Consider the following 217,028-nt stretch of genomic DNA (forward strand, 5'->3'; position numbering starts at 1 on the left):
AAACCTCACCGAATTGTTGGCAGAGGAACTGAAAGAAAACGGTCCGAGAATCAATGCGGTGGCGTTGGGTGCGGTACAAACCGAGATGTTAGAAGAGGCTTTTCCAGGATACAAAGCCCCATTAAATCCGGCTGAAATGGCAAGTTATCTAGTCGATTTCGGGTTGAATGGGCATCGGTATTTCAACGGAAAAATTTTACAAGCTTCAGTTTCGACACCTTAATTTTTTATCATCCAAGAAACTTTAAATCTTTCTGAAATAGTTTGGAATATAGTTTGATTCAAGATGAACAGCACAATTAATAGAATTACAACATCGAGAAAGATTATGAACTATACTTTTATTCTTTTGCCTTTATTGCTTATTGCTCCGTTTAGCCTTGCACAAGTCAATGTGCAAAATCAAACCGTACAAATTGTGCCCAAATGGAGTGTTGGAAATACGTACGAATATCATTTCAAGAATGATGATTTCATCATCTCGATCAACGATACAGTTTCTAAAGTTTATACCAATAGCAAAAAGAAAATGAGTGTAGTAGATGAAAATCAATTCGTTTACAAAATGCAATGGGAAATCACTGATTACCAGACGAATGATCCAGATGAATTTTACAAAGATTTTCTTACCAATTCTAAGAATGTAAGCTATGAATTTGCAACGAACAAAGATGGCGAATACTTAGAATTGTTGAACGAAACAAAAGTGCAAACACAATTGATAGACATTGTTTCGAAGATGAAAAAGAAAAACAAGAAAAACGCGGTTTACCAAAGCAATGTCGACGGGCTGATGGAGATGATAAGTGCCAATGAATATGTACAATATGCCCTGTCGCAAGAACTTCACAACCTCTTGCAATACAACGGATTGTTTTTGCAAATGGGCGAAAAATATGTAGGCAAACAAGTACAAGACAATTTTTTTGGTTATCCAATTGCTTCTACAACAACGACTTGGCTAGATTCGATCAACGAAGAAAACTTGTCGTACACCATCGCTTCTACCCAGGAGTTGGACAAAGATGATTTTGAAAATCTGTGGAAATTTATGGCTCAAAACATGTTGGATCAATCCAACGTAAAACTCACAAAAGAGCAAGTAGAACGAGAAATCAGCAAATATTCAGACACCATAGAACTCAAGGTAGACAACCGCAGTACCTACAACAAAGATTCGATTTTGGTGAATTCACAATACCGATTCAGCCTGAACATTGGTACACGCAAAACCATCAATATGCTCGAAATCCAACTTATGCAGAACGAAGTCTGATATTTTTTTTAAATTTGATGAAAAATATTGAATGAGAAATATTTTTATAATTTTCCTGTTGTTGAATAGTTTTTTAGGTTTCGCACAAGAAATTGATTCTGAAACTACTGTAGACATCAAGCCCTATTTCAATATCCAAGATCACAACAACTATCAGTTTACCACACACGATATTCGGATAGAAGGAAATGATACGGTTCAGAATGATTATGTTAAATACAAAGCCTATGTAGAAGTGTTGGATTTATACAAAGATCAATATACCCTACATTGGCACATCTACGATATCGAAAATTCGAACAAAAACATTACGCGTAATCCGTTGAGTTTTTTACAAGAGCTCGACATCTATTACACCATGGATGCCACCGGAAAGTTTAGCGATTTTCAGCACAACAATTTTACATTAGTACAATTTAGAACGGCTTTAGAACAAGTTCAAGACCAATATGCAGACCAACCTAGCGTACAGAAAATCTTAGACCAGGTTGATGAACATTATGAGAAATTAGAACAAGTCAATTCGATATTCGCAAAAGACATTGCGCAATTTCATCATTTTTTCGGTCGCGGACGCTATGATGTAAACAAAACGCCAATCGTTGCCAACACCTATATAGACAATCTGTTCAACGACAATCCGACACCTGCCAAAACCGATTTTAGATTAGAAGACCATTCGCCCTATTCCAATACCTATATCTTAACTTCTACCTCGGTTGCAGACGAAGAATGGCTGAAAGAATCTTGGTTCAAATACCTTGAAAGGACAGCCAGACAAATGGATGTAGAAGCCCCAAAACGCGACGAGATCGACAGCAATATCGTATACACCATCGACACCACCAATCGTCTACAAGAAACAGGATGGCTCTCGTATAGCATGCAAGTAAAGAGAGTAAATTTCCTAGACACAGCTTTCACACAGAGAAGAAAGATCGAATATATTCCGTAAAAAACCGAGTTTTTATCATCATAATCTACAATATTGTTCACCAAAACAATGAAATAATTGCTAATTTTGCATTCTATTTTTAACTTTTAAAATATATCGTAATGCAATTGTCTGAGCAAGAGATCATCCGTAGGGATAAATTACAACAACTAAGAGCATTGGGGATAGAACCCTATCCGGCAGAAGAATTCATGGTGACTGCTAATTCTAAAGAAATTTTAGAAAATTATGAAGAAGGTAAGGTTGTAAAACTTGCAGGACGCTTGATGAGTGTACGCATAATGGGAAAAGCATCCTTTGCAGAATTGCAAGATGGCGAAGGAAGAATACAACTTTACGTATCTCGGGACGACATTTCGAATGACGAAGAAGGAACGGCATACAATACGGTTTTCAAGAAATTGCTAGACATTGGCGATTTCATAGGAATCGAAGGTTATGAATTCAAAACCAAGGTAGGCGAAATCTCGATTCACGTTACCAAACTCACGGTTTTGGCAAAATCATTGCGCCCCTTACCTATCGTAAAAACAGATGAGGAAGGCAAAATCTATGATGCATTTGTAGACCCAGAATTGCGTTATCGTATGCGTTATGTAGATTTGGTTGTGAATCCGCAGGTAAAAGATATTTTCATCAAACGCACCAAATTGTTCAACGCCATGCGCAATTTCTTCAACGAAAGAGGCTATATGGAAGTCGAAACGCCAATCTTACAATCGATACCAGGAGGCGCTGCCGCTCGACCATTTATTACGCATCACAACTCATTAGATATCCCATTGTATTTGCGCATTGCCAACGAATTGTACCTCAAAAGATTAATTGTAGGAGGATTTGAGGGCGTTTACGAATTTTCTAAAAACTTCCGAAATGAAGGAATGGATCGCACTCATAACCCCGAGTTTACAGCAATGGAAATCTATGTGGCATACAAAGATTACAATTGGATGATGGAGTTTACCGAGCAGTTGCTAGAACATTGTGCTATTGCGGTGAACGGTACCACCAAAGCCACCTTTGGCGAACACGAGATCGATTTCAAAGCACCGTACAAACGAGTAACCATGCGACAATCCATCATCGAATTTACAGGTTTTGATATCGATGGGAAATCGGAAGAAGAACTGAGAGAAGCTGCCATTTCGATGGGTATAGAAGTAGACCAAACCATGGGCAAAGGCAAGCTCATCGATGAAATATTTGGAGAAAAATGTGAAGGAAACTATATCCAACCAACCTTTATCACCGACTATCCAAAAGAAATGTCACCATTGACCAAGGCTCATCGCGACAATGCTGAGCTCACCGAGCGTTTCGAATTGATGGTTTGTGGTAAAGAAATTGCCAATTCGTATTCAGAATTGAATGACCCTATCGATCAACGCGAACGCTTCGAAGAGCAATTAAAACTCTCGGAAAAAGGTGACGATGAAGCCATGTTTATCGACCAAGATTTCTTACGCGCTTTGGAATTCGGAATGCCGCCAACAGCAGGTTTGGGAATTGGGATGGATCGACTCATCATGTTCTTGACCAACAATTCTTCTATACAAGAGGTTTTATTCTTTCCGCAAATGCGACCAGAAAAAACCGCTCCGTCTTATGAGCTTACAGAAGAAGAGAACAGCATCATTGCTATTTTACAAGCCAATCCTACCATCGAGTTGAACGAACTGAAATCTAAAGTAGCTTTGAGTGGAAAGAAATGGGATAAATCGATGAAAAATTTAGCCAAATACAATCTTACCAAAGTAAAAGTTGATGGAGACGTGAAATTGGTTGAATTTCTTGGAGAATAAAAAACAATCCAAATTATAGCAGATAAAATCCATACCTTTTGGTGTGGATTTTTTTATTTCAAAACCTCATCTATAAGGGCTTGATTTATTTTTACAAATCATTCATTATACCATTAGAGAAAAAACAATTTTAGCGTAAAAAAATCCACTCGTTTGAGTGGATTTTTAGGTAAATAATATAGGATAAAATTATTTGTTCATCTGACCTTTCTTCGTAAAATCGTAAAGCAAAGGTGAAGCTACGAATAGTGAAGAGAAAGTACCGATTGCGATCCCAATCATCATAGCAAACATGAATCCTTTGATAGAATCTCCACCAAAGATGAAGATACACAATACGATTAAGAACGTAGACATCGAGGTGTTGATCGTACGCGACAAGGTGGTGCTGGTTGATGAATTGATGATGTCGTAAAAATTCATCGATTTCTTCAGACCTAAATTTTCACGAATACGGTCTAATATAATGATCGTATCGTTTAACGAATATCCGATTACTGTAAGAATAGCGGCAATGAACGATTGGTCGATTTCCATGTTGAATGGTAACCACGTTCTAAAGAATGCAAACACTCCTAAAACGATGATAACGTCGTGTGCCAAAGCAAAAATGGTTGAAACCGAGAATTGCCAATTTCTGAATCGAATAAAAATATAGGCTGCAATAATGATTAAAGCCAAACCAACTGCAATGAAAGATGCTCGTGTGGTATCATCGGCAATCGTTGGTCCTACTTTTGCAGAAGACATCAACCCTATTGTGGCATTATCCTCAGAGAAATCTCTGATTGTCAAGCCTTGTGGTAAGTCTTTCGCCAATCCTTTGTACAACAGTCCTTTAATTTCATCGTCTACCTCTGTACCATCTTGATCTGATTTGTATGAGGTAGTAATTTTCACTTGATTCGAAGAACCGTACATTTTTACTTGCGGTGTCATTTCTTCGCCATTTAGTACGAATACTTTAGACAAATCGTTTGCAATTGCGTGTGCTTCTACTGGTTTATCGAAACGCACGGTATAGGTTCTACCGCCTTTGAATTCGATACCCAAATCGAATCCTTTGGTGAAAATTGCCACAAGTGACAAGATGACCAATGCCAACGAAATGATATAATTAATTTTACGATTTTTCAAAATATCAACACTGATGTTTTGTAACCAATGTGCTGTAAACGGTGTGAAGAATTCAACTTTTTTACCTTTTTCCATTCTACTTTCTACAAAATAACGCGTAATGAAAATTGCGGTAAATGTAGAAGTGAACACCCCAATCATAAAGGTTGTTGCGAAACCTACTACTGGTCCTTTTCCGAAGAAGAATAAAACCAAAGCCGTCAAGAAAGAAGTGACGTTGGCATCTATAATTGCCGATAAAGCACCTTTCCAAGAATAAGCAAAATCTACGGCTTGTCTCAACGATCTACCTTTACGAATTTCTTCTTTTACACGCTCATAAATGATGATATTTGCATCCATCCCCGTTACGAGCGTCAAGATGATACCTGCGATACCAGGTAACGATAAGGTCGCACGCAGCGAAACCAAGATACCGAGTAAGAATAATAAATTGATGACCAAAGCAACATTGGCATAAATACCTGCTCTAGAGTAATAGAAAATCATCCAAATCAATACGATGGTAAACGCTACTGCAAATGCTACCAAAGAAGAATTGATCGCTTCTTGCCCCAACGATGGTCCTACAACTTCAGACGAAACTACTTTAGACGATGCTGGTAAAGAACCTGCTTGCAAAATGTTGGCTAAGTCTTGTGCTTCTTCTAATGTAAAATTACCCGAAATGGTCGATGTACCACCCGCGATCTGACTTTTGATATTGGGTGCAGAGTACACCAAATTATCCAACACAATCGCAACAGCTTGTCCGTTCGGATATTGTTGATTCGGTTTTAATTCGTCTGTAATTCGTGCCCACTCTTGCGCCCCTTGTTGATTCATGTTCATGACTACAATAGGCTCATTGGCAATAGAACTTGCATTACGTTCGCCCGAAGCGCTCACCACTTTATCACCGCTTATCAAAGGTTCGTTTTGTCCGTTTGCTCCTTTTAGGGCGTATAATTCCAAGATTTTCTCTCCGTTGAAATCGAGCGGTTTACTTCCCCAAGCAAATTTGTAATTGCGAATATTTGCTGGTAATAATGATTTGAATTCACGATCTGCCAACACGCGGTTGACGATTGCAGTATCTTTTACATTGACACTGGTGATTGCATTTGAAGGTTGAGGTCCTAAAACTTCACCCAAAGATCCAATGATTTTATTGTTTTTTGAAATATTGTATTTCGATGTTCCGATACCAGCCAAAACTCCAGCGATTTGTGGTTCGTTTGCCACTTGCCAAAATTCAAGTTTTGCGGTAGATTGTAACAATTTTTTCACGCGGTCGGTATCCGAAACTCCTGGCAATTCTACCAAAATACGTCCGTCACCTTCGTCACCCAAGCGTTGTATCACTGGCTCTACTACCCCAAATTGGTCGATACGTGACGAGATTACTTGATAGGCTGTCGAAACTTTTGCTTCGATATCGGTGCGTATGAATTTTTTTACATCTTCGTCTGTTGCATTGAACGAGACTTTATCTGCATTTGCTTTTGTCCCAAACAAGTCTGGAGAAGCATATTTTGTACCACCTCTTAGTTTATCGAACTCTTCAAAAAACAGTTCAACATACGGGATGTTACCTCTTGATTTTTGAGCCTGATCGGTGTTGTCTAATGCTGTAAGTAGAATTGGATTATCTTTGTTTCCGGCTAAATTGGTAATCAAATCGCGTTCAGAAACTTGTAGGATTACGTTGATTCCACCTTTTAGGTCCAATCCTAAATTAATCTCTTTGTTTTTAGCATCATTGTAATTGTAGCTTACCAAGCCCAAATTCAGGGTGTCTTTTGCTAAACTATCTAAAATGATTTGTTCTTGTTCTGGGTTTTTCGCATATGCTTTAGCCTCTTTTTCTACCTTATTGGTGTACCAAGTATAGCTTAATTGGCGTACGCAAAGAAATCCAAAAATGATTGCAAATACTGCAATGAGCCATCTTCCTCGCATAAGTTATTCCTTTATAATATATTATTTAACGGGCAAATATAACGGTATTAAGAAAATTCTCACAATTATTTTCTTATTATTAATCAACAAGTTTTAAGGTATCGGAAAGTCATTCCGCTCTCGGAGCAAAAGTATTTCCAATTCGACAGAAAATGATGATGATCGATTTATTTTTAATCTTGAACAATCGTCAGATCGAAAACCTCCTCAAACTTCTGAAGGGTTACTTTTTTCACTTCCTCCATCGCGACTTTTCTACCCAATTCTCTCTCGAGCGAAGTTACCGCTTTGTCGGTAATTCCACACGGAATGATGTATTCGAAATAGCGCAAATCGGTATTCACATTCAGGGCAAAACCGTGCATGGTGATCCAACGAGAAGCTTTTACGCCCATGGCGCATATTTTGCGGGCAAATGGTTTTCCGACATCCAACCACACGCCTGTTTCGCCTTTGGAACGCTCACCGATGAGTCCGAATTCGCCAATGGTTTGGATAATCACCTCTTCCAAGTTTCGCATATACAAATGGATATCGGGTTTGAAAACCTCCAAATCGAAAATAGGATACCCCACAAGTTGTTCTGGTCCATGATAGGTAATATCCCCTCCACGATTAGTTTTTACGAAGGTGGCTTCTATTTTTTCTAACTGTTCGCTATTTGCCAACATATTTTCGATATGTCCACTTTTACCTAGCGTATAGACGTGCGGATGTTCTACAAAAAGCAAATGATTTTGTGTGAGTAAAAATTCGGGATTATCGAGTTTCTCTTGTGCTCTGTTGTGTTGTTTTATTTTGACATTGGCTGCCAAAAGTTCTTCTTGATAATCCCAAATTTCTTGATAATGTCGTTGCCTTCCTAAATCTTGGAAGTGAACCAAATTTTTCATTTATTATTTTTTGATGAATTTCAAGGTTTCGACGCTTCCGTTGATGTTGGCTTTTAAGATGTACACGCCAGCTTCGAGCGATTTTACATCTATGATTGATTTTTGAGCCGAAACTTTTTCTGATTTTAGCTTCATTTTTTGCCCTACGATATTGTAAACCTCAATATTTTCTACATTTTTACCTTCTACAGCCAATTGATCGTTTACCGGATTTGGATAGATTGAAGTTTTGTACTGTTGGAAATCTTCTATTCCTAAATTTTCACAATTTGCCGTAATTTTCAAAACCAAATCGAACGGAGTTCCTGCATTGTTTTGAATTTTTTTCCATTTGTTCGTTACCAAATCCAACGTCAGATCTGAATGCTCAGAATTGATTATATTAGTCGTCCCCATATAGGTTGATATCTGTGGTGTAGCAGAAAGTTTTGCATCGGTGAAGGCAATCCAATAGGTTTTCTCTACGTCGGAAGAAATAACCAATGGTGTCGAAAGGTTGAAGACGTAATTTCGCACATTTGCACGACCAGAATCTGCGTTAATATATCCTCTGATGGTATGACTACTTACAGGGACATCGTTGATACGTTGAATGAGATTCCCTGGTACTAAAAGATTGGACTCTTGGTCAAAAACAGATTCATAAACTTCTATACTTACAGAGTTGATAAAGGTATTGTCGCTATCGAATGAAATGAAGTTGAACGCAATAGATGAAATACTCAATTCTGTCGCTTCTGCAACTTTGAGATCTGCTGCTAATTTTTGTTCTCCTATAATTCCGTTATAACCAGAGGCTAACACGCTTTGCGGATTTTCTACATTACAATTCACCAAGGTTTCTTTGTTGAAAATCACAGCCTCCTGGTTGAGAATTGTTGCTTCATCCTGCAAATTCTGACCAAATACCAAAGTACCTAATGCTAAAAATGAAAGCGAAGTAAATATTTTTTTCATGTATTTCTGTTTTTATAATCCTATGCAAATTTACGTCAAAAAAAATCCAAAATAAAAACCCTTCGTTTCGAAGGGTTAAAATTTATTTATTGACGATTTTCATCTCTTTAATCAAATGGTTCGCTTTTCCATATTTTTCGATTACCCACAAAATATAGCGTACATCAACCATGATATTTCGACAAATTTCGGGATCATAATTCAAATCAGACATGGTTCCTTCCCACACACGATCGAAGTTCAATCCGATCAAATTTCCTTGCGCATCCAAGGCTGGACTTCCCGAATTTCCTCCAGTGGTATGATTGGTTGCTATAAAATTCACAGGTAATTTCCCGTTTTTGTCTGCATAGCGCCCAAAATCTTTTTTACGATACAAATCGATCAATTGCTGTGGCAAATCGAATTCGTAATCACCTGGAACATATTTTTCGATTACGCCATCCATATACGTTAAGGGTTCATAATTCACGGCATCTTTAGGTCGATAACCGTTTACTTTACCGTAAGTTACCCGCAGAGTTGAATTGGCATCAGGGAAAATTTTCTTATCAGGGAAAGTTTGCAACTGCCCTTTCATATAGGTACGCATCAAACGATTCATTTCGGTTTGATTTGCCAAATAAACTGGTGAAATATTGTTCTGATAATGAGTGAGATAATTGCGAACCATCAATACCAAAGGATCTTTGTTGATGGCGTCTATCAACTGTTGGTCGTTTTTTGCGATTTCATCTAAATGTCCGATTAGCGAAACATTTTGGATGCTTGCCGTACCATTTACTATGGTATTATTCAGCGCATTGGCAACTTCTTCTTTGGTGTAAACTTTTGGAGACTGTAAAGCTTTTGGCGTTTTGATGTTGAAATATTCAACCAATTCTTCGGTAATTATTTTATCTAATGAAGCATCGTAATCTTTGTGTAAAGAGGTGAGCGAATTGATGGTTCGTTTTTTTACATCTTCGTAATTCTCTTTACCATAAGCGTTTGCCAAAGCATTCAACGACAATGCCATACGAAGCGTTTCAGAATTGGCGCTAAAAACTTCGCTGAACAAGGTGTTTGCAACAGCATAATCAGCATTTTTTTTGTTCAACTCATCCAATTGTGTGATGATGCTTTTGTAGGTTGAATTGTTTTTATTTTTTTGAATTCGATTTAGAAATTCTTGCTCATACTCTTTTCTTTTCTGTACCGCATTACTTTTCTCTAATCCCAATTTCTCTCCAATCCATTTTTTGTGAGAATTAGAAATACGCGCTTGTTTCGAAGCATATTTGATGCGTGTAGCATCGTCTTCTCGCATTTTCTTGTCGATATGCGACAAAGCAATGGTACGAGCTCCAATACGAGCCGGATTGATCTCATCTTGAATTTGCGCTAACGATGACGCTGGTAAATATTCATCAGTCACGCCAGGGAATCCATAGACAAACGTAAAATCACCAGGTTTCACACCTGCTATGTTGATTGATAAATAATGTTTGGGTTTGTACGGAATATTTGTTGGCGAATAATCTGCTGGTTTATTGTCTTTATCGGCATAAATTCTAAATAACGCAAAATCTCCTGTATGTCTTGGCCAAACCCAGTTATCGGTATCGCTCCCGTATTTACCAATTGCAGATGGTGGTGCACCAACCAAACGCACATCGCGGTAAGTCTCGGTAAAGAATTGGTAATACTTGTTACCTTTATAGAATGGTTTTACGTACGTCTCTTGATGAGCGGGAATTTTGGTCGCTTTCACCAATTGGTCGATATTTCGTTTTACGATTACAGCTCGTTGTTCTTCGGTAGAGTTTTCGGTTACTCCTTTCAGGATTTGAGCTGTAACGTCTTTAATATCGATGATAAATGTCGCCGTCAAACCTTTGTTTGGCAACTCTTCGTTTAAGTTTTTTGCCCAAAAACCGTCTTTCAGATAATCGTGTTCCAATGAAGAGTGTTGCTGTATTTGCCCATAACCACAGTGATGATTGGTCAACAATAATCCTTGTGGAGAAATGACCTCAGAGGTGCATCCTCCACCAAAATGTGCTACAGCATTATTTATACTTTTATCGCCATTACTGAAGATATCTTTTGCAGAGATTTTCAATCCCATTTCCTTCATTTCTTTCTCGTTCAATTCTGTTGGAATCCACATTCCTCCGCCTTGTCCGAATGTATTGCTGAAGGCAAACAAACTCATCAAAAGTGATGTTTTGATAAATAATTTACGCATAATTTCTTTTTATTTTTTCAACTTTTCCAAAGATAAAGGTTTAGTAGGTAAGTTACAAAAGCTATCTAAAAACAAAAGTTATCAATTTGCTTCATCAAAGTTTGAACCTTGATAAAATACACTAGACGAGATGGAGTTTTAGAGCGTGTATTTTTTCTATTTAGCAATATTGCTTATTGCTTTCAGCTCGTCTGCATAAGGTGTTTGGTCTACCAACGTCCAATTGTGCATATGTGCAATTGTATACAACTCACTCAGATTCAACAACAGCTGATCATGAGCTTGTTTTTTGAGTTCTGTTTCGTTCACCATTTTTTTGATGTGCTCTACACCTTTTTGTTTTACCGTATTCAATTCGCCTTTTTCAAATTTATTGAAAATGCTTTGATCTAAATCGAAAAAATGAACATCGGGATACAACTCGATATGCACTGTAGGAATCGACCGTAAAATAATCCTACGATTCACCGAATCCAATTCCAAATCCATTTTAGACAAATCGTACGTAGCCTGTGCTTTGGCATTGATGAGCATGGTGATTTTTTTATCGGCACTATAAAATTTTTCTAAACCTGGTAACGATTTTTTAGAACGATAGGTATAGACATCCGAATATTGCTGCTCTGCAACAATCATTTTATTCATCCGCTCGATTTGATACGCAATCACATGCGAGTGCGAATCAGATTTATCGGCCCTGCATTGTTTGAACAACAGCAGAACAATAATGATACTCAACAAAACGATGATGACAAGCCCAAGGGTTGTGTTTAACTTTTTCAATCTTCTGCGTAATTTGGTGTATAATCTTCTTTCGAGAATATTTTAAGCAAATCTTCTTCCAAACTATTTCCTGACGGAGATTCTACAATTCTCCCGATTTCTTGACGTTTTTCGTAAATGATAAAAGTTGGAACCCATCGAATATCTTTGTTCATTTCTTCGCCATAGAAACTTTTCTTATCACGGTTCACGCCATACAATTTCATTCGACCGTCTGGGAAGTTGATCGCCTCTAATATTTTCAGCATGGCTGGAACTTCGCGCTGACTGTCTGGACACCAGGTTCCTAGAAAAATTTCCATCGAATAATCTTTACTGTATTTTTTCAGCCGAGCTATTTTTTCTGAATCTAGCGGATAGGAATTGTATTCCTCTTCGTACCATGATTTGAAGTTTTTGGTAAGCAATTGACTTTTTTCAAATTCGCCCAACAAAATCATTTCAGTGGTACCGTTGTGTTCATATTTCACTACTCGATTCATCACTTTATTGCCTTCGCAACTATTCAAAATCAATAAAGCTAAAGCCACTACAGAGATTGCCAATATTTTTTTCATAATTTATATATTTCGAGTTTAAAGGTATAAAATTATCATATTTTCAAGCCATTTTCGAAATATAGATTTCCAACTCGGAAGGTTTCTGCCTTCATAAATCTCGGAAACGGATGAGATTCTCCAACATAAAGCTCACCCTTGCAGTCGTACTCTCGCAAACCAATATACCGACTAAGATCGCCAATTTCTTGAAAAACACCTTTGGTTTTCAGTTCATTCTGATCGATATACTCTTCATAATACAATCCTAAATCCATACAGACCGATTTTTCTCCGTTTTTTACTTGCACATTGCGCAAAATCACATCTAATAATCGCTGACTGTTTTCGGGTATTTTATCGTAAAGGTCAAAATTATTATAATCTTGAATAGCAATACTTTCCAAACCCAAAAGCAGTGCGATTGCATTGTATTTTCGTGTCGAATTTCTCGTATAATCATCTAGAAAATGTCCGGCCTCGAACAAAACACAAGAATATCCGGCTTTGGTAAAATTATCTCCCGTTGAGCTTGGATAAAACTCAGCAGAATAACGCCCTATTTTACCCGGAATCAGCTGTTCTAAACCTTGATTCATATACTGGATAACACCCATTGTTTTTTGCCTGACCGCATTCACCGATTGTTCTGCATCGTAAGACGGCGCAAGAAAAGAAATTGTCGCTGTTTCGCTGGTATGCCCCACATTGAAAATGGTGCGTTGATCATGCAGATTGAAGAGAAATTCATAATCGCCCTGTTCTACAACGTCCAACAAAACCTGCAACTCTACCGATTGTTTTGCTAAAAAATCACGATTCAGATCGATACCTACCGCATTTCTACGGGTATAAAACTCGGCACCATCTGGATTGAGCATAGGTATAAAATCGAAGCTCAGCAAATCCAGTATTTCACTTTTGTTTCGCCCAAAATAGTTCAGAACATCGAGCATCGCTCTAGTTCCTGTAGATTCGTTTCCGTGCATTTGCGACCAAATCAGCACTTTTTTTGGGCCATTTCCACCACTTATTTTGTAAATCGGTTTTCTAAGAAAAGAATGCCCCACGATATATTTAGGAATATTCAATCGCTCGAGCGCTTTTTCCAAATCCTCGATTCGAAACCATTTTTGGTCAATATCATCCAATCTGAATTGCTCATATTTTCGATCTAATTCTACTGCGTTTAATCTCATCGTTCAAATTTCTGTATTCAAATTTAATGATTAAAACTCCATCACTCCGAAATATTTTTTTTCGATTTAAAGGCTTCAAATTTTATAGATGAACGAGGAGTTCAATTTCAAATTTTGCTGGCTTAAATCAAAGAAAATTCAAATTTTACTTTTGTAAATTACATTTGTAATTAACAAATTTTGGTATTTATCTGCTTTTTTGACATTTTAACAATTCAAAAATAAAATAAATATAATTACAATATTTAATGATTTAAAAATGAGGTTTTTGTAAGATTTTAATTAAACTTTTAGATCCCTGTCAGTTTATTAATTTAATACTATTTTGATCATTCGTTTTTATTGTTTACATTTGTAAAAGTTAATAACAAAAGTAAATACTGCCATGATTGACAGATTGCAGAAAATCCTCGACTTTTTGGGTCTCAGCCCCTCAGAATTTGCAGATGAAATTGACGTGCAACGTTCGAGCATGTCTCACCTATTTTCTGGTCGAAACAAACCGAGTCTAGATTTTATAAAAAAAATAAAAACAACGTATCCAGAAATCGATACCGATTGGCTTATTTTTGGCGAAGGTGAAATGATAAAAAATGCCGAAGAAGAGCATAAAAATTTTGCTGCAACAGATGATGCACATGACCACGCTCCTGCTCTATTTTCTACTGAAACCGAAAACAAAGTCTTGGAGCTTGATTTTGAAGAAGACGATAAATCATTAGAAACTCCGCCTGAATCCAATGCAATCGTAAATACTGATAAGACTTCCGAAAAAACATCGGAATCCGAAGATTTAGACCACGCCGATGAAAAAATTCGTGTGAAGAAAAATGTCGAAAAAATAATATTTTTCTACCAAGACGGAACATTTGACATCTATCATCCGTCATAAAACACCAGAAAGCTCATCTTCTGGCAGTTTGTCGTTCAAAAAAGATTAACATTTTAGTTGGAATACTTTTTGTATTTTTAGCCACGAAAAATATTTAATCATCAAAAAAAATGGGAACTTATTATGTAATTATTGGACTGATTATGCTTGCGAGCTGGGTAGTGAGTTCGAGGCTAAAAAGTAAATTTGCAAAATACTCTAAGGTATTTTTATCGAATGGCATGAGCGGAAAAGAAATTGCCGAACGAATGCTAATGGATAACGGTATTACAGACGTAAAAGTGATTTCGACTCCTGGACAATTAACAGATCATTACAACCCTGCAAATAAAACAGTAAATTTATCAGAAGTTGTCTACCACGAACGCAATGCGGCTGCGGCAGCTGTGGCAGCACACGAGGTAGGACATGCTGTACAACACGCAACAGCTTACCAATGGTTGCAAATGCGATCGAAAATGGTGCCAATTGTTAATATTGCCAGTCGATTGAATCAGTGGATTTTGATCCTCGGTATTGCCACTTTTGCATCGTCGCAAAACGCAACTTTACTTTGGATTGGTATTGCCTTATTTGCTGTGACTACCTTATTTGCTTTTGTGACTTTACCTGTAGAATTTGATGCCTCTAAAAGAGCATTGGCGTGGATGCAATCTCGAAACATTGTTCAACCAAATGAATACGCAGGAGCAAAAGACTCGTTGAATGCTGCGGCGATGACTTATGTGGTAGCTGCTGTTGGTTCGCTTGCACAACTGTTGTATTTCGTGATGATGGCAATGGGCGGACGAAGAGATTAATAATTAATAGAATTAAATAAAATTAAAGCCGCCTGAGTTTTGAGGCGGCTTTAATTTTATAATTTCGATTTCGTTCCCGTTGGAGATTTATCGCTGAAATCAAGATTTTTATCCTTTCGGTTGTTCTTCAATTTTTTAGCGATTAGGCTTAACCCAATTCCTGCAAGTGCGCCATAAATCGATCGTTTACCAAGCGAACGAGCTACCGTAATGCCAGTAGTTGCTGCCAAGGCAAGACTTCCCATTTTAGATTCTGGTTTTCGATTTCCTATTTTTTTCAATATGCTATTCAACATTTTATTATTTTTTTTGATGAATATTATACAGCAAATCCCAAACCAAACATTATTTCTATCGTTAGCTTATTTGTGACCACGCCAGTTTATCTCGATGATTTTCAAAGAAAAACTTCTTCGTTGCAGCATTTTCCAAGCGCGATAAAGTATGATCTGCCTTCAATACGAATTCTGCAGCTTGCCTTGCCATTTCTACCAATTGTTTGTCTTTGGTAAGACTTGCTATTTTGAAATCTAAAATTCCGCTCTGCTGTGTTCCCATCAAATCACCTGGTCCTCTGAGTTGCAAATCGACCTCGGCAATTTGGAAACCATCATTGGTCTTGCACATTGTTGAAATGCGCTGATAGGAAACGTCGTTGAGTTGAGTTTTGGTCATCAATACACAATAACTCTGCTTTGCTCCACGCCCCACTCTGCCTCTAAGTTGATGCAGTTGTGAGAGTCCGAAACGCTCGGCATTTTCGATGATCATCACCGAAGCATTCGGGACATTTACACCAACTTCTATCACCGTAGTCGCGACTAAAATTTGCGTTTCACCTTTGCTAAAACGTTGCATTTCGAAATCTTTTTCAGCGGGTTTTTGTTTTCCGTGAACAATTCCTACTGCATATTCAGGTAACGGAAACTCTCTTGTAATGCTTTCGTATCCGTCCATCAAATCTTTTAAATCTAATTTTTGCGATTCTTCGATCAACGGATAAACAATGTAGATCTGTCGTCCTTTTGCAATTTCGTCTCGTACAAATTTGAAGAGTTGTAAACGATGAGCATCGGTTCGATGAATAGTTTTGATCGGTTTTCTGCCTTGTGGCAACTCATCGATCACCGAAATATCGAGATCGCCATACAAGCTCATCGCCAAAGTTCTTGGGATGGGGGTAGCGGTCATCACCAAAATATGGGGTGGCAACTTCGCTTTTCGCCAAAATTTGGCTCGTTGCGCTACACCAAATCGATGTTGTTCGTCGATGATCGTAAGTCCCAAATTTTTAAACTGCACCACATCTTCTAATAAGGCATGCGTCCCGATCAAAATATACAATCGTCCGTCTAAAAGATGTTGATGGATACGTTCTCGATCTTTCTTTTTGGTCGAGCCAGTGAGCAATTCAACCTCAACATCCATCTTGGCCAAAAAATTCTTGATTCCTTGATAGTGTTGCTGTGCCAATATTTCGGTCGGTGCAATCAACGCAGCCTGAAATCCGTTGTCCACAGCCAACAGCATAGTGAGCAATGCAACCATCGTTTTACCACTTCCTACATCTCCTTGCAACAAACGATTCATTTGCTTGGATTGTCTCAAGTCTTGACGAATTTCTTTGATTACGCGTTTTTGTGCATTGGTAAGCTCGAACGGTAAATGATTTTCGTAAAATTCGGTAAAATATTTTCCTACGATCGGAAAAGGATTGCTTCTAAATTGTTGTTGATGGTTCATTTTTTTCAGCAACAAACTCAGATGCATAAAGAAAAACTCTTCGAATTTCAGTCGCGTTTCTGCCTGTTGCAATTCGTTAGGTGTTTTTGGAAAATGAATTTGCGAAAAGGCTTTTACCCGACTGATGAGATTGAATTTCTGAATCACCGAATCGGGTAGATTCTCTTCGATCATCAAGTGTTCTTGAAAAAGTTGTAACATCATTTTCTGTATGATGCGATTGCTCACGCCTTTTTTACCCAACAATTCGGTGCTCGGATAGACTGGAAACAAACCCAACGGAATCGATTTTGCTTGCTCGATTTCTTCAATTTCTGGATGCACCATACTGAAGGTACTGTTGAAAATATTGGGTTTGCCATAAATCACCACGGGCTTATTGAGGTCTTTTTGCAATTTTTCGATCTGCCATTTGGTGTATTTGAACCATACCAATTCCATCTGCCCAGTGTCATCGACAAATTTTGCCACCAATCGTTTCTTTTTACCTGTAGTCACAGCCTCCAAACTTGTCATTTTTCCAACAATTTGCACTTCGGCCATACTCGGCACCAAATCTTTTATCTTGTAATAGGTCGAACGGTCAACATACCGAAAAGGAAAATGATGGAGTAAATCTTCGAAGCGAAATATCTTCAGTTCTTTTTGTAGCAATTTGGCTCGTTCTGGTCCCACACCTTTGAGGTATTCGATCGGAGTTTTCAAAAGATTCTGATACATGGCAGGCAATTCTTTTACGAATTTATGAATTTATCATCAGTCAAAAAAAAACTTAATTTTTCTGTATCTTTACAAAAATATATTTCTTGAATACCATGTTGAATTTGAACGATTTTTACCAGCGCGCTCTTTCTTACGAGCAATACATCGAAAAAACAGAAAATCAATTAGAAGATTTGGTCGAACAAGGCGACCCGAATGACTTTGTACAATATTATTCACTTGGTCTGAAACGCATGAATCGTGTTTACAAAACCTTCAAATTTGATGCGAATTTAGAAAAAGAATTAAACACAGCGAATGGCGCAGGCGTTCGATTTCTTACCATTACAGAGGGTTGGTGTGGCGATGCTTCGCATATCGTGCCAGTCATTCACCATCTCGCTCAGAAGTTGAATATAGAAGACCGCTATATCTCGCGTGACGAAAATCTAAATCTGATGGAAAATTACAAAACCAACGGTTCTATCTCGATTCCGATTTTGGTAGCATTGGACGAAGAAGGAAAAGAAATCTTTCGCTTTGGTCCGCGTACTGCTCATGGTATGGAATTGTTGAAACGCTACAAAGAAAATCCGGATCGCTATTCGAAAGACGATTTCCATGAAGATTTGCAAATCTATTATAACGAAAACAAAGGCATAGATATCGTAACCGAAATTCTAAGTTTGATGAAATAATGAAGAAGACGCACTTATTTTTGATCGCATTGTTTGTAATCTTTATCGCTGCAATATTTTACACTCCGCTTGGTAGCATATTCAAAGACAAAATAGAAGATAAATCGCATGTTGCTGGCTTACGCACCTTATCTGACGAAGATTTTGATGTCGAACTCACCGGGTATAACGGAGCCGAAAACACCAACCTTAAAGAGTTGAAATCAAAGAACAAAGTGGTATTCATCAACTATTGGGGAAGTTGGTGTCCGCCTTGTGTAGAAGAAATGCCAACCATTCAGAATTTGTACAACAATCGCAAAAATGATGTAGAATTTGTGCTGATAGCCATACAAGACAAACCGAAAAACATCCTCAATTTTGCAACAAAACACCAATTGACAATGCCCTTGTATGAACCAGCGAGTCCGCTCTCTGAGGCGATGTTGCCAAAGGTTTTTCCGACGACTTATATTTTGAATAAAAAAGGAGAAATCGTTTTGCACGAAACCAAAACAAGAGATTGGAACGATGATGAAATTAATGATTTGATCGATCAATTGTTGAAGGAATAAAATCCTTTATAAAATATTAAAAGAAGCCGTCTCACAACTGAGGCGGTTTTTTTATATAAATAATGAATTGATTATTAGGTGATTAATATAGAATTCACTATATTTAACTACTTAATTTTCAGCGAAATGAACTATAGAATTAAAGAATATAACCAATCCCAAAACTGGTTATTTCCACCTTCGATAGAAGAATTAATTCCGACTAATCATCCAGTAAGAATCGTAAACAACGTAGTTGAGAAGATAGACTTAAAACCTCTTTTAGAAACTTACAGTCGGGAAGGTCATCCTAGTTATCATCCTAAAATGATGCTCAAAGTGATGGTTTACGCTTATATGGACAATATTTATTCCAGTAGAAAGATCGAAAAAGCCCTCAATGAGAACATAAACTTTATGTGGCTTTCTGGTAGAGAAAGCATCGACCATAATACGATAGCCCGATTTCGAAGCAATAAGTTAAAAGCCGTATTCAAAGACATCTTCAAACAAGTGGTATTGCTTTTGGCAGAAGAAAAATTAGTGAGTCTCAAACGAGTTTATACAGACGGCACCAAAATAGAATCGGTAGCTGGAAGATACACCTTTGTCTGGGGAAATTCCATCAAGACCAATCGGGAGAAAATGATCAAACAATTAGAGGATATGTGGCAATACGCGCAGTGCGTTGCTGATGAAGAAGACCAAGATCCCGAGCCACCGGAGTTCAAAAAACTTGATCCTGAAAAAGTCCAACAAGCCGCAGATAAAATCAACCGAATCCTAAAAGAAAAGTCTGACGATCCAAAGAAAAAAGCCAAATCCCGTTACATCCAAAAGAATTTTGCGCCAAACTTAAAGAAATACCAAGAACAAGAAAAGTTACTACAAGAACGCAACTCCTACAGCAAAACCGATCCCGATGCGACCTTTATGCGCATGAAGGACGACCACATGCAGAACGGACAATTAAAACCCGGCTACAATGCACAAATCAGCACCGAAAACCAAATCATCGTCAACTATACCTTACATCAAGACACCAACGACATTCATACTTTAAAACCTCATTTAGAAAACCATAAAAAACTCTACAATGAGCTTCCCGAAGAACTCACCGCAGATGCAGGATACGGAAGTGAAGAAAATTACGAACTTTTGGAGGACAAAGCAATCAAAGCCTTTGTAAAGTTCAACACCTTTGACCAAGAACAAGGCAAATCAAAGAAAAGAAAAAATCCCAAACCCTTTGAACGAGACTCACTCTATTATAATGAAGCGCAAGATTTTTATGTATGCCCGATGGGACAACGTATGGAAAAGCGCGGTGAGCGAAAAGTCCAAACAAAGTCAGGATATAAGCAAACCTATAGTTGTTATAGCGCTAAAAACTGCAATGGATGTCCGCTCAGAAGCCAGTGCTTCAAGGGGAAAAACAACAGGACAGTAGAAAGGAACCATAAATTAGAATACCACAAACAAAAAGCAAGAGAACTTCTCACATCCGATATCGGAGAAATAAGAAGAAAACAAAGAACTGCTGATGTCGAACCTACATTTGCCCAACTCAAACACAACCGAAACTTCAAAAGATTTACCCTAAAAGGAATTGAAAAAGTGGAATTAGAGTTCGGATTGCATGCTTTAGCTCATAATCTGAAAAAGATGAGTGCGTAAACAAGAATAATAACTCATCTTTTTCTAAATTATTAAATTGAGTTGGTTTTTGACCTCAATTTTTTAATCATAAAAAAACCGTCCCGATTTTATAAACGAGACGGCTTCTTTTTTTTAGGATTGATAAAAATGGCTCGGAAAAGCTTTCTCTGCCTTTTGTCTTAAAATATTCAAGCGAAACTGTGCCAACAAAAAACCATAGCCATAATTAAAAAACTGAACAAAGGTCGTGATCACCGAGAGCCATCCTACCTTTACACTTGCAAAACGCACACTGGCACTAACAAAAATGAGTACCACATAAAAAAGAATCAACACCATGGGAAGCCTAAACCAAATGACCAAGTCGGCACTTACCAAAAACGATAAAACAAAGCACACAAAAGCCAAAATACTCCCGAGAAAAAACACACTCGGAAACCAAAAGGTAAGCTTGGTAAACTGCGGATGGCGATGATTGAGAATTGGTCGTGCTACCCCAAACTGAAAAACTTGTTTGGCGAAACTTTTGAGCGTCGATCTTCTTTTGTGCCAAACTTTCGCATGCCGAAAAAGTCGGGTTTCCAATCCGTTTTCCCAAATTCGCATACTCAGGTCTGGATCTTCGCCTACACGCATTTGGGCAAAACCTTTGGTGAGTTGGTATGCCTTTCGGCTGATTCCCATATTGAAACTTCGAGGTTGAAACTTCGACAATTGTTTCTTTCCTCCTCTTATTCCACCTGTGGTCAGCATCGAAGTCATCGAAAAAGTAATGGCTTTTTGCAAATTGTTGAAACTTTCGTCGGCATCATCTGGACCACCAAAAGCATCTACATAATTTACAGCCATCTCTCGCTTCACCTCTTCGAGATAATGCGGCGGAACAATCGTATCTGAATCGAGAAAAATAAAATAATCACCTCGGGCTTTTTCCATGCCAAAATTTCGAGATAAACCAGGACCAGAATTTGTTTTATAGTAATAATGAATATCCAATTGCGATTGGAATTGCCTTACAACTTTGTCGAGTCTGTTTGGCGAGCCGTCATCAACAACAATGACTTCGAAGTTTTTTTGCGTTTGCAACGCTAGACTCGCCAACAATTCGGCAAGTTCGTCTTGTCGCTCATAAACTGCAATTATTATAGAAAATCGAATATCCAAAACGCAATTTCGTTAATTTTCGCTCTCTTTCAGTTCGATAATTTGTTGTCGCAATTCGTCGAAAGATTTGAAGTGATTCAACCTTTTTGCCGATTGATTTCGAATGCCGTAATTGGCAATTTCTAACATCAAATCTAAGGGTAAAACCTCCTCGCCTTCTCCGTTTGCATTGAAATTTATCCCAGCCAAAGAAACCTCTTCATACATCCCAATCAGCCATTGCTCTACAAATTCGCCAAAGGCAAGCTCAACAAGTTGGTGATTTTCCCATTGTCCTTTTCTCGCTTCTTTTGCTCGCTCTGCTGATGACCAAAAACAAATCACCTCGAGCTGACTTTCGTCTTCATATTCAAAATCTTCCGAAAAAGAAATCGCAAAACCATCGACCGACTGTAAAATCAGGACTTTATCATTCTGAAAAAACTCTTCTACAAATGTCTGAATATTACTCATGCGGATTTTTTTTACTCAATTTTTTAGATCCTTCGTAGACTTCATATTGCAAAAAATCGCACTCCAATTTTCCGTTGAAAATCTTCAATTTCTTCGACGGTCGCAACCCTACATATTTCTTTGCGTCTAAATCTGCTGTGATGAACCAAGCCAAAGTGTTGGGATAATGATTTTTGAGTGTATCGCCGATTTGTTTGTAAAACGCAGGATTGTCGTTTGCCAAACGCTCATCGTAAGGTGGATTGAAGACCATCAAGACGGGAAACAAATCTTTTTTGGACTCGAAAAAATCTTGATATTTTACTTCTATAAAATCTTTCAAATCTGCCGAGATGATGTTTTGTTCTGCAATTTTTATCATCATCGGACTTATTTCGTATCCAACAATTTTGTAATTGAATTCTTTGATGCGGTTCAACCTCGAATTACGAATTGCGGTAAACAAGGCTTCATCATAATCCTTCCAATTCTGAAAAGCAAAATGTTTGCGGTGCAACTGTGCCGGAATTTCATTTGCCATCATGGCAGCTTCGATCAACAAAGTTCCAGAACCGCACATCGGGTCTAAGAAATTTCCTTTTCCGTCCCAATCTGCAATCTTCAACAAACCTGCTGCAAGCACTTCGTTTATCGGCGCTGGACCAGTTTCTACACGATAACCTCGCTTATGCAAAGATTCACCTGAGCTATCCAACGACAAGGTCACTTTATCGTGGCTTATATGCAGATTGAACCTGATGTCTGCATTGTATTTCTCGACACTTGGTCGCTTACCAAATTTATCGTTGAAACGGTCTACCAAAGCATCTTTCACCTTCAGCGCTGCGTAATGCGAATGGGTAAAATAGTCTGAATTCACCGTAGAATCGATGATAAAAGTCTGATCGACATCTAAAAAATTCTCCCAATGAAATTTGGACAAACGATCGTAGAGTTGATGTTCATTTTTTACCGAAAAAGTCATCACAGGTTTGAGGATGCGCAAGGCCGTTCGCAAGCTATAATTTGCTTTGTACAAAAATCCTTTGTCACCGTAAAATTCAACCATGCGGTTTCGAATTTGAACATCGCGTCCGCCCAAAGCCTGAATTTCTTTTGCTAATATTTCTTCAAAACCAAAAAAGGTTTTGGCAATCATCTTAAACTCTTCCAAAAAACTATAATTTTTACAAAAATAGTACAATTCGGCTAAACTATCAGGCTCAAAGCTCGAATAATGATTCGCCGTTTTCGTTGGTCGTCAAAACCTCGGTCATGTATCGGAAAAAGGGTTGTAAATGCTGATAATCGTTTACGATGCGCTGTAAAAAATCAGCCTCGAAAACAACTTGATCGGGATAGGACTTCGTCAACAAAAATTGTTTGAATTTGAGGAGTTCTGCTCGAGGATGCGCTTTGTCGAATCCTTTTGGGATTAATTTTAATTGTTCTCCCGTTAGCTCACCAAAATTTGACTTTAAATCTTTATCGTTTAAAATATTCAAAAATTCATCATCAAATTCAATCGCTTTTCTTATCCGAAGCAAATCTTCCTTTTCTGGTCCCCAAAAACCACCTCCTACAAAGCTTTCGCCAGGTTGCAGATGAACATAGAAACTGCCTCTATTTTGAGGTTGTTTTCGACTGTACAAAGCACTGAAATGCAGTTTGTAAGGCGATTTGTCTTTAGAAAAACGAACATCTCGATAGATGCGATAAATCTTGAGTGGCTGAAAATCATCGTATTGTGACAATTCGGTGTACAACTCATCGAAAAAATGATTGGCGTGTGACTTTGCCGTTTCGAACTCGCATTTGTGTTCGGTAAACCATTCGCGATTGTTATGTTTCTTCAAATCGGTCAAAAAATCGAAAAGCTGTTTGTCCATATCGTCACAATTTTCATGTATTGAAATAATCAATTTCAACCGTTTATATTTCAAATATAATTACTTCACTTCCAACAAATTTAACGCATAGGTTTGCGTTTGAATTTTCTTTCCTTTTTTGAAATAGAAATCGATTCTACCCAAAAACAAACCAGCCCATCCAACTTGATTGATTAAAACATCTTCTCCTACCCTATTTTTGAAAACCTGTGGCTCGGGTAAAAAAGTATGCGTATGCCCTCCGATGATAATGTCGATGCCAGAAGTTGACCTTGCCAACACCTTGTCGCTCACCTGATTGGTTGAATATTCATAGCCCAAATGTGAAAGACAAATGACCAAATCGCAATGCTCCTCTTCTCGTAATTTTTTCACCATATCATGGGCAATTTCGATGGGATCTAGGTAAACCGTTTCTTGATAGGCTCTTGGGTCTACAATTCCTTTCAGCTCAACACCCACTGCAAAAACACCGATTTTCACACCGTCTTTTATCAAGATTTTATAGGGTTTGATCTGCCCTTCTAAAATGGTATTGGTGAAATCATAATTCGAATTGATGATGTCGAATTTGGCATGTGGCAATTGTTTTTTGAGTCCTTCTAATCTATTATCGAATTCGTGATTGCCCAAAGTTCCGACATCGTATCCCATTTTCGACATGAGTTTGAACTCTAATTCGCCACCAAACATATTGAAATAAGGCGTCCCTTGAAAAACATCTCCTGCATCGAGCAACACAACATTTTTTTCTTGTTGCCTGATCTGATGAATCATGGTTGCCCTTCTTGCAAAACCGCCTCTGCCCGAAGTTTCGGCATTTTTAGAAAGCTCGAAAGGTTCTATTCTCGAATGTTGATCGTTGGTGTGCAAAAGCGTGATTTTCTTTACCGAAGCGTCGCCTGCAAACAAATCGATCGATGGCAACATCAGCAATGTAGAAGCTGCTGCAGATTTTAATATAAATTCTCTTCTTTTCATTACTTTACAATTCGAGGTTTTTCATCAACATTCAAGGTTTTATACTTTTGGAATTGCTCCAACAACAAATCACGCAATCTGAGATTGAGCATGACCGCATCGGTAGCTTTGGCAAAAAAATACATTTTATCGCCACCGTTGTAGAGATAATCGTTGGTTACGAATTTATACGTTTTGTTCGGATCGAATTTTTCACCGTTGATGACCACATCTTGCAGAGAATTGATCTGCATATTGGCGATAGGATGACCTACGTTTTGGGTATACAGAAACTCGATCATTTCTTGCACGGCAGCACCTGGCAAAGTCAGAATCATCATTTCGTTTTCAAATGGCGATAGTTCATAGACGTTACCGATCGTAAGATCACCTTTTGAGAATGATCTTCTCAAACCACCATAATTGAGAACAATCGCATCTGCCCGAAATTTTTCTCCCTGTCCCTCGAAATGCTTTGTGATATAATCGAGCGTCAAATCTGCTGTGAGATTACAAAGTGAACATTCGAAGCCGTTTTTGGTAAGATTTACGGGCGTATAGCTGATAACTTTGTTCATTTGCCGATCCATTTCTTGTTTGTATGGTACAATCATATCGGTAATAAGCTGATCGTCTGCTACTCGCTCGTCTACCACCTGATTTTGAGTATAATGATACCGATCGACTTGATAAGATTGGGTTGAACACGACAAAGCCATCAAAATGGACGATGCCAGAAGAATTTTATAAAATTTCACACGTATCGTATTAGACCTCAAAATTCTGAAATTTATAAGAGAAATTGAAATAAATCTGCGTTTTTTTTCAAGCCTCGAAATAAAAAAGATTTGGGAATACAAAAGAAAATTATGAAATTTACCTACAATTATTTTGATACAAATCGATGAAAAATTTAGTTGGAACTGGCGTTGCCTTAATTACTCCATTTAACGAAGATAAAAGTGTAGATTTCAAATCATTAGAAAAATTAGTTGAATACAACATAGAAGGCGGAGTCAATTTTTTCGTCATTCATGGGACAACAGCCGAAGCCGCAACGCTCACCAAATCTGAAAAAGATGAGGTAATACGCGTGGTAAAAGAAGTGAATAACGGGCGCTTGCCTTTGGTTTTGGGTATCGGTGGGAACAATACAGCCGCTGTCATGGAGGAGTACAACAACACCGATCTTAGCGATTACGAGGCGGTCTTGACCGTTTCGCCCTATTACAACAGACCTAGCCAAGAAGGGATTTATCAACACTACAAAACCATTGCCCAAAATACAGATGCCAACATTATCATCTACAACGTACCCAGCAGAACTGGCTCGAATATTGATGCAGATACAACCATAAGATTGGCAAATGAATTCGAAAATTTTGTAGCAGTGAAAGAAGCATCACCCAATTTTTTACAATCGACCGATATCATCAGAAAAAACACTCGCGAAGATTTCTTAATTCTATCGGGCGATGATGAATTTGCTTTACCGATGACTTTGGCTGGTGGTAGCGGTGTGATCTCTGTAATTGCACAAGGTTTGCCCAAAATTTTCACGCAAATGATTCAAGACGGACTCAATCGCAATGTTGACGAAGCCTATCGAGCACATTATCAACTTGTAGAAATTACCCGAGCTATTTTCGAAGAGGGAAATCCAGCAGGTATAAAAGCCGTGCTTGCCAACAAGGGAATTTGTAAGCCTTATACCCGTTTGCCGTTGGTTCCCGCATCGGAAAAACTAACGCAAAAAATCAACACTATATTAACAATATTTTAAAAATAAAATTATGATTTCGGATAAAATATTAGAAGCATTAAACAGACAAATCAAGCTAGAAGGTGACTCATCTCAACTTTATTTAGCAATGGCTTCTTGGGCAGAAGTAAAAGGTCTTGAAGGAACCTCGAACTTTTTGTATTCGCATGCAGATGAAGAACGTACGCATATGCTGAAACTCATCAAATTCATCAACGAGCGCGGCGGAAAAGCCCATGTACCGCAAATCGACGAGCCAGAACAGTCATTTTCGAATCTGAAAGATATCTTCAAAGCTATTTTGAAACACGAAATATTCGTATCAGAAAGCATCAACGATATTGTAGGACTTACATTGGAAGAACGAGATTATTCGACTCACAATTTCTTGCAATGGTATGTTTCTGAGCAAATTGAAGAAGAACGATTGGCTAGAAATATATTAGACAAACTGGAGATGATTGGTGAGGATAAAGGTGGATTGTACCTATTCGATCGCGATATTGTGAATATGGACGCTTCGGAAGGATAAAGCGTAAAGAAGATATTTTAGGAAGATATTTTAGGAAGATATTTTTGTCATTCGAATAAAATATCCTTTACATCAATATTTTTTAATAAATTTGCAAAATGTTTAAAAAAATTAGTTTTGCTCTAGCCTTAGCCATGACGCTTTCTGCTTGTAATCAGCGTTACAATCAGGCGATGAAAAGTTCTGATAAAGACGAAATTTTCGAGATAGCGACAGAACTTTACGAACAAGGAAAATACGATCTAGCGTTGGAGCTGTATGGTCGAATATCGACTTCATTTGTTGGAACAGAAAAAGCAGCAGATATTGCTTACAATACAGCTTATGCAAATTTCAACGAAAAGGATTACCCGATGGCGGGGCATTTGTTCAAAAACTTTTCGGTGACCTATCCGTTGGATAATCGTGCCGAAGAGGCGCTTTTCTTGTCTGCCTATTCGTATTACAAAGGTTCGCCAAAATACAATCTGGACCAGACCAGTACATACAGTGCCATTGATGCTTTACAGAATTTCATCAATGCATATCCAAATTCTGAGCATGTGGCAGAAGCTAATGGTTACATTGATGAATTGCGAATGAAATTGGAGAAAAAAGCATTTGAAATTGCAAAAGTCTATTTCAACACCATGAAGTACAAAGCAGCTGGAGTTGCGTTTGACAACATGGCAGACGACTTTCCAGATTCTAAATATCGCGAAGAAGCGATGATCTATTCGTTGCGCTCAAAATATGAATTAGCTGCCAATTATAGCCGAATAGATGTAAAAGAATTGCGTTTGCAAGAAGCACAAACACAATACCGTTTGTTCACCAAATTGTATCCACAATCTATTTACAAAGCCGAAGCAGATAAAATTCAGGCCAATTTGACCAAAGAGATTGAGCAATACAACAATAGAAAAAAAGAAGTCGATTTGGAAAAAGAAGCACAAAAAGCAAAAGATAAACAAATCCAAAATAGTCTCGATAATCAACAAGTAAATTAAAAAAATCGTCATATGAACTTTAAAGATATTGATGCAGCAACCACTACCCTTACGTACAACCGTAATGAAATCGAAGCCAAAACAGGTAACATCTACGAGGCAATTGTGATCATGGGTAAAAGATCTGAGCAAATCAACCAAGAGATGAAAGCAGAGTTGATTCAGAAATTAGATGAATTCGCATCGCACACAGATTCTTTGGAAGAAGTTTTCGAAAATAGAGAACAGATTGAAGTCTCTAAATTTTATGAAAGATTACCAAAACCAACCTCTATTGCCATTAAAGAATGGTTGGACAACGATGTGTATTATAGAAATCCAAACGAGGATTAATGTCGATACTCCATAACAAAAAAATATTAGTGGCAGTTACTGCCGGAATAGCGGCCTACAAAGCCGCTATTTTGGTGAGAGGACTCATCAAAAAAGGAGCAGACGTAAAGGTAATCCTCACGCCCGAAGCACTCCATTTTGTAACACCACTCACCCTTTCTACTCTATCTAAACACGAAGTAGAATGGGAATTCTTTGGCGAAAGAGGTGATTGGAACAACCATGTCGAATATGCACTTTGGGCCGATTATATGATCATTGCACCCTGCACCGCCAACACCTTATCGGCGATGGCAGATGGCATATGTAATAATCTCGTGCTCGCAACCTATTTGTCTTCAAAATGTCCAGTATTCTTTGCTCCAGCAATGGATTTGGATATGTATCAACACCCAACGACCAAGCGAAATATCGAAACCTTGCAAACCAACGGTAACATTTTGATTCCGGCAGAAAGCGGAGAATTAGCCAGTGGTTTGGTTGGCGAAGGTCGTATGGCAGAACCAGAGCACATCATCGAATTTGTCGAAAAAAGCATACAAGAAAACTTGCCGTTGTATGGTAAACGCTTCTTGATTTCTGCTGGTCCAACATACGAAAATATTGATCCTGTACGTTTTATAGGTAACTATTCTTCTGGTAAAATGGGATATGAATTAGCCAAAGCAGCCAAACAATTAGGTGCAGAAGTTACCTTGGTATCTGGACCAAGTAACGAATCGGTAAATGGCTACTCGATAAATTTAGAAAAAGTAATTTCGGCACAAAACATGTACGATGCCATGCATCAACATTATCCTACAGCAGATGTTGTCATCATGTCGGCAGCCGTGGCAGACTATCGACCAAAAGAACAAGCAACCCAAAAAATAAAGAAAGATAACGAAAATCTAACGATTGAATTGGTGAAAAACCCCGATATTCTGAAATCTTTGGGCGATAAAAAAACACATCAAGTTTTGGTCGGATTTGCATTAGAAACCAACAACGAAATGGAATACGCAAAAGCTAAATTAGAAAAGAAAAATTTAGACGTTATAGTGCTCAATTCGATGCAAGATAAAGACGCTGGCTTCCAAAAAAACACCAATAAAATTACCATTATCGATCGTACTGGAGCTCATCAAAATTTCGATGCTAAACCAAAAAATGAGGTAGCTTTCGATATTTTGAATTATCTTATCACCAAAAAATTAAACTAAATGTACAAGTTATTCTCCATACTTAGTTTTGTCTTGTTGGCGACCATTACCTCTGCTCAAAACTTCATTGCAGACGTCAATATCGACTTTTCGCAAGTGCAAGGTTCTAATACACAAGTATTTCAGACGTTGCAAAAATCACTGAAAGATTTTGTAAACAATACACGTTGGACACCTGCTCGACTCAAACCACACGAACGCATCGAAGCCAATTTCAACATCATGATTACTCAACGCGCTGGTAATGAATACAAAGCAACCTTGCTGGTTCAATCGCGTCGACCGGTTTTCAATTCTACCTATTATAGTCCAATGATGAATTTTTCTGACAATAATTTTAGTTTTGAATACATCGAATACGAAGAATTAATCTTCAACGACAGAAAATTTAGTGGTAAAAATCTCACCGACGTCATTACCTTTTATATCTATATGATTTTGGGATACGACGCCGATTCATTCAACCGTTATGGCGGAACAGACTTTTACAAAGCCGCTCAGAAAATAGCTCAAATGGCACAAGGCAGCAAATATTCTGGTTGGAGCGAATTAGACGGTTTACAATCACGTGTAAATTTGGCAAACAATTTCCTGAAAAGTGACGCCAACAATCTGCGAACAGCCATCTATCAATACCACCGAAATGGTCTCGATATCATGGCAGACAGCGATATGAGAGGTAAAAATGGGGTCGGAAATGCCTTGATACAACTCGATTATTACGCAAAAGGAAATTTTTTTCAGTTTTATCCTTTAGAAATTTTCATCACAGCCAAAAAAAGTGAAATTGCAAAAATCTTCAACGGAGGTCCGACTTCGACAGTGAATATTCAACAAATAAAAGAAATTCTAAACACCTTATCGCCAAAAAATTCTGATACCTGGAATAATCTGAAAAAATAAAATGTTACAACATCTTCGCGTAGAGAATTTTGCAATTATAGATCATCTGGAAGTCGATTTCGAACAAGGTTTAACCACCATCACGGGGGAAACTGGCGCTGGAAAATCGATTCTGCTTGGTGCACTGAAATTGGTTTTGGGTGAACGAGCCGATTTGAAATCATTGAGAAATCAAGAATCGAAAGGAATTATCGAAGCGACTTTCGACCTGTCGAAACTCAACCTTCGCGCTTTCTTCGATGAGCATGAATTAGACTATGACGATGAAACCATCATTCGCAGAGAGTTATTGGTTTCTGGTAAATCGAGAGCTTTTATCAACGATACACCGGTAACTATTGCGAGCTTGCAAGAATTGGCAGATCAATTGATCGACATACATTCACAATTCAATACCGCGAAAATTCTCGACAATGAATTTCAACTCCAAATCGTAGACGCTTATGCACAGCAGCAAACAACTTTAGCAACATACCAACTTCAATTCGAAAAATATCAACAAACCAAAAACGATATTTTAAGATTAACTCAAACCCTGCAGCAACTAGCGAATGATCGAGATTACAAACAATTTTTATTACAAGAATTAGACGAAGCAAAATTACAACTCAACGAGCTCGAAGACTTGGAAACCGAAAGCAAAAGTCTCACCCACGCAGAAGAAATTATACTTCAACTAAACGATGCCTATCAATTGCTAGAAAATGAGCAAGGCATTCTAAGCAATTTACGCGAAGTACAATCGAAAATTTCTAGAGTTGAAAATTTTGCCGACCAGCTTTCCAATTTGCAACAGCGCATGCAAGCTGTACGAATCGAATTGGACGATATTTCTGGCGAAATCGAAAAGCAAGTTCAGCATTTCGAAGCCAATCCAGAACGATTGAGTTTTCTGAACGAACGAATCGATTTGATACAAAATCTTCTGCGAAAACATCAAGTTTCTACCGTTGCCGAGCTGTTGGCAATTCAACAACAATTGAATGAAGAAACTGCAAGTTTAGACGATATTCAACAAGCGATAAAAGCAAAAGAAACCATTTTGCTCGAGCTAGAAAATCAACTCGAAGGATTGGCAACCAGCCTGCACAACAACCGTCAGATTTCATTAGAAGCAGTCGAAACCTACATTCATCAGACGTTAGAAAAATTAGGCATGCCAAATGCTCGTCTGCAAATCGAGCTGACCAAAGTCGATTCGTTTACCAAAACAGGAAAAGATAAGATCGCCTTTTTGTTCAGTGCCAACAAAGGCATCGAACCTCGAGATTTAGAGAAAGCAGTTTCGGGCGGTGAACGTTCACGCTTGATGCTTGCGATAAAAAAATTGCTTGCCGAACACTTGAATTTACCTACCTTGATTTTGGACGAAATCGATACCGGAATTTCGGGAAAAGTTGCCAACGACACCGGTTTGGTCATGAAAGAAATGGCCGAAAACATGCAATTACTCGTCATTACGCATTTGCCCCAAGTGGCTTCGAAAGGTAATCATCAATACAAAGTTTATAAATCAAATGACGATGAAACGACTAAAACGCAAATAAAACCGCTGAACAAGACTGAAAGATTGAACGAAATTGCGCAAATGATTTCAGGGTCGACCATTACCGAATCTGCATTGGAACAAGCCAAAATGTTGATGCAATAATATCTATGTCCAAATTTCATCATTTGCCCAATGAAGCTCGGCATGCTTTGCCAGAGCAATTCACCTTCCCCTTCTATTATACCCCGCATCCTTTGACGGTGGAAGCGGCTGATATTTTGCAAAAATATTTGAGCAATCAGGTAGAATTTGACCACAATTTTGGGTTAGATTCTAAGCAAAAAGGTATGGAAATTGGTAAAATGTTTGGTGTTTTGGTTTGTGAAAATCAACAAGGTGAACTCGGTTTTTTGGCGGCATTTTCAGGAAAATTAGCCAATCAAAATCATTGGAATTATTTCGTGCCGCCAGTTTTCGATATGCTTATAGATGATGGCTATTTTCTAAAAAAAGAAATTGAGCTTAATTCGATCAATCATCATATAGATCAGTTACAAAACGCAACTTCATTGAAAAAGCTTCGCGAAGAATTAGAACTGTATGAAAAAAATTATCAAACCGAATTACAGATATTAAAGATTAATCAAAAAAGACAAAAATACCTTCGAGACGCGAAACGTGAACATTACAAACAAACCTTGAACGAAGTCGAATTTGAGGAAGAAAATCAGAAATTAATCGATGAAAGTCTCGCCGAAAAACGTAAAATCCGCGATTTGAAGCTAGAATATGATTCCAAAATAAAAGTCGTACAAGACCAACTGAATCATTTGGAAAACGAAATTGAGCAACTGAAAAACAAACGAAAAAACAAATCGAATCATCTACAAGAATACCTTTTCGGCCAATACCGCTTTCTAAATATTCTGGGGCAACAAAAAAGTTTGTTAGAAATCTTTGGTAAAAATCCGCCCTCTGCCGCTGGCGAATGCGCCGCTCCAAAATTGTTGAATTATGCATTTTTACACAACCTAAAACCGATTTGCATGGCCGAGTTTTGGTGGGGAAAATCGCCAAAATCAGCCATTAGAAAACATCAACATTTTTACCCTGCCTGCACGGCAAAATGCCAACCCATACTCTCGCACATGCTTTTGGGAATGGAGGTAGAAGAAAATCCGATGCGAACACAAAATACCAAGGATAAAAAAATAGAAATACTTTTTGAAGATCGCGATATTTTGGTCATCAACAAACCCGAAAATTTTCTCAGCGTACCTGGAATAGCTGTAAAAGATTCGGTACAAGAACGTCTGAAATTGATGTATCCAGAGATAACTTCGCCAATGATGGTGCACCGATTGGACATGCAAACTTCAGGCTTGTTGGTAATCGCAAAAAATAAATTGAGTCATGAACGATTACAAAAACAATTTTTGAAAAAAAAGGTAAACAAACGTTACATTGCGCTACTAGACGGAATCATTGAAAATCAAACAGGCGAAATAAATTTACCATTGCGAGTAGATTTGGACGACAGACCTCGACAATTGGTTTGCTACGAACACGGAAAACCCGCCGTAACGAAGTACGAAGTAATTGGTTTTGAAGCGAATAAAACCAGAATCTATTTTTACCCGATCACTGGGCGAACGCATCAATTGAGGGTTCACGCCTCGCATCCATCGGGTTTGAATATGCCAATTGTTGGTGATGATTTGTATGGCAAGAAGGGCAAAAGATTGTGTTTGCATGCAGAAAAAATAGAATTTTTTCACCCGATTTCAAATAAAAAACTTATTTTTAGTTCAGAACCAAATTTTTAAGATTAGAGCTTATGCAAAACAAAAGTGTACACGATATCATTTACGACCAAATGGATCATTTTTTATCGAAATCGATCAACGAAAACAATCAACTTACTCTTTCGAAAGTTATGGAAATTGCTTCTTGGGTAAGTGCATACAACATTCGTCAACGCCATCTGGAACAAGGAAATATTTCGGAAGACGAAATGCAAATGGTATTGGGAGCAATTGGCAACTTTTGCTATGAGCATTTTAAAGAAAATTTTGCACAAGAAGAATTCAACTTGGTGACAACTAAAACATTAGACCTACTCAAAACACCAACTTTTGATCAAGATTCAAAAGACTATTTTGAGCAATTTTACCATCTAAAATAAGCTGAAAATTCTTGGATAATTAATTCATTCGATTGATATAATTGATTACTTTTTCGTTGAAAATTTGCGGTTGATCTACGTTGACCACATGACCTGAATTTTGGACAACGTGCAATTCTGCGGTTTTGAAATGGCGCTTGACCAATTTTTTGACGCTCGGGAGAAACATATGATCTTCTTCGCCCATGATGTAAAACGTTGGAATATTGAGCTCGACTTCTCTAAAAATTCGCAACAACGGAAGAACATCAGCCGTCAATTTAAACCATTTTAAAAACTCTTTTTGATAGATTTTTTTTGCCTCACGAATGAATAACAATCGAGATTCTCGATGCGAATTTTTGGGCATAATTACAAAAGCCAAAATTTTGTAGAGCAGCAAATACGGCATGATGTTTTTGAACAAATTTCCGATCAACATCAATACCTTTCCTCTGAAATTTAGCTTCATTACAGCTCCACCCATTACCATAGACTTCATACGTTCGGGTTGCATTTCGGCAATTTGCCTGATGATAATGGTACCCAAAGACATGCCTACAAAGTGTGATTTTTGAATTTTGAGATGGTCCATCACCTCTAGCACATCGTTGGCTATTGATTCGAAAGAATAACGCTTTTCGAATAAGGATTTCAGATTGGTTTTCGAGCGTCCGTGACCGCGCAAATCCAACAACAAAATATTGAAGTGTTTTTTGAACTCTCGAATTTGCTTGAACCAAATAGTTGAGCTACCCCCTGCTCCATGAACAAAAGTTACCCACTGATCTGATGAAGGATGCTGATAAACGCTATGTGCTAACAAGTCAACAAATTAGGATAAAAAAGCTTGCAAAAGTCAATCCAAAAATAAGAATAAGCTATTTACAAAGTCTTTTTTTAATGGTTATTTAACAAGATTGAAGCTTCTTTTGCAAAATAAGTCGAAATCAAGTCGGCGCCTGCTCGTTTGAAGCAAGTGAGACTTTCGATCATAATTTTATCATGATCCAACCAGCCTTTCTCGGCAGCAGCTTTTATCATGGCATATTCGCCCGAAACTTGAAACACAGAAACCGGAACTTGCAATTGATCTTTTACCATTTTTACAATATCCAAATATGCCATCCCTGGTTTTACCATGACGATGTCTGCCCCTTCCATCACGTCGGCTTCTGCTTCTCGCAATGCTTCCAAAGAATTGTGATAATCCATCTGATAAGTCTTTTTATCTTTCGGAATATCTTGATTATCAATAGGTGCGCTGTCTAATGCTTCTCGAAATGGGCCATAAAAAGAAGACGCGTATTTGGCAGCATAAGACATGATACCCACATTTTCAAAACCGTTTTCGTCCAAACCATCTCGAATGGCTGCAACTCGCCCGTCCATCATATCAGAAGGAGCGACAAAATCGGCTCCAGCTTCGGCATGTGATACCGACATTTTGACCAATGCTTCTACCGTTTCATCATTCAAAACATATCCATTTTTCACAATTCCATCGTGTCCATAAATCGAATACGGATCCAACGCTACATCGGGCATTACCACCATTTCGGGTGCCGTCTGTTTTACCACTTTTATCGCGCGTTGCATCAATCCGTCGCCATTCCAAGCTTCTTTGCCCGTGTTATCTTTGAGGCTTGCATCAACTTTTACATAAATATTGACTGCCCGTATGCCTAAGTTCCAAATCTCGTCGATTTCTTGAGGAAGCAAATCCAACGAATACCTAAAAACACCTGGCATCGAAGCAATTGGATCTTTCACGTTCTGACCTTCTGCAATGAAAATTGGTAAAATAAAATCTTGCGGACTCAGGTTATTTTCTCTTACCATCGATCGTATTGATTCGTTGAGTCTTAGCCTTCTATGTCGATTGATAATGTACATGATTATTTTTTTGATAAGCAAATATACGACGACTAGCTGGATAAAAGTTTAAATAAATGATCATATTCAAAAACTAATTTTAATTCTTTTTCCTGTCTAAAAACCTTATTTTTGCGCCATGCGAATTGATATCATTACCGTTTTACCCGAATTACTCGAAAGTCCGTTCAGCGCATCGATAATGAAACGTGCTCAAGATAAAGGCTTGGTCGAAATCTATGTTCACGACCTAAAACCCTATGGCAAAGGTAATTATCGACACGTTGACGATTACCCTTATGGCGGCAGTTCTGGAATGGTGATCATGTGCGAACCCTTGGACAATTTGATTTCTGAATTGGTAGCCCAACGTTCGTATGACGAAATCATTTACCTTACACCAGATGGCGAGACCTTGCATCAACAAATGGCTAACGAGTTGTCTTTGACCAAAAATTTGATGATGATTTGCGGTCACTACAAAGGTATTGATCAACGCATTCGCGATATGTGGGTCACCAAAGAAATTTCGATTGGTGATTATGTACTGAGCGGCGGTGAGTTTGGCGCTATTATTTTGGCAGATGCAATCATTCGGTTGATTCCTGGAGTTTTGGGAGACGAAACTTCTGCGCTGAGCGATTCTTTTCAAGACAACTTATTGGCACCGCCAGTCTATACCCGACCTTCGGATTACAAGGGACACAAAGTTCCAGAAATATTGTTATCGGGTAATTTTCCGAAGATCGAAGAATGGTTGCACGAACAAGCTGTACAACGCACCAAAGAACGTCGACCAGATTTGTTGAAATGAAAATGTGTTAATCATCCATTAAGAATATCGAACTCAAAAAAAGAGAACCTTTCGATTCCCTTTTTGATTTTTTTAGCCTGATTTTTTTTAATGTTTTAAAAACGATGTAATTTCTTTTCTTCCGATATGCCCAATAAAATACCTGTGGCAAAACCGTAAGTGAAAGTACCATACAAATCAGCAATCCTCCCACAATCATAATAGGCAATGGTTTCTGGATTTCAGAACCCATTCCGGATGAAAGTGCAGCTGGAAGCAATCCTAAAGACCCCATCAAAGCAATCATTACAATCGGATGGATTCGGTCGTAAACTCCCATTGAAATGGCATCTTTGAGCTTCATTTTTCGTAAGTTATCTTTCATGACGGCGATGAGAATGATACAGTTGATGGTGTTGACTCCAAACAGAATGATGAATCCGATTCCTGCCGAAATCCCGAAAACCGTTCTTGTAAGCCAAAGCGAAATAAATCCTCCGATAAAAGCAAACGGAATCGTACTGGCTGCAATAAGGGTGTTTTTAATTTTTCCGAAATTGAAATATAACAAGAACAAATTATCATTCCCAACGGATGAGGCTGTTTTAAAATCAGTATATTTGGCATTAAGAGAGGCTACTAAAAAGTGGTCGATGCCAATTCATAATTGGGGAATAATACTCAATCAGTTCTTAACTATATTTGAAAAAAGGGTTCAACTTTAATTAAAAAGTCAAACCCCATTATTTTATACTTACACACTTTTTAGGATAGTGTCTATTGATGCATTTCGGTTCGAACCAGAACGTAACTTATTGGATCGTGCAAAAGCAGTTATTAACCTAGAAAAAGGTTCTATAAAGGTTTTAGAAGCTTGTATGAGTGCCGTAAGAAGAGGTGGTGTTGTAAATGTACTCGATGTATATCCCACATATTATGATAATTTTCCGGTTGGCCAGTTTTTTGATAAAGGAATCACACTCAGAGGCGGACAAGCTCTTGTACACAAACATATTGATAAGTTATTACAGTATGTTTTGGAAGGAAAAATAGTATTAGATGATATTATTACACATCGTCTACCTCTTACTGAAGTAGCCCATGCTTACGACATTTTTAAAAATAAGAAAGAAGATTGTGTAAAAATTGTTCTAGATCCATGGGCATAATAAAAAGAAGCCGTCTCACAACTGAGGCGGTTTTTTTATATAAATAATGGATTGATTATTAGGTGATTAATATAGAATTCACTATATTTAACTACTTAATTTTCAGCGAAATGAACTATAGAATTAAAGAATATAACCAATCCCAAAACTGGTTATTTCCACCTTCGATAGAAGAATTAATTCCGACTAATCATCCAGTAAGAATCGTAAACAACGTAGTTGAGAAGATAGACTTAAAACCTCTTTTAGAAACTTACAGTCGGGAAGGTCATCCTAGTTATCATCCTAAAATGATGCTCAAAGTGATGGTTTACGCTTATATGGACAATATTTATTCCAGTAGAAAGATCGAAAAAGCCCTCAATGAGAACATAAACTTTATGTGGCTTTCTGGTAGAGAAAGCATCGACCATAATACGATAGCCCGATTTCGAAGCAATAAGTTAAAAGCCGTATTCAAAGACATCTTCAAACAAGTGGTATTGCTTTTGGCAGAAGAAAAATTAGTGAGTCTCAAACGAGTTTATACAGACGGCACCAAAATAGAATCGGTAGCTGGAAGATACACCTTTGTCTGGGGAAATTCCATCAAGACCAATCGGGAGAAAATGATCAAACAATTAGAGGATATGTGGCAATACGCGCAGTGCGTTGCTGATGAAGAAGACCAAGATCCCGAGCNGTTTATTTGGAGAATTTCTTGCAAATAATGAAGCTTCATAAGCCGTTTTTCTAAGCATTTGAATTTTTCCAACAGGTTGTAATTTTTCTATATTTTCAAAAGGGTTGAATGATAAATTCTCATATTCTTCACATGTTTTATCTAAAACTTCATTAAGAGTGAGCTTGCCTATAGATATAAAAGGACTGTCTATCCATTCTTGATTCAATTTATTTATCGGGTGCTTGGTATCGTCATAACAAAATTGTACACTCATTTCTGCATGATATGAACCATGTTTTTTAATATATTCTTCGATGGGTAATCCTGATGAACTATTGTGAGAGGTATGAATATTTAGAGGTGTTAATCTTAATTTTATCATGTATTCATTCCATCGATAAACGCCAATTGAATGATAATTACAGTCCATAATATATTTTTTTCGATTCTTAACAAATTGAATAGATTGTTTAATAAATGATGGATGTAAAAAAGACGGTAAGGATAGTAAAGTATAAAATCCTATTAAAAATAATCTGATTCTCCGCAAACACACCTAATATTTTTAGTATATTAGCGCTCAAAAAGCAGGGATTATGAACATATTCAGTTTTACGGCTCATTTCGGTTCGGAGGAAGATTGTCGTTTGCATTTCAAGGAGCAGCGTGATAAGGAAGGGGTTGTCTGCAAGCGATGCGGGGGCACTTCCCATTATTGGTTACAGGGTAAATGGAGTTATGAATGCAAAGGTTGCCGTTTCCGCACCTCGTTGCGCAGCGGTACGATCATGGAGAGCTCCAAGCTGCCGTTTCTGGTGTGGTACAAAACGATGTTCCTGATGAGTTGCACAAAAAAGGGATTCTCCACCAACGAACTCCAGAAGCAATTAGGATTGAAGCGTTACGAACCGGTATGGGCGATGGTACACAAACTCCGCAGGGCGATGGGCAACCGGGATGCAAGGTATACACTGGAAGGGATGATAGAACTGGATGAGGGTTACTTTTCGGTGGCCAGTAAGGAAATCGAGCGAGGCAAGGGTACACGTGGCCGGGGAGCCGAGGGAAAGCAGAACGTTGCGGTGATGGCCGAAAGCACCCCGTTGGAAGATATCGAAACGGGCAAAAAGGAGAAGCATGTGCGTTATTTCAAGGCCAGGGTACTGGATAGCCATCAAAGTGAAGGAATCAACGGCGTGGTCAGGGACTGCATGGAGGATGATGCCATCGTATTTTCGGACAAAAGCACTTCTTACGTTGACATCTCCGATCTGGTGGAATTGCACGTCACCGAGAAATCAGACGCCAAAACCACCAAGGAAACACTCAAATGGGTGCATATCGCAATCAGTAATGCAAAACGGACATTGCTGGGCAACTACCATAAAATCAAAAGGAAATACTTACAGTTGTATCTCAACGAGTTTATTTACAAATTAAACAGACGGTATTTTGGAGACAAACTCTTTGACAGACTAGTAATTGCGAATATAACAGGTGCATAAACGGATAATCAGAAAAAATAAATACTTTATCTTAATTATACCTTTTGCAAGTTGAAAATGATTAAGATGCATGAAAATTTTGATAAAATAACTCACATTTGTAAAAGGAAAAAGCGGAAAATTTACTAGGGGAAAATTTGCCCATGTATACTCATTATGTAATAATTTTATTGCCAAGCCATACATCGGTATTTTATAATTATCCACTAACTTCATGTGCGCATTTGATAATCTAACAATTACATCAAATTCTTTTTCTGCAAACCAATTGTTGACTTCATTATTTTTATTCACTTGAAATGTTCCCTTTAGTATACCATATGTAGTAGCGTGAACATTACGAGTTTTTATTTTATATTTATTAAATATTGATGAATAATTTACATATTTTTTTATGACAATATTTAATTTTTCTAACAAACTGATTTCATTAGGTTGTAAATAATCATATATTTTGTTGTATTGTAGTTTATTTTTCATACTGCTTTTACTGCAAATTACACACCAAATGATTATTTTATTCTAATGTTACTTCATTCATTATGAAAAAGATACAACATTAGGTTGATTTATATTATAGATAATAACCATTCTTCCATATTTTCCGATAAATATTCATTGAGCGAATGAGTGCCTTTTTCAATCATTTGGATATTAGCATGGGAATAATGCTTAATTGTATAAGCAGGAGTTAATATTTCATCGTACATTCCTAATAAAATATAAACCTTCTCTAAATCAATTACAGTTTCTGATAATTGTTCTGCTAAAGATATAGGGAATCTACTGTCTTCTATTTTACGTTGCTCAATATTTATTAATGGGTTGATTAAACCTATTTTTATTGAAAAATTTTGTAAAGTAGCAGCCAATTGAAGTGCAAAATTTCCTCCTGTTGATGAGCCTATAAATAGAATATCTTGATGAGGTTTCAAATGATTTGTTAATTGAGAAATTAATGCATTCAGTAAAATGTAATAGATTAGGTTGCCACTCTAAGGCTACACTATTTATCCAAGAATGCTTTTCTGTGAATTTTTGTATTAGACCATACTTGTAGCTTGATAATCCTGTTGTTCCAAATCCATGTATGTAAACAATCAAAAGGGATGGATTAGTATCTGACATAAAGTTTATTCGTGAAATATTTAAAACTTAAATGTACCATTTATTTATGGGAAAGAATTGTTGAGTAAATTTATTTTTCTATTTTTTCATATTTACGACCCAAAGAGGCTAATACAAATTGCAAAAGAATAATAGTTGATAAAGCTACAGTACCATCAACTATATTATTTTTTTTTAAAATCATAGAAGATAAAGTAGAACCTAGAGTTACTGCAACCACGGTGTCAAACGCATTTAATTTTGCTAAAGTACGTTTACCCGATATACGTATAAAAATAAATAATGTAAAGTAAGATACAATTGCGCATATAAAAACATGTAACAAACTTTCAAGATTATTATAAAATAAATGTTTCATAATGCTTAGATGTTTTAGAATTGATGCTTTCACACACTTTTAAATTGATAAGAATTCAACTCACTTATAGTATGCAAAAGCATTCGATTCTATGCTTAAGTTTATGTTTTTTGTGAATATATTTATATGTTTAAATCTCCTTCTTTACCTACATCTGTTTTAATACCTGTAATTGCACTTGTTGCCATTTTTAAAAAGGTAACTAACACGTCGTGCATTATAAAAAAAGTTGCTCAAAGAACTAAAAAAATAGTATATTGTACTGACTGACAATCAAATACAATTATGAGCAACTTAGAGACAAGTTACAAATTAATTTTAGAAGAATTAAGTAAAATTTCAGAATGTGATAATTTTTATTTCAAACCAATTAAGCCGAAATTATCTGATTTAGAAATAATTAGCTTGATTATTTTAGCTGAATTTAAATCTATTGATTCAGAATATCAACTTTTTAGAGAGATAAAAGGGTTTGATATCGAAACAAAAATTGAACGTAGTGTTTATAATAGGAGAAAAAGAAAATTATTCCCATTTGTGGAAGAAATCAGAATAAAAATGGTAGAAAAACTTAATGATTTAGAAAACTATTTTGTGGTAGACAGTATGCCTTTGGAATTATGCAAAATATCTCGCTCTGCAAGAAGTAAAATCTGTAAAGATGTAGATTACGCATTGCCTAATAGAGGTTTTTGTGCATCTCAAAATTTACATTTTTATGGCTATAAATTACATGCAGTTTGTTCGATAAGTGGTGTTTTTCAGAGTTTTGATTTATCCCCAGCTTCAGTTCATGAAATTCATTATTTACAAGATATTAAAATGCAATTATCAGATTGTGTGTTACTTGGAGATAAAGGATATTTATCTCAGACTGTTCAGTTAGACCTCTTTAACGAGGTAAATATTCAATTAGAAACTCCGAAAAGAAAAAATCAAAAAGACTATCATCCGCAATTTTATTCATTTAAAAAATATAGAAAAAGGATTGAGACTTTATTTTCGCAACTTTGTGATCAGTTTATGATAAGAAGAAATTATGCCAAAACTTTTCAGGAATTTAAAACAAGAATTTTGACTAAAATAACAGCTCTTACAACTATTCAATATCTTAATAAATTTGTCTTTAATAAAAATATAAACAACCTAAAATTAATCTCGTTGGTTAATGCACTACGGGTATAACGTATATATAGTCATTACATTAATATTTTTTCAGAAGAGAATATTTAAATCTAAAGAAAATAATTCAATTTTATAAAAATGTTAAATAAAAGATTTTGTTGCTATAGTGTTATTATAAAATTGTATATTCAGCAATATTAACAAAAAAATTGCTAAAATTATGGACAGATTAGAATTAGAAGGAAAATGGAAAAGAATTAAAGGTGCTGTAAAGCAAAAATACGGTGAGTGGTTTGATGATGATCAAGCATTTGCTGAAGGTAAGTTTGATGAAATTGTAGGAAAAATACAAGAAAAATCTGGTAGAACTCGTGAAGATATCGAAAGAGAAATTTCTGAGTGGAAAGAGGATAACGATTCTCCAAGATTATAAACCTACTTTTAATGACTAAGGCTGTCTTTTTATAAGACGGCCTTTTTTAGTTATAACTTATATGCAAATGAAAAAGAAAATAAATACATCTAAAAAGCATCAAGAGCAAAAACGGCCTGGAACCGAAAAACAAATGAAACCACCTCCAGAAACTAAACCTATATACGAAAAGGAAGAAAAAAAATTAGCAAATAAAGTAGCTATTATAACAGGAGGTGATAGTGGAATTGGTAAAGCTATAGCTCTGCTTTTTGCGCAGGAAGGTGCAAATATTATCATCACTTATCTTAATGAACAAGAAGATGCTAAGCAAACAAAGAAAGAAGTTCTAAATTTTGGAGTAGAATGTCAATTGATTAAAGCTGATTTATCAAAAGAAATCAATTGTAAAAAAGTAATAAACAAAACTATTGAAAAGTTTAATCATATAGATATATTAATAAATAACGCAGCATTACATTGGGAGCAAAACTCTTTAGAAGAAATTACTACTAAACAGTTGGTTCGTACGTTTGAGACAAATTTCTACTCATATTTTTGGATGTCAAAATACGCATTGCCTCATATGAACGAAGGTAGCGCTATCATCAACTCTAGTTCGGTAACTGCTTATAGAGGTAGCGACCATCTTATCGACTATGCGGCTACCAAAGGTGCAATTATTTCGTTTACAAGAAGTCTTGCGGCAAATTTAGTAGAGAAAAAAATAAGAGTAAATGCAGTAGCTCCAGGACCAGTATGGACGCCTTTAATAGTTTCAACTTTTGATGAAGAAGCCATTGAAACTTTTGGTTCAGATACTCCGATGAAACGTCCAGCTATGCCCAATGAAATAGCACCTAGTTACTTGTTTTTGGCAACTAATGACTCCAGCTTTATCACTGGTCAAGTACTACATCCTAATGGTGGAGAAATAAATAATACATAAAGAAAATTTAGTGTTTGTTAAATATTAACTTTTAATGGAAGAAATATGAGAAAAAAATGAAAATAAAAATGTCAGATGAATAAACATTTGATTGATAATAAAGGACATTTATTGACTACTAATGACGGGGTTCCTATTCATGATAATAATAATACATTAAAGGCAGGCGATCGAGGTCCTTCATTGCAACAAGATCATATTTACTTCGATAAATTAATGCATTTTGATAGAGAAAGAATTCCAGAAAGAGTAGTTCACGCTAGAGGAAGTGGAGCTCATGGGATTTTTGAAACCAAAAAAGATTTGTCAGAATATACTACAGCTCATTTTTTACAAAAAGGCGTAAAAACCGATGTCTTTGTAAGTTTTTCAAAAGTAGCAGGATTTAAAGGCTCTACAGATCTTGCTAGAGATGTTCGCGGATTTTCTGTGAAGTTTTATTCTGAAGAAGGAAACTATGATTTAGTAGGAAACAACATCCCTGTGTTTTTTATTCAAGATGCTATGAACTTTCCCGATTTAGTACATACTGTTAAGCCTGAACCTCATAACGAAATTCCTCAAGCAGCTTCTGCTCATGATACTTTTTGGGATTTTATATCATTGATGCCAGAATCTGCGCATATGATTATGTGGGCGATGTCTGACAGGGCTATACCGCGAAGTTTAAGAATGATGGAAGGTTTTGGTGTACACACATTTAAACTCATCAATAAAAAAGGTAAAGCTACTTTTGTAAAATTTCATTGGAAACCAAAGTTAGGAGTGCATGGAGTAGCTTAGAATGAAGCCCAAAAGATTTCGGGTTTCAACTCTGATTTTCATCGTCAAGATTTATGGGAAGCTATCGATAAAGGAGTTTATCCACAATGGGATTTGGGTGTGCAATTAATTCCGGAAGAAGATGAGTTTAAATATTCTTTTGATTTATTAGATCCTACGAAAATAGTTCCCGAAGAGTTGGTGCCTGTAAAAATTATAGGTACGATGACATTAAATCGTAATCCAGAAAACTTTTTTGCAGAAACAGAACAAGTAGCGTTTGATCCAGGAAGAGTTGTACCAGGTATTGATTTATCAAATGATCCATTACTTCAAGGTCGAGTGTTTTCTTACATGGATACTCAAAATTACCGTTTAGGAGGACCTAATTTTCACGAATTACCTATCAATCGATCGATTAATCAAAAACATAATAACCAAAAAGATGGTTTTGGAAGAACCGATATTTTAAAAGGAGAGGTTAGTTATTTTCCAAATAGCAAGGCTAGTGGATGTCCATATCATGCCATGCTAAAAGGTGAAACTGCTTACGAATCTCATCAAGAACCTATAAACGCTACTAAAGTTAGAAAACGAAACGATTCTTTCGCCGATCATTTTTCACAGGCAAAATTGTTTTTTGATTCTCAATCTCCAGAAGAAAAACAACATATTATCAATGCCTTTTCTTTTGAATTAAGTAAAGTTAATGATCCTAAAATAAGAGAACGTCAATTAGCAATTTTAAATCAAGTGGATGAATTTTTAGCATCTGAAGTGGGTAAGAATTTGAACGTTGAACCACCGAAAGAATTAGATGAATTGACAATAAAATTTGCTCGACAAAACATATCATATCTTTAAAAGACATGGTGAATACCGCCTTAAAATTACCTATTGGTATGAAATGACTACCAAATATACTGGTCCGTTGGAAAGGCAATTAAATGAAGGTATTGAAAAAGTAGAATGGGTAAAACCTGATGATGTCCTAAATAAGCTCGAAAATTCATATGAAAACATTAAGCTACTGTTTTAAAACTCAAGTTCATCACTTGTTTTTTTTATTTTAACTTTATATATTCAATATTTTAAAAGAACTTTGTTTAAAATTCATTCGATGCATACAGCAAAACGTATTTTTGATTTATTAGCTCACCAACAGCTTAATTATCCAACATTTCCAATGTTTTTTAAACAATATGACGAGATTTTTGGGTTATAAACATTTATGAAATGAATTATGGGATGGGACACAATAGATTGGAATTGGGATACAATTGATATTTTTAAAGCTTTACTGTCTTTAATTTTAGGTCTGCTTTTAGGATTAGAAAGAGAGTTGAAAGATAAGGCAGCAGGACTGAGAACTATAACTATTATTTCCTTAGGATCAACGCTCTTCACCATAATGTCTTACAAATTGGGAATTGTTACCACAGGAGAAACTACAAGAATTGCTTCATATGTAGTAAGTGGAATCGGGTTTTTAGGAGCTGGAGTAATTTTTAAAGATGGAATTTCAATCAACGGACTAACTACTGCAAGTATTATTTGGATTGCAGCAGCAATAGGAATGAGTGTCGGGTTTGGACATTTTGCCACAGCAATTGTATTTTTTTTCGCAACGTTTGTAACTATTCATATAGGAAAATGGTTTAATAAAACCTTACATTCTCAGTCTATTCAAAGAACACTAGAGTTAAAGTTTGAGAATAAAAGAAAGTTGCAAGAAGAATTGATAGAAGAGATTGCTAATTTTTCTGAAAGCTCATATATCAAGCAACGAATTAAGAATGACGATATGATAGTTTTATTTATAGATGTGAAGATTAAAACTATTCATCAAAAAAAGTTTATGGATTATCTCTTACGAAATGATCGTATAGAGTATTTTAAATTTTAATACAGGCACTATAACATAAACTGTTTAAGTAAAAAAAGAAGCTGTCTAGGTTTGAGACTGCTTCTTATTGTTATGATTATGAAATTGCTTCTACAGAAACGATTTCATATTCTTTAACTCCTTGATTTGTTGGCCATTTAATAATTTCACCAACTTTATGTCCAACTGTAGCTAAACCTACATCTCCCAAAACTGAATGTTTATTGTTTTTTAATTTTGCTTGTTTCGGACCAACTAATAAAATTTCAATCTCTTCATTAGAAGTAATTTCTTTAACCTTTACTTTTCGATCTACAGATACAACATCAGCAGGAAGATCTTTACGTAATACTTGCTCAGCAGTTCTCAACTCTTCTGTTAAAATTTGCTCTTGCTCAAGTGTTACTTTTCTTCTAAGAATGTGGTCTTTAATTAAATCATAAATACCTGTTGTTAAAATTACATTTGATGACATAATAATATATTTTTATAAAGTTAAGATGCAAACAATTTATAAATGATCCAATCATACGACACCAATGCGCACCGTATGAAACATATGTTTACACAATGAAATAAAGTTTTAATTTGAAAATAAAAGCGAAGTTTCCCTGTTCTTGGATCGAAACAGGGATTAATTGATAAACTCTTTTGAGCTTTTGAGAAGAGTATCGTCATGCAAATAAGCCAATGATAACGTAAGCAAAGCAGCACTGTACTTTTCTATTTTATTAAATGTCATCATTAATTATGTGATAGATTAAACACAAATTTCGCAATCAAATATCAGTAAAGCAAAAGTTAACTTGAAATTAACCAAAATACTATTCATTAAAAAAAACTTCTCATAAATAAGTATGTTTCATTAATTTTAGAATATGAATGTAAACATTGCTAAACAAATTATTGATTTTAATAAGAATTTAAAGTATGAGGGAAATCTTCCTTCTACATTTGATGTACTCAATCCATACCATGAAAATCCAGAAACTTTGGATGTGATGCGCACTTTCTACACTAAATTTTACAACGATTCAAATCCGAGAAAATTTATTGTTGGGATTAACCCAAGTCGGCATGGCGCAGGTGTTACCGGAGTACCGTTTACGGATACCAAAAGATTGAAAAGTGCTTGCGGTATCGAAATGCTTTCTGCACATACCCACGAAATTTCGTCTGTATTTGTCTATGACATGATTGATGCCTACGGTGGTCCTAATGTCTTTTACAATGATTTTTTTATCAACTCTCCTTTTCCGTTGGCCATTGTACAACGCTCAAAAACAGGGCAATGGATAAACGCTAATTATTATGATGATAAAGCATTATTTGAAAGTTTAAAACCTTTTATGATAGACTGCCTAAAACAATTTATTACTATGGGTTTGTGTACCGATGAAGTGTATGTATTAGGTAAGAAAAATGCCACGTACATTAATAAATTAAACCAAGAAGCTCAACTTTTTGAGACGATAAAGATTTTAGATCACCCAAGGTATATACAACAATACAAATCCAAAGAAAAACAGATTTATATTGATAAATACATCTTCACATTAAAAGGATTACCAATCTAGCAATTATAAAAAAGAAGCCGTCTCGTTTATAAAATCGGGATGGTTTTTTTATGATAAAAAAATTGAGGTCAAAAACCAACGCTATTCAATAATTTAGAAAAAAATGAGTGATTATTCTTGTTTACGCACTCATCTTTTTCAGATTATGAGCTAAAGCATGCAATCCGAACGCTATTTCCACTTTTTCAATTCCTTTTAGGGTAAATCTTTTGAATTTCGGATGTGTTTGAGTTGGGCAAATATCCGGTTGATTTTATCTGCAGCCTGTTGGACTTTTTCAGGATCAAGTTTTTTGAACTCCGGTGGCTTGGGATCTTGGTCTTCTTCATCAGCAACGCACTGCGCATATTGCCACATATCCTCTAATTGTTTGATCATTTTCTCCCGGATGGGTTATATTCTTTAATTCTATAGTTCATTTCGCTGACAATTAAGTAGTTAAATATAGTGAATTCTTTATTAATCACCTAATAATCAATCCATTATTTATATAAAAACACCTCAATTGTGAGATTGCTTCTTTTTTGTTTACACGATCTAGGTTATTTCGGTAAATAAGCTAGATAATGTAAATATTAATTCTTTAAAATTCTCCAAACAAAAACCTCTCTCCTATTTTTAGGTATGATTTTGGTATTAAACCCAAAACAAGTACTTTAGAGAAAACGGAGAAAATTAGCGATTAACCGAAAATCAAAGCATGAATAGAAAAAGCTTCATCCAAAAAGCGTCATTAGGTTTGGGCGGTTTATTTTTATACCAACCTATGTCGTTATTCGGAAAAACAAAACACCAAAAGGAAACTATCAAAAAACCGATCATCATTATTGGATCCGGCTATGGTGGCGCCGTTGCAGCATTGCGACTTTGCGAAGCGGGGAATAAAGTCTGCTTGCTAGAAATGGGGCTTAATTGGGAAAAATCGGGTGAAAAGTTTTCTCCCATGATTCATCCTGGTAAAAGTGCTGCATGGCTTCGAAAAAAAAGCATTGCGCCTTTTTTTAATGTTTTTCCACTAAAACCTTTTACAGGCGCGCTCGATCGGCTAGATTATAAAGACATCAAAATTTGGGTAGGACGTGGCGTAGGCGGTGGCTCTATCGTGAATGGTGGAATGGCTGTACTCCCGAAAAAAAATTATTTTGAAGAAATATTTCCTACGTTGGATGCTGATCTTTTTTATGAAAAATATTTTCCGTTGGCTCAACAGGAACTGAACGTAAATGTGGCCAATGAAGATTTCTTACACTCCTGCTCGTATTATAAATTCAATACCGTAGGCGAAGAAGAAGCCCACAAAGCCGGTTACAAAACCATGCGGGTGCCCAATGTGTACGATTTCAAATACATGGAAGCGGAGTATGAAAACAAAGTGCCACGCTCTGCCTTGGCAGGAGAAGTAATTTACGGAAACAATCACGGGAAAAATTCATTAGACAAAACCTATCTGAAAAAAGCGCTGGCTACCGGAAATTTAGAGATTTTAGATTTGCATCAAGTGAAGAGTTTTTCCTTAAATCCAGACGATTCATACACTCTGCAAGTGCATCAAATCAATACGTCGGGTGAACTTGTGCAACTCAAAGAAATGCATTGTCAGAAATTGATTTTAGCCGCCGGAACCATGGGAAGTTTAGAGTTGTTATTTCGATCTCAGGCCAAACATCAACTTCCTTTAGATGCGCATATTGGGAAGATGTGGGGCAACAATGGCAATTTTATGACCGGTAGAAATTGGGTAAAAGCTTTTTCTGGTGGTAACGGCTTTCTGCATTCTACAATTCCTGTTGGAGGTATAGACAATTGGGACGATCCGAAACATCCGTTTTTTACTGAAATTGCTCCTTTGCCTATGGGGATGAATGTGGCTACAAGTTTGTATTTGATGATCAATAAACTAGACAAATTTGGCGAAGTAACGTATCATCCTACCGAAGATAAAATAGAGTTGAAATGGGATCTTTCGCACACGCAAAAAATGAAAGAAAACGCTCGTCATTTTATCAAAAAAATGAATCGAACCAACGGTGGTACCCGTGCACATTTTTTATTTCATAATGGTTTTGGTCACGATATTTGCTACCATCCTTTGGGAGGAGCCGTTATTGATAAGGCAACAAACGCATACGGGAAACTCAATTTACATCAAAATCTCTTTGTTTTAGACGGATCTTTGATTCCTGGAAGCATCGGCGTAAATCCTTTTCTAACGATTACAGCCCTAACTGAATATTGCATGGAGCATTTGTTAGCCTCTAAAGCGTTTGAGACAGTCTAAAATTAATCAAGAAAATTTTCGCTTTTACTACTTTTCTAAATTCTGATCAATCCAACCTAAAATATCAGCAAAAACATCTTTTTTGATGAACGCCTCATTATCACTCTAATATAATAAATTTCAATTGAAAAAAAAGATTTTTAATGGATAAGTCAAGCTATTTTTCGGGTTAATTTCTGATTGATTTTTTGCTTTTAATAGTCCATTTTGTCGGCTCGGTTTTTCGGGATTTTTAGCGGTTGTTTTCGGCTCTTTTTGGTCGGTTCTGTCGGCTGTTCCGATTTTTTGTTTTTCGGGGCTTTTTCTCTTCTTTTTTTGCTTTTTTTTGCTTTGCTTTTTCGGGGTTTTCTGCCCTTTCAAAAACAGCCCAAATGCAAGCGGATAGGGCGAAAGGAAAAAGAGAGCGGAAAAACAGCGGAAAACCCGACAGCAAAGGGATTGAAGCGGTTTTGCCTGATTGGTGATAACTTTTTGATTTTGGGCTTAAAAGGAAGGAAATAAACGCCCTTTTGAGGCGGTTTTTAATGCTCTATGCTTTTATTTCTTTTCGGAAAAATATTTTCTCACCCAATAACACAAGACCACAGGCTATAATTACAGGTATGAAAAAGTTAATGATAACAGGTAAATCATTGTCGTAGAAAACAACTAATAAAGAAGAACCTAAACAGGCAAATAAATGGATAAAACCGTTTGAAAGACTTTTTACTGTAAAACTAAATATCACAAATAATAACAGGTATAACCAAATTAAAATCATTTTGGAAATACTTATTACCCAAGTATGGTGTAATAAGTTTTCTATGAATAAGGTATTATATGAAAAATCTTCACTTCTTTTTATTCCTGTATATTCCAAAAATAAGTTAACCACTATTTCAAGTAATATCTGGATAACGTAATAAAGAATACCTGTTGCCAATATTTTAATAAAATGCTTCATCACACAATCAATCAAATTTAACTTCCTCAACAGGTTGTAAGTTTCCACTATTTCCACTTACATTGATTTTATTTTCCATTGGAGGAAACAATGATCTTGGTGTATCTCCCGTAGTAGCAGGATTACTTCCGTATATAAAATATGAGTTTCCTGTTGCTTCATTTGTGATAAAAAATTCGTATGCAGGAAAACCGTCACTTTGCCCTGATATATTAAAGTCGAATGTTCCGTTACCTGTTTCAGTTATGGTAACATTCACATCATAGTTAATAGCAGGTACTCCTGTAACTAATTTATTTGAGGCATCTACCTGCATATTTACAGTAGTGCTTCCATTTTCCATTGTATTGGGAGTATAGATTGGTGTTGGCCCTGCTTTTGCAGGGTCTGATACTGCTGTTACATTTCCGCTTTTGTCATAACCTGTTGTAGAGCTTGCTCTATTGCTAAGAGTGGTTGCTGTCCTGTTCTCAAAATCAACTCTTACTTGTTGCTCTGTTCTATAAGCGGTTGTATTTACTTGATAAGAGCTTCTGTTATCTCCTGCAAAAGTTTTGGTTGTTGAAAATGGATTTGGATTAGAAAGACTCCCATTAGGAATAAAAGTTCTACCTGTTACAATGTAAGGTTCTAACCCCTCAAGTTCCCTTGCATCAATAACACGATTACCACTAAATACATAAGGCGACCAAGTATGATATTCTTCTGTTAAAGGGTCAATATTACAAAACCTCCCAATCGCATAATCGTAATTTCGCCACTTAAAGCTATCCCAGTTGAGTCTGAGTTCATCTTGTCTCTCTTGACCTTGGTATTTGTACTTATAACTATCACTACCCGAGGTTTGCATATTTATTACACCTATACTCACATGAACATCACTACTATTTACAATTTCTACACCCAAGGTCAAATCATTGTAACCTGTATGTTTCAGCCCAAAAGGACGAGTGAGATTTTGGAAATTGAGAATTTCCAAATCGAAACTTGCCAGCGTAGCTGTGTGGTTTTGCCTCATATCACTTTATTTTTTATTGGCATTCGCGAACCTCGTTCCTCGGTTTCTTCTAAGATTTTGAGATTTTGGGCAGTTTCGTCCCAAGCGTAGCTTACCCGCACGTTCCCTAAATGATCGGTGTAATTGTATACATAATTATAAGTTCTGTCACCACTAACTTTATTGGTCACCACATTTACATAGCCTTACAATGTTTGGAAAAATTGTAAATCATTGTTTTTGTATTGAAATCCACCTAAATAATCTGTGGTGGTCACTTTGATACCATCGGTTACAATTTTTCTCAACTTTACACCGCTTGCATCGTAGGCATAGTTAATTTTCTTGGTTGCATTCCCAAGAACTTCTGTAGGTAAATTTAGGTGATTGTATTTGATTTCGGAAATTCCTTTGTTCAAATCTTGTGTTAAAGAACTTCGTTCGGTTTCTTCTAAAAACTTTTATTAAAACTTTTTCTCGAACATCGTTTTCATCGTACACATAGTCATCACTGGCGTTCGTGCCATTGGCAAATCCCTCGCTGTGGTTGCTGTGATCGGTAACTTTTAGTAGTTTGTTCGATTGGTTTTGGTAGTGGTAAGAGAGCTGATCTATGAGCACGGGCGGTTTTCTTTGGCACTTTCGAAAATTTGGCCGATTAAAATTGTTTCATAAGGTTGGGTGTCTTTTACAAATCCTTCATCCATGATTTCGATAGAAACATTCGGATTTATACGAAGTAAAAGTTTAAGTTCTTTCTGAATTTCGTTTGATTGAAGGGTAAGCTCAAAATTTCTTTGTTGATTTGAAGTTCCTGCGCTTTCAGTCGGGTATTTTCTGCTTTTGAGATATATCCTTTCTCCAATTGATTTTGGTAGGCATGGGTCAAGATCGAAATGTTGTCAATCTGGTTTTGATGCACTTTAACTGATTGTTGAATGTATTGTAAATCAGTAAGCTGGTTGCGGAGTTCGAGTTTGAGTTCTCTCAATAAATCTTCAAAATATTGTTCGGCTTTAACACATCAACCTGCTCCAAAGCGATGAGTTTATTTGCGTTTTCCTGCCGTTTGTACAAGTTGTTTGAGCTCAAAAGCGATTTGCTGATTTCTTCCGAAGTTTCCAAAAAATGGTGGGGAGGATTCTACGGTTGAGTTTTTCCAAAGATTAATTTCACTTATCGACAATTCAGGATTGGGCCATAATTTGGCTTGTATGACTTCTGCTTTCTCGCTTTCGATATATAATTTTTCGGAGAGTAATTGCAGGTTGTTTTGCAAAAACATTTTTTCTGCCTCTGCACGCGATATTTGGAGTATTTCTTGTGCTTACAATTGCCATCCGAAAGCGAAAATTATACAAATAAAAGGGATGAATTTCATCTTTTGCAACGTTATATTGATATTGCAAAAATGATTTTACTGACCTTAAAAAAACTTAAAACGTATAAATTTTGGCTTAAAAATCATTAAAAAACAAAGAAAAAACATTCTCTATACCTTGTTTTGCATGATAGTGAAGGCTGATATGATGAATCGAAAAAATACGCTGAGACAAGACCAATCCAAAACCAAAACCTTGTTTGTTTTGGGCGTTTTTCCCTCTGAAAAAATGCGAGAATAAAAATTTATGTTCTTCTTCGGTAAGAGTTTTCCCTGAATTAGAAATTTTAATGACGAGTTTTACTGATGAAGAGTCGAACGTAATTTTGGCTTTTTGATCATCAGCATATTGTACAGCATTGATGAGCAAATTGAGAAAAGCTTGTTTCAGAAGTGGCTCGTTTGCCCTTATGTTCAGTAGATTTTCATCAAAATTGCTCGGAATGAAATTCACTTCGAAATGGAAGTTGGGATAAAGCGAATTGACCTCCGAAATGGCATTGAAAATAAGTTCGTCTATACAAATATTTTGTTTGACAATCGCTTGTCCAGCCTCTATTTTGGAGATTTGAAGCAAGATATTGATGATGTTTCCCAAGGATATTGCCTTTTGAGTTTGCAGAGAAATCGCCAATTTTAGTTGGACGATATCTTCAGTTTTTTGCAACTTTTCTAACTCAGAAACCAGAACGCAATTGGCGTTTTCAATTCGTGCGAAATATGCTGAATGCTGTATTTCTGAAACGAAAAAGCATCATGCGTGCGTTTGGTAAGTACATTAAATCTTTCTGACAAATTGCGCAATTCCAAAGTGGAAATGCTGATTATCAAAGGTTTGATTTCATCATTACTCAAATCGTAATCTTCAATTTTTTGAGTTAATTCTGAAATTGATTTTGAAATAATGTTGGATAAATACAACGAAATCAGCAACACGGTAATCACAATGGCAACGAAAATTACAATCAAAACTTTTTGAAGAAAAACCTTTTTAGAATAACCGAAATAATCGTAGGCTTTGCTGATGGCATAATAACTTTTGGAATCGTTTTCGAGGTAAACTCCGATCAAATCATAACCATCTTATTTGGTTTCGATCCAATTGTTGGACACCGATAAGTTGTTGAGAATTGAATTGGCATTTTGGATGTTCAGACTATCAATGCTCGAAAAAAATCAGGTTTTTATTTTTATCGTAAATGTACATTTTTTCGTCATAAAAATCGTGAATATCTTGCTTGTCGAGAAGCAAAGAAACTTCGGCAACATATTTTCGAATTCGTCAATGAGTCCGACCGTATATTTGATTTTTGAAAATTGCTGTTGCTGAAATTCTTCTTCTCTATGCGCAGAAAACAACACAAACACAATCACCAAAGACACGGCCGATACCATGATTACGGTACTCGAAAAGTAGATTAAAATTTTGTTTCTGATTTTCACGTTAAATAGCCATAAGTTATAAGAGCTGAGTTAGGAGTTATTTTTCTTTGATGTGATTATGGAGCTACGAATCATTTTTTTAATAATTCAGTACAATCGAAATTTAAACTTTCAAATTCCGAGTTTTTTATAAATTCTGTTTCTTTCAAGAGTTCAATCCAATACAATGTTTCGTCACATTCTTTTTGTGCAATACCCAATTTATGAATAAAATCTGCTTTACTTTCTGCATTTTGAGCTTCCCTTATCAACGCACCTACAGCAGTACCGCTTCGTAATAATTGTTTGCTTAAAACATATTCTTTTTTAGTACCCGACTGATACGTGTATAATTTTACTGTTCTTACGGCAAATAAAAAACTTTTCTCTTTTAAAACACTTTTACTCATAGCTTTAATCTTATCACTCATAATTCATAACTCATCACTCAAATAATATCCATAACCAATTTTAGTTTTAATTGAATTTTTCCCGAAAGGTTTATCGATTTTGTTTCGTAAAAAATTTAGATACACCTCTATTGTATTGGTATTGACGTCCATAGATGTTCCCCAAATATCTCGGATGAGTTCGTTTTTCGAGACGATTTCTCCTGGATTTTTACAAAGTTTCACCAAAATTTGATATTCTCTTGGCGTGAGTGAAATTTCTTGATTTTGCCGCGTTACTTTTTTTGAGCGACATTGATGCTGATATCCAACGCATTGATGATTTCGGGCGAATGCGCTTCGGTATTTTGACTTCGTTTGATAAGCGAATTGATTCGTAAAATCAACTCTTTCATAAAGAACGGTTTGGTAAGATAATCATCGGCACTGCTGTCGAAGCCTTTTATTTTGTCTTCGAGTTCATCGAAAGCTGTAAGCATCAAAACTGGCGTATACGTATTATAAGTTCTGAATTCTTTGCACAAATCATAACCGTTTTTCTGGGGTAAATTAATATCCATCACTACACAATCAAACGATTCTTCATTTAGGAAACGTTCTGCTAAAAAACCATCAAACACACTTTCTACTACACAATTTTCTGAAGAAAGGGCTTCCGAAATATTTTAGTTAAGTGTTGATTCGTCTTCTATTACCAAAATTCTCATAAATACAAAAGTAAAAAATTGTGACCGATTATTATGTTCACCTTCAGTTTTGCTGTCTGCAAACATATTCATAATGTTTGACCATGCTTATTTTGATTCTGAACGAAACGCTGTAAAGATGGTGGAGGTGTTCGCAAACTATACCTTATTATATAACTATATATAGCTCAGTTTTCTTATCGTGAAATTATCTATTTTCTAAAGTACAAACCGAATCAAGTCGTTAAAAAAAGAACACAAATAATAAAAAAGCTTTTTTTTATCCGTTTAAACCTTATTAGATAAATAAATATTCTGTTAAAGTTTTGGCGATATGAAAATTTTGTATAATTTTAGTATAAATTAACAAAAATTAATATTATGAAGAAAAACTTACTTACGTTGATACTTGTCGGGATCGGCTCGATAGGTATGGCAAACACAAATCCATTTAAGGTCGATTTGAAAAGCTACGGCTTTGTGTCGCCTTTTGCTAGTACTAAAACTTTGGCTGAAGATTATTGTGCTGCAACGGCTCCTTCTGTAGAGGCGATAACTTCGGTTATCATTGGTGAGATTAACAATCCATCTCCTGCTTCTGGTGTACCAGGCTACGAAGATTTCACGGCATTGGCTCCGGCAAACTTGGCGGCTGGTGATGAATACGAAATCAAACTGAAAGGGAACACTGCGGGTAATTTCACCAATACATTTACTGTTTTTATCGACTTCAATCAAAACAAAGAATTTGAAGAGTCTGAGCGTTTCAACATCGGTTTTATCAAAAACTCTTCGGGTGTTGATGATATCGAATTGGTGGGAAGTATTGCGATTCCTCAAGATGCATTACCAGGTGAAACACGCATGAGAATCTTAAAAAGATATACTGGAACCACAAATATTACCTATGCAACTAGCGGTTGTGTTTTGGGGTCTAGCTACGGACAAGTAGAAGACTATACCGTGAAAATTGGAGAACCAATAGGCTGTCTTTCGGCTCCAAACGGACTATACCCTTCGGCAGTTTTTAGATTGCCATCCAACAACGGAATTCAGTATTCTATTACCAATACTGGTTGGACAGGTGAATACTCAAATGTACGTGTAAAAGAAGGGTATACCTATAACTTTGCTACAGGTGAAGACACGCATTTCATTACAATTGCTGATGAAGCTGGTCTAAACATTATTACTGCTGGAACTGGTTCTGTAACTTGGACAGCCAACGCAACACAAATCGTGCGTTTCTACCTACACCTGGATGATGAATGTAATTATCAAAATTCTGGAAGCCACAAGCGATTGGTTTCTTCTATGGCACCAAAACAAACCGATGCTGCATTGTGCAATCCTGCAGTAGAGTCTAACAATTTCGAGAACGGATCGATAATTGGTGGTGCAAACGGTCAGCGTGTAGCGATCAACTTCGATGCTAATCCTAGTCAGATCATCAAAGCGAATAAGATAACCCTAAGCTTATTGGGTGACACTTCAGAGATTAGTTTTGATGTTTACTCGAGTAATGCTGACGGATTGCCTGATCAATTATTAAAATCTGTTAACGGGACAATTACCAACAAAGAAAGTACCGGAACACACTTCAACTTCCCTACTTTCACGTATTCAGTAGACTTCAGTGAGCCAATCGAAATCAATGGTGACGAAGCAAGTCGTTACTGGATCGAAATAAAAGCAAATGTTAATGGTATCGAAACTTCTTCTGTAACACCAAACCCTGTAAACTTGGCATGGAATTCTACCACGGCGAATACTTGGAGATTCTCTAATGCTTCAGGAGTTTATTCATTAGAAACAGAATGTTCTTACGTTGAGCCAGACGGTGATGCTTGTGATCAAGAAGCTCCATCAAACAACTTCGAAAATGGTATGTTCTTAGGAGGAACAGGAAACCAAAGATTGGCAATTGATATTCCTGTAGGTCCAGATCAAAAGCTAACAGCTACACACGTAGAGTTGAACCTATTCAACCAACCAACTCATGTAAACTTCTCACTTTATGCAGATGCTTCAAATTTACCAGGTACATTGATGAAAGATGTTGCGGGTACAATAGTAAGTTCTACTCAAATAGGAACAGCTTTCAATTATCCAATTTACAAGGTTGTGGTTAAATTTGATGCTCCAATCGTTTTAGATGGATCAGAAGGAACCAAATATTGGTTAGAAACCAAATCAGATGCTTTAGCTTTAGAATCTACCTCTGCAACAACAGTAGGATCTCGTATGGCGTTTATGAACTCTAGCACAAGCGGAGCTTGGGTATTAGGAAGCGACGAAGGAGTGTATAAATTAATCGCATTCTGCGACGGTGAAGGACCAGGTGGCGGTGATGATGAAAATGGTGATTACTGTATCCCACAAAACATTATCTGCGACGACGGTGACGTGCTTACCAATGTAACTTTCGGAGCGATCAACAACCCAACAGCATGTGGTGGCGGATACAGCGATTTCACTGCGATGTCTACAGACGTAGAGCGTGGAGGTACTTATCCGTTCACAGCAAATACAGGTACTGGTTGGACACAAGAATCGGTACACGTATGGATCGACTACAACCAAGACGGAGTTTTCACAGCAGACGAGTATACCTATATCGGCAACACGCCAGGTGTTCCTGTAACCAACAATATCACTATTCCAGCAACTGCACAAGAAGGTGCAACAAGAATGCGTGTTCGCGTGTTCGCAATGCCTGGACCAGACCATCCACAAGCTTCTGTAGATTATGCAAACAATGGTGCATGTTACGATGATTCTATGTACCCTTACGGTGAGATAGAAGACTACACTGTTAACATCGGAGGATTAGGTGTGGACAACATCAGCAAAGTAAGTGCAAATGTATATCCAAACCCAGTTCACGATGTGTTGACTATCGAATCGAAGTCGAACCTAGAATCGGTAGAAATCTTCAACATCGCAGGACAAAAAGTACATTCATTGATGAAAGTTAACAAAGCTAAAACCGAAATCAATGTAAGCAGATTGACTCCAGGTGTGTACATTGTACGTACAGTAGACGTAAACGGAAACGTAAATTCTTACAAAGTGGTGAAAAAATAATCATTGATTAACCACATAATCTCAAAGAGCAACCCCTAAATAGGTTGCTCTTTTTTTGTTATTGTAGACTGAGATAAACTTTATTTATACAAAATAATATTTAACAAGATTTAAAAAAGAGATTTTGATTAATAAATCATGAATTTATTATGTGTAAATCATTATGTGTAAATCTTTAATTATTAATTAAATACAAGGATTTATCGCCTGTAAAATCTATTAAATTTCAAACCAAAACCTTAGAAAATCTGAAAAGAATGTAAAAAAAATGAAAAAAAATTTTGACACTTCAAAAATTTAAGATAATTTTAGAAAAACTTTAAAATTAATACTAATGAAGAAAAATTTACTAACAGTATTACTTATCGGAGTAGGAACGGTAGGTTTTGCAAAAACAAATCCTTTTCAGGTAGATTTTAATGGCTTTGGGGTAGTTTCACCATTTGCTAAGACTAACTCATCATTAAACGGTAACGCTACGCCTACTGTTTTAACCGGAAATTATTCATCAGAAGCTGTAGATGCTTTAGCAGAAGCTTGTGATCAAGTTGTACCATCGAACAACTTTGAGAATGGTTATTTCTTGGGAGGGAATGATAACCAAAGATTAGCAATCGATATTCCTGTAGGAGCAGCTCAGGTTCTTACAGCTACTGAAATCGAACTTAACCTATTCAACCAACCAACTTATGTAAACTTCTCGCTTTATGCAGATGCTGCTAATTTACCAGGTACATTGATGAAAAATGTAGCGGGTACAATAGTAAGTTCTACCCAAATAGGAACAGCTTTCAATTATCCAATTTACAAGGTTGTGGTTAAATTCGATGCTCCAATCGTTTTAGATGGATCAGAAGGAACCAGATATTGGTTAGAAACCAAAGCAGATGCATTGGCATGGGAAACAACAAGCGCAAGAACAGTAGGTTCTCGTGTGGCGTATATGACTAACAACTCTGGTGGAAGTTGGACGGTAGGAACCCAAGAAACCGTGTACAAATTAGTAGCAGTTTGTGAAGGAGAAGGATCTGGAGGTGGCGACAGTGAATATTGTATGCCAGAAAACTTAATTTGCGACGACGGTGACTTGCTTACCAATGTTACTTTCGGAGCGATCAACAACACAACAGCATGTGATGGCGGATACAGCGATTTCACTGCGATGTCTACAGACGTAGAGCGTGGAGGTACTTATCCGTTCACAGCAAATACAGGTACTGGTTGGATTAATGAATCGGTACACGTATGGATCGACTACAACCAAGACGGAGTTTTCACAGCAGACGAGTATACCTATATCGGCAACACGCCAGGTGTTCCTGTAACCAACAATATCACTATTCCAGCAACTGCAAAAGATGGTGCAACAAGAATGCGTGTTCGCGTGTTCGCAATGCCTGGACCAGACCATCCACAAGCTTCTGTAGATTATGCAAACGATGGTGCATGTTACGATGATTCTTTGTACCCTTACGGTGAGATAGAAGACTACACTGTTAACATCGGAGGATTAGGTGTGAACAACATCAGCAAAGTAAGTGCAAATGTATATCCAAACCCAGTACACGATGTGTTGACTATCGAATCGAAGTCGAACCTAGAATCGGTAGAAATCTTCAACATCGCAGGACAAAAAGTACATTCATTGATGAAAGTTAACAAAGCTAAAACCGAAATCAATGTAAGCAGATTGACTCCAGGTGTGTACATTGTACGTACAGTAGACGTAAACGGAAACGTAAATTCTTACAAAGTGGTGAAAAAATAATCATTGATTAACCACATAATCTCAAAGAGCAACCCCTCAATAGGTTGCTCTTTTTATATTTTATTTTTGTGATACGACAATCATCAAACTGATGAAATCAAGGTATTAAAAGCTAAAAAATCTATTTTATAAACGTTTCAAGAACATCTCGAAACAAGTCCGTTCCGGCTTTTTCCAGCCATTCAAAAACCAACATTTCTCGGGTGATAATTTCTGCACCGTTCTGTTTCATTCGCTCCAACGCTCGCATTTTGTCATGCTCAAAACGCGAACCTACGCCGGTATCAACCACAAAAACTTCGAATTCAAATGCCAACAAATCCAAAACCGTTTGCAGCACACACACATGCGCTTCCGTCCCGAGCACAACGATTTGCTTCCTATCTTCGGCAAAATGTTGCAACAAGTTTCCCTCTGCAACAGCCGAAAAATGTGTTTTGGTCACGACCTCCTTCTCCTCTATCCTAGTCCTTAAAACTTCGAGAGTTGCGCCTATTTTTTCGGGGAAATGTTCTGTAAAAACAATAGGAATTCCAATTTTATTGGCAACGTCTACCGTCCAAATCGCAGTGTCTAAAACGGCTTCATTTTGATAAATTTTGGGGTATAATCGTTCTTGAATATCAATCACCAATAAGGTCGATTTTTTGGGTAATATTTTCATTTTAATCGATTTTTAGACTATACAATCTACAAATAAATTTTCAAATCGTTTTATCCCTTACTTTTTCATCGTAATCACCTGAAGCTTTGTAAATTTGTGAACCTTTGTTTTGATATGAAGTTTTGAAAAACAAACGACAACTTCGTAGGTGCCGATTTTTTTATAATACAGTATTATGTTGAATTTTGTTTCGAATGAAATTATACGCAAAGCCGATCTTTACACTATTGAAAATCAAGGCATTTCATCAACCCAATTGATGGAAAGGGCTGCTCATGCCTTTGTAAAAAGGTTTATAAATTTGGTAGGAAAAACCAGCAAAATCACCATTTTTTGTGGCAAAGGGAATAACGGCGGCGACGGCTTGGCTATCGCTCGACTTTTGCACGAAAAGGCTTACGAAACGATTTCGGTTTATATCGTCAATGCGTTCGAAAAAGAATCTAAAGACTTCACAATCAACAAAGAACGATTACAAAATTTAAAAATTCCAATTTCAAAAATCAATCATCCAAACGATTTTCCAACCGATTTGGATGTCGTGATCGATGCAGTTTTGGGTTCAGGTTTCAAAGGTGTTTTAAATCCATTTTTCTCAGAAATTTTCAGAAAAATCAATCAAAATTCAAGCTATATCGTTTCGGTAGATGTACCTTCTGGACTGAATATAGACCAACCCGAACTTGAGTTTTACGAGGGTATACAGGCGCATTTTACAATTTCTTTTCAGCGACCAAAGCTCTTTTTTATGTTTCCTGAATCGATTTTGTTTACAAAAAAGTTTGATTTTGTGGATATTGGTTTAGATGAAAATTATTTACAATCGTTTGCATCTCAGCACTTTTATATAGAAGAGAAAGCAATCGTTGACAGATTGAAACTCAAAAAATCTTTTTCGCACAAAGGAACTTTTGGGCATCTTTTGCTGTTGGCCGGATCGCCCAAAACCATGGGTGCGGCATTATTATGCGCAAAATCTGCTCTGTTTTCGGGAGCAGGTTTGGTGAGTGCTTGTTTAGAAAAAGAATATTTTTCTGTGATGAATGTGTTCTTACCAGAAATTATGTGCATTGAGATAGAGGATTTAGAAAAAACAACCGACCACAACTATCAAGCAATTGCCACAGGACCTGGTTTGGGAAAGGATGTTGAGGCACAAAAAAAATTAGAATGGGTGTTGAACAATCCTTATCCGACGGTTTTCGATGCCGATGCATTGAACCTCATCGCTGAAAAAAATCTATTACAAAAAATACCTCAAAAAAGCATCATCACACCGCATCTGAAAGAATTCGATAGACTTTTCGGAAAACACCATAATTGGCAAAGCAGACTGAAGACGGCTCAACAAAAAGCAGCTGAGTTGCAATGCGTAATCGTACTGAAGAATCAGTACACTTTTATTTGCGACACAGACCAAAATGTTTATGTAAATTCTACGGGAAATCCGTCGATGGCACAAGGCGGCATGGGCGATGTACTCACCGGCTGCGTTGCTGCATTTTTGGCTCAGGGTTATCCACCACTCGATGCTGCGCTGCTCGCTTGCTACGTACACGGGAAAGCTGGCGATCTCCTTCATCTACGATACGAAACCACGCCGGCATCATTGATTGCCGAACAAATTTCTAAAACGATAAAAGATTTGTACGCTCAAAAAAGGTAGGATTTACTCAACTTTTTCCCACCAATTTTCGAAGGGTTGCGAAGGTCGATTCAGGTAGACGATCTCGCCAATTTTGGGAGTTACGAGCCGAAGATTTGCTTCGTCTTTACTGTAGTTTGCGACCTTTTCCAACGGCTCTTTCCAAGGGTGATTCGCCAGTTTGAACTTTGAATTATGAACTGGAAAAAAACTTTTGGCTTGCAGGTCTTTTGCTGCCTTCACCACCTCATCTGGTAGCATATGAATGTATTTCCATTTATAATCATATTGTCCGTTTTCTAAAATAGCCAAATCAAACGGTCCAAACTTTTCACCAATTTCCTTGAGATGATTATCGTAGCCACTATCACCACCCAAAAAAAGTTTCAACTTTTCCGACTGCAACACATACGACGCCCACAAGCTGATATTTCTTTTGAACCCTCTACCAGAAAAATGCTTTGCTGGTGTAGCTGTGATGTGCAGCGTTTCACTCAACGAAACACTTTCGTACCAATCCAATTCGATGATGTCTTTCGCAGAAAAACCCCAAAATTCGAGATGTTCACCTACTCCTAAAGGACAAACAATGGTCTTGATTTTGTTTTTCAATTTCTTGAAAGTGGTATAATCCAAATGATCGTAATGATCGTGCGTGAGGATGAGAAAATCGAGGTCTGGCATCGCATCGTCATGGTAAGTATCGGCTCCGTCGAACGCATTGTTGGTCGCGAAAATCGGGGAAGCATTTTTGGTGAGAACAGGATCTACCAAGATTTTTTTCTGATCGATTTGAAGCAAATACGACGAATGTCCAAACCAAATTAAAAAATCTTCTGCAAGAGCTAAATTGATTAGATCGGTAGAAACATGCGGAATGCTATCGTGAGGTTTGGTATGTTTTACCTGCGAAAAAAAAATCTGTTTCAGAACCTCTACATATGAAACATTTTCGGCAAGAGCTGGAGTTGGCGTTAGATTATGAAATTGATTATTTTGATAATTTGCCGATTTTTCAATACGCTCCAATCGCTTTCCAGAAGGCTTTTTGCCAAATAGTGGATGTTGAAGAAAAAGGATAATTCCTAAGAAAATCAAGCCGATAAGTAGCAAAAAAGCAATCATTATTTTTTTCATTTACAATTTCATGGGTACGAATTTCGTTATTTATTTTTTAAAATGAGCTAAAAAATAAAATGACTTATTCAATTATCGTAAAGATTTTTTACAAGATTTAAAAAAAATTATACTTTTCTTTTATAATATTAATAATAAATTTAAAACGTTAAGCCTTCATAAAATCGCATTCCAATCAAACCATTGAATTTTCTGATTTCATTTTGCACATTGTGGTAACGCATGCCGCAAAAACAAACGGAAACGTAAGTATAATCACCCCAAACTGAAGCACGATAACAGAAACGACCAATGAAACGACGACAGAAACGATTACCCAAAAAGCATCTTTCTTAGATTTTCCTGCAAAAGTTATGGCACACAAGACAGCGTTGTAACTGAAAAGTCCCAAAGCAATATCGTGAGCAGAAAAAGAAAAATAGCTTGCGATCATACCCGATAAAACCGCTCCAAACAAGCCGTATACTGCAGAAATTGGCGAACTGACGAATACTGCAACGAAAAAAAGTATACCAGCAACCAAATTATCTTGAAAAATAACTTGTCCGAAACCTTTCACGGCAAAAGCAAAATAATCGATCGCCTCGGCATTTGCCAACGAAGGAGCAGACAAAATATTTGGAAAAAAGTTTTTCGAAAAATAATAGATAAACCAAATAACCAAAACAAACGGCAGTGTAAACACCGGAATTTTACACTTCATGAAAAAGTGCTGCAAAAAGGTTGTTGCTATCGATCCCAAAACAAGAAACGCCCACGCAATGAAAATGGGTTTTAGGAAAACGAACGTCCCTACGCCAACCAAAGCAGCATTGAAACCATACAAACCTTTGTTGACATCAGCTTGATTGAACCTCAGCAAAATAGCCGTGAACGTTGCGCAAACCAAAGCCAAAATTGTGGCAAATCCCATGGCAACCGAACTATAAAAAACACCCAAAAGCAAGAGCAATCCAGTGGTTGCATTTTCTTGCAACATGATTTGCCCATTCCCGACAAGCAGCTTTTTTACAAAAGAAAAACCTTTGTTTTGGATATTATTTTGAGCATAAATATTTTTAATTATCGCCATTTTGTTCTTTTAAAAAATAAGCTTTTACATAAGCCAATTATAGAAAATCTCAACGAAAAATACTACTAACGTATCCACCCTTGATTCAGTTTTATAGTCGAAGTCAAACCATTGCAACAGAAAGCAAAACCTGAGCTAAACTTTTTCGGTTTGGCTAAAATAATCAAAAATATCGAGTTCTAAAATTATCAGGAGCTGGTAATTTTCTTGTTAAATCGTTTTCAAAAAATTAATAAACTCAAAAAAAACAAAGCTTATATTATTTTGTATCACTACATGACTTTTCAATCAAATAAAATTCTTAGCTTTACCACAGAAAAGCATTTATAATTTTTTGATTATATTTGTAGTCATGGCAGTGAAAGAAAGAAATATCTTTTTTATGAGGCACATCTTGTGGCTATGCTTGGTGTTCTTTTCTTTGAGTCCGTGCAGCGTGAAAGAAAATTTGTTGAGCTCGGTCAACATCGATTATGTAAAATCTGCCAACAAAACGAAAACTACCACCATAAGTAGCAATTGTTTTTTCTCGTTTACACACAACCAGATTTACACGGCCTCTAAGAGCAATGCACAGCAATCTTTTCACGATTTTGATTGTTCTAAAACTCCGCTTTTTGCCAAAGAATCTGCAAATTATAGCCAAAATTATCTCAAAACTATTTCGGCAAATAGTCCGCCAATGTATATTCTGTATAAACGCCTGAAAATCAGTATCGCTTGAGTGTTTCTTTCGTGATAAAATATTTTTTGGTTTAATAGTTTATACTTTTTTATAATGACAAATACTGTTCAAGTAAACGGCTTTTCTGTTTTACTTCTACGTATCGCATTGAGTGGAATTTTCATCAATGCTGGTTTTTCGCATCTTATAAATGCAGAACAAACGACCAATCGCTTACAGCATGCAACCTATGGCAATTTAGCCCACAACTTTGCAGACCCTTATATTCTAGTAATAGCATCGGGTTACGCATTGCTTATTTTTGGCATGACGTTTTTGCTGGGCATCTTCACGCGTTGGTCTGCCCTGGTGTTGCTTTTGCTTCTAGTACCCATTACCATCACGATACAGATGGGGAATGGACTGATGCACGGGCCACTATGGAAAAATGTGGCACTTTTGGGCGGACTACTTTTTTTTATTCTCAATAATCCAAAATCTTATTGCATTTACAACAAATAAAACAATCATACGATGAATTTTTTTTCAATAAAAAATATCTTATTGACGATCTGCCTGTTTTTATTTCTAATAAAAATACAGGCTCAGACCTATTTCTTTCAGCGTGTATTTGATGAAACGCTTTCGCAAGCGAGCTATATTATTGGCGATTTTCAAAGTCGAGAAGCGATCGTCATAGACCCAAAAAGGGATATCGACACCTATTTAGAAATTGCTAAAGAAAACAAGCTGAAAATTACAAAAATTACCGAAACGCATATCCATGCCGATTTTTTGAGCGGTTCACGTGAATTACAGGCGGCAACCAATGCAAATTTATACCTGTCTGATGAAGGTGGTCCCAATTGGCAATATCAATTTCCATATATCGGACTGAAAAATGGTAATAAAATTACGTTCGGACAGGTCGAAATTGAAGTAATGCACACACCTGGGCATACGCCAGAGAGCCTTACTTTTATTGTAAAAGACACCAAATTTGTCAACGTACCGCACAAAGCCATTACGGGCGATTTTGTTTTCGTAGGCGATGTCGGCAGACCAGACTTGTTGGAGAAAACTGCGGGCGAATTGGGTTCACAAATGAAAGGTGCAAAACAATTATTCGCTTCCTTAGTGAAGTTTTCTAAACTCCCAGACAATCTAGAAATTTGGCCCGGACACGGTGAAGGTTCTTTTTGCGGAAAAAGCCTGAGTAATATTCCTTTTTCGATTTTGAAAGAAGAAAAACAATCCAACAAGGCATTCCAATTTCTACACAACGAAGAAGATTTTATCCGCTATATTTTGGAGGATCAACCGACGCCACCGCAATATTTTGCTCAAATGAAACAGCTCAACAAAGCTCCTCGCCCGTTGCTGATTCAGATTCCAAAACACACCCTATTACAAGCAGAAGATTTACAACAAGTTGTAGATCATAATCTTTTGGTAATAGACACTCGGAAAAAAAACGAAATAGCAAAAGGGTTTATCAAAAATAGTTTGCATATCGAAAACAGTAAAATGTTATCTACTTGGGTAGGCTCTTTGGTCGATTATCAACAGCAATTGGTGCTGATAAGCGACGAAAACCAAATGCAAGACATTACTCGAAAACTCACTCGCATTGGGATGGATAATATTTACGGATTTGTGACCGATATCGAGAAATTTCCGAGCCCTAAACAAACCTACCAACTTGTTGAGATAGAAGATTTGAAAAAACTTCTCGGCAAAAAAAATGTTCAACTCATCGATGTGAGAACCGAAAAAGAATACAAGTCCGGACATATAAAGGGAATAGAAAATATAGTGCTGACGTCATTAGAAAATAATCTTGACAAAATTTCTAAAGACAAAGAAGTTGTAATCCATTGCCAAAGCGGTGTGCGTGCTGCCATGGCGTATTCTATTCTACGAAAAAACGGCTTAGATAATGTAAAAGTTTTTTTGGGAGGAATCAATGAATGGGTCGAAAAACAAAATCAGTTGGTAAAAGAATAATAATTTTTATAAAAAAAACACTTAAAAAACTAAAAACAATGCAACAATATATCGATAATAATCGTGCTGGTCTGTTCACGCTTGCCCTTCGTTGGGTTATCGGCTGGACCTATTTCTCGGCTTTTTGGCGAAGACTTATTTTAGACAACAAACTTATCCCAGAAGAGGCTGGCTACATCGGCGAAAAATTTAATCATTTTCTTCCCAACGCTTTGGGTATAAAACCGCTTATCGAGTATTTGGTCACCCATCCAGACGCTTTGCATTTTTCTATGGTTGTGTTTACGCTTGTAGAAGCGGTAGTGGGACTATTTATTATTTTAGGACTGTTTACAAGACTCATGAGCATCGGAATTTTCTTTCTTGCAATGGGGATTCTCTTGGGTTCGGGTTGGATTGGCACCACTTGTTTAGACGAATGGCAAATTGGGGTTTTGGGCGTAGCAAGTGGCTTCGTCTTGTTTCTTTCTGGTAGCGATGCCTATTCTTTGGATAAGTATTTTATGAATAAATCTTATCGTTTTACAAAGAAAAAATGGTTTGCTTTCTTAGGTTCAGGGCAACTTCCTGTCAACAACTTAGCTCCCAAAGTTCTGCTGATGTCTTCATTTATTTTCATGCTCACCTTATTCACCAATCAATATTTTCACGGTGGCGTTTTGGGTACGCTTCACAACAAATCTGTAAAACCTAAAATTGAGATTTCTAATGTAAGACTAGACAAATCGCGATTGACGTTCGAAATCTTCCGTGTCGAAGGCGCAGATGTCTATGGTTCTTTTTTGATTGGGATAGAAATTTTGGATCAAAACAACCAAGTGGTAAAACGAATTGACCAAAATGAACTGGCAAATTTTTCGGTAGAAAACATTAAAAATCATTATGTTGCCAAAATAAAACCTGGCAAACACAGCCTTATCATTCCGTTGGGAGCCAAAGCCGATCTCTCGATTGACTTTGCAGATAATGAAATTGAAGAACAGTATACCATCAAACTTATCGACATCAGCGGCATCGAATGGACTGCGAAAATATAGATTTTCATACAACAGCTGTCGTTTTGAGCGACAGCTTTTGTTGTTGTTGCAAGAAAATATTGACCTAAATTTCTTTCTCTAATAATAATTCCAGTTTTTCTAGACCCGAATTAGTCCATTCCAATTCCCTTATTAATACAAAATATGTTTGAAGTTCAAAGGCAGAACCCAAAGCAATTTGCAAAAAGCGGGCATAATCTTTGTCACTGTGGCGACTACTTCCCTCTGCAATATTCGCAGGAATGGAGAGAGCAGCGCGTGTCATTTGTGAAATCATCCCATATTTTTCGGCTTTTGGCAAACTTTCCGATTATTTGAACGTTTCTTTCACGATTGCAATTCCCTGTTGCCAGATCTTTAATTCTTTATAATTTTTCATTGTTTTATATTTTTAATTATTATCATCTAACGGCTATCAGCTAATAGCTAACGGCGAATATTCCCTCTCAATCCCCTCTTTCCGCTCCACGTGCCATTTGATAAAAGACATCATCCATGGTATCGGTGTTGAATTTATTTTTAAGATTTTCGAGAGTATCCAGTGCTTCAATGCGGCGTTGGTTAAATCTTGTTTTATAACGTTTGGTTTTTCATTCTTTTATAAAAATATTGCCCAAATCCAAGAAAGCTAAAAACAATATTGACAAGTGAAATATTTTCCGAAAAATTGTTAATTTTTATACCGTTTAGAATATTGAACAACAAAATTACAAGATAAGGAATAATTAGAAAATCGGATTTTCATTAAATTTTTTATCGAACGGAAAAAGAATAAAGCCTAAAAACCAGTAAAATTAATGAAGCATAATAAAATTGTAAACTTGACAAATCATCGCAGATTATTGACACAATTAATATCATAAATCCAACTAAATAAAGCGAAAATATTATTCTATTTAACCTATGAATTCTAATTAAAATGTGTTAACGAATGGGGTTGGCATTCGTATTATTTTTTCTTGTAAACAGTTGTTTTCTAATCTCCACTTTTTTCAATTAAGTTGTTTTCTACTGCACTTTTCAAATCACGGCTTGCAGTTGCAGACGAAATATCTTTAAAAAAGCTCAAATAATCTTTTCTAACAAACTCATTTTCAATTTGTTCCAAAAATAGTTGTAACCTAATTTCTTCAGTAGGCTTTTTACCCGTATTTTCTAAAAGTTCTGTGAGAGAATGATCGATAATACGCAACATATATTCAATAAATTTAGTCGATTTCCCTTGATTGTCAGAATTAGACAACGCCTTGTAATATTCGTCTTGATTTTTTGAAATTAATGTTTCAAACGGAAGAAACTCAAAAATAGGATAATCTTGCATCAAAATTAAAGTTTGCCACAATCTTCCCATTCTTCCATTTCCATCCAAAAAAGGATGAATAAACTCCATTTCATAATGAAAAACACAACTTTTTATCAGCGTCAATTCAAATTTGTCATTCAAATATTCAAACAAATCTTTCATCAAATAGGGAACGTTTTGGTAGGGCGGCGCAACATGTTCGACTCTCGCCCCTTTTACAATTCCAACTCCCTGAGTTCGATATTTTCCGGGATTTTCAATCAGTTTTTGCAAGAGGAGTTTATGCGCTTTTAAAAAGTCGCTTTCTTTGTTAGGTTTTAGCTTGTTGATGTTTTTATAAACGTCAAGCGCATTTAGAACTTCAATAATGTCTTTTTGGGGACCTACGACCCGTTTATTTTCTAAAATCGCCTTAATTTGCGCCTCGGTAAGCGTGTTTCCTTCGATACTTAACGAAGAATGAATCGTTTTTATTTGATTTTGTTTTCTTAACGTCGGATTGGTTTTTATCAAATATTTGGCTGTATTATCCTGAAATAGTTGACACATTTTTCAGTTGTTTTTGACTTACTCTTATTTCTTTTGCTTTTTTCAGATATTCAAGTTTTACATTTTGATAATATTCAAATTCATTCATTCCACTTTGGTTATAACCCAAATTTTTAAGCAGAATATTATTTGACAGTTCCAATGACCAATATGCAAAGATAAAAGTCAATATTCCAGAAACTATTAGACAAATTATAGCCGTAAATAAAATTTTAGCAAATTTATTATTGATGACGAGCTTTGTTTTATTATTTATGAAAAACGGAAGAAATTGAATAAGAATAATAAGTAGAAGAGTTGGCAAGTATAAAATATTTCGAGAATTTTTGAATTCATTTTCTATTAATTATTTCTTCTTGTTAGACACAACTTTTAAAAGGATTACAGATAACGAACAGGGCTTGGCGGTCGGTCGGGAATTTGGAAAACGTCAGCCGAGCCTTAGCACAAAAATTGATAGAATTACTACTGTTGAATTTTGCACTTTATCCACACTATTCCCAAACCGCTGGTTAGTGGCTGCCTTTCTTATCGTCCACATTAATTTTTCAGTTTTAGTTTCATCATTATGTCGGTCTGCTCGTCATTACCCAATTTGAAAATATGTTCGTCAAATTCAACGAAACCGTTTTTCTTGTAAAAATTAATTGCTCTCGGATTCTCTTCCCAAACGCCTAACCATACATAGTCAGATTTTTTCTCCTTAGCGACTTCAATTGCTTTGTCATAGAGTATTTGCCCAACTTTTTTCCCGTGAAAGTCTTTCAAAACATAAATTCGTTCAATTTCAAGTGCTTTTTCGTCTTGAAGTTCATTTTGTGATTGTCCAAAGTTTAGTTTGATATAACCAATTACATTGTCGTTAAGTGTTGCAAAATAAAACTTTGCGTTATGGTCATTGAGTTCAGTCGTTAATTTCTCAGCAGAAAATCCTTCGTCCAAGTATTTGATCATATTTTCTTCGGTGTTTCTTGTCGCAAAAGTTTCATAGAAAGTTTGTCTGCCAATTTTTTGTAATTGGTCAATGTCACTAAGCGTTACTTTTTTTATTTCAATCTCAGTCATTTTCTTTTTGCAATGTCGTTTTTAAGGTTGCCACTAACGGTTTACAGCTTGGCGACAGTGGCGGAAATAGAAGCACAAAAGTTCAGTTTAGCACAACAGTAGCATAAGCCATTTTCTATTTGTTAAATTACAAAAAAAGGAAATAAAAATGGCTTATGTGGTGATAGAATTACTGACGTTGAATTTTGCACTTAACCCGCCATATTGCCAAATCCCTGTTACACTTAACCTTCGTTAGCTTTCCTAATCGCCTAAATCTGTTACTTTGGAAAGTTCATAAAAAAGACACTGGAACAGCAACAAAAGAAAGAGTTTAGACCATCTCAGAGAAAACAAAATTACCAATCATGCGTATCCCTGGTATTCCAGAACTTTCAGATGTTTTTGTTCGCCATATTGCGTCAAAATTTTTACAGAATCAAATGGGTAAACAGCTCTTTCTGCTCATTGAGATGCTGATAATTGATTTTTTTTGCTTTCATTTTTTGTTCCATAATATCTAAATCAGATCTGTATTTTAGTTCTACGCCCACCACTGCCGGACCTTCCTCCCGGTTGTTCTTTTTGGTAAACTGGAAATAAGTGATGTCATCATTTTCGCCTAAAACATCGTTTACAAATTCTTTTAATGCGCCTGGACGTTGTGGAAAGTTGACGATGAAATAATGCTTCAAACCTTCATCAATCAAGGAACGCTCTTTGATTTCCTCCATTCTTGTAATGTCGTTGTTGCTTCCGCTCACTATACACACGACATTTTTACCTTTAATTTGGTCCTGGTACAGATCCAAGGCTGCGATGCTCAGAGCTCCTGCCGGTTCTACCACAATGGCCTCCTGGTTATAGAGTTGGAGGATGGTGGTGCAAACTTTTCCTTCGGGCACCAGAACGATATCATCTAAGGTATTTTTGCAGATATCAAAAGTTTTGTCGCCCACCCTTTTTACGGCCGCTCCATCCACAAATTTATCAATGTCGGTGAGGGCAGTATTTTTACCGTTCTCCAACGATGTTTTCATAGACGCAGCACCTTGTGGTTCCACGCCGATAAGTTTGGTTTCGGGACTTAACTGCTTAAAAACAGATACTACTCCTGCTGCCAAACCGCCGCCACCAATCGGGAAGAATAAAAAATCGATTTTGTTTTTTGTATCCTCCATAATTTCCAATCCCACCGTTCCCTGTCCGGCCATCACCCATTCATCATCAAACGGATGCACAAAAACTGCATTATTTTCTTTACTAAAAAGCACTGCTTCGTTGTAGGCATCATCAAAGGTATCGCCTTTCAAGACTACTTCCACATTTTCTTTTCCGAAGAGTTTGACCTGTTTTATTTTTTGTGCAGGTGTAGTGATGGGCATAAAAATGACGGCTTTTATGTTGAGTTTCCTACAGGCAAAAGCCACTCCCTGAGCGTGATTACCCGCACTGGCGCATACCACGCCTGATTTTCTTTCGTTTTCGGCAAGCGAACTGATTTTATGATATGCCCCACGTAATTTATAAGAACGCACGGGCTGCAAATCTTCGCGTTTCAGATAAACCTGAGCAGCAAACTGCTCACTCAGGTTTTCGTTTTTTACCAAAGGCGTATGTACCGACACACCCTTGAGATTCTCCGCTGCCTGCTGTATTTTTGTCAAATCTATCATTTGGCTTGAGGTCTTAATTTTCGAACTTGCATTCCCGTTTGCCACAACTCACTTTGCTGTAATTCTTCGAGTTCTGCATTGAGTTTTTCACGGTAATCCGGCTGGCTGTTGGCTTCGATCACGATGGCCGCTTCTTTGCCAGAAAGCACGTCATCATACAATTCATTAAAAACAGGCGTGGTAGCATCTCTAAATTTATCTTTCCAGTCCAATGCGCCCCGTTGTGCGGTGGTGCTGCAATTGGCAAACATCCAATCCATTCCGTTTTCGGCTACCAAGGGCATTAAACTTTGAGTCAGTTCCTCTACGGTTTCGTTGAATGCTTCGCTTGGTGAATGGCCCCGCTGACGAAGCACATGGTATTGCGCTTCAAAAATTCCGGCGATGGCTCCCATTAAAACGCCCCGTTCTCCGGTCAAATCGCTATATACTTCTTTTTGAAATGTGGTTTCAAACAAATAGCCAGATCCAATAGCAATGCCTAATGCCAAAGCTTTCTCTTCTGCTTTTCCTGTAGCATCCTGATAAACTGCATAACTTGAATTTAAACCCTGTCCTTTTAAAAATAATGTCCGTAACGAGGTTCCCGAACCTTTTGGGGCGACTAAAAATACATCGACGTCTTTAGGCGGAACAATGCCGGTTTTCTCGTGAAATGTTACACCAAAACCGTGTGAAAAATACAATGACTTTCCTGCGGTTAAATGTTTTTTCATCGTTTCCCACGCTTGAATTTGCCCGGCGTCTGATAATAAATTCATCAGCAAAGTACCTTTTTCACAAGCAGCTTCTACTTCAAAAAGGGTTTCGTTTTCTACCCAACCGTCTGCCAATGCTTTGTCCCAGCTTTTTGTTCCTTTTCGTTGTCCTACAATTACATTTACACCGTTATCTTTCAAATTTAATGCTTGTCCGGGCCCCTGTACGCCGTAACCGATTACGGCTACGGTTTCGTATTTTAATATTTCTTTTGCTTTTTCCAATGAGAATTCTTCTCGTGTTACGACGTTTTCCAGTACGCCACCAAAATTTAACTGTGCCATTTTTTTATTCTATTTATTGTTTTATTAATTGTTTTGTAATTCTTTTAAGTATGCGCTTAATTCTTTCATCGGTTTGGTAACTGCGACTCTACCAGAGCGGGCAAACTCGAGAATACCGAAGGGCTTCAGTTTTTCAAACAAAACCTGTGTTTCTTGTTTGTGTCCTGTTTTTTCGATGACGATAAAATCGGGATCTACGGTGAGGATTTTAGCGCTGTTTTCTCTCACGACCTGCTCCACATTGCTGGATTTAAGTTCAGTTGTTTTGATTTTATATAAAGCAATTTCCTGATGCACCACTTCATCATCTTCGTGTACAAAGGCTTTCAGCACATCCACTAATTTTTCGATCTGTCCAATAACTTTATCGATTTGTTCACGGGTTGTTCGCAGAACAATGGTGTACCGATGTACATTTTTTATCTCTGTTTCCGACGCGGTGATGCTGTCGATGTTCAAGTGTCTCCTCGTGAAAATGATGGTGATGCGGTTGAGCATTCCGATTGTATTTTCGGTAAAGATGGATACGGTAAACGGGCGGTCTAAGGATTCCATTTTGTTCATTTTTTTTTAATTTACTGTAATCGAATTTCAGCAACCGAAGCTCCTGTGGGGACCATCGGGAAAACATTGTCTTCTTTGGCTACTTTCACTTCGAGCAGAAAGGCATTTTCTGTGTTTAAAAGCTGATCTAAAGCATGGCTTAAATCTTCCTGTTTTTCCACTTTTATTCCTTTGATGTTGTAAGAAGCCGCCAAGGCCACAAAATCCGGACTTTGAATGTTCGTAAAGGAATATCTTTTCTCGAAGAACATTTGTTGCCACTGCCGCACCATTCCCAGATATTCATTATTTAAAATGATGATTTTTACGCCGATATTGTTCTGCATTATGGTTCCTAATTCCTGCAAAGTCATCTGGAAACCGCCATCGCCGATGATGGCTATTACCTGTTTTTCCGGGTTGGCCAACTTTGCTCCGATAGCGGCCGGAAGTGCAAATCCCATTGTTCCCAAGCCGCCAGACGTAACATTGCTTTTGGTTTGATTGTACCCATAAAACTGCGCTGCCATCATTTGATGTTGGCCCACATCTGTTACGATGACGGAATTCCCGTTGGTTTTTTCTGATAATAAACCGATGACCAAATCCATTCTTAATTCATCAGAAAAATTTTTATTTCTGTTTTTAGACAACACCTGCAATTCATTTTCTTTTGCCTGATGAAATTCATCTAACCAACGTTGATGGTTTTGCTTTTCTACCAGATCCGTTAATAATGCTAAGGCTTCTTTAGCATCGGCTAAAACGGGCGCATCTGCTTTGATGATTTTATTAATTTCGGCACGGTCAATATCAATATGAATTACTTTTGCTTGTTTTGCATAACGAGAAACATCGCCCGTCACACGATCGTCGAAACGCATTCCGACTGCCAAAAGGACATCGCACTCATTGGATTTTACATTGGGCGCGTAATTCCCGTGCATCCCAACCATACCCACAAATTGGGGGTGATTTGCAGGGAAAGCACCCAATCCCAAAAGTGTGGAAGCCACCGGAACGCCGGTTTTTTCGGCAAAAGCCAGTAATTCTTCTTCCGAATTGGAAAGCATAATCCCTTGACCAACAATCATCAACGGTTTTTTAGCGTGATTGAGCAGCTTGCTTGCTGCTTGAAGTTGATCTACATTCAGTTTGGGTTTCGGGTGGAAACTTCTAACCGCTGTACATTTTTCGTAAGAGAAATCCAGGTTTTCAAACTGAGCATCTTTGGTAATGTCCACCAAAACAGGTCCCGGACGGCCAGACGACGCAATATAAAATGCTTTAGCTAAAGCAGGAGCGATATCTTCTGCTTTGGTGACCTGACAATTCCATTTGGTTACAGGCATTGAAATCCCCATCACATCGGTTTCCTGAAAAGCATCTGTTCCCAAAAGGTGAGAAGCCACCTGTCCGGTGATGCAAACCAAGGGCGTAGAATCGATCAGAGCATCGGCTAAACCCGTGATTAAATTGGTAGCACCCGGCCCTGAAGTTGCGAATACAACGCCTGTTTTTCTGGAAGTTCGGGTATAGCCCTGAGCAGCGTGAATAGCACCTTGCTCGTGTCTTGTCAGTACGTGGTTTATTTCGTCAAGATGATCAAACAAGGCATCGTAGATTGGCATAATCGCACCACCCGGATAACCAAATATTGTTTTAACACCTTCGGCTTTTAGGCTTTGTATCACTGCTTCTGCACCTGTGATCTGCAACCGCACCGAAGTTTGGTCTGGAGTTTCTAATTCAATTGTTTTCATTTTTTAATTTTTTTTATCGGTTACACAGCCTAAAGAGGCGCTTGAAACACATTGTGCGTATTTAAACAACACTCCTTTGTTCGCTTTTAAGGAAGGTTGTTTCCAGGCTGCTTTTCTTTTTTCCAATTCCTGTTCAGATACTTTTAAGTTGATCGTATTGTTTTTAGCGTCAATGGCAATCAAATCGCCATCTTTTACCAAAGCAATCGTTCCGCCTACAAAAGCTTCGGGTGTGATGTGTCCTACGACAAAACCGTGGGTGCCGCCTGAAAATCTGCCATCGGTAATTAATGCTACCGAATTGCCTAATCCAGCGCCCATGATCGCTGAAGTTGGTTTGAGCATTTCGGGCATTCCCGGTCCTCCTTTTGGTCCGCAGAAACGGATGACTACCACATTCCCAGGTTTCACTTCTCCGTTTTTCACGCCATCAATCACGGCATATTCATCGTCAAACACTTTGGCAGTTCCCTCAAAATAGTCACCTTCTTTACCGCTTATTTTAGCTACACTTCCTTCGGTAGCCAGATTTCCGTAGAGCATTTGCAGATGTCCGTTTGCTTTTACCGGATTTTCTAAGGGAAGAAATACTTGCTGACCTTCGGTTAAATCCTGCACCGATTCTAAATTTTCGGCAATGGTTTTTCCGGTGACTGTTAAGCAATCAGCGTGTAGTAAATGATGTTTCAATAAATACTTCATCACGGCAGGAACTCCTCCAACCTCGTGCAAGTCTTCCATCAAGTATTTTCCGCTCGGTTTCAAATCTGCCAATACTGGAACTCGGTTGCTAACCTTTTGGAAATCATCCAGCGTCAGTTCTATATCTACTGAATTGGCCATAGCGATCAGGTGCATCACGGCATTGGTAGAACCGCCCAAAACGGTGACCATCGTCATGGCATTCTCAAAAGCTTTTCGGGTCATGATGTCTTTGGGTTTGATGTCTTTTTCCAACAATACTTTAATAGCCTTTCCTGCATCAAAACATTCGGTTTTTTTATTGCTGCTCAATGCTGGATTGGATGAACTGTAAGGCAAACTCATTCCCAAAGCTTCAATAGCCGAAGCCATCGTGTTGGCAGTGTACATCCCTCCGCAAGCTCCTGCACCCGGACAAGCGTTTTTAATTACTCCTTTGTAGTCTTCATCCGAAATCGCATTGCTAAATTTTTTACCCAAAGCCTCGAAAGCCGAAACGATATTGAGCGGTTCGCCTTTCCATTTTCCTGAATGGATGGTTCCGCCATACACCATGATGGCAGGACGGTTTAATCTTCCCATAGCGATGATAGAACCTGGCATATTTTTATCGCATCCCACAACTGCTAAAACTGCATCGTACCACTGTGCACTCACCACTGTTTCTATAGAATCTGCAATGATATCTCTGGAAACCAATGAGAACCGCATTCCATCGGTTCCATTAGATATGCCGTCACTTACGCCAATGGTATTGAATATCAGACCGACTAAATTTTCCTGCTGTACACCGGCTTTTACTTCTTTAGCCAAATCGTTGAGATGCATATTGCAGGGATTTCCTTCGTAACCCATACTCACAATTCCCACCTGTGGTTTTTGCAAATCTTCTTCCGTTAATCCTATGGCATAAAGCATGGCCTGTGCTGCCGGTTGGGTTTCATCCTGCGTGATGGTTCTGCTGTATTTGTTGAGTGATTTCATTGATTTTGGAGAATTTAATTTGTTGGCTTTCTTACCAAAAGTGAATAGGCATTTTGAAGTTTTTTACCAAGCGTGGTATTCCAATTTTTAGGAAAAGTGTAATCATCTACCGATGCTATTCCCACCACTTCGGCAGCTGTTCCACAGTAAAATGCGCTGTCGGCCTGGAACAAATCTTCTTTGGTGAATTTTCCCTGTTCTACCTCCATCCCTAGTTCTTCGGCTAATTCCAAAACCGTAGATCTGGTGATGCCCGGAAGGATATTTCCCAATTGCGGCGTGAATAATTTTCCGTCTTTCTCGAAAAACAAATTCGCTCCCGGACCTTCGGCCAGGAAACCATCGCTGTCCAACAACAAGGCTTCATCAAATCCTTTATCTTTTGCTTCGTTGGTTGCCAGGATAGAATTGACATAATGACCACAGACTTTTGCTTCGATGTGGATGGATTTTGGATGCGGACGGCAATAAGAGGAAACGGTTAACCGCAGTAATTTTTCGCCTAAATAAGCTCCCCAATCCCAGGCAGCAATCATCACCGAAACGCTAGTAGGTTTTGATAAGCTCATATTTTGTCCGCAATACACCAATGGTCGGATATAGGCATTCTTTAAGTTGTTTTTTTCCAGCAATTCATAGGTGGCTTCTACCAATTCCTGCACGGTGTAGTTGAAAGGAATTTTGACCAGTTCGCATGACTTTTTTAGCCGTTCGTAATGTTCTTCGGCTTTGAAAACTTTGGTTCCCTGTTCTGTTACATAAGAGCGGATACCTTCAAATGCACCGTAACCATAATGAAGGGTCTGACTGTACAAATCGGTTGTGGACTCGTTGGCTTTTACAAATTTTCCGTCTAAATAAAGCACTGTTTCGCTGTTGAAATACATTTTTGTTTTTGTTTTTTTATTGAATTGTTATTTGATTTCCTGGGCATAAAAAAAGCCTTTCCCGAAAGTGAGAAAGGCTTACAATTTGGCATACAGCAGCATTCCTCACGGTGGCGAGTTGATAATAATAATGCTGATAATAATAGTATTGTTATATAGGTTCATTTTGTTCTTTTTTAATTGTCTGTCCATAAAAAAAAGCCTCCTGATTTCTCGGGAGGCTTCTTAGAATATTCTTTTAAATTCGTTCAAAATTATTCCTTCCCGGACTGTGAAATCACACCAGTAATAATAATAGAAGAAATAATAATTGAATTGTACATTTTCTTTGCTTTGCATTGCAAACATAAAAAGGATTTTTTTGATGACCAAAATTTTTTACGCTTTATTGAGAAATGATAAAAAAAAAGTTAGACCAGATCAGAGAAAACAAAATTATCAATCAGGCAAAGCGCGATGTTACTGGGTTTACAGATCTTTTAGCCCGTTTTGAATCCAGGGTTTACAGTCTGTGGTTGTCCACACCCTCGGCTTCGCCTAATTCTAAGGCAAAGTTTTGTAGGTCAGGAATGAAACTCTCTGTACTAAAGATTTTTTCTATATTCGGCTTTAATATTACAAAAATAATGAACCGAATAAGCGTTGTACTCGGTCCGCGGCTTAAGGTTATCTACGAAAAATGAAGTCTGATCATGCTGTTCTTAGATTATTTACTCAACTCTTTCGCCAACATTTCTGCCTGTTTTAATACAGTTTCAGTCGCTAGTAATTGCATATCTGGGGGATAACCGTATTTACGCAATAATCGTTTTACAGCCACTTTTAATTTTGCACGAACACTCTCTTTGATGTTCCAATCAATGCTTGCATTTTGCTGGATAGTATTGGTTAATTCGACCGCAAGTTCACGTAACTTTTCTTGCTGAAGCAATTCTTTTGCACTATCGTTGTTTGAAACTGCGGTATAAAATGCATATTCATACTCCGTTAATCCCAATTTTTGGGGCTCACTATCCATTTCTACAATATCCTTACTTAAATGAATTAATTCATCAATCACCTCTGCAGCTGTTAGAATTTTATTATGGTAGCGATTAATGGATTGCTCCAACATTTCTAGCAACTTTTTACTTTGAACCAAATTTGTTTTCGAGCGAGATTTTATTTCATCATTCAATAATTTTTTCAAGACTTCCAATGCGACATTTTTGTGCTGCATACCCTTCAATTCCATTAAAAACTCATCGGATAATATGGAAATATCAGGTTTCTTAATACCTGCTGCATCAAAGACATCAATCACTTGATCAGAAACCAAAGCTTGATCAATCACTTGTCGAATGGTTGTTTCAATTTCTTCATCTGTTTTGCCCGATCCTGTAGTATCAAACTTTGCTAACCTTGCTTTAACGGCTTGGAAGAATGAAATTTCATCTTTAGCATCCATCGCTTGATCGTGTGGTATTGCAATAGCAAATGCTTTTGATAAAGCAGTTACTTCGTCAATATATCTTTTCTTGCCATCCTCTAGGCCTAAAATATGATCTTCGGCTGCTAAAATCATGGACAGTTTTTTAGATGTATCAGCATCAAAATAATCTTCGTAAGGGAAACCATGATACATGGCAGAAATCACTTCAATTTTTTCTAACATGATTGCGACGGCCTGTTCCTGTGCCACCGCCGGATCTCCTTTTCCTCCTGCATCCGAATAGAAAGCCAAGGCTTTTTTCAAATCGGAAGCAATGCCTAAATAATCAACAATTAAACCTCCTGGCTTATCTTTATATACACGGTTTACACGAGCAATTGCCTGCATCAAGTTGTGCCCTTTCATAGGTTTGTCGATATACAAGGTATGCATAATCGGAGCATCAAAACCTGTTAGCCACATATCACGAACAATTACTAATTCTAATTCATCATTCGGATCTTTCATACGTTCGGCTAACATTCTGCGCTGCTCTTTTGTCGTGTGGAATTTTGCCAATTCAGGACCATCTGAAGATGCGGAAGTCATAATTACCTTTATCTTTCCTTTTTTCAAATCATCCGAATGCCATTCAGGTTTTAAAGCAATAATCGCATTGTACAAATCTGCCGCAATTCTTCTGCTCATAGATACAATCATTCCTTTCCCTTGAAACACTTCCTGACGTTGGGTAAAATGACCGACAATATCAGCAGCTATATTTTGAACACGTTGTTTCCCTCCTATTAAAGCTTCTAATTGTGTCCATTTACTTTTTGCCTTTTGAGTAGTTGTTAAATCCTCTTGGTCTAATTCATCATCTAACTCATCTACTAATTCCTTTCCTTCTTCTGTTAGTTTTACTTTGGCTAACCTGCTTTCATAGAAAATTCGAACCGTTGCACCATCTTCTACAGCCTGCGCAATGTCATAGATATCGACATAATTTCCGAAAACCGCTGGTGTATTGACATCCGTACTTTCAATTGGTGTTCCTGTAAAACCTAAGTAGGTAGCATTTGGTAAAGCATCGCGCATGTATTTGGCAAATCCATACACAATTTTTTTACCAATTACATTTCCCTTCTCATCCTTATCATCTACCGTTTTAGCACTAAAACCATACTGTGTACGGTGTGCCTCGTCTGCTATCACAATGATGTTTTCTCTAGCTGATAGCGTTTCAAAAACGTTACCTTCTTCCGGTTGAAATTTTTGTATCGTTGTAAAAATTACGCCTCCTGAATTTACCTTCAATAGGTCTTTCAATTGTTTGCGGTCCGTCGCCTGAACAGGATCTTGACGCAACAGTTGTTTGGATGCTGAAAATGTGTCGAATAACTGATCATCCAAATCATTACGGTCAGTGATCACTAAAACTGTTGGATTATCTAAGGCTAATACTATTTTACCTGTATAAAACACCATAGATAAGGATTTACCCGAACCTTGTGTATGCCAAACCACACCACCTTTACGGTCGCCTTCGGGTTGGTTTTTAACACCGGGTAAACCGTAGCTTTTGGGAGATTCCATTACTAAATTCCCCTCCGCTGGAGGGGTGCCTCCAGTATGGAGGTGGGGTGGTATATTCCCCTCCGCTGGAGGGGTGCCCGTAGGGCGGGGTGGTTTATTACCCCAATTGCCCGTCGGGCGGGGTGGTTCAAATGCAGGATGCTGTTCCAACATTTCCATTACCTCACCCAATTTGAACATGATGTCATTGACAGGTATATGAATAACGGTTAGACCCAATCTCTCTAGAAATGCATCTCTATTTGCATCATACTCCACCTTATCATCATGAGTAGCGCCGTCTATCTCGATAACCACCTGACAATTGCTGCAATAAAAATCTAGGATGTAGTTTCCAATGATTTTTTGTCTGTCAAAATCTAAGCCTTTGAACTGCTTATTTTTTACCTGGTTCCAAAATAATACTTCGGATAAATTTCCCGCTTGTCGTAATTCTTTAGCTCTTTCTTTTAGTGCCGGATTGTAGGGTAAAGAGAAATAATTGTTGCTGTTTCTACCACCCCGGCTTTCAGCCACCCCTCCAAAGGAGGGGAATTGACCACCCCGGTCTTCGACCACCCCTCCAAAGGAGGGGAATTTTGTAGCATAACCCGCTGCTCTTACCGTAGATTCCACTGCACGGTTTACGGCATAATATTGATGGTAAGCTGCTAATTTTTTCACTGTTTGAACAGTAACAATTCCATCGGCGTCTTCTTTTTTGAATTTCTCGAAAACCACAAAATGTCTGACCAAATCCAACAATACATTTGGTTGCAACATTCCTTTAATCAATGTTTCTAACTGGCTGATTTGTTTCGATGCTTCGGAAATACCATCTGTGGTTTTCCAGGCCATAAAGCGACTCAAACCTGCTGAAATCGTTCCTGCTTTTGCCTCCAATCCATCAGAAATAACCGAAAAAGCATTGAAAGTAAACAAGGATGAAATCATTGCTTTATAGGTTTCTATCTGGCGGAAGGCAGACTGAATGGTGGTTTTATCATCCGTAGCGTTCTTTAATTCAATAACAACTAATGGTAAACCATTGACAAACAGAATAATGTCCGGTCTTTTATTGACGCCATTTTCTACGATTGTGAATTGATTGACTACTAAAAATTCATTGTGTAATGGATTTTCAAAATCAATTAAAAACACACGATCTCCACGTTCCTGTCCATTTACCCGTTTGGTGACCGGAATACCTTCCGTTAGTAAACGATGAAAGGTTTCGTTATTGGATAAAACATCGGGAGAAGCAATACGCAAGATTTGCTTTACAGCATCCTGTTGCGCGTCCGGAGGAATGGTTGGGTTGATACGGCGAACCACATTTTCCAAGCGCTCTTTTAAGACTACTTCTTCAAAAGTGTGACGCTCTGCGGATGCACTATCCGGCGCAATATCTACTCCGTTTATATATTCATATCCTTGGTTTTTTAAGAGGTCAAGCGCTAGCAATTCAATTTCGTTTTCGGTCATTAAACTAAATTATCTTTATTACGGTTAATAAAACCCCATTCAGATGATTAAAATCACCATCCGTTGTTAAAAGAGGAGCGTTAATAACTTTTGCTGTAGCAGCAATCCACAAATCATTTTTACCCATTTTGCGTGCTGAACCAACCAGCTTATTTCCTTTTGGATCGGTTAATTTTCTTTTTGAATACCCATCAATCAGACTATAAGCATCTAAAAGCTGTTTATCTCCTTGGTTAATATCAATGATTGTTAATTCATTTAGAAATTTATTTAAGGCTTGAATCTTTTTTTGTCCCCATTGATTCTGAAGACTAAAAGAGTCTAACTCTGCTTTTGTAGCTACAGAGATAATAATATGAGGATTCTCTCCTAATTTTTCGATCTCTTCTAAACACTTTTTTCCTTGTGGGGAATCTTTGAGAATATGAAGAACAGTACAAGTATCAATTATAATGTTTTTCATAGATGGGTATCTTTAAGCATTTCTTCAAATTGCCCATCACTTATTTCATCTTTTAATAACCCAGATAGCCCTTTCAATGCATTAAAAGAATTGTTTTTAGCCTTTGTTTTAGCAACATTAAATAGTTGTTGCTGAACATTTTTTGCTACTGGTATAGACGTGAAATATTTATCAGCTTCTTGTGGAGTATTATAATCCTGAATCTCTACAAAACTTAATTCACCATTGGGTTTGTAATGAGCTTTACCTCTCACTGTTATTTCATTTCCCATAAAACCAAGTAAGTCGTTTATATCTGAGTCTATCTTTGACATCAGATTAATCAACTTTTTCTCCTCCGTCAAAAGGCCTACTCTTCCTTTAGAGATTTTCATTTCATCCAACTTGCCTTTTATAACTACATTTTGAGGTTCAGGGATACTTTCTTCTAGTACCTCAATTTTTTTAAATATATCTTTCGTAAGCTTTACTTCGGCTATGGAACCACGATTCGCTAAGTAGAAAATTTCATTGTCACTGATAAAGTTTTTTTTGAAATTCACTAAAGAACGCAACAAGGGTTTGTCTATATCAATATTCGAATTTTCTTCATCCAAAGCAGCATGAAATGAACGAATCACCAAAGCCATGGGAGTTAACTCTAAAACTTCTTCTTTAGGTCGAAAAGCATCTAATTGCACACCCTTTATTGTTTCCGAAAAATGTTTACAATCAATAGTCAAAGAAGTACCTTCATTCTCATCGCCCACTATATTCTCTAAAAACATGTGTAGTGCTTTTTTCAAATGTTTGTCAGGTGCAATATCACTATAACCTCTCAGCTGTAGCATCAATGCTTTTGTGGCAATGTCTTTTGTTGACTTCGTAAGTAGAGCCAAACGGTCAAATTCAATTTTACCGTTGTCTTCATCTTCTCCTACTATTTTTATATCATAATTCATTTCCGGTTCATTTTAAAATTCAACTATTACACAAATATACTTAATTACAGCAATTTGCCGTATTCTTTGCCTTGTATAAGTCAAGCTTAAGAATTCTATTTCGTTTTCGGTCATGGTTGGTTATTTTTTAATCAATGGCAACATTGCTTTAATTATTTTTTCTAGTCCATTAATAGAAACATCCTCTTCACTTTCTTTTACATTTTCTTCTGATAAACCATTTCCGAAATATCTGTACACCAAATCTTCTTTGATTTTCTCTTTCTTATCTTCTGACAACAATTCAATAAATGGACCTAACGAAGCTAATTCCAATTCTAAATTTCTATTTTTTGTTTCAAGAACTCTGTGTCTAGAAGATTCTTTTGAAGCATAAATGGCAGGATAAGTTAGAATCGTCGCTGCCACAATCCTAACTATTGATTTATATAAATCAAAACCATCTTTTGATAAATCAATTATAGTCCAAATTAGCAAACCTGACATCACTATCATTATTCCAATACTAATCCAACGAAATGTATTTGCTGTGGTTTTATGCTCGCTGGCGATTTTCTGATAGTTACCAGTAACTCCCACATTTCCTACAATATTTACAATTTTTTTAGCTTCTTCTAATTTTTGTTTCAGATTTTCAATTGTAGATTTCGTTTCATTCTGTAAATCAGAAATTTGTTTTTCAAATGCTTCTTTGAAGGTGTTTTTTTCTTTTTCGATTTCTTCTTGATATCTTTTACGATCAGCTTCTATTTCAGAATTAAATCGTGTTTTTTCATTTTCAAAAACTGTATTATTACTAGATTTAATCTTTTCAAATTCAGTATTATATTGAGATAATACATTTTGAATTTCAACTTCTTTAGTAGATAATTGAGATTGCAATTGAATTACTAAATCATTCTTAGCTTGTAAATCTTTTTCAATTAATTTTAATGATTCTTTTAATTCTTCATTTTGTTTATTAATTGATTCATATGCCTCTTTTATCGTCTTTTGAAAATTCGAAATATCACCAGAATAATCAAATCCTTTTTTTGTAATTGGTATGGGTAAACGTGTAACTCTACTTAATGCTGAGTTAAAATTATTCAAAGCATTAGTTAAGTGTCCTTGGTTTTTACTTCCTACAAAAGCATTTAAATGGGAAACTCCTGCATTTATTTCTGAAGAAATTGCATTAAGTTCTTTTTCTGTTACTAGCGTAAATAACACTAACTTAAGCTGCATAGATGTATAAGAATGAAAACTTTCCATAAAGTTATAATCTTCAACACCTATTATATCAATGGCATTTTCAGCATTTAACGTTTCTCGTAATTGTTCTAATCTTTCAAAAATTAAATGTTCAGAAAATTTTTTTGCATCCATAATAATAATTTTAATTTTTCACCCTCACCTCGCCACTCATTAATTTAGGCAATAAAGTATCGCGAAGTTGAGTGAGGGTTTGGATTTGTTTTGAATTTTCTAATATTTTTAAATCTATTGGCTTAACTTTAATTTCAAATTTTTCAATCAAAGACTTAGGCGGTTTAACAATATCAATATTTTCAAAATCTGATTTTGATATTGAGCCAAAAACAGTTCCTGCCTCATTGAATTGTTTAATTTCATTCATCAATGAAGCTAATTTGTAATATGTGTAGCTAAAAAATGATTGATGTTCTTTATATTTAAATGCTGCAACACCACGCCCGATACAACATTTCTCATTTGCCATATTCTGTGCACCAACTGGAGCCCTTACACTAATTAATGTATCAAATTTTTCTGCAAATCTTTTGGGTTCAGTTGTAAAAATTCGATTAGTTGGAAATCTAAATCCAAAATCAGCATTTCCTTGATACAATGGAATACCTTCTCTATTTTCATTATATGTATTGCCTGGAGGAGATTGTCCCATAGTAAAATCAAATTCATCTCCCAACTTTCCTTCCTCCCAATCCTCCTTAGCTTCTTCAATAAACCACTGACGGAATAAAGTTTCAGCTAAAGCCTCTAAGGTTTGGTTTTGTTGGTGTAATAAGTCGATTTTATCATCCAAACTCGACAATACCGAAGCAATGGCTTTTTGCTCGGGAAGTGGGGGAAGTTGGATTTCAATTTCTTTTATAACGTTTCCACTTATTTCAGCAAAAGTTGTTCCTGTGCCTATAGATTGTAAATAGTCAATATTATTTTTAATCCAATAATAAATAAATTTATTATAAACTAAATCTTCATTAAGAACTAAATTCTTAAACCCTTGATTTGTGCAAATTTCATTATCTGCAATTGCTACATAGCCAATAGGTGCACGAGAAGTTAAAAGAACAGTACCTTTAGGAAGCAACCTTGTAGATGAACCTTTTAAACCCTCACTTGATATAAATCGTTCCCCTTTTGAAATATACCTCTTAGAATATCCCGTTAAATCACGAGGGGTTATCCATGGTATATCTCCATTCCAGAAATCAGGATTATCTGTTCTCGGAGTACCACCTCCTATAACTTCAGCAATATCTTTTATTTTATATTCCTTCCAATTCCTATTCTCCATCATTCTCCTTTTTTAATTTTACTCAATACATCCTTACACAAGCTATCCATCCTCGAAGAAGCAAACCATTTCTTCCCCAAATCTTTTAGCGAAGCGCCAATGTGGTACAACTCCTTTTCATCAATGATTAAAAAGCGGTCGTGGCTTTGTTTGAATAAATGGATACCTATTGCTGGATACTGCTGATTATGTTTCTGCAGATCCAAGCGCAGCTGTTGGCTAATAGTTGCCGTATAGATATTGGCTTTCACATTCTTTTTCCTTTTACTTAATAAAGTCAACACCGTGTCGTCCACATAATTATCGATAAGGAGAACAGAGGATTTGGCATTTCGTACCAGATCAGACACAAAGTTGTAAGCATCGAACACCTGTCCATTGAAGAAAACGCCTTGATTAGGAAGTTTATTAGATTCGATCTGTAAAGATATGATATCCATTTTCTTACTGAGCTCGTCCACATGGTTTTCAACTCGATCCATACGTTGATTCAGTGCATACCCTTTTAATAAATACTCTCTCAATACGTTCGTAGCCCAAATTCTAAACTGAGTACCCTGCTTTGATTTAACGCGATAACCCACAGAGATAATTACATCGAGGTTATAGAACTCTATCATTCTTCGCACGGTTCTATTTCCTTCTTTTCGAACTGTCAAGGATTCCTTGACAGTTGCCTTTCTATCTAATTCTCCTTCCTTATAGCAATTGTTGATATGTAAGCTTATATTTTGCTTCGTTTGATTAAAGAGTTGAGCCATTTGCTCTTGAGACAGCCATACAGTTTCTCCTTCTATGATTACTTCAATCCGTTCTGGTAAATCATCCGATTGGTAGAGTATAATTTCGTTGGTCATAGGACTCTTAATTGAATTTAAAAATAACAGACAGCATCGCTACACCTTGCTCTGTAAAAGCATACGGATTTACAGCGGAATGTTTTAACGATTCGAACTGGTCGCAATTTGCGACCAGTTCATCTTTTTCTTGGCTATTCAGCTGAAAACGAAATGTCTCGGGAAACCGGTCAATGTTCCGTTTTACTTGCTCATTTAACCTTTTTACTTCCACCTGGTACATTTCTGCCAGATCTCTGTCGAACATGACTTGTTTCCCCCGAATCGTAAAAATTCGGTTTTCTATATGTTGTTGGGAAAGGGTTAAATCTTTACTCATTCTTTTGGCAGTTCAATTTTCGACAAGTTCTCCGCAATAATCGTATTCAGTTCCGCTTCTTTGGCTAATTGTTCGGCTAAAGTTGTTTTCAACGAAGTAAAACGCTCTACAAAGTTGAAATCGTCTTCTTCATCCGGTAAACCTACATAGCGTCCCGGTGTGAGTACATAATCCAATTCTCGCACTTTGTCTAATGTTACGGAAGCGCAGAAGCCTGGGATGTCTTTGTAACCACCCCGGTCTTCGACCACCCCTCCTGAGGAGGGGAATGCATTACGCCAATTGTGGTAGGTAGAAGCAATTAAATCAATATCTTCTTTGCTCAACTCACGGTTTCTGCGGTTGATGAGATGCCCTAAATTACGTGCATCGATAAATAAGATTTCGTTTTCGGTGTTACGATATTTCGCATTCGGAACTTTCTTACGGCGCATAAACCACAAAGCCGCAGGTATTTGCGTATTCAAGAAAAGTTTAGCAGGTAAGTTGACAATACAGTCAATTAATCCTTCCTCAATTAAGTTTTTACGGATTTCGCCTTCTCCCGAAGTTTTAGAGGTTAAGGCGCCTTTTGCCAATACCACACCTGCTTGCCCTGTTGGTGCTAAGTGATGGATGAAATGTTGCAACCACGCAAAGTTGGCATTCCCTACAGGAGGTGTACCAAACTGCCAACGCGCATCGTTACGCAATAAATCACCCGACCAATCGCTCACGTTAAACGGTGGATTAGCGATAATATAATCGGCTTTTAAATCTTTATGTGCGTCATTCAAAAAGGAACCTTCCGAATTCCATTTCACTTGCGAAGAATCAATCCCACGAATGGCTAAGTTCATCTTGGCCAAACGCCAAGTGGTTTGGTTGGACTCTTGTCCGTAAATCGAGATATCATCAATTCTTCCCTGATGTTCTTCGACAAACTTTTCGGACTGTACAAACATACCACCCGATCCACAACAAGGATCAAATACACGACCTTTGTGCGGTTCTAACATTTCCACCAATAATTCTACAACCGAACGTGGCGTATAGAATTGTCCGCCTTTTTGTCCTTCTGCCAAAGCAAACTGACCTAAGAAATATTCGAACACGTGTCCTAATACATCAGCAGAACGTTCTTGCGTATCGCCAAAGTCGATATTTCCAATTAAGTCAATTAAATCGCCTAAGCTCGTTGGATCCAAATTTTGTTTGGCATATACCTTTGGTAAAATTCCTTTCAATTGTGGGTTTTCTGCTTCGATAGCATCCATGCCGTCATCTACGATTTTACCAATGGTGGTTTGTTTTGCATTCGATTGTAAAAACGACCAACGTGCCGAAGGTGGCACAAAGAATACGTTTTCTGCGGTATATTCTTCTCTATCTTCGGGATCTGCTCCTTGATCGATTTGTTCGGTTAATTCGGCATGCAATTTTTCAAATGCAATGGATATATATTTTAAGAAAATTAAGCCAAGAACCACATCTTTATATTCCGCCGCATTGATGTTTTTACGCAATTTATCTGCTGCTTTCCACAACGTTTTTTCTATCGTTTCTTGAACTTCTTCTTTTTTCTTTTTAGCCATTATAATAGGTTCTTAGTATGTTTTATTTTTTTAATTTTATCTAACTTATTATCAATATACCCTCCACGAAACTTTCACATTGAAAACAAACAACTATTAATACGAAATGATTTTTTTCTAATTATAGAAAAGTATGAATAACATTAATTCGAAAATAATAGTATAAAGATGAACAACATCGTTCGTTACTCTTGGATCGATTACGTAATACGAATTTTAAAAAAAATACGCTTAGCTAGTTGCTTAATATCAACTAAAATATCATCATTTAATTCTTTATTAGTTGTTCCTTCAATTAAAGAATCATAAGTTTTCATTTGATATATTTTAGTTATTTCAACTTCAATATTATCCGATAATAGTATATTGTACATTAAGTTATTTTTTGTTAAAAATAACAATTTAACACGACATTAAACGACATTCCATAATTTATTGCTTATGATGACACTTCATTTAAATTCTTAGGTTGTATATACATATATTTTTATATAAATTTATTTCTATATATCACTCCCCTTCTCCACTCTATAAAACGTAGTTTTACTTATTCCAGCTTGTTTACAAGCCTTATCAATACTTAGTTTTTTATTATCGTAAAGATGCTTTGCGTACTGGTACTTTTCTAATGTTTCTTTGGAGATACCTTTAGGTCTACCTAAGGTTTCATTACGTCTTCGTGCTCCTTCTAAACCGTGTTTGGTTCGTTCGCTGATTAGGTTGCGTTCAAACTCGGCAACTGCACTAAATATCTGAAGTAAAAACTTCCCATTGGCTGAATGAGTATCAAACTCAGGTTCTGTTATCGATTTGAAATGAATCTTTTTTTGATTGAAGGTTTCAATCAGATCGACCATATTTTTTAAGGAACGAAAAATACGATCATTCTTATATACCAATATCGTATCACCTGGTCGAGCAAATTCTAAAAGTTCTAATAAACCTTTTCTATCTTCTTTCACTCCACTCGCAACATCTGAAAATATTTTTTCGCATCCATGCTGTTTCAACAACTCGATTTGATTTTCTAAATTTTGATCCTTCGTAGAAACTCGTGCATATCCAATAATCATAAAAATAGCACTATAAAAGGTTATTTTATAAAACTAATAAAAATAACGATAAAAAGCACTGTTCAAAATAAAAAAAGGAGTACTCAAAAGTAGTCCCTTAAAACGGTCGATTTTTGGTATCATTAATTACAATAAAGCATGTAAATAATCTGCTGTTTGATTTAATCCATTTTTTCTAAAACTTTCTAATACTTGAAATTCATCCATTGGCGGGTTTTTGCGATTTAATACCAAATCTTTAAAAGCTTGGAGGGCTATTTTTGGATTTAAATCAATGATATCTGTAAGAAAATCATCTGGAAAATCCTTCAAATTATTAGTTACAATAATATTGGCATTGACTTTAATAGCAGCAGCTAATACATGTCTATCATCTTTATCAGGTAAATTTAAATTATCAATTAAACCTTCATAATTAATACTAAAGCATCGGGAAATGCCAAATTTGCTATGTTTATCCGCTTCTCTGTTTGGGAAGATTCAACTCCCTTTCGAATCATTACAGATTTCCATTCATCAAAAATGATTTTACTCTATTTTGGGGTATATAAATCATAATGAGCAAACCAAAATAATAAATCTCTAATCACGATAGGAAATATTACATTGGTGTCAAGAACAGCTTTGTATCGAACACTATGAATCATATAAACCTATTTCGTCATCAAAGTTCATAATATCAATGATATGCTTTTTCTGTTTTTGCTTCATTTCGTTTTTATATTTGATTACATCTTCAAATAGAATACGACGATGTCTTCCAACCATTGTAAAATCAATTTCACCTTGCTCTAAAAGTTTAACTAAATGAGGTCGTGAACAACCCAATATTTCAGCTGCTTTTTGAGTAGTAACTTCCGTTGCAATAGGGACAATAGATATTGGATTTCCTTCACTCATTGACTTCAAAATTTCACTTAAAAGTTTTAAAGCTTTAAAAGGTATTTTAATTCTGTCGTTTGTTTCTTCGATTTCTATTTCAGTATCATCTTGCTTCAATTGTGATAAAATTGAAGAAAGTGCTACATAAGATTCAATAGCCACTCGTTGTTCTTTCTTAGTGGGTCTTTTTATATAGTCTAATGCTTCCATAGTTAAATTGTTTTATACAAAATTAAACGAAATAAACGAAATAAACGAAATAAACGAAACAAACAAAATAAACGAAAATAAATAATTTTATACTTCGCCTATTAGAATTAAAAAACTTGCAGAATTGGTCTTATCCATTAAAATTGCGGGAATAGTCTAATATCAAATTAGTAAGATTTTCTTTTATAAAAAAATACGACTCCTCTTCTAAAAATCCTAAGGGGGCATAATCAATATAACGTTGACGATAATTGTTATACATTTCAAAACTATGTAAAAAATCTAACTCTGTTTTGCGAACATTTAAATAAGCATTTAAATCAAAATAACTGTCTCGAGTTGGAGAATATGAAAAAGCTAATAATTCTCCAATACCTTCAACAAACCAATTTAATAAATCATTAATTATAAATTGTTCAGGGATTTCAAAAGTATATCCATCCGTATCATAAAAAAGATAAAATTCTGTTTGAAAACGATTATTAAAATCTTCTAAATTTTTCGCAACAATCTCAATGTTAGATATGTGCTCAGGTTCTAATGAATTTCCTAAATCTAACGATAAACAAACGACGTTTTTTGGCATCATAATAATTTAACTTTAGCACGTTTACTAATTTAATAATTTTGCAAAATGTATGCTTTAGTAGATTGTAATAATTTTTATGCGAGTTGTGAAAGGGTTTTTAATCCCACTTTGCGCCATAAACCAATTGTTGTTTTAAGTAATAACGATGGGTGTGTTGTTGCACGTTCTAACGAAGCCAAAGCATTAGGTATTCCAATGGGAGCACCCGCTTTTGAATACAAAAAGATATTTCAGGATAATAATGTAAATGTATTTTCCTCCAACTATGCTTTGTATGGCGATATGAGTAACCGTGTAACTCGAATACTAAGAAAATACACTCCTGATTTAGAAGTTTACTCGATAGATGAAAGCTTTTTACAATTCAAGGGATATGAAAATTATAATTTAGTATCATATGCAAAAGAGATACGAAAAGAAGTGCTTAAAAACACTTTAATTCCAACGTGTATTGGAATTGCTCCCACAAAAGCATTGACTAAAGTGGCCAATAGAATAGCTAAAAAATATCCGCAATTAGAAGGAGTTTATGCTATAGATTCCGAAGAAAAACGAATAAAAGCACTACGCTGGTTAGCTATTGAAGATGTATGGGGTATTGGTAGACAATTTGCTAAAAAATTAAAGGCAAAAGGAGTAAATAAAGCATTAGATTTTACTTTACTTTCTGATGAATATGTTCGAAAGGAATTTACTGTAGTCGGTTTACGATTAAAAAAGGAGTTAGAAGGTATATCTGTTATGGAACTAGAAGATGTAAAAACTAAAAAGAATATTGCTACGACAAGATCTTTTGATAAAACGTATGAAGATAAAACCTATTTACAGGAACGCATTGCAACTTTTGCTGCAACTTGTGCCGAAAAATTACGCAACCAACACAGCAATTGTCAACTTGTAACGGTTTTTATTTTTACGAATCGATTTCAAGAAGATAAACCACAATATTACCAATCAATCAATGTAACTATCCCCTTCCCTACTAATTCATCTATTGAGATTATTAAATATGCAAAAATTGGATTAGATGCTATTTATAAAAAAGGGTATGCCTATAAAAAAGCGGGGGTTATAGTTGGTGGAATTACACCTGAAAGTGAGAAACAATTTAATATGTTTGAAGACGAGCACCCAAAGCATCGAAAACTGATGAATGTTATGGATCAAATGAATTTTAAATATGGAGTTAAAAAATTAAAAATTGGTTCTCAAGCATTAGATAAAACATGGAAAATGAGACAAGATTTATTGAGTCCTAACTATACAACAAAGTGGAATGATATACTTACCATACAATGATAACATTTAAAAAAGCACCCTATTTTGGAACTGAATTAGAAAATCTAACCATCCATGCAGAAGGAGAAAAAAAATATGTTCAAGTATGTGGAGGAATTCGTGCTGGATTTCCTTCTCCTGCAGAAGATTTTTTAAGTGATCGGATCAGTTTAGACGAACGATATTTATCGAAAGTAGAAAGTACATTTGTAAATCGTGTGAAAGGATTATCAATGTATCCGGAGTATTTAGAAAACGATATTATCATCATACGTTCCGACTATTACCCTACGGATGGAGATGATATAGTTGTGTCTATTAATAGTTCAGAATATACATTAAAACGATACGATAAACCAAATAATCGTTTGGTTGCTTTAAATAGTGATTACGCTAAAAGTGTGACTATTGATGAAAACGACGAAGTTGTGATACTGGGAGTTGTAGATGCTTTGATCAGAGATAAAAGAATGAAAAAATAATTTTATTCATTTTTTCCAAAGAAAAAATCCAAAGCCCCCTGTTTTTCTTCTGGACTAAATATCTCATCATTCACATCTACATTGCTGTGGTGCAGGTAGGTTAACACCACCAACAAAATACTTTCGAAAATCATAGGTGATCTGCGAAGCGAAACTCAGGCTTTTAACAAAAAAGAGTTTGAAAAGCTGTTTATGGAAACCGATAGTGATTTTTATAAAAGGTTATTGGAAAAATATCCGAACCTGACCAAAAATGAATTACGTCTTTGTGCTTTCCTGCGCTTGAATTTTTCGTCTAAAGAAATTTCGGCAATTACCCAACAAAGCCCTCATAGCATAGTCGTTGCACGGTCCCGATTAAGAAAGAAAATAGGTTTAGACGAAAGTCAGAGTTTGACCAATTTTTTGGTTCAGTTTTAAAAATAGAAATTTTTATCGGTTCTTTTTGTGCAACGGCTTATTGGGAGAAAAGCGTAATCCCAAAAAATAAAAGCAGTATGGAATGGTTGCTTTCATAGAAACGCGGAAAAGGTAGGGGAAATTTAAAAGTGTATAAAATAAGTTCTATAGAGAAATTATAAATAAAAATGTTCCTAATTTTTTTATTAACCTAAAATAAAGTTATGATCATTGATTCAAGGGAAATCAGCTCTTTTGCAAAATCAGCGGTTGGTTTAGTATTGGGATTTTGCAAATATGCTGATGAGGGGTGGGAAATTCTTTTTTGAGTGATCGCTACTCTTTGATTTTTTTTAACAGCATTGCATATAACGAGCCGCGTATTGGCGATGGCGGGATTTTTAGCACTGAAGTTGATGCGAAGAACGAAAGTTGAATTTTGCACTTTCGTTGATATAAAGCCGTTCAGCCCGCCAATTGCCAAATCGATGTTGTGAGTTCGATTTTTCTTTCAATTATTAATTTCTTTTTCGTATTTGTAGAATTCTGGTTTTTCGGTTTGTTCAATTAACACAAAATTCATTTTTTCTACTAATTTAATTGATGGAATATTTGCTTTCTTAATAAACCCAGTTAATTTTTCGTAATTTCTACTTCGTAAATATTCTGTCATAAGCATCATAACTTCAAAACCATAACCTTTCCTCCAATATTTCTTTCCAATTGAGCAACCAATTGTACATTCGGTATTACTAATAGGCGTTATCAGGTAAGTTCCAATTAAGTTGTTTGTTACTTTTTCAAGAATTGCGTACCTAAACTCAGTTCCGTTTTTAATGTTTTCGGCAACTTTTTTCAGCATTTCTTTTGCTTCATCAATATTTTCAAAAGGACTACTTCCTCTATATTTCATAGCTTCTTTGTCAGAATAAAGTTCGAAAATTACATGGACATCATTTTCAGCTAATTCTCGAATAAGCAATTTTTCATTTTCAATAATAATCATTATTTAGTTAGTTTCTTTCGGTTTTCTGTTTTTCTAAACTGACGCACAACGGTTCTGTGCTTTACGAAGGATCGGAAAATCGAAGAACGAAAGTTCATCCTTGCACAAAATGTTTCATAGAAGCACTTCAGCCTCCATATTGCCAAACCGATGTTACCTGCTGCCCTTATTGTTGTCGCACTATTTTTATGTCGGTTGTTTTGAGTTTTTGGCTTAACCATTGTTGTAATTTCTCGGTGTCAAACTTTTTTATTTTATCATCTGTTTGGTAAAGTAAAACTATTTCTGTTTTGCAACTGTCTGTATTTACATTTGAAATGTGTCTGCCAATAGATATGTTCTTTAACTCTGGAAACAAAATTGTAATTTCTTTGATTGTTTCGGGATTGTTAAATTTATATTTATTCAATTCGTTGTGCAGGTTATTGATTAAAATGTCTTTGTCTGATAAGATTTTATCCTGTTTTCCTAATTCGTCTAAAATTTCACCTTTTATGTCTTTTGTGTCTTGCCTGATATTTAGTTTGGTGTTTGTAATGTCGTACTGTAAAAGTTTTTGATTTAAAATGTCTAATTCCTGTGTTGTGAATTTTTTTGTCAGAAAGGCTAATTCAATCTTCTTAGGATTTGTCGTGTACGAAATGTCTTTATATATAAGTGCATAACCATTACTTGAAAATTCTTTTGAAATAAACTGCTCTACATTTTGACTAAATTTTTTCTCTTGAAATAAATTGAAAGCCAAATAAAAACTTGGGATAATCATTACAAATATTAAACTTGTAATTCCATATCTTATTTGCTTTTCAAATTTTGTGTTTAAATTATTTACAGGCTCGTATTTCAGATATTTAACGATTAAGAAAGTTGAAATACAAATAAAAACACAATTAATGCTGTACAAATAAAATGCTCCAAAGAAGTAAGAAAAATTTCCGATTGCTAAGCCATAACCTGCTGTACAAAGTGGTGGCATCAAAGCTGTTGCAATAGCAACTCCGGGAATTGGATTGCCTTTTTCTACTCGTGTTAAAGCAATAACGCCAACTAAACCACCAAAAAAGGCAATTAATACATCGTAAATATTGGGAGAGGTTCTTGCTAATAATTCAGATTGCGTTTCTTTGAATGGGCTGACAAAAAAATAAATTGTCGCAACAAGTAAACTCACAATTGTCGCAATTAGTAAGTTTATGCCTGATTTTTTTAGTAATTCAAAGTCGTAAATTGCCAATGCAAAACCCGTTCCTACAATTGGTCCCATTAATGGTGAAATTAGCATTGCACCAATTATTACGGCTGTTGAATTTACATTTAGTCCTACGGAAGCAATGACAATTGCACAAGCTAAAATCCAAAGATTAGAACCACGAAATGAGATATTTGATTTTATTGTTTCTAAAACCTTTTCTCTCTTCTCTTCGCCATTATGAAGATTAATAAAGTCAAAAAAATTGTTGCTCATCTTGTCTAAAAATTATGGCTATTGTCATGTTGCTCAAAGTTTGCACTGTCGTTCGTTTAGGGTTGCAGGTAACGGAAAAAGTATTTGCGAAGGGCGAGCTAAATTGGACGAAAAGTTCAATTTCGACCGAACGAAGCAAATTGCTTTTTCTGATTGTTAAATTACAAAAAAATGCATAATTGAAAAGCATGAGCGGATTATTTTTTCTGCTTTTCAATTTTGTACTTCTCCCCGCATTTTGCCAATACTATGTTATCTGTCGTTTTTTTAATAGAATTTTGTGTATAAATTTTTATTGAGTTTATAATATATGTACCCATTTTTAAAGTCAATAATGGTGTTGAATTTTTTTAAAAAAGCATTTCCAAAAATACCTACCATCTTATCTGTTGCATCTATTCCTTCTTTTGCAGTAGAAAGTATCATTGGTACATTATATAAAATTTTGTTTGCAAATATTAATTCAGGACATAAAACTACGGGACTTTCTAAAATTTTACCGTCAGAACCTTGTGCGGAAGCCGAACCAATTTTTGTCATTTTATTTTCAAGATTATTCTTTATAACATAGGGAGATAAAATAGTCAAAGCATCATCTGCACCACTGTCAAGACCAAAGAATCCTGAATATCGCTTACCATTAATTTGCATTGAAGTTTTAATTGTTGGATAATTGTCAATTAGATGAAGTTTGATTTTAGTGTAATTTTTATAATCTAAATCATTTTTATCTTCATCATGAAATTTTAATTGTTGTTTGTCATAATCAATTTCTATAATATGTCCTTTCATTAAATCTGCTCCAAAAACGCCATCAAAAGATGTTATGTCATAAGGAATAATTGTGAAAGAAACATTTTGCTTTTCAATTTGTCCAAAAGTTAATTTATTGTCTTTACTTAAATCTACCTCATTTGTTCCATTTGCTCCTCTGTTTAAAGATTTACCATTAATAGACAACGTTAATTTGTTTAGTGACTGCTTGTTAATTACTGAACCGTCCGCACCTGTATCAAAAAGAAATTTAATGCTGTCATTTTCATTGACCTTTGCGTAAAAATGAATGCCGTTATTTTCAGTAGTGAAAGGAATAATAGTTAAATTTTTATTTTGCGCAAATAAGTTTAGTTTTACAAAAATGACAAAATATATAATTAATAATTGTTTCATTGGGAAGGTGTTGTTTTTAAAATGACAGATAACGGTTTTGGTATTGCCGAAGGCGGGGATTTTTAGCACCGAACTTCAATAGAAATACCACAGTTCAAATATAGCAAAAAAGTTCAATAGATTTCCTTCAACCCCGCATCTTGCAAAACCCATGTTACAGGCAGGCGTTATATTTTTTATTTTAGTTAAGTGGTCTTCCTCTCGTGTGGTGCCTTGACTTGGTGGCTCTTTTGCAAAACTTAGCTTTAGCGTGGGATTTGTGCGGTTTTGCAAATGTGCCACCAAACGCGAGGGAAAACGATTGATTTCATTTATTAGTGTTATTGGAAAAGATTAATAATTCTTAAAAAGTATAATCTTCATAAAACATACTGAATAGTATAATTATATACTAAATTGTAAATAAAAAGTATAAAATAATTCTTACTTAAAAATAAATAGTATATTTTTATACTAATTTTAAGGAAAATGAATTACAATTTATTGCATGACGTGAGGGATTTGATCCAAGAATTTGAAATCAGTAATGAGGGTCGATATGAACATTCTGTTGATGGGTTTAAAAATTGGATTTCTGCCAGTAATCAGCACACAGATAGTGAGCTTGATTGGGAAGGAAAAGAAAACGGACGAAGTGCCGAAAGTGTTATCAATACGTTGATTGTGCACATGAATAGATATGCCAAAAGTTATTCTAAATCAGCGATTTTAGGGTCTGATTTTTCTACGCAGGAAGATTTTATTTACCTCATCAACCTCAAAGCATTTGGTGAAATGTCAAAAATGGAGTTGATAAAAAAGAATGTCCACGAAAAACCTGTTGGGATGCAGATTATCAATCGCTTGATTTCCCAAGGTTGGATTGAGCAAAGTAATTCTCTCATAGACAAACGAAGTAAAGTGATTTCCATTACCTCAAAAGGATTATTGGCTTTGGAAAATCAAATGAGTAAAATCAGAAAGGCTACCGAAATCGTCACTGGAGATTTGACCCATTCTGAAAAAATGGAACTCATTCGATTACTCAACAAACTCAACGATTTTCATCAACCGATTTATGATAAAAATATTGAAACGGAACATTTGTTAAATGAGGCTTTAAAATTCAAAAACTAATGCGTAAAAAAATAGCCATAATCGGTTCTGGATTTTCAGGTTTGTCAGCTGCAGCTTATTTGGCTCAGGCTGGTAATGAAGTTCACGTATTTGAAAAGCATGGGCAAGCTGGAGGAAGAGCAAGGCAATTTTCTACTACCGAAGGCTATGTTTTTGACATGGGACCGAGTTGGTATTGGATGCCTGATATTATGGAGAATTTTTTTGCAGATTTTGGTTACAAAACTTCCGATTTTCTACAACTGATTTCCTTAAATCCGCAGTTTGAAATGATTTTTTCGGACGAAAAAATGAACGTACCCGAAAGCATTGAAGAGCTAAAAACGTTGTTTGAAAAAACGGAAAAAGGTGCAGGAAGACAATTGGAAAAATTTATGCAATCCGCCAAGTTTAAGTACGAAGTAGGCATGCAGGATTTTGTAAACAAACCTTGCCATAATTGGTTAGAATTTGTTTCGCCAAAAATAGCCAAAAGTGCCTTGAAACTGGATTTGCTTAGCAATTTCAGAAGCTATGTTGCCAAGTATTTCAAAAATGAAAAGCTCAGAACACTCATGGAATTTCCGGTGATTTTTCTGGGTGCTTCACCCAAAAATATTCCGGCATTGTACAGCATGATGAACTATGGTGGCTATGCTTTGGGAACGCATTATCCCATGGGTGGTTTTTACCAATTGGTGTTGGCAATGAAGTCCGTTGCTGAAAAACAAGGGGCTACTTTTCATTTCAACGCTACCGTTGAAAAAATACTTTCAGCAAACAAAAAAGCAACTTATTTACTGATTAATGGCGAAGAAATTCACTTTGATTATATTGTCGCTTCTTCGGATTAAAAACCTCCAAAATACCAATGTCTCCCGATGCAGCAAGCGGAATTCCCAGTGCTGCCATTTCATCTACTTTTTCAATGGGGATTCCCCAAATCAGCAATTCTTTTTCACTGTCCGTTGATTTCAATAGTTGTTTTTTTGCTGCTTCTTGCATACGCTATCCTTTCTTAAAAATAAAAATCTTCATCCTCAAAATCATCATCGAGAAGTTCGGTGATGGTTTCGGCGGTCTTTTCAACTTCACCGGTCTCGTGATGCCAGATAAAAATTTCTTCGCCAAGTTTCTTGCCTCCGTCTGTAGTGAGCAGTACCAAGTGGTCTCCACAACCGTTTCCTGCAATGGCAACGGCATCGTCCGGGAAGTTTATCCATTCTCTTGCTTGTTTGGTTTCGAGCCCGATATGGTTGCAGGTGCGACTGATTCTCTTCTTATCCGATTGATCGAAAAACGGATAAAGTTGCCAATTGTCGTCTTCGGTAAATACTTCTCCACCGTTTTCTTGTATCATTTTGGTTTTGAAGTTGTTGGGAAACAAAACATTGAGTTCGTTTTCTGTGTCGGTAATGAATTTTTCGTCTAATGGAAATACCATATTTTCCTGTCTTTAAGGGGTAAAATTTTATTTACTCGTCATTCCTTAAGATTCAAATAATAATCATCATAAAATTCTTCATAAAGGTCTTTTACGCTTTCATCGTATATTAAAACTTCTGCAAATAACTTCTCTTTAAAATCCGGTATCAATGTTAATCTGTATTTAGTGAATACAAGAATATAATCATCCACCAGCGGATTTTCTTCCTTTAAGAACTCCTCTAAATTATTGAAGTTGATTTCGTTTCCGTTAAGTTTGAAGTTTGGTATATCACGAACCGACACGGTTATTAAAACCTCACGACCTTTTTGCTTTTCAAATTCCAAACGGTATTGAGATTTATCAAACTCTTGTTTTTCTATTTCCTCTTTACTTTGTCCTAAAGTAATACCATCAAGACGGTTTTTTTCAATGCTGATCATATTTTTGTTTTTTTGTGTTCAAATTTTATTTTGCTGTTAATGGTTTGTCTTTTTCGCCTCCAAAGTCATCGTCTATTACAAAACGAGCTTCTGTTTCGCCATCAAAAGGATCCCGATGTCTCGGATTTGCAAATCCGAGACATCGGGCCATCGGGCTTTTTATAAATTTAGTTTTCCAGTTTCATAGTCAAGAATCCCTTGTTCACTCATAAGCTCTAAATACTCTAGAACAGATGCTAAGACATCCAAGTTATCAACTGATAACGCCATGAACTTTTCAGAGAATTTCTCTATTTCACACCCCAACTGAGTTAAATATTGAGATACTGTCACCACGAACTCATCGCTCCTCAGAAATATTACTCGAAGTGTGTTATTGGCAGAATTTTTTTCAACTTTTTTAAAATACAAAACATCATCTTTACGAACTGTAGATACTAAGTCGCCCAATGAAACTTCTTTTGTATAAAAAGGAATATTATCAATTTCAAATAAGCCATTCTGCAATTCCTTTGCCCATAAACTTTCTTCGTCAACGGGCGGATAATCATTCACTACTTCTAGTTTAAAAAAAATCTTCTTATCCATAATTAATACCTACTTGTTACTTTTTTCTAAGTTACATACTCTACACAATATTTGTCCGTTTTCTATCGTTCCTGAACCCGATGTCGCGGATTTCTAATCCGTGATATCGGGGTGATTCTTATTGCATTAAATCTTTAGGCGATACTCCAGAATTATTTTTTTGATTGATATTCGCACCATGCTTAAGCAACAACTCAATAATTTTAGTGCTGTTATTCATTGCTGCTCTCCACAGTGGTGTATTACCCCAGTTATCTTTAATTTCTAATTCAGCACCATTGTCTACTAATATTATTGCCAATTCGTAAAACCCATGAATAGAAACAAAATGCAGAGGTGTCATCCCCTGGTTATCTTGTGCATTGATTTCATATCCTTTTTTAATTAAAAATTTCGATAATTCAATATTATTTTTTAAAATGGCTGACATTAAAAAGGTTCTGCCATCTCGATCTATGGCGGTACTATCATTTTCAGATACAAATTTTTCCCAATCGGAAACATTTGATTCTTTGGCAATGAGTAATTTAATCATCTCTTTTTCATTTAATTTTTTCATATTCTTGTTGCAAATAACGGTTTTCATTAAGTGAGGTTTCATAATCAAACAGCACAATGTCTGCGGTGAACTCTACCGGGGGAAGAAATTTCTAAATCAATTTTTTTGGTGTTTTCATAATTTTTCCTTTTTAATGTTTTGTATCCTTTAATAAGTTGTAATTCATTATTTTATTGTCTGTGTTTTATTTTATTCCGCTATATTAATCACAGGATAAATTTTCATCGAATAAGGCAGATACTTAATCATAACGCGGTCTCCTACTGATAACCTTTGTTTCATATCGCTATCAAGCAGCGAGGCTTTTGCGTAAGTGCCATCGGGCAGCGGGAACACAAAATAGCTTCTGTCTATGTCCTCATAATTACTCGTTATACCCGAATATGATTTTTCATACACTACTGCTTCGACTTTTGTACCGAATTGGTTGCTAAGATATTGCTCAACTCTTCCGCCTGTGATGAAGACTAACGGAATGCAAAATGGGAGTAACACTAAAGTCATTCCTGATATACCAAAAAATTTGTCAAAAAATTGCTTTCGCTCTTTTTTGTTTCTGGCACCTGCCTTAGCGGCGATTTTCTTTTTGAAAGATGTAGAAATTATAAAATGAGGAGCAACAAAGATTAAAAACAATAATAAAGGAACACCAACTACGCTTTTAAACATCATTGCTATGATTGTGGCTAAAATTTCAAGTATAATCATAATTTTGATTGCTTATTATTTCACTTTTAAATGAATTTTGTGATACGAAATTTCTAAATCAATTTTTTGCGAGTTGGTTTTAAAATGAAGATTAATAACTTTGTAATACTTGCCAAGCCCGCTCGAAATGTCTGTTTTTCAAATCCTCCTCGGTTATCCAGAAATAGAGGCAGGCTTCGTCGCCAAGAGCGATTCCGTGGTCGTTGCTCGTATTAATTTGGCAGAGCAGCTTCCAGCGAGATGCCTGCTCGCGGTATTGATTAATTTTGGGGTCGCGATATGCCGCAGAAGTTCCGCAGTAGATGCCATGATGAACCAATTCGCACATCAGTTCCATACCGTTTTGGATGTTATTGGAGTGCCCCAACAATTTGTGTATCGCTTCGCCGTTGGATATCTCATCCAGCAAATCTAAATAATCATCTTCCTGATCTTCCGTAATATCTGCATTTGCTAAATGACTTGAAATTTCGGGAACTTCCTCAACGGTTTTGAACGATAGCGATGAAGCTCTATATTCTGTGGCTCCTTCCGGGGTTGGCACCCGCTCCAGAGCCTCCTGCGGACCTTCATAAAAAAATACGCGGCTGCCGACCTTGTTCTTCGGATCAAATCCCCATGAAAAATATTTGACATCGTAAAAGAAATAAAGCATTCCGCTGGATGGAAGTTCATGCCCGGCATCAAAAGGATGAATTTCAGCCAAATTAATTTGTGCAAAAAAACTCATCAGGTCTCCCGTTTCCTCATTGGTTAACCAAGGCTGCCCTTTGGGCAAATCCGGACAACCGCCTAATTTGGAAGCTCCGGTTTTTATGGTTTGTTCATCGCTTTGCACTTCTCCCGGAAGCATGTGAATGGCGGCCCGGGCTTGGGGTGCCAGCACCTCGAATACTTCGGTGAAACCGTATTTTTGAAACTGCTCTTTTAGTTTATTCATTGAATTATTTTTTTTTAGGATTTTATAAAGTTTTTAATGATTTCTAACGGATTCATAGTATTGCTTTTGATGGCTGAGTTTATTTGTAAAATTTTTCATATCAACGGCAACCAGTGGAACACTCGCACCGGCGGGGTTATTGCGTCCTCTCCCAATTAAACACTTTTAAAAAAATTCAAATTCATTTCCAATAATTTATTTTTTTCCTCTATAGTCATAACAGGTTTGCAATTCAAAAATTCCAAATATTTTAAGGTTTTTATCTGAGATATATTTTCATATCCCTTAACTTTCTTACAGTTTTGAATAATCAACTCTTCTAACTCACAAGAGTCGTCTATATCCTTCAAATCTAAAGTTGATAAACAATTGTTTAAGAGCAAATGTTTTAACTTATGCTTATTAATCAATAACAATAGATTTTGTTTCTTATTTAATGAATTGATTATTACCAACCCCTTTAAGTTAATATCAGAAAGGTTGGATAAAGTCACTTTTGCAGGAATATTTTGAAGTTTTAAGAAATCAAGGTGGCCTAAAAATTCAATAGCACTCAAATCAAAAATGTTGTTATCTTCTAAATCCATAGAAAATGACTTGATTTTTTTCATTGCAGAGGTATTTATTATTTCACATGTAGGAAAATTGATAAATAAATTTATAATATTTCCCAAACGGCCACCATCTAATAATATTTTGGGATTCTCAAGCCCTAACAACCTGTTTATAACCAAGGTTTTTAATTGATGAAACACCCCAGAGTTTATGAACTTTTCATCTTTTAGCATACTGCATGGAATTGATAGGGCTTCAAGATTTTCTAACTGGTATACCCACTCAGGAAGTTTTTCAATAGCGTCATACTCCGCGCACTCTACTGATAACGCAGTAATCTTAGGAAAAACACATTCATTTGGGATATTTTCCAAATGTGCATAACCTTGAATCCTATTTTTAGGAATATAATAATCGTCTGTTGTGCCGGATGAAAAAATATAAAATATTATTTCATACCAATTATGAAAGAGAAAATGACTATAAAGTATAGGCTGATAATTCATCACTCACATCCTTTTTGAATAGCATGACTAGTTTTTTATACTGAAACACTTGCTCCTCCGCCGGCACGAGCATCTTGTTCGTGTCTTTTAAATGCCAACAGCAACCAGCGGGACGCTCGCACCGGCGTCTCCGAACAAGACATAAACTTCGTTGTCTTTGACCACTTTTTTATAAAGCGTTGGTATTTTTCCGCTAATTCTATTTCATTTTTTAGCATAACTTTCCTTGATATGGTTTTTATTCCTTATTCTTCCTTTTACTGATAATTTCATTCAACAATTCCGCCAGTTCTTCTTTCGAAAAATCGTCGAGATTGATGGTGTTTTCTTTATTGGAAATAGGGTTTAGAAGTTCGATAACCTTGGGTTCATCCCGGAGATACAACAATTCCCATTTTCCTGTTTGGGTTTTATGGAGGTCATTCAGCATTACAATTTGTTTGAAAGAAGCTTGGTGCGTTTGTCCACGTTCGTCTGTATAGATTACATTAAATTTCATTTGTGGTTGCTCGTTGATGTACACACCCGTTTGCGATACTTCTGTAACATCTCCGATGGCCTTTTTGCCGTAGAGCAACAGTTTGTTTTGGGTTTTACTGTTTAATCGTTCGAAAATTCTACCCGAAAATACAGAATCGAACGTTTTATAAACAAAAATCCCTACATACGGTGATACTACCCAAGGAAAGAATATGTGCAAAAATCGTAATCCTCTTCCATTGCTGTATAGATGATATTCTATAACAAAACTAACCACACAGTACAACAAGCAAAACGCAATGAATAAATAAGTAGAAATAGGAGTTTTCATTACGATTTCTCCATCGGCAAAGTAGTAGGGAACATCGGCATTACTATCGACGGGCAAGACCAATGACAAATAGTTTCCTTTCTCAAATCTCTTTTGGCTGGGTTTGCTGTCGACTAACTCGAGCGAACCAGTCATTTTTGTTCCAACATGGTTTTCAAACTCAAAGACAAGATGTAGAACTTGATCTCCGTTAGATACTTTTGTAGAAAATTTGTCATTAAACTCTTCGAGAAATTCCAGCTCTTCGTCTGTCGAATCTCCTTGTATGCTAATAACTTTCTTTTCAAGAATTTTCGCCTCAACTTTTTTCCCGTCCCGTCTCATGTTTTCTACTTTCCCTGCCATTTTCCGCGGCACAATGATGCTTTTCCAAAAACGGATGCCAATAAACACCAACCAACCCACTACTCCTATAACAAAATAAACCATTGCCATGATCGGAGAAGTTTCTATAAATGGAGGGATATCTATAAAGAACAGCGGGAATACAAACACCCAAAAGTCTCCAAAAAGTCTAAAGAAAGTTTTCATGATATTAAGTTGATTTTATTTGATACGCGCGATGATACTTTATGTTTAGAAATTGATCTATTTTAAAATAGACAATTTGTTTTTTCTGTTTTATGAAAATCGATCTGCGAATAGCTTCTTTTCGTACATGAAGTTCTCGAAATTTCATATAAAAGGATTGTTTTTCTGTCACAATTTAAAAATAAAATCACCTCCTCATGTTAATTGGATATTAATTCTTGCATCTGACAGTATTTTTCTCTCGAATGCGCATTTGAAAAACAAAAAGCGATAGGAGTCGAAATTCTAGAAAATATAAAAAAACAAGTAGAATTTTAATGTTAGATATTTTTTTTCATAAACAGACTGTAATGTCAGACTGTGTAAATAAGTCTTCGCTAGATTTCTATTTAAAACAAATAATTGATAAGAGACCTATTGTATAAAAATAACGATCTTTAATAATATTTATTTTAAAGTTTTCAGGAAAAAGCCTTTTCGGTTGAATACAAGGCTCTTATGTGGGTTATCAAAGATAGTCAAGTAACGATTTGGTAACGGTGCTTATTGCTTTGCTTTTCAACACGTTTCCGTTAGCTCACAGCAAATATACAAAATTTATTATTCTCAAAACCATACAAAGGATTTTAATATCCGATTATTACACTTGGTAAAACAGGACAAGAAAAAAGGGCTTTTATTAAACCCTTTTTACGCTGTACAGATATAGCAAACCCTACCTACCGTCCTTTTCGTCCATTTTTTTTATTAGGGCTTCACACAGGCTGTCAAGGAATTTGGTTCGGTTTATCTTACGGGCTTTCAGTTCCATAAACGTGTGGTAAAAATCGCCTAACTCAATATTAAAGGCTTCTTCAAAAGTTTTAGCTATCAATTTTATGTCTGTATTCCCATTGTTAAATACACCGTGGGAGTACAGTGCATATATGAGTTCCGTCAGTGCCGTTTTACTTGCCGTCCATTTCAATGAATTGTCCGACCCCCTTTTCACATTGATGTTATTGAGCCTGTCTTCCAAATAAACTTGTATCAGGTCATTGGCAATAATCTTGGCAACCTTATAATCGTGTGAAGTAGAAAAACGATGGTCTGCTTCAAAATAAAATGTGTCTAACCACAGCCTTATATCGTGCTTGCCACGCACAAAGAATTTTTCGTCAACGAAAGAATTATTGCTGCGGTAATACTTGTAAAAATCAAGGTTGTTTTCAAAGAACCTTTTTAGCTTTTTCAGTTCTTTGGTAAAATATTTCTTGGTACGCTTGTTCCCGTAGGGTCTTCTTGTTTCGATTTTATAGATGGCATTGTAGTAGATGAGCTTTGAAACAATAACAGGTTTCTGATACTTGAAAAAATGGATTTCTTCTTCCATATTCTTAAAGTCATTTTTCAGTACAAAGTCCTTTAAGTCGGCAAGGCTTTGTATGATATGGTGTATAACGGCTTCAATTCTTTTTATGGGGCAGTCGGTTTCAATCTCCAGTTCCTGGATTGCAGTTTCCAATTTAAGATATGTTTCATTGTAAAATTTATCCATTCGCTTCATTTTGATGTAATATATTATTGGTTAATACAGAAAAGCTAACACTGTTCGTATTAGCTTATGATGCAATTACTGCTTAAAAAAATTCAACCTCTACCGTATTGATGATGGAACGATAGATAGATTTTTGTTGCATACTTTAAAGGGTTGTAGTATGATGCAGGTTAGTCTTTGCGAATTACACCTGCATCACCTCCTTTTTTTTACCGATATTTTTTTACGGTTATGCAGTTTACAACCCTTAGTTATTTAATTTTAATAAGTCAATGCCAGCCCCACACCAAAGCCCATATCGCTATCATAGTGGGTACGTATACCTATATTCTTATTAATGATATACCTAAGTTCTCCCATATACTCTAAGTCGGTATTCACCATAAAACCACCTCTTAGTCTTTTTGAAATTGGTATATCTTCACGCATTAACTGCAATCTCACAATACCGTCGTGATATACTTCTGCCTGAAAATTGACCAGCATAGGCAATGTATACATAAACCCTAAACTGAACGCCCTGCGGGTGTCTTTCTTGTTGGTTTGTCCAAATATGTTCTTTTCGTGTTCATCTTCTCCCATTTTACGGTAGCGGTAATCAAAACCTACAAAGGGCATGAACCATTGCATTTTTCCAATGTATCTACCTAAATGCGTTTCTACTTCATAACCTTTTTGTGCAGAATATCCCAAACGCCACTCCGAGGTAAGATTCCAACGTGCATTTTGCACTCTGAACATACCGTCGTTTCCATTGGTGGCGAAGTCATTTTCTAAAAATACATACGGCATATTACTTTCTCTTTTAAGCATTCTGTATGCTTTTTCTTTGTTAGGAAGTAGTGGGTTGTGTAATTCTCCTACACTAAAAACCCGATTCATACCTGCCATCATATGATAAAGAATGTGACAATGAAAAAACCAATCACCTTCGGTATTGGCTGCAAACTCTATCACGTTGGTTTCCATCGGCATTATGTCTAAGACATTTTTCAGAGGGGCGTAGTCGCCGTGCTCATTCAACACGCGGAAATCAAATCCGTGTAAGTGCATCGGATGTCGCATCATCGAGTTGTTGTACAAGGTGATACGGAGGATTTCACCCTTTTTTACCAATATCTTATCCGTTTCAGAAAACACTTTATTGTCCATACTCCACACATATCTGTTCATATTTCCAGTGAGTTCGAAGCGCATTTCACGAACTGGTAAATCTTTTGCAAGTGTAGTTTTTTCTGTCGCTTTCAGCATACCATAATTGAGTGTTACCAGTTCAGTAGTGTTGGCCGTATGGTTTTCGTGTTGCTGATGATTTTCTGCGTTTGAGTGTCCGTGATGATGATCGTTTTGCCCAGAAACTTCAGGGTACATCACGGTATTCATATCCATTTGTTGCAGGCTCATTTCCATTCCCATATCGTGCATATCGCCATTCATCTTCATCATATCATTCATCATTTTCATTCCTTCAAAGTACTTGAGCTTTGGCAACGGGGTAATGAGTTGTTTTACTCCTGAACCTACATAGAGCGAAGCAGAACCCGAACGGTCTTCGGCAGTTGCCAAGAGTTCATAAGAAACACCTTCTTCAGGAATGGTGACGACAATGTCGTAGGTTTCTGAGACAGCTACAATGAGCCGATCTACTTCTACAGGCTCTACATCGTTTCCGTCATTTGCTACAACTGTAATTTTACCACCCGCATAGGTGAGCCAAAAGTAAGTCGAGGCACCTGCATTAGATATTTTTAACCTCACTTTGTCTCCTGCTTTGAACTGTGATAGTTGGCTTTCGGGCACTCCGTTTATGAGGAATTTATCATAATAAACATCGCTCACATCCATTGCCAGCATCCGTTTCCACTCATTGGTGAGTTTGGTCTTGAAATGTCCTTCACGAATGGCTTCGGCATAACTTTGTGTAGCACCCTTTTTTATGGCAAACCAATCGGTGGCATTGCTTAACATTCTTTGGATGTTTTCAGGTTTGTAATCCGTCCATTCGCTGATAATTACTGGAATGGTAGGCAGATCATCTATGCCTTTTCTGAAAGAGACATCATTTTCTTTTTTATTGAAAATGAGTGATCCATACATCCCAATTTGTTCTTGGTATCCGCTGTGGCTGTGGTACCAGTGGGTTCCGTTTTGTATCACCGGGAATCGGTACACGTGTGTGGTGTTTGGTTCTATCGGCATTTGTGTTAGAAGCGGAACGCCATCTTCCTGGTTGGGCAAATAAACCCCGTGCCAATGTAGTGATGTACTTTCTTTTAGCTGATTGTGCACCACAATTTCAGCAGTATCGCCCTCTGTAAAAGTGAGCGTTGGCATCGGAATTTGACCGTTTACTGCAATGGCTCTTTTTTCTTTCCCGGCATAGTTTACCAATGTGTCTTTTACATATAAATCGTATCGCACTACTTTTTGTGCGAATAATGTTTGTGTGCAAAGCAGTATCAGCACTGTTTGCAAAATTCTTATAGGTATTTTATTATATCTGTTCATGATTTGAAAAATTTTATTTAATGCTGTCTTCCATTGTGCTAAACCACGCTATCAAAACCTGCTTATCCTCCGGTGACAATACTGCATTGCGATGAATTAGTGTGTATGATGACAACGGCATTTCCCCGTCCTTAACCTGCCCGGCCATAGCCCTGAACTTGTTTCGCTGCCTGCGGATAGAATAGTCGCCAAATTCGCTAAAGTTGAGTTCCTCTTTCCCCTTTTTTATATGCTCTGCCATGTACCATGCGCCGGGCTGGATACGGCTGTACCACGGATAATGGGTATTGTTGCTATGGCAGTCATAACAGGACTGAACAAGGATAGCCTTTACATTTTGGGGTACGGCGTACACCCTTTCGATATGGGTGGCTGGCACTTCAACCGCCTGGTTCCGTAAGGGCTGAAAGAACTGTATGGCAATCAGGACGACAGCCAGCCCCAATATGATTTTCTTCTTTATGGTCATAATTATTTTATTGTGGCTTCATCTTTTTGTGTCTACTGTTTTTTCACATACTTGGCATAATTCTCCTTGTTTTCAAAATAAGAAACTTCACCGTTATTCCCTGTCACAGCAATCACCGCATTAGCTTTGTCTACCTGCTTATGGGAATAGGGGTCTATCGCTATCCGCACGGTCGCATCTTTTGGAATACGTTCCTTACACATTTCGCAACATCCGTAATAGGTTTTACCATCAAATTTTACTTCAAACTGCCTTTTGCCCATATAGGCATCGTTTACCATGCAGACTTCATCCGATGGAACCAATTCACCTATTTGGTTACTATGCCCGTGGCTTTCCGGAGTTGCCTGCGAATGCTGTGTCGCTTCATCCTTATTTGACCCTACCTGTCCGCAAGCGGTGAATAGCAGGGCTGATAAGGAAATAAAGCCGATTATTATTTTGCTCATGTCGAAACTGTTTTTTTAATTTTATTATTTACTTTCTTCAAACTCTTTTAGCTTGCGCTTCATCAGTTCAATTTCTTCCGCTTGGGTTTTAAGTATGTTTTTTTGCAGCTCTATCAGTTCCGGGTCGGTCAGGTGTGCCTTTTCGGACATCAATATGGCTGCTGCGTGATGGGGTACCATACCCTTTGCAAACTGCTTGTCCCCGACATTGATTTGTTCCCTGATACCAAACCATGAAAAGATGCCAACGGCAACCGAGATGATGGCTATCGCCCAATTCATCTTCCTGTTGGGGTACATCACTTTCATTATCGCTAATTCGATAAGCAGCATTGCCGAGGTCATCAGCAGGGTCATGTACAGGTTATTGATATTGGGTATCAGGTTCTGCCACTCGTCAATCATGGCGTACATGATAAAATACATCACTGCGAACATGGCGACAGCCATCACCGCAAAGCGTTTGTACATGCCCGAAGCATGTTTTGGATTGTGCGTGCCATGCTCCGAGGCATGACCCGCATTGTGATTGTTTTGCATATTTTCCATAACCCGAAATTTATTTGCTGTTAATTGTTTTTTCCACCTTACCGCAGGTCAGCATTTTAGAACCGTAGTAAGGGTTTTTGATTTCCTTGTTTTCGCTGAACCAAACAGCACCCTTACCGTCATTGAACATCGGGCAATGGTCCTGATACAATGTTTGCGATGTACCGAACAAATCAATCAGGTCTTTCAAATCTTCGCCAAGCGAGGCCAAATGTTCCCGCTGGTGGTGGATGTTGCCGACATTTTCCCCGATATGTTCTGCGTGTTCTTTAGCATCGTCCGCTATGTCCATGTACTTTTTGTGCTTATCGGCAGGAACGGCTTTCATGTCCACTTTATTCAGGGTAGCTAACAGCTTTTTCCCTGAACTGGCGGCAGCTTTGTCATCGTCCGAAACAAGGGCGTTCTTTAAGGACAGATAATCGGTAACTATGGGCGCAATAGAAAAGTTTTTTGCTTCTTCTTTTCCTGTTGCTTTTGCTTCCTGACCGCTCGGAGTTTCACTCACAACGGGCGCAGCTACCGTATCATCCTCTTTTGGTTGGGAAGCTGACTGTTCTTGTGATACAACAGCAGTATCACTTGAAGACTGCTCGTTTTTGTTGGATGCCTGATTGCATGATACTGTTACAAATGCCATGATAACAGCAATGATTGATAATGTTAGATTTTTCATTTTTATTTATTATTTGATTTTTAAAAAACTTGCGTTAATAGCCACTACAATGGTGCTTACACTCATCAGCACAGCACCCATAGCGGGACTTAAAACGAAACTCGGATAAAGCACGCCTGCTGCAAGTGGTATGGCTATCACATTGTAACCAACTGCCCAAAGCAGGTTTTGAACCATTTTTTTATATGTCCGTTTTCCGAAGTCAATCATCTTTACCACATCTCTCGGGTCGCTGTTTACTAGAATAATGTCGGCTGTTTCGGCTGCTACATCCGTACCCGAACCAACTGCAATACCTACATCTGCTTGTGCCAGTGCGGGTGCATCATTTACACCATCGCCAGTCATCGCAACCACTTCACCTTTGGCTTGATATTGCTTGACTTTTTCCTGCTTTTCGTGAGGCAGTACGTTGGCGATATAACCGTCCATTCCCAATTGTTCAGAAACCGCTTTTGCAATTTTTTCATTGTCGCCTGTAAGCAAAATGGATTTGATGTTCATTTTTCTTAACTCATCAATGGCTTCTTGCGAACCCTCACGAATGCTGTCTGCCAACGTGATAATACCGATAACTTCATTATCAATAAAAACATAGTTGACTGTTTCAATGTTTTGATTGATTTCTTTGGGCGTTTCAGGCTCTGTAAGATTATTTTGTTTGAAATAATTAGGTCCTGCCGCTACTATTTCCTTTCCGTTTACTACTGCTTTGACACCTATGCCAGCCATATAGCTGAAATTCTCCGACTTCCATAGTTCAAGGTTTCTATCTGCCAGCGTTTTCAAAATACCTTTTGCAATGTGGTGTTCGGAATATTGCTGAACGGCTGCTGCATATTGTATCATTTCATCAGCAGAATATTTATCAGTAAGTGGGATCACTTTTTCTACTGCGTGAGAGCCTTTGGTAAGCGTTCTTGTCTTGTCAAAAATAATGGTAGATAGTTTTCGGGTAGTTTCAAATGCGGTACGATTGCGAATGAGCAAACCATTGGTAGCCGAAAGCGTTGTAGAAATGGCAACCACCAACGGAATAGCCACACCCAAAGCGTGGGGACAAGCCGTAACCATTACCGTAACCATTCTTTCCAATGCAAACGCAATATCTCCACTACTGCTGAACCAATAAATAAAAATGATTATGCCTACTACAATAGCAAGAAAGGTGAGCCATTTAGCTACTTTATCGGCAAGGTTTTACGTATTCGATTTTGCTGCCTGTGCATCCTGAACTAGATTGATAACCTTATTGAGGTAACTGTCTTTGCCTACTCCTGTTGCCGTAACTCTTAACGCACCTTCACCATTGATAGAACCTGCAATTACTTTTCCATCTTTTTCTTTTTTTACAGGAACACTTTCGCCCGTAAGCATACTTTCGTTTACATAAGAAACGCCATCTACAATCGTTCCATCGGCAGGAATTTTTTCACCGGGTTTGATGATAATGGTTTCACCGTTTTTTAGGTCTTCGAGTTTTATTTTTATGGTTTCACCATTTCGTTCCACCGTAACATCGTTTGGCAAAAGTGCCACCAATGACTGCAAAGCTCTTGAAGCTGCCATTGTAGAACGCATTTCTAACCAATGTCCCAAAAGCATAATCACGATAAGGGTTGCCAACTCCCAAAAGAAGTCCATTCCCGGCAGACCAAAAACGACGGCAACCGAATAGATGTAAGCGACTGAAATAGCGATTGCCACCAATGTCATCATCCCAATAGCTTTGGCTTTGATTTCGCCTACCATTCCTTTCAGGAAAGGCATTCCGCCATAGATGTAAATAATAGTTCCCAATGTCAGCAATACATATTTATCTCCCGGAAAAGCGATAGTAAAACCGAACCATTCCTGTATCATTTCAGATAACAGCAAAATGGGAACGGTAATGATTAAACTTACCCAAAAACGTTTGAGGAAATCGTGGGTATGATGTCCTTCGTGTTTATCGTAACCACTATCGGAATGATGATGGTTATGTTCGTCGCTATGTGTGGAATGTTCTTTGTGGTCGTGATGATGGTGGTGTCCGTGATGGCTGTGAGCTTCATTTTTTGCTCCACTCATTGGAACTAAATCCATTCCGCAAAGTGGACATTTCCCTGGTTTGTCCTTTATCACTTGTAAGTGCATCGGACAGGTATATTTTTTCATATTCTTTTAACTTTTGAAAAGCAATGAAATGGACTTTACCACTTCATTGCTTTGTTGGTTACTTTATAGTTTCAACTGTACTACCACACGTTAGCATTTGTGAACCGTAATAAGGGTTTTTAATCGCATTTTCTTTGCTCAACCAATTTGCTCCTTTGCCTTTGTTCGCCATTGGGCAATGTTGATAATAAACAGGCGTTTCCTGATTTGAAACTTTTATCAGTTCGTACATATTTTTTGAAAGGCTCATAAAATGGTCTCGCTGATGTGCCACATCTTTGGTTTCAGCAATGTGTCCGGCATCAAAGGCAAGGTCTTTCATTACTTTCATCCAAACCGTATGTTCCTCGTTTGATAGTTTATTCATTTGCACAGCGTCAAGAGCGGTTAGCAAGTCTTTCGCTTTAGTGGAAGTGGTGTTTCCGTCAGATTTTACCAAGGCATCTTTTACCGAAAAATAGTTGTTAAAAACAGATTTCAGTTGGTTTGCTTCCTGCATTTCTGTAGATGCGGTATGACTGGAATGGTCGTGTGTTTCCGTTTTCGATTCTGTTTTAGCAACTGGTTTGTTCACCCGTTCGTACAGGCAACATTCAGGCAGCTTTGCATACAGATCATCGGGTGCAAGGAATTTATTGCTGTCATAGCCAGCTAAAGCGATACGTTTCAGGATTTCGTCCTGGTTCGTCTTTTTGACATCGTAGGTAATGGTAGCCATTTTTGTGTCTTTGTTCCAATCCACTTGGGCTACTTTCTTTACATTTCCTGCATTTTCTATGGTGGTTTCACACATTCCGCAGTTTCCGTAAATTTTTACGGTTTCGGTTTTGGCGTTTTTAATTTGAGCGTTGCTCATTCCGAATGACAACATTACCAATGCAGTCATTATATATTTTAATGATTTCATTTTTAAAATTTTAGATTACTAAATTACTTAAACTTTGAAAGCCTTTAAATCGCTTTCAATAGGACACAGCTATGGCTGTCAAGGTAAGAAATTAGCTTATTTTAGGCGGTTGCCAAATGGAGTGATAACCCGAAGAAATGTATGGGTCTGAATAAAGAAAGAATTGTTTTTGAGCAACAATTAATAAGTTGTATTTGAGTTCAGGTGTAGAAGGAATAAGGCTAAAACTAACTGTAGGGTAATGGCAAGATGAATGTCCGCATTTGCCCCCACAATCGTCATTGTCTTTTTGGTTATGCGAACTTTTATTTTTGCAACAGTCATTTTTGTCTGTCTGTGAAATTTTTTTGTCGTAACAAGATTTTTCAGTTTGTGTGTGAGATTTGCCACAAGCGTAGGTCAGCGTTGGTGTCAAAAAGAAAACCAAACAGAACAATGTCAAAATGCCTATATGTACTCTATAATTTTTCAACGCAACAAAGTTACAAATTAGATTGGTTTTTTATGTGATTTTTAAGATTTTTTTGCTTATCTGAGCAAAACCACCTATCCACTTTTCCAGGATTTACAAAATACCCTTTTTCGCCAACCACAATAAAAAATTGGCCGGAAAAAGGGCATTTCAAAAAGGTGCTGGCTTAGGCATCCAAAGGTTCTATTTTGAAGCCTGCCTTTTGCACGGTCGATATTACTTCCTGCTCGGTAATGCCCTCGGACTTCACGGTAAGTACCTTGTCCTTGTTGGCCGTGTCCACTTCCCAATGGCAGATGCCCTCTGCCTTGTCCAAGTGCGGCTTTACAGATGCGATACAACCGCCGCAATTGATGTTCGTCTTGAATTGAAATTGTTTATTTTCCATTGTTTACAAATTTTAGAGTTATCTGATAATGCAAATTTCCGTACTATTCAGTTAGTTATTGTTGTGTAATTTCTTGTTTGATTTACTGTTTTATTTCTTCCACTTCAACCGCAGGCTGTTACTGACCACGCTCACGCTGCTCAATGCCATTGCCGCACCCGCAATCATCGGGTTGAGCAGGAAGCCGTTAACAGGGTAAAGGATGCCTGCCGCTACCGGAATGCCGATTACGTTGTAGATAAACGCCCAGAACAGGTTTTGCTTGATGGTGGCTACGGTCTGTTTGGACAAGCGTATTGCCTGCGGTATCTTGGTCAGGTCGGACGAAATGATGGTCATTTTGGCGACGTCCATTGCAATGTCCGAACCTTTGCCCATTGCTATACTCACATCGGCTGTTGCCAAAGCGGTACTGTCATTGATACCGTCCCCAACCATTGCCACTACTTTACCTTTACTTTGTAACTCTTTTACAAAATCGGCTTTGTGCTGTGGCAATACTTCTGCTTTGTAATGCTTAATGCCTGTTTGCTCTGCAATGGCTTTGGCAGTAGCTTCATTATCTCCGGTTAGCATATACAGGTCGATGCCCATATCCTGCATTTCTTTGATAGCCTGTACAGATGTTTCTTTAATCTTGTCTGATATGGCTAATACGGAAAGTGCCTGTTTGCTGTCGGCAAACCAAATAACAGTTTTCGATTGTTTGCCCCATTCATCAGTTTGATTTTGTAATTGTTCCGCAATACTGATGTTGTTTTCTCTCAATAGTTTTTTATTGCCTACAAAATAGGTTTCGTTATTATGATTGGCTTTTGCTCCTTTACCTGTGATACTGTCAAATTGTGTTAAAGTTGTGGTTGTTGCTCCATCCAAGTGTTTTACCACCGCTTCTGCCAATGGGTGTTCGGATTGCTTTTCAATGCTTAATAAAATGTCTTTGGTCGCATCATCATTATTCAGCCATTGAACGCCTGTTACCTCTGGTCTTCCCTCGGTAATTGTTCCTGTTTTATCTAAAATAATGGCATCAACTTTTTTCGCTAATTCCAAACTTTCGGCATCTTTTATCAAAATACCGTTTTCAGCACCTTTACCAACTCCAACCATTATAGCCGTAGGTGTCGCCAATCCCAAAGCACAAGGACAGGCAATAACCAATACCGTAACTGCTGCCAATAGACCCTGAACAACCCCATTATCGCCACCCAAGATGAACCATAATATAAATGTAAGGATAGCGATACCTATCACAACCGGAACAAAAATACCAGCAATCTTATCTACCAACTTTTGTACGGGAGCCTTGCTTCCCTGTGCGTCCTGCACCATTTTGATGATATGAGCAAGCATTGTTTCTTTGCCTACCTTAACGGCTTTAAATTGGAAACTTCCTTTTTGGTTAATCGTTCCTGCAAATACTTTTTCGTTTTCTTTTTTCAATACAGGTACAGGTTCTCCGCTCAACATACTTTCATCCACGTAAGAATTGCCTGAAGTTACCATACCGTCCACCGCAATTTTTTCGCCCGGCTTTACAAGAATAACATCGCCTGCGTTTACATCCTCAATAGCGGTCTGTTTTTCCGTTCCGTCCGTTTGTATCACGATGACGGTTTTCGGCTGCAACCCCATTAACTTTTTAATAGCTGAAGATGTATTGCCTTTGGCTTTTTCTTCCAACAGCTTCCCTAACAGAATGAATGCAATAATAACAGCCGCTGCTTCAAAATATACGTGGGCGTGTAATCCTCTTTGATGCCAAAAGTCGGCAAACAACATATTGAATACACTGAACAGATAGGCGATACCTGTACTCAATGCTACCAATGTATCCATATTGGCTGAACGATGTTTTGTCTGCTTCCAGGCATTGATAAAAAAATCCCTGCCCAACCACAATACAACAGGTGTAGAAAATACCCACATAATTAGATTGGCATAAGGTATATCCATAAATAACATACCTATCACTACTACCGGAAGAGAAAGTATAACCGCCCAAATGGTTTTAGTTTTTAGTTTTTGAAACTTTTGAGTGTGGATGGCTTCAAGCGTTTCCTGCTGATTAGTTTCATCTTCAATCAACAAATCGTAACCGATGGACTGTATCGCCTTTTGCAATTTTGAAGCATCAGTTATATTGGGCAGGTACTCAACGGTAAGATTTCCCGTGGCAAAGTTTACAGAAGCGTTTACTACACCTGGTTCGTATTTAACGATGCTTTCAGCACTGCCCGCACAAGAAGCACAGGTCATACCCAAAACAGGAAAGGTGTTTTTTACAGTAGAAACGCCATAACCCAAATCTTTAATTACTTTTACCGCTTCGCCTACAACTTCTGTATTATTTACTGTAATGGCTGCCCTGCGGTTATTCAGTTCTACTTTGTGGGTTTCTATGCCTTTTACCTGTGCCAATCCTTTTTCAACGATTAATGCACAATGCTCGCTTTCTACATCTTCCAACGGAAGATAGATGATTTCTTTATTTTTATTTGTTGCCATTTTCGCTTGCTTTAATTAACAATACAAAATTGGCGATAATATGGATGGGAATTATTGTGGAATTATGGAATGGATTTGTAAGATTTACTTAGACCTTATCCAAAGGTTTTCTTTTATCATCCCGTATTTGCTTGAAATAGCTCGGTGTCAGTCCTGTTACTTTTTTGAATTGGTTGCTTAAATAAGCTACACTCGAATAGTTCAGACGAAAAGCAATTTCACTCAAAGACAGTTCATCATATACCAATAGCTCTTTTACCTTTTCTATTTTTTGGGCTATAAAGTATTTTTCAATGGTAGTACCCTCTATCTCCGAAAACAGGTTGGATAAATAATTATAATCGTGGTGTAATTGACTACTTAACACATCTGAAAGATTGGTTTTGGCATCGTTGTTTTGATGATGAACCAACTCAATAATTATATTCTTTATTTTTTCGATAATTCTACTTTTCTTATCATCAATGAGTTCAAACCCTAATAAAACTAAGGCTTTATCCAATTTATTTTTTTCTTCGGCTGTAGGTTCTTTGCTAAGTACTACTTCTCCAAGTTTTATGTTCTTTACGTTTAAACCCAACTTGTCCAATTCATTTTGTACCACCATAATACAGCGGTTGCAAACCATATTTTTTATAAAGAGTATATTCATTCCTTACTCACATTTATATTCATATCAAACTAATGCACAAATTTACGATTTAAGTTGAACTGAACGTTGTTTAAAACTTCATTCGCTGTATTCTTACCGCATTTAAAATTGCCAATAACGCTACGCCAACATCCGCAAAAACAGCTTCCCACATTGTCGCCAATCCACCTGCTCCAAGTACGAGTACAATAGCTTTGACACCGAAAGCCAAACCGATATTTTGCCAAACGATTTTCTTTGTCTGTTTACCGATGTTGATTGCCATAGGTATTTTACTTGGCTTATCGTCCTGTATGACCACATCTGCGGTTTCGATAGTGGCATCACTCCCTAATCCACCCATTGCGATACCTACGTCGCTCAATGCCACAACAGGAGCATCGTTTACACCATCGCCCACAAAAGCAACGCTTTCGCCTTTGGCTTTGATGTCTTTAACTCTGTTTACTTTGTCTTCGGGCAATAAATCTCCAAAGGCATTGTCTATCCCCAACTGCTCCGCTACATATTTCACAACGGTACTTTTATCTCCGCTAAGCATCGTTGCATTAACATTGAGCTTATGCAGTAGGGTTATGGTTTCCTGTGCATCTTCTTTGATACTGTCGGCAATCGTGATGTAACCGACAAATTTGCTGTCGTAAGCAACGGCGATAGTTGTATAAACGATGCTGTTCGGGTCTAAGTCGTATGGTATGCCGAACTTATCCATCAGTTTGAAATTCCCGACCAATAAATCCTTACCGTTTACAGTTGATTTCAAACCGTGTCCGGCGATTTCCTCCGTATTTTCCAATTGGATTTCATTATTCGGTTTCCCCACGTATTCGTGAATAGCGGTCGCTACGGGATGTGTGCTATTGCTTTCCAAAATGTTAACTAATTCCAGAATTTCGGCTTTATCAAATTCAGGATTGAAATTGACTTCCTGAACCTTAAAAACGCCCTCTGTCATTGTGCCTGTCTTATCCATCACTACGTTTTGGATATCGGAAAGAGCATCTAAAAAGTTACTCCCTTTAAACAGTATTCCGTTTTTGCTTGCAGCACCAATACCACCGAAATAACCTAACGGAATGGAAATAACCAACGCACAAGGACAAGAAATAACCAGAAATACCAAAGCCCTGTACAGCCAATCTCTAAACTCATAATTTTCTACAAAGAAATAAGGCAGTAGGCAAATAGCTATGGCTAACAGCACTACAATAGGCGTATAGATTTTTGCAAATTTCCGGATAAATAATTCCGTTGGTGCTTTTTGTGTAGTGGCATTTTGTACCAATTCCAAAATCTTGCTCAACTTACTGTCGGTGTATGCGGTCGTAACTTTTACCTGCGATACGGTGTTGAGATTAATCATCCCTGCCAAAACGGTTTCGCCTTTGTTTTTTGTATCTGGTTTGCTTTCGCCTGTTAAAGCCGATGTATTGAAAGATGCCGTTTCGGACAACAGTTCTCCGTCTAAGCCTAATTTTTCTCCCGGTTTAAGCTGTATAATTTCGCCAACGGCAACAGTTTCTGCCTTTACGGTTTGCGGTTCATTGTTTTTTAAAACGGTTACTTCATCGGGTCTTTGGTCAAGCAAAGATTTGATGTTTGATTTTGCCCTCGAAACAGCCATTGTCTGAAAAACTTCGCCAACGGCATAGAACAACATTACCGCAACGCCCTCGGGATATTCGCCAATGGCAAATGCCCCGATAGTTGCAATGCCCATCAAAAAGAACTCCGAGAAAATCTCGCCTTTGCGAATACTCTCAACGGCTTCTTTGAGTACGGGCAGTCCAACAGGAGCATAAGCCACCACGTACCAAATAATCCGTACCCAATCGGTAAACCACGTCTGCGGAAACCAATTATCCATTGCAATACCTGCAAGCAACAGCGCAAGGGAAATAATGACGGGAAGAAACATCTTGAAAACATTGTCAGTATCTCCTGAATGCGAATGGTCGTGTCCGTCATCATCACTGTGGTCGTGATTATGCCCGTCATTTTTGTGATGCCCTTTTACCAATTCCTTAGCACCTGCTTTGGTGTAGATTTTTTCTTCCTGTGTGCAACAAGTCATTTTGCCTTGTGCATCGTAAGTATGCTTGTGATTTTTGTCTGTATTTATCATAGCCTTTAATTTTTTAGGTTCGTTACACTTTTTTATTTCTTATTCTTTCTACATTATTATTCATTATATGCCTCACGATATGCTGAAAAATAAAACTTCTTGAAAGCGTTCAGTTCTTGTTGATGTTTTGCATAAAACGCATCGGGTGTATCAAAAACGCCAAAGTCCCGATTGATGCCTTTATCCTGAATAAATGTATTATTGAGGTTCCATTCAATCGGCGGGTTCTCAAAATTATCGGTATAAACCCCGAAACCGCAAAAAGTGGTCTTGCAATCACTGTTCTGTTCCTGTAATTTAGTGAGGTACGGTTTATCCAAAATCACGCCCTCCAAAAAATACCATTGCTCGTTTACCCAAACTTCAACCCAGCTATGCAAGATATTCTTAGGCGATAGTCTGTACCAAATACCTGTAATAGCTCCTTTCTGCAATGCCTTGTCAATGGTAAAGCCGTGAATACGGTTAGGTACATCTGTTGCTCTTAACAAAGCCATTAATAAAGTGGCTTTTGTGTTGCATTGTCCGTACCCGTCATTCAGCACCTGCGATGCGGAAATATAATCAGAAACATTATAGCCAAACTTTATTTCGTCCCGTACAAAATTGTAAATGGCTTGAACTTTGGCAACGGTGTCCAAGTTTTCCCACCCTCTCTGCTCCAATAGCTTTTGTATGGAAGCATTGGAGTAGTCAAGGATTTTTGTTTCTTTAAGATAGGTGTCCATAACACATTTATATTTATAACAAAGTTACACAGGGAGAGCCTGCAATGCTATTGCAAACTCTCCTTTAAACAGTTTTCACAAATTCCCTTACCAAATAATTTTAGTTCGTCGATACGGTAATTCTGACTTCCATTCTGCGGTATTATAAAATCCTCCTTACAGGTTGTCTGCTTACAAATCTTACAATAGAAATGTAAGTGCCAATCCTTGTGTGTATTTTCATCACACCCATCGTGGCACAGAATATACTTGACCGTAGTGTTCTCCTGAATACTGTGTACAATGCCTTTTTCTTCAAAAGTTTTCAAAGTCCTGTAAATCGTAACCCTGTCTGCTTTATAAAAATGGCTCTCAATTTCAGATAAGGACATTGCTGTCTGCTGTTGCTCCAAGAAGTCGTACACCAATATCCGCATACTTGTCGGATTGGTGTTCTTTGACAACAGCTTCTGTTCAATGTTTTTTTTCATTATCCAATGTTTTTTAGTGAGCGTGGGCGTGTTCTCCCGAATCATCCATTTTTGCATTCACAAAAAACGCGCCTTTTACCACGATATGCGCACCGTGCGGAATTTCACTTACAGGTGTAATTGCCGTATAACTCAATTGCGTAGCACCTTTAACGACTTCCATTCTTACAAATTGAGTTCCTTTTTCAGAACCGTGGTTATGGTCGTGAGCTTCGCCCTCTTTATGGTCGTGAGCTTCTTCTTCCCGCTCCTTGACCAAAAAGATGTAATACTTTCCGTCTGCATTGACAATAGCATCGTTGGGTACAGCCGTACTTAATACATCATCTAAACTTACCATTCCGGTTATACTCATTCCGTCAATCAATCCTGCTTTATCTCCTGTAATCTTGCTGTGAACAGCAATAGTTTTACTCTCTCCGCTAAAGGATGAGCCGATACTATAAACTTCGGCAGAATAAGTCTTATTGGGATTGTTGGTTACTACAAAATCTATTTTCTGACCTATTTTGATTAAAGGAATATCCTTTTCATACACCTGTAAGTCCAAGTGCAGGGCTGTGTTTTCTATGATTTCAGCAATAGGCGATGACACATCTACATAGCTTCCGATTTTGGCAAAAACATTGCTCACAGTACCGCTTATCGGACTTGTAACGACCAACGAGGATTTAAGATTGGAATTTGACAGGGAAGCCGGATTAATGCCCATCATTTGGATTTGTTGTTGTAACGATGCTTTTCGTGTTCTCAACGTGTTCAATTCGGTAGTGGCACTTTGCAGGTTTTTCTTTGCACCTGCATTTCCCTCGTTCAGCTCTCTTTGTCTTGCCACTTCCTGCTCTGCAAATTCTATCCGGCTATTGATGCTTAGGTATTCTTCCTGCAATTGTATGAATTGCGGATTGGAAATAGTAGCGATAACCTGACCTTTCCTTACGAAATCGCCTATCTCCACATTAAGGGATTTGATAACACCACCAAACAACGAGGTTGCATTCGCCTTGCTGCTGTTGGGAACTCTTAATGCTCCATTGGCTTTCAATGTTGCGGATAATTGCTTCTGTTCAATTGAACCGATTTCAATACCCACCGCTTTCATCTGCTCATCGGTCAGCACTGCAACATTTTCTTCTTCTTCTTCGTGTTCGTCCGTTGTTGTTTCTGCTTCCGTTCCGTGATTATGCCCATCGCCCTCTTTATGATTATTTGTACAGGCGTTGAAAGCAAAGAATGCAACGAGGACAAGAACGCTAAAAACTATATTATTTATGATACGTTTCATATATTGTATTATTTACTGATTAATGAATGGATAAGCGTTACAGCCTCATTGATTTGCTGAATGCTATTTAAATAATTAAGCTGAATGTCTGCTGTTGTCTGCAAGGCAAATAGGTACTCCACATAAGAAATATCTCCGGTACTGTACCCCAGCTTTGCAGCATTGATAATCTCATCAGCATTGGGAAGTGCCTGCTCCTTGAAATAGGTAAACTGCGCTACATATTGTTCGTATTGTTTCAAGGCGTTTGCCAATTCCGTTTTAAGCTGTTGTTCCTGCCATTGCGCATTTAATTCCAATGATTGTTTCTTGTAATCAAGCGAGCGAATTTTTGCTTTGGTGGTGGTAAAAATTGGGATTGTAATACCTACATCAACAAAACTAAACCGTTGTCCTCTGCCATAAAATTGCTCTACACCATTTTTACTGTGCATTCCTATCAGCGATATGTTATTATAACCGAACGTAAAATCAGGCAGGCTGTTTGCCCGTTCCAATTTTTTGTTCTGTTCGGCGATTTTCGCCTCTTGGTACAATAGCTGAATGCTCGGATGATTTGCAACAGCCGAACTGTCAATGAAAGAGCTTAACAGCAATGGTGTATAATCCGGTTGAGGTTCTATTAAGAAGTCTTCCTGTGTCTGCATCAAGTTTTTAAGGTTCTGATAGGCGTTCTGTCTTAAAACCTCGTTTTGCTGGAGCAATAAATTGATTTCCCCCTGTTTGATAACAGCAGTACTGACTTCAATCCGCCCTATATCTCCGGTTTTATAACGCAGTTCCGCCACACGGATAAAGTCTGCATAAATACTATCCAAATACTTCAATACCGAAGCATTATGCTCCAAATATTCCAACTGATAATAATAGGTTCTTACCTGCTTTTTCAGTTCATTTTCTGTAAGTGCCTTTGACCATTCCTGACCTTTGACCTGCTCTTTGACAAGGTTTTTCTTCGCCCCAAAGAGTGTCGGGAAGGGAATGGTCTGTGAAATTTGGAAACCGTCATTATATTCAAATCCGTCTGTGTTTCCATATTGGAAATTTACATCGGTCTTCGGCAATTCAAATGCCGTCTTGCTGAGACTTTGGGCAGCTTGAATATCCAAATTTTTGGAACGGAGCTGCGGGTTGTTCTCCACTGCTATCTCGATAGCTTTATCGACATTTATCGGAGTTTGTGCCTTACCGTTTTGAGAGAAACCCAAGAACACAAACAGCAACAACACGGGTGCTATGGCTTTCGTTTTATTGTTTTTCGGAGGTTTTTGGTTTCTCATAAATACGAGGTACAGCAAGGGCAGCACGAACAACGTCAATGCAGTTGCTGAAATCAATCCTCCGATAACGACCGTTGCCAACGGTTTTTGTACTTCTGCACCTGCACTTGTACTCAATGCCATTGGTAAAAAACCTAAACTTGCCACAGATGCTGTCATCAATACAGGCCTAAGCCTTGTTTTAGCTCCCTCGATAATTCTCGGAACAATCTCGTTCCAACCCTCTTTCTCCAGTCTATTGAACGTGGCAATCAGTACAATCCCGTTCAGAACAGCAACACCGAACAGAGCAATAAATCCGACACCTGCCGATATGCTGAATGGCATATCCCGCAATAAAAGGGCAAATACGCCTCCAATGGCACTCATCGGGATAGCCGTATAGACCAAAACGGCTTCCTTGAACGAATGGAACGTGAAGTATAACAGGATAAAAATCAAAAGCAGGGCGATAGGTACTGCTATGAGTAATCTGTCGGTAGCTTTTTGGAGGTTCTCAAACTGACCACCATAAGTAAAATAATAACCTGTCGGTAGCTTAATCTGTTCAGCCAATTTATCCTGAATTTCATTGACAACGCTGGCTACATCCCGCCCCTGTACGTTGAAGCCGACATATATCCTGCGTTTACCGCCTTCACGGCTGATTTGTGCGGGACCTAATTTGTAATCAATGTTTGCAACCTGTGAAAGCGGTATTTGGTCGCCGTTTGGTAGTGGGATAAACAGATTGCTCACATCCTCAATGGAACTGCGGTGGGCTTCATCAAGCCGTACCACCAAATCAAATCTTCGTTCGTTTTCATAAATCACACCTGCTGATTTACCTGCGAACGCAGTGCTGACAATATCGTTTATTTCCTGTACATTCAAGCCGTAATTGGCTATTCGGGTACGGTCATATTCGATATTGATTTGGGGAAGACCTGCTACCCGTTCTACCTGCGGAGCAGTCGCACCTTCTACTGTTTGAATAATAGCATTCACTTTATTGGCATAAACCAACAAACTGTCGAGGTCTTCTCCGAATATCTTAACGGCTACATCCTGCCTGATACCTGTCATCAGTTCATTAAACCGCATCTGTATCGGCTGATTGGCTTCAAAGAATACACCGGGAATAACTTTAAGTTTCTCCATCATTTCATTGGAAAGCTCGTCATAGGATTTTTTTGTTTTCCATTCGTCCTGCGGTTTTAGGATAATCATCAGGTCAGTGGCTTCGGGAGGCATCGGGTCTGTCGGTACTTCGGCAGCACCAGTCTTGCCTACGACCATTCTCACTTCGTCAAATTCCTTGATTATCCTTGATGCCTGCATAGAGGTTTCCAGACTTTGGCTTAACGATGTTCCTTGTGGCAGGATACAGTGGAAAGCAAAATCGCCCTCGCCCAATTTTGGCAGGAACTCTCCGCCCATCCGTGAAAAAAAGAATATACTTATGGTAAACAGCCCAACGGCAACCGCAATAACCACATATTTCATCCGAATGGCTTTTTCTAACAATGGTTTATAAACCCCTTGAAGATAGTCCATTATTTTGTCTGAAAAATTCTTTTTGGTAATCGGCTTTTTAGACAAACACAAAGCACTCATCATCGGGATATAGGTAAAGGACAAAATCAATGCTCCCAAAATGGCAAAACTTACAGTCTGTGCCATTGGCGTAAACATTTTACCCTCTATACCCACCAAAGTAAGGATAGGGATATAGACAATGAGGATGATAACTTCGCCAAATGCGGCACTCGTACGAATTTTCCGTGCAGATTCATATACCTCTTCATCCATTTCTGCCTGCGTAAGTCTTTGTGTGGATTTCCGCAAGCCCAAATGATGCATTGTCGCTTCAACAACAATCAGGGAACCATCTATTACCAATCCGAAATCAATAGCCCCCATACTCATCAGGTTGGCACTTACACCAAACAGCCGCATCATTCCCAACGCAAAAAGCATAGATAGCGGTATGGCTGAGGCTACAATCAGTCCTGCTCTGAAATTCCCCAGGAATAGAATTAATACAAAAATAACAATCAGTGCGCCCTCAATGAGGTTCTTTTGAACCGTACTTATCGCTCTATCAACCAAATCCATTCTGTCTAAAAATGGTTCTATGACCACGTCTTCGGGTAGAGATTGTTGGATAACCGGTATTTTTTCTTTGATACTTTTTACAACTTCAGAGGTGTTTTCTCCCTTCAACATCATTACAATCCCACCCACAGCATCTACTTCGCCATTATAGGTCAATGCTCCGTACCGGGTTGCGTGACCAAATTGTACTTCTGCCACATCTTTGATAAATACCGGAACGCTACCAGTATTTTTAACGACGATATTTCCTACATCTTCCAATGAAGTAACCAGACCAATCCCGCGAATAAAGTAAGCATTGGGCTTCTTATCGATATATGCACCTCCGGTATTTTGGTTGTTGTTTTCGAGGGCGGTAAAAATATCGGAGATACTAACGCCCATTGCCTTGATACGGTTAGGGTCAACAGATACCTCGTATTGTTTGAGCAAACCGCCAAAACTATTGACCTCCGCAACCCCCGGTGTACCATAAAGCTGTCGGGCAACAATCCAGTCCTGCATTGTACGCAAATCCATTGCGGAATATTTATCCTCGCTTCCTTTTTTGGGGCGGAGAATATATTGGTACACTTCGCCAAGACCTGTACTGACAGGAGCAAGTTCAGGCGTTCCGATACCCTCCGGTATCTGTTCCTCCGCTTCTTTCAGTTTTTCATTGACCAATTGCCGGGCAAAATAAATATCTACATCATCTTGAAATACAACGGTCACAACGGAAAGTCCAAACCTCGAAATACTTCTTATTTCTTCCACTTTGGGAAGATTGACGATGCTTTGCTCAACGGGAAAAGTAACCAATTGCTCTACTTCCTGTCCTGCCAATGTAGGGCAGAGTGTAATAATCTGAACCTGATTATTGGTAATATCAGGCTGGGCATCAATAGGGATTTTGGTGGCACTCCATACCCCCCAAATGATAAGTAACAAGGTCATCAATCCTATGATGAACTTATTCTTTATGGAGAATTTTATAATATTATCTAACACTTTTTGTTGCGATTAATGATGAATTAATAATGATAAAATCATAATGATTGTGTTTTTAGGCAATATAAATAGCCTAAAAACCGAGCTAACGCTGTTTGCGTTAAGCTGTAATCACTAAAACATTAAAAATTAAGCATTAACCTTTGGCGGTTGCCAAATTTTCCCGAAGTAGCAGGGGATAAAGATAGATTTGTAATATATTTCAGGCTTAGACAGTTCAAAAGTCTTCGCCTTAACTAAGTTATATACATTCCATTGAAGCACTATGCCCGACACCATTCCACAACAACCGCATAAACAAAACGGGCTGCAAATATCAGGTTTTTCCTGATGGTCGTGGCTTCCTTGATGGGTTAATTCTTCCGAATGGTTATGGTTTTGAAAGTTGTCCTTTTCATACATATCGGTACACGGCATTAAAAATACCGTCATCATATAAATTGCCAATATGGAGTAAAAGACTTTCATATTCTTTTGCAAAGTTAGTAAAAAAGTAATGCAATGGCATTGCATTGTTTTGAAAAATTACTATTTTATAATCATCATTTTTCATTCCGAATATTTGTTTTATAAACTGTTCAAAAAAATGTTGGCGACACTCCATCTAAATTCAAGAAGAAGCACCACCAACATTCTTAGTCCTTTATTTAATGCGTTTATTGTTCTTGCTGTATCAAATGCTGTAAGTTCGGGTCGTTCTTGATACGCTCTATTTCACTTTCAACAATGTGTACAATGTCGGATTTTATCTGGCGGTAGTTGCTTTCAATTTCCTGTATCTCTGCCTCTGCTTTATGCCCTCGTTTTCGGCTATCTTGTTGCAGTAGTCGATTACTTTTTTGCAGAGCTTCGCATCGGCGGGAAAAGTGGTGTTGTTCTCCTGAACGGTAGTGTCGGACAACACGAAGTTCGATGTACTGGTCTTTGCATCGTGCATCCTTACGCTGTAGGAGAAGATTTTCTCAATCCCCTTTTCTCCAATTCTTTTCCTGAAGTGGACGAAGTTACTTGGGTCGCAAGGAAACTGGTGCTCAAAGAAAACCCGCCCGCAAAAATGCTGCATGTAGGGGTTCATGATCCAAGCGGAAGCAAGGGTTTCATCACCTAAATTATAAAGGTTTTTCAACAGCAGACAGCCCACCATAAATCGGATCGGATGGCTCGGATTGCCCCTCTTGGAATATAGCGGGGAAAATTCTTCCTCAAAATAATTCCAGTCTATTTTCTCGGAAAGTAGAACAAGTTCGTGTTGGTTATCAATAAAGTCCACCAACATCGGGCGGAATAATTCTGGCTGCTTTTTTGGATTTTTCCCCAACATATTTGCAAGGTTTTAATGCTCCAAGATACAAAATCCTGCAAACATAAACAAGAAAAACTGAATTTACTTTGTTGATTTTCAAGACATTGATAGTGTTTTAAGGAGCAACTAATTAATGCCACTTTACGATCCTTATCTGTAAGATACGTATCCATCAATTCATCAAATTTAGACAAATAATTTGCCAATGTATTAATGATTGATTGTTAGCGGCAGTACAATTATATTTCGATTGATATTTTTACTTTTCCGCCTAAACCTTTTTCTACTATATCGTACAAGGTTTTAAGAGTTAAGTTACTTCCGTTATTTTCAACTCTTGAAATGTATTCGCGTTTTTTGTCTATCAATTCTGCAAGTTCAGACTGAGTTAGTTGTTTTTCTTCTCGTGCTTTTTTTAGGAGTAAACCAATTTTAAAAGATTCAAAATCTCTTTCAAGTTCGTCACGTCTTTCGGTTCCAACTTTTCCGTAAACGTCGTCTTTTATATTTTTCCAACTTTTAGTTTCCATTACTTTTGATTTTTTTTGTTCATAATATTCAGCCATTATTTTCAAGGCTTTTTCTATTTGATTTTTAGGTGTCTTTTGTGTTTTCTTTTGAAACCCATTCATTAAAACGACAAACTTTTCACCGTCAAAAAAGCAAAAAACTCTCCAGATATTAGAACCTAATTGAATTTTTGCTTCATACAAACCTTCAGTTCCTGTCAAATGTTTTAAATAATTTGAGGGAACACGTTTAAGAGTTTCGATAGCTTCAATGATTTTAAAGATTTTGTCTTGAACTTTAATTGGTTGTTCAGAAAGAAAATCTTCAAAATAATTTTTAAATGCTATAACTTCTCTTACTTTTATGAAAACAAAGGTGATTTAAAAGTTACATTTAGGCAAGTTTTTTAAACGGAAGTTTTCTTTATGGATTGCCACTAACGTTTCGGGCTTTGCGAAGTGGCGGATTTTGGAACACTTCACTGTCAATCAAGCACAAATGTTGATAGAAGCACTGCACTTAATTTAACCACGTCAGCCCACCTGACGCCAAAACCCTTATTAGCGGCTGCCTTTCTTGTCGTCCGAATTAATTGTTCAGTTTTAGTTTCATCATTATGTCGATCTGCTCGTCATTACCCAATTTGAAAATATGTTTGTCAAATTCAACGAAACCGTTTTTCTTGTAAAAATTTATTGCTCTCGGATTCTCTTCCCAAACGCCTAACCATACATAGTCAGATTTTTTCTCCTTAGCGACTTCAATTGCTTTGTCATAGAGTAGTTGCCCAACTTTTTTTCCGTGAAAGTCCTTTAAAACATAAATGCGTTCAATTTCAAGTCCCTTGTCTCCCTTAAACCGCCATTTTGCAAAACCCTTGTTATCGGCAGGCATTTTATTTAAGTTCATAAAAATCCCTTTTTCCTATTTTAATTTTGGTCTCGGGTTTTAGGTCAATAACAGTGTAAGGTTCAGTAAATTTCTCGTTGTTTACCTGAACTGCACCGCTTTCAATAAGTCTTCTGATAGCTGATTTGGTTTGTCCTTGTTTCAGTTGAACGCATAAATCTACCAAATTGATAATTTCATTTTCAGATTGAATATCAGTAAGTAAAATGGGTTCAAATACTTTTTCTTCAAAGTTTTTGTTTTGAAACTGATTGATGAAAAAATCTTCTGCTTTTTGAGCTTCTTCCTGATTATGGTATTGGGTAATGATATTTTTAGCAATTATTTTTTTGATGTTCATCGGGTTTTCTCCGCTTGCCAATTTTTCTCTGATAGCTTGTTTTTCTTCGATTGGAAAATCGGTTGTCAAATCTAAAAACTCTTCAATCAAACTATCGGGAACAGACATTGTTTTCCCGAACATTTCGTTGGGTTCGTCTGTCAGTCCGATAATGTTGTTCAGCGATTTGCTCATTTTTTCTTTTCCGTCCAAACCTCTCAACAAAGGCATACACATCACGATTTGAGGATTCATTTCAAAGGTTTCTTGCAATTGCCGTCCCATTGTACAATTAAAAAGTTGGTCTGTTCCACCCATTTCAATATCTGCTTGAATTTTTATGGAATCAAAACCTTGTAAAATCGGGTAAACCAATTCGTGCATTGCGATAGGTGTATTTTCGGTAAAACGCTTGTTGAAATCGTTTCGGTGCATCAGTTGGGCAACGGTAACTTTTGATAAAATTTGAATGACATCAGAAAATGAAAGTTGGTCTAACCAATCTGAATTGAACACGATTTTTGCTTTATCCACATCAATTATCTGTGATAACTGATTGAGGTACGTTTGGGCATTGTGTTGTACATCTTCTATCGACAAAGGTTTCCTGCTTTTGTTTTTTCCTGTAGGGTCTCCGATTCTGGCGGTAAAGCTACCCACCAATATCACAATCTGATGACCCAAATCCTGAAATTGCTTTAGCTTTTTAAGCACAACTGCGTGTCCTAAATGCAAATCGGGTGCAGTCGGGTCAAAACCTAATTTGATAATCAGTTTTCGGTTTTCTTTTTTTGCTTGTTCCAATTTTTCTTCCAATCCGTTTTCGGGAAGGATGATTTCTACGTTTTCTTTTAATTTGTTAATCGTTTCCATTTTTTGAAAATAAAAAAGCCCGAGCATTCGCTCGGGCTTCAGGTCATGTTATTAAAATATATGTCGTTATTTATTCATTTTGAAATAGACACAGCCTTTCCGAGCAGATATTATTCCATAATAATAATTGCTGAAAAAAGGAAGGCGTAATACGTTGTTCAAATGTTTCATTCTGATGCAAAGGTAATTTTTATTGTTTTGATGTGCAAACTATTTTCGTTGCAGGTTTTCGATATGCTTGCCGCTAACGGTCTGCCGCTTTGCGAAGGCGGGGAATTTTTGCACAAAAGTTCAATCGAAGAACTACCGTTGAACTTTGCAGTTTCGCCCCACTATTGCAAAACCCATCCTATGTTTGTAATTCCTTAAATTTATTGTATCAAAATCATAAAAAGAAAGAACCAAAATGAGCAGAATAAGATAGACAAACCCTATAAGTTTTTAAACTTCACTAACATGAGTATCCCTGCTCATTTCTTGCTGAAAACCATACAGTTTAGTTGAACAAAAAGTTCGTGTTAGGATCGTTGGTTGTATAGCAAGAAAAGTTCTCTCTTTTCAACAATAAAAGTATAAAAAATGGAAGAAAAAACCAAGTATTGTGGCATCGATGTTTCCAATGAAACCTTAGATTTGTATTTTCTTAATCAAGAAGGAATTCATCAACATTTACAAATCTCAAATACCGTTACCGGTTTCAGAAAAATGCTGAAAGAAGCAGGAACTGCAACACATTGTGTGATGGAAGCAACGGGGGTGTATCATTTGAATTTGATTTTCTTTTTACAAGAAAAAGGTTGTCAATTTAGCGTGGTGAATGCTTTACAAATCAAACGTTACATTCAGATGCATTTAGAACGTAATAAATCGGATAAAAAAGATGCTAAACGCATTTATGAATACGGTGTTGATCGAAATCCAGAAACCTACTCTATGCCTGATATGGCGTACTTTGAATGCCGTTCGCTGAACAATGCGATTCACGATTTAACCAAAGAGATTACCAAGTTTAGTAACCAAATACACAGCTTGAAAAAATGTCCGTTTGATGCGAAAAGAATAGAAAAAAGCTTTGAAAAAATCATTAAAAAACTTCAAGAAGAAAAGCAAAATTTAGAGTTAGAATTACAAGAAAAACTGATAGCATGGGATCGTGAAACCCTTGAATTAGTATCCAGTGTAAAAGGAATTGGTAAGCGTGCTGCCGCCGAATTATTGATCTACACGCAAGGTTTTAAAGACATGAATTCGTATAAACAATTGATCTCTTACGCAGGGCTGAGTCCCACCGAATATCGGAGTGGAAGTAGCATCCGAGGGCGTGTCCGAATATGCAAACAAGGAGGCAAACAACTGCGACATATCTTGTATATGTGTGCGTTAAATGCGAAGAAAACCAACGCCCATTGTCGCGCATTATTTGATCGATTAGTAGAGAAAGGAAAAAACAAAAAAGCAGCGGTCATTGCGGTGTGCAACAAGCTGCTTAAAATTGTATTTGGGGTGGTAAAAAATAGAGAATTTTACCAGGATAATTATTTACAAAAAACTACTTAAAAAACTTGTTTTTTTACACAGTTCATGTTGTGCGATCGTACTATTTTATGTATTTATTGAATAAAAAAAGTGACAAATCAGCCAAATCTATGGCTTTCTTGGTTATTTTTTGATTAGAATTTCAACACTTTTTCGGAATGTAAAAACTTTCCAAACTCATTAAATATTTTGATAAAATAGACTCCTTTTTCAAGGTTAGAAACAGAAATTTCAATCTTATTTTGGTTAACATTTAGTTTGTTTTGATATACAATTTTTCCTGTTATATCGAATAGTAGTAATGATACATTATCCTGATTAATGCCATTTACTGTTAAATTACCATTTACGGGATTAGGATAAATTTTAATTTCTAAATTTTCATTTTCTATAACAGACAAACTCTCAGTAAAGTAAAAAGCTTGATTCCCTATGTGGTCTGTAAGTGTAAGATACAAATTCTCATTATCAGACGTTATTCCATATTGAAAAACAGGGTTGTCCAGCCAACCGGTTAAAAAACTTCCTATATAAATAATGTCGAAATTGTCGAAATCAGGGTTTTCGCAGTTATCAAATGTTACACCACCACCGCTGTTTATTAATACAGATTCAGAGATATTGATTATAGCATTAAACTCGTTGCAGACTGTAGAAGTAACACTTGAAGAATTATTATCAGGAAAAAGGAATTCTATTTCATTCTCCAGCTCTTCGGGAGGATAAATTTCTTGTTGATTGTAAATTAATTTTTCTAATATCCATACGTTATTAGTTAAATCTTGATTTAGGTAAACCGAATATTTAACAGTGTCAAAATCTGCATTGGTTATGGTTAAAAACAACCAATTATTTTCTTGGTAAAAGGAATACTCGAATGGACTATTTATATGATTAACATAGAATTCGTGGAAATATAAATCATCAAACATACTATTTTCTTCTAATTCACACTCTAAATTAGAATTTGAATGACTTGTGAAAGTAAATTCATTTTCATCAATCAAAATATTTCCAAATAAATAATTGCAGAATGTAGTTCCGAAATAACCGCCATCTTCCGTTGTTGAATCTCCAATGTTTAAAAAAATATAGTCTATTTCGTTGTTTTCCGGTATTGTATATACTACATTATTAATAGTAAGCTCTTCCAGTTTCCAACAATGTTCCTTTAACGTATTTGTTTGAGAAAATGTTTGTTTAAAAAAAAGCAATAAAATCCAGACAAAAATTATACGTGTCATAATCTTAGTTTTTAATTAAATTTTTAGAATCTACAATTTGTCCGTCACAAACAAGTGTAACGATATAATGACCAGATTGGTAATTATTTAAACTAATTGTTGTTTGTGTGCTATTAGTGTTCAAGACGTAATTATTTGAAACACCATTGGTAACTCCTGTAATCATGATGTATGCTGAAGTGCTGTTTTCTATATCATAATTTACTTGGATTTGTGAATTTGCAGGGTTCGGCGATAGACCTATTAATTTGTAAGGATTAACTTTGACTTCAACTTCACCGTAATCTTTGAAACCATCTTCGGTAATTACTTCCAATTTGTATTTTTTGGTAATTTCAGGTGAAACAGTAAGATTCTGTCCTGTATAGATTAGGTTGCCATTTTCATCGTACCAATTGTACTCAGCAGCCTCAAATATGTCTTCTGCGGTTAGTATAACTTCCTCATTCTTAAAAATCTCTCTATCACTTCCAGCATTTGCATTAAACAGATTTCTCGGTTTTTTCTTAATCTCGAAAGTTTCTCCACCCATGATTTCACCAGTAGATGCATCTCTTTGGATTACATGGTATCTGTATTTATTTTTCTCTGTTGCTTTTTTTGTCAAAAAGTTAAAAGATAAATAAATAGTACCAAGCTCATTAGCATTTAGCTGGAGGTTGTCTATTATAACATTATTACCCTTTACTATTTTTTTCTTTTCATCATTTGTGTCTTCTAATTGGGATGCTGTTTTACCACCTCTTTCCCAAGCCGCATATAAAACATTGTCCATTTTAACCGCAACTTCTGCTTCTTCGTAAATTGCTTTTCCTGTTTCGGTGTCTTCTTTAACAAGCTCTAAAAAATATGTTTTTGTATAATTGTAAGGGTTGGATACGGCAAAAGCAGCACCAATGTCTTTCTTATTAGATATGTCTATAACGGTAATATTTCTCCAGGCTAAATTATTGTTGTTTCTGACCATATGATTTGGATTGGAAGTGTATGGAGAAGTTAAGGGATCATCATCTGAAATAATTTCGGCTAACAAACAGAAGTGCCAAGGATTTTCATTTATATTTTGATAGTCTTCAGGATCTGGCACATTCCAAGGAATTTCAATCAGAGCTTCTTGTCCGGGCTCAAGTGGAGGAATTACTCCTGTGCCAACTTCTCCTCCAAAATGTACTCCATTAATTACAATATCTCCATTCCAATATTCAGGATAGCTAAGAGAAGTATTGGCTTTCGCCCAATTTACTTTTACTAAATCGTTTCCTGAACTTGTTTGACAACCAAGATTTGTAACCCTTACATAAATGTAGTTGGGATTTATTCCGTCATAAGTAGGATTTTGATGTACAGGAATTAGTTTTCCATCGTTTTGATTGCGCACTAAAATATCAGAGCTTGTCCACATATACGCTGTATTGTTATTGGGTTCGTGTCCAACATCTTGCTTAGAATCTTTTATCATAAAATCCACAATCGGATTTTGTTCATCTAAACAGTCAGCAGTTTTAACCGCTCTAAACACGTTTAGGCGACCCGTTCCCAATAACCCAATATATGGTTCGTTGTATGGAATCCAATAAATATCATCTGCTGTATTCTTAAGAATATCTCTAACCTGGTCAGGAGTTAGTTCTGGTTTTACTGAGAGAATTAGGGCAGCTGCTGCTGAAACTTGTGGAGAAGAAAAAGAAGTTCCCCAACCATCATTAGAATAGGTATTGTCAGGGGCAACTACATTTGGAAGATTATAGCCTGGTGCAACGATATCAACTTTTTCATTATGTTGATGAGTATCTGCTTCCGGATCATCTAAATTTATAATTATTTGATGACAATCATTCCAAACTCCCTCATATTCTTGCCCCTGATGAGTCCAAACTGTTCCAATGGGATATGTGCTACCTACAGAAGAAACCGATATTGTATAATCATATGCAGCTGGATAAAGCAGTACTGTGGAGTTTGGTTCACACATTGCTCTATTGATTCCATTACCGGCAGAGCTAACTACCACCACACCAAAATCCTCCCATACCTCTCTGTAAGCCTCGTTATCAACAACACTAAATTCACAAGAAGATAGCCAAGCTGTATTTATAACTCTTACATCCTGTATTTGTGCAACATGATGCACCATTTGGGTTCCTGTCATCCCTGAATTTGAATAAGACGCTGTAACCATTTTTGTATTGTAACCAATAGATGCAACTCCTTTGTTATTATTAGTTACGGCTGAAGCAAAACCTGAAACAGATGTTCCATGATGAGATGTTTGGCTGTAATAAGTGGATCCTATATGTTGAACAATATTATCATTTAAATCTTCATGCTCAATATTAAAACCAGTATCGACAATTCCGATTAAAACATTTGGGTTATTTCCTTTTGTTATTTCCCAAGCCAAAGGAGCTCTTACTAAATCAAATGTTCTATCATTTTTTTCTCCTAAAATGTAAGTATCGTTTGGATATTCCATAGGGATAGTCTCGGGAATTGATTCTATAAAATCAATCTCATTAAACTGGTTTAAATCTTGTTTAAAATTTGTACTATTTAAAACAGATACTAAATAAGTTCTATTAAGTAGTTGTGAATTAGTACCCGGGAAAGCCTTTTCATATTTGTAAATAATTTTGCTATCAAAGAAATTTTCTAATGACTGTTCTGAAAAAGTTAAATCCAAATAACCATTAGAATTTGATGTCTTGGATAGAGGTTCAATAGAGTGGTTGTTTTTTACAACTACATAGTAGTTTTTTATATCTTGGGAATATACATTCATAGAAATAAAAGCCAATACAAATAAAAAGTAATTTTGTTTCATGAATTAAATTTTAAGGGCTATTATACCAAAGGTAATTAAAAATTTTTTAAAATATATACATAACCTGTTAAATATCAGAATCGTGTATGTTTTTTTGTAACCTGTTTTCTAATTAGTATGTCGCACAACGTTTTAGGGCTTTGCGTTCGGGCGGGAAATCGAAGCACAAAAGCTGATATTATTACTAAAGTTTAATTGAAAAACTGCTGTTGAATTTTGCACTTTGCCCGCCATTGCACATACACGGTGTTGGCTGTTCGTTATTTTTTGTCTGCTATGTTTATGAGTTTAATGCAAAGGCCGTCAATATTTTCGTTGATGTCTGAAACATTGGACAAGACAATAACTGCTGTTTTTTCTTGAACGTTGACGGTCATTGATGAAGAATATCCACCTGTTCCTCCATTGTGCCAAATTAAATCTTTACCGTTTTCAGATTTTAAGATGTGCCAACCTAAACCGATTTTCATATTATCGTTAATACCGAAAGTGGATTTTTGTGTCAAGGCGAGTTCTTTGTTTTTCGAGTCGAATTGTGCATTGGCAAATTTTGCCAAATCTTCTGTTGTCGATAAAATTCCTCCCCCTCCAAACAAAACGTCGAAATCCCAATTTGAAGCAGTTTTGCCGTTTTCATCTAACCCCTTTACAAGTCTATTTCCTAAATTTTGTGAGCTTACAAACGTGATTTTCATTTTGTATTTTGCAAAGACTTTCTTTTGTAACAATTCTTGAAAAGTTGTTTTTTGTGATAAACCAAGTGTGTAGCCCAACAATCCTGCACCTAAATTTGAATAGGCATAGGTTTTTGAATTAAGTTTCATCAAATTCCGCAGATACTCCTCAATGTCATTTTTGTCATAATCTTTATATGGATTATCTTCATCTGTTGGCTTTAAATTTTCAGGCAATCTAGGCAAACCCGAAGTGTGATTGGCTAAACTTTCAAAACTTATTTTGATATTGTCTTTGAAAGCAAAAGGATAAAAGGCATTGATTTCGTCTGTTAATTTGATTTTTTTATCCTCAACAAGTGAAGCCAAAACAGTCGAAGTAAAAACTTTTGTAATAGAACCGATTTCAAAAATTTTGTTTTGATTTTCGATGGATTTTATGGTGTCATTTGTTTTTATAATTCCGTAATAATTTATTTTTCCACCTTGTGTTAAGGCGATTGAAACTTGTGCGTTATTCGGAATGTTTTTTATTTTCTCAAAGATGATTTCAGCAATTTCTTTTGGGTAGTTGTTTAGTGCATTTACTACATTGTTTGTTTGTTTTGGTTCTTCATAAGGCTTGATGAAAAGTCCGTTTATTTGATTTTCGTTGTCAAGCGAAATATTTACGGCTAAAACCATTTTCTCGAACTTTGTTTTATAAGTTGCGTAAGATACTTGTTGATAAGTAATAAACTCTTTGTTTTCAATATTACCGACTTGGGTTTTCAAACCTGTTAAAAATTCTTTGGTTTTTTCAAGAGGTAATGCCTGTTTCATCTCAGGCGAAAAATCGTAGAAAATTTTTTCATACTTTTCAGTGTTGTAGTTCACTTGAAAATTATCGATCGCAGTTTTATAATTGTCGGTTTGAGCAAACAATAAATTTGTCATCAAGGTCATGATTAGAGCAAAAATTGATTTTTTCATACGGTTGGTTTTATAATGACAGCCAACGGTAACGTATAAGCGTAGTGCGGGATTAGATGCACTTCACTTTCGGTTTACCATTATGTTTATTAATGTTCAATTCGTTTAATATTAGCACTTTAGCCCGCATTACGCTTATGCCATGTTGTACAACGTTTATAGACTTCTTAATTTCTTTTCAACCATTAAAAAGGTCATTACAAAACTAATAAGCAGTAAAACTAAAAAAATACCTCGTGGATTTTTATCTAAAGCATATTTCATTATCACAGAAATAATGAAAATAAAAATCGAAGAAAATAAAAGTATTTTGGATGCCAATTTATTAGCAATTACCCAATGTTTATCTGATTTCTTTGATAATGGTGTCCTATAACCATAAATTCCGTTTCTTGATTTCGGTTGAAACACAAAATAAAGAATAGTTATTGCTAAAAAAATTAGTGACTCAATTATTCCTGTTTGTAACATAATTATAATTTTTTGATATTAAATAGATTATTAAAAGCGAAGTCATAGAAAAAAAGAAACTAACTAAACCATGAGCAACTATAATTAGGAAATGAAAAGCAATGCCAAGAAATAATGATAAAAACTTAACCTTCTTGTTAGTTAAAAATATATTGACAGCCAAAAATAATTCCAATAATAACACCCCCCACGTTATTAGAAGCATTATTAATGGAGATTTAAAAAGTGGGTTTACTAAAAATAATAAATTATCGTTTATTCCAAAAACTGAATTTGTAACCCAATAATATACCGCTGTTCCATTTACCCATTCATCAACTACAAATTTTCCAACACAAGCATGGAAGTATATTATTGATGCTTGAACTGCAATTATCAAATAAGAAAAGAAAGCTATATTTTTTTCAATGAAAGTTGGCTTAAAGTTTATTCTATTCCAATGAAATTTTCGTTTATCCAACAAACAAATGGGGATCAAGAAAAATGTTAGGATACTTCCAATTTGGTCTCCACCATCAACAATGTATGATGAAGTAGCAAAACTATATGCAACCCACCAATGTAATATACAAGTAAATCTAGGATAAACACCTATAATTACTAGTAATAAAACAGCTATAGAAATAGATTTAGTCAACACAACGTTATCCAGTAAACAATATAAACTTATTCTATTTATACCGTTGCACTTTAAGAAATCTTGATTGTTTATTCCGTATGAAAATAAAACATCGTTACTATTAAAAACTAAAGTTAGTAAAAGCCCTAACGCTAATAGACTTCTTCCAAGTCCTAAGTAATTAGTCCAATATACTCCAGAATCAATCTTTTTTTCAAAATACTTAAAAATTGAATTCATAGTTTAATTATTTTTACATTCAAAACCAACTCTAACAAGTTTTCTGTCTTGATCAATGTTTTTTGATAGTTCAGATTTGTAATAAGCCCATGGCATTGTTCTACGGACTTCAATTATGTATTCACCACATAAAGATGGCTTTTCTACCGAGACCGTTATGTAATTTAATGAGTCTAATATATGTTCTATATCTTTACTAGTATTATATTTAAACCAGTATTTAGACTCAATACCAGACACTATCTTACCAAGTTTATCTTGAATAAAACGATTTTTTCTTTTTATTCCCAAAAATTGACTGATATCAGTATTTTTGAGTGATACTTTATTTAAATCCTTGTAGGTATAAATATAAACTTGCTCCTCTCTCGGACTTCTTGTAAAGAACGCCCAACCCTCAGGGAGTAGGGCGTTCATTTTTGAATTATTAAAAACCGAATTGTTTAAAGAAAGTGCATTATTTGGCACAGAAATTACTATCATGTAAAAAAATAAAGCCATAGTTAATAAAAGTGATGCCAAAATTACTGTACGTTTCATCAACTCTATATGTTTTCAGCTATTGAAATAGAAAGTTCTTCATTATATAATGACCCTTGTTTCTGAATTTCCTCATCTGGATAAGTTACAACCTCCCATCTAGCTACAGCTGCCCATATATAAACAGCCAGCGCTACTGCACCAACCGCAACAATAACAATTGCTTCATATAAACATTTGCCCTGAGCAGAATTGTTAATAGACATTTCATCATCATTATATTTGTCTTTATATTCTTTTACTATATCCTCTGCCTTGATACCATGAACTTTCAATTTTTCATTAGCAAAAGGAATTAAATAATTCCCTACTTGGTTCAAAGTACTTGAAATTTTTTGTGGATCTTTGGAAGTAATATTCGATTTAAATTCATCAAAGTAATTAGGTGATTGTTTTTTGATGAATTCAATTGTCTCATTTTGAAGCTTCTTATATTCATCAATTTTTTCCTGACTTCCTAATGTTTCATAGATATTAATATTATCAAGAATTGGAATTGATGAAGTTGCTTCTCCATCTACAAAAATTATTGATTTAAACAACTCTTCACCACTAAGTTCATTTAAAGCACTATTTGTAGCAATATCATCTTGGTTACAACTTACAAAAAGTATTAAAGAACACATAAATAGAGCCATAATAGGATTTTCTGCAATTTTTCTTATTTTTTTCATTATCATAAAATTTTAATTAATGAGAATTGCTACTCTTAACGATTTTCAGCTTAACTCGTTTACTCTTTTCTTTGGTGTCGATTTTCAAACACTCGACTTTGGATGGATAGCCCTTTTTTTAACCGTTGTCATTTTAAATGTTGTACAACGGAAAAAGTATTTGCGAAGGGCGGGGAATTTATGGCTGAAAGCTTAAATTCTGCACGAAGGCGAGCCAAAACGAATTTTTATGAGTTAAATTTAAGAATAAAAAACGAATAAAATTCGTTTTTGGCGTAGATAGAATTACAAACTTTGAAATTAGCACTTTAGCCCCGCTTTTGGCAATACAATGTTATGTGTCGTTTTATTTATTCTGTATCAACACCTAAACCATACAGATCATTTTCTTTTTTGATATGATTCTCTAAAATTCTATTATAATATTCTCTTGATACTACTAAACCTTTTTTTATTTTAGGTTTAATTGAGTAATCTGTATCTTCATAATTTATACTCTCCATTAAAATTTGAGTTTTTTCACCACTTTTCTGATGTGTAATTTCAACAATTAATATTAAACCGGGTAAGCCCCAAAAATTTTTTGGACCTGTTCTGATTTCTATACTATTTGTATACCACGCATCTATTTTATAACCATTAATAATTGAAGTTGCTAAATTAATTTCGAAATCTTTATATTTTTTAGTTTTTTCGGTTAGATTCCAATCATAATTTGGCAATTTCTCTTTAATAAAAAACTTTTTAGGATATGTTTCTTCAGTTATAGATATTGAATCAAGAAAATTTATATATATATAATTTTCTGAATTTGAAAAAGTAATATCAAGGTCACTTGAAGGTAAAGAATTATTTATTTTAGGTTCATTTTTATAAATAGATTCGTGAAAATTAGTTTTTAGAATAAAATATGTTTTTTTATCCATTGCATTTTTCAAAGCAAAATACTGCTCTTTATCATATTTGGTTGAATCTTCAATATTCCAAAATACACTTTGTGAATATACAATATTGACTGTACCCTTTTGTTGAGAATATATAATATTTACAATCAATAGTGAAAATGTTATTAAAAAAGCTCTTACCATAAATAGATGTTTATTAAAATATAATACCTACTTCGTGAAGTTCAGGATGTATTTTTTCAATTTTTGATATTTTTAGCACATTTTTACCATCATCTTCACAATTGCATTTTTGCTCATTAATATAATTCTTAATATCAATTAAATAGATCTCTTCAAATTTTGTCCAATCGTGAAAATTATTTTGATTTACAAAAACATTCAACTTTTTTACATTAAACTTTTTTTCATCTAATTTAATATTTGTAGCTTCAAAAATATACAATCCATCTTCACTTTCAATTTTTAAAATTATGCCATCTAATCCATTAAATTTCCAAGGGCCAAATTTATAGGTATCATTTTTTGTGTAATATGCTCTATAGTTTCTTCCTCTAAAATGTGTTGTTGCAGTAAGACATTCATAACCCAAAATTGTTATTTTTTTTGTATTATCATTTTTCCATAACATTTTAGGATTATCTAAAAGTTCTAATTGTTGGGAAATTGTTTTTTCTGTTAGATAATACAAGTTATTATATTTAAAAATAGATTTTGAAAAATCTTCAGCATCAATTGTATCTCCTTTTGCATTCATAATCATTCTCCATTCACTATCACCATTATCATTTAATATTAATTCATATTTAAGTATTGAATTTACATTTTTAAAATTATATTCAATTACTTGAGAATAACTGTTTTCAAATGAGAGAGTAAGTATTATAAATAATATCGTAATTTTTTTCATAATAGAAATTAAATAATTAAAAGATTGGCCATTTTGGGCAATCTTAATTAGAATATTAACAGGCAGCAAATGCAGCCGCTTTCAACTTTGCAGCGGCACAATTAAATGCTTCTTCCCAAGTTGTTCTGCAACAAGTAACAGAAATTGTATCTCCGTCACAATCAGTTCCAGTTTGAGTTGAGCACTCAGTTAATACTTCGATAGTTTTTGATAAGTTGTTTTCACTTATCTTTTCATTGGCATTGATAACTTCATTTGAAGCAAAAGCAAATGTTCCAATTAAGAATAATGAAAATGAAAATACTAAATTTTTCATAAAAATTGATTTAAGTGATTACCTACTCTCTTATTTTATAGCGTTTTTTCGGTTTACTCCGTATATTAGCCCCTAAATAAGCTGGAGTTAAATTAATAAATTAATTACATAACTTTGGACTTATGAAATACAAGAAATGGAGCTTATCAGATAAGCTATCAATTTTACAAGAAGCAGAAGAAAATGGGGCAATAGAGACTTGTCGTAAACACAGTTTAAGTACAGGTACTTTCTACGCATGGAAGAAGAAATTCGATTCCCAAGGAGAATCAGGATTAATGCCTGCTGTTTATGACAAATCAAAAGAACTTAAAAAAGCAGAAGAAGAGAATAAGATTCTTCGTAAACTACTAAGTGATAAAGAAATAGAATTAGAAGTTCAACGCGAACTACTAAAAAAAAAGTTTGGGACATCCGATCCAAAAAAGATCTGGTAGACTACTTTTATACTAAATATCACATAAGTAAAGCTAAACTAATTCATTGGGTTGGCTTAAGTGATAGTACGTACTATTTCAAGGGTTCTGGCAAACCAAAAGGTAATAAAGCTACTTTATTAACCTATCATAAAAACCAAGGCTGGGTTAATGAGCAAACTGTTGTAGAGTCAATTAAAAAGCTTTTAGAGGATGATTTTATGGATTGTGGTTACCGCATAATGAGCGAGTATCTTAAACGCGATGGGTATACTATTAATCACAAAAAAGTATACCGTATCATGAAAGCTGCTAAGCTTTTACAAACTCGTATAGCTAGAGATCACTCAGACAAGAAGTATGTTAAGCATCGTAAAGTAAAGACTACAAGACCCTTAGAGTGTATTGAAATGGATATTAAGATGGTATGGATACCACAAAAAGGGAAAAGTGCTTATTTACTTTCTGTAATTGATGTACATACTCGAAGAATATTAAAAGACTACTTCAGCTTTAATATTAAACAAAAGCAGGTAATAGAACTACTATCAGAACTTTTTGATGAGTTAGATTATCCTAAAAATGTAGTGATTAGATCGGATAATGGTAGTCAATTTATCGCCAAAAATGTAAGAGAATATCTTTCTTTAATCGGTGTATCACAAGAGTTTACACACATAGCAACACCGGAAGAAAATGCTCACATAGAAGCTTATCATGGGACTCTAAGAAGAGAGATTTTTACTAAATATGAATACTTTACTTTTGGACAAATAGAGCAAATTTTAAAGAACTACGTAGTGTTTTATAATAACAAAAGACTACATGGATTGCTTGGAAAAATCACTCCAATGGAGAAATGGGAAAAGGACAAACACTTGATTTTAAACAGAAAAAAAGCAGCCTAAAACATTACACTTTAAAAAATTAAAAATACTCTAGGTTTATAGGGGTCAAAACACTCCGCTAATATATTTACGAATTTTTTAAAAAAAATGACACATAACGGAAAGGGGCTTTGCGAGGTGCGGGCTAAATTGTACTGGAAGTTCAATTTCGACCGAACGAAGCAAATTGCTTTTTCAGATTGTTAAATTACAAAAAAATACAATATGAAAAGCAAGTTGCGACTAAATGCATCGGGTTTTTCTACTATATATTCAACCCCGCCATTTTGCCAATACGATGTTATCCAAAAACCAAAATCTGTTGAACGATTTTTCTCTAAATTGCCTATTTATAAGGGATTAACGATTGTTAAAGTTTCAATTTGAAGTACTTCAACGCATTGAAATCCTTGATTTGTTGTACCAATTGTTGTACCTTAGAATCACGTTACATTCGTTTGCATCAGCAAGATACAAAAATATTTCACTTGTTTGCATTCGTTTAGAAAAGTAGATTTTTAACCCATAATACAATTTCCAATGGCTTCAATCAAATTAGTACTTCGCACCAACCAAGAAGATAAAACAGGACTCAGTCCATTGTATATCCGATTAATCAAGGATCGTAAAACAAAGTTTATAGCAACTGGAGTAAAGTTGAAAGAAAACGAATGGGATGATGTCAAACAAAAAGTAAAACGCAATTATCCCAATTCAACGAGAATGAATGCTTTCTTATCTCAAAAGATAGCAGATGCAGAAGCAATGGTTGCCGATAACGAGCGTAAGCGTGGAAATATCTCCGCTAAGCGATTAAAAGAAGCCATCAAAGGAAAAGATATTAAAAACTTTTTTGAGTACTCTTACGAGCGTTGTGAGCGTATAAAGGGAAGTGTATCTCCAAGAACATACAAGAATTACAAAAACTATGTAAAGAAATTCGAGGAGTTTATCGGACATAACGAAATCTATTTTGATGATATTACCGTAACAACTTTAAATGATTACGTGAATTATCTAAGCAACAAACTAAAAAACGGAAACACTACAATTCGTTATTCACTGAACATTTTAGCGATTATGTTTAAAGATGCCATTCGTGAAGAAATCATCAGTTTAAATACTTACCCATTTGCAAGTGTAAGAATCAAAAAAGACAAGAGCACAAGATTGTTTTTAAACAAAGAACAAATCGAGCAGCTAAAAAATCACAAGAGTTCATTTGGTCAAACAGATACCTATTTCAGAGATATGTTTATTTTTAGTTGTTATGCAGGAGGTTTACGTTTCAGTGATGTCGTTACCTTACAATGGAAAAACTACGATGAAAACGAACAACGTATCAGATTAAACATTCGTAAAACGAAACGTTCACATCAATTCAAGGTAGGTCAATCTGCTTTAGAAATTTTAAACAAATACAAAAAAGAAACTTCCGGACCAGATGATTTTATATTTCCAATCATTTCAGAAGCAAATTTCTTTGAACAATCCAACGAATACCAACTAAAAGTAATTGGTAGCAAAAATGTTTTATGTGGTCAGAAATTGCGTAGAATCGGTAAAGAATTAGAATTTCCGTTCTCGTTATCATTCCATTTAAGCCGACACACATTTGCAACCCAAGCTTTAGCTAACGGTATGCGTATTGAGTATGTTTCAAAACTATTAGATCACTCAGATATTGGTACAACTCAAATCTATGCTAAAATCGTAAACTTAAAATTAGACAAAGCGGCGGAACAATATATTGAATAACAGATGTTTATTTTAAAATAATGTAAGAATATAGATTTTGAAAATCAAAATATTGTACTTAATTTTGTACACAATAAAATACAAGATTATGATAATAGCAAGTGTTTCAGATTTCAGAAAAGATATTAAATCTTACTTAGATAGAGTTTCAAAGAACTTTGAAACCTTAATTATCAACAGAGGGAAAGATTCAGGTATTGTGGTAATGTCATTAGAAGAGTACAATTCTTTAATGGCTACAAATCACGAATTATCTTCTCGTATCAATGAATCAAGATTAGATGCTGCCATTGAAAAATTAAAAAGCAACCAATCTTTTGAAAGAGAATTAATCGAGGAATAAATGAAATATATTTTCGTAGATGAATCTTGGGAAGATTATTTATTTTGGCAAAAAACCGATAAGAAAAAAGTAAAGCGAATCAATGATTTATTGAAAGATATTTCACGTACTCCTTTTACTGGTATTGGGAAACCAGAGCCATTAAAACATAAATATTCAGGGTTTTGGTCACGTAGAATAGATGAAGAACATCGTTTAATTTACAAATACGAAGATGATCAGGTATTAATTGCAAAGTGCCGTTTCCATTACGATTAAATAATCCATTTTTAAGAAATAAATAAGATAGAATTCTGTTGGGTTGGAAAACTTAACAGAATTTTTTTTATGCTAAAATCGTAAACGAAGAATTAGATAAAGCTGTAGAACAGTATATTGAATAATTAATATTAAATAATTTTAGTATTTATAAAACATATCGTAATATTGCAATGATAATAAATCAATAATGGGAATAACTAAATCAGAAATATTTACAGACGAGCAAAATAAACTAGCTACTTTATTCAAAGTATTAGGACATCCTGCTCGTGTGGCTATTATTCAGCATATCATCAAACAAAATGCGTGTATATGTACGGATTTGGTAGATGAATTAGGTTTAGCACAAGCCACAATTTCGCAGCATTTAAAAGAATTAAAAAGTATCGGAATTATTCAAGGTTCCATCGAAGGAAAATCGGTTTGTTATTGTATTGATGAAAAAGTTTGGGAATCGATTCAAAAAGAATTTTCAATGTTTTTTGATCAATATATACCTATAAATAAATGTTGTTAAAGCATTTATTTACAATCAATCATCGCAATATTACGATTAATAAATAATAATTAAAGTATATGAAACTTTCAGAAATCAAAGAAATCTTACCAACATTAGAGAATGTTGAATTTCAATTAGAGGATGGTACTTTCGTACCAGAACATTTCCACGTTACAGAAGTGGGAGAAATCACAAAGAAGTTTATTGATTGTGGTGGAGTTATTAGAAACGAAAAGGTAGTCAACTTCCAATTATGGAATGCAGACGATTACGAACATCGTTTAAAACCAGGTAAATTACTAAACATTATTCGCTTATCCGAAAACAAATTAGGTATTGAAGATGCCGAAATTGAAGTAGAATATCAGTCGACTACCATTGGTAAATACGATCTTGAATTTAATGGTAAACATTTCATTTTAAAGAATAAAAAAACTGCTTGTTTAGCGGAAGATGCTTGTGGTATTCCTTCAGAAAAACCAAAAGTGAAATTGTCAGAAATCCAATCATCTTCTTGTACACCAAATTCGGGGTGTTGCTAAATATTGTAACCATAAATATTATAACAATTACCAATGATAATTTTTTAGGAGTTGTAGAAATCGATAAACAAGGATTATCAAACAGTAAACGGTATTAATATAGATAAGAATTTATAGAAACGTAAAAGTATTAATTTGTGAATGCATAAATCAGATAAAAACAATTCAATGGATGAAATATTTGATGTTATAGTTATTGGAGGCGGGCAAAGTGCATTAGCTTGTGGATATTATCTAAGACGTGCAAAACTGAAGTATATTATTTTGGATAAGCAAAATACTTCAGGCGGGGCTTGGCTCCATACTTGGGATAGTTTAACCCTATTTTCTCCAGCAGATTATAGCTCGTTACCTGGATTGATAATGCCAAATTCTGAAAATAAATTCCCTACAAAACAAGAGGTTATACATTATTTAGGACAATACGAGCAATATTATCAACTTAATGTGAAAAGAAATAGTGAAGTTGTTGAAATTAAAAAAAATGGAGATTTTTTTCAAGTTCACACGCAAGAAAGTTTTTTTTAAAACCAAAACAGTTATTTCTGCTACAGGAACGTGGGGAAATCCTTTCATTCCGAATTTAAAGGGAATAGAAAATTACAAAGGTGTTCAAATACATTCAAGTAAATATAAAAACCCCGAAGATTTTAATGGTTTAAAAACATTGGTTGTTGGAGAAGGTAATTCTGGTGCTCAAATTGTTGCTGAAGTATCAAAAAATACGACAGTAAAATGGTCAACAAAAAAAACACCTGAATTTCTACCCGATGAAGTGGACGGCTATTATCTGTTTAAAATTGCCAACGCAAGATATAAAGCAGAATTAGAAGGAAAAACATTTGATGCATCAAATTACAATTTAACCAGTATTGTTATGGTTCCACCTGTAAAAGAAGCTCGTGAAAGAGGAGTGTTAATTTCTAGTGGTACATTCCGTGAGTTTTACGACAAAGGAGTAATTTGGGATAACGGCGAACAAGAAGATTTTGATGCAATTATTTGGTGTACAGGCTTCGGTTACGATACTACATTCCTAAAATCACTAATACAACTAGATGAAAAAGGTATTGCAAAAACCAATGAAACTAAGTCTTTAGATATTGAAGGTTTATGGTTTGTAGGCTATGGTAATTGGACAGGTTATGCATCTGCAACTTTAATTGGGGTAAACAGAACCGCAAAACAAACAGTTTTAGAAATTCAAGATTTTTTATCTAAACACTTAAAAATTAATTAAAAATATGTACTCAACAATATTAAAAACTGTAGAGCAATTTCATTTTGAAAATATCAGTAATGATCGCAAAAACATTTTACAACCTTTAATAGATTACATTCAAGGAAAGGTAAATAGTAAAAAACCGGTAAACCTTAATTTTATTTGTACACACAATTCTCGAAGAAGTCATTTAGCACAGATCTGGTCACAATTTGCTTCTGCATATTATAATATTCCAAATATCAATTGTTATTCAGGAGGTACAGAAAAAACAGCTTTGTTTCCAAAAGTAATCGAAACGCTAAGCAATCAAGGCTTACAAATTCTAAAAATTGCAGATAATATCAATCCTATTTACGCCATAAAATTTGATGAAAATAGTTTACCAATTATCGGATTTTCTAAGAAGTATGATGATCCCTTCAATCCTGTATCAAATTTTGCAGCAATAATGACTTGCTCACAAGCAGATGAAGGTTGTCCTTTTATTTCCGGTGCTGAAAAGCGAATTCCCATTACTTACGAAGATCCTAAAATTTCGGATGATACAACCGAACAAACCGAAGTTTACCAACAGCGAAGTATTGAAATAGCAACCGAAATGATGTATGTATTTGCTCAAATACAATTTAATTCATGCAACCCAAATTAAAATTCCTGGATAGATACCTAACCTTATGGATTTTTATCGCAATGGTTTTAGGTGTGACCATTGGTTATATCTTTCCAAATATGTCTGTTTTTGTAGAGCGGATGAGCATTGGCACAACCAATATTCCTTTAGCTATAGGATTGGTAATCATGATGTTTCCGCCATTAGCTAAAGTTGATTATGCTTTATTACCAAAAGCACTCAAAAATAAAAAAGTGATAGGTATTTCCTTGCTATTAAACTGGATAATCGGAACGGTTTTAATGTTTGGATTAGCCGTACTATTTCTTCACGACGAACCTGATTATATGTCGGGATTAATCTTAATTGGATTAGCACGATGTATTGCAATGGTGATCGTTTGGAGCGATTTAGCGAAGGCTAATAGAGAATACACAGCAATGTTAGTCGCATTGAATAGTATTTTCCAAGTATTGAGTTACAGTTTTTTAGTTTGGTTATTCATCAACATATTACCAAGCAAATTAGGCTTAGCTAATTTTAATGTTTCGGTTTCAATGATAGAAGTTACACAAAGTGTAATGATCTATTTAGGTATTCCATTTTTAATAGGTTTTATCACGAGATACGCGCTAATTAAAAAGAATGGTATAGAATGGTACAATCGTGTATTCGTATCCAAAATTTCTCCCATAACACTTTATGCATTATTATTTACTATTGTGGTAATGTTTAGTTTAAAAGGAGATAAAATACTTGAATTACCTTTAGACGTTATCAAAGTAGCAATCCCATTAGTGATCTATTTTGCACTGATGTTCTTCATCAGTTTTTTTATCAATAAAGCAATGAAAGTTCCTTATGATAAAAATGCATCTATTTCATTTACAGCGACAGGAAATAATTTCGAATTAGCTATTGCAGTTTCCATTGCAATATTCGGTATTCACTCACCACAAGCTTTTGTAGGAGTAATTGGTCCGTTGGTCGAAGTTCCTGTATTAATACTTTTAGTAAAAGCAAGTTTGTGGTTGAAAAGCATATATTATAAAGAATAGAGCAATACATCAAATAAGAAAGTAAATCATCCTTAAAGCGACACGTTTTTCCATTGTAAGGTTTTAATTTACATTAAATTACCTTAAAAAATGTTTAATGACTAAAACTTAATGTACTATGGCGTATTTGATAAAAGAAGCTGTACAATTTAAGGAATGTACACAAGTTGCTTTACACAACGTAAACCTCGATAACTATTACAAACAAGCATTGCATCTAATTGATGAAGGATTCAGGTATTGGTTCAATAATGAAGAAATTAAAGCCATCAACCAAAACAACGAGCAATACCAAATCAAATCCCCAGAAGAAGAATTGCTTTTAACGTGGTTTGAGAAAGCAGATAAAGAAACAGCAACAGTTTTTCTAAATGCAACTCAAATAGCCACAAGGTTAGCTTTTTTCAGTAACATTAATATCAATAGCGGAACAGTAAACCAATTAGGAAAAGCATTAAAGAAACACGGTTTTATGAGGATTTCAAAAAATGGTTCGTATGTCTATGCAGTCAAAGAATTGGAATACGACCAAGTACAGAAAGAGAATAAAACATTGGAAGAAAAATAAATTCGGCATCTAAAACGATACCGTTAAGAAAATGAATATTGAGAAGGATAAGAATAAATTACCGACTGAAAGGAGCGATTTAATTTATTCCCGAATCAATATTCATTTTTAGGTTAATCGTTTTATAGCCTTGACTTTTTTGTTTCGTTTTTGTGTCAGGACAAATCCATAGGATTCATGAATACAATTTATACAAAATAATAAAGCCATGAATAAAAATGAAAGTAATCAATTTTGTTTCGTTTTGGATCAAGCCAAAATGAACATATGATATTTTGATTCGTTTTTGTGTCAAGACAAATCCATAGGATTCTTGAATATATTATTCATAAAATAATAAACCCATGAATAAAATAAATCAATTCTTAAATCTAACATCTAAAATCTCAATACTAAGTGCAAAAATCCCCTTACTTTTCCTTACTTTTTTAGAACTCAAAAAACGTTAAAATTTCATTGTAATACTCAGTTAAACACCGAATTACACCGAGTAAGAAAAGTAACCAAATTTGACCAAAAGAAAAAATTGTAAAATCACTCAAAACAAAAACTGGAAACATAAGCTAAAATCAAAGCAAAGGAGAACCATTGGTTCTCCTTTTTACATTATTATCTTCGTTTGAAACAGTTTTTTCAAAACTTCAAAAAACAAAAAAATGTTTTTGCCGAAATTTGGTTACTTAGGTTACTTTTTCAATTGCTTTTGCCATTTAATTTGTTAATTTTAACAACAATTAACCAATTGTAATAACAACACTTTGTTTAGATGACAATAAACCAAAACCCTGAACAAATTGCTCGTGATCGTATTGATGAAATGCTGCGTCAAGCAGGATGGGCGGTTCAGTCTAAAGATAAAATAAACTTCAATGCTTCAAAGGGCGTTGCAGTTCGTGAATACACTACTTCTGTAGGTCCTGCTGATTATGTGCTTTTTGTCAATCAAAAACCTGTAGGTATAATAGAAGCAAAGAAGGAAGACGAAGGACATCGTCTAACAGTCGTTGAAGATCAATCAAAAGGCTATGCGGAAGCACAGTTGAAATACTTCAAATCTTCTGAAGCGATTCCTTTTGTGTACGAAAGTACAGGAACCATTACACGTTTTACGGATTATCGTGATCCTAATCCACGTTCTCGTGAGGTCTTTCATTTTCATCAGCCTGAAACTTTATTGGAATGGGTGAAAAAAGATAAATCTTTGCGTGGTCGTTTGCACGATATTCCTGTTTTAGATGAATCGGGTTTACGTCCGGCGCAAATTACGGCTATCAATAATTTAGAAAAATCATTCAAAAAAGCCAAACCAAAAGCTTTAATTCAAATGGCTACGGGGGCAGGTAAAACGTTTACGGCGGCTACATTTATCTATTGTTTGCTAAAGTTTGCTAAAGCAAAGCGTATTCTCTTTTTGGTAGATACCAAAAATTTAGGAGAACAAGCTGAACAAGAGTTTATGGCTTTTCAACCCAATGATGACAACCGTAAGTTTACCGAACTATATAACGTGCAGCGATTGAGTTCGAGCTTTATCGCATCCGATAGTCAAGTGTGTATTTCTACCATTCAACGGATGTATTCTATTCTGCGTGGCGAAGAAATGGATGAGAACGCAGACATCGAAAACCCCAACGAGCAATCGTCTTGGCTACAACAAAAATTGGCTGAGAAAAAAGCGATTCCTGTAGAATATAACCAACAAGTGCCGATAGAGCAATTTGATTTTATCATCATTGACGAATGTCACCGTTCCATTTACAACCTTTGGAAGCAAGTCTTGGATTATTTTGATGCGTTCTTAATCGGACTTACCGCTACTCCTGACATACGCACCATTGGTTTCTTCAACGAAAATGTGGTAAGTCAATATACTTATGAAGAATCGGTTTTGGATGGCGTGAATGTACCGTATGAAGTCTATACCATCGAAACGGAAATTTCGCAAAAAGGTGGATTGATTGAATCTGGGTGGTTTGTAGACCGTCGGGATAAACTCTCTCGTGCCAAACGCTGGCAACAAGAGGATGAGGATACCGAGTACAAAAGCAACGACTTGGATAAAGCGGTGGTAAATGTTTCACAGATTCGTACCATCATCAAAGAATTCAAACGGGCATTGGAACAGGTTATTTATCCCGATCGATGGAATGCTGACCGTACCGAATACGAAGTACCAAAGACTTTAATCTTTGCCAAAACAGACTCGCATGCCGATGATATCATCAACATTGTGCGGGAAGAATTTGGCGAAGGCAATGACTTCTGTAAAAAGGTAACCTATAAAATAGACGAAGACCCCAAATCGGTGTTGAATCGTTTCCGCAACGATTACTATCCACGTATTGCCGTTACCGTAGATATGATTGCTACGGGTACGGATGTAAAACCTCTAGAAGTTTTACTCTTTATGCGTGATGTGAAAAGCATCAATTACTTCGAGCAGATGAAAGGGCGTGGTACCCGTACCATTAATGCCGATAAATTGCAATTGGTGAGTAAACAAGCGCGTGTCAAAAATCACTTTGTGATTGTGGATGCCGTAGGCGCGACCAAATCCAAGAAAACAGACAGCCGACCACTAGAGCGTAAACCAACAGTAGCGTTAAAAGAATTATTGGGAGCTGTTACCATGGGCGTGGCGGAAGAAGATGTATTTCTTTCCTTAGCCAATAGGCTGATTCGTTTGGATAGGCAAATTACGGAAAAGGAAGCCGCTAAAATCGAAGAACTTTCAGGTGGTAAAAGCTTAAAGCAAATCACCAAAGAATTGATTACCGCTTTTGATCCCGATACTATTGAAGCGGCAGCGCAAGTCATCATTCAGCAAACGCCTATTGAAGATAGAACACCTTTGTTGGAAGAAAAAGCACGACAAGAAGCCCAAGAACATTTAATTCGCACTGCGTCTTTAAGTTTCAATGGCGAACTGAACGAGTACATCGACAATGTGCGCAAGCAACACGAACAAATCATCGATCATATCAACATCGATACGGTGCTGAAATCTGAATGGGACACCACAACCGTAGATAAAGCACAAACCTTGATTCAAGAATTTGCAGAATACTTATTTGCCAACAAAAACGAAATCATGGCTTTATCTATTTTCTTCGATCAGCCGTATCGCAGAAGGGAGATTACCTTCAAAATGATCCAAGAGTTGATGGAGAAAATACGCCTAGAAAAACCGATATTTGCACCCTTGCATGTGTGGGAAGCCTACAAAACACTTGGCAAAACCCAAACCGATGCGCCAAAAGATGAATTGACCGCTTTAGTATCCTTAATCCGTGCCGTATGTGGTATCGATAGCGAACTAAAAGCCTACGACAAAACGGTGGACGACAATTTTAAGCAATGGATATTTGCGCAAAATGCCGGACAACACAACCGTTTTACGCCCGAGCAAATGGATTGGCTCCGTATGATCAAGGAGCATATTGTGAATTCCTATCATTTAGAAATAGATGACTTGGATTACAATCCTTTTGATGTACACGGCGGACGTGGTAAAATGTACCAACTCTTTGGCGACCAGATGCAAACGATTATTAACGAACTAAATGAAGCATTAGCAGCATAATGGCATTAGGATTAACACCAAAACAAATAATAGATAAAGGGACACATCCTTTATTAGTGAAGAAAGATACATGGCTTAGGGTAGAACTTGGTGATATTTGTAATATTCAAAATGGTTATGCTTTTTCATCAAAGTATTTTAATCATGAAAAAGGTTTGCCACTTATTAGAATACGTGATATTTTTCAAAAAGCAACAGAGAACTTATATAGTGGCGAGTATTCTGAAGATTTTCTTGTTAGAAGAAATGATTTTTTGATTGGCATGGATGGAGATTTTAAAATTTCCAAATGGCCCGGAGAATTAGGGTTATTAAATCAGCGTGTTTGTAGAATTATCTTACAAAGTAACCTGATGAGTAAAGAATATGTGTTTTTATGTATACAGCCTTATTTAGATGCAATTCATTCTGAAACATCAGCAGTTACGGTTAAACACCTTTCTTCTAAAACAATTTCAGAAATTCCAATACCACTCCCACCCCTACCCGAACAACGTGCCATCGTCAAAAAGATTGAAGCCTTGTTTTCGAGTTTGGATGCAGGGATAGCCGACCTAAAAAAAGCACAAGACCAACTCAAAATCTACCGCCAAGCCGTTTTGAAAAAAGCGTTTGAGGGGGAATTAACGAAGGAATGGAGAGAAAAACAAACGGATTTGCCTACTGCTGAGGAGTTGAAACAGGCATTGAAACTAATTATAGATGAGGCTTTAAAAAATAAAAATATTACAAAGGGAAATTATTTTCCGGATTATGCAAATGGTTCTTCAGGTTTTAATATTCCTAATAAATGGAATTTTTTCGCATTAAAAGCCATTGTACAACCAAATAAAACTTCTCTTAAGAGAGGCCCTTTTGGAAGTGCTTTGAAGAAAGAATTTTTTATTGAGAAGGGTGTTCCTGTTTATGAGCAAGGACATGCTATTAATGATGAACCATTTAGACATAGATATTTTATTTCAGATGAAAAATATGAAGAATTAAAAGGTTTTACAGCAGGTCCAAACGACTTGATAATTAGTTGTTCAGGGGCTACACTTGGAAGGATTTGTCACTTGCCTCAAAATGCAGATATTGGTATAATAAATCAAGCACTCTTAAAGATATCTTTGAACGAAAGAATTATATTACATAAGTATTTTATTATTATGTTTCGTAGTGAAATCTTTCAAAGATTAATATTTGAAAAATCATTAGGTACTGCAATGCCAAATATGGTAGGTATGAATGAATTAAAAGATATAGCAATACCGATCCCAAGTATCCAAGAACAAGCCCAAATCGTCAAAGAAATCGAATCTCGTTTATCGGTTTGTGATGCGGTAGAGCAGCAAATAAAAGACAGCCTTAGCCAAGCAGAAGCCTTACGCCAATCTATTTTAAAGAAAGCCTTTGAAGGAAAGTTGCTGAGCGAAGAAGAATTAACTCTTTGCAAACAAGCACCAGACTATGAACCTGCTTCAGTACTCTTAGAGAAAATAAAAGCAGAGAAAGAAGCCAACAAACCGGTGAAGAAAAAAACAATGAAAATGAAATAATAGTCAGTTTTTATGTTTACTTTATTTTGTTTTAGTCAACTTAAATGCTTACTAATTTTAAATTGTGTAAATATATATGTTGATTTATTTAACAAAAAGTAAACTTATGTGTTTACTTTTTGTTACTTTTGTCAAAGTAAATATTGACCTATTATGAAGAATAATTTACAAAGAAAACAATTAGATGAAAAGCTTAGGGCAATTTCAGCGCTTCAAAACGTTCAAACTCCTGTTGGCGGATGGTTGAAAGCCATACGTACAACACTTGGTATGAGCTTAGAACAATTAGGCAATAAATTAGGTGTTACCAAACAAAGCATACAGAGTTTAGAAAAAAGAGAAAAAGAAGGAAGCATCACAATCAATTCGTTAAAAGAAACGGCTCAGGCATTGGATATGAAATTCGTATATGCGTTATTACCAATAGATGGAAGTCTAGAACAATTAGTTGAGCGTAAAGCCGAAATCTTAGCTAAAGATATTGTCATGCGTACTACACAAACTATGGCTTTAGAAGATCAAGAGAATGCACAAGCTCGATTAAAAGAGGCTATAGAAGAACGTAAAAAAGAGATTATTGAAAGTAATCCAAAAATATTATGGGATTAAATCTGCAATACGAATATGGTCAAACACCTTTAGATCCAGAAGAATTAGAGGGGTTAAAAATTTATTCCATTTCAACAAAAGCAGAACTTGATGAATTTGAACAACAAAATATTGAAGAAGCAATGTTTTGGGCAATGAAATTGAAATATTCTTACGAGAAAATAATCTCAGAAAAGTTTATTCTAGATTTACATAAAAGAATGTATAAGAATGTTTGGAAATGGGCAGGTACTTTCAGAAATACAGAAAAAAACATAGGTGTAAAACAGTATATGATAACTCATGACTTAAGAAACTTATTAGATGATACCTTGTATTGGATAGAGAATCAAACGTATTCACCTCATGAAATTGCCATCCGATTCAAACATCGACTAGTAGCAATTCATTGTTTCCCTAATGGAAATGGTAGACACAGTCGTTTGATGGCAGATAGCATTATGGAAAAAATTTTTAATTTTCCACCATTTACTTGGGGACGAAATCAAGTCACTCTTTCGAAAGAACAGATTAGAAAAGAATATATAAATGCGATTAGAGCAGCTGATCAAAATGATTATCAACCTTTACTGCATTTTTCACAATCTTAAATAAAGCTAACAAATGACAGAGTCAGCAATTATATCAAAAATATGGAACCTTGCCAACGTGATGCGTGATGATGGCGTAGGTTATGGCGATTATTTGGAGCAAATCACCTATTTATTGTTCCTTAAAATGGTGGATGAATTAAACAAACCACCGTATAGTAAGAATATACAATTGCCGCGTATCAAAGACATTGAAGGTAAAGAAATTCCTAATGGTGATTTATGCGATTGGGAAAGTTTACGTTCCAAAAACGGAGCAGAATTAGAAAGTTTCTATTCGCAGTTGTTGCGTACGCTTTCTTCAGAGAAAGGAATGTTGGGGCAAATCTATGCCAAGAGCCAAAATAAGATTCAAGATCCTGCGAAGTTATTGCGCATTCTTAACTTAATTGACCAAGAAGATTGGTCATCTATGGGTTCGGATATCAAAGGTAAAATCTATGAAGGTTTATTGGAGAAAAACGCCGAAGACACCAAATCAGGCGCAGGTCAATATTTTACACCGCGTCCACTAATTAATATTATGGTGCAATGTGTTCAACCTAAGCCAATGAAAACCATCATCGACCCGGCTTGTGGTTCGGGTGGTTTCTTCTTAGCAGCTTATGATTATCTAAGTAAACAATCTTTGGATCGTGATGAAAAGAAATTTTTGAAAGAAAAAACTTTTCATGGCAACGAGATTGTAGCCAGTACACGCCGTATGTGTTTGATGAACTTGTACTTACACGGTATCGGAGAGATTGACGGAGAACCATTAATTAAATCATCAGACGCCTTGATATCTTCTGAATCGAATACCTATGATTATGTCTTGGCCAATCCACCTTTCGGGAAGAAAAGTTCGTACACGGTAACCAACGAAGATGGAGAGGTAGAGCGTGATGACATGAGTTATAACCGTCAAGACTTTTGGGAAACGACTTCCAACAAACAGTTGAATTTTTTGCAGCACATCAAAACCTTACTAAAAATCAATGGGGAAGCAGCAGTGGTTTTACCAGATAATGTATTGTTTGAAGGTGGTGCAGGAGAAGAAATTCGCAAGCGTTTATTAGAAACAACAGAATTGCATACCATTTTACGTTTACCTACGGGTATTTTCTATGCCAATGGAGTAAAAGCGAATGTATTATTCTTTACCAATAAGGTTGCTTCTAAAGAAGCACAAACCAAAGAAGTATGGATTTACGATTACCGTACGAATGTACATCATACCTTAAAGAAAAAGCCATTAACAGAAGCCGATCTACAAGACTTCGTGAAATGCTATAATTCAGCGAATATTTACAACCGTACGGAAACTTGGTCGGAGGATAATCCTGATGGTCGTTGGAGAAAATATACCTACGATGAAATCATCGCAAGAGATAAAACATCATTGGATATATTTTGGATCAAAGATCAATCTCTAACGGATTTAGATAATCTACCTGAACCCGATATTTTAGCACAAGAAATTGTAGATAATATTGAGTCTGCTTTAGGTAGTTTTAGGGAAATCATAAAGGATTTGGAGTAAATTATAAGGTTACCAATCCCAAAATACTACATCAAGTAGTAAATGATAATCAGTAAAATATAAACGCCTATTTGCAAAGTTGGTATGTGTAAAGGTCAACAACAAAAAAGCAACTGCGGTTAATTCCAGTTTTGCGCAATACCCTAACGGGATACTTCGCAAAGCTGCCCGGGACATTAACCGCAATAACTTTCGCTGTTGCCCTATATTCAAAGGATTTTGCAAATAGGCTTCTTTCGTTCTAAAAACGAACATCCGTTTTCAAAAACCGTATTTTGGTTTTGATGAAGTAGCAGTATTGCCACAATCATTTTTGCATTTGAGATTAAGAGGAGAAGCTTGAGAAGCTTCGGGAATAATTTACTCCGTTAGGTTCATTCCACTTGTCATTCTGAACTCGTTTCAGAATCCCATCATAATTCTAACTTCTCAATACTAATTTCTAAAATCTAAGCGAAGCGTTCCATTCACCCAACTCCGCAAAACCAAGCCTAAAAAAAAGCTTTCCTTTCAGTCAAGCCCATTTTTGAACGGCTTTTCGTTATACACAAAAATGCTCGTTAGGCATTTGAGATTAAGAGGAGAAGCTTGAGAAGCTTCGCGTTTAAATGCCACGCACCCCCGCCACCCAAGAAAGTGGTTGCAGGTTCAGAAAAAGCAAAAGTTTTTTAGTAAGGTACATTGGTGTATTGCGCTAAACCGCTAGTCGCATCACATCGTTCGGTACTACACACTAACGTGTTTCGTAACCCCTCACTTTTGTGCTGCTTGTTAGCTCATTAGCCCACACCAATTGGCTCGGTGTAGCAAAACACCCTAAAGGGATGTTCAGCTACAATCCCTCGCCACCTTATTTCGATTATGGTTTGCTTTTCTTCACCTGCGCGTGTTGCCCCAGTGCGTTCTTTCCGGAATAGACACAACAAAATTCACAAAAAAGGTCGCAAAGTTAGTTCGTGGTCGTTTTACGTCAAGGTCAAGCCCTTCGGGTTTCTCACAAAATCTTCACCCATTCGGGTCGAATTTTGCTCGAAAACCTTGCCTTTAAAACGCCCAATCCTGATGGAATGGCTTTCTTTTTTTCTTTTCAATAAATTATTTTACTAATCCATCACTTTTTGAGTTTGAAGAATTCAATTATTTGAATTAATTGATATATTTTCGTACAATAATTATAATATTAGCCACTTATGAAATGGATTTTATTTTTTCCATATACAATATATGCGTACTTAAAAGACAAGAGGAAAAAAGAGCCTAAAGATGCTTATACAAGTTCTATTTTAATATTCAGTTTATATCTTTTTATCTATTTAATTTTTATCTATCCAAATATTATAAATGTAATTGGTGCTTTTTTTTCAAAAATATCTTTGATTATAAATTTACCAGTTGATTCAAAACCTATAAAGTACATTGGCTTTTTCATTTTAATGTGTTTTCCATTTTTAATAGTTAGAAAAAAACAGTTAGATAACTTAATGTATAGTATTAATGAGCGTAGAATTTTTAATTTCTTAACCCTTTTAATTATTTCTTTGCCAATACTTATGGTTTTATTCTTCTTTTTAAGAATTATAATTTTCAATTAATAAAATCAATTCCCTTAATTTCCCTAATCTAATTCCACTTTTTTAGACAACGTTCCAACTTTGATTGGGACATAAAGCGTACATATTCCACCTCTATAAATAATTGGGTGCAGTGATAACGCATAAAAAAATCTCACCATTACGATGAGATTTCAAAAAGTCCTGATAGACCTGTTAAGGTCTTTTTAGACTATTTTTTATTTGGATCATTATCAGCTTCATCAATCTTTACAGCAGTTTGAGCAACAGCACTGGCGATTGCACCGCCTAAAGCTAAATATCCAGCTACTGAAACAATGGTTGCAGGTAAAGCAATTGGAGCAGCTAAAAGAGTACCACTAATCGCAGTTAAAGCTAATCCCACATTACGAACGATTTTAAACCATTTTGGCGTTTCATTGGTTACTCGTTCTACTAAATTTAAACTATCCTTTTTCATCACGTTTATTTTTAAGATTCAACATTTCAAGAGTTGTAATTCTTGATTCTAAATATTCCACACGTTGGCTCAGTAGATCATAACTGTTTTTAAATTCAGTTTTGATTAATAAAGCCATCGTTTTTACTTCTGTAATATCCTTTTCCATTTTCTTAAAATCGGAGTGTAATTGCTTAATAAAGTAGGCAACCACAGCCAATAATAAACTTGAAACTGAACCAAAAAGGACATTTAAAACCAATTCATTTTCCATAGCTTATGATTTTAGAATTGAAAATTATTCTCAATCCGAATTTGATTTTCTTTGCTTTTGGCAATCTTCAAAAGTTTCGGATAAACCACATCATAAGCTTTACGACTATGGGTAACTTGATAATCACCATTGATCAATTCAAAACCAAACCCAGTCAACGGACATCCTGCAGTTTGTAAATAGGTATTTCCGATATGGATATACACATAGTCAAAATTCGGAAGCTGATCGATTTCAATCATACCTTCGTGAACTTTACCCATCAGATTTTTATACTTAGTATTCATACAGCCCCAAGAATTTACAATCAATAGATAATCACCCGTAGGTATTGCAGTTTGCTTCGGTATCTTATCGGCTCGTATTTTATCTTCCAAAAGGTAACATTGAAAGATTCCATCAATGTATAAATGACTCAACGTACTTTGCTTTCCTTGAGCCACACGCACAATTTTTACTCTCATCATTCATTCAATTAAAGTGAAACAAAAAAGAGCCTTTTCAAATCGAAAAGACTCTTTAACTAACCAATAGCTTAAAAAGCATCTTCGATTTTCAAGCAGTTTCCAGAGGCGAAAGGATAATAGTTTCCGTTGACTTCTTGGAAAAACTCAATACCAATACACTGTACAACCGTTACGTTATTTGCTAAAGTTGGCGCACCTGGTAAAGCTGCCGAAATCGTATCTCCGGCATACGGAGTGTTTAACGGAATATAATCCGAGTACGTAACAACATTCAATTCGTTATTAATAAGATCATCAGCTTCGTAATTTCCAGTAGTAGGATTGAACGAGAAATCAGCTAATACAGCCAAAGCATTAATCAATCGGAAATGTGTAGATCCTGCAGGAGCAGAAACTAATTCAGCAGGATTAAATGCAGCAACTAAAAAATCAGCTTCGTTTCTGTCTACATTATGTTCCACATCATAAGGCGCATTAAAAACACCATTAATCGAAAGTCGTTTGTCAAACTCAAAGCCTATTAAATATTGACGTTGAGTAGAAATTTCAACTTTTCTGTAACCTCTGGCTTCAGTACCATCCTCCAAATTGATTTTCTTCATCACCGAAGTCAATCGACCTGTTACTTGGCTATCCGCCATTTTACTCATGACTTGCGAAAGAGCAGTACGCAATGATTTTCCTGCTTTAGCACAACCACCAAACTCATTCATATTTTCACGAGTACGTTCAAACTCAGGCGCAGTTTTTACTTGCTGAGCAGTAGGACCACCAACTAAACCGGCATAAAACCCTGGTTGTCCTTTAATTTTAAAATGACGAACATCTCCAATTGTACCGATGTATTTCATCAAACCTTTTTGTCTTGCCATAACAATAAATTTTTTAGTTAAACAATTGATATTAATCGTATTACAAAGTTGGTTGATTAAATTTGTATAGACAATATGTAACTAATTGCAATAGAATGAAATACAGTGCTAAAGAACCTTATTACGTGGAAACATTTTATAATGTATTAGAAATCAAAGACGCAGATACTTTGGTAGTGAAACACGCTTTTTCGAAAGAAGAAAAAGAAATCAGATTGTATGGAATAGATGCACCAGAAATCCGAATGAATAGAAAATTAAAAACAGATGAAGAAAAATCGCATCTTCCTGCAAGTTTGTTGATCGAGTTAGGATGGGAAGCAAGAAATTACCTAACTAACGTCTTAGGTGTTAGAGATAGAATTACCATACTCACAGAAATAAAAAATGCCTACGATTTTTATCATAGGCAATTAGGTTATGTCATCCTGGAATCAGGCGAATGTTTGAATGAATTGTTGCTTCAAAATGGATATGCAAAAGCATCAAGGGACTATTATTGTTCCAAATTGGCAGAATATCAGTTGATGAATCGTACTGCTCAGCTAAATAAAGTCGGTTTATATGCTCGAATTTCCCATTTTAAGCCCAGATCAAATGTTAAAGTTTCGTTCTTTATGACTAAAAATCTTTGCTCAACAAAGACTTAAAACATACTTTTTAAATTGTTGTACTTATGTTGTACCAAATGCTATGAAATGAGTAACCAACCCACTAAAATAAAGACTTTGCAAAGAAACTTTGGATAATACTATGTTATGTGTAGTGCTGTTTCTAATCTAAAATTTCATCTAAAATTCCTTCTAAAACTTCTTCAAGTTGTTCTTCATTTATTTCTGATGAAAAGTCTATAAATGGAATATTAAATTTTTCCAGAACTTCTTTAAATCTTCTGAAACCATTTTCATTTCTCAATTCTACCCAGCCAACATTTAAACTTGTTAATTGAGCAATGTTTGTTTCAGAAAGTTTATCTGCTACAAATACTTTACTTTCTCTAGCAATTACAGCATCAGCCACCTCCGGATTTCCTTTCCCCATTAGTTTAACTTCACATTTAAAGTTTTCACTATTATTAGAAATTAAAAAGAAGTCTATTTCTCTTTCAAAATCACCGTAACTAGCTGCACCACCCCCTTCAAGCCTAAGGCTGTAATTCTCTGCTGGCACCTGATATAACTTACATAATGTTAGCATCAATGGTCCTTCTACATTTTTACCAATCGCACTATATGCACCACCTGTAATTGCAGCTCTTTTAACTGCTAAACTAGTTATAACAATTAAACTTTCATTTAAATCTAGTTCTACACTTACTTTATTAAATGTAATCTTTAAAGTTAAATCTAGACTAGGATCTTCTTCGATTAAACTACTGATTGCATTTACTAAAGAATCGTAGTTTTCTTCCGATGCAGAAATTACTACTTCTTTTTTACCAGAATTAAACATATTCGAAATTGTCTTTTTGTTTATCCCTGCATTTATAGCTCTTTGAGTTGGATTGATATCATCATTCATTACTAAATAATCTTTATACCAATCTTCTGAAATTTTTTCACCTTTCAATTTTGCTTCTACAACTTTTTTAAAGAAATCTAAGCAATAATTTAAAAATTTACTGTTAATTTCAGTTTGAGCAACTATTCTATAATCTTTTGAAGTAATCAAACGTTTGATAACATCCTTTATTACAATTTTTCTTGTGATATCCATTCTTTAAATTCATTTAGATTTAGAAAATGAGTTTTTTCATTTTCTGAATTATTTTTTGCTGCTTTTGATTTCATATATTCAAAGTATTTATCTTCTTTTTCTGTTAATAAAAAATTACGACCTAAATTTTTGGCAGTTCTTCCCATTGTACCGCTTCCACCGAATGGATCAAATACTAGATCATCTTTGAAAGAGTAATATTTAATCACTCGTTTACATAGTTCAACTGGAAATATTGCAGAATGCACTTTGTCAAAAGATGGATCAATTCTCCATACGTTAGTAGATTCATAACCATCTTCTACCTTGCTACTTTCAACCTTATCTAAACTATATTGTTTTATGTTCCAATCAATTAATTTATCTGTACTTTTTCGATAAACCATTAAATACTCTGTAACACAATTTGGTTTATAAGCAAGAGGTTTTCTATGCTGCATAAACCCCCCAATTCTATTTTTAACACTCGCCTCTGGTTTCATCCAGACAATGTCATCTATAAATTCCCAGCCCATTTCCATTAGATATTTATGAATATCAAAGGGTATTGGATATCTTTTACTAGAATGTGCGCGACTTATTCTTGGTATAATTATTGGGGAAGTATTTACAATTAAAAATCTTCCTTCTTTAGTAATTCTATGTACTTCTTTAAATACTTCAGCTAAGAATTCCAAATAAGCATTATAACTAGGATAAATTGAATAATCTCTAGCATTATAATACGGAGGCGAAGTAAATGTAAGATGTATACTATCATCTTCAATCAATTTCATAACATCTAAAGTGTCAGCATTTACTACAACATTTTTTAAATAATCGTATGATTCTGAGTGAGCTTGTTTAATATTTGCTTTCTTTTCAGAAAAGTATTCTTTATAAATGATTGTTCTAACCATTTCATTTTGGTGGTTTATCAAACTCTTTAAGTCTTCATCGACTCCACTTCCTTTGAAAACTAGTAACCCTCGAATAGCTTGACATACAATTTTAGGATCATTATCCATCAAAGCTTCTCTTAGAATTGGTTTAATTGATTTTGTTCTAAATCTTCCAATTGATGATATAGCTTCACGTCTCACAGTCGTATCAACATCACTTTTAGATATTTGGTATAGTATTTCTAAATATTTTTCATTAGTTAATTTTCCAAGATTTTTTATAGCTAACGCTCTAATTCCTGCATTTTTATGATTAAGTAATTCAATAAAAATTTCACCGCTGAAATTTTTACTCAATTGCCCTAAATTACTCAATATGAAATTTATGGATGAAATATTTCCTTCATTATCTCTAATGAGTTGAGTTAATGAATCTTCACCATTCTTTTTTATTTCTTTAATATATTCCTTTGTCAGCATTGTTTCAATTATCACATTATCTATCTGCTAAGATAAGAAATATATCATTTAAATAAACGAATTAGATTTATGCAGAAATTTTAGGAAGCATTACACATAACGTTTTCGGGCTTTGCGTTCGGGCGGGTATCGGAGCACAAAACTGTCAACCTGCACTGAACTTGAATAGAAGCACAAAGCTCCAAGTTTGCACGTCACCCCGCCTGACGCAAAACCCGTGTTATAGCCAGTGCTTCTTCTTTCTCTCATTTTGTTATACTATTAATTGTCTGTCTCAACACGTCTAATTGTTCTTTATAGTTATTCTTGTCAAAAGTCAATTGTCCGAATTTTGAATAGTCCCAAAAGTTATGACTATCAACAGTTCTGTGTGGTTGTTCAAAGTCAGCCCAAATGATTTTGTCACCCAATTCGTATGCCTTTACTTTCATTGGCCAGCAACCATCACATCCACATTCACATTCAAGCACTGAAACTTTGTCGTTATCGTCAATGTCATATTCGTCTGGGTTGGTCAGGTGTTTAAGCAAAGTCTCAGGAGTAAGTCCATCATAGCCGCCAGCGATATTTTCTGAACCTTCTTTTTTTGCGAAAGGCAGTTCATAAACTTTCAATAAGTCAATGAGGTCTTTTCCGTTAACTAAAATTGTCACAGACTTAAATTGATAATTGTCGTTTTGTTTGTCTTGTATTTTAAATTCTAATATATCCATTTGTTTGTTGTCTGTCGTTTGTTAGCATTGGCTATAACGTTTCGGGTATTTATGAAGGACGGGAGTTCTCACAAATACTTTTGTAAACATACTTTTATTTTTAATTTTAGCCAAATGAAAAAAGACGAGCCATTTGCCCGTCTTTCATAAATACCATGTTAGCTGACGTTTTTTATCATTACTAGTTATAATTAGGATGAGTTTCCATATTGATTTTAAAATTTCCGCTGATTGGTTTAATGATTTCAGGATGTTGTGGGTCATACATATCACAAGAAAAACTACCTTCCAAAATTCCTCTTTCACTATCATAGCGTGTTATCTCAAAACTTCCTGTATTCCCTAAGCTTAAAAATGAGTATTGGGCTGTAACTTCATCCTGAAGATATATAGACGTAAAGCTTGAAAAATTATTCAAATTTTCCATTGTCGCAGATTCTATAGGGTAATTACCTATTTCTATAACATCTAAAAGTCGAATATCTAAATATAAGTTATTGGGACTAGAAATAGTAATAAACCAGTCATTAATATCATCAGGATCTCTATTGACATTTAGTGTATATGATCCATAGCCAAAGCCGTGAATCCATTCGGGTTCAATAGCTTGTCCATTGAAGTTGGCGGAAAAGGTATTTCCGCCATTGTCTTTTCCACTGTCATCGTCATTGTTGCAAGCCAAAAACGAAAAGAATGTTAAAATTAGAATTATTGGTTTCATTTTTTGAGATTTCTGAAAATGATTTTGAAAAATTAAGGGTTGTGCAACGGTTACCCTAGTTAGCTGACGTTTTTTATCATTACTAGTTATAATTAGGATGAGTTTCCATATTGATTTTAAAATTTCCGCTGATTGGTTTAATGATTTCAGGATGTTGTGGGTCATACATATCACATGAAAAACTACCTTCCAAAATCCCTCTTTCACTATCATATCGTGTTACCTCAAAACTTCCGGTATCTCCAAGACTAAGCGCTCTAAAGTGTGCTGTAACACCATCTTCCAAAAAAATACAGGTTTTGGAATAAACATTAGTCCAATCTTCTAAATTAGCAGTTTCAATGGGATAAGTTCCTATGCCATTTATATTTAAAATAAATAAGCTTAAATATAAATCACTTTCAGTATTGACTTTTAGTTTCCAACTATTATTATTTTCCCAGTATCTGTTTACATAAAAAGTATAAGCACCGGTTACACCGCTTGAAATAAATCTGGGTTCAATGGTTTGCCCATCGAAAGTGGCGGAAAAAGTATTCCCGTCATTGTCTTTGCCGCTGTCATCGTCATTGTTGCAAGCCAAGAATGAAAGAAATGTTAAAATTATAATTATTGGTTTCATTTTTTGATAATTTTTTTGGTTATAATTTCATTGTTGATAGTTGCTTTGATAAAGTAAACTCCCGGTTTTAGATTTGAAACATTTATATTATTTCCTTTAGTAGTAAACACTAGATTCCCATTATAATCAAATACATTGATAGACTCGGAGTATATAGTTTCTTGATTATTTTTGTTAAATAGTTCATCACAAGGTATAGGCCTTAATGTGTAAGTATCATCATCGGAAGGTTCTATGAAATAACCTGAAGGTGGGCATGGTGGAGGAGTTAGTACAAAATCATGTTGAGTAATACCGCAAGGATTGGTTACGTGTACGCGTGCATTAACAGTCCAATAGTTATTAGGACCTTGCCCGTTTACTTCTGTATCATTATCAGATGCGTACATATTTCCACCACTAGTTGAGGAAAGTTTTTCCCAATGGATATAAGATATTTCCTGTTCTTCCAACGTTGAATTAACTCCTTTCAGATAGCCTTTAGCCCAGTTGCTTATACCCCCCATATCACTTTCTAATTCTACGAAAACCCGTGCTTTACCAATCCATACTTCTTTGCTTATACTATACTGTCCGGGTATATGAGCAGTAATGATGACTGAACCAAATGCATTTGGAGTTGCACTGAAAACAAATTGTGAGGCATCTTGTTGCATAATAACAATTTTACTTGGGTCAGAAACAGACCAAGTAGTTCCTTCTTTCACGTTGCAAGACTCAAAATAAAGTCGGATATTGTTGCTTTCACATAGATTTGTGCCTTGTTGTTTTAAATCTTCATCGGTAAGTATAAAAGAAGGAGTTTGAGGATTGCCTAAAATCTCTTGTCTTATAAAATTGGAAGCTCCCGTTGATAAAAAAGTATGATTTTCATTTTGATTGGGAGCAAAATATGAATCGAAGGGCGTATTGCTACAAGTTAGGTTTCGTCCACTTATGTCCTCAAATAAATACTGATTTCCTTGGTAGTCCAATGCACTTTTGGTAGGTAAGAAGCTGAAAGCATCAGAAGCCAAATTTTGCTTAACTCCGGTAACGAACCAGTCAAATCCCCATTCAGTAAATTTCAGGATTCGGTCATCCAGGTCATCTATACTTGAAATTCCTCCCGATGTGTTTTCGTAGCTTCCTAAATAAGCATAGGAATTAGCATGACGCTCTCTTTTCCAAACGTTAAATATTAAGAATTTCAACCTCCAGTAAAAAACTCTGGCTCTTGCATCGTGATGGGTTAAATTTAAACGAAGCTTGCCGTTAAGCAAAACCCAAAATAAGTGCATTTTCCCTTCATAGTATTTTTGGTTGATATTATTTGTTCCGATGCCGTCCAATCTACCATTCGTTACCGCTATATTTCGGGATTGTTGCGGATAACCCATCGCATTTAAATCATTGTAAAAACGATTATGAAACCCCTGAATACCTATTGGGTATTCTGAACCACTACCATAATGGTTAACCAACATTTGTTTTGGAGCAGGAAGAAAAAGGTCATCAGTTAAATCATCAAGTTCTTCGTCCATCCAACCCGGAACCAAATCATCTATGAAATCCATCGTATATTGAGCTCCGGAAGGAACAACCGCACCTTGGTGTGGTGAATCTACAGAAACATATAAATCCGTATCGTGATTCATATTGTGAAGTTCCATATAACGAAGTGCATAACGAGCTACTAATCCACCCATACTGAAACCAATAATTTTTATAGGCTCTGCATTATCCGCTTTACTGGCATTGATGCGGTTAATTAGCTCTATCAAAACCATGGCATTGCGTTCTATGTAATCACTTCCTCCACGGATTTCTTTACCGTTTGACGTTGTATAATTTCGAAAATCTAACGTAAAGACATCGTAACCTGAACTTATGAGTTGATCTCCTAAATAATTGATATTTAATAAATCGTCAAAAATATCTTCATTATCAAAGCTATCGCTTGGGTCATATCCCTCTACCACAATGATCGGTTTATCCACACAGTTTGTACCACTATGATTTTGGTATCTTCCTAATCCTGCATAGGCTTGGCTTTCGTCATAGCCCTGAAATGTAAGTGTAGAATAAAAATAACCTGATGTGGGCATATTACAGGAATTCGTACCTTCTGTAGAATTTGTTTGTACTTCAATTTTTATTTTTGAAGCATTTATTATCTCAAATTTTGCGTTTGTTGTTTGTGTTTTGTTATTCGAAAAAGTGGCTTTAAATTTTATTAATTTTTCACCGTAAGTCGGATAAGATATTGTAACAGATTGTCCTTTATTAACGGTTCTATATCCTTGTCCGTCATTAAAGTCTATTTGCAGATTGGTAATCTGATATTGTGCAGTTTCTTTCCAAAAACTACTATGTAGTTTGAAAGTTACTGTTTTACTCTTAAAGTCTTTTTTTAGTGGTGAAGCCACAAAAGAATTTTCTATTTTTTTGTACAAGGGAACAGATGAATTGCTGTTTTCATAAAGTAAGCTGTCTGTTCCAGCTACATACAATGCTCCCGTTGCAAGTGGGTCTCCATTAAATACTGCAAAATCTACATTTAGTATTCCAATGTTAACAGTATTGCCACTATTTTTATTTGTTTGATAAAGAGATTCAACATTGTTAAATCTATTTAGATAGTCGGAACGTTTTAAATCGTCCAATGCCATGAAGAAATGAAAATTGTTACTGGTTGGCGTAGGTAGCGCACTTTGCGATTCAGAAGATTGTTGACCAATAATCAATGTTGGCGGAGAAAATGCAGTGAGGTTTGCTTTCTGAAAAGTACGTTCATACAATATGTTGCTTGGAACATTTGTTTGATTTAAGTGTTGGATTTTTTCTTCGATTTTGCCTTGAATTGAATCTAATAAAGATTGGCTAATTCCAAAAATAGGAATTAATAAGAGGATTAAGAGGATTTGTTTCTTCATAGAAATTTGGTTTTTAAGGTTAATTTTTTCGTTTAAAATGTCAGCTAACGTTTCGGGGCTTGGCGTCAGTGGCGGAAATTGAAGCGAAAAGTTTCAATTTAGCGACACAGTAAGCAAAAGCCAATTTATTGAATAAATTTAAGGAAAAAGTCAATATAATTGGCTTTTGCGGAATATAATGCCGAAACTTCAAATTTTAGTCTTAACCCGCCATTGAGCCAAACGCCTGTTACCTGCTGGCATTCTTTTAAATTATATTCAAGTCTTTAAATACTTTTTTGGTAATTTCTTTTCTGCAACTTCCGAAATCAGACCTTTTCATTTTTCTGTCTTGTAAAAGTCTTGTTGCAAAAATATAAGTCCCATTTTTGGTCTCAATGTACCCTGTCCACCAACCTGTATTGATGTTATTTTCCCTTGTCCAACCTGTCTTAGCCCTTATAGTATATTCTTCATTTTGTTCCGTAATCATTACGTTTTTAACAATGTCAATATTTCGCTTAGAAAAGGGTAATTTTTCTTCATAAAAAGATTTTACAAATTCGACCTGATTTTTAGGCGAAATTGCAAAGTCTCCAAAATTCCAAAAATCGGCTTCAGTTTGGGATAAATTATTGTTTCCATACTTGCTCTCTGCGAGGTGTTTTCTATAGGTATCTTTTCCGATTTTCTTTGCAAGTTCTACAAAAACCCAACCTGCTGATAATTCAAAGGCTTCTTTGACTGGCATATCGTGATAAATTTCGGGTCTATAACCATACTTAACTGTATCTGTACTACCAACCCATTTTATTATTTCGTTTTCATCTTTGATAGTATTAGTTTCAAGAGCAATCAATAAATTTATAATCTTGAATGTAGATGCTGGAAGCGTTTCAATTTCTAATCCAACTGTGTCCGATACAATCCATTTATCATTTCTAATGTCATAAATAGCAATTGTGCCTTCAACTCCGCAACTGTCAAAATAATTTTGGAAGTCGCCCCGTATATTTATGTCGTTCTTAGCCAAAATATTTGATTTTCCATCTGCTTGTCTGTTAGACGAACATCCATAAATAAGGAAAAGTGTTACAATAAAAGAAAATAAACTTTTTGATTTCATTAGTTTCTTGAATTTACGGTTTGGTTTTTTATGCTTGCAGGTAACGGTCCGGCAGCTTGGCGAAGGAGCGGACTAACGAAGCCGAAATTTTCAATATAGCACTACCGTAAGCAAAACCGCTTGGTGTTGCGAACTTACAATTTTTATCGCAAAAACCAAGCGGTTTTTGCGACAATCGAAGACGAAACGTTCAACTTAGACGGAACTCCGCTCTTTTGCCAAACTGCTTGTTATAGGCTGTGGTTCTGGTCATTGCATTGTTTTTTAACATTTGCTAATTAATCATCAACACGTTTAATATCGTTGTAATATTCTTCTTTCAAATCTTCAATCTTGTCTTTCAATTCTTTTCTCAATTTTCCAGGAAGTGTTTTCAGCTTTTTTAATTGGAAAGCCAGTACAATAGCTGAAATACCCACACAGATAAACGATAAAGCCGTCATCACGACTAATGATATTCCTGTGAAAATCGGATTTGCGATAAGTAAGAATGAAAATATAATCCCCAAAATACTCAAGATTGCTAGATTACCCCATTTTATCACACCGTAATTTTTCAGTTCAAAGGAAAATCCCAATCCTTGAAAAGAACGGAACAGTAAACTAAATCCTATGAAAAATGGCAATGTAGTTGCTGCAACGTCAGGTTTTGATACTAAAACGATACCGATAAGTAAACTAAAAATTCCACTTGTAAGATACCAACCCCAACCCTCGAGTTCATCTTTATTCTGAACGGAAAACACTATTTCCAAAATTCCTGAAAATAGGAAAGTCAGACTAAAAAAAATGGTCAGCGTTAAATAAGTCGCAACAGGAACGCTAAATAAATAGCCCCCAAGTAGGATAAATAATACACCAATGATTGCTGGAATATACCAGTTTTTTACGGTGTTTCGAACTGTTTTAAGAAATGTTGCCATACGATTTGATTAATTTAATTGTTACAAAATTATATTTATTTACTATTCACGGCTTTTTTTATACCATAGCCTATAACGGGAAAGGGCTTGGCGAAGGCGGGGATAAGAAAGCCGGAAATTCCAACTAAACCCGAACCGAGCAAAAACCATTTTCGTTTTTTCAAAATTACAAAAAATAAAAAAACTAAATGGTTTTTTGCGGCGAAAAGTGCTGAAATCTTCAAAATGATAACTTCAACCCCGCTTTTGCCAAACCCATGTTATCTGCCGTTTTTCTTATATTCACATTGTTGAACATTGCAATTTTCAATTTTTTCTTTTAGTTCATCATAGTTTACGCAATTTGTTAATCTGGAAAGAGAATTTAAAGTAATTGAACTTTGGCTTCTTTGATAATTATCAATAACACAAGTTGGAAGAACATAAAATTCCCATTGTTCCATTTTCATTGGGTCAATTGTTTCTTGGTCTTTGTTATGTAATAGGCAGAAAACGTAAACATCTGCGTGTCTTTTTGGTTCTCCTCGTGACATTCCATTGTCGGCATCCCAAAATTGAGCAGTTCTAATTGAAAATGAAATTTTTGAATATTGTTTTTGAGCCCAACTTTGAATGTATGCAGCAGATTTAACTTCAATTTTTATTCCTGTTTCTGAAGTTACATCATAAGCATCCCATTCATCACGTAAATTTTTAGGGTTCATTCCAACAGCAGTTCCAACAATAAATTCTGCAAATCTTCCACGAGTTGCATTACTCAAAATGTCAGAAACACTCCATTGCCAAAATTCAAGTAAAGAATATCCTACACTTTTTTCATTAAAAGTCAAATGTTCGTTTCCAATTTTTGGTGTCGCTTTTATCGTTTTAAGTTCAATTTCATTCATTTATGCGGGATTTTTTATAAAATGGCAGATAACGTTTTGGGGCTTTGCGAGGGAGCGGATTTTTAGCACTACCTTTGATACGAAGCACGAATGTTCAAATTTACGAAAAAGTTTCAAACGAAGCCATTCAGGCCCCGCTTTTGGCAATACCTTGTTATGTGCTGTGTTATTTATTTTTTATTAATTCAACTCTTCTATTTTGTGATTTTCCTTCTTCTGTATTATTGTCGGCAATAGGGTTATTTTGTCCAAAACCTTCTGATGAGAGTCTGTTTACATCAATACCACTTTTGATCAATTCTTTTTTTACTGTTTCTGCCCTTTGTTTAGAAAGGTCTAGATTGTGTTTTTCATCACCTGTATTATCCGTATATCCATTAATGGAAATTTTTAGCATTTTGTCTGTGTTAAGGGCTTTTGTGATTTCAGCAACTGCTTCTTTACCATCAGCTTTTAGAGTAGCTTTATCGGTATCGAAATTGATGTGCAGAACCGCTTTGCCTTTGTCATTTAAATCTTTTTGTATTTGATCTGCCTTCAGCATTGAAATGGTTTGTTTAAATCCTTCCTTCTGCAAAATATTGATTTTTCCGACACCCGATGTAGCCGACAATTGAATGTAAACATCGCCTCCATCTGCTCTGCGAATAACATATGTTTTGATGTTCTCTCCGGCATAGCCAATTGAACCATCTTCTCCTAAATAAGTAGCTTGGGGGTGGTATTTTTCATATTCCTCGTTAGTGATAGTACCATCAAATATTTTCACGCCACCAATAGCTTTTATAGCTTCGTCGTAACTCTTCTCAAAAAAAGCAACCGACCAATCGTTGCTCTGATTCGATTTTGTCCAAACCCCTGTCTTCCAAACTTTTCCTTCAAGAGGTGTCATCACACCATCAATAGCAAAATATAGCTTATCAAATTTTCTTTCTATGGGTTTATTAAGTGCAACTAACCCTTCAGGAAAACTAAAAAAAGGAAAGTCGCCTAAATCTTTATCAGAAACAGGAATTGAATTTATATCGAATTTACCTGTACTATTGGGTTGTTCGTTTGTTGGTGTTTCAGATCTTACGGTGTCCTGATTGTCGGCTTTCTGAGTTTTGCCTCCGTTATTACACGAAAAGGTAATGATAGCTATCCCAATAATTGCAAATTTTTTCGCTGAATTTTTCATATTGTAAATATAGTTTTTTGGTGGTTGGTGTAAAACATAGCACATAACGGTTCAGGTATTGCCGAAGGCGGGGAAATAGAAGCACTAAGTTTCAATTTTGCACCGCAGTTAGCAAAACCAATTTTTTTATTTGCTAATATACACTTTTTGAGCAAATAAAAAATGGTTTTTGCGGAATAGAAATCCCAAAGTTGAGTTATGGATTTTAGTCCCGCTTTTGGCAATACCTTGTTGTGCGATCGTACTTTTAAGTTTGTATATATAAGAAAGCGATAAATCAGTTAAGTTTATCGCTTTAATATTCTTTAGTATTTGAATATTTTCTCTGTATGTAAAAACTTACCAAACTTATTAAATAATTTAATAAAATAAATTCCTTTTTCAAGGTGTAAAACAGGAATTTCAATCTTATTTTGATTAACATTGAGTTTGTTGTGATAAACAAGTTTTCCTGATACATCAAAAATTTGAATAGAAACATTATTTTGGTTTAAACCTCTTATCGTTAAAATTTCGTTTACGGGATTAGGGTAAACCGTATAAAACTTGGTGTCATCTGATTCTGTAACAGATAGATTTTGAGAATAATAAATAGCCTGCTGTCCTGAATTATTGGTTAATGTCAATCTCAATAAATTGTCTTCGCTTTCAATAAAATAACCTGTAGGCATACCATATATGAAAAAGAAAAAATAATATTCTTCAAATTCACAATTTTCTGTATATTCACAATCTGTTGTTTCTGAATAGAATTCATCATAATTTATTTGTGTATCATTTATAGGGTTTCCCTCAAAAACACCGTAGCATGTCAAAGTTCCAACGGCATCAGTTATCATATAATCTTCTTGATAAAAATTCATTGTGATGCTTTCTAATTCATCATTATTTGGAGGAAGAATATTTTCACCAACAGAAGATATCATTTTATCAAGTGTCCATGTTCTATCAAATAGCAAGGGGTTTTGTGCTACTATTTTAGTACTAATCAAAACCAATATGAATATAATGAAATTCTTCATATTATCAATATTTAATTAAATTCTTAGAATTTACAATTTGTCCGTCACACACAAGCGTTACAATATAATGCCCTGCTTGGTAATCGTTTAGATTTATTGTGGTTTGTGTACTGCTGATATTTAAAACATAGTTATTTGAAAATCCATTAGTAACACCTGTTACGATGACATATGCTGATGTGCTGTTTTCTATATCATAATTAATCTGAACCTGTGAAATTGCAGGATTTGGCGAAAGACTTATTAATTTATAAGGATTTACTTTTACTTCAACTTCCGAATAATCCTTGAAACCGTCTTCTGTAATTACTTCTAATTTGTATATTTTGGTGATTTCGGGTGAAACTTCAAACTCTTTTCCTGTGTATATTAAATTACCGTCTTCGTCATACCAGTTGTAAACGGCTGCTTCAAAAATATCTTCGGCAGTCAAGGTTACGGTTTCGTCTTTGTCTATTTCCAAATCGTTTCCTGCGTTTGCCGTAAATAGGTTTCTTTCTTTCTTCTTGATTTCAAATGTTTCGCCACCCATAATTTCGCCTGTGGAAGCATCTTTTTGAATGACGTGATACCTGTAATTATTCTTTTCAGTAGCTTCTTTTGTTAAGAAGCTAAAAGACAAATGAACAGTACCTAATTCATTAGCATTAAGCTGTAAATTATCTAAAATTACGTTATTTCCTTTTACGATTTTCTTTTTTTCATCGTTCGTATCATCAAGTTGGGAAGCTGCTTTACCTCCTCGTTCCCAAGCGGCATATAAAATGTCGTCCATTTTTACACCTACTTCTGCTTCTTCATAGATTGGTTTGCCTGTTTCAGTATCCTCTTTTATGAATTCCAAGAAAAATGTTCTCGGGGTGTCAGACGGATTTGTTACGGCAACTGCAGCTCCAATATCTATTTTATTGGAAACATCTATGACCGTAATGTTTTTCCAAGCAAGGTTATTATTGTTTCTAACCATATGATTTGGATTGGGAGTATGTGGAGAAGTTAAAGAATCATCATCTGAAATGATTTCGGCTAATAAACAGAAGTGCCATGGATTGTCATTTATATTTTGATAATCTTCAGGGTTAGGAACATTCCAAGGAATTTCTACCAATGCTTCTTGTCCGGGTTCAAGTGAAGGTATTACTCCTGTGCCAACTTCTCCACCAAAATCAACTCCATTAATTACAATGTCTCCATTCCAATATTCAGGATAAGCAAGCGAAGTGTTTGCCTTTGCCCAATTTACTTTCACTAAGTCATTTCCTGAGCTTGTTTGGCAACCAAGATTGGTGACTCTTACATAAATGTAGTTGGGATTTATTCCGTCATAAGTAGGATTTTGATGCACAGGAATTAATTTCCCGTCATTTTGATTGCGTACAAAAATATCAGAGCTTGTCCACATATATTCTGTATTGTTATTGGGTTCGTGTCCAACATCTTGCTTAGAATCTTTAATCATAAAGTCCACAATCGGATTTTGTTCATCTAAACAATCAGCAGTTTTAACCGCTCTAAACACATTTAGGCGACCTGTTCCTAATAACCCAATATAGGGTTCGTTGTATGGAATCCAATAAATATCATCTGCCGTACTTTTAAGAATATCCCGAACTTGATTAGGGGTTAGTTCAGGTTCGACCGACATAACCAATGCCGCCGCTGCACTTACCTGAGGTGATGCACAAGAAGTCCCCCAACATTTTGTATATTCGTTGTTGCCTTGGATTCCACCAGGGATTGCATATCCCGGAGCAACAATATCAACTTTGTCGTTATGTTGGTGGGTATTTGTATCGGGATTGGATAAATCTATTCCATTTTGGTGACAATCATTCCATTCTATTAAATGTTCTCCATCCTCATTAATATTCACATAACCTATGGGGAAAGATGTTCCTACAGAAGAAACAGCAATGGTATATTCGTGAGCAGCAGGATAAACATAATTATTCGGCCCACCACAAGTACTTCCATTACCGGCAGCAGATACCACAACAACTCCAAAATCTTCCCAAATTTCTCTATAAACCTCTTGTTCTATTTCCAAATAATCAGGGTCTGTACCACAAGTAGATACCCATGCAGTATTTACAACTCTGACACCAGGTACTTGTGCCAAAAAATGAACCATTTCAGTTCCACTATGAATATATATGTCATCGTAAATATCATAGTCATAGGAATATCTATCTCCGGTAATAAGTTTTGTATTATATCCTATTGATGAGACACCTATATTATTGTTTGTTGTGGCAGATGCGTAACCTGAAACAATCGTTCCATGTCCACCGGAACTTGATACATTACCAAAATGTTGAAATATATTATCAGATAAGTCTTCATGATTTGTATTAAATCCACCATCCGCTATACCAATCATAACATTTGGGTTTCCTCCTGTAGTAATCTCCCAAGCCAAAGGGGCACGAACTAATTCTAATGCTCTTTCATTACCTTCGCTTAATAGGGTAATGTCGTTTGGGTATTGAAGATATTGTAATTCAGGTATTTCTGTTACAAAATCTATTTCTTGTAAATTTTTTGCCTCATTTAAAAAATTCGTAACATTTTGTGTGGAAATCCTGTATATTCTTTGTAGAAGTGAAGAGTTTGTACCAGGAAATGATTTTTGATACTCAAAAATAACTTTACTATCAAAAAAGTTTTGTAATGACTGTTGAGAAAACGTCAAATTCAAAGACCCATCAGAATTTGATGTTTTGGAAAGGGGTTCAATAGAGTAGTTGTTTTTTACAACCACATAGTAGTTTTTTAAATCTTGAGAAAATAAATTTACAGAAATAAAAAACAATACAAATAAAAAATAATTTTGTTTCATAAGTTAAATTTTCAGGGTTATTGGAACGAATGTAGTTAATTTTTTCTAAATATAACTTATTAAATATCAGAATTTAGTATATTTTTTTTAACTATTTTCTTATTTTAGTATGTCGCACAACGTTTTGGGGCTTTGCGAGGGAGCGGATTTTTAGCACTACCTTTGATACGAAGCACGAATGTTCAAATTTACGAAAAAGTTTCAAACGAAGCACTTAACCCGCTCTCTTGCAAAACCCTTGTTATAGCCAGTAGCAATATTATTCAATCAATTTTACAATTCTTGTTTGTTCCTTTTTTTCTTCTGTTGCTGGAATTATCTTGAAAATTACTTTTGCTCCGACTACAATTTTAGAAATAAAAGGATAGTTTGGATTTACTGAAAAATAATGCTCTTTTCCGTTGCATTTTATGAAGCCAACTTTTCCACGCTCGTTGTCGTGTAATATTCGTACTATTTCGCCTTCAAGATTTTGACTTGTTTGCGAGTTGTTAATATTAGAATTGTTTTGTGTTGGGAAATTCAATACTTCTATACTTTCTGCAATGTCTTTGTTTTCAAAGTTTTTCATTGAATAAAACTCAACATTTGCTCCTTTTAGATTGTCAATAGATTTTAGCTTTCTTACTAAATCTTTTTTCAAGAAACCTAAAACAACACCGTTTGAATCTTTGATTTTTCCGCCTTTACCATTATGATGGATAGAAATTATTACGCCTTTTGTTTTTGTTTTATTTCCATATCTTTCATTTTGCCAAAAGGCATTTAATGTTCTGATTATTTCTTTTACAGGCTTAACATTCAGTCTATCTGTTTTGAAATATGAAAAAAGTTTGTTGTATTCTAATTTATCATTCCATTGTTGCTCTTTCAGTATTGAAGCGATAAGTTCAGCAAGGACACTTGCTTCGGAAGCTCGGTTTAATTTGAATAAAATTCGGGCTTGAAGTAAATACAACCCAATTAAAAAATGTGGTTCGTTGCCATAAAAAGTTGCATCAACAGCATATTTCCACGCCTTTTCAAAATTATTCTGCTCAAAATATATTTGTGAAATATCACGATACAAAAACCATTTGCCACTACCTGCCTTGCTGCTCAATAATTCTTTAAACAGTTCTTCGCTCTTTTCCGAATTGCCAAGACCATCTTCTGATAAAGCAATTCTCATTTTAAACCATAAATCATTATCGTAATGAAACTTTTGAATTGATTGAAGTGCAATTGAAGATAGTTCTTTACAAGATTCATATTCTTTTAGTTTCAATAATGCTTTTGTTTTGAGAGCAAAATATTTTTCAAGGTCAGATGATAATTCAACTTCGCCTCTTGTCTGTGTTTCTCTGGATTGTGCTTTGTCAGACAATAAGTTGTAATCTAACCCTGACAAAAAATCGTTTATTTTTCGAGCATTAAATAAATTTTCAGCGTGTGCATCACACAGTTTTAAAATTGAAATTGTTGTTGGACAAGGAAACTTGTCATCTTCTTTTAAATTCTTTTGTGGTGATAAATTTATGAGCGATGAAATGTGTTGTTCATTGTTTATTATTTCTGTTCGCTCTTTTCCTTTTACACACTTGTCAAAAACAAGCCAACCATACAATCCACATACTTTTTCATCTTTATATTTTTCTGCCAATTCACTTGCCCAAGAAACATCAAATGAAGTGGCAAGTCTCATTGCCTTAATTGTGTAAAAAGCGTCCCAACTATTAAATTGGTCGGGATATTGCTCATACATTGACTTGTAAATCTTGACAGCTTCATTTGGATTAGATTCCAAATTGTTTTTAGCTTTAGAATCAAGTTCTTGCTTTGTTTCAATTTGGTTATCCATCTAAGTTTTCTTTTAGTTCGTTAAAAACATTTTGAATTTCAGCCCAAAAATCAATGTTGGTGCAAGATGTTGCAATTATTGATGTAAAAAATCCGTCTCCGTCATAATACAAATCTGCAATAAGAGTTTCCGTACCGTTATTGAATTGTATTGTGTCTTTGTACGGAACTTGAATGATGTAACCAAAACCAATTTCTTTTGCTTTCAATTTTTGATGTAATTGTTCATAAGCCGATTTTCTCCAATTACTTTGAATAAATGAAAAGTCCGAAATTTGATTTTCTGATTTCAAAAGATTGATGAGTTCTTCGCCAAATTCCTTTGGTGTTGATTTCATCAATGTAGGCATTTTAAATTGTCCCTTTTTATTGTAGATAATTGAAACATTAGCTATTTCCCCCATACTTCCTTTGATTTCATATTGTTCTTGAAATGCAGGGTGGTTAATTAGGTTTATTGATAAGTTGTTTTGAGCAATTTTGTTTTCAACAAATTGAAACAACTGCAACAATGAAGATTTGTTTTCAATGTCGGAAAATTTGAATTTTTCCGAAGTCGTTTTGTTGAAATTTGATAAGTCAGCCGTTGTGTCTGCAATGTAAAACAACTCTTTTCCTTTGTCAATTTTCGGAACGGCTGGATTTATCGTCAATTTGAAAAACGGACTTATCGGCTCGTAATTGATTAAGCTAACTTTTTGGGTGGCTCTGATTAAACCCGTGTAAATCCATTTGAAATACGTTTCGTTCGTTTTTCCACCGCCCGTTTCTACATTAAAATATATTTCGTTCCATTTGTAAGACATTGATTTGTGAACCGTCAAAGCCCAACCGAAACGGATTTGTGCCGAGTTTTTAAACTTGTAATATTCTGATGATGGAACGTTCCGCAATTGCTTTTTAAGTGCTTTTTGCAGTTTCGTAATTCCCTTTCTTGTTTTCGGGTCGTATTTTTCCAACAAACTTTTTAGTTCATCATCTGCGTGATATTTACCGTTTTTAAAATTGGAAATTTCCTTTTCCGCAAGTTGATTGAGTAGAATGTTGAACGAAATTATTTCTTCTTTTGAAAGTTCGCCTTTGTCGCTCAAACGGAAATTTTCAAAACTTAAAATTGTTGCTTCGTGATTTGTTCCGTCTAAATGTAACTTGATTTCTCTGAAATTTAGAGTTACATTACTATCTTTTCCTTTCAGTTTTATGCTTTCGGAAACAATGTTATGAGAAACTTCTAAAACGGTCGCAAATTGTCCGTTGTAAATTTTTGTTGGCTCTGCAAATGGGTCGCTTTCATCTTCCACACGGATATTGTTTACAAAAATGATGTAATCGCCTTTTGTTAAATCATTTCCGTTTTTCAGAATGGAATTTTTAATCCAATAATTTACTTTTTGAGCATCAGAATTTGAGTAACAAAGAATGTGAGAGTTTGCATTTAGCGAATTTTCTATTTCAGTTTTTAAATCCTCTTTTGCTACAGTTCTAATGTTGTCCGATAAGTTGAAAGAAAGATTATTGAATGATTGCTGACGAATACAATTAACGGCTTTGAGAGCTTCTGAAACTACAACCGATTTGTTTTCTTTATCAATTAGTTGAAATGCTTTATTTTTAAAGCCGTACTCTTCACTTAAATATTCGGGATTTAATGAGGCTTCTTCTTTTTTGCCTAATGATAATTGAAAACTATCTCCGATAAAAATCACTTTTCTTTTGGTGTTTTTTAAATCTGAAAATTCCAAAAAATCTTTCAGCAACTTACCTGAACCAAATCTTAAATCGACTGATTGATGATAATTATCCGAAATTAAATGACTCTCATCAACGATAAAAATGGCTTCTTCTGTGTCGTCAGATTTTTTTAGTGGAACGATTTCCAAATTCAAAGAATTTTCATTTTCCTCTTCACTTTCTTGTTCGTTTACGATTGTTGAATTTCCTCCGTAAATGTATGAGTAAATGCTTTCAAATTCTAAATTTGAACTTTTCAAAAGATTGTTGGAAATTCTGCTTGATGAAGCAAATAATTTCACTTCCGTAATTTGATTATTAAACGCAACTTCTTGAATGAACGGAATTATATGCGTTTTTCCACTTAACGAAGTTCCTTGTAAAACAAAAATCTTTTCTTCTTCGGACTTAATGAAGTTTTCAATTTCATTTAGAGCCGATTTTTGGTCAGGATAAAGATTTTCAAAATCTAATTCGGTATGATAAGAGGTGAAATCGTTTGTTTGGTCGTATTTTTCAGAAGTGTCAAACTTATCGGCTCTGAAAACTTCTTTAAAAAGGTCAAATGATTCTTTTGATAGAGAAACTTCTTTGTCAGAAATATCTATAATATCTCTTATTGTTTCAAGATAATTATTCTTATCAAAAATGAAAAAGTTCAGTTCTTCATTTGACGGAATTTTTCCATTCAATTCAATTGGTTTCTGAAAACAAACGGCTCTAACAGTATGAAACGCATTAAACGAACTGCCACGAAGTGGCAGTTTCGGTTGTATGTGTTTTTCTACCACTTTGATAAAGCGTTCTTTTTGTGTTTTCAGTTGTATAAACGGGTTTATAGAACTTCCGCCTTTTATCTGTTCGCCATTTTCGTTTGTCCAAGTACCAAAGTCAAATTCTGATTTTGCATTTTTAGGAAGTGTGATTTTACCACCAAAATTTTTGAAGTCAATTATACAAACTGCTTTTGGCGTAATCAGTAAAGCATCAATTTGAAGTCTGCTTTCTGCTTCACATTCAGAATTGGCAATAAGTAACCCGTCAAGCGAATACTTGTCAAACATCTTTTTTAGATTATCTGCAAACTCTCTGAAAAAAGTGTTTTCGTAATTTTTTGTCGCTGTTCCTTTTCTGATTTCAAGCATTTCTGTTTTGTCAAAGTTTTGTTTCGGGGCAGTGTCGTCCTGCTATTGGCTATAACGGTTTGGGTATTGCCGAAGGCGGGGAATTTATGGCTGAAAGCTTAAATTCTGCACGAAGGCAAGCCAAAACGAATTTTTATGAGATAAATTTAAGAATAAAAAACGAATAAAATTCGTTTTTGGCGGAGATAGAAGCACTAACCTTGAATTTAGCACTTCACCCCCGCTTTTGGCAATACCTTGTTAGCNTTCGGCTTGGCGATGTGGCGGATTTTTTGCACAAAAGTTCAATAGAATTACTGCCGTTGAACCTTGCACAAATGTTTCATAGAAGCACTTCAGCCGCCATATTGCCAAACCGATGTTACCAGCAGTTATTTTATTCGGGTTTAATTTCAACAGTTGCTTCATTTCTCTCAATTCCTTTTTTAGGGTCTTTTAATAAAACTAATTTTTTGTCAACATATTCTGTCCAGTCGGCTGAATAATATTGTTTCTGTCCTAAAACGCTGTCAGGAACAATCTCGAAACTTAAGCTCTTTATTGCATTTCCTCCACCAATTGATGTTCCAAAAAATGTCGAAGGATTAAATCCAACAAGATTTTTGTCAAGATTTTTTCCGTCTAATTGTTCAACTATTGGTCTTGAATATGTTTTGTTAAATGTCCATTCGTTTAAATAGCCAATTCCGTTACTGTCAACAGTCAAAATGTTGTCTTTTACGTTTGATAAAATGAGATTTATTTCACCTTTATATCCATTAGGAACTATGATTTTCAAAGTCGGTGAATACAATTGGTAGTGAAAAGCTAAAAATGAAATTGTTGTCGTTATCGAAAGAATTGTCAGAAATGAAATCTTTTTGAAAATTAGCTTTAACAGTCCAGATAATATTAAGCAACCTATAATAATTCCGACAATAATCATTCCGCCAAGAAAAAGTCCTGACAAAATCATTCCTCCTGGAACGTTTGTCAACTTGATAAGCAAAGTTGTCAAAAGTCCAACGGATAAAATTCCGAATATGATTTTTAGTTTACGGTCTGTCTTCATAATTGCTGGTAACGGTTCTCATATTTGCGAAGGCGGGGATTTTCAGCACTAAACTTCATTAGAAGCACAAAGCTTGAATTTAGCACGTCACTGTCATAGAAGCACCAAACCCCCGCTTTTGCAAATATGATGTTGTGCGTTCGTCTTTTTATTGAATTATTTTTAGTTTTCTGAATGCTTCTTTTGTTGAATTCAATCGAATAATTGGAAATTCGTCCATATTTGTTTCTTGCTTTTCAACGTTTGTAGCAAAAAAGTACACTGAGTTATTCGTTTCTAAATATCCAACTAACCAACCATTATTCATTTCATTCCTCATTCCCCAACCTGTTTTTCCACTTATAACATAATTTTCAGTTTTTTCAATTTGCATTATGTCTTTCATTATATTTTCTGTTTTTTTTGAAATCGGTAATTTTGAGAAATATAATCTTTCTAAAAAGTCGATTTGTTGCATTTGAGAAAATTTGGATTTTCCTTCAAGCCAAAAATTATCAATGGTTAAAGTGTCGAAAACCATTCCTTTGTAATCTAATTTTCTCAAATATTTTTTCATTCTTTTTACACCAACTTTTCTAGCAATTTCTTGATAACAAGGAACACAAGAAACTTGAAACGCTTTTTTAAAAGTCAAATCTTCTTCCCATATTTTAAATCTCCGTTTTTCACCATTCCATTTGAAAATTGCAGAATCATTTTTAATTATTCCAGTTTCTAAAGCAATTATTGAGTTCGGAATTTTGAAAGTTGATGCTGGAATTACTCCAGTTTTTGCCCAAGAAAAATCGTTAGAATAATATATTTTGTTTTTTACGTCATAAATTAAAATTGATCCGTTTACTTCTAAACTATCCAAAATATTTCCAAATTCTGTTTTTACAACTTCTTTTGTATTTAGTTTTTTAGTTTGGCAATTTGCGGTAAAGTTTACTAATATAATTATATTTAAAAGTATTATTATTTTTCTCATTTTAATTTTTGTTTCATTAAGGTTTATGTCGCTTCAAGATGACGCACAACGTTTTGCAGCTTGGCGAAGTGGCGGATTTTGAAGCACTTACTTCCTTTTTAGCACAAAAGCTCTTTTGAAAACTGAACTTTCTTTTTAGCACCATTTCCGCCATTTTGCCAAACTGCTGTTGTGCGTAGCTCTTGTTATTCGTTAAGTTGGTTTTCAATATCCATTTTTTCATGTAAAACTCTTATAACTTCTATTTCATTAGATTTCGTTTTCTTGAAAAATATTAAATGGGATTTTATTTTTGAACATCGATAGTTTTTTTTAATTCTTTTTTGTCTATCATTTTGTATTTTTTAGTATTATAATTCTTTTTTAAGTTCTTGTATTTTATGAAAGATTAAAGGAGGAAAATTCCCATGATAAATTTCGCAAATGGTACACTTTTTTAATGCTAATGGGTCTTCATTTTCAATTTCTTTCGCAGGGAAAATGCTAAAAACCAATTCGTGATAAATTAATGTATTATAAAACTCCTTATCTTCTTTAACTAGCTTTGAAATTTTGTTTTTCTGTAAAATTAATTTAGCACTGTTTATGATGCCCAATATTTCTCTAACTCCGTCAATTTTTAGAATATCATCATCATTATGAATATTAACATTCATATCTTCAATATCTTGAAAAAAATGTTTTATTGCTCTCTTTCCAAAAATTAAACTGCTTCTACCACTAAAATCTTTATCATAGCTAAAGCTTTTGATGTTATTTTGAAAAAAAGAATACAACTCATGTATTTGTTCCAAATCATGTCTTATTAATGACTGCTTAGTGTTTTCTTGATTTTGTTTACTTCACTAACATTTGCTCAAGAACAACACCAACATCAGCCAAATAAAGAAGAAACACTTAAATTGCTGAAGAAAAGTATAGTTTCTGAAGAACATGCTGCCGAATTTGGAAAAATTGTAATTCAAGATGGCGGAAGAATGAAGCCTATCAATACGTTTTCATCTGAATTGCTTCGAAAAGTATCTAAAAGTGATACCTATGAAGGCATGAATTCCGATCAGGCGTTTATTTCCATGACACAATATCCTCAATATTGGTATGGTTTACCAATTATTTACTTGAAAAGAGGAAATGATAGCATTCGTAAAATTATTGGTATTGAAAAAGAGGCTAAATATGCACCATTAGTTTCGTTTTTTGATGAAACAGGTGCTTATAAATTGGCTAGTTATTTAGAAGATGCTTCGAAAGAACCGGTTCCAAATCAATTCCAAAAGGATTTTATTGATGCAGACAAAAAGGTAAACTTATTATATTCGGCTTTAAGCGGACAAATCTTGAAAGTATTTCCTATTCCAGGTGATAAATCTAACAAATGGGTTTCTTATTTAGAAATTGGCGAACCAACAGGAACTGCTTTAGATTCAATTAAAAACATCATGCCGTTTTATTTGGATGCGATTCAAAAATCCTCACAAAACAATGATTATAAAATGCCGAACAGCTTGTTAACAGGCTTAAAGAAATACCAACATAAATTTGGTGGCTCGGTAATGTTGGAAGACAGTAAAATCAATTCGGAAATTCAATACAACAAATATGATATTTTCAAACGATTATATTATATGTACATGTTTGCTGGAATTTTAATGCTAGCCTTCTGTATTGTTCAAATCTTCAAAAACACCAAAAACATTCGAAGAATAATAAATGTGTTCCACGGATTAATCGCCTTGTTTTTTGCTTTCCATTTAGCAGGATTAATTGTCAGATGGTACATTTCAGGTCACGCACCTTGGAGTGATGCTTATGAAAGTATGATTTACGTGGCTTGGGCAACAATGTTTTTTGGTTTGGCTTTCGGTAAAGATTCTAAATTAACAGTTGCTTCAACTGCTTTTGTAACGTCGATGATTTTAATGATTGCACACTGGAACTGGATGGATCCTTCAATTGGAAACTTACAACCGGTTTTAAACTCCTATTGGTTAATGATTCACGTAGCAGTTATTGTAGGGAGTTACGGTCCGTTTACTTTGGCCATGGTTCTAGGTTTAATTGCATTATTCTTGATGATTTTTACAAACGAAAAGAACAAAGCAAAAATGAAAATGAGTATTGATGAAATTACATACATCAATGAATTAGCTTTAACTGTCGGACTAGTAATGCTTACCATTGGAAACTTCTTAGGTGGACAATGGGCAAATGAAAGTTGGGGGCGTTACTGGGGTTGGGATCCAAAAGAAACTTGGGCTCTAATTAGTATTATGATTTATGCCTTTGTAATTCATGCTCGTTTTGTACCTGCTTTACGCGGACGATGGATTTATAATGTAATGAGTGTTTTAGCTTTTGCATCTATTATTATGACCTATTTTGGCGTAAACTTCCACTTAAGTGGTTTACATAGTTATGCTTCCGGAGAACAGCAGAACGTAACATATTACTTTATTATCTTAGTAATTGTATTGATAATCGCAGCAATTGCATATTTCCCATACCGGAAACATTTTAAGAAATAGATTGAATATAAAAAAGGGAAAATATTAATTTTCCCTTTTTTTATGATTTGAATTTTCAGCTTTGCGCGAAGTTAAAAAATGTTTTTTCTCGTTGTATTTCATTTTAGCATAATGTTGTTGAATAGTGTTAATAAAACTTAAAATCACGCCAATTCCAACAATAATATAAAGTATAGTGAAAATTTTTCCTTCGTCAGTTTGCGGTGTAAAATCCCCATAACCAATCGTTGTTAAGGTAACCATTGAGAAATAAAGTGAATCCACATAGCCCCAGCCTTCTAAATAATGATAACTTACCGTTCCAATTAGCAAAATTATTGCAGTCGTGATTAGCAAATCGCGGTATTGTTCGTCTTGTAGAAATAATAAAATAGTTTTTAGAAAAAACATAGGTCAACTGGTTTCTTTAAATTATAAATATTAGGCAACATTTATAGTTTGTTTATGATAGTAAAGGTAATTAAATTTGGTTCTATATTGTTTATAATGGGTAAATATAAAAATATTATTTTTGTTTATGCAAAATTCAGTAGAAATATTTTCCATAGCATTAGGTTTAGTAGAGCCTTGGTATGTTAAAGAAGTTGTTTTTGACAAAGAACGCCTTCAATTAGATGTTTATTTAGGCTTTAAGAAAGGTCATTTGTTTTTAGCAGATGATACACAATATTATACTGCTTATGATACAGTTGAAAGACGATGGGAACATCTTAACTTTTTTCAGCATAAATGTTATCTACATGCTAAAGTTCCAAGAGTAATGCAGTCTGATGGGAAAATTAAAACCCAAGAAGTTCCATGGGCAAGAAAAGGAAGCGGTTTTACTCTATTGTTTGAAGCTTTTTCAATGTTGTTAATAGAAAACGAAATGCCTGTGAATAAAGTTGCTAAACTCCTACAAGTTTATCCTGCTAGAATTTGGAATGTCTTTGATTATTGGATTTCTATTGCTCATAAAGAAGATGTTATTGATTCTTTAACCAAAATAGGTTTTGATGAAACTTCGGTTAAAAAAGGACATAACTATATTACTCACATGGTTGATTTAGAGCAAAAACGAGTACTGTTTGCTTGTGAGGGAAAAGGAGCAGATTGTATTGAAAAGAGTGTTGATTATCTAAAAGAAAAAGAAGTAGAAATTGCAGAGATTAAGCAGGTTTGTATAGATATGTCACCAGCATTTATATCAGGTTGCAATACAAATTTACCAGAAGCGGAAATTACTTTTGATAAATTCCATGTAGTCAAAGAAGTAAACAAAGCAATGGACGAATTACGAAGATTAGAACGCAAAGGAAACGATTTATTAAAAGGGCATAAATACACCTTTCTTAAATCAAAATTAACCCCTGAAATCAAATCAGAAAAAGACTTTTTAATGGAATTATATCCTAAATTAGGTCAAGGCTACCAGTTACTCGAAATGTTTAAAGATTTTTGGGATATAAAACAAAAAGCAGAAGCAGAAACCTATTTAGCTTTTTGGTGTGATTATGCAGATGATTCTGGAATTTATCCATTCCAAAAAGCATCAAAAACAATAAAAGCACATTGGTCAGGAATTATAAACTACATCGAAAGTAGAATAAATAATGGTGTAATTGAGGGTATAAACTCAAAAATTCAGCTCGCTAAAAAAAGAGCTAGGGGTTACAGAAACACAATCAACTTTATCAACATGATTTACTTTACTTGCAGTAAACTAAAATTTAATTACCCACTGTATTCAACATAGAGTCGTTTTTTCTAATGTTTCCAAAGTCACGAGCAATTTCAAAATTGACAACTATATATTCAATTTCGTCAAAAATTAAATTATAGTATCGGTCAGCTTGTTCAATCGACCAATTTTCTGCTGTGTAAATCCAGATTTTATTAATGTCATCTAATGCTTTTTCGCTAATTATATATTTCGACATTATTTTCCGAAGTTTGCTTTAAGTTGTTCAAAATTTTTGTTACGATCAAAATTTTTAATCTTTGCACTTTTTTCTCCTATTTTAAGTTCGTTGATTAAAGATTTTGTTTTGTTTTCTTCATGTTCAAAAATTCTCAAAGCAGTTCTAACAACTTCACTTACAGAGTTGTATTTACCAGAAGCTATTTGCTCGTTAATGAAGTTTTCAAAATTGTCGCCTAATAAAATTGAAGTATTTCGTGCCATAATCTTTTTTTATCAAAGAAGCCAATTATTGGTATTTTATACAACATTTTTTTGCTTTTTTTTGGATAGAGTTTCGCACAACGTTTGGCAAATTGGCGATGGAGCCGACTTTTAGCACAAATGTTGAATAGAATTACTAATCTTTAACATTGCACAAAAGTTCAATAGAAGTACTTCACCGGCTCTATTGCCAATTTGTTTGTTATGTGCCGTTTTATTCCATTTTATACATTTAACAATTGCTGAAACGTAAAGTCGGGTTTAAACATTTCAATTTCGTTTTGAGTTGATTCTTCTTATGCTTCTTTGCCATAGATAAACATTTGCTGTTCATAATTTTCAATAGCCTCTTCAATGCTGTTAAATTTCCCATTGGTCAGATTATCCGACAATATCAAGGCATCCATCAACCCACTGTTTACGCCTTGTCCTGCAAAAGGAGGCATCAAATGAGCAGCATCTCCAATCATCGTTATGGGTAATGGACGCTTACTTTTCCAAGACTTATCTAAGGGAAATATTCGTGTCGCTAACCCTACAAAAGATGATGTCAAACGAATCAGTTCTTTGTAGCGTTCGTCCCAATCGGAAAATTTTTTCAGGAGAAAATCAACGACACTATTTCTGTCTTGAAAATCTACCCGCGTTTTGCTTTTCCATTCATCAGGTGTTTTAAAACTTATTCCAAAATGCAATGCACCATTATTATTAGGATTCGCAAATAATAAATTACCTTGATGAGCAGCCATTAGCCGGTTTCCATTGCAAAGCTGAAAAAATCCAGGACAGTTCACCTCCGGTTGATGAATATCGGCTTGTATATTGAAAGTACCTGTTTCTTCAACTTCCGTGTCGGTAACAAATTTTCTTACTTTAGACATTCCACCATTGGCAATAATAACCAAATCTGCTGTTTCACTCGGTTTATTCTCAAAAGTTAGTGTCCACTTCTTCTTACCAGGTTCAAGCATAACAAGTTTTCTATCCCAAATAACCGTGTCGTTTTCTAAACTATTCAACAAGATAGCCCTTAAGTCATTTCTGTTTATTTCAGGATTGTCAAATCGATTTTCGGGCTTTACATTTTTTGTGGATAAAATATTGCCTTTTTCATCAGCAATATTTACACCCATTGGTAAGGCTAAGTCATAATAAGTTTGTAACAATCCCGCTTTTTTCATTGCTTCCTGACCTGAACCTTTGTGTAGGTCAAGGGTTCCACCAAAAATTCTTGCCTCTCGGTCGTTGTCTCTTTCGTAAACTGAAACGTCTATGCCGTTTTGCTGTAATAATTTTGCCATAGTCAGTCCAACGGGTCCACCACCAATTATTGCAACGTTCTTATCACTAAGTAAATTCATTTGTTTGTCTGTATCTATTCGCATTGTCATTCAAAAATGGCACATAACGGGTCGGGTGTTTGCGAAGTGCGGGTGTAAATATTCCCAAAATTATGGTATAGTCCCGAACCAAGTAAAACACTTTCCTTTTTGCTAAAATAATGAAATTGTAAAAAGAAGGTGTTTTGCGTATAATGTTTCGTGGTGTTTGGTTCTGGCACATTAGCCCGCATTTTGCAAACACCATGTTATGTGTCGTTTTATTTAATCTTTATCTACCCCTAAACCGTACAATTCATTTTCTTTTTTAATATGTTCGTCTAAAATTCGATTATAATATTCTCTTGATACTACTATATTATTTTTTATTCTAGGTCTAATAGAGTAATCTATATCTTCATAATTTATACTTTCCATTATAATTTGAGTCTTTTCACCACTTTTTTGATGTGTAATTTCTACAATTAATATTAAACCGGGTAAGCCCCAGAAATTTTTTGGACCCGTTTTGATTTCTATACTATTTGTGTACCATGCATTTATTTCGTAACCATTAATGATTGAAGTTGCTAACTTAATTTCGAAATCTTTATATTTTTTACTTTTTTCCGTTAGATTCCAATCATAATTTGGTAATTGCTCTTTAATAAAAAATCTTTTTGGATATGTTTCTTCAGTTATAGAAATCGAATCAACAAAATTTTTGTAAATAAAGTTTTCTGAATTAGAAAAAGTAATATCAAGGTTGCTGGAAGGTAAAGAATTATTTAATTTAGGTTCATTTTTATAAATAGATTCTTGAGAATTAGTTTTTAAAAGAAAATAGGTTTTTTTATCCATTGCATTTTTCAAAGCAGTATACTGCTCTTTAGTATATTTAGCTGAATCTTTAATATTCCAAAATACACTTTGTGAATATATAATATTAATCACATTCTTTTGTTGTGAATATATAATATTGGTTAGTAATATTAAAAAGGTTATTAAAAATGCTCTTATCATTATGGTCTTTTATTAAAATACAATTCCTTCATCGTGAAGTTCAGGATCTATTTTTTCAATTTTTGAAAGTTTCAAGACATTTTTGCCATCATCTTCACAATTGCATTTTTCCTCACTTATATAATTTTTAATATCAATTAAATATATCTTCTCAAATTCTGTCCAATTGTGAAAATTATTTTGTTTTACAAAATTATTCAACTTATCTAAATTAAATTTTTTCTCATCTAATTTAATATTTGTAGCTTCAAAAAGATACATTCCATCATCACTTTGAATTTTTAAAATTATGCCATCTAGCCCATTAAATTTCCAAGGGCCAATTTTATAGACATTATTTTTAGTGTAATATGCTATATAGTTTCTTCCTCTAAAATTCGTTGTTGCTGTAAGGCATTCTTGTCCCAAAATGATCATTTTTTTAGAGTTATCTTTTTTCCATATCATTTTAGGATTATCTACAACTTCTAATTGTTTAGAAATTGTCTTTTCTGTTAAATAATATAAGTTATTGTATTTAAAAATAGATTTTGAAAAATCCTCATCATCAATTGTATCTCCTTTTGCATTAACAATCATTCTCCATTCACTATCGCCATTTTCATTTAATATTAATTCATATTTAAGTATTGAATTTACATTTTTAAAATTATATTCAATAACTTGAGAATAAGTATTTTTAATTGAGAAAATAAAGATTATAAATAATATTGTAAATTTTTTCATAATAGAAATTAAATTATTAAAAGATTGCCCAAAATGGGCAAACTTAAATTAAAATATTAACAAGCAGCAAATGATGCTGCTCTTAACTTGGCAGCAGCACAATCATAAGCTTCTTCCCAAGTTGTTCTGCAACAAGTAACTGAAATTGTGTCTCCGTCACAATCAGTTGCAGTTTGAGTTGAACACTCAGTTAACATTCCAATCGTTTTTGATAAGTTGATTTCAACTAACTTATCATTTCCATTGACAACCTCACTTGAAGCAAAAGCAAAAGTTCCAAAAAGGAATAAGGAAATTGAAAATACTAAATTTTTCATAAAAAATTGATTAAAGTTATTACCTACTCTCTTATTTTATAGCGTTTTTTCGGTTTACTCCGATAAGCCTTTAACAAATTTAATAAAAAAAATGACACATAACGGGAAAGGGCTTGGCGAAGGCGGGGATAAGAAAGCCGGAAATTCCAACTAAACCCGAACCGAGCAAAAACCATTTTCGTTTTTTCAAAATTACAAAAAATAAAAAAACTAAATGGTTTTTTGCGGCGAAAAGTGCTGAAATCTTCAAAATGATAACTTCAACCCCGCTTTTGCCAAACCCATGTTATCTGCCGTTTTTCTTATATTCACATTGTTGAACATTGCAATTTTCAATTTTTTCTTTTAGTTCATCATAGTTTACGCAATTTGTTAATCTGGAAAGAGAATTTAAAGTAATTGAACTTTGGCTTCTTTGATAATTATCAATAACACAAGTTGGAAGAACATAAAATTCCCATTGTTCCATTTTCATTGGGTCAATTGTTTCTTGGTCTTTGTTATGTAATAGGCAGAAAACGTAAACATCTGCGTGTCTTTTTGGTTCTCCTCGTGACATTCCATTGTCGGCATCCCAAAATTGAGCAGTTCTAATTGAAAATGAAATTTTTGAATATTGTTTTTGAGCCCAACTTTGAATGTATGCAGCAGATTTAACTTCAATTTTTATTCCTGTTTCTGAAGTTACATCATAAGCATCCCATTCATCACGTAAATTTTTAGGGTTCATTCCAACAGCAGTTCCAACAATAAATTCTGCAAATCTTCCACGAGTTGCATTACTCAAAATGTCAGAAACACTCCATTGCCAAAATTCAAGTAAAGAATATCCTACACTTTTTTCATTAAAAGTCAAATGTTCGTTTCCAATTTTTGGTGTCGCTTTTATCGTTTTAAGTTCAATTTCATTCATTTATGCGGGATTTTTTATAAAATGGCAGATAACGGGAAACGCATTGGCGAAGTGGCGGATAAATTGGACGAAAAGTTCAATTTAGCAGTAACGTAGCCGATGTGTTTTCACAGAAGCTAAATTATTAAAAAAAATCTGAATGTGGAACACATTCGGCGGAATAAAATGTAGAAAGTTTTAAGTTAGCACTTAACCCGCCATTTTGCCAATGCGATGTTATGTGAAGGAATTTTTAGTATCTTTGTATTCAAATAATTCACATTTTATGTATTTCAGCAAGCCTTGGTAATTAAAAATTAAAGTAAATGATTAAATCGTCTTTTTTGAGATGATTACTTTTTAGTACGTTAATTTTTAATTTAAAATAAGGTAATAATGAAAAATATAAAACCTTTAACTTTTCCGTTTAATTCGGAAAATAATACATCTATAAAGCAAAGTCTTTTTCAATTTCGAGAATATTTTGATTCTTCTACAATTGTTGGTTTAGGCGAAAACTCACATTTTATAAAAGAGTTTTTTAAATTCAGACATCAAGTTATTGAGTTTTTAGTAACTGAATGTGATTTTGACACCTTGGCATTTGAGTTTGGTTTTTCTGAAGGATTAGAAGTTGATAAGTGGATAAAATCACAAATTCCATTCGACGATTTGGATAAGTTACTGTCACACTTTTATTATCCAAATGAGTTTAAAGATACTTTGCTATGGCTTCGTCGGTATAATCAAGACAATAATAATCAAATTACCTTTTTGGGTGTTGATATTCCTAAAAATGGAGGTTCTTATTTTCCAAACTTTCACATTGTGTCTGATTATTTACAAAGACTTTCAATCGTTTCTTCTGATGTCTTACAGAAGATTTTAAATCTTGCTGAAAAATTTGATTTCTATTCGACTTCTCAGCTTGCGTTAAATTTATCGCTTTTTGACGAAGCAGAACATAATGAATTAAAAGCATTGCTATTAAAAGTTTACATTCGTTTGGTCACTCTTCAACCAAAACTGGAAAGTTTAGAGTTTCAATCGATACTTCATCAAGTTAAAGGCTTGATTTATATGAATTATAATGCTGATGCTATGGAAAGCTTCATTACTGAAAAGGGAATTGAGGGAGATATGGGAGCAAAAGACCAGTATATGGCAGAAAGTATTGATTGGTTTTTGAAAAATTCACTTGGTAAAAAGATTATTTTAGTTGCCCACAATGCTCACATTCAAAAAACTCCGGTCGATTTTGACGGATTTATTAGTTGTTATCCAATGGGGCAAAGACTTTCGATGACTTTTGGAGAAAAATACAAAGCATTTGCAATAACTAATCTACGTGGAGAAACTGCCGCATTGTATCCTGATAATGATTATCAATTTGGTTTTAGGGTTGATAAATTTCCACTTGATTCTCCAGAGTCGGATTCTGTTGAATTTTTTATGCAGGAATTATCAGGAAAAGAATGCTGTTTAATAATCAATAAAAGTAAGGAATTAAAAAATTGTAGTAAGATTCGTTTTGATTCTATACATCTAAAAACTGAAATAGTAGATTCTTTTGATGGGATTTTCCTAATAGAAAAATCAACTGTTTCAGAAATAGTGGATTGAGAATAATGTAAATTTGATTTCGAAACGGTACTTTCTTTTTTGGAGGTGCCGTTTTATTCTTTCACATAACGGTTTGGGTATTGCCGAAGGCGGGGAATTTATGGCTGAAAGCTTAAATTCTGCACGAAGGCAAGCCAAAACGAATTTTTATGAGATAAATTTAAGAATAAAAAACGAATAAAATTCGTTTTTGGCGGAGATAGAAGCACTAACCTTGAATTTAGCACTTCACCCCCGCTTTTGGCAATACCTTGTTAGCTGTAGTTCTTTTTTCAATTTTTATTTAAAGAGTTTTGAAAAGGTTATTTGTATAGTCAAGAAGTTCACGGTTTCCAAATTTTCCGTGTCCTGGAATTATCAGTTGTACAGAAGAATATTCTTTTTTTACTTTTTCTATAGTTTTTGACCATTCTGCAACATTAGCATCTTCCAAATTTCCTTTTCCTGCACCAAGTTCTTTTATCAAACATCCTCCAAACATTATATTTTCTGAAGGAAAATAGCCAACAACATTATCTCTTGTATGACCTTCACCAAAGAATTTTGCTTCTACCTTTTTGTTACCAACATTTAATATCAGTGAATCTTTGAATCCATTTTGCGGAACATTAAATCCTTTTTCTTTTGTAAACTCGATGGTTTTAAAATTAGCATAGGAAGGGATTTTCATTTTATGAAATTCTTTCAGTCCTCCAACACAATCGAGGTGAAAATGAGTGGCAACTATAGCTACTATCTTATTGTTCAATTTATTATTTACCCAAGATAGTAATTCGACTGAACTGGTGGAATCTGCAGGTGTGTCAAAAATAATCACTTCATTTTTATCCTGAACTAACATTCCGTTGCAATCGACTTTTCCGAAATCTTCGATAAGAAAGTAGGAAGTGTGTTGATAAGTATGTTCAGAAAGTTGAGTGATTATTAAATCATCTGTTTGATAAACTATTTTAGGTTCAAAGTTTTGGGCTTTCTTAGTTTGTGAGCAAGAAAAGAAGGTTACAAGAATAAAAATTGAAAAAATTACGTTTAGGATTGATTTCATTTTGAAGAGTTTTTTTAGAATTACAGCTAACGGAAAAAGTATTGGCGAAGTGCGGGCTAAATGGAACGAAAAGTTCAATTTAGCGAGAACGTAGCCGATGTGTTTCCACGGAAGCTAAATTATTAAAAAAAGCTGAATGTGGAACACATTCGGCGGCTAAATATGTAACAACTTTCAACTTAGCCGTTACCCCGCCATTTTGCCAATGCGATGTTACCTGCTGTGCGTTTTTAAAATTCTGTTGTTTCTTTTTTCAATTAAGTCAATTGTATTGGTTTTATACTGCTTGTATTCTTCGATAGATTCTGGTAATGGTGAGCGAACAAAATTGTCAAAAGGCAATGAAAATTTCACTTGATAAGTTTCATCAACAAAATCTTGTAACATAAAGAAGTTTACATAATTTTCAAAGTCTTTAAATAAATGGAAAAAGTCATCATATCTTGAAATTGCATCATAAAGTGGACTTTTTTCCTCAATATAAAATCGTCGAATGCATTCCAAAGTTAAATCAAATCTATCGCAAATTTTTCTATTTACACCTCTCGCTTGATTTATTGTAAATCCGCCTTTTTTGTGAGCAGGAAAAACAATATGTCCTCCTATTGTTCTTGCTTTATGTTTAAATTCTTCTTTTTCCGTTTCACTTAGCCAACTATCAAATTTTCCGTTATATTTTCCAACATAATGAGGACACATTCTGTCACTTGATAAATTGTCACAAAGATTATTTTTTAAAACAATTCTTCCATATTTACCTCCAATTGTCAATGTTTCTAAGTTAAGAACTCTTGTACAAGGTAAATTTTTACTCCATAACATTTTGTGATTTTCATACAATTTTGGACTGTCTGTATCAGGGTCTCCACAAATACTATCATTTCGAAAATCAAAATTTATATCTATTTCAGTCATAAGGTTAAAAAGATTTCTGCTTTTCCCGATTTTTGGGGGCGCATTGCAGGTAACGGGCCGCGTATTGGCGATAGTGGCGGATTTTTTGCACAAAAGTTCAATAGAATTACTGCCGTTGAACCTTGCACAAATGTTTCATAGAAGCACTTCAGCCGCCATATTGCCAAACCGATGTTACCAGCAGTTATTTTATTCGGGTTTAATTTCAACAGTTGCTTCATTTCTCTCAATTCCTTTTTTAGGGTCTTTTAATAAAACTAATTTTTTNCAGGAAAGTTAGGAATTCCTAATTTCCGCCATTCACCATAAGATACATATCCTCCAGTATTTTCTCCAAATGTTTTTACCTTGGCACTTTGTTTTGCCGTCAATATAAAACCTTCTGTTGAACTTGCATCTTTTCTATTCTGAAGGATATAAACTTTTTTCGGATAAGAATAAATCAAATCTATTTTTGAAGTAGTTTTTACAAAAGGTTCAAATCCTCCGATATGTTTTCTTAATTCCTCAATTTCTCTATCTGCATTTAAACTATCTTGTTTCGTATTTATACCATACATATATCTTTCATTATAATAGTCCTGAAAATTATCATTACTAACCCATATCGAAGATGCTGCAATTGGGTTCTGATAAGACTTTTTATCCATTATAAAAGGAAGTAAAGGATAATAACTTAAATCACTTCCACCTCCGTTGTTTCTAACGTCAATAATCAAATTTTCTTTAGAAACTAGTTTTTGTCTATTCATTTTGATGATAGAATCTATCAAAGATTTGTTTTCGTAATCAAAAGTGTTTATTCTGATATAGTTTGTTGCTCTGCTTAATTCTTTAAAATAAGTAGAGTCAGAAGGTGTAAAGTCATCTACTTTTTTAATGTCCTTATCATTTCGATAAAAGGTTAGACTTCTACCTAATTTTAATGTATCACCATTAAGTTCAACTTTATAGGAAGACGGTTTTTGCCCGAAACTCCAAAAAATCGCAAACAACTCTCCTTTATAATTTTTATAAAATTCAATTTTTAAATCTCCTTTATATCCTAAAAATTGATTATTGTTATTAAAATTTTCGGTTAAAACTCCAATATACTCTCTTCCTTTATGTTTGTTTTTTTGTATCTGAACAGAGAATAAACCATTTTTATAATGCCAATTTCCTAGTATTTTTTTTGAATTATTTTTTTTCAGTTTATGATTTTCAACATTTTCTTGTAGGAATTTTTTTACAGATGTTGTATCATTAAAAGATTTAAAAGGGTAATATTCGTTTGTAACATATAGTTCTTGATGAGAATCTCTTAAAAATGATAGATAATATTGTACAATTCCTAAACATTCTTTTTCTGTCGTTATTTCTGTAGCTATTTTTAGTGTCTGAGTTTTATGTTTATTATACTCGTTTTGTCTCTTATATTCAATTACTTGATGAGCATAAGAAGCTGAATTTTTTTCAATTTGATTTGTTATATAATCAAGTACTTTTAGACAATCACATTTTTTTTGTGCAATTAAATAAGTAGAAAAAAAAGTAATTGCTATAGTTAAAATTATTCTCATAGTTTTTTGTAAAATATCGCCTAACGTTTCGAGGCTTTGCGAAGGAGCGGATTAGAAAGATTAAACTTTCAATTTAGCACAAACGCAAGCAAAACCATTTTTTCTATTTGCTAAATTACAAAAAAGAGCAAATAAAAAATGGTTTTTGCGGATAGAAAGCACAGATGTTGAATTTTGCACTTAACCCGCTCTTTTGCAAAACCGATGTTACCTGCTGGCGTTCTTTCGGTTTCATTTCGCCAATTTCAATATTCTATACGCTCCTCTTGCCACAACTACAAATACAATAGCTCCGATAATCAAATCGGGATAACTCGAGTTTAACCAATTGACCAAAATTCCCGCAACGATAACTCCCGAATTGATTATAACATCGTTTGACGTGAAAATCATCGAAGCCTGCATATGTGCTTCTTTGCTTTTGTTCTTTTGCAACAGGTAAAGACAAAGTACGTTTGCTATCAATGCCAAAACAGAAACAATAATCATTGTTTTGAAATCGGGCATCGCTTCTATTCCGATAAAACGTCTGATAACTTCAACAAAACCGATAACGGCTAACAGGATTTGAAAGTAACCTGCAAATTTGGCGATATTGTTTTTTCTTGCAATCGTACCCCCAACAGCAAACAAAGCCAATGCGTAAACGATGCTATCGGCAAGCATATCCAAGCTATCCGCTACCAATCCCATTGAGTTGGAAAAAATACCGAACAACATTTCCAATCCAAAGAAAACGAAATTGATAATCAATACCGTCCATAGTAGTTTCCGTTGGCTATTGCTTGTATCTGTTTCAACAACTGCGTTAGTTTCTTCGGTTGAAATCAGCGTTGTATTTAGGTTCAAGGTTTCCAAAGCCGAAAAAATCGGCTCTGGGTTTCCACTATGGTAAACATTTAGTTTTCTATTGGGAATATCAAATTCCAATGACTTTACCGTATCAAAGTTTTGCAGTTTCATACGGATTAATTGCTCCTCACTTGGGCAATCCATTTTTGTTATATTAAATATGGTTTTATTCATCTTCTTAAAGTCTAAATTTTATTCCCCCGTTAATTACAAATCCGTCCAATGGTGCATAGATGTCTTTAAAAACAGGGTTGGTTATTGTGCCTGTATAAATGTTGTCAAAACGGGTCTGCCTTGTATCAAGGAAATTTTCAAAGTTGATGTACAAAGAAAATCTTTCCCAAATTTTTTCAGCCATAAAGCCACACATCACATAGTCTTTACCTGTTGTTCCGTCATTGAGCTTTTGCGGACTAAAATAATAGGCTTCCAAACCGATTTTCCATTTATCCTCTATTTCATACATCAGTACAGAGTTAATGCGGTGTTTTGGTGTTAATGGATTTTCGGTATTTATTCCGTTTTCAATCAATCGGGTATCGGTAAAAGTGTAGCCCAAAAACAATTTAAAATCATCATAACCGATTTTGATATTTGTTTCTGTTCCTTTGGTATGAATGTAGCCCGATGAATTGATGAACTGATAAGTATTTGCAGTTATATTTTGAAGCAACAAAGGGTTATCCAAATAGGTGTAAAAGAATAAATGATTTATGCTGAATGTCCAATCATCGCCTATATTAGTACGGTAGTTGATGTCTGCATTTGCTCCGTAGCTCCTTTCTAATTTATTGGTTTTATCGTTAATAGGCATTACGTTTTGATATTGTATGCGTTCGCTTTCTTCGGTAAAAATGGTTGGTGTTTTGTAGCCAAATCCGCCCCCGACACGTGAAGTCAATCCATTTGCAATCTTAAACAATGCCGATACTCTTGGCAAAAAAACAGCTCCATAATCAATCACATAATCCGTCCTTAAACCTGCTTCCAATTGAAGCCAATCGGTAGCCTTAAAAGAATTTTGAACGAAAGCCCCGAATGTGGTATGAGTATAATCCCTCAACGGAAATGCAGTAATCTGTTTTTCTTTAAAATTATCAGTCCAAATATTAACGCCTGTTACCCATTCCGATTTTTCTTTGCTGTGCGTATAGCTTGCTTCCGTAAAAGTAGCGGTCTGCGTTCCCTCAAATTCGTAATTCGGAATAGCCGTATTGCGGTTAAAATAACTTACGCTGTTTTTGAATTGTACAAAACTGTTTTCGTTTACAGTATGGTCAAAAACAAATTGAGTGGAATAACGCTGTGTTTTGTTTTCTTCAAAATATTGATGGGTGTTATCTCCTTTGCCTTTGATGTAGAGCATATCGCCACCCAAACGGTTTTCAATGGTGGTATTGATACCAAAGTTCATTTTTGTTTTATCATTGAAGTAAACAAATAATTTAGGGTTCAGTACATACCTTTCAAATTGGGGAATGGCAGAAAGCCCGATTTGTGCAGGGTCGTAAGCTCCGTTGCGATTGTGCGAAGCAAATATTGTCGTTCCGATTTTCTTAAACTTCTGTCCGTAAAAACCGTTGATGTCTAAACCTCTGCCCGATGTTCCGTTTAAATGAAAGCGTAAATCCCTTTCTTCCGTTGGTGTCTTGGAAATCAGATTGACCAGACCTGCTATTGCTCCACCACCATACAGCGTAGATGTTGAACCCTTAATAACCTCAACCTGCTTTAAGTCAAGCGGTGGAATTTGCAACAAACCCAATCCGCTCGAAGCACCCGAATAAATAGGAAAACCGTCTTTTAAAATTTGCGTATATCGTCCGTCAAGCCCCTGAATACGAATACTTGCATTGGCACTTGTGGGCGATGTGGTTTGTACGTGGATGCCTGTGCTTTCTGCCAAAAGCATACGAATATCCCCTGCTTTCATATTGCCTTTTTCGTCTAACTCCTCACTTCCTATAAACTCAATACGTGTGGGGATATTTTGGATAGTTCTTGTACTTCTTGTTGATGAAATAACGATTTCTTCCAAATCTTCCGATTGTTCATAAAGTAGGATTTCAATCGGAGCTGTATCTTCTAACGGAAAATTAAAGCTGTCGGTACGTTGGGCAAAACCGATATAACTAAATTGAATTTCTTGCAAACCGTTTGCAATACCTGTTAATATAATCTGTCCGTTTTCATCGGAAATTGTGGCGATTGTAGTGCCTGTTACCTGTGCGGTTACGCCCATTAAAGGCTCTTTTTTTTCGCTGTCTTTAATTACAGCTTTGAACGTATTTTGTGCATATACACAAAGGTTGAGTGTCATAAAAAATGACACAAAGAGTATTTTTTTCATTGAAAAATAATGCTTAATATTTAATAAATAAGTAATAACGGTGGAAAGCACCGTAACAAATCAGTTTGGGCGGAAAGCACCATATATTAAGCCAATTGTGGAGGATGCCAAATAGAATAAGGAAAGTCTGAAATAGGCGGTGTTGGCATTGTGCCTAATTTTCTTTGGGGTTCTTTTACTGAATGTTTAATCGAAAAATGAAAGTTGGTTAAAACAAATCCCGTACAGGTGTTGCAGTTAAAAAAAGGCGAACAGCAACTGCAATCTTCGTCTTGTTCGTTTTGTCCTTGCTCGGTGGTATGTTCCTGCATACATTTATCCTCAATAAAAGACGGTACGGCTGATAACAGCAATACATAAACGGCTAATATTAAAGATATAAATTTCATTTTACAAAGTTAGGTAAAAATTGTTTCGTTATTTTTTGATTTTCCCGAAATGTCGTTTTTTAGCACGAACGTTGTTTTACGCTTGCAGGTAACGGGAAAGGGCTTGGCGAAGGCGGGGATAAGAAAGCCGGAAATTCCAACTAAACCCGAACCGAGCAAAAACCATTTTCGTTTTTTCAAAATTACAAAAAATAAAAAAACTAAATGGTTTTTTGCGGCGAAAAGTGCTGAAATCTTCAAAATGATAACTTCAACCCCGCTTTTGCCAAACCCATGTTATCTGCCGTTTTTCTTATATTCACATTGTTGAACATTGCAATTTTCAATTTTTTCTTTTAGTTCATCATAGTTTACGCAATTTGTTAATCTGGAAAGAGAATTTAAAGTAATTGAACTTTGGCTTCTTTGATAATTATCAATAACACAAGTTGGAAGAACATAAAATTCCCATTGTTCCATTTTCATTGGGTCAATTGTTTCTTGGTCTTTGTTATGTAATAGGCAGAAAACGTAAACATCTGCGTGTCTTTTTGGTTCTCCTCGTGACATTCCATTGTCGGCATCCCAAAATTGAGCAGTTCTAATTGAAAATGAAATTTTTGAATATTGTTTTTGAGCCCAACTTTGAATGTATGCAGCAGATTTAACTTCAATTTTTATTCCTGTTTCTGAAGTTACATCATAAGCATCCCATTCATCACGTAAATTTTTAGGGTTCATTCCAACAGCAGTTCCAACAATAAATTCTGCAAATCTTCCACGAGTTGCATTACTCAAAATGTCAGAAACACTCCATTGCCAAAATTCAAGTAAAGAATATCCTACACTTTTTTCATTAAAAGTCAAATGTTCGTTTCCAATTTTTGGTGTCGCTTTTATCGTTTTAAGTTCAATTTCATTCATTTATGCGGGATTTTTTATAAAATGGCAGATAACGTTTTGGCGCTTGGCGCAGTGGCGGATTTCGGAGCACTAAACTGTCAATACACCACAAAAGTTGATGCGAGGTAGAATGTTCAATTAACCACTTCACCCGCCATTGAGCCAAACGCTTGTTATGTGGCGTTATTTAGTTTCTTGTTCATTTTTTCTGCGAGTTTATAAAATTCCGAGAAGTAGCTCTCATCGTATTTTAAGTCTTTTTTGAACTCTTCAAGATACAGTGCTTTCAGATTATCTTTTGCTGATTTTCTCTCAGTTTGATTTTCTGATTGTAAGCCAAAAACAAGTTCGGGATTATCATTATTTACTTTGGTTTTTATAAAGTCTGGTAAAAGACCTTCTACACATCTGTCACTGGCTTGTCTAATCCAATTACAAAGTAATCGCTATCTTTAATGTACCCTGCTTTTTCAAAATTTTGTTTGACATTTGAGATTGCATCCAAATCAAGGGTGACAACAAGTTTATTAAATCGCTCCTTTATAAATTTTAGCAAAACTGGGTTATTTAAAAATCCAAATCCGCCATATGGGTAAAGTTCGCCTGAAAATTTAAGACGTTTTTCTCCGTGTTTCTTATCTCTTAATAGATTAAAATATTCAATATCAATTGAACCTTCGAGTAGCATAATATTATTTTCTTGGCTAAAAAATGCTTCTTTAAGAGTTTCGAACTCAGGACCAACCATACCTAGGGCCAATTCAAAAGGTTCTCGCCAATTAGTGCCTTCTATTTCTTCAATTTTTGATTCTCTAATTTTATTGCGTTGAATATTTCTTTTTACAAGAATATTTGATTTTGGATTGTGATGACTTAGCAAATAAGGACTGTGAGTTGTGGCAATAACTTGTATTTCCAACTCTTTACTTAAATCTTGTAAAATCCTACCGAATTCTGACTGGGCAGATGGATGTAGGAATGATTCAGGTTCTTCAATTATCACAATTGGTGTAATCTTGTTTGATTCATCATCTTGGTCAATCAAATTTTTAGCATTGAAAATACTGCTTAATATTAAAGTTCTATTTTTTGTGCCGCTTCCCCATTCATCAAGCGGTAGTTCAAAGTTTTTTTCACCTAACGATATTTCATATGGTATCCTTTCGTAATCCATATCGAAACCACTAAATGTTAAACCTACTTCATATTTTTCTTGCAATCTACCAATTAACTCCTGTAGTTCAGATTTATGTTTTTGAATTGCTTTTGATAATTCTTTGTTGATTTGGTTTACTTTACCTTCAATAGACTCTTTGGCTTTTGTGCTTAAATTTTCAAGTTGTCCGTGATTTGTTCTTCTAAACGGACTTTGAGGTTGAGTTGAATTGTGAAAAACGATTACTTGAGCGAAATGAATTCTACGCAAAATCTCACCAACCTTATATTTGTCTGATACAGATTTATTTTCTACAGTTATCTCTGTACTCGAATCTTTAGGATTAGTATTTAAGATTATTTTGATTATTAGCTGTGTATCTTTTATTTCAAATTCTTCTTTATCGTCTTTAGAGTCTTTAAGAAATACTTGCAAAAATTTAATTAGTCCAATATCCGCTTTACAGTCTAATTGAATTCTTACAGTTAGTTCAATGCTTTCTTTTGATGCTTTTGGTTTCCATACGGGAAAATCCGTGTGATAATTTAGCCTATGTCGGTTACTCACTGGCCCCAAAACATTTAAAATTGCTCTAATTATATTAGACTTGCCTGAATTGTTTTTGCCACAAATTGCAGTGTAAAAGTCTTCAAACTCAATTATGCAATCTTCAAATGACCTGAAATTCTTTAAATGTATATCTTTTATTTTCACTAGTATCGTTTTTTATAATGCCACATAACGATAAAAGGCTTGGCGATGCTGGGGCAACTTAGCACACAAGCTCAATAAATAACCTAAAGTTTAATTAATTACAGAAAAATGAATACAAGTACTTCAACCCCAGTTTTCGCCAAACCTGTGTTACCCGCAGTTCTTAAATTAACGGTAAAAAAGGAATGGTTTGATTTGATAAAATCAGGTGAAAAAACAGAAGAATATCGGGAAACTAAAGATTATTGGTCTTATAGATTAATCAAAGAATTAAAGTTTTCTGGTTTAAAAGATTGGGTAAAAATCAAAGAATTAAAAGGGAAGAATTTCATTCCTTATTTTGGAGGAATGCCTAAAAAAGTAATAGAAAATAGTATTCGATTTTCTGAATATAAATATGTCGAATTCAAAAATGGATACTCAAAAGATGCTCAAACAATCATAACCGAATGTAAAGGAATAACAATTGGGAAACCTACGAAGCAAGGCTCACAACTTTTCAAAGAGGATGTTTTCATTATTTCTCTTGGAGCGGTTGTTTGGTCGAATTGCGGGTAACGTTTTCGGGCTTTGCGTTCGGGCGGGTATCGGAGCACAAAACTGTCAACCTGCACTGAACTTGAATAGAAGCACAAAGCTCCAAGTTTGCACGTCACCCCGCCTGACGCAAAACCCGTGTTATAGCCAGTGCTTCTTCTTTCTCTCATTTTGTTATACTATTAATTGTCTGTCTCAACACGTCTAATTGTTCTTTATAGTTATTCTTGTCAAAAGTCAATTGTCCGAATTTTGAATAGTCCCAAAAGTTATGACTATCAACAGTTCTGTGTGGTTGTTCAAAGTCAGCCCAAATGATTTTGTCACCCAATTCGTATGCCTTTACTTTCATTGGCCAGCAACCATCACATCCACATTCACATTCAAGCACTGAAACTTTGTCGTTATCGTCAATGTCATATTCGTCTGGGTTGGTCAGGTGTTTAAGCAAAGTCTCAGGAGTAAGTCCATCATAGCCGCCAGCGATATTTTCTGAACCTTCTTTTTTTGCGAAAGGCAGTTCATAAACTTTCAATANAGACTTCAAATTCGAAATTGCAACGCATCGGGGTAAAAATGTGATTTGGATCGATTTCCCTTATTCCGAAGAGAATGTTCGAATCCTTTCGCGATTTTGCAAACCTCGTTTTTCGTATACCGCCAAACGCTGGTACACGCCGTATACCAAAGCTAGTCTCGAGTTTTTTGGTTTAGAAAAAAATTATTTGCACGCTATCCAAAAAATTCACCCTGTCAATCGAAAAACTTTCTCCAACTATATCGACCACCTGAAACTGAAATCTTATAGCCCAAAAACAATCGATAATTATCGCACCGAGTTTTCTACTTTTCTCAAATTCATCGACAATCAGCCAGCAGAAACCGTTACACCAGACGAATTGCAAGCTTATTTTTTGTACTGTGTAACGCAAGGTAAATTATCAGAAACGGCGATCAATAGTCGTATAAATGCGGTAAAATATTATTATGAAAAAATCCTGAAAAACGAACGCATGTTTTTTGACATTCCTCGTCCCAAAAAACCTTTACAACTCCCCAAAACATTGAATAAAAAAGAGATAAAATCACTCTTCGAGGTCACCGAAAATCTAAAACATAGAACCATCCTCAAATTGTGTTACGGCATGGGACTGCGTGTAAGCGAGATTGTAAACCTGAAAATTGCCGACATCAATAGCCAAAATATGGTGGTGAGAATAGAGCGCGGCAAAGGTAAAAAAGACCGCTTTGTTGGCTTGCCCGAAAGCATTTTGCAAGAACTGCGCACCTATTATTTGATCTACAAACCTCAATATTTTTTGTTCGAAGGCAACCAGAAAAACGCCATGTCGGTGCGATCGATTCAAATGATTTTCAAGAATGCGATGCAAAAAGCAAAAATTCAGAAAAAAGTTGGCATTCACAGCCTGCGACACAGTTATGCAACGCATCTGCTCGAGTTGGGAACCGATATTTCTCACATTCAGAAACTGTTGGGGCACAACAGAATCGCCACAACTTTGGCGTACACGCACGTCACCAACAAGACTTTGCACACGGTGATTTCGCCGTTAGACAAACTTTAGAAATTCGTATTTTTTCTATTTTTCATCCATTGAAATTCATTAATAAAGCAGAAGAAAATTTTTTACTTTCTTTATATAAAATCTTTCTGATTATCCGTTTATGCACCTGTTATATTCGCAATTACTAGTCTGTCAAAGAGTTTGTCTCCAAAATACCGTCTGTTTAATTTGTAAATAAACTCGTTGAGATACAACTGTAAGTATTTCCTTTTGATTTTATGGTAGTTGCCCAGCAATGTCCGTTTTGCATTACTGATTGCGATATGCACCCATTTGAGTGTTTCCTTGGTGGTTTTGGCGTCTGATTTCTCGGTGACGTGCAATTCCACCAGATCGGAGATGTCAACGTAAGAAGTGCTTTTGTCCGAAAATACGATGGCATCATCCTCCATGCAGTCCCTGACCACGCCGTTGATTCCTTCACTTTGATGGCTATCCAGTACCCTGGCCTTGAAATAACGCACATGCTTCTCCTTTTTGCCCGTTTCGATATCTTCCAACGGGGTGCTTTCGGCCATCACCGCAACGTTCTGCTTTCCCTCGGCTCCCCGGCCACGTGTACCCTTGCCTCGCTCGATTTCCTTACTGGCCACCGAAAAGTAACCCTCATCCAGTTCTATCATCCCTTCCAGTGTATACCTTGCATCCCGGTTGCCCATCGCCCTGCGGAGTTTGTGTACCATCGCCCATACCGGTTCGTAACGCTTCAATCCTAATTGCTTCTGGAGTTCGTTGGTGGAGAATCCCTTTTTTGTGCAACTCATCAGGAACATCGTTTTGTACCACACCAGAAACGGCAGCTTGGAGCTCTCCATGATCGTACCGCTGCGCAACGAGGTGCGGAAACGGCAACCTTTGCATTCATAACTCCATTTACCCTGTAACCAATAATGGGAAGTGCCCCCGCATCGCTTGCAGACAACCCCTTCCTTATCACGCTGCTCCTTGAAATGCAAACGACAATCTTCCTCCGAACCGAAATGAGCCGTAAAACTGAATATGTTCATAATCCCTGCTTTTTGAGCGCTAATATACTAAAAATATTAGGTGTGTTTGCGGAGAATCAGAAATCTTTCTCAAAATCGAGCTTTAATTAGTAAATTCGACAACAAAATGCTAAGATGAGTTTCTTTTGACAGGTTAAATGAGTCTTCTATTTTGAATATCAAATCATTAAAAAAAATGTAATCGTCGGAAGAAAACTTAGCTGCAAAATGTTATAAAGATGAATGTAAATTTAGAAAACTTCAAATTCTATAAAAATTTAGAAATACGTTGGAACGATTTAGATCCGATCGGGCATGTAAACAATGTGTATTATTTTGAATATTTTCAGATCGGAAGAGGCTATTATATGACCGAAATGTCGAAAAATTGGGATTGGATGAAACACATGTTTGTCATTGCCAATATTTCTTGCCAATACTTCAAAGAACTGCGCCTTACGCACCGCAACGTGCAATTGGGCATACGCATATCGGCTATTGGCAACAAAAGTTTCGATTTTGAATATGTAATCGTGAGCGACGACAAAAACGGAGAGCGAATTGTGCACGCACTGGGCACATCTACACAGGTATTGATCGACCTATCGATCAACAAATCGATAGAAATTCCGGTATGGTTGCGAAGCGATATGATTGCCTACGAACCAAATTTGTAATTAAATTTTCGTTTTTTTTTCGAAAATTTATGTTATTTTTAAATAAACTCCTTTCGGTTTTGATAAAGCGATATGAAAACACTCTTATTATTCAGACATGGTAAAAGTAGATGGGACGAGCCTGTGGCAGACAAAAAACGACCGTTGAGCAAAATAGGCATCAAACGCACCATAAAAGTGGCCACCTATCTCGAACAGCATTTCGATTTTACCAATTTCGAATTGCACTCAAGCTATGCCAAAAGAGCGAGCGAAACCGCAAAATTGGTTACCGAAATTTGTAAAACAACCTGTACCACATCCAAAGAGCTCTATACATTTTCTGTAGATGAATTGGAAAGCTGGATAAGAAAACAATACCCCCCTAACAACCTTATTATTTTTGGACACAACCCTGCATTTACCGATTTTATCAATCAATTTTCAGATGCTGAGCTCGACAATCTCCCAACCTCTGGAGTGGCGAGAATAGATTTTGAAATCGATCAATGGCAAGATATGAAAAAAGGAAAGTTAACGATGTTACTAAAACCGAAAGATTTATGAAAACAACACGATACATCAATCGCGAAATAAGTTGGCTTCGATTCAACGAACGCGTTCTACAAGAAGCTGCAGACGAATCGGTTCCGTTGCTCGAACGCATCCGTTTTTTGGGCATTTATTCCAATAATCTCGACGAATTTTATTCGGTGCGATATTCGGCCATTTTGCGCTCAATCCAACTGAAAAAAGTAAACAAGGTTTACAAAAACATCATCGAAAATCAGACAGACGAAGAGCTCATCGAGCAAATCAATCAAGAGGTTGAAAACCAGAGAAAAATATACGATGATTTGTACGATGTCTTATTCGAAAAGCTGAAAGAACACAATATTTTCGTCATCGATCACGAGAACGTTCCTACAGAATACATCCCTTATCTTACCGAGACGTTTTACAAAGAATTCGACCATACCGTGGGCTTGATGATTTTAGAAGATCACCTAAAAGCGCCACAACTTCGCGACGGAAATTTTTATTTAGCTGTAAAAATGCTGATAAAAAACAAACCCAAATACGCCATTGTTTCGGTACCAACCGATACATTTCCACGCTTCATTACGCTGCCAAAAATCAACGAAAATCAGTATGTAATTTATATCGAAGATATTATCCGATACCACCTCAAAGACATTTTCAAGATTTTTGAATTCGATCATATCGAAGCGCATTCGATCAAGATTACCCGAGATTCTGAATTGGATATAGACAACGACCTCGAACATACCATATTGGAAAAAGTTGCTATCGGATTGGAAGGTCGAAAAAAAGGCGAGCCCGTACGCATGGTCTACGACCGGGAGATTGCAGAGGATACCTTGAAATATATTCGAAAAAAGTTGAACCTCGATGAATACGACAGCATCAATCCTGGGGGAAAATATCATAACAAAAGCGATTTGATGAAATTTCCAACCTTGGGAAAAAGCGATCTCACCTACGAAAAAATAGAGCCGATTGTACAAAAAAGCTTCTTGAAATATCCTTCATTTTTCAAAGGAATTACAGAAAACGATCAGTTGTTGTATGCGCCTTACCATGATTATTCTCTATTTTTGAAGTTTTTGCGAGAAGCAGCCATCGATCCGAAGGTAAAAAAACTGAAAATCACCATCTATCGCGTCGCAAAAGATTCACAAGTGTTGAAATCGTTAATCAACGCCGCAATCAACGGGAAAGAGGTAACAGCCGTTTTGGAATTGCGCGCCCGATTCGATGAAGCCAACAATGTAAACTGGTCGAAACGATTGCAAGATGCTGGAGTAAATGTGATTTTTGGTGTTCCGGGGCTCAAAGTGCATTCGAAAATTGCGTATATTGAGCGGGAACCCGAAGAAGGATATGCAACAAAATACGGAATTGTAAGTACTGGAAATTTCCATGCTGGCACCGCAAAAGTCTATTCAGACTTTACCCTTTTTACAGCCAAAAATGACTTGGTAACCGAAATCGAACAATTGTTCAAATTCTTCGATGCCAATTATTTATCGCATTCGTACCGTAAATTATTGGTTTCACCTTTCCAAACCAGAAAGCGTTTAGTGAAGTTTATAAAACGAGAAATAAAAAATTATAGAAAAGGTTTGGCCGCAGGCATCAACCTGAAATTGAATAGCTTGAGCGACAAAGAAATCATCGATTTGCTCTACGAAGCTTCGAACGAAGGCGTGCCTGTACGATTGGTCGTAAGGGGAATTCACTGCCTTGTGCCACAAATCGAAAATCAGTCGGATAACATCAGAAGCATCAGCATAGTCGATAAATTTTTGGAGCATCCACGGGTTTATTGGTTTGTGAATAATGAGCAACACGAAGTTTATATTTCGTCGGCCGATATGATGGAACGAAATTTAGACTTTAGGATAGAAGTTGCTTGCCCGGTTGAAGATCCTAAACTGAAACAAATCGTAATGGATACTTTTGATCTTGGTTTTAATGACAATGTGAAAGGTAGAATTCATGATCTAGACTCTAGTCTTCGATACCAAAAAAATGATAAAATACCAATTCGATCGCAGTTTACTACTTACGATTATTTAAAAAAATTAGAACAACAACATGAAGATTAAAAAACTTGCAGCCATCGATATAGGTTCAAACGCCATACGCCTACTCATCAACTATGTTTACGAGGAAACCAACAATCCGCCTGTATTCAACAAAACAGCTTTGGTGAGAATGCCTATACGCTTGGGACAAGATGTATTCAACAACAGTAAAATATCAGACAAAAATATCGACCGAATTGTAGACGCCATGCAAGCCTATTCGCTGATGATGAAAGTCTACGAAGTTGAACATTATAGAGCATGTGCAACATCGGCAATGCGTGAAACAAAAAACGGTCAAAAAGTCATCAACAAAATCAAGAAAAAAGCCAATATAGCAATCGAAGTTATCGACGGTAAAACGGAGGCAGAAATGCTATTCTGTGCAGGGTTGAATAAATTTCTTACAGAAGATAAAGCCTTCCTCTATGTAGATGTTGGCGGAGGTAGCACCGAGCTTACCTACCTGAAAAACAAGCAAGTACAAGCATCACAATCGTTTGCCGTAGGAACCGTACGTTTGTTGGAACACAAAGAAGCTTCTGACGTTTTCCCGTCTATGCAAAAATGGATAAAAGATACTATTGAGGAAGAGGAAATCGAATTGATCGGCGCTGGTGGAAATATCAACCATGTTTACAAATATTCTGGTGTAAAATTGGGCTTACCAATGAGTGTGAGTTATTTGAATCGTCACAACAAAATACTCCTCAAACTGAATCCAGAAGAACGGATGACTCAATTCAACATGAAACCCGACCGAGCAGATGTTGTCGTTTATGCGTTGGAGATATACAATAAAGTAGCCAAATGGTCTAATGCTAAAAAAATTCATGTCCCAAAAATCGGACTCTCCGACGGAATTATTCGTTCGTTATATGAAGAAGTTAGATAGGGTGAAAAAGTTATTTCTTAAAAGTTATAAGTTAAGAGTTATAAGTTGAAAGGTGAAAATTGATAATTGAAAGCTAATAGCTAACGGCTAGAAGCTAACCGCTTTCACTTTTCTTCAAAAAAAAATCCTCAACTGTTGGTAGTTGAGGATTTGGTTAAAAAGACTGGCGACGACCTACTCTCCCGCAGTTGCAGTACCATCGGCGCTGAAAGGCTTAACTTCTCTGTTCGGAATGGGAAGAGGTGAGCCCTTTCGCTATAGTCACCCTAAGATTGTGCGCTTCTCTAAGCGTATTTTTTTTGACTTCTACTGGTCGATGCTATAGGTTAACAGTTTTTTTTCGGTTTTTTGATTTCGCTTTTTTACTTACACAAGAAAGATTAACAACGCCTAGCACTTAGCTGTGTTTGTTTGATTTTGATTGATTGATTCTTAATCGTTGTTGAAAAAAGTCTATGGGTAATTAGTACTACTCGACTATGACATCGCTGCCTTTACATCTATAGCCTATCAACGTG

The 217,028-nt window shown here is 35.6% G+C and carries 210 protein-coding genes, 1 rRNA gene and 10 pseudogenes (1 of these 221 only partly in view); 71 read left to right on the forward strand and 150 right to left on the reverse strand.

Annotation, left to right across the window (positions count from 1 at the left end; translation table 11 throughout):
- From BN8061_RS10600 to lysS, 4 genes are all read left to right on the forward strand, one after another.
- Positions 1-223, forward strand: partial view of an SDR family NAD(P)-dependent oxidoreductase gene (locus tag BN8061_RS10600; protein WP_068599125.1) — the 3' portion only. It extends 470 nt beyond the left edge of the window; only the last 223 of its 693 coding nucleotides appear in the window; its start codon lies off the left edge, out of view; it ends in the stop codon at positions 221-223.
- Positions 224-328: 105 nt separating this feature from the next.
- Positions 329-1,276 carry a hypothetical protein gene (locus tag BN8061_RS10605; protein WP_068599127.1) on the forward strand — a complete coding sequence of 316 codons (948 nt, stop codon included), beginning with the start codon at positions 329-331 and terminating at the stop codon, positions 1,274-1,276.
- A 31-nt stretch (positions 1,277-1,307) separates the two neighbouring features.
- Positions 1,308-2,231, forward strand: a complete 924-nt coding sequence (locus tag BN8061_RS10610; RefSeq protein WP_068599128.1) for a hypothetical protein — start codon at positions 1,308-1,310, stop codon at positions 2,229-2,231.
- Between the two features lie 101 nt (positions 2,232-2,332).
- Entirely contained in the window at positions 2,333-4,033 is a 1,701-nt protein-coding gene (gene lysS, locus BN8061_RS10615; RefSeq protein ID WP_068599130.1) for a lysine--tRNA ligase, read from the forward strand.
- Between the two features lie 189 nt (positions 4,034-4,222).
- Here the strand turns inward: lysS and BN8061_RS10620 are convergent, their stop codons facing one another.
- From BN8061_RS10620 to BN8061_RS10650, 7 genes are all read right to left on the reverse strand, one after another.
- Complete coding sequence (locus tag BN8061_RS10620; RefSeq protein ID WP_068599132.1) at positions 4,223-7,111, reverse strand: protein translocase subunit SecDF; 2,889 nt, start codon at positions 7,109-7,111, stop codon at positions 4,223-4,225.
- Positions 7,112-7,284: 173 nt separating this feature from the next.
- A complete protein-coding gene (gene lipB, locus BN8061_RS10625; RefSeq protein WP_068599133.1) occupies positions 7,285-8,004 on the reverse strand; it encodes a lipoyl(octanoyl) transferase LipB in 720 nt (239 codons plus the stop codon).
- A 3-nt stretch (positions 8,005-8,007) separates the two neighbouring features.
- A complete protein-coding gene (locus tag BN8061_RS10630; RefSeq protein WP_068599135.1) occupies positions 8,008-8,961 on the reverse strand; it encodes a T9SS type A sorting domain-containing protein in 954 nt (317 codons plus the stop codon).
- 82 nt (positions 8,962-9,043) lie between these two features.
- The gene (locus tag BN8061_RS10635) at positions 9,044-11,191 is read right to left on the reverse strand and encodes a S46 family peptidase (protein ID WP_068599137.1); all 2,148 of its coding nucleotides are present in this window, start codon (positions 11,189-11,191) and stop codon (positions 9,044-9,046) included.
- Positions 11,192-11,347: 156 nt separating this feature from the next.
- Positions 11,348-11,974: a DUF4230 domain-containing protein gene (locus BN8061_RS10640; protein WP_068599138.1), complete on the reverse strand. Its 627-nt coding sequence runs from the start codon at positions 11,972-11,974 to the stop codon at positions 11,348-11,350.
- Positions 11,971-12,531: a thioredoxin family protein gene (locus BN8061_RS10645; RefSeq protein ID WP_068599141.1), complete on the reverse strand. Its 561-nt coding sequence runs from the start codon at positions 12,529-12,531 to the stop codon at positions 11,971-11,973. The genes BN8061_RS10640 and BN8061_RS10645 overlap by 4 nt, the downstream gene beginning before the upstream one ends.
- 35 nt (positions 12,532-12,566) lie before the next feature.
- Complete coding sequence (locus BN8061_RS10650) at positions 12,567-13,709, reverse strand: M14 family zinc carboxypeptidase (RefSeq protein WP_068599142.1); 1,143 nt, start codon at positions 13,707-13,709, stop codon at positions 12,567-12,569.
- Positions 13,710-14,094: 385 nt separating this feature from the next.
- Here BN8061_RS10650 and BN8061_RS10655 point away from each other — a divergent pair, with 385 nt between their 5' ends.
- A complete protein-coding gene (locus BN8061_RS10655; RefSeq protein WP_068599144.1) occupies positions 14,095-14,601 on the forward strand; it encodes a helix-turn-helix domain-containing protein in 507 nt (168 codons plus the stop codon).
- 110 nt (positions 14,602-14,711) lie between these two features.
- The gene (locus BN8061_RS10660; protein ID WP_068599146.1) at positions 14,712-15,401 is read left to right on the forward strand and encodes a zinc metallopeptidase; all 690 of its coding nucleotides are present in this window, start codon (positions 14,712-14,714) and stop codon (positions 15,399-15,401) included.
- A gap of 56 nt (positions 15,402-15,457) precedes the next feature.
- Here the strand turns inward: BN8061_RS10660 and BN8061_RS10665 are convergent, their stop codons facing one another.
- Positions 15,458-15,697 carry a hypothetical protein gene (locus BN8061_RS10665; RefSeq protein WP_068599148.1) on the reverse strand — a complete coding sequence of 80 codons (240 nt, stop codon included), beginning with the start codon at positions 15,695-15,697 and terminating at the stop codon, positions 15,458-15,460.
- Between the two features lie 61 nt (positions 15,698-15,758).
- The gene (gene recG, locus BN8061_RS10670) at positions 15,759-17,864 is read right to left on the reverse strand and encodes an ATP-dependent DNA helicase RecG (RefSeq protein ID WP_068599150.1); all 2,106 of its coding nucleotides are present in this window, start codon (positions 17,862-17,864) and stop codon (positions 15,759-15,761) included.
- Between the two features lie 95 nt (positions 17,865-17,959).
- On the opposite strand from recG, the gene BN8061_RS10675 reads away from it, so the two are divergent.
- The 3 genes from BN8061_RS10675 to BN8061_RS10685 all read left to right on the forward strand — a co-directional run bounded on the left by BN8061_RS10675 (position 17,960) and on the right by BN8061_RS10685 (position 20,754).
- Positions 17,960-18,544 carry a thioredoxin family protein gene (locus tag BN8061_RS10675; RefSeq protein ID WP_068599152.1) on the forward strand — a complete coding sequence of 195 codons (585 nt, stop codon included), beginning with the start codon at positions 17,960-17,962 and terminating at the stop codon, positions 18,542-18,544.
- Positions 18,544-19,098, forward strand: coding sequence for a TlpA family protein disulfide reductase (locus tag BN8061_RS10680; protein ID WP_068599155.1), 555 nt, complete (start codon positions 18,544-18,546; stop codon positions 19,096-19,098). Before BN8061_RS10675 ends, BN8061_RS10680 begins: the two co-directional genes overlap by 1 nt.
- A gap of 126 nt (positions 19,099-19,224) precedes the next feature.
- Positions 19,225-20,754: an IS1182 family transposase gene (locus BN8061_RS10685; RefSeq protein ID WP_068596427.1), complete on the forward strand. Its 1,530-nt coding sequence runs from the start codon at positions 19,225-19,227 to the stop codon at positions 20,752-20,754.
- A 114-nt stretch (positions 20,755-20,868) separates the two neighbouring features.
- Here the strand turns inward: BN8061_RS10685 and BN8061_RS10690 are convergent, their stop codons facing one another.
- The 6 genes from BN8061_RS10690 to BN8061_RS10715 all read right to left on the reverse strand — a co-directional run bounded on the left by BN8061_RS10690 (position 20,869) and on the right by BN8061_RS10715 (position 25,939).
- Positions 20,869-21,894 carry a glycosyltransferase family 2 protein gene (locus tag BN8061_RS10690; RefSeq protein ID WP_068599608.1) on the reverse strand — a complete coding sequence of 342 codons (1,026 nt, stop codon included), beginning with the start codon at positions 21,892-21,894 and terminating at the stop codon, positions 20,869-20,871.
- 18 nt (positions 21,895-21,912) lie between these two features.
- A complete protein-coding gene (locus tag BN8061_RS10695; protein ID WP_068599157.1) occupies positions 21,913-22,353 on the reverse strand; it encodes a DUF2750 domain-containing protein in 441 nt (146 codons plus the stop codon).
- Positions 22,346-23,491: a THUMP domain-containing class I SAM-dependent RNA methyltransferase gene (locus BN8061_RS10700; protein ID WP_068599159.1), complete on the reverse strand. Its 1,146-nt coding sequence runs from the start codon at positions 23,489-23,491 to the stop codon at positions 22,346-22,348. The genes BN8061_RS10695 and BN8061_RS10700 overlap by 8 nt, the downstream gene beginning before the upstream one ends.
- A gap of 64 nt (positions 23,492-23,555) precedes the next feature.
- Positions 23,556-24,221: a DUF2461 domain-containing protein gene (locus BN8061_RS10705; protein ID WP_068599611.1), complete on the reverse strand. Its 666-nt coding sequence runs from the start codon at positions 24,219-24,221 to the stop codon at positions 23,556-23,558.
- Positions 24,222-24,281: 60 nt separating this feature from the next.
- Positions 24,282-25,202 carry a bifunctional metallophosphatase/5'-nucleotidase gene (locus tag BN8061_RS10710; RefSeq protein WP_068599161.1) on the reverse strand — a complete coding sequence of 307 codons (921 nt, stop codon included), beginning with the start codon at positions 25,200-25,202 and terminating at the stop codon, positions 24,282-24,284.
- Complete coding sequence (locus BN8061_RS10715) at positions 25,202-25,939, reverse strand: 5'-nucleotidase C-terminal domain-containing protein (RefSeq protein ID WP_154662309.1); 738 nt, start codon at positions 25,937-25,939, stop codon at positions 25,202-25,204. Before BN8061_RS10715 ends, BN8061_RS10710 begins: the two co-directional genes overlap by 1 nt.
- A gap of 146 nt (positions 25,940-26,085) precedes the next feature.
- On the opposite strand from BN8061_RS10715, the gene dapA reads away from it, so the two are divergent.
- From dapA to BN8061_RS10760, 9 genes are all read left to right on the forward strand, one after another.
- On the forward strand, positions 26,086-26,964 hold the full coding sequence (gene dapA / locus BN8061_RS10720; RefSeq protein WP_068599165.1) for a 4-hydroxy-tetrahydrodipicolinate synthase: 879 nt from the start codon (positions 26,086-26,088) through the stop codon (positions 26,962-26,964).
- Positions 26,965-26,974: 10 nt separating this feature from the next.
- Positions 26,975-27,475: a ferritin gene (locus tag BN8061_RS10725; RefSeq protein ID WP_068599167.1), complete on the forward strand. Its 501-nt coding sequence runs from the start codon at positions 26,975-26,977 to the stop codon at positions 27,473-27,475.
- Positions 27,476-27,573: 98 nt separating this feature from the next.
- A complete protein-coding gene (locus tag BN8061_RS10730; protein WP_068599169.1) occupies positions 27,574-28,464 on the forward strand; it encodes an outer membrane protein assembly factor BamD in 891 nt (296 codons plus the stop codon).
- Between the two features lie 12 nt (positions 28,465-28,476).
- On the forward strand, positions 28,477-28,797 hold the full coding sequence (locus BN8061_RS10735) for a DNA-directed RNA polymerase subunit omega (RefSeq protein ID WP_068599171.1): 321 nt from the start codon (positions 28,477-28,479) through the stop codon (positions 28,795-28,797).
- Positions 28,797-29,999: a bifunctional phosphopantothenoylcysteine decarboxylase/phosphopantothenate--cysteine ligase CoaBC gene (gene coaBC / locus BN8061_RS10740; protein WP_068599174.1), complete on the forward strand. Its 1,203-nt coding sequence runs from the start codon at positions 28,797-28,799 to the stop codon at positions 29,997-29,999. Before BN8061_RS10735 ends, coaBC begins: the two co-directional genes overlap by 1 nt.
- Positions 30,000-30,902, forward strand: coding sequence for a type IX secretion system protein PorD (gene porD, locus BN8061_RS10745; RefSeq protein WP_068599176.1), 903 nt, complete (start codon positions 30,000-30,002; stop codon positions 30,900-30,902). It begins immediately after the preceding gene.
- A gap of 1 nt (position 30,903) precedes the next feature.
- Positions 30,904-32,553, forward strand: coding sequence for a DNA repair protein RecN (gene recN / locus BN8061_RS10750; protein ID WP_068599178.1), 1,650 nt, complete (start codon positions 30,904-30,906; stop codon positions 32,551-32,553).
- A 5-nt stretch (positions 32,554-32,558) separates the two neighbouring features.
- Entirely contained in the window at positions 32,559-34,217 is a 1,659-nt protein-coding gene (locus BN8061_RS10755; protein ID WP_068599179.1) for an RluA family pseudouridine synthase, read from the forward strand.
- Positions 34,218-34,228: 11 nt separating this feature from the next.
- Positions 34,229-34,576: a hypothetical protein gene (locus BN8061_RS10760; protein ID WP_068599182.1), complete on the forward strand. Its 348-nt coding sequence runs from the start codon at positions 34,229-34,231 to the stop codon at positions 34,574-34,576.
- 19 nt (positions 34,577-34,595) lie between these two features.
- Here BN8061_RS10760 and BN8061_RS10765 read toward each other — a convergent pair whose 3' ends face one another.
- Both BN8061_RS10765 and hemB read right to left on the reverse strand, forming a co-directional pair.
- Positions 34,596-35,381, reverse strand: coding sequence for an alpha/beta fold hydrolase (locus BN8061_RS10765; protein ID WP_068599184.1), 786 nt, complete (start codon positions 35,379-35,381; stop codon positions 34,596-34,598).
- 74 nt (positions 35,382-35,455) lie between these two features.
- A complete protein-coding gene (gene hemB / locus BN8061_RS10770) occupies positions 35,456-36,451 on the reverse strand; it encodes a porphobilinogen synthase (RefSeq protein WP_068599186.1) in 996 nt (331 codons plus the stop codon).
- A 118-nt stretch (positions 36,452-36,569) separates the two neighbouring features.
- Here hemB and trmD point away from each other — a divergent pair, with 118 nt between their 5' ends.
- On the forward strand, positions 36,570-37,244 hold the full coding sequence (gene trmD / locus BN8061_RS10775; RefSeq protein WP_068599188.1) for a tRNA (guanosine(37)-N1)-methyltransferase TrmD: 675 nt from the start codon (positions 36,570-36,572) through the stop codon (positions 37,242-37,244).
- Between the two features lie 112 nt (positions 37,245-37,356).
- Here trmD and BN8061_RS10780 read toward each other — a convergent pair.
- Positions 37,357-37,800 (reverse strand): annotated as a pseudogene (locus BN8061_RS10780) (efflux RND transporter permease subunit); the annotation flags it as partial.
- Here BN8061_RS10780 and BN8061_RS12245 point away from each other — a divergent pair.
- The 4 genes and pseudogenes from BN8061_RS12245 to BN8061_RS10795 all read left to right on the forward strand — a co-directional run.
- Positions 37,784-37,948 (forward strand): annotated as a pseudogene (locus BN8061_RS12245) (IS256 family transposase); the annotation flags it as partial. The pseudogenes BN8061_RS10780 and BN8061_RS12245 sit on opposite strands and share 17 nt — an antisense overlap.
- A gap of 90 nt (positions 37,949-38,038) precedes the next feature.
- Positions 38,039-38,392, forward strand: coding sequence for an MDR/zinc-dependent alcohol dehydrogenase-like family protein (locus BN8061_RS10785; protein WP_235802743.1), 354 nt, complete (start codon positions 38,039-38,041; stop codon positions 38,390-38,392).
- Positions 38,393-38,502: 110 nt separating this feature from the next.
- On the forward strand, positions 38,503-39,102 hold the full coding sequence (locus tag BN8061_RS10790) for a transposase (protein ID WP_235802744.1): 600 nt from the start codon (positions 38,503-38,505) through the stop codon (positions 39,100-39,102).
- 550 nt (positions 39,103-39,652) lie between these two features.
- Positions 39,653-40,561 carry an IS1595-like element ISBbi1 family transposase gene (locus BN8061_RS10795; RefSeq protein WP_005807145.1) on the forward strand — a complete coding sequence of 303 codons (909 nt, stop codon included), beginning with the start codon at positions 39,653-39,655 and terminating at the stop codon, positions 40,559-40,561.
- Here the strand turns inward: BN8061_RS10795 and BN8061_RS10800 are convergent.
- From BN8061_RS10800 to BN8061_RS10810, 3 genes are all read right to left on the reverse strand, one after another.
- Complete coding sequence (locus tag BN8061_RS10800; protein ID WP_068599193.1) at positions 40,532-41,041, reverse strand: catalase family protein; 510 nt, start codon at positions 41,039-41,041, stop codon at positions 40,532-40,534. The genes BN8061_RS10795 and BN8061_RS10800 overlap by 30 nt on opposite strands.
- An 89-nt stretch (positions 41,042-41,130) precedes the next feature.
- Positions 41,131-41,496: a hypothetical protein gene (locus tag BN8061_RS10805; protein WP_068599194.1), complete on the reverse strand. Its 366-nt coding sequence runs from the start codon at positions 41,494-41,496 to the stop codon at positions 41,131-41,133.
- Positions 41,497-41,759: 263 nt separating this feature from the next.
- Entirely contained in the window at positions 41,760-42,047 is a 288-nt protein-coding gene (locus BN8061_RS10810) for a DUF421 domain-containing protein (RefSeq protein ID WP_068599197.1), read from the reverse strand.
- A 285-nt stretch (positions 42,048-42,332) separates the two neighbouring features.
- On the opposite strand from BN8061_RS10810, the gene BN8061_RS10815 reads away from it, so the two are divergent.
- From BN8061_RS10815 to BN8061_RS10840, 5 genes and pseudogenes are all read left to right on the forward strand, one after another.
- Positions 42,333-43,232, forward strand: a complete 900-nt coding sequence (locus tag BN8061_RS10815; protein WP_068599199.1) for an IS982 family transposase — start codon at positions 42,333-42,335, stop codon at positions 43,230-43,232.
- A gap of 160 nt (positions 43,233-43,392) precedes the next feature.
- Entirely contained in the window at positions 43,393-43,605 is a 213-nt protein-coding gene (locus tag BN8061_RS10820; protein WP_068599201.1) for a CsbD family protein, read from the forward strand.
- Positions 43,606-43,672: 67 nt separating this feature from the next.
- Entirely contained in the window at positions 43,673-44,533 is an 861-nt protein-coding gene (locus tag BN8061_RS10825) for an SDR family oxidoreductase (RefSeq protein ID WP_094745979.1), read from the forward strand.
- Positions 44,534-44,608: 75 nt separating this feature from the next.
- Positions 44,609-46,117: pseudogene (locus BN8061_RS10830) on the forward strand (catalase); the annotation flags it as partial.
- Between the two features lie 421 nt (positions 46,118-46,538).
- Positions 46,539-47,201, forward strand: coding sequence for an MgtC/SapB family protein (locus BN8061_RS10840; protein WP_068599207.1), 663 nt, complete (start codon positions 46,539-46,541; stop codon positions 47,199-47,201).
- Between the two features lie 76 nt (positions 47,202-47,277).
- Here the strand turns inward: BN8061_RS10840 and BN8061_RS10845 are convergent, their stop codons facing one another.
- Positions 47,278-47,655, reverse strand: a complete 378-nt coding sequence (locus BN8061_RS10845; RefSeq protein ID WP_068599208.1) for a GreA/GreB family elongation factor — start codon at positions 47,653-47,655, stop codon at positions 47,278-47,280.
- 403 nt (positions 47,656-48,058) lie between these two features.
- Here BN8061_RS10845 and BN8061_RS10850 point away from each other — a divergent pair, with 403 nt between their 5' ends.
- Positions 48,059-48,757, forward strand: a complete 699-nt coding sequence (locus BN8061_RS10850; protein WP_068599210.1) for an SMUG2 DNA glycosylase family protein — start codon at positions 48,059-48,061, stop codon at positions 48,755-48,757.
- 121 nt (positions 48,758-48,878) lie between these two features.
- Here BN8061_RS10850 and BN8061_RS12425 read toward each other — a convergent pair whose 3' ends face one another.
- Together BN8061_RS12425 and BN8061_RS10855 are read right to left on the reverse strand one after the other, a co-directional pair.
- Positions 48,879-48,938, reverse strand: coding sequence for a hypothetical protein (locus BN8061_RS12425; protein ID WP_394330306.1), 60 nt, complete (start codon positions 48,936-48,938; stop codon positions 48,879-48,881).
- A gap of 14 nt (positions 48,939-48,952) precedes the next feature.
- Positions 48,953-49,135 carry a hypothetical protein gene (locus BN8061_RS10855; RefSeq protein ID WP_068599212.1) on the reverse strand — a complete coding sequence of 61 codons (183 nt, stop codon included), beginning with the start codon at positions 49,133-49,135 and terminating at the stop codon, positions 48,953-48,955.
- Between the two features lie 322 nt (positions 49,136-49,457).
- Here BN8061_RS10855 and BN8061_RS10860 point away from each other — a divergent pair, with 322 nt between their 5' ends.
- A complete protein-coding gene (locus tag BN8061_RS10860; protein ID WP_068599213.1) occupies positions 49,458-51,035 on the forward strand; it encodes a GMC family oxidoreductase N-terminal domain-containing protein in 1,578 nt (525 codons plus the stop codon).
- A 529-nt stretch (positions 51,036-51,564) separates the two neighbouring features.
- Here BN8061_RS10860 and BN8061_RS10870 read toward each other — a convergent pair.
- The 11 genes from BN8061_RS10870 to BN8061_RS12060 all read right to left on the reverse strand — a co-directional run bounded on the left by BN8061_RS10870 (position 51,565) and on the right by BN8061_RS12060 (position 56,808).
- Positions 51,565-51,978 carry a hypothetical protein gene (locus BN8061_RS10870; protein ID WP_068599217.1) on the reverse strand — a complete coding sequence of 138 codons (414 nt, stop codon included), beginning with the start codon at positions 51,976-51,978 and terminating at the stop codon, positions 51,565-51,567.
- Between the two features lie 7 nt (positions 51,979-51,985).
- Positions 51,986-52,996 (reverse strand): DUF3238 domain-containing protein, encoded by a 1,011-nt coding sequence (locus BN8061_RS10875; RefSeq protein WP_068599219.1) that lies wholly within the window; start codon positions 52,994-52,996, stop codon positions 51,986-51,988.
- Positions 52,993-53,166: a hypothetical protein gene (locus tag BN8061_RS11925; protein WP_154662311.1), complete on the reverse strand. Its 174-nt coding sequence runs from the start codon at positions 53,164-53,166 to the stop codon at positions 52,993-52,995. Before BN8061_RS11925 ends, BN8061_RS10875 begins: the two co-directional genes overlap by 4 nt.
- Positions 53,167-53,181: 15 nt before the next feature.
- Positions 53,182-53,394 carry a hypothetical protein gene (locus BN8061_RS10880; RefSeq protein ID WP_068599221.1) on the reverse strand — a complete coding sequence of 71 codons (213 nt, stop codon included), beginning with the start codon at positions 53,392-53,394 and terminating at the stop codon, positions 53,182-53,184.
- Between the two features lie 311 nt (positions 53,395-53,705).
- Positions 53,706-53,966: a hypothetical protein gene (locus BN8061_RS10885; RefSeq protein WP_068599223.1), complete on the reverse strand. Its 261-nt coding sequence runs from the start codon at positions 53,964-53,966 to the stop codon at positions 53,706-53,708.
- 57 nt (positions 53,967-54,023) lie between these two features.
- On the reverse strand, positions 54,024-54,254 hold the full coding sequence (locus BN8061_RS10890; RefSeq protein ID WP_162270418.1) for a hypothetical protein: 231 nt from the start codon (positions 54,252-54,254) through the stop codon (positions 54,024-54,026).
- 178 nt (positions 54,255-54,432) lie between these two features.
- Positions 54,433-55,023, reverse strand: coding sequence for a sensor histidine kinase (locus BN8061_RS10895; protein WP_068599226.1), 591 nt, complete (start codon positions 55,021-55,023; stop codon positions 54,433-54,435).
- 5 nt (positions 55,024-55,028) lie between these two features.
- On the reverse strand, positions 55,029-55,427 hold the full coding sequence (locus tag BN8061_RS10900) for a hypothetical protein (RefSeq protein ID WP_068599229.1): 399 nt from the start codon (positions 55,425-55,427) through the stop codon (positions 55,029-55,031).
- A gap of 443 nt (positions 55,428-55,870) precedes the next feature.
- Positions 55,871-56,209 carry a four helix bundle protein gene (locus tag BN8061_RS10910; protein WP_317039016.1) on the reverse strand — a complete coding sequence of 113 codons (339 nt, stop codon included), beginning with the start codon at positions 56,207-56,209 and terminating at the stop codon, positions 55,871-55,873.
- Between the two features lie 3 nt (positions 56,210-56,212).
- On the reverse strand, positions 56,213-56,413 hold the full coding sequence (locus BN8061_RS12055) for a winged helix-turn-helix domain-containing protein (protein ID WP_235802754.1): 201 nt from the start codon (positions 56,411-56,413) through the stop codon (positions 56,213-56,215).
- 50 nt (positions 56,414-56,463) lie between these two features.
- On the reverse strand, positions 56,464-56,808 hold the full coding sequence (locus BN8061_RS12060; protein ID WP_204207208.1) for a response regulator transcription factor: 345 nt from the start codon (positions 56,806-56,808) through the stop codon (positions 56,464-56,466).
- 447 nt (positions 56,809-57,255) lie between these two features.
- Between BN8061_RS12060 and BN8061_RS10920 the strand changes: the two genes are divergently transcribed.
- Entirely contained in the window at positions 57,256-59,961 is a 2,706-nt protein-coding gene (locus BN8061_RS10920) for a T9SS type A sorting domain-containing protein (protein ID WP_068599232.1), read from the forward strand.
- Positions 59,962-60,295: 334 nt separating this feature from the next.
- Positions 60,296-61,729: a T9SS type A sorting domain-containing protein gene (locus BN8061_RS10925; RefSeq protein WP_068599234.1), complete on the forward strand. Its 1,434-nt coding sequence runs from the start codon at positions 60,296-60,298 to the stop codon at positions 61,727-61,729.
- A 121-nt stretch (positions 61,730-61,850) separates the two neighbouring features.
- On the opposite strand, the gene BN8061_RS10930 is transcribed toward BN8061_RS10925, so the two are convergent.
- On the reverse strand, positions 61,851-62,393 hold the full coding sequence (locus BN8061_RS10930; RefSeq protein WP_068599236.1) for an isochorismatase family protein: 543 nt from the start codon (positions 62,391-62,393) through the stop codon (positions 61,851-61,853).
- Positions 62,394-62,568: 175 nt separating this feature from the next.
- Here BN8061_RS10930 and BN8061_RS10935 point away from each other — a divergent pair, with 175 nt between their 5' ends.
- The gene (locus tag BN8061_RS10935) at positions 62,569-64,059 is read left to right on the forward strand and encodes a bifunctional ADP-dependent NAD(P)H-hydrate dehydratase/NAD(P)H-hydrate epimerase (protein ID WP_068599239.1); all 1,491 of its coding nucleotides are present in this window, start codon (positions 62,569-62,571) and stop codon (positions 64,057-64,059) included.
- Between the two features lie 3 nt (positions 64,060-64,062).
- Here the strand turns inward: BN8061_RS10935 and BN8061_RS10940 are convergent, their stop codons facing one another.
- A complete protein-coding gene (locus BN8061_RS10940; RefSeq protein ID WP_068599615.1) occupies positions 64,063-65,163 on the reverse strand; it encodes an MBL fold metallo-hydrolase in 1,101 nt (366 codons plus the stop codon).
- Positions 65,164-65,350: 187 nt separating this feature from the next.
- Positions 65,351-66,247, reverse strand: a complete 897-nt coding sequence (locus tag BN8061_RS10945; RefSeq protein WP_094745952.1) for an urea transporter — start codon at positions 66,245-66,247, stop codon at positions 65,351-65,353.
- A gap of 382 nt (positions 66,248-66,629) precedes the next feature.
- Here BN8061_RS10945 and BN8061_RS10950 point away from each other — a divergent pair, with 382 nt between their 5' ends.
- The 4 genes from BN8061_RS10950 to BN8061_RS10965 are packed head-to-tail and all read left to right on the forward strand — an operon-like array spanning position 66,630 to position 69,955.
- A complete protein-coding gene (locus BN8061_RS10950) occupies positions 66,630-66,971 on the forward strand; it encodes a hypothetical protein (RefSeq protein ID WP_154662312.1) in 342 nt (113 codons plus the stop codon).
- A 54-nt stretch (positions 66,972-67,025) separates the two neighbouring features.
- On the forward strand, positions 67,026-67,433 hold the full coding sequence (locus tag BN8061_RS10955; protein ID WP_068599244.1) for a DoxX family protein: 408 nt from the start codon (positions 67,026-67,028) through the stop codon (positions 67,431-67,433).
- A gap of 12 nt (positions 67,434-67,445) precedes the next feature.
- Positions 67,446-68,918 (forward strand): MBL fold metallo-hydrolase, encoded by a 1,473-nt coding sequence (locus BN8061_RS10960; protein WP_094745953.1) that lies wholly within the window; start codon positions 67,446-67,448, stop codon positions 68,916-68,918.
- A 38-nt stretch (positions 68,919-68,956) separates the two neighbouring features.
- On the forward strand, positions 68,957-69,955 hold the full coding sequence (locus tag BN8061_RS10965; protein ID WP_068599624.1) for a TQO small subunit DoxD: 999 nt from the start codon (positions 68,957-68,959) through the stop codon (positions 69,953-69,955).
- A gap of 64 nt (positions 69,956-70,019) precedes the next feature.
- On the opposite strand, the gene BN8061_RS10970 is transcribed toward BN8061_RS10965, so the two are convergent.
- From BN8061_RS10970 to BN8061_RS11080, 22 genes and pseudogenes are all read right to left on the reverse strand, one after another.
- Complete coding sequence (locus BN8061_RS10970; protein WP_235802745.1) at positions 70,020-70,256, reverse strand: four helix bundle protein; 237 nt, start codon at positions 70,254-70,256, stop codon at positions 70,020-70,022.
- A gap of 675 nt (positions 70,257-70,931) precedes the next feature.
- Positions 70,932-71,780, reverse strand: a pseudogene (locus tag BN8061_RS10975) (Fic family protein); the annotation flags it as partial.
- A 567-nt stretch (positions 71,781-72,347) separates the two neighbouring features.
- Positions 72,348-72,872 carry a GNAT family N-acetyltransferase gene (locus tag BN8061_RS10980; protein ID WP_068599246.1) on the reverse strand — a complete coding sequence of 175 codons (525 nt, stop codon included), beginning with the start codon at positions 72,870-72,872 and terminating at the stop codon, positions 72,348-72,350.
- Between the two features lie 410 nt (positions 72,873-73,282).
- Positions 73,283-74,527, reverse strand: coding sequence for a threonine ammonia-lyase IlvA (gene ilvA, locus BN8061_RS10985; RefSeq protein WP_068599248.1), 1,245 nt, complete (start codon positions 74,525-74,527; stop codon positions 73,283-73,285).
- Positions 74,524-75,570 carry a ketol-acid reductoisomerase gene (ilvC, locus tag BN8061_RS10990; protein ID WP_068599250.1) on the reverse strand — a complete coding sequence of 349 codons (1,047 nt, stop codon included), beginning with the start codon at positions 75,568-75,570 and terminating at the stop codon, positions 74,524-74,526. Before ilvC ends, ilvA begins: the two co-directional genes overlap by 4 nt.
- 24 nt (positions 75,571-75,594) lie before the next feature.
- Positions 75,595-76,134: an acetolactate synthase small subunit gene (gene ilvN, locus BN8061_RS10995; protein ID WP_317039019.1), complete on the reverse strand. Its 540-nt coding sequence runs from the start codon at positions 76,132-76,134 to the stop codon at positions 75,595-75,597.
- Between the two features lie 11 nt (positions 76,135-76,145).
- Complete coding sequence (gene ilvB / locus BN8061_RS11000) at positions 76,146-77,876, reverse strand: biosynthetic-type acetolactate synthase large subunit (protein WP_068599252.1); 1,731 nt, start codon at positions 77,874-77,876, stop codon at positions 76,146-76,148.
- 3 nt (positions 77,877-77,879) lie between these two features.
- Positions 77,880-79,562 carry a dihydroxy-acid dehydratase gene (ilvD, locus tag BN8061_RS11005; RefSeq protein WP_068599254.1) on the reverse strand — a complete coding sequence of 561 codons (1,683 nt, stop codon included), beginning with the start codon at positions 79,560-79,562 and terminating at the stop codon, positions 77,880-77,882.
- 14 nt (positions 79,563-79,576) lie between these two features.
- Positions 79,577-80,449 (reverse strand): branched-chain amino acid transaminase, encoded by an 873-nt coding sequence (locus BN8061_RS11010; protein ID WP_068599256.1) that lies wholly within the window; start codon positions 80,447-80,449, stop codon positions 79,577-79,579.
- Between the two features lie 706 nt (positions 80,450-81,155).
- Complete coding sequence (locus tag BN8061_RS11025; RefSeq protein WP_068599262.1) at positions 81,156-84,920, reverse strand: type I restriction endonuclease subunit R; 3,765 nt, start codon at positions 84,918-84,920, stop codon at positions 81,156-81,158.
- Between the two features lie 4 nt (positions 84,921-84,924).
- The gene (locus BN8061_RS11030) at positions 84,925-85,383 is read right to left on the reverse strand and encodes a type II toxin-antitoxin system VapC family toxin (RefSeq protein ID WP_068599264.1); all 459 of its coding nucleotides are present in this window, start codon (positions 85,381-85,383) and stop codon (positions 84,925-84,927) included.
- On the reverse strand, positions 85,380-86,324 hold the full coding sequence (locus BN8061_RS11035; protein WP_068599266.1) for a hypothetical protein: 945 nt from the start codon (positions 86,322-86,324) through the stop codon (positions 85,380-85,382). Before BN8061_RS11035 ends, BN8061_RS11030 begins: the two co-directional genes overlap by 4 nt.
- 120 nt (positions 86,325-86,444) lie before the next feature.
- Positions 86,445-87,692, reverse strand: a complete 1,248-nt coding sequence (locus BN8061_RS11040) for a hypothetical protein (RefSeq protein WP_068599268.1) — start codon at positions 87,690-87,692, stop codon at positions 86,445-86,447.
- A 10-nt stretch (positions 87,693-87,702) separates the two neighbouring features.
- The gene (locus BN8061_RS11045; protein WP_094745956.1) at positions 87,703-88,866 is read right to left on the reverse strand and encodes a restriction endonuclease subunit S; all 1,164 of its coding nucleotides are present in this window, start codon (positions 88,864-88,866) and stop codon (positions 87,703-87,705) included.
- On the reverse strand, positions 88,863-89,720 hold the full coding sequence (locus BN8061_RS11050; protein ID WP_068599270.1) for a virulence RhuM family protein: 858 nt from the start codon (positions 89,718-89,720) through the stop codon (positions 88,863-88,865). The genes BN8061_RS11045 and BN8061_RS11050 overlap by 4 nt, the downstream gene beginning before the upstream one ends.
- A 7-nt stretch (positions 89,721-89,727) precedes the next feature.
- Positions 89,728-90,039, reverse strand: coding sequence for an ORF6N domain-containing protein (locus BN8061_RS11055; protein WP_068599272.1), 312 nt, complete (start codon positions 90,037-90,039; stop codon positions 89,728-89,730).
- Positions 90,036-91,613: a type I restriction-modification system subunit M gene (locus tag BN8061_RS11060; RefSeq protein WP_068599274.1), complete on the reverse strand. Its 1,578-nt coding sequence runs from the start codon at positions 91,611-91,613 to the stop codon at positions 90,036-90,038. Before BN8061_RS11060 ends, BN8061_RS11055 begins: the two co-directional genes overlap by 4 nt.
- Before the next feature lie 200 nt (positions 91,614-91,813).
- Positions 91,814-91,987, reverse strand: coding sequence for a hypothetical protein (locus tag BN8061_RS11930; RefSeq protein WP_154662313.1), 174 nt, complete (start codon positions 91,985-91,987; stop codon positions 91,814-91,816).
- 129 nt (positions 91,988-92,116) lie between these two features.
- Positions 92,117-92,686: a recombinase family protein gene (locus tag BN8061_RS11065; RefSeq protein WP_068599276.1), complete on the reverse strand. Its 570-nt coding sequence runs from the start codon at positions 92,684-92,686 to the stop codon at positions 92,117-92,119.
- A 126-nt stretch (positions 92,687-92,812) separates the two neighbouring features.
- On the reverse strand, positions 92,813-92,998 hold the full coding sequence (locus tag BN8061_RS12065) for a VapC50 family PIN domain-containing toxin (protein ID WP_204207209.1): 186 nt from the start codon (positions 92,996-92,998) through the stop codon (positions 92,813-92,815).
- 324 nt (positions 92,999-93,322) lie between these two features.
- On the reverse strand, positions 93,323-93,778 hold the full coding sequence (locus tag BN8061_RS11075) for a helix-turn-helix domain-containing protein (protein WP_068599278.1): 456 nt from the start codon (positions 93,776-93,778) through the stop codon (positions 93,323-93,325).
- A gap of 130 nt (positions 93,779-93,908) precedes the next feature.
- On the reverse strand, positions 93,909-94,367 hold the full coding sequence (locus BN8061_RS11080; RefSeq protein ID WP_154662314.1) for a hypothetical protein: 459 nt from the start codon (positions 94,365-94,367) through the stop codon (positions 93,909-93,911).
- A gap of 45 nt (positions 94,368-94,412) precedes the next feature.
- Here BN8061_RS11080 and BN8061_RS11085 point away from each other — a divergent pair, with 45 nt between their 5' ends.
- Positions 94,413-95,666, forward strand: a complete 1,254-nt coding sequence (locus tag BN8061_RS11085) for a Y-family DNA polymerase (RefSeq protein ID WP_068599281.1) — start codon at positions 94,413-94,415, stop codon at positions 95,664-95,666.
- On the forward strand, positions 95,663-96,127 hold the full coding sequence (locus BN8061_RS11090) for a LexA family protein (protein WP_068599283.1): 465 nt from the start codon (positions 95,663-95,665) through the stop codon (positions 96,125-96,127). Before BN8061_RS11085 ends, BN8061_RS11090 begins: the two co-directional genes overlap by 4 nt.
- 2 nt (positions 96,128-96,129) lie before the next feature.
- On the opposite strand, the gene BN8061_RS12325 is transcribed toward BN8061_RS11090, so the two are convergent.
- Positions 96,130-96,261, reverse strand: coding sequence for a hypothetical protein (locus tag BN8061_RS12325; protein WP_262509385.1), 132 nt, complete (start codon positions 96,259-96,261; stop codon positions 96,130-96,132).
- A gap of 58 nt (positions 96,262-96,319) precedes the next feature.
- Between BN8061_RS12325 and BN8061_RS11095 the strand changes: the two genes are divergently transcribed.
- On the forward strand, positions 96,320-96,547 hold the full coding sequence (locus BN8061_RS11095; protein ID WP_068599285.1) for a helix-turn-helix transcriptional regulator: 228 nt from the start codon (positions 96,320-96,322) through the stop codon (positions 96,545-96,547).
- A 490-nt stretch (positions 96,548-97,037) separates the two neighbouring features.
- On the opposite strand, the gene BN8061_RS11100 is transcribed toward BN8061_RS11095, so the two are convergent.
- From BN8061_RS11100 to BN8061_RS11110, 3 genes are all read right to left on the reverse strand, one after another.
- Positions 97,038-97,532, reverse strand: coding sequence for a GNAT family N-acetyltransferase (locus tag BN8061_RS11100; RefSeq protein ID WP_068599287.1), 495 nt, complete (start codon positions 97,530-97,532; stop codon positions 97,038-97,040).
- A 166-nt stretch (positions 97,533-97,698) separates the two neighbouring features.
- Positions 97,699-98,997 (reverse strand): TIGR00341 family protein, encoded by a 1,299-nt coding sequence (locus tag BN8061_RS11105; RefSeq protein WP_068599289.1) that lies wholly within the window; start codon positions 98,995-98,997, stop codon positions 97,699-97,701.
- Positions 98,998-99,264: 267 nt separating this feature from the next.
- Positions 99,265-100,167, reverse strand: a complete 903-nt coding sequence (locus tag BN8061_RS11110; protein ID WP_068599291.1) for a retropepsin-like aspartic protease — start codon at positions 100,165-100,167, stop codon at positions 99,265-99,267.
- 468 nt (positions 100,168-100,635) lie between these two features.
- Between BN8061_RS11110 and BN8061_RS11115 the strand changes: the two genes are divergently transcribed.
- Complete coding sequence (locus tag BN8061_RS11115; protein WP_068599293.1) at positions 100,636-101,283, forward strand: MarR family winged helix-turn-helix transcriptional regulator; 648 nt, start codon at positions 100,636-100,638, stop codon at positions 101,281-101,283.
- On the forward strand, positions 101,283-102,116 hold the full coding sequence (locus BN8061_RS11120; RefSeq protein ID WP_235802746.1) for a phytoene desaturase family protein: 834 nt from the start codon (positions 101,283-101,285) through the stop codon (positions 102,114-102,116). The genes BN8061_RS11115 and BN8061_RS11120 overlap by 1 nt, the downstream gene beginning before the upstream one ends.
- Here the strand turns inward: BN8061_RS11120 and BN8061_RS11125 are convergent.
- From BN8061_RS11125 to tyrS, 34 genes and pseudogenes are all read right to left on the reverse strand, one after another.
- Positions 102,067-102,267 (reverse strand): GAF domain-containing protein, encoded by a 201-nt coding sequence (locus BN8061_RS11125; RefSeq protein WP_068599295.1) that lies wholly within the window; start codon positions 102,265-102,267, stop codon positions 102,067-102,069. The genes BN8061_RS11120 and BN8061_RS11125 overlap by 50 nt on opposite strands.
- A 13-nt stretch (positions 102,268-102,280) precedes the next feature.
- Positions 102,281-102,706: an SMI1/KNR4 family protein gene (locus BN8061_RS11130; RefSeq protein WP_068599297.1), complete on the reverse strand. Its 426-nt coding sequence runs from the start codon at positions 102,704-102,706 to the stop codon at positions 102,281-102,283.
- A gap of 38 nt (positions 102,707-102,744) precedes the next feature.
- A complete protein-coding gene (locus tag BN8061_RS11135) occupies positions 102,745-103,131 on the reverse strand; it encodes a hypothetical protein (protein ID WP_068599299.1) in 387 nt (128 codons plus the stop codon).
- A 25-nt stretch (positions 103,132-103,156) separates the two neighbouring features.
- A complete protein-coding gene (locus BN8061_RS12330) occupies positions 103,157-103,282 on the reverse strand; it encodes a hypothetical protein (RefSeq protein ID WP_262509386.1) in 126 nt (41 codons plus the stop codon).
- Positions 103,283-103,290: 8 nt separating this feature from the next.
- The gene (locus BN8061_RS11140; protein WP_068599302.1) at positions 103,291-103,719 is read right to left on the reverse strand and encodes a DUF4265 domain-containing protein; all 429 of its coding nucleotides are present in this window, start codon (positions 103,717-103,719) and stop codon (positions 103,291-103,293) included.
- A gap of 9 nt (positions 103,720-103,728) precedes the next feature.
- A pseudogene (locus BN8061_RS12430) lies at positions 103,729-103,794 on the reverse strand (hypothetical protein); the annotation flags it as partial.
- A gap of 43 nt (positions 103,795-103,837) precedes the next feature.
- The gene (locus BN8061_RS11145; RefSeq protein WP_068599303.1) at positions 103,838-104,278 is read right to left on the reverse strand and encodes an ankyrin repeat domain-containing protein; all 441 of its coding nucleotides are present in this window, start codon (positions 104,276-104,278) and stop codon (positions 103,838-103,840) included.
- Between the two features lie 189 nt (positions 104,279-104,467).
- Complete coding sequence (locus BN8061_RS11150; RefSeq protein WP_068599305.1) at positions 104,468-104,986, reverse strand: hypothetical protein; 519 nt, start codon at positions 104,984-104,986, stop codon at positions 104,468-104,470.
- 91 nt (positions 104,987-105,077) lie between these two features.
- Complete coding sequence (locus tag BN8061_RS11155; RefSeq protein WP_094745959.1) at positions 105,078-105,926, reverse strand: YwqG family protein; 849 nt, start codon at positions 105,924-105,926, stop codon at positions 105,078-105,080.
- Positions 105,927-106,081: 155 nt separating this feature from the next.
- Positions 106,082-106,987 carry a hypothetical protein gene (locus BN8061_RS11160; protein ID WP_068599307.1) on the reverse strand — a complete coding sequence of 302 codons (906 nt, stop codon included), beginning with the start codon at positions 106,985-106,987 and terminating at the stop codon, positions 106,082-106,084.
- 238 nt (positions 106,988-107,225) lie between these two features.
- The gene (locus tag BN8061_RS11165) at positions 107,226-108,329 is read right to left on the reverse strand and encodes a hypothetical protein (protein ID WP_154662316.1); all 1,104 of its coding nucleotides are present in this window, start codon (positions 108,327-108,329) and stop codon (positions 107,226-107,228) included.
- Between the two features lie 715 nt (positions 108,330-109,044).
- Positions 109,045-109,866, reverse strand: coding sequence for an RteC domain-containing protein (locus tag BN8061_RS11170; RefSeq protein WP_068599635.1), 822 nt, complete (start codon positions 109,864-109,866; stop codon positions 109,045-109,047).
- A 261-nt stretch (positions 109,867-110,127) separates the two neighbouring features.
- Positions 110,128-112,374, reverse strand: coding sequence for a multicopper oxidase family protein (locus BN8061_RS11175; RefSeq protein ID WP_068599312.1), 2,247 nt, complete (start codon positions 112,372-112,374; stop codon positions 110,128-110,130).
- Between the two features lie 13 nt (positions 112,375-112,387).
- Complete coding sequence (locus BN8061_RS11180; protein WP_068599313.1) at positions 112,388-112,843, reverse strand: heme-binding domain-containing protein; 456 nt, start codon at positions 112,841-112,843, stop codon at positions 112,388-112,390.
- Positions 112,844-112,875: 32 nt separating this feature from the next.
- Entirely contained in the window at positions 112,876-113,292 is a 417-nt protein-coding gene (locus BN8061_RS11185; RefSeq protein WP_068599315.1) for a hypothetical protein, read from the reverse strand.
- Positions 113,293-113,316: 24 nt separating this feature from the next.
- Positions 113,317-113,841: a DUF305 domain-containing protein gene (locus tag BN8061_RS11190; RefSeq protein ID WP_068599317.1), complete on the reverse strand. Its 525-nt coding sequence runs from the start codon at positions 113,839-113,841 to the stop codon at positions 113,317-113,319.
- A 10-nt stretch (positions 113,842-113,851) separates the two neighbouring features.
- Positions 113,852-114,517, reverse strand: coding sequence for a DUF3347 domain-containing protein (locus tag BN8061_RS11195; RefSeq protein ID WP_002993266.1), 666 nt, complete (start codon positions 114,515-114,517; stop codon positions 113,852-113,854).
- Positions 114,518-114,526: 9 nt separating this feature from the next.
- A pseudogene (locus BN8061_RS11200) lies at positions 114,527-116,674 on the reverse strand (heavy metal translocating P-type ATPase).
- 58 nt (positions 116,675-116,732) lie between these two features.
- Complete coding sequence (locus tag BN8061_RS11205) at positions 116,733-117,581, reverse strand: DUF3347 domain-containing protein (RefSeq protein ID WP_068599319.1); 849 nt, start codon at positions 117,579-117,581, stop codon at positions 116,733-116,735.
- Between the two features lie 91 nt (positions 117,582-117,672).
- The gene (locus BN8061_RS11990; RefSeq protein ID WP_068599321.1) at positions 117,673-118,053 is read right to left on the reverse strand and encodes a hypothetical protein; all 381 of its coding nucleotides are present in this window, start codon (positions 118,051-118,053) and stop codon (positions 117,673-117,675) included.
- A 166-nt stretch (positions 118,054-118,219) separates the two neighbouring features.
- The gene (locus tag BN8061_RS11215) at positions 118,220-118,441 is read right to left on the reverse strand and encodes a heavy-metal-associated domain-containing protein (RefSeq protein ID WP_002981097.1); all 222 of its coding nucleotides are present in this window, start codon (positions 118,439-118,441) and stop codon (positions 118,220-118,222) included.
- A 90-nt stretch (positions 118,442-118,531) separates the two neighbouring features.
- On the reverse strand, positions 118,532-120,949 hold the full coding sequence (locus BN8061_RS11220) for a heavy metal translocating P-type ATPase (RefSeq protein ID WP_068599324.1): 2,418 nt from the start codon (positions 120,947-120,949) through the stop codon (positions 118,532-118,534).
- Between the two features lie 88 nt (positions 120,950-121,037).
- A complete protein-coding gene (locus tag BN8061_RS11225) occupies positions 121,038-121,601 on the reverse strand; it encodes a helix-turn-helix domain-containing protein (RefSeq protein WP_068599326.1) in 564 nt (187 codons plus the stop codon).
- 70 nt (positions 121,602-121,671) lie between these two features.
- The gene (locus BN8061_RS11230) at positions 121,672-123,726 is read right to left on the reverse strand and encodes a heavy metal translocating P-type ATPase (RefSeq protein ID WP_068599327.1); all 2,055 of its coding nucleotides are present in this window, start codon (positions 123,724-123,726) and stop codon (positions 121,672-121,674) included.
- 56 nt (positions 123,727-123,782) lie between these two features.
- On the reverse strand, positions 123,783-124,454 hold the full coding sequence (locus BN8061_RS11235) for a transglutaminase-like domain-containing protein (RefSeq protein WP_235802747.1): 672 nt from the start codon (positions 124,452-124,454) through the stop codon (positions 123,783-123,785).
- A 47-nt stretch (positions 124,455-124,501) separates the two neighbouring features.
- Positions 124,502-124,924 (reverse strand): Fur family transcriptional regulator, encoded by a 423-nt coding sequence (locus BN8061_RS11240; protein ID WP_013597180.1) that lies wholly within the window; start codon positions 124,922-124,924, stop codon positions 124,502-124,504.
- 13 nt (positions 124,925-124,937) lie between these two features.
- On the reverse strand, positions 124,938-126,209 hold the full coding sequence (locus tag BN8061_RS11245) for an efflux RND transporter periplasmic adaptor subunit (RefSeq protein ID WP_068599330.1): 1,272 nt from the start codon (positions 126,207-126,209) through the stop codon (positions 124,938-124,940).
- Between the two features lie 8 nt (positions 126,210-126,217).
- Positions 126,218-130,576: a CusA/CzcA family heavy metal efflux RND transporter gene (locus tag BN8061_RS11250; protein ID WP_094745960.1), complete on the reverse strand. Its 4,359-nt coding sequence runs from the start codon at positions 130,574-130,576 to the stop codon at positions 126,218-126,220.
- 129 nt (positions 130,577-130,705) lie between these two features.
- Complete coding sequence (locus tag BN8061_RS12435; RefSeq protein ID WP_068599335.1) at positions 130,706-131,089, reverse strand: DUF6660 family protein; 384 nt, start codon at positions 131,087-131,089, stop codon at positions 130,706-130,708.
- A 232-nt stretch (positions 131,090-131,321) separates the two neighbouring features.
- Complete coding sequence (locus tag BN8061_RS11260) at positions 131,322-131,897, reverse strand: transposase (RefSeq protein ID WP_068599337.1); 576 nt, start codon at positions 131,895-131,897, stop codon at positions 131,322-131,324.
- A 221-nt stretch (positions 131,898-132,118) separates the two neighbouring features.
- On the reverse strand, positions 132,119-132,409 hold the full coding sequence (locus BN8061_RS12070) for a helix-turn-helix domain-containing protein (protein WP_013597262.1): 291 nt from the start codon (positions 132,407-132,409) through the stop codon (positions 132,119-132,121).
- A 93-nt stretch (positions 132,410-132,502) separates the two neighbouring features.
- Positions 132,503-132,769, reverse strand: a pseudogene (locus BN8061_RS12075) (type II toxin-antitoxin system RelE/ParE family toxin); the annotation flags it as partial.
- 208 nt (positions 132,770-132,977) lie between these two features.
- Positions 132,978-133,271, reverse strand: a pseudogene (locus BN8061_RS11270) (GNAT family N-acetyltransferase); the annotation flags it as partial.
- Between the two features lie 13 nt (positions 133,272-133,284).
- Complete coding sequence (gene tyrS, locus BN8061_RS11275) at positions 133,285-134,490, reverse strand: tyrosine--tRNA ligase (RefSeq protein ID WP_068599638.1); 1,206 nt, start codon at positions 134,488-134,490, stop codon at positions 133,285-133,287.
- Positions 134,491-135,069: 579 nt separating this feature from the next.
- Between tyrS and BN8061_RS11285 the strand changes: the two genes are divergently transcribed.
- The gene (locus BN8061_RS11285; RefSeq protein ID WP_068599341.1) at positions 135,070-136,047 is read left to right on the forward strand and encodes an IS110 family RNA-guided transposase; all 978 of its coding nucleotides are present in this window, start codon (positions 135,070-135,072) and stop codon (positions 136,045-136,047) included.
- Positions 136,048-136,160: 113 nt separating this feature from the next.
- Here BN8061_RS11285 and BN8061_RS11290 read toward each other — a convergent pair whose 3' ends face one another.
- From BN8061_RS11290 to BN8061_RS11335, 10 genes are all read right to left on the reverse strand, one after another.
- A complete protein-coding gene (locus BN8061_RS11290; protein WP_068599343.1) occupies positions 136,161-137,270 on the reverse strand; it encodes a T9SS type A sorting domain-containing protein in 1,110 nt (369 codons plus the stop codon).
- A 4-nt stretch (positions 137,271-137,274) separates the two neighbouring features.
- Entirely contained in the window at positions 137,275-140,091 is a 2,817-nt protein-coding gene (locus tag BN8061_RS11295; protein WP_068599345.1) for a S8 family serine peptidase, read from the reverse strand.
- A gap of 260 nt (positions 140,092-140,351) precedes the next feature.
- Positions 140,352-141,737: a serine hydrolase domain-containing protein gene (locus tag BN8061_RS11300; protein WP_094745962.1), complete on the reverse strand. Its 1,386-nt coding sequence runs from the start codon at positions 141,735-141,737 to the stop codon at positions 140,352-140,354.
- A gap of 156 nt (positions 141,738-141,893) precedes the next feature.
- A complete protein-coding gene (locus BN8061_RS11305) occupies positions 141,894-142,208 on the reverse strand; it encodes an SdpI family protein (RefSeq protein WP_068599347.1) in 315 nt (104 codons plus the stop codon).
- Positions 142,186-143,067: a sporulation-delaying protein SdpB family protein gene (locus BN8061_RS11310; RefSeq protein WP_068599349.1), complete on the reverse strand. Its 882-nt coding sequence runs from the start codon at positions 143,065-143,067 to the stop codon at positions 142,186-142,188. Before BN8061_RS11310 ends, BN8061_RS11305 begins: the two co-directional genes overlap by 23 nt.
- 3 nt (positions 143,068-143,070) lie before the next feature.
- Positions 143,071-143,607 carry an SdpA family antimicrobial peptide system protein gene (locus BN8061_RS11315; protein ID WP_094745963.1) on the reverse strand — a complete coding sequence of 179 codons (537 nt, stop codon included), beginning with the start codon at positions 143,605-143,607 and terminating at the stop codon, positions 143,071-143,073.
- Positions 143,608-143,612: 5 nt separating this feature from the next.
- Positions 143,613-144,281 (reverse strand): sporulation delaying protein family toxin, encoded by a 669-nt coding sequence (locus tag BN8061_RS11320; RefSeq protein WP_154662317.1) that lies wholly within the window; start codon positions 144,279-144,281, stop codon positions 143,613-143,615.
- Positions 144,282-144,631: 350 nt separating this feature from the next.
- On the reverse strand, positions 144,632-145,369 hold the full coding sequence (locus BN8061_RS11325) for a GLPGLI family protein (protein ID WP_068599354.1): 738 nt from the start codon (positions 145,367-145,369) through the stop codon (positions 144,632-144,634).
- A gap of 13 nt (positions 145,370-145,382) precedes the next feature.
- The gene (locus BN8061_RS11330) at positions 145,383-146,096 is read right to left on the reverse strand and encodes a GLPGLI family protein (RefSeq protein WP_154662318.1); all 714 of its coding nucleotides are present in this window, start codon (positions 146,094-146,096) and stop codon (positions 145,383-145,385) included.
- A 55-nt stretch (positions 146,097-146,151) separates the two neighbouring features.
- Positions 146,152-146,412: a hypothetical protein gene (locus tag BN8061_RS11335; protein ID WP_068599358.1), complete on the reverse strand. Its 261-nt coding sequence runs from the start codon at positions 146,410-146,412 to the stop codon at positions 146,152-146,154.
- 122 nt (positions 146,413-146,534) lie between these two features.
- Between BN8061_RS11335 and BN8061_RS11340 the strand changes: the two genes are divergently transcribed.
- From BN8061_RS11340 to BN8061_RS11945, 18 genes are all read left to right on the forward strand, one after another.
- Complete coding sequence (locus BN8061_RS11340) at positions 146,535-146,849, forward strand: transposase (RefSeq protein ID WP_068599360.1); 315 nt, start codon at positions 146,535-146,537, stop codon at positions 146,847-146,849.
- A 23-nt stretch (positions 146,850-146,872) separates the two neighbouring features.
- On the forward strand, positions 146,873-147,736 hold the full coding sequence (locus BN8061_RS11345) for an IS3 family transposase (protein WP_154662319.1): 864 nt from the start codon (positions 146,873-146,875) through the stop codon (positions 147,734-147,736).
- A 519-nt stretch (positions 147,737-148,255) separates the two neighbouring features.
- Complete coding sequence (locus BN8061_RS11350) at positions 148,256-149,473, forward strand: site-specific integrase (protein ID WP_068599364.1); 1,218 nt, start codon at positions 148,256-148,258, stop codon at positions 149,471-149,473.
- 88 nt (positions 149,474-149,561) lie between these two features.
- Entirely contained in the window at positions 149,562-149,816 is a 255-nt protein-coding gene (locus tag BN8061_RS11355) for a type II toxin-antitoxin system Phd/YefM family antitoxin (protein WP_068599366.1), read from the forward strand.
- A complete protein-coding gene (locus BN8061_RS11360) occupies positions 149,817-150,074 on the forward strand; it encodes a Txe/YoeB family addiction module toxin (protein WP_068599371.1) in 258 nt (85 codons plus the stop codon).
- Between the two features lie 190 nt (positions 150,075-150,264).
- A complete protein-coding gene (locus tag BN8061_RS11365) occupies positions 150,265-150,594 on the forward strand; it encodes an ArsR/SmtB family transcription factor (protein WP_068599372.1) in 330 nt (109 codons plus the stop codon).
- Between the two features lie 59 nt (positions 150,595-150,653).
- Positions 150,654-151,118 carry a DUF6428 family protein gene (locus BN8061_RS11370; protein ID WP_068599374.1) on the forward strand — a complete coding sequence of 155 codons (465 nt, stop codon included), beginning with the start codon at positions 150,654-150,656 and terminating at the stop codon, positions 151,116-151,118.
- 168 nt (positions 151,119-151,286) lie between these two features.
- Positions 151,287-151,646: an NAD(P)-binding domain-containing protein gene (locus BN8061_RS12335; protein ID WP_262509387.1), complete on the forward strand. Its 360-nt coding sequence runs from the start codon at positions 151,287-151,289 to the stop codon at positions 151,644-151,646.
- Positions 151,603-152,358, forward strand: coding sequence for an NAD(P)-binding domain-containing protein (locus tag BN8061_RS11375; protein ID WP_262509388.1), 756 nt, complete (start codon positions 151,603-151,605; stop codon positions 152,356-152,358). Before BN8061_RS12335 ends, BN8061_RS11375 begins: the two co-directional genes overlap by 44 nt.
- Before the next feature lie 4 nt (positions 152,359-152,362).
- On the forward strand, positions 152,363-152,992 hold the full coding sequence (locus tag BN8061_RS11380) for an arsenate-mycothiol transferase ArsC (protein WP_068599376.1): 630 nt from the start codon (positions 152,363-152,365) through the stop codon (positions 152,990-152,992).
- On the forward strand, positions 152,977-154,011 hold the full coding sequence (gene arsB, locus BN8061_RS11385; RefSeq protein ID WP_068599378.1) for an ACR3 family arsenite efflux transporter: 1,035 nt from the start codon (positions 152,977-152,979) through the stop codon (positions 154,009-154,011). Before BN8061_RS11380 ends, arsB begins: the two co-directional genes overlap by 16 nt.
- Positions 154,012-154,129: 118 nt before the next feature.
- On the forward strand, positions 154,130-154,579 hold the full coding sequence (locus BN8061_RS11390; protein WP_068599380.1) for a DUF3874 domain-containing protein: 450 nt from the start codon (positions 154,130-154,132) through the stop codon (positions 154,577-154,579).
- A gap of 766 nt (positions 154,580-155,345) precedes the next feature.
- Entirely contained in the window at positions 155,346-158,162 is a 2,817-nt protein-coding gene (locus BN8061_RS11395; protein WP_068599381.1) for a type I restriction endonuclease subunit R, read from the forward strand.
- Entirely contained in the window at positions 158,162-159,700 is a 1,539-nt protein-coding gene (locus BN8061_RS11400) for a restriction endonuclease subunit S (protein WP_068599382.1), read from the forward strand. The genes BN8061_RS11395 and BN8061_RS11400 overlap by 1 nt, the downstream gene beginning before the upstream one ends.
- A 153-nt stretch (positions 159,701-159,853) precedes the next feature.
- Positions 159,854-160,309: a mobile mystery protein A gene (locus tag BN8061_RS11405; protein ID WP_068599384.1), complete on the forward strand. Its 456-nt coding sequence runs from the start codon at positions 159,854-159,856 to the stop codon at positions 160,307-160,309.
- On the forward strand, positions 160,300-160,899 hold the full coding sequence (locus tag BN8061_RS11410) for a mobile mystery protein B (protein ID WP_068599386.1): 600 nt from the start codon (positions 160,300-160,302) through the stop codon (positions 160,897-160,899). Before BN8061_RS11405 ends, BN8061_RS11410 begins: the two co-directional genes overlap by 10 nt.
- Before the next feature lie 13 nt (positions 160,900-160,912).
- On the forward strand, positions 160,913-162,421 hold the full coding sequence (locus BN8061_RS11415; RefSeq protein ID WP_068599388.1) for a class I SAM-dependent DNA methyltransferase: 1,509 nt from the start codon (positions 160,913-160,915) through the stop codon (positions 162,419-162,421).
- Between the two features lie 1,190 nt (positions 162,422-163,611).
- A complete protein-coding gene (locus BN8061_RS11945; RefSeq protein ID WP_154662320.1) occupies positions 163,612-164,013 on the forward strand; it encodes a hypothetical protein in 402 nt (133 codons plus the stop codon).
- 190 nt (positions 164,014-164,203) lie between these two features.
- On the opposite strand, the gene BN8061_RS11430 is transcribed toward BN8061_RS11945, so the two are convergent.
- The 4 genes from BN8061_RS11430 to BN8061_RS11445 all read right to left on the reverse strand — a co-directional run bounded on the left by BN8061_RS11430 (position 164,204) and on the right by BN8061_RS11445 (position 166,044).
- Positions 164,204-164,452, reverse strand: a complete 249-nt coding sequence (locus BN8061_RS11430; RefSeq protein ID WP_068599395.1) for a hypothetical protein — start codon at positions 164,450-164,452, stop codon at positions 164,204-164,206.
- A complete protein-coding gene (locus BN8061_RS11435; protein WP_068599396.1) occupies positions 164,439-164,705 on the reverse strand; it encodes a hypothetical protein in 267 nt (88 codons plus the stop codon). Before BN8061_RS11435 ends, BN8061_RS11430 begins: the two co-directional genes overlap by 14 nt.
- A gap of 11 nt (positions 164,706-164,716) precedes the next feature.
- Positions 164,717-165,172, reverse strand: a complete 456-nt coding sequence (locus BN8061_RS11440; protein ID WP_204207211.1) for a DUF5675 family protein — start codon at positions 165,170-165,172, stop codon at positions 164,717-164,719.
- Between the two features lie 68 nt (positions 165,173-165,240).
- Positions 165,241-166,044, reverse strand: coding sequence for a hypothetical protein (locus BN8061_RS11445; protein WP_068599398.1), 804 nt, complete (start codon positions 166,042-166,044; stop codon positions 165,241-165,243).
- A gap of 95 nt (positions 166,045-166,139) precedes the next feature.
- On the opposite strand from BN8061_RS11445, the gene BN8061_RS11450 reads away from it, so the two are divergent.
- On the forward strand, positions 166,140-166,694 hold the full coding sequence (locus tag BN8061_RS11450) for a thermonuclease family protein (RefSeq protein WP_068599400.1): 555 nt from the start codon (positions 166,140-166,142) through the stop codon (positions 166,692-166,694).
- 124 nt (positions 166,695-166,818) lie between these two features.
- Here the strand turns inward: BN8061_RS11450 and BN8061_RS11455 are convergent, their stop codons facing one another.
- From BN8061_RS11455 to BN8061_RS11535, 19 genes are all read right to left on the reverse strand, one after another.
- Positions 166,819-167,760, reverse strand: coding sequence for a CfrBI family restriction endonuclease (locus BN8061_RS11455; protein ID WP_068599402.1), 942 nt, complete (start codon positions 167,758-167,760; stop codon positions 166,819-166,821).
- Positions 167,736-169,121: a DNA methyltransferase gene (locus BN8061_RS11460; protein ID WP_068599403.1), complete on the reverse strand. Its 1,386-nt coding sequence runs from the start codon at positions 169,119-169,121 to the stop codon at positions 167,736-167,738. Before BN8061_RS11460 ends, BN8061_RS11455 begins: the two co-directional genes overlap by 25 nt.
- A 245-nt stretch (positions 169,122-169,366) precedes the next feature.
- Entirely contained in the window at positions 169,367-169,834 is a 468-nt protein-coding gene (locus BN8061_RS11465; protein ID WP_068595105.1) for a hypothetical protein, read from the reverse strand.
- Positions 169,835-170,015: 181 nt separating this feature from the next.
- Complete coding sequence (locus tag BN8061_RS11470; protein WP_068599405.1) at positions 170,016-170,555, reverse strand: Riean_0653 family protein; 540 nt, start codon at positions 170,553-170,555, stop codon at positions 170,016-170,018.
- 82 nt (positions 170,556-170,637) lie between these two features.
- On the reverse strand, positions 170,638-171,177 hold the full coding sequence (locus BN8061_RS11475) for a hypothetical protein (RefSeq protein WP_068599406.1): 540 nt from the start codon (positions 171,175-171,177) through the stop codon (positions 170,638-170,640).
- Positions 171,174-174,092 carry an alpha/beta fold hydrolase gene (locus tag BN8061_RS11480; RefSeq protein ID WP_068599407.1) on the reverse strand — a complete coding sequence of 973 codons (2,919 nt, stop codon included), beginning with the start codon at positions 174,090-174,092 and terminating at the stop codon, positions 171,174-171,176. The genes BN8061_RS11475 and BN8061_RS11480 overlap by 4 nt, the downstream gene beginning before the upstream one ends.
- 247 nt (positions 174,093-174,339) lie before the next feature.
- On the reverse strand, positions 174,340-175,197 hold the full coding sequence (blaOXA, locus tag BN8061_RS11485) for an OXA-1327 family class D beta-lactamase (RefSeq protein ID WP_005938297.1): 858 nt from the start codon (positions 175,195-175,197) through the stop codon (positions 174,340-174,342).
- Between the two features lie 278 nt (positions 175,198-175,475).
- Positions 175,476-176,120, reverse strand: a complete 645-nt coding sequence (locus tag BN8061_RS11490; RefSeq protein ID WP_068599409.1) for an HdeD family acid-resistance protein — start codon at positions 176,118-176,120, stop codon at positions 175,476-175,478.
- 260 nt (positions 176,121-176,380) lie between these two features.
- Positions 176,381-177,007 carry a hypothetical protein gene (locus tag BN8061_RS11495; protein ID WP_068595102.1) on the reverse strand — a complete coding sequence of 209 codons (627 nt, stop codon included), beginning with the start codon at positions 177,005-177,007 and terminating at the stop codon, positions 176,381-176,383.
- A gap of 166 nt (positions 177,008-177,173) precedes the next feature.
- Complete coding sequence (locus BN8061_RS11500) at positions 177,174-178,187, reverse strand: OmpA family protein (protein ID WP_068599411.1); 1,014 nt, start codon at positions 178,185-178,187, stop codon at positions 177,174-177,176.
- A 305-nt stretch (positions 178,188-178,492) separates the two neighbouring features.
- Positions 178,493-179,209: a T9SS type A sorting domain-containing protein gene (locus BN8061_RS11505; RefSeq protein ID WP_094745965.1), complete on the reverse strand. Its 717-nt coding sequence runs from the start codon at positions 179,207-179,209 to the stop codon at positions 178,493-178,495.
- Positions 179,210-179,213: 4 nt separating this feature from the next.
- Positions 179,214-182,048: a S8 family serine peptidase gene (locus BN8061_RS11510; RefSeq protein WP_068599414.1), complete on the reverse strand. Its 2,835-nt coding sequence runs from the start codon at positions 182,046-182,048 to the stop codon at positions 179,214-179,216.
- 259 nt (positions 182,049-182,307) lie between these two features.
- A complete protein-coding gene (locus BN8061_RS11515) occupies positions 182,308-183,888 on the reverse strand; it encodes a hypothetical protein (RefSeq protein WP_068599416.1) in 1,581 nt (526 codons plus the stop codon).
- The gene (locus tag BN8061_RS11520) at positions 183,881-186,763 is read right to left on the reverse strand and encodes an NERD domain-containing protein (protein ID WP_068599418.1); all 2,883 of its coding nucleotides are present in this window, start codon (positions 186,761-186,763) and stop codon (positions 183,881-183,883) included. Before BN8061_RS11520 ends, BN8061_RS11515 begins: the two co-directional genes overlap by 8 nt.
- A gap of 376 nt (positions 186,764-187,139) precedes the next feature.
- Positions 187,140-187,814, reverse strand: coding sequence for a hypothetical protein (locus BN8061_RS11525; RefSeq protein ID WP_068595104.1), 675 nt, complete (start codon positions 187,812-187,814; stop codon positions 187,140-187,142).
- Positions 187,815-187,962: 148 nt separating this feature from the next.
- A complete protein-coding gene (blaOXA, locus tag BN8061_RS11530; protein WP_068599420.1) occupies positions 187,963-188,784 on the reverse strand; it encodes a class D beta-lactamase in 822 nt (273 codons plus the stop codon).
- 16 nt (positions 188,785-188,800) lie between these two features.
- Entirely contained in the window at positions 188,801-189,007 is a 207-nt protein-coding gene (locus BN8061_RS11950) for a hypothetical protein (protein WP_154662321.1), read from the reverse strand.
- Complete coding sequence (locus tag BN8061_RS12440; RefSeq protein WP_154662325.1) at positions 188,970-189,125, reverse strand: type II toxin-antitoxin system RelE/ParE family toxin; 156 nt, start codon at positions 189,123-189,125, stop codon at positions 188,970-188,972. Before BN8061_RS12440 ends, BN8061_RS11950 begins: the two co-directional genes overlap by 38 nt.
- Positions 189,126-189,134: 9 nt before the next feature.
- Complete coding sequence (locus BN8061_RS11535) at positions 189,135-189,578, reverse strand: hypothetical protein (protein WP_154662322.1); 444 nt, start codon at positions 189,576-189,578, stop codon at positions 189,135-189,137.
- Positions 189,579-189,599: 21 nt separating this feature from the next.
- Between BN8061_RS11535 and BN8061_RS11540 the strand changes: the two are divergent.
- Positions 189,600-191,309, forward strand: a pseudogene (locus BN8061_RS11540) (cytochrome c biogenesis protein); the annotation flags it as partial.
- 24 nt (positions 191,310-191,333) lie between these two features.
- Here the strand turns inward: BN8061_RS11540 and BN8061_RS11545 are convergent.
- Entirely contained in the window at positions 191,334-191,699 is a 366-nt protein-coding gene (locus tag BN8061_RS11545; RefSeq protein WP_068599423.1) for a potassium channel family protein, read from the reverse strand.
- 127 nt (positions 191,700-191,826) lie between these two features.
- Here BN8061_RS11545 and BN8061_RS11550 point away from each other — a divergent pair, with 127 nt between their 5' ends.
- Positions 191,827-193,044, forward strand: a complete 1,218-nt coding sequence (locus tag BN8061_RS11550) for an ISL3 family transposase (RefSeq protein ID WP_068599425.1) — start codon at positions 191,827-191,829, stop codon at positions 193,042-193,044.
- On the opposite strand, the gene BN8061_RS11555 is transcribed toward BN8061_RS11550, so the two are convergent.
- The 7 genes and pseudogenes from BN8061_RS11555 to BN8061_RS11590 all read right to left on the reverse strand — a co-directional run bounded on the left by BN8061_RS11555 (position 193,019) and on the right by BN8061_RS11590 (position 197,771).
- A complete protein-coding gene (locus tag BN8061_RS11555; protein ID WP_094745968.1) occupies positions 193,019-193,228 on the reverse strand; it encodes a type II toxin-antitoxin system RelE/ParE family toxin in 210 nt (69 codons plus the stop codon). The two genes, BN8061_RS11550 and BN8061_RS11555, sit on opposite strands and share 26 nt — an antisense overlap.
- The gene (locus BN8061_RS11560; RefSeq protein ID WP_068599426.1) at positions 193,228-193,473 is read right to left on the reverse strand and encodes a type II toxin-antitoxin system ParD family antitoxin; all 246 of its coding nucleotides are present in this window, start codon (positions 193,471-193,473) and stop codon (positions 193,228-193,230) included. The genes BN8061_RS11555 and BN8061_RS11560 overlap by 1 nt, the downstream gene beginning before the upstream one ends.
- Positions 193,474-193,697: 224 nt before the next feature.
- Positions 193,698-194,864 (reverse strand): annotated as a pseudogene (gene tet(X), locus BN8061_RS11565) (tetracycline-inactivating monooxygenase Tet(X)).
- A gap of 213 nt (positions 194,865-195,077) precedes the next feature.
- Positions 195,078-195,815: a GLPGLI family protein gene (locus BN8061_RS11575; protein WP_068599428.1), complete on the reverse strand. Its 738-nt coding sequence runs from the start codon at positions 195,813-195,815 to the stop codon at positions 195,078-195,080.
- 12 nt (positions 195,816-195,827) lie between these two features.
- Positions 195,828-196,541 carry a GLPGLI family protein gene (locus tag BN8061_RS11580; protein ID WP_068599430.1) on the reverse strand — a complete coding sequence of 238 codons (714 nt, stop codon included), beginning with the start codon at positions 196,539-196,541 and terminating at the stop codon, positions 195,828-195,830.
- Between the two features lie 56 nt (positions 196,542-196,597).
- Complete coding sequence (locus tag BN8061_RS11585; RefSeq protein WP_068599433.1) at positions 196,598-196,858, reverse strand: hypothetical protein; 261 nt, start codon at positions 196,856-196,858, stop codon at positions 196,598-196,600.
- Between the two features lie 286 nt (positions 196,859-197,144).
- Complete coding sequence (locus BN8061_RS11590) at positions 197,145-197,771, reverse strand: hypothetical protein (protein ID WP_068595102.1); 627 nt, start codon at positions 197,769-197,771, stop codon at positions 197,145-197,147.
- A 375-nt stretch (positions 197,772-198,146) separates the two neighbouring features.
- Here BN8061_RS11590 and ere(D) point away from each other — a divergent pair, with 375 nt between their 5' ends.
- Positions 198,147-199,373, forward strand: coding sequence for an EreD family erythromycin esterase (gene ere(D), locus BN8061_RS11595; RefSeq protein WP_017686219.1), 1,227 nt, complete (start codon positions 198,147-198,149; stop codon positions 199,371-199,373).
- 283 nt (positions 199,374-199,656) lie between these two features.
- Here the strand turns inward: ere(D) and bla are convergent, their stop codons facing one another.
- From bla to BN8061_RS11645, 8 genes are all read right to left on the reverse strand, one after another.
- A complete protein-coding gene (bla, locus tag BN8061_RS11600) occupies positions 199,657-200,418 on the reverse strand; it encodes a subclass B1 metallo-beta-lactamase (protein ID WP_094745969.1) in 762 nt (253 codons plus the stop codon).
- A 213-nt stretch (positions 200,419-200,631) separates the two neighbouring features.
- Positions 200,632-201,333, reverse strand: coding sequence for a DUF6994 family protein (locus BN8061_RS11605; protein WP_068599435.1), 702 nt, complete (start codon positions 201,331-201,333; stop codon positions 200,632-200,634).
- Between the two features lie 257 nt (positions 201,334-201,590).
- Complete coding sequence (locus BN8061_RS11615; RefSeq protein WP_068599439.1) at positions 201,591-202,895, reverse strand: S41 family peptidase; 1,305 nt, start codon at positions 202,893-202,895, stop codon at positions 201,591-201,593.
- Positions 202,896-203,126: 231 nt separating this feature from the next.
- A complete protein-coding gene (locus tag BN8061_RS11620; RefSeq protein WP_045972337.1) occupies positions 203,127-203,921 on the reverse strand; it encodes a cation efflux transmembrane domain-containing protein in 795 nt (264 codons plus the stop codon).
- 4 nt (positions 203,922-203,925) lie between these two features.
- The gene (locus BN8061_RS11625) at positions 203,926-206,097 is read right to left on the reverse strand and encodes a TonB-dependent receptor (RefSeq protein WP_068599441.1); all 2,172 of its coding nucleotides are present in this window, start codon (positions 206,095-206,097) and stop codon (positions 203,926-203,928) included.
- Between the two features lie 86 nt (positions 206,098-206,183).
- The gene (locus BN8061_RS11630; protein WP_013597267.1) at positions 206,184-206,486 is read right to left on the reverse strand and encodes a hypothetical protein; all 303 of its coding nucleotides are present in this window, start codon (positions 206,484-206,486) and stop codon (positions 206,184-206,186) included.
- A gap of 276 nt (positions 206,487-206,762) precedes the next feature.
- Positions 206,763-207,389 (reverse strand): hypothetical protein, encoded by a 627-nt coding sequence (locus tag BN8061_RS11640; RefSeq protein WP_068595102.1) that lies wholly within the window; start codon positions 207,387-207,389, stop codon positions 206,763-206,765.
- A gap of 379 nt (positions 207,390-207,768) precedes the next feature.
- On the reverse strand, positions 207,769-209,238 hold the full coding sequence (locus tag BN8061_RS11645) for an ATP-dependent nuclease (protein ID WP_068599446.1): 1,470 nt from the start codon (positions 209,236-209,238) through the stop codon (positions 207,769-207,771).
- A 108-nt stretch (positions 209,239-209,346) separates the two neighbouring features.
- Between BN8061_RS11645 and BN8061_RS12080 the strand changes: the two genes are divergently transcribed.
- Complete coding sequence (locus BN8061_RS12080) at positions 209,347-209,796, forward strand: ASCH domain-containing protein (protein ID WP_068599448.1); 450 nt, start codon at positions 209,347-209,349, stop codon at positions 209,794-209,796.
- Between the two features lie 145 nt (positions 209,797-209,941).
- Here the strand turns inward: BN8061_RS12080 and BN8061_RS11655 are convergent, their stop codons facing one another.
- The gene (locus tag BN8061_RS11655) at positions 209,942-210,310 is read right to left on the reverse strand and encodes a hypothetical protein (RefSeq protein WP_154662323.1); all 369 of its coding nucleotides are present in this window, start codon (positions 210,308-210,310) and stop codon (positions 209,942-209,944) included.
- Positions 210,311-210,353: 43 nt separating this feature from the next.
- Between BN8061_RS11655 and BN8061_RS11660 the strand changes: the two genes are divergently transcribed.
- A complete protein-coding gene (locus BN8061_RS11660) occupies positions 210,354-211,361 on the forward strand; it encodes a tyrosine-type recombinase/integrase (RefSeq protein ID WP_235802748.1) in 1,008 nt (335 codons plus the stop codon).
- A gap of 98 nt (positions 211,362-211,459) precedes the next feature.
- Here the strand turns inward: BN8061_RS11660 and BN8061_RS11665 are convergent, their stop codons facing one another.
- Positions 211,460-212,368: an IS1595-like element ISBbi1 family transposase gene (locus BN8061_RS11665; RefSeq protein ID WP_005807145.1), complete on the reverse strand. Its 909-nt coding sequence runs from the start codon at positions 212,366-212,368 to the stop codon at positions 211,460-211,462.
- Between the two features lie 218 nt (positions 212,369-212,586).
- Between BN8061_RS11665 and BN8061_RS11670 the strand changes: the two genes are divergently transcribed.
- The 4 genes from BN8061_RS11670 to BN8061_RS11685 all read left to right on the forward strand — a co-directional run bounded on the left by BN8061_RS11670 (position 212,587) and on the right by BN8061_RS11685 (position 216,510).
- Positions 212,587-213,024 (forward strand): acyl-CoA thioesterase, encoded by a 438-nt coding sequence (locus BN8061_RS11670; RefSeq protein ID WP_068599454.1) that lies wholly within the window; start codon positions 212,587-212,589, stop codon positions 213,022-213,024.
- Between the two features lie 72 nt (positions 213,025-213,096).
- Positions 213,097-213,570: a SixA phosphatase family protein gene (locus tag BN8061_RS11675; RefSeq protein ID WP_068599456.1), complete on the forward strand. Its 474-nt coding sequence runs from the start codon at positions 213,097-213,099 to the stop codon at positions 213,568-213,570.
- A complete protein-coding gene (ppk1, locus tag BN8061_RS11680) occupies positions 213,567-215,636 on the forward strand; it encodes a polyphosphate kinase 1 (protein WP_068599650.1) in 2,070 nt (689 codons plus the stop codon). The genes BN8061_RS11675 and ppk1 overlap by 4 nt, the downstream gene beginning before the upstream one ends.
- The gene (locus BN8061_RS11685) at positions 215,626-216,510 is read left to right on the forward strand and encodes a Ppx/GppA phosphatase family protein (RefSeq protein ID WP_068599457.1); all 885 of its coding nucleotides are present in this window, start codon (positions 215,626-215,628) and stop codon (positions 216,508-216,510) included. The genes ppk1 and BN8061_RS11685 overlap by 11 nt, the downstream gene beginning before the upstream one ends.
- A 161-nt stretch (positions 216,511-216,671) precedes the next feature.
- Here the strand turns inward: BN8061_RS11685 and rrf are convergent.
- Positions 216,672-216,779 (reverse strand): 5S ribosomal RNA (gene rrf, locus BN8061_RS11690).
- Positions 216,780-217,028 lie beyond the last annotated feature (249 nt).

The organism is Vaginella massiliensis (assembly GCF_900089075.1).
GTDB classification, from domain to species: Bacteria; Bacteroidota; Bacteroidia; order Flavobacteriales; family Weeksellaceae; genus Weeksella; species Weeksella massiliensis_A.

Excerpts from the sequence above, each read along its gene's own strand:
- BN8061_RS10605 (WP_068599127.1), top strand. The coding sequence starts at position 329 with ATGAACTATACTTTTATTCTTTTGCCTTTATTGCTTATTGCTCCGTTT.
- BN8061_RS10610 (WP_068599128.1), top strand. The coding sequence starts at position 1,308 with ATGAGAAATATTTTTATAATTTTCCTGTTGTTGAATAGTTTTTTAGGT.
- lysS (WP_068599130.1), top strand. The coding sequence starts at position 2,333 with ATGCAATTGTCTGAGCAAGAGATCATCCGTAGGGATAAATTACAACAA.
- BN8061_RS10620 (WP_068599132.1), bottom strand. The coding sequence starts at position 7,111 with ATGCGAGGAAGATGGCTCATTGCAGTATTTGCAATCATTTTTGGATTT.
- lipB (WP_068599133.1), bottom strand. The coding sequence starts at position 8,004 with ATGAAAAATTTGGTTCACTTCCAAGATTTAGGAAGGCAACGACATTAT.
- BN8061_RS10630 (WP_068599135.1), bottom strand. The coding sequence starts at position 8,961 with ATGAAAAAAATATTTACTTCGCTTTCATTTTTAGCATTAGGTACTTTG.
- BN8061_RS10635 (WP_068599137.1), bottom strand. The coding sequence starts at position 11,191 with ATGCGTAAATTATTTATCAAAACATCACTTTTGATGAGTTTGTTTGCC.
- BN8061_RS10645 (WP_068599141.1), bottom strand. The coding sequence starts at position 12,531 with ATGAAAAAAATATTGGCAATCTCTGTAGTGGCTTTAGCTTTATTGATT.
- BN8061_RS10650 (WP_068599142.1), bottom strand. The coding sequence starts at position 13,709 with ATGAGATTAAACGCAGTAGAATTAGATCGAAAATATGAGCAATTCAGA.
- BN8061_RS10655 (WP_068599144.1), top strand. The coding sequence starts at position 14,095 with ATGATTGACAGATTGCAGAAAATCCTCGACTTTTTGGGTCTCAGCCCC.
- BN8061_RS10660 (WP_068599146.1), top strand. The coding sequence starts at position 14,712 with ATGGGAACTTATTATGTAATTATTGGACTGATTATGCTTGCGAGCTGG.
- BN8061_RS10665 (WP_068599148.1), bottom strand. The coding sequence starts at position 15,697 with ATGTTGAATAGCATATTGAAAAAAATAGGAAATCGAAAACCAGAATCT.
- recG (WP_068599150.1), bottom strand. The coding sequence starts at position 17,864 with ATGTATCAGAATCTTTTGAAAACTCCGATCGAATACCTCAAAGGTGTG.
- BN8061_RS10675 (WP_068599152.1), top strand. The coding sequence starts at position 17,960 with ATGTTGAATTTGAACGATTTTTACCAGCGCGCTCTTTCTTACGAGCAA.
- BN8061_RS10680 (WP_068599155.1), top strand. The coding sequence starts at position 18,544 with ATGAAGAAGACGCACTTATTTTTGATCGCATTGTTTGTAATCTTTATC.
- BN8061_RS10685 (WP_068596427.1), top strand. The coding sequence starts at position 19,225 with ATGAACTATAGAATTAAAGAATATAACCAATCCCAAAACTGGTTATTT.
- BN8061_RS10695 (WP_068599157.1), bottom strand. The coding sequence starts at position 22,353 with ATGAGTAATATTCAGACATTTGTAGAAGAGTTTTTTCAGAATGATAAA.
- BN8061_RS10700 (WP_068599159.1), bottom strand. The coding sequence starts at position 23,491 with ATGATTGCCAAAACCTTTTTTGGTTTTGAAGAAATATTAGCAAAAGAA.
- BN8061_RS10705 (WP_068599611.1), bottom strand. The coding sequence starts at position 24,221 with ATGGACAAACAGCTTTTCGATTTTTTGACCGATTTGAAGAAACATAAC.
- BN8061_RS10710 (WP_068599161.1), bottom strand. The coding sequence starts at position 25,202 with ATGAAAAGAAGAGAATTTATATTAAAATCTGCAGCAGCTTCTACATTG.
- dapA (WP_068599165.1), top strand. The coding sequence starts at position 26,086 with ATGAAAAATTTAGTTGGAACTGGCGTTGCCTTAATTACTCCATTTAAC.
- BN8061_RS10725 (WP_068599167.1), top strand. The coding sequence starts at position 26,975 with ATGATTTCGGATAAAATATTAGAAGCATTAAACAGACAAATCAAGCTA.
- BN8061_RS10730 (WP_068599169.1), top strand. The coding sequence starts at position 27,574 with ATGTTTAAAAAAATTAGTTTTGCTCTAGCCTTAGCCATGACGCTTTCT.
- BN8061_RS10735 (WP_068599171.1), top strand. The coding sequence starts at position 28,477 with ATGAACTTTAAAGATATTGATGCAGCAACCACTACCCTTACGTACAAC.
- coaBC (WP_068599174.1), top strand. The coding sequence starts at position 28,797 with ATGTCGATACTCCATAACAAAAAAATATTAGTGGCAGTTACTGCCGGA.
- porD (WP_068599176.1), top strand. The coding sequence starts at position 30,000 with ATGTACAAGTTATTCTCCATACTTAGTTTTGTCTTGTTGGCGACCATT.
- recN (WP_068599178.1), top strand. The coding sequence starts at position 30,904 with ATGTTACAACATCTTCGCGTAGAGAATTTTGCAATTATAGATCATCTG.
- BN8061_RS10755 (WP_068599179.1), top strand. The coding sequence starts at position 32,559 with ATGTCCAAATTTCATCATTTGCCCAATGAAGCTCGGCATGCTTTGCCA.
- BN8061_RS10760 (WP_068599182.1), top strand. The coding sequence starts at position 34,229 with ATGCAAAACAAAAGTGTACACGATATCATTTACGACCAAATGGATCAT.
- hemB (WP_068599186.1), bottom strand. The coding sequence starts at position 36,451 with ATGTACATTATCAATCGACATAGAAGGCTAAGACTCAACGAATCAATA.
- trmD (WP_068599188.1), top strand. The coding sequence starts at position 36,570 with ATGCGAATTGATATCATTACCGTTTTACCCGAATTACTCGAAAGTCCG.
- BN8061_RS10795 (WP_005807145.1), top strand. The coding sequence starts at position 39,653 with ATGAACATATTCAGTTTTACGGCTCATTTCGGTTCGGAGGAAGATTGT.
- BN8061_RS10800 (WP_068599193.1), bottom strand. The coding sequence starts at position 41,041 with ATGAAAAATAAACTACAATACAACAAAATATATGATTATTTACAACCT.
- BN8061_RS10810 (WP_068599197.1), bottom strand. The coding sequence starts at position 42,047 with ATGAAACATTTATTTTATAATAATCTTGAAAGTTTGTTACATGTTTTT.
- BN8061_RS10815 (WP_068599199.1), top strand. The coding sequence starts at position 42,333 with ATGAGCAACTTAGAGACAAGTTACAAATTAATTTTAGAAGAATTAAGT.
- BN8061_RS10820 (WP_068599201.1), top strand. The coding sequence starts at position 43,393 with ATGGACAGATTAGAATTAGAAGGAAAATGGAAAAGAATTAAAGGTGCT.
- BN8061_RS10825 (WP_094745979.1), top strand. The coding sequence starts at position 43,673 with ATGAAAAAGAAAATAAATACATCTAAAAAGCATCAAGAGCAAAAACGG.
- BN8061_RS10840 (WP_068599207.1), top strand. The coding sequence starts at position 46,539 with ATGGGATGGGACACAATAGATTGGAATTGGGATACAATTGATATTTTT.
- BN8061_RS10845 (WP_068599208.1), bottom strand. The coding sequence starts at position 47,655 with ATGTCATCAAATGTAATTTTAACAACAGGTATTTATGATTTAATTAAA.
- BN8061_RS10850 (WP_068599210.1), top strand. The coding sequence starts at position 48,059 with ATGAATGTAAACATTGCTAAACAAATTATTGATTTTAATAAGAATTTA.
- BN8061_RS10855 (WP_068599212.1), bottom strand. The coding sequence starts at position 49,135 with ATGATCAAACAATTAGAGGATATGTGGCAATATGCGCAGTGCGTTGCT.
- BN8061_RS10860 (WP_068599213.1), top strand. The coding sequence starts at position 49,458 with ATGAATAGAAAAAGCTTCATCCAAAAAGCGTCATTAGGTTTGGGCGGT.
- BN8061_RS10870 (WP_068599217.1), bottom strand. The coding sequence starts at position 51,978 with ATGAAGCATTTTATTAAAATATTGGCAACAGGTATTCTTTATTACGTT.
- BN8061_RS10875 (WP_068599219.1), bottom strand. The coding sequence starts at position 52,996 with ATGAGGCAAAACCACACAGCTACGCTGGCAAGTTTCGATTTGGAAATT.
- BN8061_RS10910 (WP_317039016.1), bottom strand. The coding sequence starts at position 56,209 with ATGAGTGATAAGATTAAAGCTATGAGTAAAAGTGTTTTAAAAGAGAAA.
- BN8061_RS10920 (WP_068599232.1), top strand. The coding sequence starts at position 57,256 with ATGAAGAAAAACTTACTTACGTTGATACTTGTCGGGATCGGCTCGATA.
- BN8061_RS10925 (WP_068599234.1), top strand. The coding sequence starts at position 60,296 with ATGAAGAAAAATTTACTAACAGTATTACTTATCGGAGTAGGAACGGTA.
- BN8061_RS10930 (WP_068599236.1), bottom strand. The coding sequence starts at position 62,393 with ATGAAAATATTACCCAAAAAATCGACCTTATTGGTGATTGATATTCAA.
- BN8061_RS10935 (WP_068599239.1), top strand. The coding sequence starts at position 62,569 with ATGTTGAATTTTGTTTCGAATGAAATTATACGCAAAGCCGATCTTTAC.
- BN8061_RS10940 (WP_068599615.1), bottom strand. The coding sequence starts at position 65,163 with ATGATTGCTTTTTTGCTACTTATCGGCTTGATTTTCTTAGGAATTATC.
- BN8061_RS10945 (WP_094745952.1), bottom strand. The coding sequence starts at position 66,247 with ATGGCGATAATTAAAAATATTTATGCTCAAAATAATATCCAAAACAAA.
- BN8061_RS10950 (WP_154662312.1), top strand. The coding sequence starts at position 66,630 with ATGAGGCACATCTTGTGGCTATGCTTGGTGTTCTTTTCTTTGAGTCCG.
- BN8061_RS10955 (WP_068599244.1), top strand. The coding sequence starts at position 67,026 with ATGACAAATACTGTTCAAGTAAACGGCTTTTCTGTTTTACTTCTACGT.
- BN8061_RS10960 (WP_094745953.1), top strand. The coding sequence starts at position 67,446 with ATGAATTTTTTTTCAATAAAAAATATCTTATTGACGATCTGCCTGTTT.
- BN8061_RS10965 (WP_068599624.1), top strand. The coding sequence starts at position 68,957 with ATGCAACAATATATCGATAATAATCGTGCTGGTCTGTTCACGCTTGCC.
- BN8061_RS10980 (WP_068599246.1), bottom strand. The coding sequence starts at position 72,872 with ATGACTGAGATTGAAATAAAAAAAGTAACGCTTAGTGACATTGACCAA.
- ilvA (WP_068599248.1), bottom strand. The coding sequence starts at position 74,527 with ATGATAGATTTGACAAAAATACAGCAGGCAGCGGAGAATCTCAAGGGT.
- ilvC (WP_068599250.1), bottom strand. The coding sequence starts at position 75,570 with ATGGCACAGTTAAATTTTGGTGGCGTACTGGAAAACGTCGTAACACGA.
- ilvN (WP_317039019.1), bottom strand. The coding sequence starts at position 76,134 with ATGAACAAAATGGAATCCTTAGACCGCCCGTTTACCGTATCCATCTTT.
- ilvB (WP_068599252.1), bottom strand. The coding sequence starts at position 77,876 with ATGAAAACAATTGAATTAGAAACTCCAGACCAAACTTCGGTGCGGTTG.
- ilvD (WP_068599254.1), bottom strand. The coding sequence starts at position 79,562 with ATGAAATCACTCAACAAATACAGCAGAACCATCACGCAGGATGAAACC.
- BN8061_RS11010 (WP_068599256.1), bottom strand. The coding sequence starts at position 80,449 with ATGTATTTCAACAGCGAAACAGTGCTTTATTTAGACGGAAAATTTGTA.
- BN8061_RS11025 (WP_068599262.1), bottom strand. The coding sequence starts at position 84,920 with ATGACCGAAAACGAAATTGAATTGCTAGCGCTTGACCTCTTAAAAAAC.
- BN8061_RS11030 (WP_068599264.1), bottom strand. The coding sequence starts at position 85,383 with ATGAAAAACATTATAATTGATACTTGTACTGTTCTTCATATTCTCAAA.
- BN8061_RS11035 (WP_068599266.1), bottom strand. The coding sequence starts at position 86,324 with ATGAATTATGATATAAAAATAGTAGGAGAAGATGAAGACAACGGTAAA.
- BN8061_RS11040 (WP_068599268.1), bottom strand. The coding sequence starts at position 87,692 with ATGGATGCAAAAAAATTTTCTGAACATTTAATTTTTGAAAGATTAGAA.
- BN8061_RS11045 (WP_094745956.1), bottom strand. The coding sequence starts at position 88,866 with ATGATGGAGAATAGGAATTGGAAGGAATATAAAATAAAAGATATTGCT.
- BN8061_RS11050 (WP_068599270.1), bottom strand. The coding sequence starts at position 89,720 with ATGACCAACGAAATTATACTCTACCAATCGGATGATTTACCAGAACGG.
- BN8061_RS11055 (WP_068599272.1), bottom strand. The coding sequence starts at position 90,039 with ATGAGTAAAGATTTAACCCTTTCCCAACAACATATAGAAAACCGAATT.
- BN8061_RS11060 (WP_068599274.1), bottom strand. The coding sequence starts at position 91,613 with ATGGCTAAAAAGAAAAAAGAAGAAGTTCAAGAAACGATAGAAAAAACG.
- BN8061_RS11930 (WP_154662313.1), bottom strand. The coding sequence starts at position 91,987 with ATGTACAATATACTATTATCGGATAATATTGAAGTTGAAATAACTAAA.
- BN8061_RS11065 (WP_068599276.1), bottom strand. The coding sequence starts at position 92,686 with ATGATTATTGGATATGCACGAGTTTCTACGAAGGATCAAAATTTAGAA.
- BN8061_RS11075 (WP_068599278.1), bottom strand. The coding sequence starts at position 93,778 with ATGGAAGCATTAGACTATATAAAAAGACCCACTAAGAAAGAACAACGA.
- BN8061_RS11080 (WP_154662314.1), bottom strand. The coding sequence starts at position 94,367 with ATGATGCCAAAAAACGTCGTTTGTTTATCGTTAGATTTAGGAAATTCA.
- BN8061_RS11085 (WP_068599281.1), top strand. The coding sequence starts at position 94,413 with ATGTATGCTTTAGTAGATTGTAATAATTTTTATGCGAGTTGTGAAAGG.
- BN8061_RS11090 (WP_068599283.1), top strand. The coding sequence starts at position 95,663 with ATGATAACATTTAAAAAAGCACCCTATTTTGGAACTGAATTAGAAAAT.
- BN8061_RS12325 (WP_262509385.1), bottom strand. The coding sequence starts at position 96,261 with ATGATTTTCGAAAGTATTTTGTTGGTGGTGTTAACCTACCTGCACCAC.
- BN8061_RS11095 (WP_068599285.1), top strand. The coding sequence starts at position 96,320 with ATGGAAACCGATAGTGATTTTTATAAAAGGTTATTGGAAAAATATCCG.
- BN8061_RS11100 (WP_068599287.1), bottom strand. The coding sequence starts at position 97,532 with ATGATTATTATTGAAAATGAAAAATTGCTTATTCGAGAATTAGCTGAA.
- BN8061_RS11105 (WP_068599289.1), bottom strand. The coding sequence starts at position 98,997 with ATGAGCAACAATTTTTTTGACTTTATTAATCTTCATAATGGCGAAGAG.
- BN8061_RS11110 (WP_068599291.1), bottom strand. The coding sequence starts at position 100,167 with ATGAAACAATTATTAATTATATATTTTGTCATTTTTGTAAAACTAAAC.
- BN8061_RS11115 (WP_068599293.1), top strand. The coding sequence starts at position 100,636 with ATGAATTACAATTTATTGCATGACGTGAGGGATTTGATCCAAGAATTT.
- BN8061_RS11120 (WP_235802746.1), top strand. The coding sequence starts at position 101,283 with ATGCGTAAAAAAATAGCCATAATCGGTTCTGGATTTTCAGGTTTGTCA.
- BN8061_RS11125 (WP_068599295.1), bottom strand. The coding sequence starts at position 102,267 with ATGCAAGAAGCAGCAAAAAAACAACTATTGAAATCAACGGACAGTGAA.
- BN8061_RS11130 (WP_068599297.1), bottom strand. The coding sequence starts at position 102,706 with ATGGTATTTCCATTAGACGAAAAATTCATTACCGACACAGAAAACGAA.
- BN8061_RS11135 (WP_068599299.1), bottom strand. The coding sequence starts at position 103,131 with ATGATCAGCATTGAAAAAAACCGTCTTGATGGTATTACTTTAGGACAA.
- BN8061_RS12330 (WP_262509386.1), bottom strand. The coding sequence starts at position 103,282 with ATGGCCCGATGTCTCGGATTTGCAAATCCGAGACATCGGGATCCTTTT.
- BN8061_RS11140 (WP_068599302.1), bottom strand. The coding sequence starts at position 103,719 with ATGGATAAGAAGATTTTTTTTAAACTAGAAGTAGTGAATGATTATCCG.
- BN8061_RS11145 (WP_068599303.1), bottom strand. The coding sequence starts at position 104,278 with ATGAAAAAATTAAATGAAAAAGAGATGATTAAATTACTCATTGCCAAA.
- BN8061_RS11150 (WP_068599305.1), bottom strand. The coding sequence starts at position 104,986 with ATGATTATACTTGAAATTTTAGCCACAATCATAGCAATGATGTTTAAA.
- BN8061_RS11155 (WP_094745959.1), bottom strand. The coding sequence starts at position 105,926 with ATGAATAAACTAAAAGAGCAGTTTCAAAAATACGGTTTCACCGAAGTA.
- BN8061_RS11160 (WP_068599307.1), bottom strand. The coding sequence starts at position 106,987 with ATGAATTATCAGCCTATACTTTATAGTCATTTTCTCTTTCATAATTGG.
- BN8061_RS11165 (WP_154662316.1), bottom strand. The coding sequence starts at position 108,329 with ATGAAAACTTTCTTTAGACTTTTTGGAGACTTTTGGGTGTTTGTATTC.
- BN8061_RS11170 (WP_068599635.1), bottom strand. The coding sequence starts at position 109,866 with ATGGATAAATTTTACAATGAAACATATCTTAAATTGGAAACTGCAATC.
- BN8061_RS11175 (WP_068599312.1), bottom strand. The coding sequence starts at position 112,374 with ATGAACAGATATAATAAAATACCTATAAGAATTTTGCAAACAGTGCTG.
- BN8061_RS11180 (WP_068599313.1), bottom strand. The coding sequence starts at position 112,843 with ATGACCATAAAGAAGAAAATCATATTGGGGCTGGCTGTCGTCCTGATT.
- BN8061_RS11185 (WP_068599315.1), bottom strand. The coding sequence starts at position 113,292 with ATGAGCAAAATAATAATCGGCTTTATTTCCTTATCAGCCCTGCTATTC.
- BN8061_RS11190 (WP_068599317.1), bottom strand. The coding sequence starts at position 113,841 with ATGGAAAATATGCAAAACAATCACAATGCGGGTCATGCCTCGGAGCAT.
- BN8061_RS11195 (WP_002993266.1), bottom strand. The coding sequence starts at position 114,517 with ATGAAAAATCTAACATTATCAATCATTGCTGTTATCATGGCATTTGTA.
- BN8061_RS11205 (WP_068599319.1), bottom strand. The coding sequence starts at position 117,581 with ATGAAATCATTAAAATATATAATGACTGCATTGGTAATGTTGTCATTC.
- BN8061_RS11215 (WP_002981097.1), bottom strand. The coding sequence starts at position 118,441 with ATGGAAAATAAACAATTTCAATTCAAGACGAACATCAATTGCGGCGGT.
- BN8061_RS11220 (WP_068599324.1), bottom strand. The coding sequence starts at position 120,949 with ATGGCAACAAATAAAAATAAAGAAATCATCTATCTTCCGTTGGAAGAT.
- BN8061_RS11225 (WP_068599326.1), bottom strand. The coding sequence starts at position 121,601 with ATGAATATACTCTTTATAAAAAATATGGTTTGCAACCGCTGTATTATG.
- BN8061_RS11230 (WP_068599327.1), bottom strand. The coding sequence starts at position 123,726 with ATGATAAATACAGACAAAAATCACAAGCATACTTACGATGCACAAGGC.
- BN8061_RS11235 (WP_235802747.1), bottom strand. The coding sequence starts at position 124,454 with ATGGACACCTATCTTAAAGAAACAAAAATCCTTGACTACTCCAATGCT.
- BN8061_RS11240 (WP_013597180.1), bottom strand. The coding sequence starts at position 124,924 with ATGAAAAAAAACATTGAACAGAAGCTGTTGTCAAAGAACACCAATCCG.
- BN8061_RS11245 (WP_068599330.1), bottom strand. The coding sequence starts at position 126,209 with ATGAAACGTATCATAAATAATATAGTTTTTAGCGTTCTTGTCCTCGTT.
- BN8061_RS12435 (WP_068599335.1), bottom strand. The coding sequence starts at position 131,089 with ATGCAATGCCATTGCATTACTTTTTTACTAACTTTGCAAAAGAATATG.
- BN8061_RS11260 (WP_068599337.1), bottom strand. The coding sequence starts at position 131,897 with ATGTTGGGGAAAAATCCAAAAAAGCAGCCAGAATTATTCCGCCCGATG.
- BN8061_RS12070 (WP_013597262.1), bottom strand. The coding sequence starts at position 132,409 with ATGGAAACTAAAAGTTGGAAAAATATAAAAGACGACGTTTACGGAAAA.
- tyrS (WP_068599638.1), bottom strand. The coding sequence starts at position 134,490 with ATGGAAACGATTAACAAATTAAAAGAAAACGTAGAAATCATCCTTCCC.
- BN8061_RS11285 (WP_068599341.1), top strand. The coding sequence starts at position 135,070 with ATGGAAGAAAAAACCAAGTATTGTGGCATCGATGTTTCCAATGAAACC.
- BN8061_RS11290 (WP_068599343.1), bottom strand. The coding sequence starts at position 137,270 with ATGACACGTATAATTTTTGTCTGGATTTTATTGCTTTTTTTTAAACAA.
- BN8061_RS11295 (WP_068599345.1), bottom strand. The coding sequence starts at position 140,091 with ATGAAACAAAATTACTTTTTATTTGTATTGGCTTTTATTTCTATGAAT.
- BN8061_RS11300 (WP_094745962.1), bottom strand. The coding sequence starts at position 141,737 with ATGAAAAAATCAATTTTTGCTCTAATCATGACCTTGATGACAAATTTA.
- BN8061_RS11305 (WP_068599347.1), bottom strand. The coding sequence starts at position 142,208 with ATGTTACAAACAGGAATAATTGAGTCACTAATTTTTTTAGCAATAACT.
- BN8061_RS11310 (WP_068599349.1), bottom strand. The coding sequence starts at position 143,067 with ATGAATTCAATTTTTAAGTATTTTGAAAAAAAGATTGATTCTGGAGTA.
- BN8061_RS11315 (WP_094745963.1), bottom strand. The coding sequence starts at position 143,607 with ATGAAACGTACAGTAATTTTGGCATCACTTTTATTAACTATGGCTTTA.
- BN8061_RS11320 (WP_154662317.1), bottom strand. The coding sequence starts at position 144,281 with ATGAAAAAAATAAGAAAAATTGCAGAAAATCCTATTATGGCTCTATTT.
- BN8061_RS11325 (WP_068599354.1), bottom strand. The coding sequence starts at position 145,369 with ATGGTAAGAGCTTTTTTAATAACATTTTCACTATTGATTGTAAATATT.
- BN8061_RS11330 (WP_154662318.1), bottom strand. The coding sequence starts at position 146,096 with ATGAAAAAAATTACGATATTATTTATAATACTTACTCTCTCATTTGAA.
- BN8061_RS11335 (WP_068599358.1), bottom strand. The coding sequence starts at position 146,412 with ATGAAAAATTTAGTATTTTCATTTTCATTATTCTTAATTGGAACATTT.
- BN8061_RS11340 (WP_068599360.1), top strand. The coding sequence starts at position 146,535 with ATGAAATACAAGAAATGGAGCTTATCAGATAAGCTATCAATTTTACAA.
- BN8061_RS11350 (WP_068599364.1), top strand. The coding sequence starts at position 148,256 with ATGGCTTCAATCAAATTAGTACTTCGCACCAACCAAGAAGATAAAACA.
- BN8061_RS11355 (WP_068599366.1), top strand. The coding sequence starts at position 149,562 with ATGATAATAGCAAGTGTTTCAGATTTCAGAAAAGATATTAAATCTTAC.
- BN8061_RS11360 (WP_068599371.1), top strand. The coding sequence starts at position 149,817 with ATGAAATATATTTTCGTAGATGAATCTTGGGAAGATTATTTATTTTGG.
- BN8061_RS11365 (WP_068599372.1), top strand. The coding sequence starts at position 150,265 with ATGGGAATAACTAAATCAGAAATATTTACAGACGAGCAAAATAAACTA.
- BN8061_RS11370 (WP_068599374.1), top strand. The coding sequence starts at position 150,654 with ATGAAACTTTCAGAAATCAAAGAAATCTTACCAACATTAGAGAATGTT.
- BN8061_RS12335 (WP_262509387.1), top strand. The coding sequence starts at position 151,287 with ATGGATGAAATATTTGATGTTATAGTTATTGGAGGCGGGCAAAGTGCA.
- BN8061_RS11375 (WP_262509388.1), top strand. The coding sequence starts at position 151,603 with ATGGAGATTTTTTTCAAGTTCACACGCAAGAAAGTTTTTTTTAAAACC.
- BN8061_RS11380 (WP_068599376.1), top strand. The coding sequence starts at position 152,363 with ATGTACTCAACAATATTAAAAACTGTAGAGCAATTTCATTTTGAAAAT.
- arsB (WP_068599378.1), top strand. The coding sequence starts at position 152,977 with ATGCAACCCAAATTAAAATTCCTGGATAGATACCTAACCTTATGGATT.
- BN8061_RS11390 (WP_068599380.1), top strand. The coding sequence starts at position 154,130 with ATGGCGTATTTGATAAAAGAAGCTGTACAATTTAAGGAATGTACACAA.
- BN8061_RS11395 (WP_068599381.1), top strand. The coding sequence starts at position 155,346 with ATGACAATAAACCAAAACCCTGAACAAATTGCTCGTGATCGTATTGAT.
- BN8061_RS11400 (WP_068599382.1), top strand. The coding sequence starts at position 158,162 with ATGGCATTAGGATTAACACCAAAACAAATAATAGATAAAGGGACACAT.
- BN8061_RS11405 (WP_068599384.1), top strand. The coding sequence starts at position 159,854 with ATGAAGAATAATTTACAAAGAAAACAATTAGATGAAAAGCTTAGGGCA.
- BN8061_RS11410 (WP_068599386.1), top strand. The coding sequence starts at position 160,300 with ATGGGATTAAATCTGCAATACGAATATGGTCAAACACCTTTAGATCCA.
- BN8061_RS11415 (WP_068599388.1), top strand. The coding sequence starts at position 160,913 with ATGACAGAGTCAGCAATTATATCAAAAATATGGAACCTTGCCAACGTG.
- BN8061_RS11945 (WP_154662320.1), top strand. The coding sequence starts at position 163,612 with ATGAAATGGATTTTATTTTTTCCATATACAATATATGCGTACTTAAAA.
- BN8061_RS11430 (WP_068599395.1), bottom strand. The coding sequence starts at position 164,452 with ATGAAAAAGGATAGTTTAAATTTAGTAGAACGAGTAACCAATGAAACG.
- BN8061_RS11435 (WP_068599396.1), bottom strand. The coding sequence starts at position 164,705 with ATGGAAAATGAATTGGTTTTAAATGTCCTTTTTGGTTCAGTTTCAAGT.
- BN8061_RS11440 (WP_204207211.1), bottom strand. The coding sequence starts at position 165,172 with ATGATGAGAGTAAAAATTGTGCGTGTGGCTCAAGGAAAGCAAAGTACG.
- BN8061_RS11445 (WP_068599398.1), bottom strand. The coding sequence starts at position 166,044 with ATGGCAAGACAAAAAGGTTTGATGAAATACATCGGTACAATTGGAGAT.
- BN8061_RS11450 (WP_068599400.1), top strand. The coding sequence starts at position 166,140 with ATGAAATACAGTGCTAAAGAACCTTATTACGTGGAAACATTTTATAAT.
- BN8061_RS11455 (WP_068599402.1), bottom strand. The coding sequence starts at position 167,760 with ATGGATATCACAAGAAAAATTGTAATAAAGGATGTTATCAAACGTTTG.
- BN8061_RS11460 (WP_068599403.1), bottom strand. The coding sequence starts at position 169,121 with ATGCTGACAAAGGAATATATTAAAGAAATAAAAAAGAATGGTGAAGAT.
- BN8061_RS11465 (WP_068595105.1), bottom strand. The coding sequence starts at position 169,834 with ATGGATATATTAGAATTTAAAATACAAGACAAACAAAACGACAATTAT.
- BN8061_RS11470 (WP_068599405.1), bottom strand. The coding sequence starts at position 170,555 with ATGAAACCAATAATTCTAATTTTAACATTCTTTTCGTTTTTGGCTTGC.
- BN8061_RS11475 (WP_068599406.1), bottom strand. The coding sequence starts at position 171,177 with ATGAAACCAATAATTATAATTTTAACATTTCTTTCATTCTTGGCTTGC.
- BN8061_RS11480 (WP_068599407.1), bottom strand. The coding sequence starts at position 174,092 with ATGAAGAAACAAATCCTCTTAATCCTCTTATTAATTCCTATTTTTGGA.
- blaOXA (WP_005938297.1), bottom strand. The coding sequence starts at position 175,197 with ATGAAATCAAAAAGTTTATTTTCTTTTATTGTAACACTTTTCCTTATT.
- BN8061_RS11490 (WP_068599409.1), bottom strand. The coding sequence starts at position 176,120 with ATGGCAACATTTCTTAAAACAGTTCGAAACACCGTAAAAAACTGGTAT.
- BN8061_RS11495 (WP_068595102.1), bottom strand. The coding sequence starts at position 177,007 with ATGAATGAAATTGAACTTAAAACGATAAAAGCGACACCAAAAATTGGA.
- BN8061_RS11500 (WP_068599411.1), bottom strand. The coding sequence starts at position 178,187 with ATGAAAAATTCAGCGAAAAAATTTGCAATTATTGGGATAGCTATCATT.
- BN8061_RS11505 (WP_094745965.1), bottom strand. The coding sequence starts at position 179,209 with ATGAAGAATTTCATTATATTCATATTGGTTTTGATTAGTACTAAAATA.
- BN8061_RS11510 (WP_068599414.1), bottom strand. The coding sequence starts at position 182,048 with ATGAAACAAAATTATTTTTTATTTGTATTGTTTTTTATTTCTGTAAAT.
- BN8061_RS11515 (WP_068599416.1), bottom strand. The coding sequence starts at position 183,888 with ATGGATAACCAAATTGAAACAAAGCAAGAACTTGATTCTAAAGCTAAA.
- BN8061_RS11520 (WP_068599418.1), bottom strand. The coding sequence starts at position 186,763 with ATGCTTGAAATCAGAAAAGGAACAGCGACAAAAAATTACGAAAACACT.
- BN8061_RS11525 (WP_068595104.1), bottom strand. The coding sequence starts at position 187,814 with ATGAAGACAGACCGTAAACTAAAAATCATATTCGGAATTTTATCCGTT.
- blaOXA (WP_068599420.1), bottom strand. The coding sequence starts at position 188,784 with ATGAGAAAAATAATAATACTTTTAAATATAATTATATTAGTAAACTTT.
- BN8061_RS11950 (WP_154662321.1), bottom strand. The coding sequence starts at position 189,007 with ATGAAAAAATGGATATTGAAAACCAACTTAACGAATAACAAGAGCTAC.
- BN8061_RS11545 (WP_068599423.1), bottom strand. The coding sequence starts at position 191,699 with ATGTTTTTTCTAAAAACTATTTTATTATTTCTACAAGACGAACAATAC.
- BN8061_RS11550 (WP_068599425.1), top strand. The coding sequence starts at position 191,827 with ATGCAAAATTCAGTAGAAATATTTTCCATAGCATTAGGTTTAGTAGAG.
- BN8061_RS11555 (WP_094745968.1), bottom strand. The coding sequence starts at position 193,228 with ATGTCGAAATATATAATTAGCGAAAAAGCATTAGATGACATTAATAAA.
- BN8061_RS11560 (WP_068599426.1), bottom strand. The coding sequence starts at position 193,473 with ATGGCACGAAATACTTCAATTTTATTAGGCGACAATTTTGAAAACTTC.
- BN8061_RS11575 (WP_068599428.1), bottom strand. The coding sequence starts at position 195,815 with ATGATAAGAGCATTTTTAATAACCTTTTTAATATTACTAACCAATATT.
- BN8061_RS11580 (WP_068599430.1), bottom strand. The coding sequence starts at position 196,541 with ATGAAAAAATTTACAATATTATTTATAATCTTTATTTTCTCAATTAAA.
- BN8061_RS11585 (WP_068599433.1), bottom strand. The coding sequence starts at position 196,858 with ATGAAAAATTTAGTATTTTCAATTTCCTTATTCCTTTTTGGAACTTTT.
- BN8061_RS11590 (WP_068595102.1), bottom strand. The coding sequence starts at position 197,771 with ATGAATGAAATTGAACTTAAAACGATAAAAGCGACACCAAAAATTGGA.
- bla (WP_094745969.1), bottom strand. The coding sequence starts at position 200,418 with ATGAAATCAATCCTAAACGTAATTTTTTCAATTTTTATTCTTGTAACC.
- BN8061_RS11605 (WP_068599435.1), bottom strand. The coding sequence starts at position 201,333 with ATGACTGAAATAGATATAAATTTTGATTTTCGAAATGATAGTATTTGT.
- BN8061_RS11620 (WP_045972337.1), bottom strand. The coding sequence starts at position 203,921 with ATGAATAAAACCATATTTAATATAACAAAAATGGATTGCCCAAGTGAG.
- BN8061_RS11625 (WP_068599441.1), bottom strand. The coding sequence starts at position 206,097 with ATGAAAAAAATACTCTTTGTGTCATTTTTTATGACACTCAACCTTTGT.
- BN8061_RS11630 (WP_013597267.1), bottom strand. The coding sequence starts at position 206,486 with ATGAAATTTATATCTTTAATATTAGCCGTTTATGTATTGCTGTTATCA.
- BN8061_RS11640 (WP_068595102.1), bottom strand. The coding sequence starts at position 207,389 with ATGAATGAAATTGAACTTAAAACGATAAAAGCGACACCAAAAATTGGA.
- BN8061_RS12080 (WP_068599448.1), top strand. The coding sequence starts at position 209,347 with ATGAATACAAGTACTTCAACCCCAGTTTTCGCCAAACCTGTGTTACCC.
- BN8061_RS11665 (WP_005807145.1), bottom strand. The coding sequence starts at position 212,368 with ATGAACATATTCAGTTTTACGGCTCATTTCGGTTCGGAGGAAGATTGT.
- BN8061_RS11670 (WP_068599454.1), top strand. The coding sequence starts at position 212,587 with ATGAATGTAAATTTAGAAAACTTCAAATTCTATAAAAATTTAGAAATA.
- BN8061_RS11675 (WP_068599456.1), top strand. The coding sequence starts at position 213,097 with ATGAAAACACTCTTATTATTCAGACATGGTAAAAGTAGATGGGACGAG.
- ppk1 (WP_068599650.1), top strand. The coding sequence starts at position 213,567 with ATGAAAACAACACGATACATCAATCGCGAAATAAGTTGGCTTCGATTC.
- BN8061_RS11685 (WP_068599457.1), top strand. The coding sequence starts at position 215,626 with ATGAAGATTAAAAAACTTGCAGCCATCGATATAGGTTCAAACGCCATA.